Here is a 230,686-nt window from a genome sequence, read left to right on the forward strand (position 1 = left end):
AATTTCACACCAAATGTTGTTGGTTCAGCATGAACACCGTGAGTCCGACCCATCATCACGGTATTTTTATGTTCCCGTGCTTTATCAGCTACGATCTGCGTAAAGTCTTCGAGATCTTTTCGGATGATATCGTTAGCTTGTTTTAATTGATAGCCATAAGCTGTATCGACCACGTCTGTGCTGGTCAAGCCATAGTGGACCCATTTTTTTTCTTCACCCAATGATTCAGAGACATTACGTGTAAATGCGATCACATCATGGTGAGTCACCGCTTCGATCTCTTGAATGCGGTCAACGTCAAATTTAGCATTTTGCTTTAATTTTTCGACATCTTCAGCTGGAATATGGCCTAATTTAGCCCAGGCTTCATCAGCTGCCAATTCAACTGCTAACCAACATTCAAATTTTTTCTCATCTGTCCAAATTGCAGCCATTTCAGGCCGTGTATAACGTGAAATCATTAATGATTCTCCTTTAATTGTTTTAATCCCAAACTTGAGTTGCTTTGATCTCAGCTAAAGTCTGTTCTAGATCGTCAGTCAAGATCGTAATATGCCCCATCTTACGATCGACTCTAACATCTTTTTTCCCATAGTCATGGAAATGCCATTGTGGCTTTTGGGCGATCAAGTCTTCACTTAAAGCCTTATGTTGCCCTAAAATATTGACCATAATAGCTGGTTTCAACAATTCGATCTTCGGCATTGGCCAATTCATGACCGCCCGATTATGTACATCAAATTGCGAGAAGTTGCAGGCTTCGATCGAATAATGTCCTGAATTATGCGGGCGGGGTGCTAGCTCATTGACGTAGATCTCACCGTCCGGCTCTACAAAAAGTTCAACCCCCAAGATCCCGCGTAAATTCAAACTTTGGGCGATCTTTATTGCGATGGCTTGCGCTTTTTGCTGTTCCTTTGGTGTGATCCGAGCCGGTACGATACTTTCATGCAAGATATGGTTACGATGGATGTTTTCACTGACCGGAAAGACTGTCACTTCACCCTTAGCATTTCGCGCGACCATAACAGAGCACTCCAAAGAAAAGTTCACAAATCCTTCTAAGATACATGTTCCTTGCGCGAGTAATTCACTGGCAGCGTCAAGATCAGCCTTTTCTTTAAGTGTAAACTGGGCTTTACCGTCATAGCCCCCTTCACAAGTCTTTAAAATACTTGGCAAACCTAACTGAGCTACTGCTTGTTCAAGCTCTGTCTTTGTCTTGACTGCTCTAAATGGAGCGGTCTTTAAGCCATGCTCATGCAAAAAAGTCTTTTCAGCTAAGCGATTCTTAGTTATCCGTAGTAGTTTTGTCCCTTGAGGCAATAATTTAGCATCTGTTAAATGTTCTAAAGCTGCTAGATCGACATTTTCAAACTCATAAGTCAAGACATCAGCTCGCTTGGCTAGTTCTTCTAAAGCCGAAAAATCGTCATATGGCGCCACGATCTGTGCATCAGCTGCCTGTCCAGCTGGACAAGTGGCATCAGGATCTAAAATGATCGTCTTTAGCCCCATCGCTTTAGCCGATAAAACTAGCATTTGCCCCAATTGTCCACCACCGATGATCCCGATCGTCTGTCCTTGTTTGAGTTGCACTGCATCAGCCAAGAAGATCACCGCTTTCTACAGCTTTATCATGCATTTCCTGGCGATAAGCAAGTAGGTCTTTTTGGATCGTCTTATCGGTAACACCCAGGATCTGCAACGCCAATAGAGCGGCATTTTTAGCGCCTGCCACACCGATCGCAGTAGTTGCGACTGGAACCCCCGCTGGCATCTGAACGATCGATAACAATGAATCTAGGCCATTTAATGCCCGCGATTGGACGGGAACACCAATAACTGGCAAAACAGTATTAGCAGCGACCATCCCAGGTAGATGAGCCGCACCACCAGCACCCGCAATGATCACTTCGACTCCATTATCTACAGCGTCTTTAGCAAATGTCATCATTTCTTCGGGCATCCGATGAGCTGAGATCACAGCCTTATCATATTTTACACCAAATTCATCTAAAACAGCAGCTGTATTTTTCATGGTCTCCCAATCAGAATAGCTGCCCATCACAATACTAATTCGATTACTCAATCTAAGTGCCCGCCATATCTATGTGGGATCGCATAAAATACGACCGAAAGTGATATAGCATATCCTTTCCTGGTTATTTTCAAACAAGCTCTGTTCAAAAGCTTGGGGGTCCCACCGCTACCACACTATTCCCAGCGGCTATCAAGATCTTGATCAGCCCTCAAGTTGCTTTAAGCATAACAAAGTGACCTATAATTGTCAAAATAAAAATCGAACTATTTTTCTAAATATAATAATTTTATCCGTATAATCTATAAAAAAACACACAAACACATTTAATTTTAAGGAAAACACGAAAAAGCACCCAATAACTGGGTGCGATCAACTATTCGCAAGTACTGCGTTTGATGTCCTTAGGATTTAAGATGACCCGTTGCTCGATCACAGGTACCGAACGTTTCTTCAAGAAAAGCGGGACCTTTTCTAGGTGGACTTCACTAGTTTCAAGGCCAAACCACTGAACTGGTGTCGTACTGTGATTTTGGATAAAGATCCGGGCCGAGATCAACAAACGCATCCAAGCCGGGATCCGAGTATCTGGCGATAAAACTTCTTGGATCGCTAAAACAGAAAAGTTACCCACGATCCGACCAGGAGCTGTTGTATACTTTTGCGGCTGTTCATCGATGACATCTTTTTGCATCAGATCAGAAACTATCTGATAGAGATATAAGTTGACGCTTGGATTCATCTTGTAGCCTAAATATAACTGTAAATTGACGATATTACGCGTGCCAAGCATATCAACTGTATAGTAGTTAGTGTATGGTTCATCGGTCGTATTGACCGTCACGAACCAGTAGACTTTAGCGCGCTTAGGCTTTTTATCTAAGATCGAATACAGCAATTCACGTTTGACACTAAGATCGCGTTTTACTTTAGCTAAAACGATCAAGTTATCTGTAAAAAGTGGTTCACTTTCATCTTTGGCTAGTGCTTGTAACATTGACTTATAATCCTTTAAATTGATCATCTCGGAGCGATCTGCATAACGCTCACGTAGCCGATTTCCAAAGAACCAAACAAACATCAAGCCTAAGATCAATAAGGTGATAAAGACCGTCACATAACCACCATGCATGAATTTACTCAAGCTAGCAGCTAAAAATATCAATTCGATCACACTAAAACAACTTAAGACCAAAACAGCACTTAGCGGTTTTTCTTTAAATCGCAGATACTCAAATAATAATAATGTGGTCATCAGCATCGTCAAGGTGATTGCTAGACCGTAAGCTGCTTCCATATGCTCAGAAGTCTTAAAGTAAAATAACACGATCGTCGTAGTCAAGCACAATAACCAATTGACTGCAGAAATATAAATCTGCCCGCGGGAAAGACTTGGATACTCAACTTTCATCCGGGGTAAAAGTTTTAACCCAACCGCTTCTTGGACCAAGGTAAATGACCCCGTGATCAAAGCTTGGGACGCGATAATAGCCGCTAACGTTGCCAAAACTACACCAAACAAATACCAATCTGGACCCAAAACAGCATAGAATGGATTTTCAAAGTTAGTTTGAGCTTTTATCTGAGCTAGATGTGTACTCAAATATGCTCCTTGGCCAAAATAATTCAATACAAGTGCCGTGCAGACAAAGGGCCAAGTCAAATAGATGTTGCGTTTCCCAACATGGCCCATATCTGAATACAGCGCCTCAGCCCCAGTCGTTGCCAAAAATACGCTCCCCAAAATAAAGATCCCAACTTTATTTTCGGGTGAAAACAGTAATTTTAACCCATAATGTGGTGACAAGGCAGCTAACATCCCCGGATCGCTAGCTAAATTGATGAGACCAACGATCGCTAAAAAGCTAAACCAGATAAACATCACCGGGCCAAAACCTTTACCGATCAAACTCGTCCCAAATCGCTGGATCAAAAATAACACTAATAAGATCACAAACGTTACGATGATCACACTATTTTGCGATGCGATCGGAACATTTTTACCAAATGCAACTCCCTTCAACCCTTCGATCGCACTGGTAACAGTCACTGCTGGGGTCAGGGTCCCATCAGCCAACAAAGCTGCCCCACCGATCAATGCGGGAACGATCAGCCACTTTTTTTGATGGCGTACCAAAGCATAGAGGGCAAAGATCCCCCCTTCACCGTGGTTATCTGCTTTCAATGCGATCAAAACATATTTGATCGTCGTCATCAGCATCAATGTCCAAAAAACTAACGAGAGACAGCCAATAAGGTATTCACGGGTCAGGTATTTGGGACTTCCTAGATCCGCTAATAAAGCTTTCATCACATACAAAGGCGAGGTCCCTATATCACCATAGACGATCCCCAGTGTGATCAAAGACCCTAAAAATAGCTGTCTTTTTTGTTTTTTCATTGTCTCACAAGCCTTTCTGGCAGGCTATCATCTTACCTACAGTCTGCCCATAAAAAATTTTACATAGAGAAATATATGCCTCTCGTAACAATTAGTCAAGTAATCCACCATGTCAACCACCCCAGTCTAAAGGTAGGGGGATCCCCGCCAATTTCAATTGAAAAACAAGCGTTAAAAATGTAAGATAGTTAAGTACATTAACCGAGAGGATGAACTTTCTATGATCACACTAGCTGGGATAATCGGATCAGGTAAATCAAGCCTAACACAGATCTTGGCTCAAGAATTAGGCTCAGAGCCATTCTTTGAACCCGTTGAAGATAACCCTGTCTTACCATTATTTTACAAAGGCAACGAGATAGCAGCCAAAAAGCGTCAAGCTGGCGATAAGGATGCTACTAATCCTTATGCCTATCTCTTACAAACTTTCTTTTTAAATCGTCGTTTTATGATGATGAAGCAAGCGATGCAGCAACCAAACAATATTCTCGATCGCTCGATCTACGAAGATGCGATGTTCATGAAGATGAATACCAATATGGGAAATGCCACTCAGATCGAATATGCGACCTATCAAGAACTTTTGGGACATATGTTGACCGAACTCAAGGCTGCTACTCCCGCTAACGATACCGATCTGATGGTCTTGATCAAAGTTTCCTATGATACGATGATCAAGCGGATCCAAAAGCGCGGGCGTAAATATGAACAGATCTCAACTGATCCTTCATTGATCGAATACTACCAACGTCTCTTACGCTATTACGATGATTTTGAAAAAAATTACGAACTCTCTCAACTATTGATCATCGATGGTGATAAATACGATTTTGTCGAAAATCAGGCGGATCGTAATTACGTTTTAGACTTGATCGAAGACCGTTTAGTCACTCTAGGCAACTTAAGTGCTAAACAAGCTGAGAAATTAAAACAAGCACGTCATGCCTAACAAAAAAGCTGTAGCCCTGATCGGACTACAGCTTTTTTGATACAATTGCTAAAACCATTACTTAGCATATTCGACCGCCCGTGTTTCACGAATAACGGTAACTTTGATATGCCCTGGATATTCAAGTTCTTCTTCGATCTTATTTCGAATATCACGTGCTAAAACAGTTGCCTCAAGGTCGGTGACCTCATTTGGTTTAACGATGATCCGAACTTCACGCCCGGCTTGGATCGCATAGCTCTTCTTCACACCTTCAAATTCATTAGAGATATTCTCCAATTTTTCAAGACGGTGAATGTAGTTTTCTAACGATTCACTTCGAGCACCTGGACGTGCGGCTGAAACAGCATCGGCTGCCGCAACTAAAACTGCGATCGTTGATTTCGGTGCTACATCACCGTGGTGGGATGCGATCGTATTGACAACAACATCGTTTTCTTTATATTTCTTCGCCAATTCTACCCCGATCTCAACGTGCGAGCCGTCAACTTCATGATCGACTGCCTTTCCGATATCGTGTAGTAAACCTGCGCGTTTCGCTATTGTAACGTCTTCACCTAACTCAGCCGCAAGGACCCCTGTGATCTTAGCAACTTCGATCGAATGATCCAATACGTTTTGACCATAACTTGTCCGATAATTCAATCGTCCGACCGTCTTGATCAAATCTGGGTGCATTGAATGGATCCCAAGATCAAAGATAGCTTCTTCACCAGTCTGGCGGATCCGGCTATCCATTTCCTTAGTGGCCTTTTCGACCATTTCCTCGATGCGTGCCGGATGGATCCGACCATCTTGGATCAATTTCTCTAAGGCCATTTTGGCGATCTCGCGTCTTACCGGATCAAAACCACTCAAAACGACAGCTTCAGGCGTATCATCAATGATCAGATCGATCCCTGTCAAAGTTTCAAGTGTGCGAATATTCCGCCCTTCACGCCCGATGATGCGGCCTTTCATCTCATCATTTGGTAAGTTAACGACTGAGACGGTGGTTTCGGAGACCATATCAGCTGCGCTACGTTGGATAGCCTGTGCGATCAAACTCTTAGCCTTTTTATCAGCTGTAGCTTGAGCTTGAGCTTCACTTTCCTTGATCATCACAGCTAATTCATAATTCAAACTGTTACGCGTCTCTTTAAGAATAAGCTCCTTAGCTTGGTCTTTTGTCAAAGCGGCGATTTCTTCCAGCTTATCTTTTTGTTTTTGTTCAAGCGAAGCGACTTCTTTGCTCTTTGCATCTAATCTTTGTTGCTCAGCACTCAACTGATCTTCTTTTTGTGTGAGTGCTTGTTCGCGTTTGTCTAAGACCGAATCCTTGCGATCAAGGTTCTCCTCTCTTTTCAACAAACGATTTTCTTGTTTCTGAACTTCAAAGCGTCTCTCTTTCAATTCGCCTTCGACTTCTTTACGGTAGCGATGACTTTCATCTTTTGCTTCCAGTAAAGCCTCTTTTTTGGCACTAGCAATAATACCTTTGGCCGTTTGAGTTGCGGCATCTAGCGATTGTTCATAACTACGCTTTCGATAAAAGATTCCTAAAGCAAAACCTAGCACTAAAGTCAAAACAGCGATTGCGAGGATGGCACTAATAACAGTATAGTTCAAGTTTGCACCTCCGCGATCTATTTTATCGTGGTAAATCGACGGCTTAGGTCTAATTTACACACAATAATATTTTAATGTTTAATGTTGGTAAATGTCAATCATTATCAGTCTGTTTGACCTTTTATCTAAAAAGTGTCGCAAAAAAAGAGTAGCCTTAGCAAACGGCTACTCTTTAAAGTTTATTTGTCGTCTTTACCTAAGTCCAAACTGACCGGCTTGTTAGTTGCTTTTTTATCAACTTTAGCCGCTTCTTTTTCCTTAGCTTTTTGTTCTTTTTCGAGTGCTTTCTTCTCTTTTTGTGTGAGCGTTGGCGTATCACGAACCTTTTGGGTGATCTCGTCGGCCACTTCTGGATGTTCACTCAAGTAAGCCTTTGTCTTTTCACGGCCTTGACCGATATGGCTACCACCATAAGAGAACCATGACCCGCTCTTTTCGATGATATCTTTTTCAACTGCTAAGTCGATCAATTCACCCATCTTCGAGATCCCTTCACCATACATGATATCGACTTCTGCCGTTCTAAATGGTGGTGCGACCTTGTTTTTCACAACTTTGATCCGTGTCCGGTTACCTAAAACATCTGAACCATCTTTGATCTGTTCAGCACGCCGAACTTCCAAACGGATCGTCGAATAAAACTTAAGCGCACGTCCACCAGGGGTCGTTTCTGGATTACCAAACATCACTCCGACTTTTTCACGGATCTGGTTGATAAACAAAGCGATCGTCTTAGTCTTGTTGATCGTACCTGAAAGTTTACGTAAAGCTTGAGACATCAAACGTGCTTGTAACCCAACGTGTGAATCACCCATCTCACCTTCGATCTCAGCCTTAGGAACTAAAGCTGCTACGGAGTCAATGACCACGATATCTACCGCCCCAGAAGAGACCAAAGCATCTGCGATCTGTAGCCCTTCTTCACCAGTACCAGGTTGGGAGAGTAACAAGTCATCGATGTTAACGCCCAAAGCTGTCGCATAAGCAGGATCAAGCGCATTTTCCGCATCGATATAGGCAGCTAGGCCGCCTTGTTTTTGAACTTCAGCCACAGCTTGCAAGGCAACTGTTGTCTTACCAGAACTTTCAGGGCCATAGATCTCTACGATACGTCCCCGTGGGAAACCACCTACTCCCAAAGCTTCATCAAGGGCCAATGAACCACTTGGAACAGTTGAGATCTGGGTATCAGCCTTTTCACCCATCTTCATGATGGCACCTTTACCGAAATCTTTTTCGATCTTCTTGAGCGCTTTGTCTAAAGCAACTTGTCTTTCGTCAGCCAAATTTACTCCTCCTCTTTGTCATCTACTCACAAAGAACGTTTCCTAATCTACGTTCAATTACTCTGTACCATATATCATACTTATTTTTTTCAAAAAAAGCAAGCATTTTGCGAACTAATGTTTGATATATTTTAACCTCACTTTAAAGATACGCAAATCACTTAGATTTCTATGCAAATAAATAGACTACTTCACAACTGAAGTAGTCTATCATTTTTAATCGTTAAAAGAATCGGCAAAAATACTTCTACTCTTCCAAAAATAATCCAACCCTGAATATACTGTAAAGAATAAGCAGATATACAATAAGATCTCGCCGATCATGATATTTGCATTGATAAAGAAAACATTATTCAAATACAAGAACAAGATCGCAAACATTTGTGTCATCGTTTTGATCTTACCTGGGAGTTCAGCCGCCATGACTTTACCATCATTTTCAACGATGATCAAGCGCAAACCAGTTACGGCCAATTCACGGCAAACAATGATCGCAGCCACCCATGCTGGGACTTTTCCCATCTGCACCAAGATGATAAATGCGGTCATTACTAACATCTTATCGGCTAAAGGATCAGCAAATTTGCCAAAGTTGGTAACTAATTTTTGCTTACGTGCGATCTGACCATCCGCAAAATCCGTGATCGAAGCGACGGCAAAGATCAGCGCTCCGAGCAATTGTGTGGTCGGGATAACAGTCCCAGCTAAGACCACCTCGCCCCAATCAAGTGGCAATAGCAGAACTAACATGAAGATCGGGATCAAAATGATCCGTAAAACTGTCAATTTATTAGGTAAATTCATAATTTTCTACTGTGTTGGCGGAAAAGTTTCATACTTTGAAAAGCGCACAGTTTCCTTTCTTAGATTTACTTATGCTTTGGCATCCGCCTTTTTCTGCCATACTACTTTTATTGTGCCGTTGTTTGTGCGACGTTCAATGTGATCGTACGTACAGTCAATGTCTCGTTTTCTTTCAAGAAATCAAATTTCTTACCGTTGATCTTGATCGAGGTTGCCTTTGAGTTTCCTAAATTCAACGTGATCGTTGTTGTATTTTCAGGGATCTTAATTGTTTGTGTAGCATTATCAGCACTAAGCGTTCCTTGCCATACTTGAACTCCATTAGCTGAAACAGCATTCCAAGCTGTTGCGCCATCAGAAACTGACATTTCGATCTTATTTGTAGCTGGCGCATTTTCTAGATCATATACGAAAGCTGAACCCGCAGCTGAAGTGTTAGTGATCTTTTGCTTAGTTGCCTTTTTAGATTCTTTCTTAGCTTTTGTACTTGAGCTTTCTTTTTTAGATGTGCTACTACTACTTTCACTACTTGAAGATTTTTCCTTTGAACTACTGCTCTTAGCAGAACTTTCGGAAGAAACTGAGACGCTTTGGCTGTTATCCGCGATTTGGGTACTGCTATTACGGTCACGATCCCCCCAAGCAAAGATGTAGATCGTCCCTAAGATCGCAACTACGATGACTACGATGATGATCGTTGGTAAATAACGGATCAAACCTGCCAGGATCGGTGACATAGTTTTTTCTTCTTCTTCGCGCTTGACGGCTTCGGTGCGTGTCGTTGCTTCTGTTTCTTCTTTTAGCTTTGGTGCGTTATTTTCATCTAGCTTGACTAGCAACTCTTCTGGATCGATCCCCACAGTTTCGGCATATTGCTTGATAAAAGCTCGCACATAAAATTTACCTGGTAATGCCGCAAAATCACCGTCTTCGATCGCGATCAAATAACGTTTTTGGATCTTGGTCGTTTGTTGCAAGTCATCTAGTGTCAAACCTTTTTCTTTACGTGCTTCTTTTAAAATTGTTCCAATATCTGTCATTTTATCTAATTTCTCCGTCTCTTTTTTAGATTCTATCGTCTACACGAGCCAACCACCGGTCACATAAAGTGTCTGACCCGTTAAATAACTAGCTTTAGGGGCTAACAATATTTTTACGAAATAACTTATCTCACTTGGCTGAGCAAAGCGACCACTTGGGATCTCTTCTTCGACTGCTTGCCGTTCACTACCAGAAAACATCTGATTCATCTGCGTATCTATCGCTCCAGGTGCGATCGTATTGACTGTGATCCCCAAAGAGGCGACTTCCTTACTATAAGCTTTGCAAAAAGCACTTTGCGCCCCTTTTACCGTACTATAACCGACCTCTAAAGCACTACCAGCTCCACCATAGACCGAACCGATAAACACGATCCGTGCCGCTTGACTGCGAGCTAATTTAGCTTCGAGCGACGCGATCAAACGCAACGGGCTCTGCAATTGCATCGCTAGAATTTGATCAAAAGCTTGCGGTTCTTGTTGACTAAATAGACCATATTCAGTCGTTCCTTGCGCAAAGATCAATGCATCTAGGCTACCAAAGATCTGGGAAGCTACTTGGGGCATCGTGTCTGGCGCTGTAAGATCAGCTTGGAGTGCTAAAAAATCTTGCTTGGGATAATTCTTCGCTAGTTCTATTACTAGATCATCCACACGCGTTTGATTGTGATAGTAATGTAAATATAACGACCAGCCATCAGCAGCTAAGTCTTTGGCTATTTGGTGACCTAGATCACCTGAGGCTCCACAGAGCAAAGCCCATTTCATTGATCTTCATCTTCTTTCGGGAGAATTTGGTAAACACTGATCGCCTCTGAACGTAAGAACTGTTTGGCAACAGCTCTGATATCATCTAAAGTCAATTGTTCTAAAAGCGCTCCAACATCAAATAAGGTCGCACTTTCAAATAGATCAGCTTCATAACGATTAGCGATACTCTCTAATGAATTCATTGCTTGGATGTTTCGTCCGATCAGCTCACGTTTGGCTAACTCGAAAGCAGATCCTTTATCTTCTAAAAACCCTAACGCGTGCTCAGCGATATCGATCACAGCATTGGATAGTTCTTGCGGTTTATTGGTATCACCTGAGATCGTAGCAAAATGAAAACCACGTTCTAAAGAAAAATCATAACCAAAACTATCATCCAAGACACCTGCATCATAAAGTTCTAAGTATTTATCTGAAGTTTCGCTGTAAAGTAAATACAATAATAATTCGACTGCTAGCTTATACCGCAAGCCTGCCCGACCAGCTGGGACTTGATCTAATCCCTTGATCCCAATGATCGTTTTAGGGCGCTGGATCTCCAATTCAGTCATGCGATAAGGGATGATATCCTTACCCTCGTGATCAAAAAATTCTTCGGCACGCTTGATCGGCTCAGCACTTGGAAATTCCTTGGCTGCTTGATTTTCTTTGATCAACTCGAGCATCGCTTCAACTTCAAAATTTCCGACTAAGAAGAGATCCATGTTACTTGGCTGATAAAAAGTCTTGTAACAATCATAAAGATCTTGGGCAGTGATCTTATTGATCGAATCAACTGTCCCAGCGATATCGACACTTAATGAATTTTTAGGATAAAGGTTTTCGATGATCCCAAAATACAAACGCCAATTGGAGTCATCATCATACATTTTGATCTCTTGACCAATGATCCCCTTTTCTTTTTCAACTGTTTTTTCCGAAAAATATGGCGCTTGCACGAAATCCAATAACGTCGTCACACACTTAGCAACATTGTGTGTCGTTTGAAACAGATAACTCGTACGCGTAAAACTGGTAAAGGCATTGGCATCAGCCCCATATCTACCAAATAGTTCAAAGGCATCGTGATCTTCTTTTTCGAATAATTTATGTTCCAAAAAGTGGGCGATCCCGTCAGGAAAACGGCGAACTTCAGTCTCACCCAAAGGAACAAATTCGTTATCAACTGAGCCATAGTCAGTCGTCAAGATCCCATAAGTCTTATGAAAATCTGCTCGAGGCAAGAAATTGACTTTCAGCCCATTATCCAAAGTAGCAGTATAAAGCGTCTCGCCAAATTGCGGATAACTATTGATCTCCACTAAATATGCCCCCCATCTAAGAAAAATACGGCTTGAAGCTCAGCTAAATCAGCCACCTCTACCACATCTTGAGCCGAAACTCGGTTGATCTTTTCGATCCAGGTCGCTGGTGTTTCTGGCACTTGGCTCAAGATATCTAACTGACTACGTGTGATCGCCGTCATTTGATTATCCAAACGGCTCTCATAACCGTTGATCAAATTTAGTTTGATATTTTCTAATTCAGCTTCACTGAATTTACCTGCAGCTAAGTCAGCAACTTGTTGTTTGATCAAGCTGTAGGCTTTTTCCTTGTCACTTGTCTTGATCCCTGTTTGGATCAAGAGCAATTGCCGGAAAGGATCAAAATTACTACTTGCATAGTAAGCCAGACTTTCCTTTTCTCGTACATTAGCAAATAATTTAGACTGTGGTGAGCCCCCCAACAAAGCATTGAAAACTACCGCAGCATAGTGTTTGTCCGTGCGATAAGCGGTCGGCAAGCGATAAGCTAAGTCTAGCTTACTTTGATTTAAAGTCTGCTTTTCGACCACTTCAACTACTTCAGCTCGTGCTGGCTGTTGATAACCAAGCTTGCCGAGCGCAGTCATTCTTTTGCCAAAAGGTAAGGTGAGCGCCTTAGCCTCAACTTCGGCTTCCGCGACATCTCCTGACACAAAGATCTGGATCTGATCATTTTGAAGCATTTCCAAATAATAAGCATAGAGTTCAGATGCCGTAACTGGAGCTAGATCCTCCACTGTGCCGTAGTTAGCGGCTTGTTGGATCGTATCCTCAAAATAGATCTTTTGCAATTCTAACGCCGCATAGGACTGCTTATTATCTTTGACTGCTTCGATATAAGCGGTCAAATTAAGCTTTTGCCGTTCAAAAGTCGTTTCATCAAAGGCCCCATCATTAGCTAATGGTGCAAAGATCAATTCTTTTAAAAATGAGAAAACTTGGCCTAACAAATCTTCGGGATGCAAAAGATAGTTATCATTTACACAATTCAAAACAAAATTTAGAATATGTACTTGCCCACGACGACTGACTGTTGTACCAAAACTTGCTCCATACATCTTGGAAAGCTCTAAGGCAACCGCTTTTTGCGTCGGATAAGCTTGACTACTCGTTTCTAAAATATTAGCTAATAGCGTTCGCATAACGAGTTCTTTGCTATCTGTCAACTCTTTTAAAAATGAGATCACGACTCGTGTTGTCTTGAACTGTTGTGTAGGGATCACATTCAACATGACCCCCGCATTGATTTCTTTTTGCACTAACAGTTCCCCCTTCGATATGTTACTGATATATTTCTAGTTGTTTGGTCAAATAGTTTATATACTCTCTAACTATGATAAGGTAAAAGCCCCGTATTGACAAGTTTCAATCACAAGGTTTTCCTTTAAAAAAATAAATTTTATTTCCACTAAAAAAGCTCGTCTAGATCAGACGAGCAAAAAGTGCGATCAATTATCGACTTTTTTCGATTTTAAATAGACTTGGCGTGGTTTAGACCCGGCTTGTGGACCGATCATCCCACGATTTTCAAGTTCTTCTACGAGATTAGCAGCCCGATTGTAACCGATCCTAAAGTGACGCTGGATCAGCGATGTACTGCATTTTTGTTCCTGCGTGATAAAGGCCACGACTTCATCGAAAAGCTCATCAGTCCCATTGCCATCTGGGGCTTTGAGCTCACTTTCAGAAACTTCTAGCGCTTGATCATAGGTCACTTCAGCTTGGGCTTTGATGAAATCAACAACATTTTGAACATCTTCATCGTAGATATATGCCCCTTGGACTCGCGATGGTTTATTTTGGCCCATTGGTAAATAGAGCATATCACCTCGACCCAATAATTTTTCGGCGCCAACTTGATCGATGATCGTCCGTGAATCAGTCCCACTTGAGACCGCAAACGCCATCCGCGAAGGCACATTAGCTTTGATGATCCCGGTAATAACATCCACCGATGGCCGTTGTGTGGCTAAGATCAAATGGATCCCAGCGGCACGTCCCATCTGTGCGATCCGTGTGATAGCCGCTTCGACCTCATTACCAGTCGTCATCATCAGATCGGCCAATTCATCAACGACTACTACGATATACGGCATTTGCTCATAGTTAGCTGGATCTTTAGCCGCAAATTTATTGTAGCCGTCTAAATTTCGTTGCCCAGTTCGAGCAAATTCTTCATAGCGCTGTTGCATTTTAGCCACAACTTTTTCCAAAGTAACTGCTGCCTTGCGTGGTTCTGTAACTACCGGCGTCAATAAATGCGGTAGATCATGATACATCCCCAGCTCAACTTTCTTAGGGTCGATCAAGACCAACTTGACCTGTTCAGGAGGACAGTTCATCAACAGACTCGTCAAGATCACGTTGATCGCGACTGATTTACCGCTCCCGGTCGAACCTGCGATCAATAAATGTGGCATTTTGGCTAGATCAGCTGTGATCAATCCATTTGAAATGTCACGTCCCAATGGTACTTCGAGCGGAGCAAAATCAGTTGCTTGAAATTCCGCCATCAGTTCTTTAAATGAGACCATCGCCACATTTTGATTGGGCACCTCGATCCCAACTAAAGCTTTCCCTGGAATAGGCGCTTCGATCCGAATATCTTTAGCCGCTAAAGCTAAAGCAAGGTCATCAGCCAAACTGACAAACTTCGAGACCTTGACCCCTACTGCTGGATGCAATTCATATTTAGTCACCGCCGGACCTAAAATGATATTTTTTAGTTCAGCTTCCACCCCGAAACTTTTAAGCGTCTCAGTCAATACTGCTTGATTTTGCTTGATCTTCTTTTTTTCAACTGAACGATCAGGAACTGGTGTCTCACTCAATAAATCGAGCTGGGGCAACTCGTAAGCTTCACTGTTAAATGCTGGTCGTGTTTTTCTTTTAGCAGGTCGTTCGGGCTTTGTTTTAGGCTTTTCAGCTGGCATCGTGATCTCTGGCACTGATGCAGCTGGTTCAAATTGGTCATATACCACCTTTTCGTCAGATATCTTCTCTTCTTTAGGAGCTGACTCGATCTCATCTTCATTGATCAGTGCTTTAGAAGCATCTTCTTTTAATTTCCCCAATTCACTATGGGCTTGTTTGATCAAATTTTGGCTGCCTATTACCAATGCTTTTAAAGCTCGACCTAAATTTTCCAGAACAGTTCCAAATGAGATCTGGCAAATAAATAAGACACCCGCACCGAGCAAGAGCACCGCTAAAAGATATGAACCCAATTGTCCCACTAAAAAATAAGTAAGACTATACAATAAAACGCCCACGATTCCACCAGCCAGATCTTCATTCAAAGTTCCAGCTACGAGGTCATGCCCTGCTCGCTCTAAAAAAGCATTCAAAAAATCAGTGTGGATCGCAAGTTCTTGAAATGAGTACGCACTAACAAAGAGCACGATCCCTAGATATAGCAAGATACCACCTAAAATATAGTTGGCTTTGAGTTTAGGGCGTTTATCAAATAACAACCCATAGCTCCCCAAAATGAGTAACAAAATTGCCCCTAGCTGATAAGTATTGCCGACTACCAAGCGAATCATATTGGAAAATAATGTTCCTAAAAAGCCCAATTCAAATAACGCCAGGCCTGCAGAAGCAATGGTCCCAGCTCCGTATAAACGCCAGGTCATTTTAAAACTTGGCTTCGATCGTTTACCTCTCTTTTGAGGACTTGTTTTTTTCTTTCTAGTTTTTTTTTGCTGTGCCAAGATTTACCCCTCAATTCCCTTTAGGTCCCAAAAGACCCTTCTCAACCATAAATTATAACACATTTTCCCCAAATCAATATCCTCAGTTAAATATAATCTTTTTCAAATATAAACAATTAGTTCAGATAAAACATAAATCTTTTTATATTAAACTTTATCATGATATATAAATTCTAAAAAATAAAAATAATTATCTTTAAATTATAATTTTTATAAAATAAAATAACAGAAATTTAAAAATAACTTTTTTAATTGAGGGGTAGCTTAGAAAATAATTATCTAGGGGGAATACACCTATGAAGTTTAAAAAACTTTTAGCTACGTGGAGTACATTAGCCGTAGCAACTCTAATCTTGAGTGCATGTGGTTCACACAAAGCACAACAAAGTTCAAACAAACCAGCCACCAAGCAAGTTTTAAACTGGTCAGTTCCAAACGAACTCGCGACGCTTGACTCTATTACTGTCGCCGAAAGCGGTAGCGCCGATATGATCAATAATTCCATGGAAGGCTTGTTCGTGCTTAAAAACAATAAAGCCACAGCTGGATTAGCGATCGATACTAAAGCTTCTGCCGACGGTCTCACCTATACTTTTTCTCTGCGCAAAGGGGCAAAGTGGTCAAATGGCGATCCTGTCACAGCTCATGATTTTGTCTTTGCTTGGTGGCGTTCGGTCGATCCAAAGACAAATTCTTTGGCTGCATATATGTATAGTGGGATCAAAAACGCTGATGATATTTTGGCCGGTAAAAAAGCAGCAGAAACATTAGGTGTCAAAGCTTTGAGTGACACTAAACTTGTCGTCACACTCGATAAACAACTCCTGTATTTGAAACTGTTGCTAGCAGATGCCCGTTTCTTTCCACAAAATCAGCGAGCAGTCGCAAAATTCGGCAAAAAATATGGAACTAGCTCCGATACCACCGTCTTCAACGGACCTTTCGTATTTAAAAACTGGACTGGTTCTAATTTGAGCTGGAAATTAGTCAAAAATAACAATTACTGGAATAAAAAGCACATCAAAATGGAAACGATCAACTTTAAAGTCGATAAGAGCTTTACTACTGCCTACAATCTCTACCAAGCCAATAAAGTTGATTTCACTCACCTAAGTGCCGAACAAGCCAAACAATTAGCCGACCAGCCAGGGTATCGGGTCTTGCGCCGGGCTCAAATCACGTATATGAAATTCAACGAAACAAAAAAGGAATTTCAAAATAAAAAGATCCGTCAAGCTATCGGTTATGCGATCGACCGCAAACAAATGGCCTCTTCTGTTGCTGGAGGCGGTTCTGTACCATTGACCAATTTAGTTCCACAAGGTGTCTCGACCTTTAAAGGCAAAGATTTTACGACTTGGGCTAAAACCAAAGTCGGTGTCAGTTACGATCCAAAATTGGCTCATAAATTACTCAAAGAAGGTTTAAAAGAACTCGGTGAAGATCACTTTGAATTCACCCTCTTGGGCCGCGATACCGAAATTTCGAAAAAAGAAACTGAATTCATCCAAAGCCAGATCGAACAAACTTTACCTGAAGTCAAAGTCCAAACAAGTAATATCCCGATCAAGATGCAAATCGCCAAAGCCACCAAAGGCGATTTTGACGTAACCTTGACTGGCTGGTTAGCCGACGTAGCCGATCCAAGCAACTTCTTAGATATCATGACAAAAAATAATCCTAACAACATGGGGAAATATGCTAGTCCAAAATTCAACGAACTGATGACTGTTGCTGAAACGAGCGATGCCATGGATAAAGATAAACGCTTTTCTGATCTGATCGCAGCGGCTAAACTGCTAAACGAAGATCAACCGGTCGTCCCACTGATTCAAGATGGTACTCCTGAAATGTTGCGCCCATCAGTCCACGGTATGATCCAAAACACTGCGGGTCTAACTGAAAACTTTCGCTCTGTATACATCACAGAGTAATATACTATATAAATACTAAGGGTCCCACTATGATGCTTTTGCATCATAGCGGGACCCTTGGTATTACTTTTTGACGGCTACATAAAACTGCCCATTTTTATTTTAACTTATCATTTTCATAAGTATGTGTTTTTTCCAAACCAACAAAATCTTGTTGACGCAAAGCCTCGTAAACTACGATCGCTGCCGTATTTGATAGATTCAACGCGCGAATATGTTCATCATTTTGGGGGATCCGAATGCATTTTTCTTCATTTTGACGCATGAAGTTTTCGGGCAGACCCGTTGTTTCCTTACCAAACAAGAAATAATGGTCATTTGCTGTTGCATAATCAACTTCCGTATAAGCACGGGGAGCAAACTTAGAAACTACATGCAACTGATCATTTTCACCTAAAGTTTCCAAGAAAGCTGGTAAATTAGGATGATAAGTTATCTTGACCTTATCCCAGTAGTCTAATCCCGCGCGTTTTAGATACTTATCTTCTGTCGAAAATCCCAACGGCTCGATCAAATGCAATTCAGTATTGGTCCCAGCACAGGTCCGCGCGATGTTACCTGTATTGGCTGGCATCAGTGGTTCAAATAAAACAATATGGTTAGCCATTTCAACTCTTCTTTCATTCTTGAGCTACTAGTCCAAACTAGCAGCAGATAGTATTTTTACACAAAAAAAGCGTAACTGTTCGGTGTGGGCACGGCGAACAGTTACGTTAATGAAGTACAATCACATAGTAACTAACGACAGTTCCGTTAATTACTCATAACCGATTTCTTAATGAATACTATAGCATTCATCAAAGTAGTTTTCAATCTTTTTTCAAAATTATTTTTCACTACTGAGTAAGGTCACATCCACGGTGATCTGCTTTAACGGCTGACTCGCAGCTTTTTTCAGACTTTCAGCTGAAGCTCCCCACTGTAAAGGTGTCATTTTCATAAGCGCCGCAAACAAAGCATCATCTAGCGAAAATACGTACTTTATCCGTGTACTAGTTGCATTAGGGTAGTGCTTATAGAAGAGATCTAATACTTTTTGATTACTATATTCGTGTTTTTCATCATTTTCAGCATATAATAAACGCCGTAATTCCCCTAGATAGTTAGCATTGGGAATGACTTTCAAAAGTTTGCCCGTTTTTTTCTGGACTCGCGCAAATTCACCATAAGCAGATGGCGAAAAAATATCGATCAAATAATCAAAACTTTGTTCACTAAACGGTAGGTCAGCTAGATCTGCAATGCAAAAAAAGCCAGCCGTCTCTTGTTGCGTCGCCAGATTGATCGCACGTTTCGAAATGTCAAAGCCAACATAACGATCAGAACTATCAGCTCGTTTATGTTCTAATCGTTGTAAGACACTACCTTCCCCGCAGCCAATATCAAGCACTTTGATCCCCGCTCGTTCACCGATCTGGTTCGCTATTTCTTCAATGATCGGATCAAAAAAACCAGCTTGTAGTAAAGACCGACGTGCTTGCCACATTGCATCATCATCATAGTCACTTTTGACGCCATGTTTGATCAAATACAAGGTTCCTTTTTTAGAAAGGTCAAATTGATGATCGTTAGTACAGTAAACCGTTGTCTTTTCTACCTTACTAAAAGGAGCTCGACAAGTCGGACACCGAAATAGCCCTTTGTTTTGCGCAACAAATTGCGCTCCCCGTTCGATTTTTTTCATACTCATCCCTACTTTTCGACCTTGATATATTTACCTTTAACTAGATCCATCAAATCAGTTTGTTTCAAACGGACCGAGCGCCCTACTTTACCAGCTGAAACTGAGATCAGCGGTTGGTCTTTGATCCGTTCATCAAAGTAGATCGGAAATCCTTTACGCACATTGATCCCGATCGGTGTATTTGCACCATGGATATAACCCGTGATGTTGATCAAATTTTTATTATCCGCCAAGTGGACTTGCTTTTTCCCTAGCTCTTGGGCTACTAACTTGAGATCGATCTCATATTCAAGTGGCAAACACACGACCACATAATCTTTAGGATCTTTATTCGCTTGTAGCACGATCGTTTTTAAAATAGATTTAGGATCGACACCTTGGGCATTAGCTTCTTCTAATGCAGACTGGCCCCTAGTCAACCATTCAAACGAAGCTTCTTCATATTCAATATGATGTTGATCTAGGATCCGTTCGTCATTTGTCTTTTTTTCTTTATTTTTTTTAGCTTTTTTTGCCATAAATTCTCCCTCGCTTTCACTCCTGCTTTATTTTAACGTGGATCTACACACTTGTCGAATTGCTTAATTTATTAAGTTAAATTTAATTAATGCAAAAACCGAACTTTTTTTAATACGAATATTTTTTTATTTGACTTAATCTGACTAATACGTTATATTTAATTTTGCTCTTTAGAGCTAATGATTTTTTTACGAATAATAGATAAAGGGGTTTATAATCATGCCAGTATTTGATTATGAAGATATTCAACTTGTTCCTAATAAATGTATCGTTAAAAGTCGGTCTGAGATCGATACCCGTGTTAAATTTGGTCCAATGACCTTCAACATCCCGGTCGTTCCAGCCAATATGCAAACCGTGATCGATGAAGATTTAGCTATTTGGTTAGCACAAAACGGTTATTTCTATATTATGCATCGGTTTGAAGAAAACAAACGTGTCCCATTTGTTAAAAAGATGCACCAACTTGGGCTCTTTGCCTCGATCTCAGTCGGGGTCAAACCACAAGAATATCAATTGATCGATCAACTTGCACAGGAAAATTTGATCCCTGAGTATATCACGATAGATATCGCTCATGGCCATTCAGATACCGTGATCGATATGATCAAATACATCAAGGCAAAACTCCCTGGGACCTTTGTGATCGCCGGTAACGTTGGAACTCCTGAAGGCGTCCGTGAATTAGAAAACGCTGGGGCTGATGCTACTAAAGTCGGGATCGGACCAGGTAAAGCTTGCATCACTAAAGTCAAGACTGGCTTTGGAACTGGTGGTTGGCAATTAGCTGCCCTTCGCCTCTGCGCTAAAGCTGCTCGTAAACCGATCGTAGCTGATGGCGGGATCAGAACTAACGGTGATATCGCTAAATCCGTTCGTTTTGGAGCTTCAATGTGTATGATCGGCTCAATGTTTGCTGGACATGCCGAAACTCCTGGCGAGATCATCGAACAAGATGGCAAAAAATATAAGACTTATTTTGGTTCGGCTTCCCAATACCAAAAAGGTGAATACAAAAACGTCGAAGGTAAGAAGCTCTTAGTTCCTTACCGTGGTCACATTTCCGATACCCTTCGCGAAATGCAAGAAGACTTACAATCCTCCATCTCTTATGCTGGTGGACGTGACTTGGCTGCACTTCGTAAAGTCGATTACGTGATCGTTAAAAACTCGATCTTCAATGGTGACCAATACTAAAGAATAAAATAGATCCCCTCTAGGACCTAAATAGTCTTAGAGGGGATCATTTTATTTATCCATAAATGATCTGTGTTCCTTGTTTGATCACTGGCATAGTATGTGGCTCTAAATAGAGTACATTTTCTTGGAGATGCTCTTTTTCTGGTACCGGTTTAAAGTTGAGTACAGTATGCCCGATCGTTGTTAGGTTACTTTTAACTAATTCACCTAAATATTTTACATGATAAACTTGATCATCGATCTGGATCTTAGAACCGATCTCTAGATCATAGTTCTCGACCGCATCATTTTCAAAGCGTTGGATCACAGAAACTTCTCGTAAGCGAGGAGAAGCCGTTTCATCAAATAAGATCACCATTGGCTCATCTTTAGAGACTGCCTTAGCTCCGATTTCAATAACTTCACTTTTGATCATAACTTTACAAACCCTCTCTAGCACATCACCTGATTTTGCGTCGCTTCATCTACACAACACAGCTACATTATACCGCACTTTTACGTAGAAAAGTAGTTTTTCTACCATTTGCGGACTTCCCGGCCTAGGTTGCACAAATTTCCCTTTAAAAATGTTAGAATAATAATTGAGCAAAATGAATGGAGGGATTTTTTTGAAAGAACAGATTTACTTTGGTACTTATACCAAGAAAACTAGCCAAGGTATCTATCATGCTGTTTTAGACACTGATACCGCTCAAATTTCCACGCCTCAAGTAGCGATCGCCGTGGAAAATCCTACTTACTTAACAACAACTGATCAAACCTTGCTGACTGTAGCCAAGGAAGGTCCGCTAGGTGGGATAGCTGCTTATGAACTGGCAAATGACAGCTATGCCCTTACAGATGACGCCCTTGTGGCTGGTGCTAATCCATGTTATGTAGCTTTCGATAAAAAGCGATCGTTAGTCTACACTGCTAATTATCACAAGGGACAGATCGATGTCTATCGCTTAAATCCTGATAAAACATTAACACTTTGTGATTCTGTCGTTCAGACTGGTTATGGCCCTCGTAAAGAACAAGATGGCTCACACGTTCACTATACCGATTTGACTCCTGATGGCCGGTTGGCAGTCGTTGATCTGGGGAACGATACGGTCTCGACTTACGATGTTTCAGCTGAAGGTAAGTTAGCACCTGTTTCGATCTTAAAGACTAAAGCTGGGCTCGGACCACGTCATTTAGCGTTTGCTCCCGACAAAAAGACAGCTTACCTAGTTGGAGAACTTTCCAGCAAGGTTTCTATACTTGATTATGATTCGACAACTGGTGCTTTTTACTTACGCCAAACTGTAAGCACGATCCCAGCTGATTGGACTGAACATAACGGAGCTGCTGCGATCAGAGTTTCTAATGATGGTCGCTTTGTCTACGTTTCTAATCGCGGTCACAATTCACTTGCTGTCTTTGAAGTCTTAGATGGAGAATTGAAATTGATCCAACATCTTACGACTCACGGTGATTTTCCACGTGATTTTGCGCTTGACCCAACTGAAAAATTTATTTTGGTCGCTAACCAAAATACTGATAATGCAACCTTGTATACCCGTGACCAAGAAACCGGCTTACTTGCTTGTTGCCAAAAAGATATTCCTCTTCCCGAGGGTGTATGTGTTTATTTTAAATAAAAGGAATGAAGAATTTGCTTTATCGCGAAGTTTGCTTAGAAAATTATACTGACCTCCCCCAAGCCGTTTTACAGGGTGCTGATCGGATCGAGATCTGCGACAACCTCGCTGTCGGCGGGACTACGATCAGTAAAGGTGTTATGGGTGAAGCTATCAAGTATACCCATGAAAAAAATATTCCCTTAGTGATCTTAGTCCGGGCTCGTGGTGGAAATTTTGTTTACAATGATATCGAATTAAAGATCATGGAAGCTGATATCTTAGAAGCTCAAGTCTTAGGAGCTGATGCGGTTTGTATCGGTGCTTTGACGGCTGATGGTCAAGTCGACTACGAAGCAATGGAAACGCTCATTGCTGCAGCTGGCGGAATGGAACTCGTCTTTAATATGGCCTTTGATGAACTGAGCTTTGACGAACAAAAACGGACGATCAATTGGGCAGTCGAGCAAGGCTTTAGCCGGATCTTGACCCATGGTGGTCCTAAAGATACTCCGATCGAAGCTAATTTAGAGCATTTAAAAGAGCTCATCGCTTATGCTAATGGGCGGATCACGATCCTTCCTGGGGGTAAGATCACGGCCAAAAATGCCCAAGCGGTAGCTGACGCCTTACAAGTCACTGCAGTCCATGGAACTAAAATATTAGCTTGAGCTTCACAACAAGTCTGATCTCGGTCAGGCTTGTTTTTTATTCCACAAAAAAGCCAGTCCCCTGACTGACTCGAAATAGTTATATTTTCAAATATGCAAATGCCATATATACGACACCTAAAGCTAAAATGACGCTCAATTGCAGCTTATAAGTGATCCTCAGATAAGCGATATATTCACGCATAAATGCATTGAGCGTAAAATACCAACGTGTTTTGGCACCAAAGCCAACACATTTAAGCCCTTGACGTTTAGCGATCACTAATGCACGATAAACGTGATATGAATTAGTAGCGATCCCAAATTTAGCATTTGGCGCCATCAAGCGATGTGAAAATAAAATATTTTCATACGTAGTCGTTGACTTATTTTCAACAATGATATCATCTGCAGGTATCCCTTGCTTTAAAGCGTAGTTTCGCATCGCTTCACCTTCTGCGATCACTTCATCTGGTCCCTGTCCCCCCGACATGATCAATTTTAAACGTGGTGTTTTACGGTAGACCGCGATCGCCCGCTCGATCCGCGCTGCCAATAACGGTGTTACTTCAGTTCCATTTAGCCCTGCACCTAAAACTACGATATAGTCAAGTTTTGGCAACTTAAGGTGAACCAAATTCAAAGTCAACGTTACAGTATACATCACCATAACGAGTAAGAAATAGACCGTCACCGAACCTAAATAACCATAGGCGTACATCCAAATATTTTTATCGGTAAAATGTCCAAACATCGGCCAGATCACTAAGTAAGCAATACAAAAGATCCCAAAACCGAGCGATAATAGGTTGTGGAATTTAAAGCCTTCATTTAAGATCACCTTGACCCCATTATAGAGAAAGACAGACACTAACACAAACGGCCACAATACCATACATATCGTCACTATGCTCGCTAAAAAGATAATAATGAAAAACAGCCACTGATGAGCATACAAGAACTCACTATATCTCATTAGGATCGCAGCGATAAAGATCACTGTTGTCAGTAAAAAGGTCACAAATGAAACGCCGGCCCATAAAGAACGGGGCTCGTGCCTCATTGTATAAGCAAACCAACCTATTCCAACTAAGAATATCGATACAAATACCAACATTTAAATTACCCTTATGTCCCCATAAAAAATTTCATAAATAATTTTGCAATATTAAAGTAGATCAACACCGAAGTCAAGTCACTTAACGTTGAGATAAACGGACCTGAAGCCACAGCGGGATCGACTCCGATCTTATCCATCAAATTAGGGATAAAGCTCCCAGCTAAGTTTGCCACCGTGATCGCACACATCATTGCCATCCCGATAACAAAACCTAAAATAAAGTTTTGCTTCCAAAAGCCAACGATCAAAAAGATCGTCAAACCTGTAACTAATCCCGTAACCAGACCCGTCAAAAGTTCGATAAAAAATTGGCGATAAACAGACGGTTGATCTTCATCACGACTAGCTAATCGCCGAACTGCGACCGCCAAACTCTGCGTCCCAGCATTTCCGGCAGTACCGGTGATCGAAGAAACAAAGATCGCTAAAATACTAGCTTGACTGATCATACCTTCATAATGTGAGATCAAAGTCGTTGTCGACATCCCCAATAATAACAAGACGATCAACCAAGGCAAACGATTGCTCGCAGCCTTGATCGGGTTATCGGCTACTTCTTCGGTATCAACGGCAGCCAAACCAGAGTAATCTTCAGCAGATTCTTCATCGATAACGTCAATGATATCATCGACGTTGATGATCCCGATCAATTTATTCTCATAATCGGTCACTGGGATCGCTAAGAAGTTGTAATCCCGGATCGTCTGTGCAACTTCAGCTTGATCATCAGAAACTTTAACTGACATCACCGGCGTTGTCATGATATCCGTGATCATTTGATCATCATCATTTATCAAAAGATCACGTAAAGTCAAAACACCGATCAACTTGTTATCAGAGCCAACAACATAAACATAATAGATCGTTTCAGCATCGCTTGCTTCACGCTTGACAACATGCATCGCTGAGCGGACCGTCTGATTGCCAGCGATCGCCACATATTCCGTCGACATGATCGCACCAGCAGTCTTATCTTCATAGTGCAACATTTCACGGATCTCAGCAGCTTTTTCAGTCGGCAAAAGGCGCAGATAGCCCGCTAGATCTTTTTTAGGTACATACGCTAAAATATCGACCGCGTTATCGGTATACATCTCATCAATAACATTGGCCGCATATTGTGGCGTCATTTCTTCAAAGTATTTTACAACTTCTTCGGGTTCATCTTCGATCGCATCAAACATGTCCCCGACTTCTTTGGCCGTTAAATAGCGATACAGCCTCGCTCTTTGTTGTGAATTTAATTCAGTAAAGATCTGTGCTTGTTCATAAACGTGCAGATCCAAATAATTTTCTCTAAATTGCCGTGCTTTTTGGCTGTTCAGCAACTGGATGATCTTCTTGTTACTTTGAGTTTTTACCAGATTTTCAGCCATACTCATCCCTCTTTTCTAATTGTTTGCTAGATACTGTTGCATATCTCGCGGTAACTCACAAGTAAACTCAACGTCTTTTTCTAAAAAAGGATGATAAAAGCGCAGATAGGCACAATGCAAAGCTTGCCGTTGCAAAGGCAAAACTTTGGCACCATCATACAAGCGATCCCCTAATAACGGATGCTTCAAGTAAGCACTGTGAACGCGGATCTGATGTGTCCGTCCCGTGTGCAACCGGATCCGATACAGCGTCGCTTGGCCTACACTTTTTTCGTACCAATATTGAGTTTTAGCAAACTGCCCTCCTGCTAAGACTCGGCGCTTGATCAAACTACCCTCTTGGCGTCCGATCGGTAAGTTTACTGTAAAATGTGGGTTCGTCAGTTTACCCGTAAGTAAAGCCAGATATTCTTTTTTGATCGTGTGTGCATGTTGCTGTTGATCGATCAAAGCATGAGCATATCGATGTTTCGCAACTAAAACTAGCCCCGTCGTATCACGGTCTAGCCTCGTTGCGATATGAACGACCGTCTGCTCGTAACCACGTAATTTGTAATAGCCCACGATCCGATTGACCAATGAATCAGTTCGCTGATCGGTCAAGGGGGACGGGATCGTAGTCAGACGGGCTGGTTTGTTGACGATCAAATAATGATCATCTTCATAGACGATATCTAACGGGACATATGATGGGATCACTGTCTCTTTGCGCGGATGTTCTGGCGGTAAGCTGATCGTGATCTTATCGCCTTTTTTTATTTGATCCACGATCCGACCTGAAGTGTTATTCACCAATAATTTGCCCCCTTCATGTCTGATCTTAGCAGATAAACGACGCGATACGCCCTTTTGTTTTAAAAATGTCTTTAAATGACAGTTATTTTCTTCGTTATAAATCCATTCTATCTTCATCTTCAGTTCCTATAAAGGCGTCTTGAACTCGGCGCCAAAAATGTGTGTGGCGGTATTTAGCAAAATAGATCCGCCTTTTTGAGACCTTATATTGAATCTCACAGATCTGACGGTTATGATACGATTCTGAATCGACAGTCAAAACAAAATCGCTCCCTTTTCCCGGTCTAAAGGTGATCCAGTCATTAGGTGCTACAATCATCGGTGAGCTCAAGGTCCGAAAAACGCGATTATTGATCGAACCGATCTCGGCTATCTGCAAGACCTCAAGATTAGGGTGGACTACTGCCCCACCAAGCGATTTATTATATGCCGTCGAACCAGTCGGCGTCGAAACGCATAGCCCATCGCCTCTAAAGCGTTCAAAGAGTTCACCACCGATATACACATCCGTTACCATGGTGGCACTATTACGCTTTAAGGTCGATTCATTCAACGCTAAATAACGCTCACGGCGCGGGCTATCGGCGTATTTAACAGAAACTTCCAATAACGGGTAACTGACGGATTGGCGATTATCCGATTGCAGACTGATCACCAAATCGTCGATCTCATCATCACGCCAATCCGTATAAAATCCTAAATGTCCCGTATGAACACCCACAAAACGAATTTGCTCTAATTTATCTTTATAATGATGAAAAGCCGATAGCAAAGTACCATCGCCCCCGATCGTCACTACAACATCGGGCTCTTCGTCATCGATCACAAAATGGCGTTCCACAAACTTTTGATATAGTTTTTTCTTAACAGCTTGTGATTTGGCTCGTTTATTAGCAAAAATTGCGATTCTCATTATTCTCACCTCCATGGTCGAATGTGTCTTGCTTAACTACCCTAAGCTCGTGTGCTTATCTTCAAATAATCTTTGTGCCTCATTGACTTCTTCTCTAATGCTAGACATTTCTTGATCAAGTGCAAAAGCGATCTCAGCACTTTTCTCTAATCTCATCGCAACTTCAGACGGAATACATCCTTGGTACTTGTAGTTGAGTGAATGTTCAATCGTAGCCCAAAAATTCATCGCTAACGTCCTGATCTGGATCTCAACTTTTAGTTGTTGCTCGCGCTCCAGCAGTTGGACTGGATACGTGACCACCAAATGATAGGACCGATAGCCACTTTCCTTGGGCGTTTTGATATAATCACGTTCTTCGATCACTTGCATATCTTTGCGCTTCCGTAAAAGTTCAACTACGCGATAGATATCTTCCACAAACTGACACATGATCCGTACCCCAGCGATATCTTCCATATCCTGCGACAAACGCTTGGGTTTGATCTGGCGCCGTTTCATCTTTTCTAAAATGCTTGGTATTGGTTTGACTCTGCCGGTGACATATTCAATTGGACTGCGGTTGCCGCTCTTTTTAAATTGCCCACGCAGAGTTCTGAGTTTGAGTTTCAACTCGTTGACCGCTTGATCGTAAGGCTCTAAAAAATTGCTCCAATCGTCTTCCATTAAATAGATCACCACCTTTCTATACCTTATCAGTTTAACACAGACCCACGCTCTTTTACATTCTCAAAAAAATTAAAGCTACATTTTAACGTATGAAAACGCTTTTGCGTACAAAATAAGTCAGATTTATTGCAAAAATCATTTTTTTTGCTTAAAGTATAAATATAGAAAAAAGGAATATTTGATCAAGTGGAGGAGAACACCATGTTAGAGATGTATTTGTTTATCAATCCTCTTGGCGCTAAATGCTACGAAGCAGAACAAAACATTTTAAAACTTGCGGAAGAATCGCCACAAAAGTTTCAGATTCGTTTTATCCCACTTTTGAACTTGCAATCAGTGACCAAGGTTATGTCTGTGATGAATGTTTCAGGTGATACTTTGCAACTGCGCAATAAAGTATCCCAGATCTTGTATAATGCCGTTTTGGATTACAAAGCTGCTCTTTTTCAAGGGCGCAAACGCGGTCACGATTTCTTGCTTAATGTTCAGCGCCAACTCTATGTCGAGCATAAAAAATACAGTGAAGAAGTCGTTATTCGTGCAGCTAAAGAGAGTAAACTAGATCTTGCTACGTTTGAACACGATCGGCGCTCGAAACTAGCAGTTGAAAGTTTTCGAGAAGATCAAAGATTAGCTGCTGAAATGAACGTCAATACCCCACCATCTATGGTGGTATACAATTTAGACTATCTTGAATGTGCAGTCTCAGTTGAAAACTGCACCTCGTTATCAAGTTTGGAAGAATTGCTTTTTGGTAATGCAGCAAAGGAATTTGTTTGCACCAAAAATGGGCTTCATCCAACTTACCACCAATTATCATTAAAAAAATAAACTTGCTCGGCCCTTGTGGTCGAACAAGTTTATTTTTTTATTGCTTATTTAGCTAATAGCTCTTTTAATTCAGCCAAACGTTCCTTAAAGATACCAAAAGCTTTCTCTAGATATTTACTATCAGTCATATCAACACCAGCTTTTTTCATTACCTCTAATGGAGCAGCTGAACTACCTGCTTTTAAGTAGTCCAAATAAGCTTCCGTATGCGCCGGTTCTTCATCTAAGACGCGCTCTGCTAAAGTAGAAGCTGCCCCAAAACCAGTTGCGTATTGATAAACATAGAAATTGTAGTAAAAATGCGGGATCCGTGACCATTCATATGCGATCTCTGGGTCATTTTCGACTGCACTACCATAGTAGCGTTGATTTAGTTTACCGTAGAAATCTGACATCAGATCTGCTGTCAATGGTACTTGGGAAGCATCTTGTTCATGGATCCAAGCTTCAAATTCAGCAAATTGGGTTTGCCGATAAACAGTTCCTTTAAAGCCATCTAGATAGTGATTCAATACGTAAGCCCGTACCTTAGGATCAGTTTGAGTCTCTAACAAATACTGGGTCAACAAGTTTTCGTTTGTCGTTGAGGCGATCTCCGCAACAAAGATCGAATAATCCCCATATTGATAAGGTTGATTGGTCCGTGTATAGTAACTGTGCATCGTGTGTCCCATCTCATGAACTAACGTAAAGAGATTATCCAACGTATCTTGCCAATTCAATAAAATATATGGTGCAGTATCATAAGCCCCACCTGAGTACGCTCCTGAACGTTTACCTGCATTAGCGACCACATCGATCCAGCGTTCGTCAAAAGCTTTCTCTACATAAGCAAGATACTCTTCACCTAAGACGCTCAAGGCCTCTAAAGTCATCTTTTTAGCCTGTTTATAAGTGAACGTCAATGTCGGTTCACCCGTCAATGGAGTATACATATCATACATATGCAACTCGTCGACACCTAAGATATCCTTGCGTAAAGCTACATACTCATGCAGTAGCCCCAAATTTTCATTGACCGTTTTGACCAAAGTATCATAAACAGCTACTGGAATATCATTTTGGGCTAATGAAGCTTCCTTGGCACTTTGATAATTACGTAATTTAGCTGAAAAATTATGCTTACGCACATGTGCCGACAGTGTAGCTGCAAATGTGTGTCTGAACTGTTTATATACAGCATATAACTGTTCAAATGCTTCACGTCTAACTGGGCGCGCAGTCGATTCGAGCAATTTACCGTAGACCCCATTTGAAAGCTCGACCTTTGAGCCCGTTTCATCAGTTACTACGGGGAATTTTAGATCAGCATTGTTTAAAACTTCAAAAACATTAGCTGAAGCGCCCAAAATATCGCTTGCACCTGCTAACAGTGCTTCTTCTTTTTCACTCAAGACATGGGCTCGAAGTCTAGTCCAGTCATCGATCAAAGTTTTATATGCATTTAATTTAGGTTCATCTTGATAATAGCTTGCTAATTTTTCTGGCGCTAAAGCTAATAACTCAGGTCGAAACCAAGCTAATTTCGCTGAAACATCAGCTAATAACTTTTGGACCCGTGCCATCAAAGCTTGGTACTTAGCATTAGCGGTATCCTCATCGTTTTTCATGCTTGCATAGACATAAACTACTTCAAGTTGGCGATCTAACTCGAGCATGGCCGTTAGAGCAGCTAAAAAGGCTTGAGCGCTATTTCCTAGTGTTCCCTTATATTGTTCAAAATCTTCAGCTGCTTTTGCTACTTGCGCAAAGGCTACTTCAAATTCTGCATTAGTTGCAAAGATCTTGGTCAGATCCCAAGTAAGCTCGAGTGCTACCTCTGATCTTTTTGGTAGACGTGTTACTTCACTCATTACAAAATCCCCCTTTAATTATCGGTAGTGCCTTAATTTTAGAAATTTTTTTTAAGAAAAGCAAGTCCTTTACAAAAATTATCAATATCTTGTTCAATAAATGGCTTCAAATCAACAAAAACCAGCTCATAAGCCGGTATTTTAGGCCTCGAAAACTGCTCACAATATAACGCTGTCCGCCACCATAAAGTTGCTGTCCGATATAATGGGTAACTATAGTTCAATGCTAAACAATCATCTATCACCCCAGTCAACTTTAGACGCTTTTGATATGTTAATTGTTGCAATTTACGCATAGCCCCAGTCGAATAATATATCTGTTTAGCCAAAGCATACTTTTGTTTTTTTCTTTCACTCAGCGATAAATACTTTAATCGTATCTTTTGTGGGGTAGCGAAAAAAGCTTTTAGTTTTTTGACATCATTTGTCCGCCAGTATTGATATTTAAGTGGCAAAAAATCAGCTTTTTGGATCCCATAAACAACTTCAAAGTATGCTTTAATGGGATCGAGATAGATCAAATAAAAGCCCCGATTTTTTGACCACCGCATAAATTGTGCAACTTGCTGTGGTAAACTGCGCTTAAGTCTATAATTATTTCCTAAGATCCACAATTCAGCTAGACCAACATCGTGATATCCACGTGAGCGTTTTTGCAATTTGCGTAAACTGAGTGGTGCACATTGATATTCTAAAGCCAAAAGCTGCTGATCAGGCAACTGGACCAACAGATCGGGACGTTGCTTTGACCCAGGTAGATAGGCTTCAAGCTTAACTCGTGCTCCAAACGCCCTAAAAAAAGTGGCTAATAGCTTTTTTCCTCGTAAGTGCTCATTGGTCTCTCCTTCACTAAAAGTCCCACAAGTCCGCTTCAAATGCGCAAAATGTGCCGTATAATAATGCCCTTGACGCAAAATGACTGGTTCGTGGCAACTTGGACAATAATATTTTTGCTCTTTTGTTGCTGCTTTGGCTGTGATCATTTTTGAATCTTTTGTTAGCGCATATAACATTTAAAAGCCCCCTTTACTACTAAAGTACGCCAAGGTGACTAAATTTAATGCAAAAAAATAGAACAGATATCCTCTGTCCTATTTATCAGTAAATTATTTAAAATGATACCGCGCTAATTCAAGTGCCGCATGTTCCATCAAACACTTACCACGTTCTTTAACGACTGCAGATTCAAACTGCTCTTTTTGACCATATTCATAAACCAAAGCCATCGCATCCTTGACATCAGCCACTTCCATCTGATCAGCAAAAAAGACTAATTCGAGATAGTATTTGCCATCTAAATGGTAAAGATTCGAGACTGTACTGTCATAATTGAAAGCCTTAGCTAACTGAATAAAGTCTTCAAAGTCAGCAAAACTTACCACATAGCGATACTGTGCCTCTGGATCTTCTTTTAAGTAGCCAGATACTCCATCACCGTCATCGGCTAAAGCAGGCTTTTGGTGTCTAATTTTTTCATTTTCACCGGTGATCTGTTTTCTGATATAGTCAGCTAGATCATTCCCGATCCCGGCATTAGCGATATTTAACGGCGAGTCGTTTGCATCACTTTCTTTCGAATCATCACGTTCTAAATTCATCGAAGTTTCTGCTTTTTTAGGATCCACCTTGGTAATAAATAGCTCTAATCCATTTTGATTAGGGATCAGTTGGAAAGTTACCGCATCATTATCGCGAAATTCGTGGTCCTTATCGACCTCTTCTAAAATGCTAAAAAAGAAATTTTCGATCTCTTTTTGATTGCCAAGTAGATCAAGGACGGTGATACCACGATCAGTCAGATCTTCGGTTCCGAGTAATACCCTAATTGTATTCTCATTGACTTTTTCCATTTCCATCTGTGATCCTCCCTTTCCTACTTAAATGCTTGCAAAACACTTAATTTGCAAACTTTATCATACCAAAAATTATCAAAAAAGACCACCCAAAAAACTTGGAATGGTCTAATCTATAGTATATCTTATTACAAACTTTAGAAACCTGCAAGTTCACGGGCACGACGCAATTCAAGCGCACGTACTTCCCGCGGTAGGAAACGACGAATCTCATCTTCATTGTATCCCACTTGAAGTCGCTTTTCGTCCATAATAATTGGTCGTCTTAACAGGCCGGGATGTTTTTGGACTAGATCAAGTAATTCTTGCAATGGCATTTCCTCGATGTTGATATCAAGTTCTTGATATGCCTTCGAACGTTTAGAGATGATCTCCTCTGTTCCATCTTCGGTCATTTGCAAGATCTGCTTGATCTCATCAATACTCAATGGTTCCAAAAAAATATTTCTCTCACTGTAAGAAATGTTGTGATTTCTAAGCCATGCACGCGCCTTACGGCAAGATGTGCAACTTGGTGATGTGTATAAGGTAACCATATAAATCGCCCCTTCTCAATAAAACCTGGTGCAACCATACAATATATATCCTCATCCATCATTATACACCTATTTTAAAAAATTGATACCTTTTTTATAAAAATTAATCGCTATATTTTTATCAAGTTTTTAGAACCATTCTAATGATTTCAAAAAAACCCGTCAAAACAAAGGGAGCGTATTCATTGCTCAAAACATTAATTCTTCTATAAGGTATAATAAAAAAATTATCTACTATTAAACTAATTATTATCTTAAAGGTTGATACAATGCTAAAAAGGCCCGAATTTTATCAATTCGAGCCCAATGATCATTTTTGTAACTAGGTATTATTTTTTATCTATTTAATTATATCAATGTTCCAATTTATCCCAGATAATGACTTCATCAGCTTGTAAAGATTTTTTAACATCAATAATACGTTGATTCGAGCTTCCTCGAAATTGTAAAGTTAGATCTTTAAGATCCTCCCGGAAGCGCCCATCGACTAAAATATCGATCAATGACAATAATTCCAACTTATCAGCTGATTCCTTTTGTAACTCATCCCAAGTATATCCACTCCACGACCAGATATCCTTTTTATCACCATATTCTTGTCTGATACGCTTGACTAGGGGCAAACAAACTTGTGTATTTAAGAAGGGTTCTCCCCCAAGCAACGTTAAGCCCTGAACATAATCATGTGAAAGGTCAGCTATGATCTGGTCTTCTAATTCCTTGGTGTACTCAAAGCCATAATTAAAGCTTTGTGCAGCCCTATTATAACACCCAGGGCAAGCAAATTTACATCCACTGACATATAAACTACATCTGACACCCTCACCATCGACAAAGTTGAACGGTTTATAGTCAGCTATTTTTTGTTTACTCAACTCACTAGCTAACCATTCCTTAGGTTTAGGATCATTGGGGCGACGCACTCGTCTTTTAGCTTTAGTCGGAGTGGCTACCTGCTTTGGTGCTAGTGTTTCAGAGGCAATAAAAGCAGTATCGCCTCCAACAGTGATCCTGATCGTCCCACTATTCTCCATCAGTCATCATCCCCGGTGCAATATTTTTAGCTCGTGCCGCGATCTCTTCATGACGTCCATGAACCATCGGCCGTTGCAAAGGATTACCTAGATAACCACAAGTCCGCTTAACACAATCGCAGGTCTTAGGGTCGTGGTTACCACAATCTGGGCATTCAAAGCCACGAGCTGTAGCCTTGAATTCTCCCTCAAAACCACATTTATAGCAATGATCGATCGGCGTATTAGTTCCCAGATAGCCAACTTTATCATAGGCAAAATCCCAAACTGCCTCTAAAGCTTTCGGATTTTGGCGCAAGTTCGGATACTCACAATAATGGATAAAGCCACCCGCAGCATATTTTGGATAATCCATCTCAAATTGAAGCTTTTCAAATGGTGTTGGATGCTTTCTGACATCATAATGGAAGCTATTGGTGTAGTAATCTTTGTCAGTAACATCTTTGACTTTCCCAAATTCAGCTGTATCTAAGCGACAGAAACGATCTGTCAGAGATTCACTTGGGGTTGAATAGACGCTAAAATGATAGCCAGTTTCTTTTGACCAACGCACACACGCATCATGTAATTGCTTAACGATCTCGAGAGTAAAATCATGTGCTGCTTGATCATGTTCCCAATTTGGACCAAAGAAAAGTGTCCCTACTTCATAAAGCCCGATATAACCGATCGAAACCGTGGCACGTTCATCTTTGAAGAGCTGACTTACATCTTCACCTGGTTTTAGCCGTTGCCCAAAAGCACCATATTGGTATAAGATCGGCGCATTCTCTGGGACCGCATCTAAGACCCGAGCTACTTTGAAATCAAGCGCAGTCTTACAAAGTTTGACCTTATCGTTGAAGATCTGCCAGAAAAGATCCATATCACCGTGAGATTCTAAAGCGATCCGTGGTAAATTGAGCGTCACGACTCCTAAATTCATCCGGCCAGAGTTGACTTCATTTCCGTGCTTATCTTTCCATCCTTGTAAGAATGAACGGCATCCCATCGGTGCTTTAAAGCTCCCCGTTAATTCCTTGATCTTATCGTACATCAAGACGTCGGGATACATCCGTTTGGTTGCACATTCGACCGCCAATTGCTTGATATCATAATTAGGATCTTCGGGCTTTAAGTTCAAACCTTTTTTGATCGTAAAGACCAATTTAGGAAAGATCGCCGTCCGTTTTTCCCGGCCCAAGCCACCGATCCGGATCTTTAAGATCGATTTTTGGATCTCACGTGCGACCCATGAAGTTCCTAAGCCAAACCCTAATGTGGTAAAGGGAGTCTGTCCTTGAGAAGAAAAGAGCGTATTGATCTCATATTCCAGTGCTTGCATAGCATCATAGATATCTTTTTTCGTCCGTTTTTTAGCAAATTCGATCTGCTTAGCTGGATCTTCGATATATTCTTTAGATTCAGCTAAATGTTTGTCATAATTTTTTAGTGCGAAGGGTTCTAAGACCTCATCGATCCGATCAGCTGAACAGCCACCATATTGACTAGAAGCAACATTAGCAATGATCTGTGACATTTGGGCGGTCGCAGTTTGGATCGAATGAGGGCTTTCAACTTCAGCATTACCGATCTTAAAGCCATTTGTCAGCATCTCTTTAAAATCGATCAAACAACAATTCGTCATCGGACTCCAAGGAGTATAGTCCAGATCGTGATAATGGATGTCACCACGCAGATGAGCTTTAGCCACATGCTTTGGCATCATCCGAAGCCCTAGTGTCTTACCGACTGTCCCCGCTGTCAGATCACGTTGCGTATTGAAAACATTACTGTCTTTGTTAGCATTCTCATGAACTAAACTCGGATCCTTAGATTGAAGCCGGCCTAACCTGACAGTTGGATCAGTCTCTTCTTGCCATTTGGCTTCATCGGCTTGGTGATGAGCAACATAAGCCTTGGCTTCGGCATCATAACCTAATTCATTTAGCGTAGCTGTCAATTTATCGTAGATCTCAGTGCTGGTAAGTGTCGTTTGGTCCGCTAACTTGGCGAGTAAAGCGAGAATAATTGCATCGGTATCCGTAGCCAAGCCTAACTTACGCAAAACGCTCTCCAACTTATAAAGTGCAAATGGTACCTCGTATCCATCTGTTTTGATGACCATCTTAGGTAATACATACTTTTTTTGTTCCTTAAATTCCATCATCGTCATCAGGTCCCTTCTACGTCAGCTAAAAGTGAAAATGAACCACGATCTTAAAATCATCATGGTCCACCTACAACATCCTAACTAACAAACTTATCTATATTTAAATCCTATTTCCCTGTTGGTACTTTATATGATATAACCAATCGCAGCCAAACACAACATATAGTGTTTGGTTTCACAAAAACCATACTATATGTTGAAAACAATATACAACGTTTGGAGCGCGCTCTTATCCTATTCATCTCCGACTAGCTGGCTGTGAAACTTTTTTTACCGGAAATTAGCTCTAACATGTCTAAAGTATTATACTTAAAGTGCAGATAATTTTAGAAAGCAGGTATCTTTTATGCAAGAAGAATTCCTAAATCAAATAGCTGACCAACTTAAACAAGGGATGACTGAATTTTTAGCACAGACTGATCTTAAGAAAAACGATATTTTTGTCTTAGGATGCAGCACTAGCGAGATCCGAGGTAAAAAGATCGGTAAATATTCCAATTTAGACGTGGGACGGACAGTCATCAAAACTTTGACTGAGATCTTGCCATCAGGAGTCCAGCTTGCTGTTCAAGGTTGCGAACATTTGAATCGTGCTTTAGCTATGGAACGTCAAGTCGCCGAAGATCACGGTTTAGAGATCGTTTCAGTCTGCCCTAGCTTACACGCCGGTGGAGCTGCACAGGTAGCGGCTTTTGAAACATTCAAAGATCCAGTCGAAGTAGAACATGTCACTGCTAAAGCTGGGATCGACATCGGTGACACTGCGATCGGGATGCACGTTAAATTCGTTCAGATCCCAGTTAGAACTTCGATCAAAGAGATCGGTTCGGCCCATGTTACTTATTTGAGTTCACGGCCAAAATTGATCGGTGGCGAACGTGCGATCTACAAATTTGAAAATCTAAATCAACAAGTTGATCCTTTAAATCCGTTAGCTTAACGAAATATAAAAAGCTGGTACGCTAACTCCACCTCATCTGGAGTCGGCTTACCAGCTTTTTTAACTATAATTTTTGAGTGTTCTTCTGATCTCACGTTCTTGATCACGACGCTTGATCGTTTCCCGCTTATCGTAGCTGTGCTTACCTTGTGCAACTCCGATCAAAACTTTGGCAAAGCCATTTTTTAAATAGACCTTCAGTGGGACTAAAGTGATCCCCTTGCCACTAGTCTCATTAGCTAAACGCACGATCTGCTTTTTATGCAACAATAACTTTCGGTTGCGCAACGGATCATGGTTAAAACGATTGCCCTGAGTATATTCGGAAATATGCACATTCATCAACCAAGCTTCGCCATTTTTGATCTGTGCAAAGCCATCTTTTAGATTGATCCGGCCCGCACGTACTGATTTGATCTCAGTTCCTGTTAAAGCTACCCCAGCTTCAATAGTATCTAAAATATAGTAATCATGGCTTGCTTTACGATTTTGCGCTAAAGGACGCTCATGTTGTGCTTGTTTTGCCATTTACCTCAGTCCTTTTTATAAACTGCTATTTTTTGTCGCGACGTTTTTTATAAAATGGTTTCCGCCCATTTTGATTGTTTGAACGTTGTGAATTATGCCGATTATCCCGACGACCATTATTATTATTTTGACGTTTGAATGGACGCTTTTGACCACGTTTATCGCCATTTTTCCGGTCAAATTTACGTTTTGGTGGCATTTCAGGTAATTCGACACCTTCTAATAGATCGGATTTTGGTGCTTTGCCTAAACTCAATAGCTTAAAGTCGATCTCTTTTTGTTCAGCATTGACATTAACTAATTTGACACGGATCGGTTGACCGATGCGGTAAGTTTGTTTTGTCTTACGTCCAACTAAAGCCATTTGCTTTTCAACAAAGATATAATAGTCATCGTTGATCTCACTGATATGGATCAGGCCTTCAACTGTATTTGGTAATTCAACAAACATCCCAAATTTAGTAACTGAACTAACGACAGCATCGAATTCTTCACCTACATGATCAGCCATGTATTCTGCCTTCTTCATCGCATCTGTATCACGTTCAGCATCGATCGCGCGCCGTTCAGCTTGCGAACTGTGTTGGCTCACTTCTGGTAATTCAGCTTGGAATTTGGCTTGACTACCTTCTCCGATACCATTTTCAGCATAGTAATGGATCATGCGGTGAACCATCAAGTCAGGATAACGTCTGATCGGTGAAGTAAAGTGCGTATAGTCTTTAGCAGCTAAGCCAAAGTGGCCCAACGGTTCTGGCGAATATTTAGCTTGTTGCATCGACCGCAATAACATCACTGATACCATTGGTTCTTCTGGCTTACCGGCAACTTTCTTTAAGATCTTTTGAAGCATCTTAGGTTGAATATCGCTCACTTTACCAGTTACTTCGACCCCTAGACCAGATAACATTTCAAAGAAAGATTTGATTTTTTCTTCTTTTGGTGTTTCATGGATCCGGTAGATAAATGGAACGTGAAGATCCTTGTAGTGCGCTGCTACCGTTTCATTTGCAGCTAACATAAAGGATTCGACCATGCGTTCACTTGTTCCACGTTCACGCAATTGAATATCGATCGCATGTCCTTTTTCATCCACGATGATCTTAGCTTCCGTATCTTCAAATTCGATCGCACCACGGCGCTTGCGCATCTTCAATAAGATCTTATGCAATTCGCCCATTTCTTCAAACATTGGGACTAATTCACGATAACGCTCTTTTTCTTTTTGATCATCAGACTCTAAGATCTTGTTGATCGCTTTATAAGTCATTCGTTCCGTCGTCTTGATCACACTTGGGAAGATCTCATGGGAAACGACTTCGCCTTGCGGATCGATCTCCATCTCACAAGTCAAAGCCAAACGTTCGACTTGTGGGTTCAATGAACAGATCCCGTTTGATAATTTAGCTGGGATCATCGGAATGACCCGGTCAGTCAAATAAACCGAAGTTCCCCGTTCGAATGCTTCTCTATCTAGTGGCGTATTCGGGGTCACATAGTGCGATACATCAGCGATATGTACCCCTAAATGATAGTTGCCATTATCTAATTTACGGACACTAACGGCATCATCTAAGTCTTTAGATTCGATACTATCGATCGTCACCATCTGTTCGTCAGTCAGATCGCGCCGTCCGACTTTTTGTTCTGGTGTCACATGATCTGGGATCTGTGCGACTTGTTCCATGACGTCTTCAGGGAATTTATGTGGAATATCGTGTTGATAGACGATCTGTAAAATGTCGATCCCCGGATCATTGATATTACCGATGACCTTAGTTGCGACCCCTTTGATGATCCCTGGAAGATCTGAACTAGGATAAGTCGTAATATCAGCTAAGACGATCTCACCTTCGACCGGATGTAAGCCAGTATCTTCAACTAAAAAGCGGTAGTTAGATAACTTTTTGTCCCGTAAATGGACGGTTCCAATGATCCCACTAGGTACGTTTTCATCCTCAAGCGGCTTGAATTCACCTACGACTTGAGTCAAATTGCGTTGGACGATCCCCGTAACTTTACCTTCAGGACGCTTACCGATCGCTGGATCCCCAGCTGCGATCATTTCGACCTCAACTTCATCCCCATTCAAGGCTGAAAGTGTTTGCGTTGGGTTGATAAAGTAATCTGGTTCTTCAGGATCGACCGTTACAAAACCAAAACCGCGGTCATTTGCGTGAAAGATCCCCGTAAATTTAGATGCACTTTCATGCTTTACAGCACTAAAAAGACCTTCATCATTCAAGGCGATCACCTTATCATGTTCAAGTTGAGCGACTGCTTGGACAACAAAATTAAATTGCCCAGCTTTATTCATTTCTAATTTATCAGCTAACTCCTGAACAGTGAATTTCTTTTCAGGTTCAGCTTCAAAATAATTTATTAGTGATTCTTTTATCTTTTCTTTTTCCATTTAAATCCTCATCATCTTTTGAAATAATTAACATTCACTGTCATGACTTTTACTCGAAAAAAGCCCCCTGTGATCATCATGCAGGAGGCTTTGTCTTATAAAGCTAGTGTGCTGAAATGTATACTAGAGCTAAGGATAGCGCAAAGAATACGACACCTAAAACGGCCGTGACCTTTTGCATAAATGCTTCAAATCCACGTGGTTTTTGCTTACTAAATAATTCTGTTGCGCCCCCAGATAAGGCTGAGGATGCATTGTCAGTCTTAGCTGGTTGCATTAAAACAGCAATAATGATCAGCACTGAAACGATCAGCAATAGTGTTAAAAGTATATTGTACAATCTAAATTTACCTCCTTACCCGCTATGGTAAACTATATCTATTATAATTTAGCATACTTACTCAAATTTTTCCAGTAACATTTCCCGCTAATTTGGTGGTAAGTCCGATAACTGGGTCAATTTAGCTCTGATCAAAGCTCGCTTTGCCGGCACAGTCAAGATAACTAAAGTATCCCCTGCTTTGAGTAAAGTTTCTCCATGGGGCAAGATCTCTTTTTCACCGCGACGGATCGTCAACAATAGGCACTCTTTAGGCCAAGCAATCGTCTTTACTTGGCGATCTTGTAATTTTGAACCAGCAAAGATCGGGAACTCAAATTGTTCATGCTGATCAACTTTAAGCAGCATTTTTTGCTTATCAGTATGGGCGCTTAGATTGGCCAACATCGCTTCATAGATCGGCTTACCGTGTAAAATATCACAAACTGCATAAGCCGTTAAGGAGACCAAGGCTAGAGGCATCAAGTGTTCTAAGGAACCGACCATCTCAGTTACTAATAGGATCGCGGTAAAGGGTGCTTTGCCGATTCCTGCAAAATACCCTGCCATTGCATAGACCATGCAGTTGACTAAAAAAGCATCGGATAAAAGCCCCATTTGCGCCAAGGCCTTCCAGTAAAGTGCCCCCAGTAAAGCTCCTAACGTCAAGATCGGTAAAAAGATCCCCCCAGGCAAGCTCGAACCGTATGATAACGTCGAAAAAACTAAGCGTAATAAAGACAAGAACAGTAAGCTACCTAACGTCAAATGCCACGCTGGTAAACTGACGATCAAGTTATTGCCCCCACCTAGGTATTGAGGCCAATACATCCCGATAAAGATCACTATAGCCAGCGGTATCACTCCATAAAAGCGGGGTGAGAGCCACTTTAACTTTTGATACAGATAACTACTATTAAGCGTCAGAAATTCATATACTAAGCCCAACAAACCCAAGAAGATCCCTAAAATAACTAAGGCCCAATAGCTGCTCGGCGGAAAACTTTGATCATGAGGTAGATATAACACGGGACGCAATCCAAAAAAGTTAAGTGAAACAAAATTAGCCGTAACGGCCGCAGCCAATGAAGTCGTCCAAACAAAAGGAGAAAAATTGTGATATATCTCCTCGATCACAAATAATGACGCTGCGATCGGAGCATTAAAAGCAGCGGCTAGTCCAGCAGCTGCTCCACCTGCCAGTAAGCAGCGTTGCTCACTTTTGCTTAAGTGTAACTTTTGCGAGACGCCTTGCCCGACCATCGCTCCTAATTGGATCGAAGGACCCTCGCGCCCTAAAAATAGTCCTGATCCGATCGCTAGGACACCCCCGATCCATTTACGCCATAAGACTGACCACCAATCAACTTCAATTAGCCCAGCCAACTGGCCTTCAACTTGTGGGATCCCAGAACCACTGATATTAGGTTCTTTAGCCAAAAAATGGGCATTCACGCCTAATACGAATATTAAAAAAAGGATAACTATTGGCCAAAATTTTGGTTCGGTCAATAATTTTGGATAAACACCTTGCATCACTTTAAGTAAATTTTCGATCACTAACCGAAATAAACTGACTACAAAACCTACTAATATCCCAACTAGAGCTCCGCGAATTATAAACCGAAAGCGCACATAATTTAAACTCTTTAAACTGATTTTTTTCATCTTTTCTTCCACTGCCTATCTTGCAAACAGTGCCCCCCCTAGAAAAATTTATATGTAGAAACAAAAAGAGACCCACAACAGGTCTCTTTTTGTAGTAGCTATACTACTAGATTGTTAAGTCAATCAACTAATTATTTTTCTTCGATTGCTTGACGAGCTTGTTCGCTCAAGTTGTAGAAGGAGTTGATACCTTTGTATTGAGCAACGCCACTTGTCAATTGATCTTCGATACGCATTAATTGGTTGTACTTAGCGATACGGTCTGTACGGCTCATAGAACCTGTCTTGATTTGGCCAGCATTTGTAGCAACAACCAAGTCAGCAATTGTTGTATCTTCTGTTTCACCAGAACGGTGGGAAACGATAGCTGTGTAACCAGCTTCCTTAGCCATTTCGATAGCTTCGAAAGTTTCTGTCAAAGTACCGATTTGGTTAACTTTGATCAAGATTGAGTTAGCACAACCCATACGGATACCCTTAGCTAAGTATTGTGTGTTTGTAACGAAGAAGTCGTCACCAACCAATTGAACTTTCTTGCCAAGTTCAGCTGTGATTTCTTTCCAGTCATCCCAGTTGTTTTCGTCGATAGGATCTTCGATAGAGATGATTGGGTATTTAGCAACTAAACCTTCAAGATATTTGATGAATTCAGCAGTTGTGAATTCTTCGCCTGTTGACCAGCGAAGTTTGTACTTGCCAGTTTCACCATCCCAAAGTTCTGAAGAAGCAACGTCGATAGCAATGGAGATATCCTTGCCAGGCTTGTAGCCAGCTGCTTCGATAGCTTTGATCAAGTATTGTAATGGTTCTTCGTTGTTAGCAAAGTCAGGAGCGAAACCACCTTCGTCACCAACAGAAGTTACTTTACCATCAGCTGCAAGAAGTTTTTGCAAGTTGTGGAATGTTTCAGAACCCATGCGAACAGCTTCTTTGATTGAAGAAGCACCAACAGGCATGATCATGAATTCTTGGAAGTCAACCTTGTTATCTGAGTGTGCACCACCGTTGATAACGTTCATCATTGGTGTTGGCAATACGTGTGCGTTTGTACCACCCATGTAGTTGTACAATGGCACTTGTAATTCATCAGCAGCTGCACGAGCAACAGCGATGGAAACAGCCAAGATAGCGTTAGCACCAAGCTTACCTTTGTTTGGTGTACCGTCCAAAGCGATCATAGCCTTGTCGATAGCGATTTGGTCTGTTACTTCGTAGCCAACGATTTCTTTTGCGATAATATCATTTACATTAGCAACAGCTTTTGTAACACCTTTGCCCATGTAACGTGACTTGTCGCCGTCACGCAATTCAACAGCTTCGTGTTCACCTGTAGAAGCACCGGAAGGCACGATACCGCGACCAAAACCGCCATCTTCTGTGTAAACTTCAGCTTCAACCGTTGGGTTGCCACGTGAGTCTAAGACTTCGCGAGCATAAATTTCTGTAATTGCAGACATAAAATATTACTCTCCTTTTAGTTTGATTGACTTTGAGAAATATTGTCCTCATCAATTATTTTAATGGTTTTGGCCTAAACTTTCAATCCATTTCATGAAGGTTCAAGCAAAAATTAATCTAGTCGTTAAAATTAACCAATTCTAGATATGATTCAGGAACTAATGAAGCCCCACCAACTAAGCCACCATCGATGTTTGGCTTAGCCATTAATTCTTTAACGTTAGCTGGTTTTACAGAACCACCGTATTGGATGCGAACTTTATCAGCAACGTCTTGGTCGTATAAGTCAGCAACAGTCTTTCTTACAACTGCACAGATTTCTTCTGCTTGGTCAGATGTAGCTGTCTTACCTGTACCGATAGCCCAAATTGGTTCATAAGCGATCACAAGGTTTGAAACTTGTTCTGCTGTTAAGTCTTTAAGTGCAGCCTTAACTTGTGCTTCGACCCATTCTTCAGCCTTGCCAGCTTCACGAGTTTCTAAAGATTCACCACAGCAAACGATAGGTGTCATGCCATTGTTAAAGATAGCATGTGCTTTTTTGTTGATGTCTTCGTCTGTTTCATGGAAGTAGTCGCGACGTTCGGAGTGACCGATGATCACATAGTCAACGCCCATTTCTTTTAAAACTTTAGGTGAAGTTTCACCTGTGAAGGCACCTTCATCTTCAAAGTAGCAGTTTTCAGCAGCTACTTTTAATTCTGAACCTTTAGCATTTTCTAATAATGCTGGTAAGTCAACAGCAGGAGCAGCAATAACAGATTCTACTTCTGTTGCTTTTGGTAATTTATCTTTAACGGCTTTTACAAATTCAGCAGTTTGTTCTGGATTCATGTTCATCTTCCAGTTACCTGCAATAATTGGTGTACGCACGAAAATCATCCTTTCAAAGAAAATTGTTTAAACAAACTGGCAGGGGCAAAAATATTACCCCTGTCAGCAATTGATCAATGGTTATTACTTGTCGGAAACGGCAGCAATACCAGGAAGTGTCTTACCTTCAAGATATTCAAGGGAAGCACCACCACCAGTAGAGATGTGTGTCAACTTGTCTGCGATACCTAATTTCTTAACAGCAGCAGTTGAGTCACCACCACCAACGATCGTAGTTGCATCTGTCAATGTGCCTAAGAATTCACCAACGCCAAGTGTACCCTTAGCGAAGTTAGACATTTCAAACACACCCATAGGTCCGTTCCAAACAACTGTCTTAGCATCTTTCAAGACATCCTTGAACAATGCAACAGACTTTGGTCCGATATCAAGCGCCATGTAGCCATCAGGAATGTCGCCTTCAAAGACTTCTGTAGGTGCATCGTTGTTGAATTCAGGTGCGCATACGTTATCAACTGGTAAAACGATCTTGTCGCCAGCTTTTTCAAGCAATTCTTTAGCTAAATCGATCTTGTCTTCTTCAACTAAAGAGTTACCGATCTTGATACCTTTAGCAGCGTAGAATGTGTATGTCATCCCACCACCAACGATGATCTTGTCAGCTTTGTCAAGTAAGTGTTCGATAACACCGATCTTGTCAGAAACCTTAGCACCACCTAAGATAGCAACGAATGGATGTACTGGGTTGTCAACAGCTTCACCCAAGAACTTGATTTCTTTTTCTAATAAGAAACCAGCAGCTGCTTGTTCCATGTTGCTTGCGATACCAACGTTAGAAGCGTGTGAACGGTGTGCTGTACCAAATGCATCGTTAACGAATACATCGCCAAGTGATGCCCAGTACTTGCCAAGTTCTGGATCGTTGCCAGATTCTTTCTTACCGTCTAAGTCTTCAAAACGTGTATTTTCAACAACTAAAACATCGCCATCTTCCATTTCAGCAATAGCTTTTTCTAATTGTTCACCACGTGTAGCTGGTACAAAAGTAACTTTCTTGTTCAAAAGATCAGCTAAGTGTTCTGCAACTGGACGTAAAGACAACTTTTCTTTGTCTTCTTCAGTCTTGATACGGCCAAGGTGTGAGAATAAGATAGCCTTGCCACCTTGATCTGTGATGTATTTGATCGTTGGCAATGCAGCTACCATACGGTTATCATCACCGATAACACCGTCTTTGATAGGAACATTAAAGTCAACACGAACTAAAACTTTTTTACCTTTAAGATCTTTTAAATCTGAAACAATAAGTTTAGACATAAGTAAGCCTCCATGATTTGTTAAAAATAAAAGGCGGGAGGAGTCTGCCTCCCCCCGCCTCATAACCTGCATAACAAGTTAAAATTAGCGTTTAGCTAAATCTTAAAGCATGCTTGCAAATTTTTCTAATGTACGGATCATTTGTGCTGTAAAGCCAGCTTCGTTGTCGTACCATGCAACAGTCTTAACAACTTGTGCATCGCCTTCACCAACAACTTGTGTTTGTGTTGGGTCGAAGATAGAACCAAATGATGTACCGATGATATCTGAAGAAACGATACCGTCAGCATTGTAACCAAATGATGGGTTGTTTTCTGTAACTTTCTTAACTGCTTCGTTAACTTCTTCAGCTGTAACTTCTTTGTCAAGAGTTGCAACTAATTCTGTTAATGAACCTGTGATAACAGGAACACGTTGTGCATGGCCGTCTAACTTGCCGTTCAATTCTGGAACAACTAAGCCGATAGCTTTAGCAGCACCTGTTGAGTGAGGAATTGTGTTTTGAGCTGCAGCACGTGCGTTACGTACGTTACCACCGCGATCTGGACCATCTTGTAATTTTTGTGTAGCTGTGTAAGCGTGGATTGTTGTCATTGTACCAGCTTTGATGCCAAATGCATCGTTAACAGCCTTAGCAAGTGGTGCCAAGCAGTTTGTTGTACATGAAGCAGCAGAAACGATTTGGTCTTCTGGTGTCAATGTATCATCGTTAACACCGTAAACGATCGTCTTCATCTTGCCAGCTGGAGCTGAAACAAGAACTTTCTTAGCGCCTGCTTCTACGTGTGCTTGTGCCTTTTCTGGAGATGTGTAGAAACCTGTTGATTCAAGAACCAATTCTACACCATCGTTCTTAACCCAAGGAATGTTGCGTGCGTCTGCTTCTGCGTAAACAGGAATTTCCTTACCGTTAACGATAAGTGCGTTTTCTGTTGCGGAAACTTCACCTTCAAATTGACCATGAGCTGTGTCATATTTCAACAAGTGAGCCAACATTGCTGGAGATGTCAAGTCGTTGATAGCAACGATTTCCAAGTCTTTTGATGTTTCAGCAATACGACGGAATGCTAAACGGCCGATACGACCAAAACCATTAATACCTACTTTAGTAGTCATACTACAATTTCCTCCTTTAGGAAATAAAAATTTATTTTAAAAAGTAATGTTCAAAACACTACTCTTTTAAAATCGCTTTTGCTGCTCCTTCGTCTGTGATCAGACACGTTTGTTTAGGAGCGTGTTTCATGTAAGAGACGATCGCTTTGGCTTTTGAGGTGCCACCAGCGACGGCAATTACACATTCCATAGAAGCGAGGTCTTCTAACTGGATCCCGATACGGGAGATCCGATACACGACCTGTCCTGCCTCATCAAAAAAGTAACCAAAGGCTTCACCGACTGCTTTGCGTTCATTTAACATCGCGATCATTTCTTGCGACATCGAACGTCGATGAGCCATATGCATCGCTGTTCCGATACTGTGGATCACAGCATTACTTTGCCGTATCAAAGTAACGACTTCTTGAACAGCTGGTTCTTTTAGCAAGGGACGGTACGTACTCTCGCTTACTTGCTCGGGCACATAAAGTGACCGGCTCTTTCCACCAGTTCGGCGTGCCATCCGAGCACAAACGTTATTAGCTTGGATCTCCATGCGTTCGCCCAATCCACCTCTAGCAGGCACAAAGAGCAGTTCACGTTGATCACTGATATCGGGCGTCAAACACGCAGCGATCTGCGCCATCGTCGTCCCGCCCATAGCCGCAATAATATTACGCCCACGAGGCAATAACGTCTTAAGTGTGTTGGTAACAAGTCTTCCCATCTCATTAACTACCTGTGTCTGATCATCGCTATCACCAGCAACGACCAAGCAATTCTCGATCCCAAGTTTTTGGCTCAAACGTAATTCCAATTGCTTAAGATCTAATAATTGATCGATAAAACTTGCTAACCCCTGAATAACTTCTTTACCCTTATCTGTCAAGACCATCCCAGACTTAGTCGCTGCGACGAGTTCTTGTTGTTTTAGGCAATCTGCCTCACTCCGTAAGATCCGCTCGCTCATGCCCAAGGCTTCGGCTAATGAACGTCTACCTATTGGTCCAAATGTTGCAATCTGCTTTAGCACTGCATATCTTCGACTTAAGGTATCGATCACATCTGGAACGATCCGCTCGATCCACTCGATCTCTTGGTGCATAATCTTCGTCTCCCTTTCTGTGGGACATGAAACGTCCAGAGGTTGGACAGCTCATTGCTGAGCTGATCGCTTAAGTAAGTCATCGTGAATTATCTTATCGTGATGACCCACTCCCCCAAGCACAATGAAATTATAACAACAATATTTCCCTTTTGCAAGGTATTGCGCGCGAAAATTCAATAAAAAAAAACGAAAATCACTTAGTCACACTACCGACTATCCGAAGTTTTAGCATTTCACAAGTGTGATCGTTTATAAATTAACGAACTTTAACTCTAAAACACACAGTGATCGCCCGTAATTCAAGGAACGATCAGGTTTTTTAGAAAATACTTTACTTAGTCACTTAAAATCTTTTTCGCTTACTTGAAGAAGCGATATTTAATTTTTCACGATACTTAGCCACCGTTCTACGGGACACTTTTAGTCCATCACCCTGTAACCGCTCTGCCAATTTTTGATCTGAAAGTGGCTTATGTTTATCTTCGGCTCCGATATAAGTCTGGATCTTTTTATACACTTCATCAACACTAGTTTCATTACCAGCTTGATCAGTATTAACTGCCTGGGAAAAGAAACTCCGTAATTCAAAGACCCCAAAATCGGTTTGCAAATACTTACCATTGACTGCCCGACTGACTGTTGATTCATGTAACTGTAGTTTTTGTGCTACATCACGCAATAGCATCGGTTTTAAGGGATGCTCTGGAACCGTAAAAAATTCTGGTTGGCGCGCTAAGATCTCTGCCCCGACCCGCTCGATCGTACTTTGCCTTTGAGCTAACTCAGCTACCAAAGTTTGATATTGCTTCTTTTTTTCTTTTAAATAATCAGCCACGCTTTGATCGAGTTCACCGACTAAACTTTCATAGTAACTCTTGCGGAAAATGACCCGCGGTTTGACTAAAGTAGTTGATTCTGCTTGAAGAGTACCATCAACATTTTTAACGATCAGGTCTGGTGCGATATAAGCGGTTTCACTTTGATCGTAAGCTTTGCCTGGGGCAGCTGACAAAGTTTTTAGATAATCGATCAATGCTTGCATCTGCTTTAGATCGATCGCCATTTTTTTAGCGATCTGTTCCCATTTACTTTGGGTAAAAAGTTCAAAATGCTCGGCGATCACACGATAAGCTAGGTCATCACGCCCTCGTTCACTTTCAATTTGAAGTAACAAGCATTCCTGCAGATCGCGCGCACCGACACCAGGAGGATCTAAGCGCCACAAAAGAGTCAAAGCATCATCAAGTGTTGTTTGGTCGATTTTTTTATCACGGACCAGCTTTTTGGTATCCAGCTTTAGGTACCCATTTTGGTCTAAGTTTTGAACAAAGTAAACGACCCAATCCCGTAAAACGGTTTTTCGCATCGTCAGATTAACTTGATCAAGCAAATAATCAAAAAGTGAGCTAGTCTTGCTGGGCGGGGTCACAAAATCTGGCAAGGGCTGTCCGCTTGAGCTACCATTAAATGAAACAGCCACAAAAGGGTTATCCAATTCGATCTGTGAGAGATAGTCTTGAAGTTCGCTAGCATTAAATTTGAGCATTTGGATCGATTGTTGCATTTTTTGCGTCATGATCAACTTACCTTGTTGTTTTTGTTGTAATGTTGTATCTTGTCTAAGTTTCATTTTTTTATCCTTTTTGCAAATTTATACTTGTAATTATATCAAATATATTTTAATATAATAAAGTACGCATCGCTAGTGTAATGGATCGCACGCAAGATTCCGGTTCTTGTAATCTGGGTTCGACTCCCAGGTGATGCATCAAAAACTACGGTAATAGCATCTCATTTTGGTAATGAGGTGCTATTTTTTTGTAAAAAAATAACAGCTAACATTTACCGTTAAGCTGTTATTGTGCTTAATGACTTGTTCCAAATAAATTAACGATGACTACCCCGATCAAGATCAAGGAGATCCCTAATAAGGTCAACCAATTGATGCTTTCCTTAAAATAAAAAACACTGACTGCTGTCGCTAAAACGATCCCGATACCCGACCAGACCGCATAAGCCAAACTCAGATCTAGATTTTCTAACGACTTAGTTAAAAAGAAGAAACATAGCCCATACGCAACTAATGCTAAAGTCGAAAATGATAGTCTCGTAAACCCATCTGACATCTTCAAAAAAGTCGTTCCTAAAAATTCACCGATGATCGCTGTTGCTAAATATACATAACTCATTTATTCTTCTACCTGTCCTTTCAAATTGGTCAACATCTCTTCATTTAAATCGTTCAATAAGCGCAACTTTTCTATCCCTAAAGCTTGCGCAGCTTTTAATTCCTTAGTTCGTAATTCTACCAAAACTGTCCGCGCCTGCTCTTGTCCAACTTCATTTAAATATAAGATCTTACTGCGTTTATCAGTCGGATCGGGAAGGGTCATGATCTTTTCTTCTCGGCTCAACTTGTTGACTATTGAAGTAACAGTCTGTTTAGGCAGACCTGTTTCTTTGATCAAACATGTCAACGGTAATTTAAAGTCATGATTTTCAAACACTATAAATATATAAAGCAATGATGACGTGAGCCGATTTTTAGCGATCAACTGATCATAAACATGGTTAAATGCGATCCAATCTGCAGTATAACGTTTTAGCTCGTTTTCCATTTTCGCCTCTCCTTTTTAGTCCGATTTCGTACTAAATAATAATAGGAATTTTTAGCAAATGCAAGTTTATTTGATTTGACCATTTTTGACCAATAGGTTACAATAGCAATACACAGTCAGTCACTGACTTCAAATTTATTAATATTGCGGAGGTTCCCACTATGAATTTAGTTCCTACAGTTATTGAACAATCATCTCAGGGAGAACGTGCTTATGATATCTATTCTCGTCTCTTAAAAGACCGGATCATCATGGTTTCAGGTGAAGTTAACGATGATATGGCAAATGCGATCATCGCCCAATTACTTTTCTTAGATGCTCAAGATCCTGAAAAAGATATCTATATGTATATCAACTCTCCCGGTGGTTCCGTTTCAGCTGGATTAGCAATTTATGATACTATGAATTTTGTTAATGCAGATGTGCAAACGATCGTTATGGGAATGGCAGCTTCAATGGCTTCTGTTTTAGCTACAGCTGGTGCTAAAGGCAAGCGCTTTGCATTACCTAACTCAGAGATCATGATCCACCAACCATTAGGCGGGGCACAAGGTCAATCAACTGAGATCCAGATCGCAGCTGAACACATCTTGAAGACACGCAAATTGATCAACGAGATCTTAGCCGAACATTCTGGACAAGATATCGAAACGATCGATCGTGACACTGAACGGGATAACTTCATGACCGCACAACAAGCAGTTGACTACGGTTTGATCGATGGGATCATGAAAAATAAAAAGAAAAAATAATCATTAAAAAACAAGAGTGTGAAATATGCGAGCAACGCATATGTTTCACACTCTTGTTTTTTTAGTTTGTCTTCAATAATAGATCTGTCGCAGAAATGAGCTTTTTCTTATCGATAAAAATGTATTTCATTAGATAGCCTAAGAGAACAGGCAGTACTACGAACAAACAGCTCAAACTTAAGATACTCAACCAACCTGGCGCCATAAAACCGTATGCTGTCAGCGGTCCGACCAAGCCACTAAAGCCAAAGCCAGCACTCATCGGTGTACCTTGAATATTGAATATTGCGCCTAAACCACCCATGATCGCCGAACTGATGACTACCGGCAGATAAAGAATAGGTTTTTCCAGCATATTGCCCATTTGGATCTTGGGAGTACCAAAGAAGTGAGCTATCACAGTTCCCAAGCTATTGACTGAACTTCCCATGATCGCTAAAGTGAATGCCCCAGCAGTAATACCTAAATTAGCCGATCCTGAAGCGATCCCCGTGATCCCGATCGCAGCTGCGATCCCAACTGAACTGATCGGTGAACAGATCAACACTGCAAACGAGATACCCATTAAGATCCCCATCAAAATAGGTTGTAAGAGCGTAAAGGTTTTGATCCCAGCTCCGATAAAACCAGTCACGGCTTTAACATAAGGCAAGACCCACAAACCTAAACTACCACCAATAATGATCACAATGATCGGCAACAATAAGATCGTATAATTTTTTAATTTATTTCCGATTAACTGAGCCAAGAGGACCGCAAAAACGATCGTTAGCCCAACGTTGATCACATCACCCGTTCCAGCTAAGCCAAATCCTTGCTGCGTTTTTACGATCACGCCCGAACCGACCATCGCAGCCCCAGCGACCGAACTCATCTGGACCATATTCATCTTAAAAAGATAACCGACGCTAAAACCCGCCATCGCCGGTAGTAGACTCATATTAAATATAGTGATATCCAAGACTGCATGCGCAAATGTCGGCCAGATCTTCGCCAAAGCTTGCATTAATTGTCCCAACAAAGCCCCTGGGATCAATGAGACTACCACCCCCATGCTGATACCGTTCAATACATTCAAGGTAAATTCACGTCCCGTTATTTTCTTCACACTCATAAAAAATTCCCCCTTGACCTTTTTGGTCGCTTTAATAATTGTTAATCTACCCAAAAATAATTATAAAGTCAACTTAAAAATTATAACTAACTCATTAAAAACTTAATTTAATATACAAATAAAGCCGACAATTCAGCCAAAAGCTAAATTATCGACTTTATCCATTTGAAATATTCTCATTTTCTTCTGCACGCAACTGCTGTGCATACTCATTTAACTTACGCAAACGATGATTGATCCCTGATTTTGAGATCGGTCCCCCAGCAACTAATTCACCTAGTTCTTTTAAACTGACCTCTGGATGAGCGATCCGCGCTTGGGCTACTTCTTGTAACTTTTGCGGTAAACTCTCAAGCCCGATCCGTTGATCCAAATATTCGATATTTTCGATCTGCCGTTTGGCTGCATCAGCGACCTTGTTCATGTTTGCATTCTCACAATTGACGATACGGTTAACTGAATTTCGCATATCACGAACGATCCGGATATCTTCAAACTTCAACATTGAAGCCGTAGCCCCGATCAACGATAGAAAATCAGCGATCTTTTCCGCCTCTTTTAGATAGGTGATATAGCCACTTCGCCGCTCAGTTGTCCGAGCATTTAGACCATAACGATTGATCATCTTGCAGATCGTTTCATTATGATCTTCATACAACGAATAGATCTCTAAATGGTATCGACTCGTTTCTGGATTATTGACTGATCCAGTCGCTAAGAAAGCCCCGCGTAAGTAAGATCTTACTTTGGCATCATCATCTAGAAAAGCTAACGGTACTGTTTCTTTGATCTGGAAACCATCTAAAATATCTAGATCTTTTAAAACATGATCACTTCCAGTTTTCAAACGCACGATATACAAGTTATTCTTCTTTAACTTCATCTTACGGCGTACCAGCAATTCACTTTCAACATCGTAGAACTGTTTTAATAAAACATAGATGCGCCGAGCGATCGCAGGATTTTCAGTTTGGACACTCAAAACAAATTGATGATTGACGATGCTAAGCGAACCATTCATCCGGATCAAAGCCATCAATTCCGCCTTGGCATTGCCAAAATGCACCTCAAGTGTCGTCAATTCTTTTTTTACGTCACTGGCGTATGACATTTAGCCACCCCTCTAATTCAATTCATTGGCATACCATGACTTAGGGCGTCCGAGCAACCGCATCAATTCTTTCACGACCTGTTCGCCATCATGAAAAACACCACGGTCGCGCAATTTCAAAAAGTTGTCCGAGATCACACGACACCCTTGTTCTCTCAAACCGTTAAAGTCATAAGCCACTTGATATAAATATTCATCGTATTTTTGTCGATCCATATAATCTTTTGGTACTGGTTCGGTATTGACCAGTACCGTATCGATGAAGCGTTGTCCTAAATGCCGATTCAAGACCCGCACATGTTCTGCATCGGTAAAACGTTCCGTCTCCCCCTTTTGCGTCATGATATTACAGATATAAACAACTTCAGCTTTAGTCTCACAAACAGCCCGCCCAACATTATCGATCATCAAGTTAGGCAAAATACTGGTGAATAAACTGCCCGGCCCTAAAACGATCTGATCAGCTTCCATGATTGCTTGAATAACTTCTTCTTTGGCTTCGGGTTTCTCATCATCGATCGAGGTCACCCAAACTTTTTCGATCGTTTTGCCAGCAGCCGAAATATGTGATTCCCCTGCCAAAGTCGTTCCATCATTAAAGCGCGCATTCAACGTCAACGGAATATCAGACGCAGGGTAAACGTGTCCCTGGATCCTCATCAATTCCGAAAGTTCTTGGACCGCATCAAAGATCCCACGATCATCCATCTCAGATAAAGCAGCGATCACTAAATTACCGATCGCATGCCCCGAAAAGAATTGATCGTTGGACTTAAACCGATATTGAAAAATCTGTTTGTAGATCTCTGGCACATCTGATAGTGCTACCAACACATTACGGATGTCACCTGGGGGCACGACATTGATATAATCTCGAATGACCCCCGAGGAACCACCATCATCAGCCACCGTCACGACCGCAGTGATATCAACATCATATTGGCGCAGGCCATTTAAAATAACGGGTAAGCCCGTACCCCCACCGATCACCACGATCTTCGGGCGATGCCGATTTACTCTTGACTTCATCATGAACGATTCACAGTCTCCTTTCGTTTCACCATATCGCGGTGGGTGATGTTCACCGGATATTTCTCTTGTAAAGCTTCCCCAATACGATTAGCCAGGGCCACTGAACGGTGTTGTCCACCAGTACACCCGATCGCGATCGTAACACTTGACTTGCCTTCTTTTTGATAGCCCGGCATCACAAAACGCAACATCTTGATAAATTGTTGATAAAATTCTTCAGTCATCTCGGAGTTCATGACGTAATCATAGACTGCCTGATCATTACCGGTTTTTTCACGTAATTCTTTAATGTAATATGGATTTGGTAAGAAACGAACATCCATCACGATGTCAGCATCGATCGGGACTCCATATTTAAAACCAAACGACATTACATTAACGTGAAAGGCCGTACTTTGATCGCTTTCAAAGTTCAAAAAGAGCTCTTCACGTAATTGACGCGGTGAGATCTTACTCGTATCGATCACAAGCTGAGCTTTAGATTTGATCTCGGATAACGATTCACGTTCACGTTGGATACCATCTAAAACACGTCCATCCATTGCTAAAGGATGCGCTCTTCTTGTTTCCTTATAACGAGCTACCAGTTCTTCATCCGACGCATCTAAAAACAAGATCTTCGGCCGTAAATTATCGTTACCATCATCTAACTCTTGTAACATCCCAAAGATCTCATCGTAAAAAGCCCGCGAGCGCAGATCGATCACCAAAGCGACCTTACTGATCTTACCGGATTCCTTGACCAACTCCCAGAATTTTCCTAGTAAAGCTGGTGGCATATTGTCCACACAAAAATACCCGAGATCTTCAAAGCTTTGCATTGCAACGGTCTTACCAGCACCACTCATCCCGGTCACTACGACTAATTGTATTGCTTCTGCCATTATTAACGCCCCCAATTAAAATCCATCGACTAATTATAACACATCCGGGTGTATCATTCATTAAACAGCGATCTTAGCCTATTAAAAAAGCAGCTCGTCTGAACTGCTTTTAATCTAGATCTAGTTCTTGCCCAAAGATCTTCAATTTCATCTTGATCCCCGTTGGTGTAGCGGCTAATCCTCCCAGCCCTGTTTCACGTAACTGAGCTGGTAGCCGTTTACCGATCCTTTTCATTGCTAAAATAACTTCATCTGCAGGGATCTTATTTTCCAGACCTGCTAAAGCCATGTCAGCTGCAGCTAGGGCATTGACCGAACCAACAACATTGCGTTTAACACAGGGGATCTCAACTAAGCCCGCGACTGGATCACAGACTAGTCCCAGCAAATTGCTCAATGCCATTGCAAAAGCTTCAGCTGCTTGCGTTGGACTACCACCACAGATCTCGACGGCTGCTGCAGCTGCCATTCCAGAAGCACTACCGACTTCTGCTTGGCAACCACCAGTGGCACCTGCGATCATCGCATTGTTGGCTGTCACCATTCCAAATGCACTGGCGCAAAAAAGAAAGGCTACCATCTGATCTGTCGTCAAGCCCCGCTTTTTTTGTAAGGCAAATAATACGCCTGGGATCGTTCCCGAAGAGCCTGCGGTTGGAGTTGCACAGATCAATCCCATAGCCGCATTGACCTCATTTGTGACTAATGAATTTTCGATCGCATAAAGGACCGTTTCATCCGTTAAACCTTGACCTGATTCGCGGTATTTTCTCATCTTAGCCGCTTCGCCCCCAGTCAACCCCGTTGGCGAGTGGACGCCCTCACCTTTTGTCCCGCGGTCAGCTGCTGCTAACATCACTTCCAATTGGCGTTGCATCTTAGCCCAAACTTCAGCGCGACTGGCACGTGAATAAGCCATTTCTTGTTCTAACATCAATTCCCAGATAGGCTTATCTTGTTTGAGCGCCGTTTCTACTATTTCTGCTACACTGTTATACATATAAGTTCCTCGATCATAGGCAGACCAAACTGCGACTTTGTGCTTTGATCTGCTCTAAAACATTTTTTGGTGGCAAGCGGTCAAGATCAAATTCATGGATCAAGTTACCTTGGCCAAAAATATTAGTCATCTCATGTCTGATCTTGATATTATCTTGATTTAAACTCTCTTTGATGTGGGCTGTAAAATCCGTCTCAGCCCAGCACAACATGATCGGCAAAGGCCCTAAAGGTGCAAAACGACAGCCATCTAATTCAAGTTCTCGGATCTCGATCGTACCGCCACCGATCGAACAACCACCGACTTTGATCATTTTATCAGCATTCTTTAGCGTAATGATCGCTGTATTGGGATGCCCGATCGGACTTTTTCCTTCATGTTCATTAAAAATGACCTCGATTCCTTGAGCCCGTGCGATATCGACCGCTTCAGGGACGCGCAGATCGTCTGTTTGCATCCCTAATACACCTGCGATCACAGCATAGTCAGTTCCATGCCCTTGATGGGTTTTTGCAAAAGATTCATAGTAGTCGACTATCACCTGTTCGATCGGCTCGCCAAATATTTTGTGGGCTGCTTGACCGATCGCTACAGCCCCAGCAGTATGCGAACTTGAAGGACCTACCATCACAGGTCCGATAATATCAAAAACACTCTTGTAATTCCCGCTCACCATTTTCACCTCGACGTAAGTCATTTTTTATTAATGTATCACTAAAGTTCGCCTTTTGTCACTACATGTGAAAAATTTAATTTAATTTTTTTCAATCTGGCACAGCTTACTAACCTAGTCCCCAAAAAGGGCTAGCCCAACACTTGAGCTAGCCCTAAGTTGTCGATTATTCTACTACTTTGCGTTCAAATGGATCAGATGAGATACCTTCATCCAAGATCTTTTGACACCATTCCTTAGCTGAGAACAATGAGTGGTCACGGTAATTACCGCAACTCTTGATGTCAGTTCCTTGAACATCTTCCCAAGAAGCATTCAAAATATCATTTAAGGATGCTTTTAAGGCTTTAGCAACTTCGACTGTATCGTGCTCGCCCCACATGATCAAGTGAAAACCCGTCCGACAACCAAATGGCGAGCAATCGATCACGCCATCCATATGGTCACGCAAATAACCAGCTAACATATGCTCGATCGTATGCAAACCCGCTGTTGGAATCGCATTTTCATTTGGTTGGACCAATCTAAGATCAAAGTTTGAGATCTGATCACCCTTTGGTCCTTCTTCTACCGTGATCAAACGCACATAAGGCGCCTTGACTGCGGTATGATCTAATGTAAAGCTTTCAACTTCTGCCATTCTATCAACACCCCTATTATTAATTGTACACTTTAACTTTAACAGTTTGGCGTTAAAAAGCAAGTCTTAATCTTCTCGTGGTTCATAATGTCCTTTTTCTAAAAGTGGTCTTAAATACTTACCCGTGTAACTTTGCTCGATCTGACACAACTCTTCGGGTGTCCCGATACCAACGATCTGTCCACCACGTTGACCGCCTTCTGGTCCTAGATCGATCAAATGATCCGCCGATTTGATGACATCTAAATTGTGCTCGATCACCAATACCGTATTTCCCTTATCAACTAATCGATGTAAGACATTTAATAAGCGTTTGATATCATCGGTATGCAAGCCGGTAGTTGGTTCATCTAAAATATAAAAGGTCTTGCCCGCCGATTTACGGTGTAATTCAGAAGCTAACTTCATCCGTTGGGCTTCTCCACCGGATAAAGTCGTTGCTGGTTGCCCCAACGAGACATACCCTAACCCAACATCGACGATCGTTTGCAATTTGCGCTTGATCTTAGGGATCGCACTAAAGAATTCTAATGCTTCCAAGACATTCATCTCTAAGATCTGAGCGATATTTTTGCCTTTATATTCAACTTCTAGTGTTTCAGAATTATAACGGGCTCCGTGACAAACTTCACATGGCACATACACATCAGGTAAGAAATTCATCTCGATCTTGATGATCCCATCACCCTTACAGGCTTCACAGCGACCACCTTTTACGTTAAAACTAAAACGACCTTTGCCATAGCCCCGCAACTTAGCTTGGTTAGTTTGGGCAAATAAGCCCCGTATATCGTCAAAGACCCCCGTATATGTCGCAGGATTACTCCGCGGAGTACGCCCGATCGGACTTTGATCGATATTGATGACTTTTTCAAGGTGTTCAGTCCCCTTGATCTCCTTGAATTTACCTGGTTTTTCAGAATTATGGTATAATTTTTGGGCTAAGGCTCGTTTCAAGATCATGTTGACCAACGTGGACTTACCAGAACCTGAAACACCAGTGACTGCAATGAATTCACCCAATGGGAATTTTACATCGATATCCTTAAGATTATTTTCCGTTGCTCCAATGATCTCAATAAAATTCCCATTCCCTTGCCGTCTGGTAGCTGGGATCGGAATATATTTTTTCCCAGCTAGATATTGTCCAGTCAATGATCGCTTCGAACGGGCAACTTGCTTAGGTGTTCCCGCAGCCATGACTTGACCACCTTCTACCCCAGCACCTGGACCGATATCGATCAAATAATCAGCAGCTCGCATCGTGTCTTCATCGTGTTCTACTACGACCAAAGTATTTCCCAACTCACACATGGCACGTAAAGAAGCGATCAAACGATCATTATCGCGTTGATGTAACCCGATCGAAGGTTCATCTAAAATATATAAGACCCCGGAAAGGTTAGAGCCAATCTGGGTCGCTAAGCGGATCCGTTGAGCTTCCCCCCCAGAAAGTGTCCGTGCTGAACGGCTTAAATTCAGATAATCCAACCCAACATTCACTAAAAATGTCAACCGGTCTTTGATCTCCTTTAAGATCGGACGCGCGATCTGAGCCGCTTGTTCACTAAATTCTAAGCCCTTAAAAAAGGCCAATTCATCGGCGATCGGCAGATCAGAAATTTCACCGATATGCTTGCCAGCGATCTTGACCGCCAAAGCTTGGCGATTCAACCGATATCCATGACACGTTTGACATTGCAAGCTCGTCATATATTTGCGCATCACATCGCGGGTAAAATCGCTATTGGTCTCATGATAACGCCGATCAATATTGGGGATGACCCCTTCAAAGGTCGTATCGATATCACGGATCCCGCCAAAATCATTTTCATATCGGAAATGGAAAGTCTTATCTTTAGCACCATATAAAACGATATCTTGTTGTTCTTGCGGTAGATCTTCAAACGGTGTATCCATGTCGATCCCGAAGGCTTCACATGCTTGCTTTAATAGCGTTGGATAATATTTGGAACTGATCGGATTCCACGGTTCCATCGCCCCTTCGTTAAGGGTCTTTTTTCGATCAGGTACGACTAGATCGATATCGACTTCAAGTTTCATTCCTAACCCATCGCAATCTGGACAAGCTCCAAAAGGCGCATTGAAAGAAAAGAGTCGTGGCTCAAGTTCACCGATCGTAAAGCCACAATAAGGGCAAGCAAAATTTTCCGAAAATTGCAACATTTTATCGCCGATCACATCAACAAACACTCGACCTTCAGCCAAGCGTAACGTTGCTTCAAATGAATCAAATAATCGTGAACGGATCCCTTCTTTAACAACGATCCGATCGACTACTACAAAGATATCATGTTTGAGATTCTTATCTAGCTCGAGATCTTCAGCAATATCATGCATTTTTCCATCGATCATAACTCGGACAAAGCCTTCACGTTTGATCTTCTCTAAAACTTTTTTATGCTGTCCCTTTTTACCTACCACGATCGGTGCTAAGATCTGGAGTTTAGTCCTTTCAGGGAGTTGCAAGACTCGATCGACCATTTGCTCAGGCGATTGGCTCGTGATCTCACTGCCATCATTAGGACAGATCGGCGTACCTACGCGAGCCCATAACAAACGCAAATAGTCATTGATCTCCGTTACAGTCCCAACCGTTGAACGTGGGTTTTTCGAAGTCGTCTTTTGATCGATCGAGATCGCTGGCGAAAGTCCATCGATCGAATCGACATCGGGTTTGTCCATCTGACCTAAAAATTGCCTAGCATAAGCTGACAAACTCTCAACATAGCGGCGTTGGCCTTCAGCATATAAAGTATCAAAGGCGAGCGAACTTTTACCTGAACCGGAAAGCCCCGTGATCACGACAAGTTTTTCTTTAGGGATCTCAACATTGATATCTTTTAAATTATGCTCTCTAGCACCACGGATCGTAATCTTATTTTTTCCCACAACTTTCATCCTTTCTACTTAATCAAGCTGTGCTTTTAATTCCATCACAGTATCACGTAAAGCGGCTGCATCCTCAAAGTCAAGGTTCTTAGCAGCAGTACGCATTTGCTCCTCTAAACGTGCGATCATTTCGCGTTGTTCTTGTTTGCTCAATTCATCAAAATCGAGTTTATCATTTAAAGCTTTAGTGCTTTCTTTTGGTTTAGTCGTCATGGTGATCACATCACGGATCTCCTTTTTGACTGTTTTTGGCACGATCCCATGTTCTTCATTGTATTGTATTTGGATCGTCCGACGTCGAGCTGTTTCGTCCATCGCTGCTTGCATCGAATCTGTTACTGTATCAGCATACATGATCACATGCCCATTTTCATTTCGCGCAGCTCGGCCGATCGTTTGGATCAAAGACCGTTCATTGCGCAAAAAGCCTTCTTTATCAGCATCTAAGATCGCAACTAATGAGACCTCTGGCACATCGATCCCTTCACGTAATAAATTGATCCCAACGAGCACATCAAATTTTCCTAAACGTAGATCGCGCACGATCTGGGTCCGTTCAAGTGTCTTGATATCAGAATGCAGATACTTGACTTTAATACTCATCTCTTTAAAGTAATCGGTCAGATCTTCTGCCATTTTCTTAGTCAAAGTCGTTACAAAGACGCGCTCATCGCGCTCAGTTCTTTTGGCGATCTCAGCCACTAGATCGTCCATTTGTCCCATGATCGGACGAACTTCAACTTCTGGATCCAATAATCCCGTCGGTCGAATGATCTGTTGCACGACCGTATCGGTACGTTCTTGTTCATAAACACCTGGGGTCGCCGACATATAAATGATCTGATTTACTCGTTCTTCAAATTCAGCTAACTTTAATGGGCGGTTATCTAAGGCACTTGGAAGGCGGAAACCGTAATCGACTAGCATCTGTTTACGTGAGCGGTCACCATTGTACATCCCGCGCACTTGGGGCATCGTAACATGGGATTCATCGACTACGATCAAAAAATCATCGGGGAAGAAGTCCAACAACGTATATGGTGCTTCACCCGGTTTTCTTCCATCCATATGCCGTGAATAATTTTCGATCCCTGAACAATATCCCATTTCACGCAACATCTCAATGTCGTATGTCGTTCGTTGTTCTAAACGTTGAGCTTCTAACAACTTGCCATCAGCGCGCAAGACTTCTAACCTTTGAGCTAATTCGGATTCGATGCTCTTGATCGATCCTTCTAAGCGTTCACCACTTGTCAAAAAGTGAGTTGCTGGGAAGATGACAACGTGATTGCGATCACCCAAGATCTCTCCAGTCAAAGGGTCAACTTCTCGGATCCGGTCGATCTCATCCCCAAAAAATTCAACTCTAAGCGCTTGTTCATCACGTGAAGCTGGGAAGATCTCGACAACATCGCCGCGAACACGAAAGCGTCCCCGCTGAAAGTCGATATCGTTACGTTCAAATTGAACATCGATCAGTTGGTTCAACAACTTATCTCGTTCGATCTCTTGACCTACTCGCAATGAAAGAGCTTGATCACGATATTCTTTTGGATCACCTAAACCAAATATCGATGAAACTGAGGCCACCACGATCACATCATTGCGCTCTAATAACGAACTAGTCGCAGAGTGGCGTAATTTATCGATCTCATCATTGATGCTCGAATCCTTTTCGATATAAGTATCACTTGAAGGAACATAAGCTTCAGGTTGATAGTAATCGTAGTAGGATACAAAATATTCAACAGCATTGTCTGGGAAAAATTCTTTGAACTCCCCGTAGAGCTGTCCCGCCAAGGTCTTATTATGGGCTAAGACCAAAGTTGGCTTGTTGGCTTTAGCGATCACATTTGAGATCGTAAAAGTTTTCCCGGTCCCAGTAGCCCCTAATAAGATCTGTTCTTTTTTACCAGCTTTGATCCCGGTTGCAAGCTCAGCGATCGCTTGTGGTTGATCTCCAGTTGGTTGATATTTTGAAACTAATTTGAACTCTTTATCGGCTTGACGTTCGATCAAATGATTACCCCCTCATTAAAAACTATTGCTTACAGGATTATACCACAACGAACGTATTTTCGCATCAGCAGAATCAAAAAAGACACGGCCATTTACCGTGTCTTCAGCATCTAACAGCTAATTTTAGCCCTTGATGAAATCATTGATTGCTTTTTCAAATTTTTCACATTTAGCTTGTGCATCAGCTTCGGAATCACCTTGTGTACCAATGTAAAATTTGATCTTTGGTTCTGTACCTGAAGGACGAACTGCGATCCAAGTTCCATCTTCAAGGAAGTACTTCAAAACATTTGACTTAGGCAAGTTGATCGCTGTCACATTCCCAGCTGCATCTTGGCGACTAGAAGCTTGATAATCTTCAGCTGCGATCACTTTATAACCAGCAAAATCAGTTGGTAATTCTTGACGGAACTTAGCCATCAAATCTTTGATCTCTTGTGCACCTTCGATCCCATCAAAGGTCAAAGCGATCGTCTTTTCAGCAAAATAGCCGTATTTTTCAAATAATTCTTGGAGACCATCGTATAAGTTCTTACCTTGTTTCTTGTAGAAGGCAGCTACTTCAGCTAATAGTACCAAAGATTGGATCGCATCTTTATCGCGCACGAATGGACGGATCAAATAACCATAACTTTCTTCAAAGCCTAACATGAAGCTGTGTTCATTGGTTTCTTCAAAATGTTGGATCTGTTCGGCAATGAACTTGAACCCAGTCAAGACATTGATCGCTTCGACCCCAAAATCAGCTGCAACTTTAGCAGCAAATTCACTTGAAACGATTGATTTTACTAAAGCCCCGTTTGCAGGCAAGTTACCTGCTTTTTTACGAGCCGTTAAAATATAGTTCAACATCAAAGCTGCGATCTGGTTACCTGTCAACAATTCGTATTCGCCATCTGGTTGACGAACAGCTGCTCCCAAACGGTCTGCATCAGGATCGACAGCTACTAAAAGATCAGCTTTTTGGCTCTTGCCTAATTTGATCGCTAAATCAAAAGCTTCTGTAAATTCAGGGTTTGGATGTTCAACGGTTGAGAACTCTGGATCTGGCATTGCTTGTTCTGGGACCATCGTAAAGTCTTCAAAACCAGCTTGACGTAAGGCTTTTTCACCTAACATCCCACCAGTACCGTGAAGTGGAGTAAAGACCAACTTCATCGTTTTACCCTCTTCAGCCACTAACTCACGATCGATCGTTACTTCTTTGGCATTTTCTAAGTAAACTTCATCGACTTCTGAACCGATGACTTTCAATGTTCCATCATTGATCAAAGCATCTTTATCAGCAACTTCAACGGCAAAAAGATCATCAACTTCGCGGATATAATTCGTGATCATATCTGATTCTTTTGGTGGCATTTGCGCCCCATCTTCACCATAGATCTTATAACCGTTATATTGTTTTGGATTATGGCTCGCTGTGATCATGATCCCTGCATAAGCATGTAGATGCCGAACGGTAAAGGATAGTTCTGGGGTCGGACGTAAGCTTTCAAAGACAAAGCTTGGAATCCCGTGTGCCCCTAAAACACGTGCTGCTTCAAAAGCAAATTCTTGTGACATGTGACGTGAATCATAACTGATCGCTACACCACGTAATTTTGTTTCTTCATCCAAGGTATCCATAAAGCGTGCCAAACCTTCAGTTGCTTGGCGCACAGTATAAATATTCATGCGGTTGATCCCAGCACCGATCAAGCCACGCATCCCAGCTGTCCCAAATTCCATTGGTGTATAGAAGGCATCTTCCAATGCTTCTTTATCATTTACGATCTTATCAAGGTCTTCCCGAACTTCAGGTGCTAGATCAGGTTGTTTGTTCCAAATAGTATAAGTCTCTTCCCAACTCATATAATCACCTCATTTATCTATTCAAATCTAGTATACTATCAATCGTCTAAACTTGCTATAACAAGCACTTTTACGCTTACAAAAAATTTATTCGATATCAAAAAGCACTAGCAGTAAAACTACCACTAGTGCTATTCGTTTAATCCTTCAAGCTTTCTATATAATTGAACGCCTGTTGCCCAGCAATACTTCCATCGCCAACAGCGGTCGTGATCTGGCGTAATTCTTTAGCCCGAACATCGCCGATCGCATAAACACCAGGTAAACTAGTCCGCATCAACTCATCGGTATTGATCCAGCCCTGTTCATCAGTGATCCCAAGCGCTTTGAACGGTTCAGTCAAAGGAATGACCCCCACATAGATAAAGACACCATTGACCTTTAATTCACCGTCTTCACCGGTCTTTTTGTTATGTGTCGATACACTCGTGACTTTTTGCCCATCGCCATTGATCTTTGTTACGACCGTATCCCATGTAAAGTCGATCTTATCGTTAGCAAAAGCACGCTCTTGCAAGATCTTTTGGGCCCGTAATTGGTCTCTACGGTGGATGATATTGACATTTGAAGCTAACTTAGACAAATAGACACCCTCTTCAACGGCGGAATCACCGCCACCGATCACGGCTAGTGGCTGATCTTTAAAGAAAGCACCATCACAAACTGCACAATAAGAAACACCCCGACCAGCATATTCGGCTTCGCCTTCAACACCTAATTTCCGGTATTGCGAACCTGTGGCAATGATCACAACAGGTGCTTCATATGTTTCATTATCGGTAATGACTTGTTTTAGATCACCATTGACTTCAACTTTTTCAACGCTACCGTATGCATATTCTGCTCCGAATTGGATCGCGCCTTGATACATTTTTTCAGCTAAGTCTGGTCCTAAGATCGACTTAAATCCGGGATAATTTTCAACTTCAGCGGTATTATTCATTTGACCACCATAGATTCCACGGTCTAAGATCAAAACCGACAAATTAGCCCGTGAAGCATATAAGCCAGCCGTCAAGCCCCCAGGACCTGCACCGATCACGATCACATCATATTTTTTAGCCATAATATCTTCACCTTCCTATTTACTTGATGATACTCTTCTAAAATTGCTGAAACAACTTCAAATATTAAGCTCAATTATTTAAGCTCTCGCCCGTATTTAACATTTCCGGCTAAATACCAAGGTTCATTGGGACGATAATAACGCCGATATGCGATCAAAATGATCGCCCCAATAAACAAGATGACTGACAACCATTGCGAAACGCGCAAAGCACCTAACATCAAGCTATCTGTTCGCATCCCTTCAATGAAAAATCTGCCAAAGGAATACCAAGCGACATAAGTCAAAAAGATCTCGCCTCGTTTAAAGAGATGCTTACGATGGCGTAACAACATCAAGATCACAAAGCCTAAGATATCCCACACCGACTCATACAAAAAGGTCGGTTGGTAATAGATCCCGTTGATATTCATCTGGTCAATGATAAATCCGGGCAAATGCAAGCTCGTCAAAAATGCATGTGATACGGCTTCACCATGGGCTTCTTGATTGATGAAATTGCCCCACCGACCGATACCTTGAGCTAAGATCACAGTTGGCGAAATGATATCTAAAAATAGCCAAGCCGACAACTGTTTCTTACGGCAGAAGATCACTAAAACGAGCAATGCGCCCAACAAGCCACCATAGATCGCGATCCCGCCATCCCAGATCCGATAGATCTCACTAAGATCATTTTGATAATACTGCCATTGGAAAATGACATAATAAGCTCGCGCACTGATCAAAGCGATCGGTAGCGCCCATAAGATATAATCATAAAAATCATCGGCGGGGACTTGTCTTTTCTTACCTTCACTAACTGCAAGGTATAAGGCTAATAAAACCGCACATCCAATGATCACTCCATACCAGTGGACCTGCAGTCCCCCTAGACTAAAAGCGATCGGATCGATGACACCTAAACTAAAATTCAATTCTCAACACCTATTTCTCTTCTGCTGAATTTTCACTGATCAACTCATTTAAATTACGTTCAAAGGCCTTTGTCGCATCATAGCCCATCGTCTTTGCCCGATAATTCATTGCAGCGGCTTCAATGATGATCGCTAAGTTGCGCCCAACTTTCACTGGGATCGAGATCTTAGGTATTTCAACATCAAAGATCGTTACCCGTTGCTCACCGTTCCCTAAACGATCGAATTGTTTATCTTTTTCCCAATTTTCCAAATGGATGATCAAAGAGATATCAGTCTTCGCTCTGACAGCACCTGCCCCAAAGAGATTCATGACATCGATGATCCCGACACCTCTGATCTCTAACAAATGGCGTAAGATCCGTGGTGCTTCACCGATCAATGTCTGTTCATCTTGTTGGTGAACCTCAACGCGGTCATCGGCGATCAATCGATGCCCACGTTTGATAAGATCAAGCGCCGTTTCAGATTTACCAACACCTGAATCGCCAGTGATCAATACCCCAAGACCATAAATATCAACTAAGACCCCATGTAACGATTTACGTTGGGCTAAACGACCACTCAAATAATCGGTCAACTTAGCTGAAACACGTGTCGTTGGCAATTTAGTCCGTAAGATCGGAATATGATGTTCTTCAGCCGCAGCTTTCATTTCAGCTGGAACGGCTAAATAACGTGAGACCACAAAGCATGGCGTGTTGGGACCACAAAGTTCATCCATGATCTTTTTGCGCGCTTCTGAACTCATCTTATTACCATATGAGATCTCCGTCATCCCAAAAAGTTGGATCCGCTCTTCTGGATAATAATCAAAGTAGCCGGTCAATTCCAACCCAGGACGTGAAATGTCTTCGGTCGTGATCTGGCGTTCTTCTAAGTATTGTTCTCCAGAATAGACTTCTAAATTACTGATATCTGCTACTAATTTTTTTACACTAACAGTATTCGCCATTTGTCTTCTGCTATATAAACGTGAACTAGCATGATAATCATGCTATAGAAAGAAATATAGCTTTTCCCTTCTTGATTTATTTACCATCAGCATATCGCCTGACCTAATGCTGATAGTTTAAAGATGTCGTCCATCTCTGCTTGATCCACTCCACATTTCATCTTTCTAAAAGGATCTAACTACAGATAATTCTAACCGTGAAAAGCGTTTTCAGCAATTAATAATTACTATTTTGTGTGGTGTAGTTGGTGATCACTAAGTTTACGATACTTAAAATGATCGCCACCATCATCGCCGACCAAAAACTTGAAAACTCAAACGAATTTCCGACCAAAAACGAGGTCAATTCCAACATAAAGGCATTGATGAACAGGTAAAAGATCCCCAAAGTCATCACTGTGATCGGTAAAGATAAGATGACCAATAACGGTTTGACGAACATGTTCAACAAACCTAAAATGATCGCAGCTAGACAAGCGATCCACACGCTTGAAACGTGAAAATAAGTTGGGAAAAAGCCCGCTGTTGCTAAAAAGACCAATACGGTGATCAAAGTTCGTTGCCAAAAATTCATCTTATTTGCCTCCCTTTTTATTTTGCTTAACATCTCTTTCTTTAGCATCTGTCACTGGACGGCGCTTTTCTTCTTGTTGGCCAAAGCGACTGAGCAAGGTAAAGACGTCATTATACTTTTCATTGGGATGTTTAGGTAGATAAAGTGCTAAACCTAAATATAACAAGATCGGAACATAAACTAATAGTGGCACTAACTTGCAAGCGACTGCGACCACTAAAAAGATGGTCCGAACGACCCATGGTGAAATATTAAAATACTCGGCGATCCCGGCACACACACCACAGATCACTGAATCATTGGAGCGATAAAGTTTCTTTCTCATCCTCATTTTTCCTCTCTTCTCATTCTTATGTTAAAAATAACGGTAAAGTCACCGTAAATTTGGTTCCATTTTTGTACGGACTCGTGACAACGATCTGCCCGGATAAAGCCTCGACTGCCTCTTTAACGATTGCTAAGCCTAAGCCACTTCCTTCAGCTGAGCGCGCTTTATCTGCGCGGTAGAAGCGCTCATAGATCCGCTCTTTATCAGCTTGAGCAAGAGTTTGACCTGTGTTATAGACAACTAAACACCACTCATTAGCTGAGCTAGTAGCTGTGAGTTTGATCTTACCATCTACTACATTATATCTGATAGCATTTTGGATCAAATTGCTGATTATATGTTGTAGATACTTGATATCACAACTTATCTCAAAGTCATCCGGGATCTGCAACTCGATCGCTAAATTTTTAACCTTACTTTGAGCTAAATAGCTGGCTAAGATCCGCTCGCAAAATGCTTTGAGCTTGATCTGCTCTAATTTTAATTCCTGCGTTCTTTTATTATGGGCAAGCGCCGAGATATCCTCGATCAACTCGGTCAACTGCTGACTTTGTTCAAAGATGATCTGCACAAAATCACGTGCGGTCTTCTTATCATCCAAGGCTCCAGCTAAAAGTGTCTCACTGAATCCTTGGATCGCAGTTAGCGGCGTCTTTAATTCATGACTCGCATTTGCCATGAATTCACGCTGCTTGACTTCTAATTGCTTGATCTCGGTCACATCATTAAAGATACACATCACTGAATAATGGTGGCGACTCAAGGGAACATAGACTACCTGCACCTCAAACCACTCATTGCTCTGAGCAACCTTTTTTTGCCACAGGAGCCGTTGATCTTCTTTAGTCTGGTAGACTTTTTGGGTAACAGCGATCAGCTCGACTGCCGTAAATACTTGATAAAACGGCTGACCCTTGAGCTCTGTTGTATTTAATATACTGGCTAACACATGATTATACAAGACCGTTTGTTTACGCTGATCAAAGACGATCACGCCACTGGTCAACGACTGTAACAGCGTTAAATAGTCACGATTTTGTTGCTGATAACTTCGTAAAAGGTTACGCTGATTAGATTGCAGGCGATTCACCAAACGGGAGAGTTGATAATACTCATCATCTTTTGGTAATAGGACATGGCGACTTGGCTGATTTTCAACTAATTCACTTAGCTTTTTGAGCAACAAGGCTTGGCTGGCTAAGCGCCGTTTTGCTTGGCGTTTAAAAAAGAGATAGTTGCCTAATGCCACTAAGATCACCGCTAAAAAGATCCAAGCTGCTCCTTCTTCTTGCCACACAGTCAAAAAATGTTCATGAAAGATCACGCCATAAACCAAGCCGACTGCTAAAACTTCGCCTAACGATAGTAATAAATATCGCCATAGTTCACGCATCTCAGTCATCAGTTCCACCATTGAAGCGATAGCCAAAGCCACGTAAAGTTTCTATATACTTTGGCTTTTTAGGATCTGGCTCTAATTTTTCACGCAGATGGCTGACGTGCATATCGATCATGCGCGTTTGGCCCACATAATCATAGCCCCAGACGCCGTTCAATAATTTCTCACGACTCAGGACTCTTCCCGGGCGTTTGATAAAATAGGCCAATAGTTCAAACTCTTTTGGGGTCAAAGCTACGGTCTGATCACTTGCCGTGACCTTGACTCGTTCTAGATCCACTGTGAAATCTGGATATTTAAAAAGTGTTTGCGTATCAACTTTTGGTGTAGGTGTTACTTCTTTAGGTGTGATCCGCCGACTGATCGCTTTTAAGCGCGCGATGACTTCTCGAGGCGAAAACGGCTTAGTCAAATAGTCATCCGCTCCTAATTCTAATCCGATGATCTTATCAAGCTCTTGATCGCGTGCTGTAATGATCAAGATCGGGGTCATCACTTTTTCTTGCCGCAAGCGTTTAGTTATCTCTAAGCCATCTAATTTAGGTAACATCACATCTAACAAAATAAAATCATATTCATTGTTCAAAGCTAGTTCATAGCCCGCTTGACCGTCACTGCTAGTTGTCGTTTGGTAACCTGCCTGCTCTAAATTATACTTGAGCAGGGTCTTTATCGCAGTGTCATCTTCAACTACTAATACTTTTTTCACGTTCATCTACGACCTTGTTTCACCAAAGTCGTCCCCCTTTGCATCTTATTCAAATAATACCAATCCGATCTCATGTGGTGAATCAGCATAGATCGCACTTTCAGCTAATTTCAATTCACCTTCAAAGTTTTTGACTTTTAAACGACAATAAGCCGGACTTTTTTGTAATGCTTCATAAAGTTCATCACCTGTAGCTACTTTTATCCCGTTACATTCAAGGATGATATCACCAACTTCAAGTTTCATCTTAGCTGCTGGTGTCTCTGGTTTGACCGCTACGATCCGTACACCCTCCGAAGTTTCCACATACCAACGTTTAGCATCATGGTCGGCTTTCAAACGACCAAAAGCTTGGGCGACCAAGATCAATAACAGCCCAGCGATCCCGTAAAAGCCTACTACTGGTACAAAATATGCTACTAATGCTAAAGGACCAGCTAAAAATGCAATCAGATAACTTTGGCGTTGGCGTAAGTGTAAAGCTTCTTTTGGTTGTTGCTTATAGATCTTGCAAAAAGCCCCCACAAATAGTGGCACTACCATAAAATGCGTTAAATACTGGCTCGGGTCAAGCCACTGTTGCCAAGAATCAAAATTCATTCCCGGTATAAACATGATCAGTGGAAAGACCGTAAATTCACGCCAAGTATAACCCGCGATCCGGCGCCCACGTTTACCGGCAAAGATCTTAGGACTAAACCATTCAGCTTTATTTTCACGGGCTAAAAAAGCTTGGAAAAGAGCTAAGATCGCAGTTAAAAGCAAAATAGCACTGCCAAAGCGAGTTCCCAGTTCATGAGGTAAAATATAGCTTGCCCAACTAGCATCACTTCCAAACGGCGTCTCACTCAAGACAAAGGTCACCGTTCCAGTGACCAAAAGTGCTGCTAGACTAAGATCGCCTACATTGATGAACAAAAGTGCCACGACTGCTAAGATCTGGTATAAGACCAATGTCTGCGTTGGTAAACTCAGTCCAAAGATAAGCGCAAACAATGACCCCAGCACTAAAAATAACAAGCCATGTTTGATAAAATGCCGTGCTTCATAAAAATCCCGATCGATCGCGATCCGAAAATTACGACGTTCATTTTTTAAGCGTAATTGATAAGATATCAAGGTCATCAAGATCCCCGCCCAAAATAGCGGCTGGATAAAAAAGAGACCCACACTTTTTAAAAGTTGCAAAGACTCCAGTCCTTTCTAAGTGTTTGGTTACATTATAACAATTTTTGCGGATGAAACATACTTATAGCTTTGAAAACCATCATAACCAAAAAGACTGTGACATAAGTTTAACAATACACAAAGGGTCCACCACGATGCCAAACATCATGGTGGACCCTTCGGTGTGTTGACCGCATTGGCCTACACTATTAATTACTAAATTTTTAAGAAACGGCTCATTGAAAGACCAGAACCTAAAGCCCCGATAATGATCCCGATCGCAGCTAACAAGAGATCAATCTGCCATAAGAATGTTCCTGGCGTCAACAATTGATAACCTGTACTTGCCATTGAACTTGACATAATACCGTATAACCATAAATAAGCGATATCGACCAAGACGATCGGTAAAATAGCCCCTAAAAAGCCCGTCCAAGCGCCTTCTAAGATAAATGGCCAGCGAATATAACTATTAGTTGCCCCAACTAAACGCATGATCGCAATTTCATTGCTCCGTGATAAGATAGTGATCCGGATCGTGTTAGAGATCAAGAAGACTGCCACAAAGAGCAAGAGCAAACTGATCACCAAGCCCCAACGTTGGATCGCAGCTACCGCCTTAAATAACTTCTTGGCTGAAGCTCCACCGTATCGTGTATCATACACATATTGTAACTTTTTAGCTTTTTTAGCTACACTGATCGTTTCAGCTGGGGAATTCGTATCAACGATAAAAATATCGTAAAGTGGGTTATCGTCACCCTTGAATAATTGAAATTCTTTCCCATAAGTTCCGACCACGTTGTTCAACTCGTTTTTCTTACTTGAAAAACTGATCTTTTGAACACCATCGATCTTTTGTAATTTTGCTTTCAACTGTGCTTGTTGTTCTTTGGTTGCATCACGATCGATAACGACCCGAACTTGCACATCATTTTCAACATCATGAGCAACTTTATTGATATTTAGCAAGATCGAAAGTAAAACTCCGACTAAGATCAAAGTCACAGTTACCGCACTAACAGCGGCAACTGACATCCAACCATTGCGTTTTAAGCTCTTTAAACTTTCCTTCAAATGGCGCTTAAGCGTGACTGTTTTCATCAGTATAATCCCCCTCTTCTTGATCTCGAACGATCTTGCCATCCGAAATTTCGATCACGCGATGCCGATATTCATTTACAATAAAGCTATTGTGGGTCGCCATAACGATCGTTGTACCTTCTTGATTGATCTTTTCTAAGATATCCATGATCCCACGAGCTGTGTCTGGATCAAGGTTACCCGTTGGTTCATCGGCGATCAAGATCGTTGGTTTGTTTGCGATCGCACGTGCAATTGCGACACGTTGTTGTTCCCCACCGGACAATGCATCTGGGAAACTATCTTTTTTATCAGCTAGACCAACAAGATCTAAGACATGAGCGACCCGTTTTTCAACTTCTTCAGGTTCTTTTTCGATAACATGAAGCGCATAAGCTACATTTTCAAAAACAGTCAGGCGTGGTAATAGTTTGAAATCTTGGAACACGATCCCTAATTCACGCCGTAAAAAAGGAACCTCATGATTTCTCATACTCTCTAAGTTATAGTCATTTACCTTGATATGACCCGAAGTAGGTACTTCTTCATGATACATCATTTTGATAAAGGTCGATTTCCCTGCCCCACTAGGACCAACGACATAAACAAAGTCGCCTTGCTCGATCTTTAAGGAAATGTGATCATTTGCCAATGTATCGCCGTCATATTTTTTGACAACATCTTTATATTCTATCAAGCTGTTTCTTCCTTTCTTTTTTAGCTTGGATTTGTTTTTTGTAATTTCCATTGGAGATAAGCATTGATAAAACCATCTAGATCTCCATCCATTACTGCTTGCGTATTACCTGTTTCAAAATTGGTCCGGTGATCTTTGACCATTGAATATGGGTGGAAGACATAGGAACGGATCTGAGAGCCCCAACCGATATCTAGTTGCTCGCCCTGGATCTCAGCCCGTTTTTTCTCTTGTTCTTCTAATTCGATCTGATACAGTTTCGAGCGTAACATTTTTTCAGCGGTCGCCCGGTTTTGGAATTGCGAACGCTGAGCTTGACTGGACACAACGATCCCCGTTGGTTCGTGGATCAAGCGCACAGCTGATGAGGTCTTGTTGATATGCTGTCCCCCAGCACCACTAGCTCGGAAGACTTCCATCTTGATATCTTCTGGACGCAACTCAACTTCCACATCATCATCCAACTCAGGCATAACGTTGACCGAAGCAAATGATGTGTGCCGACGACCAGCCGAATCAAAAGGTGAGATCCGGACTAAACGATGAACACCTTTTTCACCACGTAAATAGCCATATGCATTATGCCCCGAGATCGTCAGTGTTACCGACTTGATCCCAGCTTCATCACCAGGTTGATAGTCTTGGGTCGTGACCGTGAAATTGTGTTGCTCGGCCCAACGAGTATACATTCGTAACAACATTGAACCCCAATCTTGTGATTCGGTCCCCCCAGCACCGGGGTGGATCTCCAAGATCGCATCATCTTTGTCGTAAGGCTCATTTAGCAATAATGTCAGCTGATAACTTTCTAACTTTTGCTTAGTCGCAGTATAGTTTTCCGCTAATTCAGACAACATTTCGTCCTCGGGTGCTTCTTGGACCAATTCATACAAAACTTCTAGTTCTTCGACCGCCGTAGCTAATTGATGAAAATTATCATATTTAGCCTTGAGCTCGTTATTTTCGTTGATGACCGTCTGAGCTTTAGTTTGATCATCCCAAAACCCCGGTTCAGCCATTTTCATTTCATTTTCTGAAATGAGTTCTTCCAGACCTTCTAAGTCAAAGAGACCCCCTAAAGTCCGAAATTTTAGCTTTCATCGCTTCGATTTCTTTCTTATATTCATTGATTTCCATAATTATTCCCTCAATTACAAATTACTCGTATGTAAGTCAAAAGAAGATCAGTCAAAACTGGTCTTCTTCTAACTACTAGCGACTAATATTTTGACGGATCTCAGCTTTCAAGAAGAGACGGGTCACATCATACTCAATGTCACCGACCATTTGCTCAAACATTCTGAAACCGTCTGATTGATATTCAACTAATGGATTTAGCTGACCATAACCACGCAACCCGATCGATTGACGTAATTGATCCATCTCATCGATATGATCAGTCCAACGGGCATCGACCACGCGCAAGATAACAACTTTTTCAAATTCTAGCATTTGCGCTTTATCATTCAATTGTGCTTCTTTAGCAGCATAGTTTTCTTCAGCCTTTTGCATCAAGTAAGAAACGATCTCTTCTTGGCTCTTACCTGCAAAATCATCTTTACTGATGCTATCTTCATTGACCATTGCACCGATCGCAAAATCAACGATCCCATCCAAATTCCAGTCTTTTTTATCGCCGACAGTATTCATTTGAACGTTATGTTCGACCGTCCGCTGGATCATCGGCATGATAACTGGCTTCAAGGATTCAGTTTCCATGATGACTTGTTGGCGTTGTGAGTAGATGACTTCACGTTGAGACCGCATCACGTCGTCGTATTGTAAAACTTGCTTACGTGTATCGTAGTTATTACCTTCGACCCGTTTTTGCGCTGATTCTACTTGGCGCGTGATCATCTTGGATTGGATCACAGTATCATCCGAGATGTTCATCGTTTCATAGAAATGTTTGATACGTTCAGAACCAAAACGCAGCATCAGATCATCTTCAAGTGAAAGGTAGAACTGTGTCACACCAGGGTCACCTTGACGCCCAGAACGACCACGCAACTGATTATCGATACGGCGTGATTCATGACGTTCGGTCCCGATAACAGCCAAACCACCGATCTCACGCACACCAGGTCCTAACTTGATATCAGTCCCACGACCAGCCATGTTTGTTGCGATCGTTACGGCGCCACGTTGGCCAGCATTAACGACGATCTCAGCTTCTTTAGCGTGATTTTTAGCATTCAATACGGCATGTGGGATCCCCGCTTGGTCTAACATTTGAGATAATAACTCAGATGTTTCGACCGCTACCGTACCGACCAAAACTGGTTGCCCCGTTGCATGGCGTTCCTTGATATCTTCGACTACGGCTTTAAACTTACTTTCCAAAGTTGGATATAACAGATCCGGACGGTCCTCACGCAAGATTGGACGGTTCGTTGGGATCGTTACGACTTCCATGTTGTAAATTTCACGGAATTCTTCTTTTTCAGTTTTAGCTGTCCCAGTCATCCCTGAGAGCTTTTTGTACATTCTAAAGAAGTTTTGGTAAGTGATGTTAGCCATCGTCTTAGTTTCTTCTTCGATCTTAACGTGTTCTTTAGCTTCGATCGCTTGGTGCAAACCATCTGAATAACGCCGACCATCCATGATACGTCCAGTAAATTGGTCAACGATCATGACTTCATCATTTTGGACCACATAATCTTTATCACGTAGCATGATGTAGTTAGCACGTAAAGCATTATCTAAGTGGTGGTTCAAAGCTGTATTGTCAGGATCAAATAAGTTAGTCAAACCAAAATATTTTTCACCTTTTTGGATACCTTCTTCGGTCAAGGAAACAGTCTTTGATTCCAGATCAACTTTAAAATCTTCGTCTTTTTTCAACGTCTTAGCAAAGCGATCAGCCCGAGTATATAACTGCGTAGCTGCAGTTGCTTGCCCCGAAATGATCAACGGTGTTCTCGCTTCATCGATCAAGATCGAATCGACCTCATCGACGATAACAAAGTTCAATGGACGTTGGACCATATCTTCACGGTAGACCACCATGTTATCACGCAAGTAGTCAAAACCAAGCTCACTGTTAGTTGAATATGTGATATCACAAGCATAAGCTTCACGTTTTTCTTCTGGAGTCTTATCCGCAACGTTCAACCCTACCGTTAAACCGAGCCAGTTATACAATTCACCCATCTCAGTAGCATCACGACTTGAAAGATATTCGTTAACGGTAACAACGTGGACCCCTTCACCTGATAAGGCATTAAGGTAGACCGGCATTGTCGCGGTCAAGGTTTTACCTTCACCAGTCCGCATTTCGGCAATATTACCTTCATGTAACACTGTACCCCCGATGATCTGGACCCGGTAAGGATATAGCCCCAACACACGTTTAGCCCCTTCGCGTGCGACCGCAAAGGCTTCCGGCAAGAGATCATCTAAAGTTTCACCATTTTGATAACGTTGTTTAAATTCAGGGGTCTTTGCTTTTAATTCTTCATCAGACAAAGCTTCCATGTCATTGGCATAAGCTTCGACTTGATCAGCGATCTTTCCAAGGCGTTTTAATTCGCGTTTATCGCTTTCGACCCATTTTTTTAGGACATTTGCCATTTACTTTATAAATCCTTTCTGCAACGATTACATTATTTTTTTCAAATAAAAATATACTTCTTCTTATTTTAGCATTTTATTGGTGCTCAAACAATTACAATTAGACTACAAAAAGCGCCTGAACTAAATCAGGCGCTTAAAGCATCACAAGGATAGCTTAGTTATTAGCTTCGATCAAGCCGTAACGACCATCTCTACGACGATAGACAATGTTTGTGCCTTCAGTTTCTGCATCTTCATAGATAAAGAAATCATGACCTAACATATCCATTTGCAAGATAGCCTCTTCTACGTCCATTGGTTTCAATGAAACGCTCTTTGTACGGACAACTTCGAATTTTTTATCTTCTTTTTCAGCTTGTTTTGGATCTTCGGTCGGAACGAATTCCATATGCTTGAAACCCTTTTCGCGTGATTTGCGATTGAGCTTTGTCTTATATTTTCTGATTTGGCGTTCAAGCTTATCCGTTACCAGATCAATGCTTGCATACATATCTGGTGAGGTCTCTTCGGCACGCAATACCAAATATGGAAGCGGGATCGTAACTTCTACCTTGCTGTTCTTGTCAGAATACACTTTAAGATTTACGTGAGCGGTAGAATTAGATGTATCCTCAAAATACTTTTCAAGTTTGGAAAGTTTCTTTTCCACATATTCACGGATCGCACCCGTAACTTCAATATTTTCACCACGAACATTAATCTTTAACATGATAACCTCTCCTTTCACAACTAAGCATTTTATATGCTTAAAAGACTAGGTATATACTTTATTAGTCTTACCTTATCTCTATTTTTATTATAATAGAAAGCGGTTAAATTAACAATTAATAACCACTCAACATTTATAAAATTTTATATATTAACGGGCTAGTGTCACTGAGCGTACACAGCCACAATTATGGGCCAACAACAATTCACGCGCATGATATAAGGTACTACCTGTCGTATAAATATCATCTACTAACAAAATATTTTTACGTTCTAGATCAGCTGGGCCTTGATAGCCAAAAGGTTGCGGCGTTGCCAGTCTCTCTTGTCGTGATTTATGCGACTGCGGACAACGGCCAAATTTTTTTAAATGATATAGATACATTTTCTTGGGTATATCTGGTAAAAAACCAACAACTTGATCAAAGCCTCGGGTAGCTAAGGTTTGTTCATCTACAGGGATCACGACTATTGACCATCCCCGGCGTAAATACTTCTTACAGTAAGCTTGCAATGTTTTGGCAAATATTTGGTGCAAACGGTAGTCCCCTTGAAATTTATAAGCTTCAAAGTACGCACGCATATTAGGTTCGGCATAGACGTAAAAGGCCTTGTTGTACAATAATTCTTTTTGCAAATTGCGCCAGCGAAGACAATCTTGGCACAATTTGCGCTGGGTTTGTTTACGCCCACAGCCCGGACAACTCGTTTTCTCAGCGATCGCAATAAACTTTTGATGGCACTTTTCGCAGATCGGTACAGTTTCAAAAGCTTGGAAGCTAAAAAACCAGCGCCATGAAAAATCAAACGCTAATGTAGCGTTACAAAGTAGACACTTCATCATTTTTTAACAACTGCGTAGCCTTTTTATTCAAAAGCTTGATCTGTTTTTTAGCTGCGCGTAAAGCCGATGTCATTTCCTGATAAGCCAAGATCACATCTCCTGTTGGATAGTCTTTATCTCTGCCAACACGGCCCGCGATCTGAACTAAGACCGTCTCAGAAAAGATCGGCGCATCGGCTTGCAATACCATGACATTCAAACGAGCGATCGTGATTCCACGTTCAAGGATAGTAGTCGTTACTAAATAGCGATCGCTCCCAGTGCGCAAATTTTTGACTTTTTGCAGTCGGTCAGGATCAAGAGCCGAAACACATTCCCCCTTTATCGCAGGCCAAAAATGCTGTAACTCTTCCAAAATTGGCTTTAGTAAGGCGATCTGGGGCACAAACACTAGAAAAGGTGTTTTATTTTTTATCCACTTGGCGAGATATCTTTTGATCCTTGCTTCAATTTTTTGTTTGGGGAAGTAAAGCTTGACCAATGTTATTTCGGGTAATAAATGCCGATGATAACGCAGCGGTAGACAAGTCACCGCTAGCTTTTCTTGGTGGATCTGTTGTTTTAAATAACGATCAGGGGTCGCCGTCAGATATAGCGTACTCGAATTTATTTTTTTAGCATTCGCGACGGCATAATGCAATTGATGGTCATTAACATAAGGAAAAGCATCGACTTCATCGATCACCAATAGATCGAATGCGTGATAAAACCGCAATAATTGATGCACTGTGCACACTACTAACTGGGTGTAGGTATATTCTTGACCACTATTTTGATACAATAAACTGCTTTTGACTTTAGGGAATGCCTAGCACAAACGCGGATATAATTCGTTACAAACATCGACCCGCGGTGTTGCCAAACAGACCCGCTGCTGGTTTAATAACGCAAAATTTAGTGCTTCAAATAGCATTTCGGTCTTCCCTGCTCCAGTTACCGCCCATAATAGCCGTTCTTGTTTGCGTTTGACCGTTTGCAATAATTCTTTGGCAGCCTTTTTCTGCCACAAAGATAACCTTGGCTTTTTCTCCAACAGATCTTGGGAATACTTTTTAAAATCGTTGGCTTCGGGTATACTATAAAGTGACATGGTCGTCGTCAAGCGCCCCCACGCTAAGCAAGCAGGACAATAATAACTCTTATCTGGTAGCGCATAATCTGTTCTTGGCGCCTGAAAACCACAGCGTTGACAAAATAAGCGTCCTTTTTTTATGATGACAGCTGGCCGTTGTTTGAACTCAGTTGAATCTAAGGCTACACCTAGAGCTTGGAGCTGTGGACTACTTACTTGACGACCCATCAACAAATTCAATGTTTTTTCCATTTTTTCACCTCACTTATAAGATACGCAAACTAGGCGTAAAATTATTTGTGAGTTTCAAAAATAATAGTAGTAAGGTCTGTGAAGCTACTAAAAGAATAACTCTTTAAGGGGGAAGCTATAGCCTTTTGATTTCACAATATAGCTATATTTTACTTGGATAAACCATATCTTACCTTAAAACAAGATGGTGTGATCGAGATCGTGATCAAAAAATCACAATTCATCTGTAATATCAAACGAACTGAAACCGAAGAAGAAGCTCGAGCCTTTATCGAGGAGATCAAAACCAAACATCGCAAGGCTACTCATAACTGTTTTGCCTACACTTTAGGCCTAAACGACGAGATCCAACGGGAAAGTGACAATGGTGAACCCTCTGGGACTGCTGGCGTACCTATGTTGGATGTGCTTAAGAAAAATCAAGTGCATAATGTTTGCGCCGTAGTGACACGCTACTTCGGTGGGATCAAACTAGGAACCGGTGGCTTGATCCGTGCTTATGGTGGCGCCGTTGCCCAAGCCCTAAAAGAATTAGGGATCGTCAAACGCGTCGTCCAAACTGAACTTTCACTAAAAGTCAGCTACCCATTATTAGGCAAGCTACAAAATTATCTGGAAAGTCAGCCCGTATTTACCTTGGCGACGAACTACACCGAAGAAGTCGAGGTCGTGATCGCTGTCGATATGGATCTGGCTGATGAATTAGCAACTAAGATCACCGACTTACTGAATGGTCGCGTAACGATCACCGTTGGGGAAAATCGCTATCACGAGATCAATTTTGATCCCCATCAAGCCTAAAAAATACGCCATCCTTGATCTGGGATGGCGTATTTTTTATGTAATTCATTTATGTTCAAATAAACGACTGACTTTCAAAACTAAATGTTTGATCCCATTCAATAAAGGCTGGCGTGTATCTCCAACCAAGCCGATCGCTTCAACAAATAGTTCTAAACCAAATAATGTTGCAACCGTCAGTAAGATCGAACCCCATAAATTGGACAAGGGGTATAGCAATGAGATAAACGAAAAGATCAATGCGATCCCATAGATCACCAACACTGTCTGGCGGTGGGTCAATCCCATCTGCATCAAGCGATGGTGCAAGTGATGCTTATCGGCTTGTGAGATCGGCTTTTTATTCAAGAGTCGACGTAAGATCGCATATAAAGTATCCGTGATCGGTACTCCTAAAATGATCACCGGGATGATCAACGTGATAAAAGTTGCATTCTTCAAACCATAAAGCGAGAAGACAGAGATCATAAAGCCGATAAACAGCGAACCAGTATCCCCCAAATAGATCTTAGCAGGATGAAAATTATACGGTAAAAAGCCCAATAAAGCAGCTACCAAGGTCGCCATCATGATCGAAATAAATGTCGACGTCACGTTCAAGAAGAAATATCCCGTCAGTGCACTAGTCGAAAGCGCAATGATCGCGACACCTGTAGCCAGACCATCCAAGCCATCGATCAAATTGACAGCGTTAGTGATCCCTAAGATCCAGATCAAAGTTATCGGTAAACTAAACCAGCCTAGAGAAACGACTCCAAGAAACGGTAGCGTCAAAGTCGTCATTTTGATATTAGCAATAAAATAAACTACCAATGCTGCCAGTGTGATCCCTAAAACTTTTTGGCGCGGTTTTAATTCAAAAATATCATCGATCATTCCCGTCATGATGATCAAGCTTTGCGCCAATAATAACGCAACTAATTGTTTTAAGGGATATTGATCGCGTAATAAAAAGAAATTTGTCGTATTAAATGCAACAAAAATGGCTAAGCCCCCCATAGTCGGCATCGGCACCCGATTAACTCGCCGGGCATTGGGATTATCAACTGCTCCGACTCGAAAAGATAGGCGCCGGACCAATGGAGTCAGCACTAAAGCTAGGACAAATGTTGCTAACAACGACGCAAGGATTTTGTACATATAGCGTCCTCTTTCCATCAAATTCTCAAATGTTGAGAATTCATTATCAGCTAAAAAGCCTATAATTCAAGTATCATTTTACCATAAACCAGCGAATGGGTCATTTTTTGCGTGAGAAAAATTAAAAAAGGGCCGTGAAGCAATCTCCACGACCCCGATATTCTATTTTTTCAAGTGGTAGCTATAAGTCGACACGATAATATTTTCGTGGGCTCCTAAAGCTGACCGCAAACGTAAGCTCGTTTGATTATGCAAGATATTTTGCCAAGGTTTCTTCGGTACAAACTGCGGTACCAAGACCGTCAACGAGTAATTGCGCTGTTTAGCATCCTTAGCGATCACATCGCAAAAGCGCAAAACTGGGGGCACAACCGACCGATATGAAGAATGCAGATCGACAAAGCGAACATCTGGAAACGCCATTTTGAATTCCTGTGCCGTTTCGTGTTCTTTTTTAGGATTAGTATCAAACGAAACATGCATTGCAATCACATTATCACTGATCGAACGTGCATAGTTGATCGCCCCAGTCGTTACGTGTGTGACCGAGCTAACTAGCACGATGACCGTTGAACCAGAATAATCATGCAATTGTTGTTCTTCACTTAAACGCAATTGCGCCGCTACAGTAACATAATGACTATGGATCTTGTAAAAACCAAAGAGCAGTACCGGCATAATGATCAAATATGGCCAAACATTGTCAAAGTGTAACCAGAATAAAAAGACCACTAAAGCAAAGGAGATCACTGCCCCCAATAGGTTAAAACAAGAATTTAAGATCCAATGTTTGCCCTTGTGGCGTTTCCAATGGATCAACATCCCTGCTTGTGAGAGCGTAAACGGTACGAAGACCCCGACCGCATACAATGGGATCAATAAATTAGTCTGGCCGTTGAAGATAAAGATCAATACGATCGCCCCGATCGCTAATGCAATGATCCCATTAGAATAGCCTAAACGATCGCCTTTATCCATAAACATATGAGGCATAAATTTATCCTTGGCCAAGTTATAGGCTAAGATCGGAAAGGCCGAAAAGCCAGTATTGGCAGCCACCGCCAAGATCATGGCCGTTGACAATTGCAGTAAGTAGTAGAAAATACCGTGACCAAAAACGGCACCTGCGATCTGAGAAAGCACCGTTTGTTTAGGATCAGGTAAAACACCTAGATAATAACTCAAAAAGGTGATCCCACTAAAGAAGACCGCTAAAATCAATGACATGATCGCCAAGGTATTCGCCGCATTGCGCTTTTTAGGCTCTTTAAAATTAGGAACTGCATTACTGATGGCTTCTACCCCAGTCAATGAAGATGAACCCGCTGAAAAAGCTTTTAAAAACAGCAATAACGACATCCCTGGTACCGCATCACCAATATGAGCTGCGGCTGAATATTGGATCTTACCCGTTGCGATATTAAACAAACCCAAAGCGACCATCGAAACGATCATGATCACAAAAAAGTACACTGGGATCGTCAAAAATGAAGCCGATTCACGCATCCCACGTAAATTCAACGTCATAATAAATAAGACGATCACGACCGAGATAAAAACGCTGTGTGCTTGTAAACTTGGGATCGCTGAGGTAATAGCTTCTGTCCCAGATGTAACTGAAACAGCCACAGTCAACATATAATCAACTAAAAGTGATCCACCAGCAACTAAGCCTGCGCTCGTCCCCCAGTTTTTGGTCGCAACTACATAAGCACCGCCCCCAGAAGGATAAGCATTGATGATCTGACGATACGACATCGTGATCGCAAACAATAAGAGTAACACGATCCCAGCAGCTGGTAATGCATACCAGGTCGCAGCAGCCGATAAAATAAATAATGCTGTTGTGATCTGCTCTGTCCCGTATGCCACTGATGACAACGCATCCGAGGAAAGTAAGGCCAAAGCTTTGAATTTAGTCAAAGACTGCCCACTTTCTTCAGCAGTTTTTAGCGGTTGTCCGATCAATAATCTCTTTAAATATCGATACATAAACAGAAAAACCCCTTTTAGCTAGTTAGCCATTTTGATAGCTACTGGCTGATTAGATTTTAAATTCAAAATTCCTAGGTCACTTCAAAGAGTAACAGTTGAATTTTACACCAATCTCACAAAAAAAGCACCCTAAAATTTTAGGATGCTTCAAAAAATTTTGATTTAACTTGCTTACATCATTGGCCCTTGTGGCATTTGAGTAGCTACATCATTGTTTTCTTCTGGCTTATCAGCCACAACTGCTTCAGTTGTCAACAATAACGCTGAGACAGAAGCCGCATTTTGTAGTGCTGAACGAGTTACCTTAGTTGGGTCAACGATACCAGCTTCGATCATATCGACCCATTCATCAGTAGCAGCGTTATAACCGATACCGGCTTTTTGTTCTTTAAGTTTTTCAACGATCACAGAACCTTCTTTACCAGCATTGATCGCGATTTGACGAACTGGTTCTTCAAGCGCACGTTTAACGATGTTGATACCTGTTTGTACATCGCCAGCTTCACTCAAAGCAGCGACATCATCGATCACATCGATCAAAGCTGTACCACCACCAGGAACAAAGCCTTCTTCGACCGCTGCACGTGTAGCATTCAAAGCGTCTTCGATCCGGTATTTGCGTTCTTTTAATTCAGTTTCAGTAGCAGCCCCGACTTTGATAACGGCTACCCCACCAGCTAATTTAGCCAAACGTTCTTGGAGTTTTTCTTTATCAAATTCAGAAGTCGTTTCAGCGATCTGTTTTTTGAGTTGTTCAACACGTTCAGCGATCTGTGCTTTATCGCCAGCGCCTTCGACGATCGTTGTGTTTTCTTTTGTAACTGTTACACGACCAGCTGTCCCTAATTGATCTAAGGTCGTGTCCTTCAATTGGAGACCAAGATCATCTGTGATCACAGTTGCACCAGTTAAAACAGCGATATCTTGTAACATTTCTTTACGACGATCACCAAAACCTGGAGCTTTAACAGCTACCACGTTGAATGTCCCACGGATCTTGTTCAAAACAAGTGTTGGCAAGGCTTCACCATCAACATCGTCAGCAATGATCAACAATGGACGACCTTGTTCAACGATGGATTGTAACAATGGCAAAACTTCTTGGATGTTAGAGATCTTCTTATCAGTTACCAAAATGTATGGATTTTCAAGATCTGCTTCCATCTTGTCATTGTCAGTTACCATGTATTGAGAAAGGTAACCACGATCAAATTGCATACCTTCAACAACATCTAATGAAGTATCGATCCCTTTAGATTCTTCGATCGTGATCACACCGTCGTTACCGACCTTTTCCATGGCATCAGCTATCAATTTACCAACTTCTTCATTAGCCGAAGAAATAGATGCGATCTGAGCAATATCGCTCTTAGATTCAACTTTATGTGACATCTTGTGCAAAGCATCTACTGCAGCTTTAGTAGCCAACTCGATACCACGACGGATACCTACTGGATTAGCACCAGCAGTCACATTTTTCATTCCTTCGTTAACGATCGATTGTGTCAAAACAGTAGCTGTTGTGGTACCGTCACCCGCAATATCATTAGTCTTTGAAGCTACTTCGGCTACTAGCTTAGCACCCATATTTTCAAAATGATCTTCTAATTCGATTGCCTTAGCGATCGTTACCCCATCATTTGTGATCGTTGGAGTACCGTATGATTGTTCCAAAACAACATTACGTCCCTTAGGACCGATCGTTGATTTTACAGTATCAGCTAACTTATCTACACCAGCAAGCATCTTTGCGCGTGCATCTTCTGAAAACTTGATTTCTTTTGCCATTTCTAATTCACCTCATACGAATTAAGTTCAATGTTTACTTATATATTTATTCCACAACGGCAAGAATATCTTTTTCGTGCATTACTAAATATTCTTGACCTTCAAATTCAACTTGAGCACCGGCGTACTTGTCAAAAACGACAACATCGCCGACTTTAAGTGTCATTTCTAATTTCTTGCCATCATCAAGGATACGTCCCGTACCAACAGCAACAACTTTAGCTGTTTGTGGTTTTTCTTTAGCACCGCCGGCTAAGACGATCCCACCCACAGTTTTTTCTTCTTCTTTTTCGACCTCTAAAATTACGCGATCTCCTAATGGTTTAAGCACGTTATATCCCTCCAAATTCTTTTTAGCACTCTAACAACTTGAGTGCTAATCGATTACAACTATTACTATACTAACTTTACTTTTAAATTGCAAGCATTTTATCACTCGCACCTTAAGAGTGCTAAAATATTTTTGAAATTAGTTTGAATAAATAGCGTTAAAAACATATAATCTAACTATTGAAACTTTATAGTTAGGACCTTTATCGATGAAAAAACAGTTACAGTTAAATTCACTTGTCATCTTAAGTATCTATTGTAGCACAATGACTTTGGCGCCTTTATTATGGGTGATCTTCAAAAATGCTTGGTATTATCCAGCCGTGACCGTTTTGAATCTCATCGGTTGCGGGACGCTGCTCTACTTAGCGCACGAGTTTCCTTTCAAGGATCGTTTTTTGCGCACCCCAAAAAAGCTTGCACTTCGCCAAGAAATCTATTACATTATTTTTGGTACACTAGCGCTCGTTTTGTTGCAATGGCTCAGTTCGTATATCGAGATCAAATTTCTTGGACAGCCTAGTTATTCAGCTAATACCGGTTATCTTTTGACAGTCCTTGCCAAATATCCATATTATTTAGTAAACATCGTCATCTTTGCACCGATCATGGAAGAATTTGTTTTTCGCAAAGTCTTGTTTGCTGATCTTGGCTCTGTGATCGACCCGATCGGTGCGGCACTGGCCTCGAGTCTACTCTTTAGTTTGGCTCATCAAGACGGACATTATTTGACTTATGCCGGGATCGGACTAGTGCTTTGCTTGCTATATGCTAGAACAGGCCGTTTATGCATTCCGATCTTAGCCCATAGTTTAATGAATTTGCTTATTATTTTAAGTGCTTGGTAACAAAAAAGGATGTGTGCACCACACATCCTTTTTCATAGTTATTCAAAGTATTGTAAAAAATAGATCAAAGTCTGCAATTCATTAGTCAGATCAACATTTTGGACGCGAACATCTTTAGGGACCGTGATCCGCAATGGGGTAAAGTTCAAGATCCCCTTGATCCCAGCTGCAACTAATTCATCCGTCACGGCCTGAGCTTTATCAGCTGGAACAGTCAGGATCGCGATCTCTATTTGTTGCAATTGCAGTTGCTCTTGCATATCTTCCATCGGATAAACTGGGATCCCACTTTGGATCAATCCCGTGATCTTAGGGTCAATATCAAAAGCCGCACTGATCCGCGCGTTATTGCTCTTGTGAAAGTTATAATTCAATAGGGCGTGGCCTAGATTACCCACCCCGATCAAAGCTACATTATTTAATTTATCTTGACGTAGTGTTTTTTTGAAAAATGCTTGTAAGCTGGCGATATCATAACCATAGCCACGCTTGCCTAAAGCACCAAAATATGAGAGATCACGTCGGATCGTTGCTGGATCGATCTTAACAGCTTCAGCTAATTCAGTCGAAGAGACATGCTCCTTACCAGCATCCGCTAAAATATTGAGATAGCGGTAATAGATCGGCAAACGTTTTGCCGTTGCCTTAGGAATATTTGGGGTCACCATCTAGTTTCTCCTCTCAGATTACTCAATATGATAAATTTTAGCATAACAACTGTACTAAAAAAATTAAAAAATTGTAAATTAATTCACAATATAACTAATAATTACTGTTTTAGCGCAGTTTTAATTTTTTAACTTTGTGAAACGACTAATTACTCAAGTAGGTGAAAAAATGATTTTATTACAAGCACAACAAGTCGCGCGCCATTTTGGGGCGGATGTCTTGTTTGAAAATATCGATCTTGATATTCAGGAGCACTCCCGTATCGCTTTGGTCGGAAAAAATGGTGCCGGTAAATCGACACTTTTAAAAATGATCATCGGTGAACAAGCTCCTGATGAAGGCCAGATCGTAACTAAAAAAGGCCTAACAATGGGCTATCTTGCCCAAAATACCGGGCTTGAATCTGATAAAACGATCTATGAAGAAATGCTCAGCGTCTTTGATAAATTACGCCAAACGGAACAAAATCTCCATAAATTAGAAGCTCAGATCGCTGATCCAAATGCAGATCATGCCTCAAAAGCTTATCAACAATTGCTAAGTCGCTATGATCAACTATTACATGATTTTAAAGAGCAAAACGGCTATGGTTATGAAAATGAGATCCGCTCTGTTTTACACGGTTTCCATTTTTATCCTGAAGATCATGACCGTCCGATCGCCTCACTTTCTGGAGGCCAAAAGACTCGCCTGGCCTTGGCTAAATTACTTTTGGAAAAACGCGATCTTTTGATCTTGGACGAACCGACTAACCACTTAGATATCGAAACTTTAACTTGGTTAGAAGGTTATATCCAAAATTATCAAGGCGCACTCTTGATCGTTTCGCATGACCGCTACTTTCTAGATAAGATCGTCAATGAAGTTTACGAGATCACGCACGGTAAAGCTCACTACTACAAAGGAAATTATTCCAATTATATCGTTGAACGTGAAAAAAGAGCGCAGTTAGCGTGGAAGAACTACGAAAAACAACAAACTGAGATCCATAAACTCGAAGATTTCGTCAACAAAAATCTCGTGCGGGCTTCGACAACTAAACGTGCGCAAAGTAAACGTAAACAGCTCGAAAAAATGGACCGGCTCGATCGCCCTGAAGGTCCCGAAAAAAATATGCATTTTCGCTTCAAAGCCGAGCATGAAAGTGGCAATGTCGTTTTGACCGTTAGTGACGGTGCGATCGGCTATGAAGGTCAGATCATTGCCGAACCGATCAACTTTGAACTGCGCAAACGCCAAATCTTTGCAGTCGTAGGATCAAATGGGATCGGTAAATCGACCTTGTTAAAAAGTATTCTGGGTAAACAGCCTTTCATCAAAGGAAAAGCTACGTTTGGTACCAACGTCCATCCCGGTTACTATGACCAAGAGCAACATAATCTTCACCCCCAAAAAACGGTCTTAAATGAGCTTTGGGATGATCATCCAACGACACCTGAAAAAGATATTCGTTCGATCTTAGGGAGTTTTCTTTTCAGTGGCGACGATGTCAAGAAGATGGTCCACAGTCTATCTGGGGGCGAAAAAGCACGGTTATTACTGACAAAACTTGCGATGAAACACGATAATTTCCTAATTCTAGACGAGCCGACTAACCATTTAGACATCGACAGTAAGGAAGTCTTAGAGCAAGCTATCAAAGAATTTGACGGCACGATCCTCTTAGTCTCACACGACCGTTATTTCATCAACAAAGTCGCCACTAGCGTCTTAGAGATCGCTCCAACTGGTAGCACACTTTATTTAGGTGATTATGACTATTATGTAGCTAAAAAAGAAGAACAAGCTGAGTTAGCTGAAGCCAAGGCCAAAGCAACACAGCCTGAAGTCGTAACTAAAAAAGAGATCTCCGCGGGAAAACAAAGCTATGCTCAAAGTAAAGAGCATCAAAAAATGGAACGCAAACTTACACGTAAGGTCGCAGAATTAGAAGCTAAAGTTGAAGAACTCGATGAAAATAAAACTGAACTAGAACAAGCGATGGCATTACCAGAAAACTTCAACGATCTCGATAAGATGGCAAAATTACAAGCACAGCTCGAAACGATCACAGCTCAATTAGCCCAAGCCGAAACAGACTGGGAAAACAGCAGCATGGAACTGGAAAATTTCAACAGTGAAAACTAGAGCACAGTGCCGATAACTCCTAAAAAATAACGCGGGGCCCACTACGATGCAAAATCATAGGGGGCCCCGCTTTATTTATCCTATCTAAGCTTCTTCTAACCAATCAAATTCTAAACTTGGATCAGCATTTAGATCTAAGTTAGCAAATATCTTATCATTGTAAGCCGCATAACCAGCTGCTCCGATCATCGCGGCATTATCACCACAGAGTTTCAAAGGTGCTTTTAATAATTCAACGTCTTCAAAGCGTTTCAACTCTTCATCTAAACGATCACGTAGGCCTTGATTAGCTGCTACACCACCAGCCAAGATCAATTGTTTGACCGGATAATTTTCCAGTGCGCGAACTGTTTTTTGTGCTAAAACATCGACGACACTTTGTTGGAAACTAGCAGCTAAGTCAGCTTTATCTAAGGTTTCCCCTACTTGATCAGCATGATGGACCGTATTGATAAAGGCACTCTTTAAGCCACTAAAACTAAAGTCATAGTTATCTTCTTTTTCCATTGCTCGTGGGAAAGCAAAAGTGTCTTTCCCCTTATGCGCTAATTCATCGATCTCTTTTCCGGCTGGATACGCCAAACCTAAAACACGTCCGACCTTATCATATGCTTCACCTGCTGCATCATCCCGTGTCTCGCCGATGATCTTAAAGTCATTTGGTCCGGCCAGGTAGACTAATTCCGTATGTCCACCTGAGACAAGTAATGCTAAGGCTGGAAATTGGATCTCACCGGCAAAATTGGCAGCATAGATATGTCCTGCCATATGATTGACCGGGATCAAGGGAAGATCGTGCGCAAAAGCGATCATCTTAGCGGCTGTGACCCCGACTAATAATGAACCCACTAAGCCTGGACCATAAGTCACCGCTACAGCATCCAAGTCAGCATAGGTCACTGCAGCTTGTTCTAAGGCATCCGCAATGCATAAAGTTATCTGTTCGATGTGGTGGCGACTAGCAACTTCGGGAACGACACCCCCGAAACGCTTGTGGCTCTTGATCTGGGTTGCAACGATATTTGAGAGGATCTTATTTCCATTTTCGATCACCGCAACGCTTGTCTCATCACAGCTTGATTCAAAAGCCAAGATCAAATTCCGATTTTTTTCCATCCTTTTTCAACTCTCTTTTTTAAATTTCTGTTTACCAAGTTATAGCTATATTCTAGCCCATCTTCATCTTTGTAATAAGCATTTTTGACAGCTACTTCTTTAAAGCCAGCTCGCCGATATAGTGCTTGGGCTTCTAAATTGCTCCGTCTGACATCTAAGCTCAAACGACGACACCCGTATTTTTTAGCTTCGATCTGCAAAGTCTCTAACATCATCAGCCCTAACCCTTGATGTTGATATTCGGGTAAAACTGCAATATTAGTCACATGCGCTTCATTAGGTCCATAAGCAAGATCACACCCGGCAAAAGCTACCATGCGATCTTCGTAACGCACAACGATGTAAAGCGAAGTCAATTTATTTTGAATATGTTTTTCAAAATCTCCATAGCTCCAAGGCTGATGCCCAGCATATACCGAACTTTCGATCTCAAGCATTTCAGCAATATCAGGTACGATCGCACGACACATCAAATAATTTTTGTCCTCAACAACTACATTATGACAACCAAAATCTAAATTAGGGGTCGCTTGTACTGGTTTTAGCAACACCAAAAGTTTATCTTTATACTTTTTCAACATAAGAATCCGCTTGATCCTTTCCAGGGTGTTTTTCCATCCATTGTACTTCTGCTTGTGTCAAACGTAAATAATGTGGTACAAATGTCAAAGTATCCGCTACAGGACGCTCTTTACCCAAAAGTCCTAACAAATAAGCACTCGGATAATCATCTTTAGGCGCACTAAGGCGATAATTACCAGCTGTAAGCAGTTCTTCAAAGCGTTCACGATAAACCTTAGCATCCGCTCCGATCAAGCAAGCTTTTTTATCCTTTAAAAATTCGCATAACTCAACGACTGAGAGATGCTGATCTGGTAAAACTTCCACTAATTTATCTGCCTTATTTTGATAAACACCAGCAAAAATATTTTCGCGACGCGCATCAAAGATCGGTACTAAAAGTTCATTCGTATCATTTTGACAATTAGTCGCCAAAAGCTCTAAGCTTGAGACCCCGACTAACTCTTTATTCAAAGTAAATGCTAATGTCTTAGCTGCCGTCACTCCGATCCGAAGTCCCGTGTATGAACCCGGTCCGGCAGAAACAACGATCCGATCGAGATCTTGTGGTGTTGTATCTGACTTTTTGAGCATTTCAGAAATGATCGGCATCAAAGTCGTACTGTGCTTTCGCGCCATATTGAGCGTTGTTTCTGCTAATAACGTGTCATCTTCTAAAACCGCCACGCTCAGAGGACGATTTGAAGTATCCAAGGCTAATATCTTCATCTTGCAGCTAACTTCCTTTTATCTAATCTTATTACTTAAAATCACAATGAATATCTTAACATAAATCATTACAGAAAAAAGCTTTTATTTCAATTAGACAGCCTATCGACATTCATTGGTTTAATCGTTATAATAAAAAAACGGTATTTTGCTAATTTTGTGTACCACTAGCGCTACTGGTACACCTAGAAAGGAAGATGCAAAATGAAAAAAATTCTTATTTTGCACACTGGTGGTACGATCGCAATGTCAGAAGACGAAAACGGTGCGGTCGCTCCCGGAAAAGAAAATCCCCTCAATCAATTTAAGAATCCTTTTGGGACTGAGTATGAACTCGTGATCGAAAACATCTTCAACATCCCCTCACCCCATATGGATCCCGCTAATATGCTCGTCTTGCAACAACGGATCATCAAAGCTTATGAGAATGAAAATATCGATGGGGTCGTGATCACCCATGGGACTGATACGCTTGAAGAAATAGCTTATTTTCTCGATCTAACTATCCCATTTAAACTTCCGATCGTCTTGACCGGAGCGATGCGTTCAGCTAATGAGATCGGTTCTGATGGCTTGTACAACTTCAAAACCGCGATCTTGACTGCTGCTAGTCCTGAAGCTAAAGGCATGGGCGTCTTAGTGGTCATGAATGATGAGATCCACACGGCTCGCTATGTGACTAAGACCCATACCACTAATGTTGCGACCTTTAGAACTCCGACTTTTGGTCCGATCGGGCTGATCTTGCGCGATGAAGTGCGTTTTTTTGAAAAATTGCTCCGCCACCGCAGTGTTTTGATCGATCACGTGGTCGACCATGTTTATCTTTTCAAAGCATATGCTGGGATGGACCCAGAATTACTTGAAATAGCGCTCAATAACCAAACTAACGGTGTTGTGATCGAAGCTTTGGGTGCGGGTAATCTTCCGCCTAGAGTTTTGCCTGTGCTCGAAAAATTACTGGCCAAAAAGATCCCTGTAGTCCTTGTATCCCGGAGTTTCAACGGGATCGCCCAAGATGTTTATGCTTATCCTGGTGGAGGTGTCCAACTAAAACAAATGGGCGTTACCTTCTGCCACGGTTTAAATGGACAAAAGGCTCGGATCAAACTCTTAGTCGGGCTAAGCGCTGGTCTAAGTGGCGCTGAACTAGCCGATTTTGTTTCGGATGCTGTTTCTTAATATAAAAAATGAGAGTGTAAAACAATACGCAACACCGTATGTTTTTACACTCTCATTTTTTATTATTTCCAAGTCACTTGTGCACTACAACTCAAAGTTCCATCAGCCATATAGATCTCGTGTAACGTGGTCAACTCGTCTTTTGAGCGAAGCAATTCCACTTTACTGGTGCAGGTTTGCCCATAATTCAATTCATGTTCATATTTAATGTTCAAAGCTACCGGCTCGTGTTCCATTAAAAAATCTTTATCTAAAACATCTAGCATCCATTCGATATAATGAACATTATTGACATGATGATTACTATCGATATCAAAATAGCGCACCCGATAATCTTTAGCTAACATAACTTCTTCTAACCGCTTAGGACTTGCTGACCGTTCGATCGATCTGATCGGTTCAGGCCCAAAAGGTGCGATCACATCAGAGGTTATCCGCGTGATCTTTCGCGTTTCGAGATCAAGCAATACAAAAGCCGTATGCATCTTAGCCAACAATTCGCCTTGTTCATCCCGAAGATAAAAATCCCGATAACAAAAATAGCGATTATAGGCCGTTGCTTTCGTTTCGATCACAACTTTTTCATCACGTCTAGGTAAGCGAGTGATCGAAAGCAAGTGTTGTGTGATCACCCAACCATAACCTTGCGCATTCAACTTTTCTTCCGGCATCCCGACATCTTTTCCTTGCGCATAGGAAGCTAACATCATCAGATCGACCAATTTTCCTAGACTCAGTTTACCTGTAGGGTCCGTTTCATAGTACACGATCTGATGGGGCATGCGATATAAATTTTCTGCCATTGTCTTATTTATCCTTATAATTGATGATATTCGTTATAAACATCCTGTTTTTTCAAACCATTTAATTTTGCGACCTCTTTGATCGCTGCATTAGGCTTCAACTGTTTTTGTGCTATCAAAGCCGTTACTTGCTCAGCTAATGGCAACTCCAGTAAAGGATCGGCTTTTTTAGCTCGTGGGGCACTATTGCCTTGGACCACGAGCACAAATTCACCCCGGATCTCTTCATTGGTAGCCCATTCCACCGCATCGGCCAACGTTCCGCGTAAGAACTCTTCATAACGCTTAGTCAACTCGCGACACAAAGCGATCTCACGCTCAGGGCCAAAAACAGCTTGCATTGCCTGCAAGGTCTTTTTCAAGCGATGTGGTGCTTCATAAAAGATCAGTGCGCAAGTTTGTTGTTCTAATTGCTCTAAAACTTCACGCTGCTCATTTTTCTTCCGGGGTAAAAAGCCATAAAACATAAAGGGTTGAGGCGCTATCCCCGAAGCGATGAGAGCACTCAAAGCTGCATTAGCTCCTGGCAGTGGGACGACCGCAATGTCAGCTTGGATACAAGCTTTGACTAATTCATGGCCTGGATCACTGATCGAAGGCATCCCTGCATCACTTACTTGAGCTAGATCTTGTCCCGCCTGAAGTTTCTCGATCAAATACGGGATCCGTTCCTGCGTATTATGCTCATGAAAGCTGATCTGCGGGGTTTTGATCTCAAAATGGTTCAACAAGCGCATCGTATTACGCGTATCTTCCGCACAGATCAGATCAACCTGTTCTAAGATCTCAAGTGCCCGAAAAGTCATGTCTTGTAGGTTCCCGATCGGTGTCGGTACCAAATATAACGTTCCTTGCTCATTTTTTTCTCTAAAACTACTCTTTTGCTTAATTGACATTAATGTCGCTCCCCATAGATAACATCTTGACAAAAGACACACGGCTCATCATTTATCCGCCGTGAGCCATACATGTTGTCTACATTACAAACATGGAAGCCTTCTTCATAAAGCTTTTCCAAATTCTTACGTGACTTAGAGAGGCCCGCTTCTTCATTGCTTGTCTCTTGTGTTTTCTTTTGTTCTAATTCGTGAAGTCTTTCACGTAGATGTTGATTTTCGATCTCTAACTCTGCATTTTTCTCGATGATCCGTGTCATCTCTTCTTTCACGCTCGCCAGCATCGCTTGTACATCACGTGACATTTCTTCCATATTTTCAAAATTGTCATATAATTCGCGTTTATCCACAAAATCACCTTCAACCTGTTATCATGCTTGATACCAACTGCATAAATTCAAAGTCAGTGCCTCTAAGATACTCTGAAATGAGACATTGACCGCTCGTTGCCGTTTAGTCGAAAGGACAGCTTCAACGGCGCGGATAGCTCCATTTTCCGGAATTTTTAAATTTCTTTCATTGAGCTCTTTACTATACATTATAAAGGCAACGTCCTCATTTTTACCATATTTTAACAATAAAATATCACGTGTTAATAAGACTATCAACTGTAATAACCGATCTTGGCTAGCTTTATCGGTCGCATACGGCATCAATTTGGTCTGGACCCCTACAAAAGCCCGCCAATCATTTCGTAAAACTTGATTAAACCATTCCCAAACATTGACGAGTAATTTATTAAAATCTTCGTCACCATCAAGCTCTTGGGCTTCTTTTTGGCTATTAGTCAAATGTGCTAATAAATTAGCCTTATCTGCCCCGATCCCTTTAGTCTCTAACGTTGCAACTAATTTCTTCAATGTCAACGAAGACAATTCGACTAACTGGCACCGTGAGATGATCGTTGGCAAGATCTGGTTTACACTATCTGTCAATAAAAAGGCCGTCACATCGCCACTTGGTTCTTCTAAAAATTTCAACAGACTGTTAGCAGCACTGATCGTCATCTTTTCAGCATTTTGAATGATAAAAAGTTTCCGATTGCTCTCGACCCCACTCTTAACGAATTCGGCTTTCAAATATCTGATCTGGTCGACTTTGATTGAATTCCCTTCTGGCTTGATCTCAACCACATCAGGCTGATTATTTTGGGCGATCCGCCGACACTCATTGCACTTTAAGCATGGATGACCGTTTTGCTTTTGCTTGCAAAAAACGGCTTGGGCGACCCAATGAGCTAGCTTATTTTTGCCAGTCCCACGTGGACCAGAAAATAAATAAGCATGGGCCAATTTTTTATTGTCCACCAATTTGGCAAAATGCTTTGTCAAACGTGGTTGGAGCTCGATGATCGACTGTTCCATAAACTTCAACTATATCAAATGTGGCGCCATCAAGACTGGATGACTAGAAAAAATATAGTTTTCCCTTCTTAATTTATTTCTTGTTATCAGTTGCACATTTTTTCTTTCTAACTGACCTCTGCTTAAAAATGAAAGAACTGTTCGACCGGTAAAACGAAAACGGTGGCCCCACCGACTTCGACCTCGACCGGATAAGTCCGCTCAACTTGACCTTCAACATTCACTGGTGGCGTGATATATTCCGCACGTTTAGAAGATGCATGCTTGATCAACGCTAAAACTTCAGCTACCCGTTCGTCTTCGATCCCGATCATGAAAGTCGTATTGCCCGACCGTAGAAAGCCCCCGGTCGTTGCTAACTTAGTCGCTCTAACATCAGCTTCAACAAAAGCATTGCTCAAATTATTGCTATCCTTATCTTGGACGATCGCAATGATCATTTTCATTTTAAAACACCTAGTTTCTAACGGGAATTTTACTACTTAAGACTAGCTCAACATCAGCTATCACATCAGCCAGTTTTTGGCTGGCATCGATCGTCACGATCCGCTCATTTTCAGCGGCGAGTTTTTGATATGCTTGATAGACAGTCTCGTAAAACGATAGTGCTTCTTTATCCAAGCGGTTAACTTCATCTTGCCGATTCTTTTTGATCCGCTCAAGCCCTAGACTCGGTTCGATCGCTAAATAAATGGTCAGATCTGGTTCTAGACCAGCTGTTGCAAACTGGTTCATCTGCTTGACTTCAGCTACTCCGATGCCGCGCCCAGCCCCTTGATAAACCAAAGAACTATCGACAAAGCGATCACACAGGACTACCTTGCCCGCTTCTAAAGCCGGAAGCACTGTTTCAACTAAATGCTGACGCCGTGCAGCCGCATATAATAAAGCTTCAGTCCGCGCATCCATTTCAGTGAATTTTTCATCTAAAATAACATTTCGGATCTGTTCTGAAATACGATTACCGCCCGGTTCACGTGTCCGTAAATAATCGATCTTGGCAGCTTTTAACTTAGCTTCGATCGCGTTTAGGACACTAGTTTTCCCTGATCCATCAGTACCTTCAAAGGTAATAAAAAATCCGCTCACTTGTAAAACCCCATTTTCATTTATTGATTTTATTGTACTGTAACATTTGTCAGCTGTCCACGACCCCATTTTTTCAAAAAGAAAAAGCCTGCCACTTCAGTCGGACTGCTTGACAGGCTAGTTTTTAATAATTGATCACTGACGCTTGAATATGGCCCTTGACCTGACGATATTTAGCTTCACGGTAGAGAAACTCATACTTCGCACGAGCTAGACTCACTTCAGCTAACAATTCATCATCAACATCATAGACTGCAGCTGCAGTTTGGCGGGCTTGATCCCAATCCAACTTAGCTTGATCAATATCTTCTAATAATAATTCATTAAAAGAGCGTCTAAGTTTTTGCTTATTTCTTCTAAACATCAACTTCACCCCAACTAGATCTCTTGGCGGTTTTTCACCGCATTATACAGTGTCATCTCATCAGCATACTCAATATCACTTCCGACCGCTAAGCCGTGTGCTAAACGGGTCGTCATGATATTAGCTGGTTTGATCAACTTCGAAATATACATCGCCGTTGCTTCACCCTCAGGCGTTGCATTAGTCGCTAAAATGACCTCTTTGATCTGGCTATTTTGCTGGAGACGTCGCAGTAAGCTGGTAATATTGATGTCTTCAGGGCCTTTACCTTCGATCGGCGACAAAACACCATGTAAAACATGGTATAAGCCACGATATTCCTGCATTTTCTCCAAAGCCATCACATCTTTGACCTGCTCGACTACGATAACTTGACTTTGATCGCGGGTCTTATCCGCACAGATCACACACGGATCATTTTCCGTGATGTTGCCACAGATACTGCAGTAACTGAGATCTTTTTTGGCGGCGACCAGTGCTTTAGAAAAAGTAACAACATCGCTTTCCTCCATGTCGATCGTAAAAAATGCCAAGCGAGTTGCGGTCTTTTCACCGATCCCTGGCAACTTTAGATAACTATCGATCAACTTAGCGATCGGTTCAGGATATTGCATCGTCTAACCTTCTTTCACGCTTAAAAGCCAGGCATGTTGCGGGAATATTTACCCATTGTCTTTTGTGTTTGGTCATCGATCTTAGCCATCGCATCGTTAACAGCCATGATAACTAGATCTTGTAACATATCAACATCATCTGGATCGACAGCTTCTTCTTTGATCGCAATATCAGTCATCTTGTGATCACCAGTGAACTTAACCACTACCGCATCATCAGAAGCATGACCTTCAAAGATCGTTGCATGTAATTCTTCTTGATCCTTTTGCATTTGCTTTTGCAATTTTTGCATTTGTTTCATCATACCTTGCATGTTCATTCCACGCATCATAATAAATCATCCTTTCAAATTCTAATCATTTTTGACTTCAACTAATTGTTCCCCAAAGAGTTCTTGGGCTTTAGCAACGACTTCAGGCACAACTGGCTGTGACGGTGCTTGGCTCACTTGTTCATCACTTTCAGGCGCTTTTTGCCTGACATCACCATGTTCACTCAAATAGCGACTTCTGATCTCAGGCCAACGATTACCCGGGATAAAGATCAAATGTGGAGCTGCACCGAGCAAACGACTCAGTCCATTGCCTAAAACATCTTGGAGTTCTTGATTTTCAAGGGCACGTTGGCATAAGATGTCGTATTCAAAACCGATCACGACACCATCTGAGCTAGCTGCGACCGGTTTAGCGACTTGCATCATCGCGCGCTGAGTCACATTCAACATATTCATCAGATCGCCCCAAACTTGGCGAACTTGCATCAGATCTTGCTTCGAAGCTTGGTCTAAGACTTCATAGATCTTGCTCAAATTCAGCTTCAACTCACCATTTTGCTTAGTGGCTTTACGGTTTGATCTTGGTGGCGTCGGCGTTTTAGCAGGTACACCCGAGGTTTGGAGCTGTTTGAAACTTTGCTCCAATGCGTTGAGCTGCTTTTGCAACTGTGACATTTTAGCATCAGTTGCTGGATCGGAAGTGACCTGCGTTGTGACCGGTGCCTTTGTGACCTGTAACCGGGACAATTTGACCGTTAGTACTTCTAAATAGATCGCTTCATGGACAGTAAACCGCATATTTTCTTGTTGCTCATTTAAAACATCGATCATTTGGTAGAGCTGTTCGGGATCGACCTCACCAGCAAATTTTTTAAAATCCTCATCAAGCATCCCTAACTCGCTTTCTTCGACGAGCTTTGGTGCTTGTTGATATAATAAAAGGTCACGACAGTAATTGATCAGATCCTCGATCAAACGCTTGGCATCCTTGCCATCTTCCAAGATCTCATGGATCGTAGCTAAAGCACTGCTCGTATCTTTAGCCACGACTTGATGCAGATACTTAGTCAAGTTATCACGTGTAACACTTCCGGTGACAAGTAACGCATTATCCAATGTCACTTGGTTATCCCCAAAAGACAACACCTGATCTAAAATACTCAACGCATCCCGCATCCCACCTTCAGCCGCCTTAGCGATCACTTTGAGTGCTGCTTCATCATAAGTAAAGCCTTTTTGCTGTAAGATATACTCCATCCGCTTTAAGATCGCTCGTGGAGTGATCCGGCGAAAATCAAACCGCTGTGTCCGCGAAATGATCGTCGTCGGGATCTTATGCGGCTCAGTCGTCGCTAGGATAAAGACGACATTAGCGGGTGGTTCTTCTAACGTTTTTAGTAATGCATTAAAAGCTCCGGTCGACAGCATGTGAACTTCATCGATGATATAGACTTTGTAATCCGCTTGTGTTGGAGCGTATTTAGCCTTATCACGAATATCTCGGATCTCTTCGACCCCATTATTTGAGGCCGCATCGATCTCGATCACATCATTTAACCGTCCCGCCGTGATCGCCTTACAAGTCTCACATTGATTGCAAGGTTCACCGTCTTTTTGGTTCCGGCAGTTGATCGCTTTGGCAAAGATCTTAGCCGCCGAAGTTTTCCCAGTTCCCCGCGGGCCGGTGAATAGATAGGCATGTGTCGTCTGTTTTGTCAGCAACGCATTTTTTAGCGTCTTCGTGATAAATTCTTGCCCCACCAGATCACTAAAAACTTGCGGACGCCAGACACGATATAAAGCCTGATAGCTCATCAACCATTGCTTCCTTTCTTTTTCAGTTTAAAAAAAAATCTCGATCAAAGTTAAATGACCGAGAGCCTAATTTCATATTAACTTAGGGCACATGCTGAACCAAACTTAGTGCTGCTTCCTTCCGGACCTGACACGCTTCGTAAGGACAACATTGCCCTAAGGCCTTGCGGCATATTCTATATTACATGAAATTAGGTAAAATTTCCAGTCTTTAAATCAATTATTTTTATTTTTTACGCAAATTCGCAAAAAAGTCACTGAGGATCTGCGCACATTCAGCTTGTAGCAGTCCCTTTTGCACCTTGACTTGATGATTGAAACGTGGATCCGTCAATAAATTCATCAATGTTCCAGCTGTACCAGCTTTTTCATCGGCTGCACCATAATAGACTTTAGCGATCCGCGAGTTGATGATCGCTCCACTACACATTGGACAAGGTTCTAGCGTCACATATAACTCAGCTTCCGGTAAGCGCCAGCTATCCAGCACTTGATTGGCCTGAGCAATCGCGATCATCTCAGCATGCTTTTCGGCTTGTTGTGTCGTTTCGCGCAAATTATGGCCCCGCCCGATGATCTGACCTTGATGTACGATGACACAACCGATCGGGACTTCACCTAGAGCCTGGGCCTTTTTAGCTTCAGCTAGGGCAGCTTGCATAAACTCTTCTCGTTTCATTTTAGCTTTCTTTCACACTTTGTAAAATGAAATAACCCTTATCTTTTAGGATAACTTCACAGTTACCAAAGACTGCTTCCATTTTCTTCTTGGCAGACGGTGCTCCCTGCTTTTTTTGTAAAACAGCAACTAACTTGCCCCCGACAGCTAGATGCTCTTTGGCAGCTTCCAAGATCTCATGTACGACCGCTTTGCCTGCTCTGATCGGCGGATTGGTCACGATCAGCTGATAATCTGTCTTCGTTACATTTTCATAGATGCTCGAAGCAAAGATATTGACATTTTCGATATCGTTTTGGGCTGCATTTTTTTGAGCTAATTCTAGCGCTAATTCATTGACATCGACCATATCAACGGTCACAGCCGGAGCTTTTTTTGCCAAAGCTAAGCCGATCGGGCCATAACCACAGCCAACATCCAAGATCGCACCGGAAAGATCGGTCGTTGCTAGAGCATTTAACAAGACGCGCGAGCCATAATCAACTGTATTTTTGGAAAAGACCCCGTTATCTGTTACAAAAGTAAACTCGTGTCCTAATAGTTCAAAATTCCAATATTTTTCATCATGTTCGACATTTGGATTCTTTGAATAATAGTAGTTTTCCATTCAGTCACCAAATTTCCTTTTCAAGTTATCTTCACTTTCCTAATTATATCATATCTAGCTTTAGGCTTTGCTTACAAGACAATAACAAAAAACTAAGGACAGGGCTTACCCTATCCTTAGCTTACTCAAGCAAGGTCTTTACCATTAGTTGCGATCACTTTTTGATACCAATAAAAAGAATCTTTCGGAGTCCGCTTCAAACTCCCCTTACCCTCATCATCTTGATCAACATAGATAAAGCCATAGCGTTTTGACATCTCAGACGTAGAAAACGAGATCAGATCGATCGGTCCCCACATCAAGTAACCGAGTAATTTCACTCCATCAGCGATCGCTTCTTGCATCTGTTCGATATGTGCCCGCAAGTAATCGATCCGGTAATCATCATGTATCTTACCATCACTATCTGGTGCTTCGAGCATCCCGATCCCATTTTCAACGATAAATAACGGCACTTGGTAACGATCCCACAGCTCGTTTAAAGATATCCGCAGTCCCACTGGATCGATCTGCCAGCCCCAAGGTGTTTCTTCAAGATATTTATTCTTGAGACCATGTGAAAAGTTACCTAGATCCTCATTTTCTCCTGCAGCTGTCACAGTCGACATGTAATAGCTAAAGCTCAAATAATCAACTTTACCTTCTCTTAGAACTGCTTGATCACCAGGTTCCATTTTGATCTTGATCTTATGTTCAGCAAAGAAACGGTTCATGTAGTTAGGATACTCTCCTCTGACTTGGACATCGGTACAAAATAGGTTTCGGTCATTTGCTTGCTGAGTAGCTAAAACATCAGCTGGATCAGTCGTTGCTGGATAAGTCTGCATACGTGCCAGCATACATCCCATCTTGTCTTCTGGCTCCATCTCATGCAATTGTGTGGTCGCTAAGGCACTGGCGATAAATTGATGGTGTAAAGCTTGATAGCGTTGTTGTAATTTTTCTTGCTCGGTCAAGCCGTCTTCGAGCGCCCCAGTTTCATGAAAGCCCCAAGCCCCAGTATTGATCTCATTGAAAGTGATCCAATACTTGACCTTATCTTTATAGCGTTCAAAAACAGTTTGCGTAAAGCGCGTAAAATCACTGACGACTTCTCGACTAGCCCAGCCATTGTATTTTAAGGTCAGCCCTAAAGGCATCTCATAGTGCGATAATGTCACGACTGGCTCAATGTTATATTTTTTCATTTCAGTGATCAAATTATCATAAAATTTCAGCCCTGCCTTATTCGGTCGCTTTTCATCGCCATTAGGAAAGATCCGGGCCCAAGCAATCGAGATCCGTAGCGCCTTAAAGCCCATTTGCGCAAATAATTTGATATCGGCTGGATATTGATGATAAAAGTCGATCCCCCGCCGTTTAGGATAATCACCTACTGTTTGCTCCGCTAATGCTTCTCTAAGGGAATCTTTAGTCACATTCCCCATTGAGATCTGTTGCCTATCAGCAGCCTTTTTTACGATTTCGGCAGTCGTCAGACCTTTGCCATCAGTAGTGAAAGCCCCTTCGATCTGATTTGCTGCTGTAGCACCACCCCATAGAAAATCTTTGGGAAATGCATGTGGATAATCTGTTTGATACATCTTGCTTACCTTCTTTATCATTAACTCACTTTGAGCGTAGCACTTTTAGCTAATCGATACAAACGTTTACACTTATTCTTTTAGGCACCAAAAAAAGCTGTAGTTTTACCTACAGCCTTTAGCCTTACTTATTTATCCGTTGGCGATTTTCCAAGGCTAATTCGGACAAGTAACGGTAGAGTGGTAAAATATCGATTCGCTTAGGAAATTCAAATTTCATCGTTGTCAGATTTTCCTTATGTGGCTTTTGATAAACATTTTCCAAAACAGTCACTTTGATCTCACTATCATCGATCCCAAACCCAGCTGTCTCGATCGTTACATCAACGACCCCATCTAAATAGATCGTGTGGTAAGCGGTCTTTTTACCCGTCGCCCCCTGCTTATCAACAAAAATCATCCGATAATTTGTAAAGATCAAGGCATCGCGAACCAGTTTATAGCCACTGCTGATCGTTTCGTCTGTCAGTAAGAAGTCGCCATATTCTTGGGTCAATTCACGCACACTGACTTCAGAGTAGTTTCCCAAGGCACCTTGGACTAAATTTTTAAACATTTGACTCACCCTTTCACAAAATCATTTACATCTTGATTTTAAAGGAACCTGGATAAATCAGCTACTAAAAAGCCTTCTGAAGTGTTTGTACATTCAGAAGGCTAAAGTATAAGGATACATCATGCGCTTGATCGGAATTGAACCGATGACCTACCGCTTAGGAGGCGGTTGCTCTATCCTGCTGAGCTACAAGCGCAAAAAATAGAATAGTCGTTAAAAACGACTACTCTATTATAGGAAGAATCACTTATAAAGTCAATGATCCTAGTAACCGACCTCGATCTCTTTTAGTAATTTCATGAAATTATGCCGTCTGATCCACTTAGCTAAAGGTACAACGATCTTAGTTTGTAATTTAGAAGTCTGCTTTTTGGCCAAACTCTCTTCATAATAATCGACTTTGACCTGATTTTTAGCTAAAGGTGTCAATTCATAAGCTTCTTTTTTCACATAATGATCTGTTTCGATCTGTAAATGATAACTGCGATCCGGGATCAACTTGATGACCTTGAGTTGAGCTTTGGTCTGATGATCTAACTTAGTTGCATAGCTTAGATCAGATAACTCAGCCACAGTCAAGTCACGTCCTGTTTCTTGCTTGATATCATACAGGAGCGTATCCAACAAACGCTGAAATAAATATTCGGCTGAAACATTCAAATTCATTGAAATTTCCATCTGCTCTTCCTCTTTCTGCTAGCTTTACTCTCAGTATATCACTTTATCTGCTTTGCACCAGTTATCTAACTTTTCTTACGTTTTCCTTTATTTTTTTGGTCACGTTTGCGGTTCTTTTTCCGCTTTTTCTTAGCGGAGTCAGCTTGTGCCACTGGCTTATTCGCCTTTTTACGAACTGGACGACTAGGCGCTTGTTTCTTCAACTCAGCTAACTCAGTTTGATCAGTAACTAGTTGCCGTTGATAGAGGTAAACTGGAGCTAGTTCATAGCCTTTTTCTTTGACCAATTGTTTAAACATCCGTAGATCGCGTTCATTACCGATATTAATGACGGTCCCATCAGCCCCCATACGACCTGTCCGCCCAACACGGTGAATATACGTATTGACATTTTTAGGCAGATCATAGTTCACGACAGCCGGTAATCCTGGAATATCTAATCCTCTAGCCGCTACATCGGTGGTCAATAACAAAGCCACTTCTCGTTTGCGCAATTGGCGTAAAGCTTGTTCACGTTCAACTTGACGCTGTTCACTATTCAAACGCGCAACGTTAACATGTGCATGTTTTAACTTTTCGTATGCATCATTTAATTCTGCTGTTTGTTTGAAAAAGACTAGGGCGCAAAACTCATCTAACTGCGCTAATCTGCGCAAAGCATCCACGCGCTTTCTTTGTGGAACTTCTAACACATAGTGGTCCACTTGACCTTGGGTATGATCGACTTGGCACACATCGATCACAGTTGGTTCGATCCCAAACCAGCGATGTAATTCTGCCAAGATCGGAGCTTTAGTAGCTGAAAAGAACGAAACAGCCACCTCACCGGGCGCATGCGCAATGATCTCACGACAATCAGCTAACGTTTCAGCTTCACCCAACAACTCATCGGCCTCATCGATCACGATCGCTTCTAGTTTATGCAATTTTAATTTTTTATCATTGATCAAGTTCAATAACCGCCCTGGAGTACCGATCACAACTTCAGGTCGCTTTTTTAATTTTTCGATCTGGCGTTTGACGTTTGCGCCCCCGATCAAAGATAAGACATTAAGCTCAAGTAACTTAGCCCATGGTCGGATCACATTAGTCAACTGTGCTGCCAATTCTTGCGATGGCGCTAAGATCAATAATTGTGTCCCATCCTTAGGCAAAAGTTGTTCTAACAATGGTAATGCGTAGGCTAAAGTCTTACCCGAACCGGTTGGCGCTAAACCTAAGACACTCTCACCGCGCGCTAGTAATGGTGCGACTCCCGCTTGGATCGGTGTTAGGTCTTTAAAGCCTTGTTCTTTAAAATAATTCTCAAATTTTGGATTCATACTTACCTTTCTCAGTAGTTAACCTCATGCTCATCAGCCGGAAAAGCAAGTCCTGCACTTTGACGTAATTTATACAAGACATGATTTACTTCAACGGCTACGGCTAACCACTCCTGCTGTAACTGCTTATTTTGCAGTGAATCCGTATCCCGTAAAACCTCTCCAAAAGCCTTTGCTTCAGCTAACATTGGATTTTTAGCCGGATCCACTGATAACATTGTACCATTTCCTGTGGCATCGACCAATTCCACTTTTTGTAATTCAGCCGCATTATCCATCACGATCGTCTCTTTTAGACCGTAAATTTCACCCGGTAGATATGAATTAGCTGTCTTACCAACATTTAAGACCACATCATACCCCGGATAGTTCAAAATAGCCGTCCCAGAGCCATCGATCCCGTTACGTAATTTTACTGGATAATAGTGGGCATCTTCTGGGATCCCAAACCAACTGATCGCATCATAGACAAGGTATACACCTAGATCTTGCAAAGCTCCACCGGAAAACTTAGGTGAAAAGACATTTGGTTCTTCGCCCGCTAAAAATTGATCATAACGTGAGGAGTATTTTTTATAGGTCAGATCAGCCCCCTGGATCACAGGTAACTCTTTGACTGCTTGCTTGACACTTTGAAAATTTGGCTCGTGAAAATGTCTAGCTGCCTCAAAGCAATAAAGTTCTGGATGATGATGTAAGTATTTCTGCAAGACTTTGAGTTCTGCTGGGTTAGAGAACATCGGCTTTTCAACGATCACATGTTTCTTGGCTTTTAAGGCTTGAAGGGTCTGTTCAAAATGCAAATTATTGGGAGATGCAATGTAGACCACCTCAAAAGTGCCTTGTTCAAAAAATTCACTTAAATTATCAAAATATTCTGTTACATTTTTGAAATCTGCACCAAATTTTTGTGCTGTGGCTAATTTCCTTGAATATACGCTGGTCAAAGTAAACTCACCTGTCATTTCTGCAGCCTCAACAAATTGTTTGGTGATCCAATTAGTACCAATAATCCCGAGTTTCATGATAAGTAACCCCTTTCAATTCTTCATTCGCATTTATTATAACAGACTTCGAAACATTAGCGTACTAAGAGCTGATTTATCCCAATTTTTTAAGTTAAAATATTCCAAAAGTATGACAAAATTTCTATTATGTTTCATTTTCAAATATTGCTGGTGTTTTACTATTTTTACGGTATAAATCGTGGTATATTATACTCAATAAGAAAATTGGAGGGGTTGAAGCAATGAAACGCAAGGGCTTGATCAGTTTAGGCCATACTTTATTCAGTAACGTGATCAATTTTAACAAGAAAAGCAAGCAACCACAGGTGTCCCTACCGCTGATCTATGCCGGTAGTTGGCAATTTACCGATGAATTAAGTAATCGAACTCATTATCTTGAGATCACAACTGACTTGCGTATTTTGATCGACCACCGCGAACTTGCGGGCCAGGTCCAGACCCTTACCGCTAAAGAACTGATTTTTTTGGATGGTTACGGCTACCATTTGCGGATCGATGCCGTTGACAGTAAACCCATCAGCGTCTATGACGAAGCTGATAACCGTGTCTATGAGTTAGTTGATGAGCTTGATCATGACACACCTTGTTTATAGCATTTATAGTTGGACTTTCTCGACGTAGGAAGTCTTTTTATTTTAAGCAAACAAAAGGCGGTGAGGCTAACTATGCCTCACCGCTTTTTAGATCCAACCATCTAATGACCTTGTTGCAACTGTTGTAAAGTTCCAGCAAAAGCCAGCTTTCCGTCTTTTAAGATCAAAAAACGTTGCGTGATCTCCTGTAATTCCTCTAAATAATGGCTTGTAATCAAAAAGGTCTTACCTAATGCTTGCAAGTTTTTGATCTGTTGCCAAAATTTTTGCCGACTTACCACATCCATCCCAACTGTTGGCTCATCTAAAAAGATCAACTCAGGATCACCGGCTAAGCATAAGGCAAAATTTAACCGCCTTCTTTGACCACCAGAAAGTTTGGTCAAAAAGGTATGTTGTTTATCTGCTAGATCAGCGATCTGTAACAATTCGGTATAATTTTTGCTATTAGGGTAATAACTTTGCCAAAGTTCGATGATCTCTTTGACCGTTACTCTTTCTAATGAAAAGTCATTTTGTAACATGACACCGATCTTCTCGGTTTTTAATTGCTTACTCCCTAAGATCTCGACTTTCCCGTCATCCTTTGGGGTCATCTGTAGCAAAATATTTAACAAGGTAGATTTGCCAGCACCATTTTTTCCTAAAAGAGCTACGATTTCTCCACGCTCAACTGAAAAACTCAATTGCTTTAGGACTGGTTCTTTGGTATAAGTTTTAGTTAGCCCAGCCACTTCGATAACTTTTTTCATTGCTCTCACTTCCATACTCAAGATAGTTTCATTTTAAATGAAAACTACTATTGTCCCTAGAACCACCTGTCATGACATTTCATGACAATTGTCACAAAAAAACAGTCGCCCCTTAGACAACTGTTAGTTTAACTATTGATTCGATTGCTTGGTTTAGCATAATTTTGGCCTAAATAATAGGTCAGGATCACTAAAACAAAGAGGCCTACAAAGACCAAATAACTGGACTCGATCCCAAATGTACCGCCATTTAACATCGCGTACCCTGAGACCGGATGCGACTCTAGGACCACACTTGTACCATTGATCCCCGAAACTGGGGTACCAAATAACGGTCCTTCGGCAAAGTTCCAAGCACTGTGAAACGCACCGGCCAACCAAAGATCGCCGGTATAGGTCCGAAACAAGCCCATCAAGATTCCAAAGAGTGTCAAGCCAACGAGCGCATTGATCCCGATCCCACTATTACCTAAGTGAGCAACGGCAAATGCCAACGCCGAGATGAGGATCGCCCAACGTTGTGAAACTTCTTTTTCCAATCTTCCTTGTAAATAGCCACGAAAGATCACTTCTTCGGTCATCCCTTGCATCCCAAAGCCTAGCAAAAAGGCTAATAATACTGCCCAATTGGAATTTTGCCAGATGACACTCACACTAAACGCCTTACCTAAGACCGTGATCCCCCAGATCAAAGCAAAAAATGCTATTCCGAGGACATAGCCCGTAGCATAGCGTAAAAACGAGCCTTTTTTATCAAATGGCATGATCTGATGTAACTGTTTTGGATCACCTTTATACTCTTGTTTCAAGATGAAAACAACGATTATCTCACCGATCAAGCCCAAGACTAGTGCTAGTGGTGAAAAAATATCTCCTAGATCACCCGAAAAAGCAGCCATCAATAAGCCCGTAAAAAGCATGATCAGCCCCATTGGGATCGATGATAGGATCATCAATAGAAGTGTCCATAAAAAAATCCTACCGATCCGTTTTAATTTATCCATCTACTCACATCCTTTTTTACATAATAATTAAAACACAAAAAATAAGTAAAAGCTAGTAAAATGGGCATAAAATAATACTGTCAGCGCCGTATGAATAATAAAAAGCCGTACCATGATGTTTTACATCATGGTACGGCCCTTGTATCACAAGTCTGAACATCTATCCATCAGTTGTTCACTTTTGTCGCATGACCAGTAGCATAGTCGATCTTTAAGCCCTTTTGAACATTAGGGATAAAAACATTATATTCCAACGAACCATCACTTGATTTGGCTTCCAAGTGAGCTCCTGCTGGGACTAAATTATTACCACTATAGATATTTGTCACACGATAACGGACAGTCTTGTTACGATCCAAGGCTTTTCGAACAAGACTTTCGTAATAATTTTGGCCTGTTGAATACTTTGCATTAGCTTCATTAGCCCAAGCAGTTTGAGTCGCAATATTTTTAGGATTGCTCTCACTCGCATCAAAACCACGAATATTTCCAACTAAAGCATACCCTAGTAAGTGACCGCGATCATAAGCATGGTTATAGGCGCCACTTAAGTTAGTGAGTTGCTTAAAGCCCTGTGGTTTCCATTTAGTCGAACCATTATTAGTTTGGTGGCGATTCTTGTATTGACGCGTTGTCCTATTCAAAAGGGCGTTTGCCACCGTCGGACGTTTCAAGCTATCGACTTCATTTGTTGCATAAGGTGCACTAGAAACCTTAGCTTTTAGATCTGTCTTGTTGTTATTAACGATAAAAGCCCCACTGTTGTTCCATTTGAGATTTTGCTCACCACCCAATTGTTTAACAACATCTGGTGTTAAAACTGTTTGGGCTAATTGTTGTGATGGGGTGCTCTTTTTTAGTTCACCCGAGCCACTCGAGCTATTTTTTTGATGTGTGCGCCAGCCACCATAGTGAGTAGTTGCTTCGGCCGTTACCGGTGCCCCGATCGCACCACTGAGCATCAAAGCTGCCGCAAATCCGGTCAGTATTTTTTTGAACTTCATAATGTCCTCCGTAAAAAAAGACCAACAGAATCATCCATTGGTCTCTGTTTGTTCGATTATTATAAAATGTTGATATTATGTGCGCGACAAGTTTCGATCATTTCCCTTGGCCAAATACTTGCTTGAACTTCACCAACATGTGCTTTACCTAGTAACAACATACATAAACGAGATTGTCCGATCCCGCCACCGATCGTATATGGCAATTCCTTATTCAAGACCATTTGATGGTATGGTAATTGCTTACGATCAAGGACATCTGCTGCCTCTAATTGGGCTAGCATCGAGTCTTCGTCAACGCGGATCCCCATGCTTGAAAGCTCTAACCGACAGTTGAGTGGCTCATACCAGAATAAGATATCACCATTCAAGCTCCAATCATCATAGTCAGGAGCACGGCCATCATGTTTTTGACCACTCTTTAACGTGCCACCGATCTGCATTAAAAAGACTGCGCCGTGTTCTTGGCAGATCTTGTCTTCACGTTCTTCTGGCGTGAGCTCTGGGTACATATCTTCTAATTCTTGAGTTGTGATAAAGAAGATGTCGTCAGGTAATTTATTGACTGCTTCAGGGTATTTATACCAGACTTCATTTTCCATGTGCTTGATCACTTTGAAGATCCGTCTGACCGTATCTTCAAGGGTCTTAACATTGCGTTCATCTTTAGCAATGATCTTTTCCCAGTCCCATTGATCGACATAACTTGAGTGATAGTTATCCAACTCTTCATCTTTTCTGATCGCGTTCATGTTAGTATATAGCCCTTCATGTAGCTTGAAGCCGTATTGCTTTAGGGCCATCCGTTTCCATTTAGCTAAAGAATGGACGACTTCGATGGTATCATTTGGGATACTCTCCATCGTAAAAGATACAGGTGTTTCATAACCATTCAAATTATCATTCAACCCCGAACTCTTTTCTACATACATTGGTGCTGAAACACGTGATAAGCCAAGCTCTTTGCCAAATTCATCTTGGAAGGTCTCACGAATATATCGAATCGCTTCTTGTGTCTTTTTGACATCAAGCTTGGGATCATAATCTTTTGGAATAATAAGATCCATAAATGTCATCCTTTCTCAATTAGTTAGTTTAATTTTACCTTAAAATGATTAGATTGCAATCTTTATTTTTTGAATTTCGTACCTTATTTTTTAATTTAACTACTTTTGGCCTTCCAAACGTTTTTGATGGTGGCGTTTTCACCAAAATGTTATACTTACTGTAGTTTATAAATGAAAGGATGATCGTGATGGATTTTACCACACTCGTTCAGAAAAGACATTCGACACGTGATTTTACCGACCAATTTATCCCTAGATCACAGCTTGAGCAGATCATTCAAGATGCTCTAACAACACCATCTTGGGTCAATTCCCAACCTTGGCGCGTCTATGTTGCTACGGGAAAAACTCTAGCTTTGATCAAAGAAAAGCACCGTGAAGCAGTTAAACAAGGCGACCTTGGACAACCAGAATATCCGGTCTTGAGTCGTGATAAGTGGGATCAACGTTCACAGGCAAATATGGCTGCTTGGACGACTGAATTCAAGCAACGCTTCAAGCCTGGTGAAGTCGATTTTCGTAAAAGTCAAGCTGAGCTCTTCAATGTTCAAGCACTCATCTATATCACGCTTCCAAAAGATTTATCCCCTTGGTCAGTCCATGATATCGGGGCTTTTACCCAAACATTAGTCCTAAGTGCTACCGCTCAAGGACTTGCATCGATCACGGCTTACGAATTAGTCAAATTCCCTACTCTTGTCAAAGAGATCATGGAGATCCCTGACAGTGAGACTTTAGCCGTTGGGGTGGCTTTAGGCTACGCTTCAACTGCCCCCTTAAATAGCTTTAGTCCTAATAAACTGACCTTAGAACAAGTCGCTACCTTTAAAGATTAAAAGTGACCAGGCCACCTCATTACGAGAGACGACCTGATCACTTTTTATGTTCGTATTATCTCACTTTCCATTCCATCTGATACTCTACTTGACTGGTCGCCTCATCCAGCTGTTCGTTCACCACGACAAAATCTGCGCGCCGATAGAATTTTAACGCACGTTCATTTTTAGCATAGACAGCTAAACTCAACTGCTCTCTTTCTTGTTTGGCTTTAGCTAACAGCTTGCTTCCGATCCCCTTGTCTTGTGCCTTGTTAGCTACAAAGATCCCCGCGATGTGATCAGCTTGCAGTCCGATAAAGCCTAGAAGCTCATTTCCCGCTTCATAGACCCAGATCTCAGCTTGAGGCAGCATTTCTTTAACTAATGCATAGTTGTCCTGCCAATATTTAGCCGGAATAAAATCATGGGCTGAAATATTTGTCGCCAACCAAAGCTCCATGACTTGTTCTAAATCATCGGTTTTAAATTTTCTGATCATAAACTAACCATTCCCTTCCATACCATGATACAATAATTGCACACAACAAAAAAGCGAGGACTTAACAATGGAACAGATCCTTGAGTATATACAACGTATCGATGATCCAGATAACCGTTTGATCTTTGGCGACTTTATCAACTGGTTAATGACTGACTTTCCTGAATTAAAGCCAGAATACAAATGGAATCAGCCAATGTTCACCCATCATGGAACTTTTATCATCGGCTTTAGTGTTGCCACGAAGCATTTTACTGTGGCACCTGAAATGCGTACTTTTGAGCACTTTTTACCACAGATCAAAGACCTGAAGCTCAAACATGGTAAAAAGACTTTCCAGCTCCAATTTGGCCAAGATATCCCATACGACTTACTGCGTGCGCTCATCAATTATACGCTAGCAGACAAACAAAACGTTACTAGTTTTTAGGATAAACGTAAAGTTGGCGAATAAAAAAATACCGTAAATCTCATTAATACTACTATCAAACAAGGGACCTAGCTCGATGCACACACATACATCATGCTAGGTCCCTTGTTGTTCATACAGCACTGGTCGCCCACTCTTTTAACTAAAGTTCTCTCAAAACAAGATCATATCGGAGTATTTCTCTCTACGCCTGTAGCTTGCGAATTCGTTCCGTCAACAGTTCATAAGAGCTGAGCAGTGAGAGCGACTCACTACTTTCTTATGCATTACTCGACCGTGGCAAGTGTTTCAACTTCCAACATCGACCCGAACATTCAGCATTTTCATATATTTGTATGATAACTGCCGTCTTGAGCGATGTACCTGCTTCTTTTCTTATACTGTTATTTCTAACATTCACAGCAACACACTTGGTTGGATATTACCAATGTAAACTATATTCATCCCTGAATAGTAGCAATATTAGCTTCTTCTCACTGAGCGTCTATTATCGTGTGGAAAAGTTCGGTACGTTAATTCTGGGCTACATTTGCATACCTCTTAGCCTCTTTTGCTTTTACAAAACGCCATGATGTCACCACCACTTTGATAGCCACTAGCCAGTATCCCAACTAGCAAACTACGAGGACTTAACCTCCGAGATATCTTAGCAAAGCGTTCAACTTCTCTGCACTAAGTTCGATATGATCTTGTTTTCAAAGAACTTTAGTGTCGCTATTATACACTCTTTATCCCTTTTGACAAGCTTTTTGACCAACAAAAACCCTCTTGCTGATCAAATGAGCCAAGAGGGAAAGTTAGTTATTCAATTATGATTACGCCTCTTTTGTCTTAGCAAATGCCAAGTAACCGCAAGCTACGGCACCTAATGCGATAAAAATAATTGCAGCGATCATATTGCCCTTAGAGACCATCGTAACTGCGATCGTTGCAAACAAACTGATGATCGTCAATAAGATACCAGATTTTTGCAATGTGTTGAGTTCATTGAATTTATCTTTGAAGCCAACTGCTAACATCAATGAGCCTGCAAATGAACCCAAGCCAAAGAGCACGTGTAAAACGATAAATAACATGTCCATCCCAGCACCTCCTTTTCCTTCTTTACTTAAAAATATACAGGATGTGTTAGGCAAACACAACTTTTTTGTCTTTTGCACAACAGATCACTTCACCTACTCTTGTGCTCTGATAAATTCAGCCAGCAAACTAGCCCGTTCGATCATTGAACTGACTTTAGCAAATTCCTTATCTGTATGCGCGCCATCGCCGACAACGCCTACACCATCTAAACACAGGTACATCTTGAGAAAGCCCAAATAGATCGTACCTGTGAATACCATGAGATGCGATCAAGAAATGTACCAGACTTGCCAACTAGTTGGTTCATAACGCGGATTCATAGTATTGACTCCCCATGTTCAAACCGTGATAATTGTGAGATCGAAACGCCCGCTGTGGCTAGATCTTTTAGCTTTAAGCCCCGTGCTTTACGAAACCTTTGAAAAACTTCCCCCAATTTTTGCATCCTTTTTCCCCCTTTGCATATCTGAGAAATTTTTTCAACAATAACACACTCTTTTTCAAAATAAAAGCACGAGCTTTTTAGCTTAAATCAGCTATAACTCGCGCTGCATCAATGATTTTTCATTAACTACTATCTATTAATTATAGATATCAGTGCAAAATAAAAAGGATGCCCCGTCGCATCCTCAAAAAATATTATTTATAGTATCTTATTTCTTCTTCCACAAAAAAATCTTTCCATGCTTTCAAAATATCTTCAATATTTCCCTGAATAAATTCAGAAATTCTTTTTAGATCCTTCTTTGGAATATCAGCATGATTATTGGCTAACTTACAACTACCATCTTCTAATATCCAAAACTTAGCTGAAACCCTACTAGGTCTCTTAACAGCTACATGAATATGCACTGGTTCACTACCCTCATTAGACCAAAAGAATAATATATAACTACCGAATATCAATACATTAGGCAAGTGGAACACCACCAATTTTAGCATACTTAGTAATTAAGTTTGCATTATTGTTAAGTATTCTTTCGTTATTCTTTTTCTCAGCTTCTGTGAACCCCTCACTGTAAAGGTTGTTTTTACTTGGCAAAACATATCTTGCTTCCTTAAATCCCCAGTCACAAGGTTGCTCAAAGTGTACAAGTATTGTGCCATCTTCCATTTCCTGTGAATGAGTTACGATCAACGTACCTGGAAACTCAGCGTATGGATATAACATTTCTAGCACCTCCAAAATATTATTTTTAAAAATCTTCCTGGATCCCACAGAAAGTCCTTTCCGATTTTATGGGTAACTAGCCTACTACTCTAAAATAAATCACCCGTAAAGGTGAAATTTCTTGATCAATATTTCAAACGTAATTATATCATCCCATTTAACCGCATTCAATGTAAAGGCAGACTTACTCTAATCAATATTTCATGCTGACCTGAATACGAATGTAAAATAAAAAGGATGCCCAGTTGCATCCCCTTCATCGTTATAATTGATCTAAATATTGCCCATAGCCTTCTTTTTCCATTTCAGTATACGGGATAAAACGCAAAGCGGCTGAATTGATACAATAACGCAAACCACCTTGAGCTTTTGGTCCATCATTAAAAACATGACCTAAGTGAGAATCAGCTTGGCTGCTCTTGACTTCGGTCCGGTGCATAAAGTGCGAATAGTCAGCTTTAGTCGTCAAATTTTTTTGTTCGATCGGACGTGTAAAAGCAGGCCAACCACATCCAGAATCGTATTTATCTCTGGAAGAAAACAAGGGTTGTCCGCTCACGACGTCAACATAGATCCCTTTTTCAAAAAAATCATCATATTTGCCAGTAAATGCTCGTTCAGTCGCAGCATTTTGGGTCACTTCATAAGCAAGGTCCCCAATTTTTTGGCGAAGTTCAGCTTTATCCATAAGAAACCACCTCTCTAACGTTGGGCTTTTTTCATCAAGAAAAGAAAATACGGAGCACCGATAACTGAGACCACGATCCCTGTCGGCAAAGTATTTCCGATCAAAAATGTTCGTGTCAGCGTATCAGCCACTAAAAGTATCAGTGCCCCTAACAGCATAGTTGCCGGGATCCGAACCCGATGCCCAGCCGGAACGAATAGCTGACTCATATGGCCTGCTAAAAGTCCAATAAACACAATATTTCCTGCTATGATCACAGTTAATGATACCAATAAACTAGTTAAAATCAAAAGATCCCGCCTGGCTTTACGTAAATCTAAGCCTAAAGCCAAACTTGACTCTTCAGCCAAGGTCAACAAATCAAAGATCCGACTGCGATAATAAATAAGTCCCCACAAGATCAATAACAAGGGAGCCACTAAGCTCAAACTTGTCCAATTATCGCCCATGATCTTACCCGATAACCAATCGAGCATATAGGTCAACTTAGCTTGTTCAACGTGACCGACCACGGGCAAGATACTAGTCGATAAGATCGCAGAAAGCGTCACGCCTGTAATGATAAATTTGATCGGGTCAAGTGTACTTTGCTGCTTCTTGGCTAATTGATAGATCGACCAGCTAACAAGTAAGCCACCAATGACTGCAAATAGCGGTAAGACCTGCGACATATAGGATCCTTGGGGTAAATACCGCAAAGCAAAAGCGATCAGCAGACCTGCACCCGCGTTGATCCCTAATGTTCCTGAATCAGCCAGCGGATTTTGCGTTAGTGTCTGGAGTAATAAACCGCTCAAGCCAAGTGAAGCACCCGCTAGCAGACACGCTAAAATACGTGGCATTCGCAGTTCAAAGAGGACGAAATCTTGCGCTGGAGTCGCTTGTCCTGTCATAACATCCCAGAGTTCAACGAGATCAAGCTTAGCATTCCCCAGTGCCAACGCCAACACGACACTAACTATGAATAGACTCCCAGTAATGAGGAAAAATCTCTTTTTAGTCATAAAATTCCCCCCTTGTGGATCATCCATAGAAAATACGGTAAACAAGTCACACTGACAACTGAGATCAATGGCGTCTCATATGGTGGCGCGATGAAGCGACTGAGTAGATCCGCCCAGATCATAAAAGTTGTTCCTAATAAAGCCGTTAGCGGTAAGATCTTTTGATAGACTGGACCCGTCCACTGTTTGACAACATGCGGAATGATCAATCCCACTAAAAATAAACTTCCAACTAAGGCAACAGCGGCGCCAGATAAGATCAAGACTAGACCTAGGAAAAATACCATAAAGCGCGTTGTTTTTTGACCTAAGGCGACCGAAAAAGTCTGTCCTAGGCTAAGGATCGTTAGCTGTTTAGCCCCGATAAAGGCTAACAGCAATCCCACCAAAATAAACGGTGCGATAACCTTTAACATCGCCCAATTGACGCCCACTAAGCCCCCTGCTTGCCAACCGATGATCGTCGGGGAAAGTTTAAAATACGTGACTAGTCCCTGCCCTAAAGCGGTGAACAAGGCCGAGACCATCGCACCAGCTAACAAAAGATACAGCGCTGAAAATCCGATCCGGGCTTGATACGATAAGACTAACACTAAAAACGCAGCAACGGTTGCCCCGAGTAGACAAAGTAACAAGATCATACTGTAATGTAAACTCTTAAAAAATAGATAGCCCAATGCTAAGGCTAATCCCGCTCCAGCATTGATCCCTAAAAGCCCTGGATCAGCGATCGCATTTCGCATCAAACCTTGCATGATCGCCCCCGCCGTGGCCATGGCAGCTCCAACTAACCCAGCTGCTAAAACGCGGGGCAAACGCAGATCGATCAAAATATCTTGCGTGGCCGTTTCTTTAAACGGATGTAACAATGTCGTCAGCAGTTCTTGTTGACTGTACGAAATAGCGCCAAAGCGTAGACCACAGTAAAGTCCCAGTAAGAAAAGCAGTGAAATAATAATGAGATAAACCGCAAACTTTTTGTTGCTAAAAGACATCTTATTCCCCTATTCCATTGCTTTTAATCCATTTTCGATCGTCTTTAATTCATACTCCAAACTCAGTGGATCGTTGAAATAAAAGGCATTCGCATTGACTTTTAAGATATGGCCCCGCTGGACTGCCGGGATCGAACGCCAAACATCACTTTCATAGAGTGAAGCGCCGGTCTTTTCGTCTTCAGCAGCAACGATCGCATAATCACCAATGTATTTAGGTAAAACTTCCTGGGATACTTCTAAATATCCAGCTTTAAATACATCATCAACAACTTTTTGCGGTGCTTTAAAGCCAAGTGCTTGATAGATAACTTCACCACCACGGCCCCAATTATTGCCAAAAAGATCAATATCTTTTTCATAGAGACCGATCACTGTAAATGTCGCATCTTCACCCAATTTAGCTTTGAGCTCTTTTCCTGCTTTAGCCGTCTTCTCATTCCAGTTCTTGATCCAATCTTTAGCTTGCTTTTCTTGATCGAATACTTTGCCAAAACTCGTCAAAATATTTAGATAATCTTGCTTACCATAATCGATCGCGATCGTTGGAGCGATCTTAGCTAGTTTATCGACATTTTTATCACTTGAGTCGATCACGATCAGATCAGGTTTTAAATTCACTAAGGCTTCTTGATCCTCACTGGATAAGACCTTGGCTTGGCTGACCTTATCTTTTAACACTGGATTTTTAGCATCATAAGGTGTCACAGCTACTGGTTCATAGCCTAATTTAAGCAAATAACCTGTGTACGTCGACGAAAGGCTTGCGATCCGCTTAGGTCGTTCTGGGATCGCACCATAATAATGAAAGCCTTCGATCTTAGGTTTGCTGGATAATTTTTCATTTTGGGTCGTGTTAGCCTTACCACAAGCAACTAACAGTAGACAGGTCAAACATAAACTAAATAAGACAAGTGCTTTTTTCATAGAAATCTCCTTTTATTTACATAACTGATAATTCAATAAGAGTGGTCGGCCACTGGTTGGATCTGAGATCAACTGGGCATTTATTCTAAAGACTTCACGCAAGACTTCTGGCGTCATTACCTCAGATACCCCACCTTGCTTGACGATCTTTCCCGCACTCATTGCGACTAATTCATCCGAAAAACGAGCTGCTAAGTTGAGGTCATGCAAGACCATGATGATCGTCTTATTTTCTTCTTGCCTTAACTTTTGTAAGATTTCCATGATCTCAAGTTGATGATTCATATCGAGGTACGTCGTTGGTTCATCAAGCACGATAATGTCGGTGTCTTGGACCAGTGTCATTGCGATAAAAACTCGTTGTCGCTGCCCACCAGACAATTCTTCGACCAAATTATCTTTTAAATGCTCAGTTGCGGTAAGCTCTAACGCCCAGTCGACCTTTTGTTTATCGCCTGCAGTCAAACGTCCAAAGCCTTTTTGATAGGGATAGCGACCATAAGACACCAGATCGTAGACTTTTGTTGCTGTCGTTAATTTAGGTGACTGCGGTAAAAAAGCAATTCTTCTAGCGATCTCTTTTGTATCCCAACTCAAAAGTGGTCTGCCATCAAGAGTAACTTCACCTTCTGTGACCGGCCATAAACGCGTCAAAGCCTTTAGCAAAGTCGATTTCCCACACCCGTTAGCTCCTATGATCGTGGTGATCTTATTTGGCTCAAATGCTATCGATAGATCCGAGATAACATTTTTTTGTTGGTATGCTACTTGAATATTCTTGGCACTAAGTTCGATGATCTTTCTGCTATATAAAATGCAGAACAATATAGAAGTTTAAGTACATTCTTCTACATTGTTAGAAAGAATTATATAGTTTTTCCTTTCCTAATTTTATTTACTGCCGTCAACATTAGTATTCCCATATCCTAACGAGAGGGTGATGATAGTGACTAACTCTTACAGTTTAAGGGTGTAGCCCACCCCTGTATTTTTTAATTAATTAAAGCCAAAAGATTGTAAACCGCATTTTCATCTCTATCCATAATATTTCCACATTCATAACAGATATATTCGTTATGCTTAGTTCCATATTTTAGGTTGCCATTAAGCCCAACTTTTTCTTCACCAGTCTTAATATGACCGCATTTAGAACAACGTTGCGTACTTGGATAATATTTATCAGCTAAGATAAGTTTCTTACCGTTCCAATCGCACTTATAGCTCAATATCTGTCTGAAATAACCAAACATTGAACGTTGTAGCCCTTTGGAAGCGACATGAGTCATCTGCATTTCTTTAACCGCCAAGTCTTCAATTACGATCTTGTCGTATTCTTCAACTAATTGAGTTGTAAACTTCTGCATAATATCATGTTGAATATTAGCTACTTTGCGATAATCACGTTGCAACTTGGCTATCGTCTTAACACACCTTTACTATCCCAAATTTGCAAAGTTCTGACTGTAACACCTAAACGTTCAGCCATTTCTTTCGGTTTTAACATTGTCATAATAACCACCCACATTTTTACTTCTTTCCATGGTTTGTTATAACAAATTTTTCTACATTATTCTATGTTTTTGGTAATAGTTAACCACTCCTTTCGCTGATTCTATCGTAACAAATAGAGTATATCATAAATTTTAGATGATTCGCTAAATAAAAGTAAGCGTTTTTATAAACTGTACAAAAATAGGGCCCCTCCTCACTACGGGGGCCCTCAAAATACTATCAGAAATCATATACTTCTAGGCTATCCATACCATTTCCTGATCGTTTACCAAGATAATGTCTTGACCTTTTAATTTTCCTAATTTATAACGATCTCATATCGTTGCTTTAAAGAATTTAAATGTGAAAAATCAATATATCCATCTCTTTGTAGTCTACCAACAACAATTCCAGGTTGAATTTTAATATCCTCAGCAAATTTTTCCACCGCAGCACGTGAGAAATCCTTACTTTTAATAAATTCTGCATAATCCTTAGGCTTGATCAAAAAATTCTGTGCGAATTTATCAGCATCGACCTCTAAATTCTCAATGTTTATTTTGCTATTGACCTCAATATCTTTATCAACAGAAACGATAATATGAGCTTTTTTCTTTTGAAAAACATGCCTGATCTCGTGGAATAACGCAAACCAAAATACATCTGAATACTTACGCCTATCGCTCAACGCTAATAAAACTTTATATTCCCTCAGCCATTTTACTGCACCATTGATACCACAATTTTTCAAATTTGGTACCATAACAAAGGCTATTCCTGATTCTTCAAAAACATTACGTAACTTTGGTAAAAAATCTTCAGGAGCTTCTAATGTCATTTTACAGATACAATCAAGCTTAGAACTTAAATATTTTAAGTTTACAGGCTTAGTTACCGTACTATTAGCCATATTTATCGCTGTTTGGATTCATGCATTTGCGTTTATCACATTTTTCTCTTGTACTTCTGTCACTGCCGTCTTATATTGCACCAAAAAATTACTATTCTGCAAAACCGTCAAAGATGATACTTTTAAATAGCGTCTTAATTCTTCAATTCTTTCTTCTATTTTCGATGTTTGCTTGACCCAACCATGCCTGACCCAAAAGGAATAATTCATCTGTTTGAAAACTTTTTTATCCTCCTCAAGTTGCTAGGCTTTCCTTATCAAATCTAGTTCGGCTAAATATCGCTCATTTAAATTTTTCCACAAGATCTCTGATGTCCCAAAAGATAATGCCAATCCTCGAATCAGTTCAGGACTTAGTTTCTCGATTTTGCCATTGACCAAGTTACTGATCGTCTTCTCACTCGTCCCTAAACGATCAGCAAGCTCACTTTGCTTTATTCCTTGAGAACTTAAATATTGTTTTACATAATATCCCGGATGAAAAGCAACCAGCGCTCCATTGCTGACAACATTATTCATAGTGTTTCGAGACCTGCTATATAAAATGTAATCAAACATATTCAACTTGTTACATTTGAATATATTTGAGAAAGAATTATATAGTTTTTCCTTTCTTAATTTTATTTACTACCGTCAACATTAGTATTCCCATATCCTAACAAGAGGGTAATGGAACTAAGTATTAAAGTACATTATCAACAAAATTATAAAGATGATCCTTCAACGACTTCTACTATTATACAGACTTAACTGATTCGCCACTTTAAATTTTTTTTACTTGGGATTTTAGTACTTCATATCCTAATTTATCAATAGAATTTTCGATATCTTTTATCGATACTTTTTCATCGTCAAATTCTGCTCTTACCTTGCTTGAATTAAATAGTACCTTTACGCTCTCTTTATTTACCCCTTCTAAGGATTTCACACCGTTTTCTATTTTTTGCATACAAGATGGACAAGTTAATGTTTCTAATTGAATCGTTGCTTTTTGCATATTTCATTTCTCCTTTGATATATTTATCTATTTTAAATTGATTTAGATTAAAAATTTTATTTTCATAATTTATAGCGAAGAAGTCTCATAGCATTTAGAATCACTACTAATATACTCGCTTCGTGTACTAACATACCGATTGACATATTCATCCATTCACTAAAGAATACGCTGGCAAGCAGGACTAATACAACTCCTACTGCAATAATTATATTTTGAAGCATATTATTAGCTGTTGCTTTTGTTAAACCTAGTGCATATGGCAAGCGGCTGAAATCAGAGTTCATTAAAACAACATCTGAAGTTTCAATGGCTACATCTGTTCCACTTCCCATAGCAATTCCTATTTGTGCTAGAGCTAGTGAAGGACTATCATTTACTCCGTCCCCAACAAATGCAACAATTTGACCTCTTTCTTGCAGTGCTTTAATATATGCTGATTTATCTTCCGGCAACATGTGTCCGTGGGCTTCGGTGAGTCCAAGTTCACGCGCCACCAAATCCACGGTTCCTTGATTATCACCTGAAAGAACGACTAGATTTTTAACACCAAGTTTTTTCAGCTGTTGAAGATCTTCTTTGACACCAGGACGAATTTGATCACGAATTCCTATCAATACCTTTAATTCACCATCAACGGATGTTAGAACCAGTGAATTTCCATTCTCCTCGAATCTGGCAATATCTCCTCGAACTTTTTCACTTAAAAGAACATTTTCTTGTTCCATCAATGCGACATTCCCGACCGCAACTCTATGACCTTCTACATGAGCTACAATTCCTCCGCCTTTGACAACCACCGTTTTTTCAACGGTATATGATTTTGTATCTCCAATATATTCCACAACCGCTTTTGCTAATGGATGGTCGGATTCCTTTTCAACACTTGACAGATAAGCTAATACTTCGTCTACATTATCTACATAAATTTCTTTATCCGCTACTTTAGGATTTCCTATTGTTAATGTTCCAGTTTTGTCAAATACCATGGTGTCTAGTCTGCTAAAATCACTAATTACCTCGCTGCCTTTTAGAAGAACACTATGACGTGCTCCATTACCAATACCTGCAACATTTGAAACAGGGACACCGATTACCAATGCTCCTGGGCATCCTAAAACTAATATCGTGATTGCAAGTTCAATATCCCTTGAAATGAGCCCTACAATAAAAGAGAGACCTAAAACAGCAGGGGTATAATATTTAGAGAATCTATCAATAAAGCGTTCTGCCTCTGATTTTGAATCCTGTGCTTCTTCCACTAACTCAATGATTTTACCAAAAGTAGTGTCTTCACCTACACGGTCAGCTGTGATTTGCAGTGTGCCATTTTCTAAAATTGTTCCAGCATATACTCCTGAATCTTTCTTTTTGCTTACTGGAACTGCTTCACCTGTAATACTTGCTTCATTAATGTGCCCTTCTCCTGTCAACACTGTACCATCAACTGGAATTTTTGCACCTGTTTTAACAAGTAAAATATCACCGACATCAACCTCTTCTATTTCGACTTCTTCAAACTCACCATTTTTCAGTTGCTTTAGAGCAACTTCTGGCGCCATTTCAGTTAATTCTTTTATTGCAGAACGTGTTTTATTAAGTGTCCTTTGTTCTAAATAAGCTCCAAATAGAAATAAGAACGTAACGATTGCCGATTCTTCATAGTTCTTGATTATAAAAGCTCCGATAACTGCAATAGTAACTAAAACATCGATACTGACAACTTTGACCTTCAATGCTTGATACGCTTGGATAGCAATCGGTATAACTCCTAAAACGGAGGCGATTATTAGTGACCATATGGCTATAGGTTCGTTTTTAAATCCTAATTTACTAACATATGCAATTATTATTAAAATTGCACTTACTATGGTAATATGATTCTTCTTTCCTAAAATGAATTTTTGCATATTCATGCTCCTTCATCTTATAATTTTTAGTAATCTAGTATTGATTTATTTTATGATCCATAGGCTCTATCTATTTCTGCCAACATGTTATATACTGCTTCATAGCTTTCACAAACATCATCTGGAACTGTATAATTATCTGTAATTTCACGCAACTTTACAAATTCATCTACTAAGTCAGGTTTTCCCGCTCCTGCATCTTCTACTTTTTTTACAAGCCTATCAAATACTTTACGCACTTGGTGAGATTCCGGGTGATTACCGCCATGAACTCGTGCTACAACTGGTACATATTGTGCCAATAGTTTTAAATGAGTTTCCTTTTCTTGATTAAATTTTACTTGTTTTGACATGTTTTTCCTTCTTTCTTTTATCTTTGACTTGATTACATCATACAAGCGATTAAAAGAAATTAAATTGACCTAAATCAAGTTTATGCATTTTTGCGTAAATATTTGCGTTTTTTGCCTAAAAATATAAAACAGTTGAAGTTTTGAAGTGACTCCAACTGTTTTATGTTTCATTTTATGACTATCATTTATACTAACAACAAACCATCTAAATCCAAAATCTCAATCTTTCTACTTGCTTTTTGTTTTATATAACCTTCATTCTCAAAATCAGCCAACTTTCTACTTACCGTTTCAGGTGTAGTTCCTAAGTAAGAAGCTAAATCCTTTCTATTCATTGGCAATTCAATTTCCATTGAACCCTCACCATCATCCATACATTCTGCAAGAAACAGCGCTAATCTAGCATCCACTTTTTCTGTAGTGAATCTGGTTGTTTGTTTTTCTAATGTTTCCAATCGGTTAGAAAGTTCTGATAAGAACTTCAAAGATATCGTAGGGTACTTTAATAAAAATTCTTGTAAATCATTTTTACTAATCATACACACATCGGTATTGCTCATTGCTTCTGCATACGCTTCATGGATCGATTCACGAAACAAAGCTAGTTCTCCAGTAAAATCTCCAGGATTTAAAATTCTCAATAATTGTTCTTTTCCAGACTCAGATAAACGGTAGATTCTAATTTTACCCTTACTTACAACATATAAGGCATTGGATGTATCTCCCTCCCGATAAACCATTTGACCCTTTTTATATGAAATTGACTTCATCACTTTCATAATTTCATCCATCTGCTCTTCTTCTAAATGATTAAAGATCGGAACGACACTGATACATGCAGCTTGTGAATCTGATTTATCTCTGTGATGATGAGTGTGAGAGGAAGTATTACACCCATTTTTTCTTATATCTTGTTTGGAATCCTTTTTCGACATTTAACCACTCCTTTCATAACTTCTTGTGGACTTGTTTATCTCTTCCAAATATTCATGTTTATATCGAACACGAGGAAATTCCCAAACATTTCCTGGTACTCTTTGTGTGTTATAAGGTTGGGGTGGATTTTTCCTATAATCAATTAACCCCCCTTTTAGCTCCGGTTTTTGCTTCAACTAAAATATCTTCATGATTAAAAGTATGCTTTGTTTTATCGCTTTTTGCGACCATCAATATTGGCTCATATAGGGAACCGTATTTCTTCTTAGATTGAACTCCAGAACTATCATATACCCATACAATATCATTAATTATAATGGATATATAAGACATGTTCTGGGTCGAATTCATTAAATAGAATACCGTTATCCTTTAAAACTCTAAAGCATTCGTCGATCCATCTGTAACACCAATTTAGGTATTCGTTTTCACCCCCATGAATCGCTTTCATTACCAAAATCTTTCCCTAAATTATAAGGTGGATCAGCAAAAATCAAATCTACTGATTTATCCTTAATTGATTTTAATGTCGATATACAGTCATTGAATATGGTTAAAGAATCCTCAGATTCGACATATTCAAAATTAGTGTCATTAAATAGCCGTATCATTCATCGATCTCTTTTTAGTTGGTTTCAGAATAAGTGATTGATCTTCCCTATTCAGATATATATCGAAATGTGTCTCCCCCTTTTTCTACACTCATATTTTGTAGAATTGTTTTTGGCAAACGTATTCTCATATCTTGTTGCAAAATATATGTGTCTAAGTAAACTAATTCGTTACCCATATTAGCCCCTCCAATCTTCCAGTCTGATTATAGGCTAAAAATAGTCTGAAGCCAATTACTTTTCATTATGCGTATTGTCAACTCACCTTTATTTTGCCAAGCAGCTTATCAACTCACCAACTCAATAAATATATCGGCTGATAACTTTTCTAACTCACCACTCTTAGATATCTTCCCATAAAGCAAAAATCCGTGATTATCCTTCCGGTTTATAACCAGACCTCAAATCACGGAAAGCCTTTATTTACTTACCTTTTTACAGTCTTACTTATCAGCCCTTGACATCAATACAACCGTCTCAACGTGTCCCGGCACCCTTGCCGTCTAGCCTAAGACATAGCCGAAAGTTGCCAAATCAACGTTCCTACAATCCCTCAACTTTTTATCGCTAATATTAGCAATTGGCCCATCATGAACACACATGCGTCTGATGGGCCAATTTGGCTTATATCTGGTTGAGGGAAAGGGTCAAAATTTCCTAATAATACTCTCCAAGGCATATTAATTAATCTAATTTGACTAATCCTTCTGCTATAAGTACGTACTTCTTTAGGTCCGATAAAGTAACTTGAATGCCAATATCGTCTTTGGATTCAAAATTAACTATTTCACCTTTACACTTTTTACTTAATTCTTTTGCAACTCGGAATTCTCTTTGCGATTTATAATTATTTGATTTGTAAAAATATATAGGCTTTTTATTATTTTCAAATTTGATTACTTCTTCAGGATTCTTAGAATCATAATATTCTACAAAATCAAAATCTAAATCACTACTTTTATGCAAAAAATCCCAGAACTCATTTTTAAAAATAATTATTTTACATTTATGTCCAGTAAATTTTTCCTTCGCCTTAACAAGCTTATCTATATCATCTATTGCGGATTGTCGTAATTCGAAATAAGTACGCTTATTTTCATGATAATATTCTTTAAAATCATCTAAACTCAGATAGGTAAAACTACAAATACCGATGTTTATATCTGTGTTCATTTTAAATCTTTGGATAACATTTTCTTTCTGCATATCCATCGGTATTTCAATAATCATACCATCATTTTTTCTACGGTTAACTAATTTAATAATAGCCTTAGATGCTTTGAATCTAGAAATTAACTGACCCTCATTCATATCGCCAATAACTTTATCACCTTTATCGTTCTCAGCACCTCTATAAATATCTAATGAACCAAAGAATAAATTACCGGATAATGCATCCTGTAGATACTCTTCTTCAACGACTTTAATCACAAGGCCAATTTTCCTAGAGTCTACAATTTTTAAATCTGATTTATCAACTTTCATCAATAACCCCAAAAGTAAACTTCTTTATCAATCATTTGATGCCATCAATTCTGCCTGTTCAACCACGGTATTAATAGCTTGAGGAGCAATATCAGGCGGATAACCATATTTCCGTAATAGATGTTTAACGGCAACTCTCATCTTCGCCTGAATATTACGACGCTTTTCCCAATCTACGCCAGATTCTTCTTTAACCAATTTAACTAGTTCTTGGGCAATTAAGTGAAGCTTTTCTTCTCCTAATACTTGAACCGCTTTTTCATGGTCAGCCAAGGCATCATAGAAAGCAACTTCCTCTGGGGTTAAACCGAGGTTCTTGCCTTTCTCTTGCTCTTTATTAATGTTTTTGGCCATTTCAATTAATTTACGGATTACAAGTTCACTAGTAATTCCGCGTTTGTTATATTCATCAATCGACTTCTTAAGCATCTCTTCAAATTTCTGTGATGTCACTTTATTTGTTCGAGTCATTGCTTTAATTTTACCTTTAAGCAATTTTTCTAATAAGACAATCGCCACATCTTTTTCTTGCATATTGTTTACATGCTGCAAAAATTCATCCGAAATCAAGTCAATGCTTTGTCTCTCAATACCTAGTTGATTATAAATATCAACGTTGGGCTCTGAAATGATAGATTGATCTAGCAACTGTTGCATTCTGTAATCTACATCAGTATGGCTACTATCTCCGGTTTGCTGATCATCTGGTTGCTTTAGCTTTTGAATGAATACTTTAACTGTTTTAAAAAATGCTATTTCTTTCCCATAAACTTGAGCTTCTGGTTGGGTTGAAGTTAAGGAATATGCCTTTTGCAATTCTGTAACGACATCTAAAAACTTCTTCTGTGTTTCTTCATCCTCATGCAGAATTTCATTAGCTACTCGACGAGTTACTTTTAATCGTACTGTTCCATCTTCAGAGTCAAAGTTTGAATAATCAACACCATACAAGAAGTCATTTGTAATGATATCGTACTTTTCTTTTAAAAGAGCCAGTGCCTTTTTCATGTTAACCCCAACTTGACCTTGGTCCTCGGTAGAATAAATGTTTAAAGCATCCTTTAAATTTTCAGCAATTCCAATGTAGTCAACAATAAGTGCACTGTCCTTGTCTTTGAAAACACGATTAACTCGTGCGATTGCTTGAATTAAATTGTGACCCTTCATTGGTTTATCAATATACATTGTGTTCATTGATGGCACATCAAATCCGGTTAACCACATATCAACTACAATCACAATCTGTAATTCGTCGTTATTATCCTTCATACGCTTTTGAAGAATTCGACGTTCAGATTTGCTAGTTTGAAACTTTGCCATTTCTGGACCATCGGCAGCTGAAGAAGTCATAACGACTTTGATTTTCCCTTTATCCAGGTCGTCGCTATCCCATTCAGGACGAAGTTTTACAATCTCGTTATAAAGACGTACAGCATTTCGACGTGACATTTCAACAATCATCGCCTTACCAAAAGCTTCTTTTTGACGAGTCTCAAAGTGTTCGACAAAATGCTTAGCAATACTTTCCAGACGTGGTTGAGCTCCCGCTAAAGCTTCAAGACGCGAAAACTCTCGATTACGCCGAGCGTTCTCTTCTAAATTTGGATCATCATTTAAGTTAGCTTCTTTAAGCAGTTGTTGGTACTTTTCTTGGGCATCCTTTTTTAACTTCAGTGGGAAGACATGACTCTCATAGTAAATTTTAACAGTTGCTTTATCATTAACTGCTTGAGTAATATCATAAACATCAATATACTTACCAAAGACTGCAACAGTAGACTTATCAGCTGTAGAAATTGGTGTTCCTGTAAATCCAATAAATGATGCATTTGGTAAAGCATCACGTAAGTACTTGGCAAAACCATAGCGAAGACCATTATCAGTAATTTTAGCCTGCATCCCATATTGAGTTCGGTGGGCTTCATCAGCAATTACAATTACATCACTCCGATTAGTTAATACTGGCATTTCAGTTTCACCACGTTCGAAGTCAGGTGAGAACTTCTGAATGGTAGAAAAGACGATTCCTCCAGATTGCTTATCCATAAACTTGCGTAATTCTTCGCTCGATTCAGCGTGTTCCGGTGTTTGCCGAAGAAATTCATGGGCAGTAGCAAAAGTGTCAAATAATTGGTCATCTAAATCATTCCGGTCATTGATCACCAGCAATGTTGGGTTATTGAGTTTTCTAGCCACAATACTGGAAAAGAACACCATTGATAAGCTTTTACCCGAACCAGTTGTATGCCAAACTACCCCAATTCGCTTATCTTCAGGATTATTAAGAGCTCGTTTAGACGCTTGAACAGCTTTGTTGACCATGTAGTACTGATGATAAGCACCTAAAATCTTAATCGTACTATCTCCATCAGTTTCAAAGATAATAAAGTTCTCAATTAGATTAAGTAAGTCTTTCGGGCTCAACATATACTTAATCATAACTTCTAACTCTAGGTCATCACCTGTTGAAATGTTTTTAGGTGCACGCCACCGCATAAAGCGGTCAAATCCAGCAGTTAATGATCCGGCTCGTGAGTTAAGTCCATCCGAAGCAACTAAAATTTCATTATATTTAAGATAATCTGGGATTTCTGCTTTGTAAGTCTGCAATTGTCGATAAGCATTAGTAATGCTTACATTTGGGTTACTTGCATCCTTGAACTCAAAATTGACCACTGGTAACCCGTTAACGAAGATTGTCGTATCAGGACGTCGTTCATGGCTTCCTTTAAAAGTGAACTGATTGGTCGCAATAAAACTATTCCGTTCAATCTGATTAAAATCAATAGGATATAGTACTTCAGTCCTGTTTTCACCATTAACTGTCGTTTTGACACGAATCCCTTCGATTAATAATTTGTGGAAGTAATGATTGTTAACCATTAAATCTGGATTATCTGCTAAACGAGTTAATTGTCGTAAAGCTTCGCGATAAATTTCGTCCGGGTATCCTGGATTCAGTCGACGTATAGTTTGTTCAACAACGGTAGTTAAAATTGCTACTGTATGGTTATTATCACGCATCGCATCGATTTCTGGATGTGGTGCGGTTGGACTTGGGCTCTTATAAACCTTGTAACCAACTTGCTCTAAAGTATCTAATGCAAGGTTTTCAACGTCTGCTTCTAATAAAAATCCTTTTGTGATAACGAATCACGCTCCTTTCTTTATTTGGTACGGTAAATGATAATTTAGCGGCTTAGAAGCATTTGTTCAATAGTGTATTCTTTAACATTTCTAGCTTTTCATTTTCAAAACTATTATGCTTTATAATTTCCTCAATGGGATACATTTGCCTTCTAAATTTATTTACTAAATATTTAAATCGGGTTCATTAACATCTCTCTCCCAATTCGATAGTGCCTGCCGGGTAACATTCAATTCCCCGGCTAGTTCTTCCTGTGTCATTCCCAATTGTGTTCGCAGATGACGTATTTGCTTTCCTGTTGTAATATTCGTCTGTTCCTGGTTCAAAATAGTTTCTCCTCTCTGATACTGATTTTATCAATGATATTTCGCAATAGCCAGCAATGAACGCTTGCATTGCGCAAGACGTTACATTATCTTCTGAAACATATAGCGCACCTTGTCCAGGCGGCTGTTTGGACGGCGGGGCTGGATGACTGGCTTGCCGACAGCGGCCTGATACCCTTTCAGTTCTGTAAGGCATACGCTCTGCCCGTTGGTGTAAAAGGCCAGATCAGTACGGTATGCCTGTATACAGCGGGCGGGAATCTCGCCAGTAAAGACAACTTCATCCTTTTTTACCTGGACCGTTTCGATGGTGGCACAGTATTTCGGTGCATCATGATAAGCCCTGGAAAGATATTCCCGGGGCGCATAGAGGGTGAAGGAGAGATAAGGTTCCAGCAGTTGCGTCCCTGATTCCTTCAATGCCTGTTCCAATACAATCGGGGCCAATGAGCGGAAGTCCGCCGGCGTGCTGACCGGACTGTAATAAAGCCCGTATTCAAAGCAAATCTTACAGTCCGTTACGTTCCAGCCGAACAAGCCCTGCTCCAGCCCGTAACGGATACCATCCCTGACAGCGTTTTGAAAACTCTGGTTCAAGTATCCCAGCGAAACCCGGCTCTCGTATTGTACACCGGAGCCAAGCGGGAGTGGTGTAACAGACAGTCCGATGGATGCCCAAAACGGGTTGGGCGGCACCTCGATATGGATGGTGTGGCTGGCTGCTTTGAGCGGCCGCTCCATATAAATGACGGTGGGTTCCTTTACCACTGTTTCAAGCTTGTATTTTTCCGACAGCAAAGCGGAAACAACCTCCAACTGCACCCGGCCCAAAAAAGAAAGAATGATCTCATGGGTGATGGAATCCACCTCGCAGCGCAAAAGCGGGTCAGTATCCGCAAGTTGCGTAAGAGCGTCCAGCAGCCGTTCTCTTTGCGCTGCCGTTTTCGGCGCAATCGACGTCCGCAGCATGGGGAGGGGGTCCTCACGCCACCTTTTACGAGGGAGCCGGGTTGGGTCCCCTAATACATCGTTTAACCTCACGCTGTCGCTGGGAAGGATAACAATTTCACCCGGATAAGCGGTGTCTGTCCGAACAATTTCCCCTTTGGATGGAATACGCATCTCTGTGATTTTCAGCTTTTCTCTCCCGGCCAGGGCCACCGTATCCCGCAGGCGCAGCGTTCCGCTGTATAGCCGTAGATAGACACGCCGCTGGCCGCAATCTGTATACTCCACCTTGAAAACGCTGCCGCATAGGGCGGCGCTCCCCTGTTCCCCAATCGGTTGGAACAGCCCTGTCACCGCATCCATCAACGGTTGAATGCCAAGGCCCTTTTTGGCGCTGCCATAATAGACCGGGAACAGGGAGGCGTCTTGAACCCGCCGCTGTTCCTCCCGCACAAGTTTTTCCCGGCTGATTGGTTCTCCTGCGATATACTTTTCCAATAATTTATCGTTATTTTCGATGACCGCATCCCATGCTTCTATGTCGGTATTTTCCTCCAGGACTATTTCCGGGGACAGCGACACCGTCTGCTTGATGATAATATCGGCGGAGAGCTTATCCCGAACAGACTGAACCACGCTCTGCAAATCAACGCCAGCCTGGTCGATCTTGTTGATAAAGATAACGGTGGGAATGTTCATTTTCCGCAGGGCATGGAACAGAATACGGGTCTGGGCCTGCACGCCATCTTTAGCGGAGATCACCAAGATGGCCCCATCTAAAACAGCCAAAGAGCGGTACACCTCCGCCAAAAAATCCATGTGGCCGGGCGTATCCACAATGTTGACTTTACATCTGTGCCACTGGAAGGAAGTGACTGCCGCTTGAATGGTAATCCCACGCTGCCGCTCCAAAAACATGGTGTCCGTCCTCGTTGTCCCTTTTTCGACGCTCCCCGGTTCTGAAATGGCTCCGCTGGCATATAGCAGGCTCTCCGTCAAGGTCGTCTTTCCAGCGTCTACATGGGCAAGAATTCCAATATTGATTATTTTCATGTGATTGTCCTCCCTTTACTGCCCCGAAGGGCATAAAAATCCCCAGCAGTAAAATACTTTTACCACTGGGGATGATAATTTGCGGACATACCCATATACAGCATACACCTGTTTGTGAGTGCTGTTTTTGGGGATATGTCAAAATTGATAAGGCAAAAGTATTCTTAAATTGGGTACAAAAAACTAAGCCCCTACAAAAGGGACTATCATAATCCTTTGTTCCCACTATTTGATTATAGTTTTATTTAAGAATACCTTGCCGCATATTTTTTACTCCTTTTCTGGAATTGAATTATTATATCACATCAGTTTTAGAAAAACAAGTATCTAAAAGAAATTTTTCTTCCCCTTATATGTAACAATCATACCGGCTTCCTAACGTTCAGAATGGTTTCTACTGTCTGCTGCGGTGTTTGGTTGGAATTGTCCAGCCAAAAGCCGATCCGTGGTGTTGTCTGCATTTTACTAAATACAAATTCAATGTATACAGAAAGAAATATATAAGGAGTGGGAGGGATTCCGCCGTAGTCGGCATTGTAGGAAAATCCAAAAGTTTAGATTTTCTCAAAATGCTTATCTTTTGGTCTTTGGTTCGGAATAGTGTAGTGCTGGCGGTCTATCTATTGTTTTCGGTTGCTTGCTTCTTTACCGTACATGAGCATTCTTTTTCCGTTTCAAGAATACTTCCTTGTTCAATATGTTCTTCAACAAAGGCCTTAATATCATTTCGCCGCTTTTGTTGTGGTTGAAAATCAAATCCCTGTCGGTGCATTTCATCCACAAACTTCTTTCCATTGGCATCAGCGATATCTTTTACTTCGTCGTTATTAGCAATTCCTACAAAGTTCTTACTTCCCCAAAATACCGTTGGGAAACGACTTCCTTCTTCCTCAGCCATTGAAATAACCTCAAGGGAACGTTTTGGTTGGCCGTACTTTTCTTGAAGCATTTGGACCGCCGTTAGTGAAGCAACTACCCCAAACTGGCCATCCAATTTACCACCGTTTACGACAGTGTCAATGTGAGACCCCGTCATAATTGTTTCTTCCGGTAACTCGCTACCTTCGATCCGGCCAAAAAGATTCCCAACTTCATCAAAAGCTGCTTTCATTCCGATATTTTTCATCTGGTCTTGTACATAATGTTGTGCCGATAACCAACTATCAGAATAAAGTAACCGTGTTAAACCTCCAGTAGGATCACTCCCAATCGAAGACAACTTTTGCAGTCGTTCCTTTACAGTTTGTTCAACTTCCACGATACTAACCTCCTAACCTTGCCTTCAAAGAAGATTTCTTTAAAAGCATATGCGTTATCGCTTTAGTATGTCTTAATTGTATGCGCTTCCAACGGGTTGTTCATTGGCCGTTAATGCTAAATCAATTAATGATTTTGTGCAGTCCTGATAGTTTCTATCACAATAAAAAATGCCGATGGCTATTATACCTTCGACATATTTATCCAATAAATTCTATCTAGTTTTTAATTAATATCTGAAGGGATTTTAACTAATGATTGACTAAGGTTTTTAATGGTTAACTGAGGTTGTGCTGAACCCGTAACAAATTGTTTCGGGTTAGCGGATTTAATAGTTTCATAGGAAAATGATAGGCCTAAATTTTTATTTTCGTTTAAATACAAGAGGTTATTAGTTAAAAATGCATTCCCGATATTTAAATAACTGACATAGCCGGAACCAGATCCCCTGCTAGTAATCGTGACAGTAGGTGCACTAATAATACTTGGTTTTTGCGTGTAGCCAATTAATCCATTTGCCCCGAAAACTTTAGTTCCTGATTTAGTTAGCTCTGATTTTGCTATATTTTTACCATATGCTATATTAAACAGTTCTGTTAATTTAACTTCTTTAACATCGCTTGATTGAATTAGCCTCATATACAAGAGCTCTCTAAACTTTGATAAATTATCATTTATTCTACTATTCTTTTCTATTTTTCTCGTAATTGGCAAAAGATAATCTAACACTTTTCTTTGCTCATCTAAATCAGGAATCTCTACTTCAAAGTTAGACATAACCTTAGTAGATACTTCCTTAAATGTTGATCCAGAAGCTATTTGTTCTAAATCTTGCTTACTAGTTTTCATAACAAAATATAAATACTCGGGAATGACTAACTCTCTGTTAGGAATAATACTTTTAAATCCTTGATTAGTTGCTATTTCATTTTCAGCAATAGCAACATAACCAATTGGAGCACGAGAACTAACTAAAACGCTATTAGCAGGGAGTAACTTAGCACTAGAATTTTCCAATCCCTCTTGAGTTATATCTCTACCCCCTTTTGATATATACATCTTGTCATATCCGCTTAAATCCTTAGGTGTGAGCCACGGAATCCCAGAACCTGTATAATACTCAGGGTGTTTAGTTGATGGTGTTCCACCGCCAACAACTTTACCAATTTCAGATAATTTATATTTCATATCCAAGCTCCTTTAAAACATCTTTAATTTGAGCTTGAAGCTTGTTGCTTTCTTCAAATTGCTCTTTTAATTCACTTGTTAGGCGCGCCATTTTTTCTTCGTATGGTTCACCATCGTCTTCTTGCTTGGCAAGACCTACATACCGCCCAGGCGTCAGGACATAATCATTCTTAGCAATTTCTTCTAATGAAGCCGCTTTGCAGAAACCAGCAATATCTTGGTACTCTTGGTTATTAGTCCCCCGGTAAGCGTGGTAAGTGTCAGAGATCTTTTTAATGTCTTCAGAACTAAAGGCCCGGTGAGTCCGGTCAACCATTTCACCTAAATTACGAGCATCAATAAACAAAGTTTCGCCTTTCCGTGATCTTTCATCTGACGATTCTTTATTCATATCAATAAACCACAGTGAAACCGGAATTCCCGTTGAATAGAACATTTGACTTGGCAAAGCTACAATTGCATCAATTTTGTCATCTTCTAAAATTGCTTTTCGAATTGTTAATTCATCGTTTTTAGAAGTCGATAAGGCACCATTGGCAAGAACAAAACCAGCTTTACCATCCGGGGCAAGTTTACTGATAATGTGCTCGATCCAAGCGTAATTGGCATTTCCTTCAGGCGGTACACCATATTTCCAACGAGCGTCTTCCTGCAGCTTTTCACCGCCCCATCGCTTAACGTTGAATGGAGGGTTAGCTAAAATGTAATCAAAGCGTTCACCTTTGTGTAAGTCATTTGCAAAGGTATCTCCCTGGTGAGGACCAAGGTTATTATCAATTCCTCGAATCGCCAAGTTCATCTTAGCCAATTTCCAAGTAGTCGGATTAGACTCTTCACCATAAACAGATAAATCGCCAATCTTTCCTTGATGTTCTTGAACGAATTTATCTGATTGAACAAACATCCCACCAGAACCACAACAAGGATCATAAATTCTCCCTTTGTAGGGTTCAATCATCTCAACGAGCGTTCGTACAATTGATTGTGGGGTGTAGAATTCGCCACCTTTTTTACCTTCGCTAGAAGCAAATTTATTAAGGAAGTATTCATAGACTCTTCCCAACACATCTGAATGTTTCTCATGCTTGTTAACCAAAGTAATATCTGAAATTAAGTCTACCACTTCACCTAACCGTGTTTTATCTAAGTCTGGTGAAGAGTAATTTTTACTCAAAACACCACGTAATGATTCGTTATTTTTCTCAATTGCATCCATGGCGCCATCAATAATTTCGCCAATTTGTGGGGTCTTTGCTGACTTTTGAATTAATGACCACCGTGCTTCCTGTGGAACCCAGAAAATATTTTCTGATAAATACATGTCAGGGTCTTCCGCATCTTCTGGGTAATCTGATTTCATCAACTCTTGATATTTAGTTTCAAACGAATCAGAAACATATTTTAAGAAAATCAACCCTAACACAACATTGCGATATTCAGATGCGTCCATGCTACCACGCAATGCGTCAGCCGTTTGCCAAAGCTTATCTTCAATACTTAATTCTTTTGACTTTGTTGCCATATCTATTGTTCACCTATCTCCACTTAATTATTTTGGTACATTCAACAAGAAACCATATCTTCCTTTGTTCTTATTCTTCGTAAACTTAATGAAATTAATATCGTCTAGCTTGAAATTATCAATCGATGGCATTGCATCGGAATTTTCAATAAGAATCACTTGCCCTTCATTTTGGGAATTATTCAAGTACTGGATTAACCCGTTTTTTAATCCGTCTGGGGTATTATTCTCTTCACCTTGATCTAGGCCTAAAAATGGTGTGTCTATAATAACTGTTCCAGTTTTATAGACTGATTTTAGTGCCATATACCTTCTAAATGACAAGTTAACTACCGTGTTCAAAAACGACCTATAGCCTTTCCCATTCACTTCTGATTTTTCGTTACCATTTATTTCAATTTCAAAAGTATCAAGATTAAAAATTACAGAATTCAAGTTTCCATAATTACATCTTGTTAATATATCTTGTGCGTAACTACTAATATCATTCGCAAAGTTATCTGGAAAATGTTCTTTAGGATGATATTGCTGAACTTTTTTACTAGCTTTCTCAATCTCAATGATTCTATTAGTCCAGTCACTACTCATTTGTAGATAAACATCTAGCTGACTTTTTAAGCTAATATACTCCTGATAATCCTTTTTCAAATTTGTTAAATTTTCTAACTTCGGTTTTAGCTCTTGCTTCAAAACATCATTTAAGCTGTCTCTTTTTTCTTTTAGATGTTCTAATTGCCTCAACAGCCTTTTTCTTTTATTCGTAACATTATCAGTAGATTTTTTAAGTCCATCCAGTTGTTCTAATATTCTTCCCAACTCTGCATTAGCCGCATCTATGTGCGAATGACCTTCTATTGAAGTAATTTCATGGTGGCAAAAAGGACATTCTTTGTTTTCAGGAATACTATTAACCGCCTTTTCACCATCTACAATGAAACTAAGTCGCTTTATGTCCGCTATATACTGAGTTTTTAAATCATCATATCTAGAAATATAGACAGTAGCATCTATTACTTTTTGATTAATTTCTGTAATATTACTCTGAACTTCCTTAATCTCACTTATTTGATTAGATACTGCTTTCTCTACCCCATTAATTTCTTCCAATAAATTATTAAATTTATCTTCGATATTATTTATGGGAGAAGCAATCAGGGTTTCTGATAACTCTTTTGTCTTTTCTCCGATTTCTTGTAATTGTACTTTTAACTGTGATTTGACAGCGTCATTCTTAGCCTTACTAATTTTAGGATCCTTGACGCCCTCGGGTATATCAATTTCTTTTCCCGTTATCATAAACAATAGCGAAGATAGAAAAGCTGTTTTCTGAATTACTTGCCCAGGTAACATAATTGGGTTACTCTGAGTGATACTCTCCTCGTCAAGATACCAAAGACTAGATACACCATTCCAAGTAAGGCTTTGTGTAGCGTATTTTGCATTTTTCGGAACCTGATGACGCTCACTAATTCCAATTAACTTTAGGATAGTATCATTTAGGTTTTCCTTTTTGCCACCGATACTTACTAAGCCATTTTTTATTCCTGGTATATTACTCTTAATATTTACCTTTTTATCGTCGATATCTCTCGTAAATAATGCATATCCATCATCGTTAACAAATTCAACTGAAACCTCTTTATACCCATATGTTTCAGCAAATGGAAAATACTTCTCACCATCATTTTTCCAGTGTTTGTTTAAAACATATAATATACAGCGAACTATACCTGTTTTCCCAGTATTTGAAGGTCCAGATATTATATTCAATCCTTTTTTTAGTAACACTGTAGAAGTTTCAACATTTGGCCCAGAAGCTGTAATTGACTTTACAAATAAGCCGTTAAACAATACTACCACCCCATAATTTGTTATCTACTATCTCCATAAACTCTTTATTGCTTACGGCTACTATATTTTTCGCCTTTTTAGCATTTTCAAAATATTCCAAAGCATACATACTCTTAGAAATTTCTGAATATACCCTTGTTCCATTAGTAGATAATTTATAACTAAATCCATCTTGATTCTCAACGATTTCAACTAAACCTTTAAGGACCGCTTGTCGGATTGCATCGTTCATCAATTCTCGCCTTAATGAAAATTCCTGAAGACCAAATTCATTATCACCATGAAGATTATTTTCTGATATCCCAAAATATTTTCCATAGGTGCTAACAAAGTCAATCATAGAAATATGATCAACATTTAAGGGACTTTTTATTGTCAAAATAATTAAAGCCCTCAGAAGCAGTTCCATCGGGCCGTTAAATAACTTACCATTCATCAATATCTACCCACGTCTGTATCTTCCCATCGTTAACTAAAACATGACACAGGCCTTTCTTCTCAGCATTGCCAATTAAATTACTAATTTTCATTAAATCGGAAACATCCAATGTTGTACTAGTAATTTTTTTCAAAACTCCCATAAGTCTTTTGAAACCATTATCGTAGTCATCATAATAGGTCTCTTTTATGCCTTCATACGCCTCTCTTTTTAAAATTTCATATTGCTCATCCGTATCAGCATAAACGTCACGTATGCCACGTATCCTACTTTGAACACTATTGAAGTAGTTGCGTTCATCTTCAAAATCCATTTTTACACGTTTACTTGAGCAAGATTTAACATTTTGAACAGTAATGGTTTGTCCCAATTTATCACTATAGGCCTCACATAAGGCATTTAAGTACGGTAACTCTTCTTCACCTACCTTCTCAGGTACAATCAAATTTTCCGAAAGTGGTATCTCAAGATTATCGATATGCAGTTTGTGGTCAGAAGGATCATAGGATAGCGTACTTTGCGGAATATTTTTTATCGACTTTAAATTCTTAGCAGGTTTCCCGGTATTATCCACTGTTAATACATACAGAAAACACTCAGCTAAAAATTCTGATAGCTCTGAACTTCTTGATTTATCAAGAAGTTTTTTTGTATCCTCAGGAATTTCAGCATCATGCTTGATTGTTCCGATTAGAGCATTAGATAGTTCATCCAGCTTATTACCCATTAATAACGGGATTACCGAGTCTTCAAAATATGAATTAATTCTAGATTGAACTCTAGGATCACCCGAATGACTAATAATGCTTTTATGCGGATTTACTTTTCTGTTCATTAATTCACTAGCCCTACCAGACGAGACTTTAATTGATTCTCCTTTATACGGTCCTTTTTCGTTCTTCAAATCTAATGGCACAACTATTGAATCATATAATGCTCCGATTAATCCGAGGGCATTTTTATGTATCATATATTTTTTCAAAATCATTGCATATTCAGCAAAATCAAATCTTACCAATGCCCTCAAAACCTCCGACTTTTTTTGGAGTTTTAACGTAACTTTCTGGAGTATTTAAATTTCACTTTCACATATCATAAAGTCATAGGAAATAAAGAACTTCAGAGCTTACACCGTATTCTTAATTTTATCATTTTTGTGTTGTTTCACAAAATCAATTCTGAAACTTTTTGTTTCCTAATTGATGGTCGCTGTCAAAGCTAGACAGCTCGTCCAGGTCATCGCCAATTTAATAACTTTTGCAACTTAACTACCACTGGAAGGTATGCCAGCTGCAGCCCGTAACGAAGTATTTCGTTAAGGCTTGTTTAGCGTACTTTTCCAGTATTTTTTTGCCTTTAAAACCTTCGTTTCGGGTTAGTCAGATCCAAACGGAGGTTTTTATGTTAAATAATTCATTCAATAACCCAGATGTCAAAATCATTTCTAAGCACGAAGATGGTTCGGTAGAGCTTTGCCTCAAAAATATGGGCAAACAAATCGTAACCTTGACGGCAGACCAAGCTGTGGTTGTCCTTGACCTTAAACATGATCAATATAACGCCGACCACCGAAATACCCGGCACAAGGTATCCCTGGATGCTTATGACCCTGACAACAAACTGATTTCAGCTGGTGGGGACCCACTTCAACAACTAACGGCTGCAGTACAAACTCCAGAAACCATCTACTTAGATAAGTTTGATGAACAAGAACGTTTATTAAAGCAAAAGGTAGATCACCAAAAATTAATGGCCATCTACCCCAAATTAACTAAGCCTCAACAGCTCGTTTACGATGCCCTCGCTAATAATGAAGAACGGCTTAAGGATAAGAAATTGGCGGCCCAACTCAATATGTCAGTTCAAAACTTTAGCAACCATAAACAAGCTCTCTTCAAAAAAATCAAAAAATTTTGGTCAAAACTCGTTTAATTTTTAGACTCTAGTGGCCTATCAGTGGAAGGTACGAAACCTTACCACTGATTTTATTTTGAAAGGAATGATTTAAATGGAACACCAAGTTTCCATCTCCGTTTCCAAATGCCCGCAAGCTGGGACTGTCAGTTTAAAACGCGTGACTATTCGGGAACGCCTGCTGCGTTGGCTGTTAGGCACACCAGATCATTTGTTGGTTATTGCTCCTGACGACAGCGTAAAGCGACTACAAATTCAACCTTTAAAGGAGGAACACGACCATGAGTCTAACTAAATTACTAGTCAATCTCAAAGATGAACTAGAAAACTTGAACAACACTATTGAAGAGCTAGTTATCGCCTTAGAACAAGGACAATCTGTTAAAAATGAAGAACCTGACTTCGAACTACCCGCAAAGCCAGAAATCAAGCTTGAAGATGTTCGTAAGGAATTAGCCAAAAAGGCTAGTGAAGGTCACTCAAATGAAATCCGCAAATTACTCAAGACTTATGGTGCTGAAAAGCTATCTGATGTTGACCCTAAGGATTACGAAGACCTCTTTTTAGAAGCACAGGGGGTCGGTCAATAATGGCATCCCCTAAAATTCACGCGACTCTTTCTGCCTCTAGCGCCCACCGGTGGTTAAGTGCTCCACCGCTACCGCAATTAGAAAAATACTTTCCCAAAGACGCTAGTCCTATGGCAGCCGAAGGAACCGCAGCCCATGCCTTAGGTGAATACAAACTCCGTGAGGCCCTGGGACACAAGGTTAAACGACCGGCGTCAGATTTTGATAATGACGACATGGAAGCTTATACTGACGACTACTGTTCTTATGTAATGGAGGAATTCCAAAAGGCCAAGCTTAACCATCCCGGAACAACCGTCCTAGTTGAACAACGACTAGATTTCTCAAAATATGTTCCTGATGGTTTTGGGACCGGCGACTGTATCATCATCGCTGATGGACTAATGCACATCATCGACTTTAAGTATGGTAAAGGTGTCCGAGTGGCAGCGGAAAACAATCCGCAAATGAAGCTTTACGCGCTGGGAGCATTAAACAACTATTCCATGCTTTACAACCGCCCCGACACAATTAAGATGACCATCTTTCAGCCTCGGATTGGTAACGTATCGACCTGGTCACTTGAAACGGATACCTTACTTCACTGGGCCAAGACCGAACTTAAAGAAAAAGCAGAACTGGCCATTAATGGTCAAGGTGTCGTCAAGTATGGTCCTTGGCTGCAGTTCTCAAATTGCAATGCGGTCTTACGGGTTCGCTATGATCAATACAAAAAGCTTCAAGACCTGCAACTCAAATCTCCCCATTTGATGAGCAACGACGAAATTGAAGAAGTTCTCGCTAACGTTGATGAACTAATCAAATGGGCCAACCAAGTTAAAGCCTATGCCCAAGATCTAACCATCAATCATGGTAAACAATGGGCTGGTTTTAAAGTCGTCGAAGGTCGTTCGATTAGAAAGTACAAAGATGAGGCTAAGGTGGCTCAAATCGCAAGAGACAATGGATTCACTGATATTTACCAGCAGTCCCTACTCCCTATTACTAAACTTGAAAAGGTTATGGGAAAGAAGAAATTTGATGAACTACTGGGACCCTACATTTACAAACCGGCTGGCAAACTAACCCTTGTCCCTAATTCCGACAAGCGACCAGCGGTTGACACAACTAATGCACAAGATGAATTTACGGAGGTATAGCATTATGGCAAATACTAATTTTAACGGAACTAAAGTTGTTACTGGTTTAAACACCCGGCTTTCTTATGTCCACCTACTGGAACCGGCTGCTCCGCTTGGTGGCGGAAAGGAAAAATACTCAGCAAGTATTATTATCCCCAAGTCCGACACCAAGACTCTCGCTCAAATTGAAGCAGCCATCCAAAACGCTGTAAAGAACAACTTAGAAAAGTTTGGTGGCAAGATGCCAAACATGAAAGCTATCAAAACGCCTTTACGCGATGGTGATGTTGAACGTGATGATGCTGCCTACCAAGACAGCTACTTCTTAAATGCTAACTCCATTTCCAAGCCACAAATTGTCGACCGCCACCTGCAACCAATTCTTGATCCTGAAGAAATTTACAGTGGCATGTACGCTCGAGTATCTTTGAACTTCTACGCCTTCAACGTCAACGGCAACCGGGGCGTAGCTTGTGGTCTGGGCAATGTTCAAAAGGTTCGCGATGGTGAACGTTTTGGGGGTAAGTCTTCAGCTAGTGACGACTTTACCTCTTTAGACGACGATAATGATTTTTTAGCCTAAGACTTTAAATGGGTGGGGTTCTTTAACCCTGCCCGTTTTTTGAAAGGAGCACTTATGCAATTAATCTCCATTGATACTGAAACCTACTCATCGGTCAACCTAGCCAAAGCTGGCGTTTATCGGTACGCCACTAGTGATGACTTTCAGCTTCTCCTGTTTTCCTACGCCATCGATGAAGGTCCGGTTAAGGTGGTCGACCTTACCCAGGGTGAAACTATCCCCCAAGAAATTATCGCTGCCTTGTCCAAGCCCGAAATCATCAAGTCAGCCTTTAATGCCCAGTTTGAACGGGTTTGCTTGTCCTCCTTTCTTGGGAAACGACTAAAGCCAAAAGGTTGGCACTGTTCTATGGTCTGGGCTGCTACTTTGGGGCTGCCCCTTTCGCTAAAAGGCGTCGGAGCTGTCCTAGGCTTGGAAAAGCAAAAACTTGAAGCTGGTAAAGATCTCGTCCGCTACTTCTGCACTCCCTGTAAACCAACGCAAGCTAACCATCAACGAACGCGAAATTTGCCCTATCACGATCCGGCTAAGTGGCAACAATTCAAGCAATATAACCAACGCGACGTTGAGGTTGAAGTTGAGATTAATCAAAAACTCGCCCGCTTTCCGGTCCAAGAATCAGAATGGCATAATTATTGGCTCGACCAAGAAATCAATGACTGCGGAATTATGTTAGACCAGGTACTTGTCAAAAATGCAATTGCTTGCGACCAAAGTTTCCGCCAACAATACCTAGATGAAGCTCAGAAACTAACTGGCCTTGATAATCCTAATTCACCGACCCAACTAAAGGCTTGGCTACACGAACAAGGATTAGACATTCCCTCACTGTCTAAAGCTGATGTTGATTCCGCTCTTCAATCGGCAACTGGTGACGTCCGTAAAGTCCTGTTACTACGCCAGCAACTTTCCAAGTCCAGTGTCAAGAAATACACGGCCATGCAAACGGCGCTTTGTTCCGATGGCCGAGTCCATGGACTACTACAATTCTATGGCGCCAACCGCACCGGACGTTGGGCAGGTCGCTTGGTCCAAGTTCAAAATCTTCCCCGTAATTCTATGTCCGACCTCAAAGAAGCTCGCGATCTCGTCCGTTCTAATAATCAGGCATCGCTAAATCTACTTTACGATTCAGTTCCAGACGTCTTATCCCAACTGATCCGCACTGCCTTTATTCCTAAACCGGGCTGTCAATTTTATGTTGCTGACTTTTCAGCTGTTGAAGCCCGGGTAATTGCTTGGCTGGCTAAAGAACAATGGCGCCAAGAGGTCTTTACCAAGAATGGTGATATTTATTGTGAATCGGCTACCAAAATGTTCCATGTTCCGGTGGTTAAACATGGGATAAATGGTCATCTTCGTCAAAAAGGTAAAATCGCTGAACTTGCCCTAGGTTATGGGGGTTCGGTAGGAGCCTTAAAAGCAATGGGCGCTCTGAAAATGGGTATTAAAGAAGATGATCTCCAACCCCTAGTTAATATGTGGCGTCAGGCTAGCCCAAACATTGTCCAGTTTTGGCGGGACGTTGATAAAGCCGCGACGACTTGTATCAAACAAAGATTGGATACTGAGACCCATGGCATTAAGTTTAAATGCCAGTCGGGATGCCTCTTTATCTTCCTGCCATCCGGTCGCCGGATTTGCTATGTCAAACCCAAAATTGGAACTAATCGTTTTGGGAATGAATCAATTACCTATGAAGGAATCGGCGCCACTAAAAAATGGGAGCGCCTAGAAACTTACGGCGCTAAGCTTGTAGAAAATATCGTTCAAGCCACCAGTCGTGACCTGCTAGCCAATGCCATGCAAAATCTAACTCAAGCCGGCTATCAGATTGTTATGCACATCCATGATGAAGTCGTAATTGAAGCCCCTAAAGGTACCTCACTTTCAAAGATTGAAAAGCTAATGGCCACGGTTCCGACCTGGGCTAATGACCTAAAACTAAATGCCGCTGGTTTTGTCACCGACTTTTACAAAAAAGATTAGGAATTTTTTTCAAAAGTACTTTATTTTTCCCTCCTGACTGTCCTAACAGTGAGGAGGTTTTTTACGTTCTCGCAATTAAAAATGAAAGGATCTGATTTTGATGAAAACAGAACTATCGCTTGAAATCCCGCATGACTTATTAGCACCCGCTAAGGAAGTCATTGCAAATCTGCAAAAAGACCAAGCTAATCCCAATTATCGTCCGATGATTTACATCTGTGCTCCTTATACTGCCGTTGTCATGAACAATCGCAAGGTCATCCGACAAGTTGAAAACTACTGTCGCTTTGTTTATGAATGTGGTGGCATCCCCATTTGCCCGCAACTTTACCTGCCCCGTTTCCTCAACTTACGCAATTATAACGAGCTAAACGCCGCCGTTTTTATGGATATTGTCTGGATGCGCAAGTGCTCTGAAATCTGGGCCTTTGGTAAGTTAACTGGCGATATGAAATGGGAAATCAAAAAAGCCCAAAAGAAAGATCAACCCGTCCGCTACTTTACTGAATCTTTGGAGGTTATTAAATGAAGTTCACTCTATTTACCGCTAACACTGCTGGTAACCAAGCCAACACCCTCTACCCAAATCAAGTCGTAATTTCATCAAGGCAGGATCTACTAACTGCCATTAAAACCGATAATACCTGTGCTGAATTTAAAAATCATAAGCGTAACATTGCTAACTTTATCAAAGCTGACTGTCTCGTCATGGATTGTGACAACGACCACTCCGATGACACTACTGCTTGGATAAAGCCCGAAGATATTCAAAAGTACTTTGATGGTGTTGCTCATGCAATTACCTTTAGTCGTAATCATATGAAAGCCAAGCATGGTAAAGAACCCCGACCAAAATTTCATGTTTACTTTCCGATTAAGGAAATGACTAATGCTCAAACTTATGCTGAACTTAAACACGAAATTCAAAACTTCTTCCCTTACTTTGACGGGAATGCTTTAGACGCTGCCCGTTTTGTTTTTGGCGTAACGAACCAAGAAATTGTCTGGGTTGAAGAAAATGAAACTGTCGACCAATTTATCATGAGCCAGCGCTTCTTTAGCCAAGCTAACCACGCTACTACAATCAGCCAAGGTAACCGAAACTCAACCCTTTCCCATTTCGCCGGACGGGTCATTATGCGACTTGGAAATACTGATGAAGCTTACCAGGCTTTTATGGATAAAGTCGCTAAATGTGATCCGCCTTTAGCTGACCAGGAACTTAGCACCATTTGGCAAAGCGCCATTAAGTTTGGGACACGCATAGCCAAGCAACCCGGCTATATCCCACCATCCCAATACGGACAACAAGATGAAAAACTCAACCCAGCTGATTACTCCGATACTGGTCAAACCTATGCTTTTGCTAATTACTGCCAGGATCGGGTAACTTACACCAACCAAACTGGTTTCATGTGGTTTGATGGTAAAGTTTGGCAAGAATCGGAAGCCCTAGCCCTAGGCGAAGTCCAACGCTTCACCGATAAACAACTGGCCTATGCGGATAGTTTGGTTGCCACTGCAGCTACCCAAATCAAAAAGAATGGTGTCGCCCAAATGTTAAAGGTCATGAGTAAAGCCAAAGCTTACCAAGCCTTTAGCGAGGAACAGATCAAAAGCTACGAAGAATACGAAGCAGCTAAGCAATTTCGTGACTTTGTGATTAAGGAACGCAGCGTGCGCGGTATCGCCGGCTGTTTGAGTAACTCGCGCCCTAAACTTGTCCGTGAGATTAATGACTTTGACGCCGATCCTTTCCTACTCAATACCCCGGCTGGACCCTACAACTTGAAAAAAGGTCTCACCGGTAAACAAGACATCAAATCCTCAGAACTGATTACTAAGATGACCGACTTCTCCCCAAGTAACAAAGGAGCCGACCTTTGGCAAGAGGCCTTGCAAACATTCTTTTGTAATGACCAAGCATTGATTGATTATGTCCAAGAAATAGTTGGTCTAGTGGCAATCGGACAAGTTTTCTTAGAAGCCCTGATTATCGCTTATGGAGATGGGCGTAACGGGAAGTCCACCTTCTGGAATACTATCGCTAACGTTATGGGTTCTTATACCGGCCACCTGTCCGCAGATGCCTTGACCGTTGGCGTTCGCCGTAATATCAAACCCGAAATGGCTGAAGTTAAGGGTAAGCGACTCATCATTTCAGCCGAACTAGAAGAAGGTAAACGGCTCAACACCTCAACCATTAAACAGCTCTGCTCAACCGATGAAATCTACGCAGAAAAGAAATATATGAAACCTTTCTCCTTTGTCCCCAGCCACACTCTGGTCCTTTACACCAATTACCTACCTAAGGTTGGGGGCAACGACGATGGTATCTGGCGCCGGCTGATTGTCATCCCCTTTAAGGCCAAAATTGCTGGTAAAAGTGATATCAAAAACTACACCGACTACTTAACCAAAAATGCCGGGGAAGCAGTCATGCAATGGATCATCGAAGGCGCCCAAAAGATTATTGCCGCCAACTTCCAACCTACCGTACCTCCAGTCGTCAAAGATGCCATTAAAGCTTACCACGCAGAAAATGACTGGCTCGGAAACTTTCTTGAAGAATGTTGCGAAATTGACCCAAACTATTCTGAAAAATCGGGTGAGTTTTACAACGAATACCGCCTTTATTGCCAACGTCAAGGTGAATACATCCGAAACAGTGCCGACTTTTATACTGCCTTAAAGTTTGCTGGCTTTGGGCGGAAGCGGTCTACCAACGGACGATTCATCACTGGCGTCCGTTTGAAAAACACTGATTTTGATTTTCTAGCCTAAGGAGGCGTCATTGAGGTGTCATTCATCAGACGTGAAAAAGCCGATAACAACGGTCATTCTTCTTTTCTATGACACCTCTGTCACCTCTTTACTAATAAGTATATAAAGAGAAAAAAGTAAAAAAATAGTATAGGGAAGGATAGATAAACGGCTGACAGGGGTGTCATAAACACCGCTAAATCCTTGATGTGATAATCACTACTGGCAGTCGCCCTAATGTCACCTCCCTAACTTGGAGAAAAGTATGCGTGAAAACAAAATTGAAGCTTCCTTTGTGAAAGCATGTAAAAAACGGGGCGGACTATGCTTGAAGTTTGTCTCACCTTCAATGGCCGGTGTTCCTGACCGGCTTGTCCTTTTACCCGGTGGTCACTTGGCCTTTGTTGAGATGAAAGCACCCGGCAAGCATCCCCGCCCTTTACAAATCAACCGAATCAACCAACTCCAGCAACTAGGTTTTCTAGTCTATTGCTGTGACAACTTAAATCAAATTGGAGGAATCCTGGATGAAATACAATCCTCATGAATATCAGCAATATGCGACCAACTTTATTATTGACCACCCTGTTGCAGCGATTTTACTTGATATGGGTCTGGGTAAGAGCGTAATTACCCTGACCGCCATCAACGACCTCATCTATAACCGTTTTGAAGTTAACCGGGTTTTAGTCGTCGCCCCGTTGCGAGTGGCTAAAAATACTTGGCCCGCTGAAATTAAGAAATGGGACCACTTAAAACAGCTTACCTATTCAGTAGTAACGGGAACTAAGCAACAACGTTTAGCTGCCCTCCAAAAAGACGCCAATCTCCACATCATTAATCGTGAAAACTTAAAGTGGTTAGTTGAAGAGTCTGGCTTTCCCTTTTGCTACGATATGATTGTCATTGATGAGCTATCTAGTTTTAAATCCTATCAGTCCCAACGGTTTAAATGTCTCAAGAAAGTTCGCCCTCGGGTAAAACGAATCGTTGGTTTAACTGGAACCCCATCATCAAATGGCTTGATGGACCTCTGGGCTGAATTCCGGGTCCTTGATATGGGGCAACGTTTAGGGCGCTACATCAGTCACTATCGCACTACCTACTTTGACCCCGACAAACGTAACCAGCATATGATTTTTACCTACAAGCCTAAACTTGGAGCAGAACAACAAATCTACCAACAAATTAGTGACATCACCATCTCTATGAAGTCCAAAGATTACCTAAAGTTGCCACCGCTCACGTTAAACACCGTCAAAGTTCAACTTTCTGATAAAGAAGCTGTCGTCTACAATACCTTGCGCGAACAGTTAGTCGTCGCTACCCAAGGCAAACAAATCGATGCTTTAAATGCAGCCTCCCTTTCTAACAAGCTTTCGCAAATGGCTAACGGAGTTGTTTATGACAGTGATAAAAATCAGGTTGTAATTCATGAACGAAAACTTGATGCGCTGGAAGACTTGATTGAAGCTACCAACGGTAAACCAGTATTGATTGCTTATTGGTTCAAACATGATCTGGAGAAAATCAAGCAACGCTTTGAAGTACGAGAAGTTAAAAGCAACCAAGACATTACCGACTGGAACCAAGGAAAGATTACTATCGGTGTAATTCATCCCGCATCGGCTGGGCATGGCTTAAATTTACAAGCTGGTGGCTCTACTCTAATCTGGTATGGCTTAACTTGGAGTCTGGAACTTTACCAACAAACCAACGCTCGGCTCTGGCGTCAAGGACAAACTAATCCGGTCGTCATCCACCACATCGTCACCCAAGGCACGATTGATGAAGATATTCTTGCTGCCTTGAAGCGAAAAGATAAAACGCAAACAGCTTTAATCAATGCTGTCAAAGCTAACTTAAAAGGAGTGGTTAACCAATGACTAATATCATGTGGAACTATCTCGACAAGCGTGAAGCTACTGTCGCCGCGCTCAAAGACTATAATGACATGCAGTTCATCATCAATGACTATCAAAACCAAGTTCATAAAATTAAAGAAAAGATGCTCCACCTACAATCTCCAAAACTTGGTGGCATCCCTAATGGAACTGGTAATGACAATGCAACTGAAACCCGCTTAATCTCTGGCATCACTAAACTAGATAAGGTCAACGAACGCTACCAAGTTGCTCGCGACTACTTTGATTGGTTTGAACCCGCTTGGCAGCAGCTCACCGACGAGGAACGCTTTGTCCTAGATTCCTGTTACCGCATCCCCAATCAGTCACTCAACCACGGCCTTACAGTCTTGATGAACAAGTACTTCATCGCTAAGACCACCGCCTACAACAAGAAGAACAAAGCTCTGGACCATTTGACCCTCCTACTCTATGGTAGCCACCATTAAGAAGGTAAAAACGTGAACACACTTCTTAATTCCCAGTGCTATACTGATAGTGTAGAGTAGTAAAACAAATTGAATTTCCTAACTAAGCCTGGTGGTTTCTAACCGCTGGGCTTTTGTTATGGACTCAGAAAGGAGGTCTATCATGCCCTACTCACCCAAGAAACCCTGTCGCTATCCCGGATGTTGCAAGTTAACCCACCAAACCTACTGCGAAGAACATGCAAAGTTGGTTGCTAGAAACTACGACAAGTACCAACGCCCAGATCGTACTAAGAAAAGCTATGGTCGCGCCTGGCAACGGGCACGCAACCACTACATTCAACTCCATCCTTTTTGCGAGATGTGCCTGCGGTCAGGGCGCTACACCCAAGCAACTGAAGTTCATCACGTCTTACCTATCTCCCAAGGTGGCACCAACGCCCAAGACAACCTGATGTCACTTTGCAAGCCATGCCATTCTAGGATCACAGCTGAAATGGACGACCGCTGGCACCACCGACTCCAAACCTATCATTACTGACGGGAGGGGCGGTCTAAATCGCTTTTGGCAAGCGCCAAGGGAACGGGGGTGGGCCTTCGCGTACAAAAAATCGAATTCAAACAGGGTATTACCCCCTACCCCGACAGCTAGCATATATGTAATAAGGAGATGATTTTTAACCGTGGCTAAGGACGGAACTAATCGTGGTGGCGCGCGGGTTGGTGCCGGTCGAAAACCTAAAGCCTTAGCCGATAAATTAGCGGAAGGCAAAACTGGTAAGGTCCTCGACTTGCCTACCCCAACTCCTATTGAGGGACGAGAAATGCCACCAGTCAAGGATTATTTAAAAGCAAAACAAAAAAATGGCAGAGACCTGGAGGCCGCAGAGATTTTTGAAGACACCTGGAAGTGGTTGATGGAACGGGGCTGTGAAAATCTCGTTAATACCCAGTTAATCGAACAATATGCCATGAGCGTTAGTCGGTGGATTCAATGCGAGGAATGCATTTCAGAATACGGTTTTCTCGCTCGTCACCCGACAACTGGGAATGCGATTGCTTCACCTTACGTCTCAATGAGCCGGGACTATATGAAGCAATCAAGCCAACTTTGGTTTCAAATCTTTCAGGTTGTTAAAGAAAACAATGCGACAACTTATCAAGGTAACACGCCCCAAGATGATGTGATGGAACGCCTCTTGCGCTCCCGGAAAGGAGTGAACTAATGGAATTTGCAAAAAAGAAACTCACGGATTTAATTCCTGCCACATATAATCCTCGGAAGGACTTAAAACCCGGTGACCCTGAATACGAAAAACTAAAACGTTCGCTTGATGAATTTGGTTACGTTGAGCCGATTATTTGGAATAATCGAACCGGTAATGTTGTCGGCGGCCATCAACGTTTAAAGGTGCTTAAAGCAGACGGTATCAAGGAAGTCGACTGCGTGGTAATTGACTTTGATGAAGAAAAGGAAAAAGCCCTTAATGTTGCCCTTAATAAAATCAGTGGTGATTGGGATAATAAAAAATTAGGGCTCTTAATCACTGACCTGCAAGCTGCCGACTTTGATGTGTCACTAACCGGTTTTGCTGAAAATGAAATTACCGACTTACTCGGAACTGATGAGGAAGCCAAAGACGATGACTTTGACATCGACAGTGAATTAGAAAAGCCGACCTTCTGTAAAACAGGCGATCTTTGGCACCTAGGTAAGCACACCTTACTATGCGGTGATTCAACTAAACCTGAATCTTACCAAAAACTGCTCGGTAATCATAAAGTTAACCTGGTCTTAACTGACCCACCCTATAATGTTAACTATCAGGGCAATGCCGGTAAGATTAAAAACGACCACCAAGATGATAATCACTTTTACCAATTTCTTCTAGATTCATTTCGTTGTATGTATGATTCAATGGCCGATGATGCCAGCATCTATGTTTTCCATGCCGATACAGAAGGCTTAAACTTCCGGAAAGCATTTCAAGATGCTGGTTTTTATTTATCCGGCTGTTGCATTTGGAAAAAGCAATCACTAGTTTTAGGCCGCTCACCTTACCAATGGCAACACGAGCCTATTCTTTATGGCTGGAAAAAGTCAGGTAAACATGAGTGGTACACCGGCCGTAAGGAATCAACGATTTGGGAGTTTGACCGGCCCAAGCAAAATGCTGATCACCCAACCATGAAGCCAGTTCCACTCTTGGCCTATCCAATTACCAATTCAACCATGAGTAATTGTACTGTGCTCGATCCGTTTGGTGGTTCAGGATCCACCTTGATTGCTTGCGAACAAACCGACCGGATTTGCTACATGATTGAACTTGACCCAAAATTCTGCGATGTGATTGTTAAGCGGTATTTGGAACAAGCCGGTACTTCTGATGGTGTAACCGTTGAACGTGGCGGCCAAACTATCCCTTATTCTCAACTCAATCTTTCTGATGAAGAAAGTGCGAAATAACTTGCTATTACAGGGCTTTAGAGTGATGTATGTAGTAACCAAAGAACAGGAGGAAATTTAAAATGTTACTACAATACAATGTTCAAGGTAATGGCCGTAAAGCCCTAGTTAGAGAAATTGAAGCATTCACTGGTTTGACCGCTGAATATGAAGGCACCCCAACTTTTGCCTATCAAATTGGCCCATATCGGGTGACTCGCAACGGCGAACTAATTTGTGGCTACTCGGTTCCCGAGGACTTAATTACTGCCCTTAAAAATGCGGGCTTTGAACAAACCACAGCTGAAAGTGACCTGGTTATTTCTTACCCGGTTAATAAATTTACTGAACTAGCCCTGCTCAACCTTCAACGCTTGGTCAGAGCCAAGGCAACCTTGATTAAACACGCACTTGGAGTTAACGACCTGCCGATTGAAATCACCGATGAAACAATTAGCTTCCCTTGGTTTGGCAAGGTCACCCCGGAAGAAGCTAAAGCCTACGCTCATTTCCTTGATAAACTGGTAAAACTGTCAATGAAGTTGCAAAGAGTGACTTCCCGGCCCCGCGAATACAGCAATGAAAGATACTCCTTCCGCGGGTTCTTATTAAAACTCGGCTTTATCGGCAAGGAATACAAAACGGACCGACGTATTCTTTTGAAGAATCTCTCCGGGAATGCCTCCTTCCTCCATGATCCTAAGAAGAACAATGATAAAGACACAGAAGCCTAAATATTAAGGGAGGTAATCAAATGGACCGCATCAAAAGAGAACTAGCATTACGCGACCAACTCAGAAATGAAATTGATAAAATTCGCAACACCGGCGAAGTTAATATGTTTGATGTTCCAAACGTTAAACGCCTGGCCTACTACTACAACTGCCACTACCTGGTGTGCTTCTTAGAAGAAAGACGTGCCGACTACATTAACTTCATCTTAACCGGCAACTTCGAATAATAACCAAAGGCACTGACCTATTTAGGGACTGGTGCCTTTTTACGTAGAAAGGATGTGATTATCATTTGCGCAAGTTAGAAAACTACCAACCCACCAAATATATGGATAAAGACTCCACTTATAACAAAGATGCTGCCGATTTTGCCGTGTCCTTTATCGAATGTCTCTGTCATACCAAAGGAACTTGGGCGGGCAAGCCCTTTGAACTAATTGATTGGCAAGAAAAAATTATCCGTGACATCTTTGGTACCTTAAAACCTAATGGCTATCGGCAGTTTAACACCGCCTATATTGAAATTCCTAAGAAACAAGGTAAGTCGGAATTGGCCGCAGCCGTTTCTCTTTTACTTTGTTGCGCTGACGGAGAAGAACGGGCCGAAGTTTATGGTTGTGCGGCCGACCGGCAACAAGCCGCGATTGTCTTTGATGTGGCAGCTGACATGGTCCGAATGAACCCAGCCTTGAAGAAACGGGTTAAAATCTTAGCTTCCCAAAAGCGGATTATCTATCAGCCAACCAATAGTTTCTATCAGGTCCTTTCTGCCGATGCCTATTCCAAGCATGGCTTTAACGTTTCAGGCGTGATTTTTGATGAGCTGCATACCCAGCCTAACCGTAAACTCTATGACGTGATGACAAAAGGATCAGGAGACGCCCGCACGCAACCCCTCTACTTTTTAATCACAACCGCCGGAACGGATACCCACTCGATCTGTTATGAAGTCCACCAAAAGGCCCTCGATATTATGAACGGTCGCAAGCATGATCCGACTTTTTATCCTGTTATTTACGGCTCCAAAGAAAGTGATGATTGGACCGACCCTAGTGTTTGGAAGAAAGCCAATCCTTCACTTGGGATTACTGTTTCAATCGATAAGGTCAAGGCGGCTTTCAATTCCGCTAAGGAAAACCCCGCTGAAGAAAATACCTTTCGCCAGCTCCGACTTAATCAGTGGGTTAAGCAATCAGTCCGGTGGATGCCAATGGACAAATGGGATGCCTGTGCTTTTCCTGTTGATGAACAAGCGCTTGAAGGCAGAGTTTGTTACGGCGGTTTAGACCTTTCTTCTTCAACTGATATTACTGCCTTTGTTTTAGTCTTTCCGCCTGAAGATGAGTCAGAAGGCTACACTATTCTCCCTCACTTTTGGATTCCGGAAGATAATGTTAACCTACGTGTCCGGCGCGACCATGTTCCCTACGATATTTGGAAGCAGCAAGGTTATCTTGAAACAACCGAGGGTAACGTCATTCACTACGGCTATATTGAACAATTCATAAATAATCTTGGCAAAAAATACAATATCCAAGAAATCGCCTTTGACCGCTGGGGGGCCGTGCAAATGGTCCAAAACCTAGAAGGGATGGGCTTTACAGTTGTCCCATTCGGCCAGGGATTTAAAGATATGTCGCCAACCACTAAAGAATTGATGAAGTTGACCTTAGAAAAGAAAATTGCCCACGGTGGCCACCCTGTTTTGCGCTGGATGATGGATAACATCTACATCCGCACCGACCCGGCGGGCAACATTAAACCCGATAAAGCTAAATCAACTGAAAAGATTGATGGCGTGGTAGCAACCATTATGGCGCTTGACCGGGCCATTCGCAATGAAGGCGAAACGGAAGACTCAATTTATGATGAAAGAGGGTTATTATTCCTATGAGTATCTTTAACAAACTATTCAACAAAAATAAGGCTTCACCAGCTAACTCCCTATCCAGTACTTGGTCGTTTTTGTTTGGCGGTACCTTGTCCGGGCAAAATGTCACCGAACGAACCGCCATGCAAAATACTGCCGTTTATGCCTGCGTCAGGGTGTTAGCAGAAAGTTTTGCCCAACTGCCCCTTCATGTTTATCGCTATGGGGATGAAGGTAGCAAGCAAAGGTATTTAAAGCATCCCCTCTATTTCTTATTGCATGACTCCCCTAATCCAGAAATGACCAGTTTTGTTTTTCGTGAAACACTAATGAGCCATTTGCTTTTATGGGGCAATGCCTATGCCCAAATCATCCGCAACGGACGCGGTGAGATTACTGGTCTCTACCCGTTGATGCCTAACAAAATGGACGTCAACCGGGCACAAAATGGTGAACTGTATTATACCTACACAAAGGACTTTGATGAATATGGTGCTAAAAACCAAGCCAAACAAATCATTCTCCTAAAAGATGAAGTTTTGCATATCTCGGGACTAGGCTTTGACGGTTTGATTGGCTATAGCCCAATTGCCATGGCTAAAAACGCAATTGGCTTATCAATGGCCGCCGAACAATATGGAGAAACTTTCTTTAAAAACGATGCCACCCCAAGCGGAATCTTGCAGCATCCAAATGTGGTCAAGGATCCGGAACGATTACGTAAAAGTTGGAATGCCCAATTTCAAGGAAGCAACCAGCATAACATTGCTGTCCTTGAAGAAGGCATGACCTTCCAGCAACTGTCGATTCCGCCTGATCAAGCCCAATTCTTGGACACCCGGAAGTTTCAAATTGATGAAATTGCCCGTATTTTTCGAATCCCACCCCACCTAATCGGAGACTTAGACCGGTCTACCTTTTCAAACATTGAACAGCAATCGCTAGAATTTGTTGAATACACCTTAAATCCTTGGTGCGTCCGTTGGGAACAAGCCATGAATCAACAACTACTCTCGCCTAAAGAACAAGGTAAGGTCTTCGTTAAATTCAACGTTGATGGGCTTTTACGGGGCGATTATGAAAGTCGCATGAACGGTTATGCGATTGGACGTCAAAACGGCTGGCTTTCTGCCAACGACATCCGAGAGCTTGAGGATTTGAACAAAATTTCTAGTGAACAAGGTGGCGACATGTACTTAGTTAACGGGAACATGCTGCCCTTAGATAGAGCAGGCGGTTTCTATGACAAGAAAAATGAAAGCGAGGAAACAAACCAATGAAACATTTTTGGAACTGGAGTGGTCCGACTAACCAACGGGTATTAACCATTAACGGTACGATTGCCCAAGAAAGCTGGTTAGACGATGAAATCACTCCCCAACTCTTTCAAGATGAACTCAACGAAAGTGAGGGGCCAATTGAACTATGGATCAATTCGCCTGGCGGTGACTGCATTGCTACTAGTCAAATCTACACCATGTTGATGAACTATAGAGATGATGTGAACGTCAAGATTGATGGCGTTGCGGCTTCGGCAGCTTCGGTAATTGCTATGGCTGGAACAACGGTCTCAATGGCCCCGACTGCGATGTTAATGATTCATAATCCCCTTACGCTAGCCAAGGGTGAAGCTGGTGATATGCAAAAAGCAATCCAACTGCTCAATGAAACTAAGGAAAGCATCATCAATGCCTATGAACTTAAAACCGGTCTGCCACGTGAAAAAATCTCGGCAATGATGGATGATCAAACCTGGATGAACGTCAACAAGGCAATTCAACTAGGATTTGCCGATGAAATGCTCGGTAATCCTGATGAACCACCAACTAATTGTTACACCTACTCAGACCATCAGGCTGATCTAGTTTTACTCAATAAGCTTAAACCCAAAACAAAATCGAATATCTCTGTAAAGTCGCTGCAAAGGCGGCTTTCTTTATTAGAACACTAAATTTCAGGAGGACAAACCTATGAACAAAATTATCGAATTACAAGAAAAACGGGCTAAAGTTTGGAAACAAGCGAAGGATTTTCTGGATGAAAAACAAACTAAGTCAGCCATTTTATCGGCTGAAGATAATGCCCAATACGAACGAATGGAAAAAGAAGTGGTTGCTCTCGGTAAGGAAATCGATCGTCTTACCAAACAAGTAACCATCGACAACGAACTCAACCAACCTACCACTAATGCCATTGTTAATACCCCAACTCTTGGAAAAGTACCAAACACTAAAGACCAATACAACCAATCATTCTGGAACATGATGCGAGGAAATATCTCCGCCAATGTCATGAATGCTTTAAAGGAAGGTTCAGATGCAGACGGGGGTTACTTAGTTCCTGATGAATTTGAAAAGCAACTCGTTCAAAAACTCCACCAAGAAAATGTCCTCCGCTCTATTTCCCACGTCATCCAAACTTCCAGCGGTGACCATAAGATTCCAGTTGTTGCTAGTGAAGGAACCGCTGCTTGGTTAGACGAAGAAGCAGCCTACACCGAAAGTAATGCTACTTTCAGCCAAGTAACCCTTGGTGCGCACAAGCTGGGAACTTTAATCAAAGTTTCTGAAGAATTACTGAACGACTCAGCTTTTGATTTAACTAACTACATTTCTTCTGAGTTTGCCCGTCGTTTGGGCGATGCTGAAGAAGAAGCCTTCTTAACCGGTAATGGTACAGGACGCCCAACTGGGATCCTTAACGATACTAACGGTGCCAAAGATGGCATTACCACCGCTTCGGCAACGGTAATTACCTTTGATGAATTAATCGACCTTTATTACTCACTTAAAGAACCCTACCGTAAAAATGCTGTCTTTTTGATGAACGATGACACAGTTAAGGCTATTCGTAAGTTAAAGGACAAGAACGATCAATACATCTGGCAACCTTCTATCCAAGCCGGAACGCCAGATATGATTCTGAATTGTCCAGTTTACACAAGCCAATATATGCCTAACTTGACCACCGGTAACAAAGCCGTCCTATTTGGTGACTTTTCCTACTACTGGATTGCTGATCGCCAAGGACGGACTTTCAAACGACTCAACGAATTGTACGCCGTAAATGGTCAAGTTGGCTTCTTAGGTTCCCAACGTGTCGATGCCAAGACCATTCTTCCTGAAGCTTTAACAACTTTGAAGATGGGCGCTGGTAAATAGGAGTGAGTAAATGGGAGATGAAGCAAATACCAAAACACCCACCTTAGCAGAAATTAAAACCTACCTCCGGGTTGATGGCACCACTGAGGATGATTTAATTACCCATTTCATTGCAGCCGCAGTTTCCACGATTGAAAATATTCTGCGGCATCCAATTAGCGACTACGATGTGGTCCCCGATGATATTCGCACCGCTATTTTTTATACTGTGGCTTACCTATATGAATACCGGGAAACTGCTGATTTTGATGCCATGATCAAATTTTTACGGGCAATTTTAACACCTTATCGGAAGGAGGCTTTTTGATGGAAAAAGCTGGTGAAGATAACTCAAAGCTTGTAAATATTGGTGAGATGCGCGACCGCATCCGACTCTATAACAAAGTTACCTACGGACGTAATCCCAATACCTACCAACCAATGACTAAGGCTGTTTTATTAGCGGAAGTTTGGGCTTATGTATCAAACCTTCACGGGACAGAGTACTACACCGCCGCAATGGTTAAAGTTGAAAGAGAAGTCTCCATGACCTTCCGCTATATCGAAGGCGTTAAAGAATCAACCGAAATTTGGTTTAATGGCCACTGGTACAACATCAAGTTCATAGATGATGTGAAGTACCGGCACCGCTACCTACAGTGCAAGGTAGCAATGGAAACTTCAACCACTCCACCAGACGATTTAAAAAAGAAGTGACAATATGATCAAAACGAAAATTATTAGTATGTATTGGGCAGTCCTAGGTGGCTTTATCGGCTGGTTTCTCGGAGGTTTGGACGACTTACTGTATGCTCTCCTTACCTTTGTAATTGCTGATTATATAACGGGAATTCTATATGCGATTAGTGAACGTAAGCTTTCCAGTGAAGTGGGCCTACGTGGCGTAAACCGGAAAGTCCTTATTTTCATCTTGGTTGGTCTCGCAAATATCATCGATATGCACTTACTCAAGCACGGCACCCCACTGCGAACCGCCACCATCTGTTTCTACATTTCCAACGAAGGAATTTCCCTTTTAGAAAATGCTGGACGCTTAGGACTCCCCTTTCCCAAACAACTCAAAGATGTCTTAGAACAACTCCAAAACAACAAGGATAAAAAGGATTGATGAAAATGGGAATTTATAAAGGAATTGACGTTTCACTGTGGCAAAAAAATATTAATTTTAATGCCGTTAAAGCAAGTAGGATTGACTTCGTGATTATTAATGCCGGATATGGCCATTCGATTCACCAAAAGGATCCATACTTTGAACAAAACTACGGTCGGGCCAAAGCCGCTGGACTCAATGTTGGGGCATATTGGTACTCATATGCGGACTCCGCTACCGACGCAAAACTAGAAGCCGATACCTGCTTAACCGCCATTGCCGGAAAACAATTTGATTACCCGATTTACTTTGACCTTGAAGAAAAGAGCCAATTTAAGCAAGGAACAGACTTTTGTTCTGAATTGGTTAAAGCATTTTGTTCAGAGATTGAAAGCCATGGCTACTATGCTGGACTCTATATTTCACGATCACCGCTACAAAACTATATTTCTCCTGATGTTGCTAGTCGTTATGCTTTGTGGATTGCCGAATATAATCCCCGTCTCAACTACAGCGGAAACTGCGGGATTTGGCAATACTCTTCTAATGGTTCAATCGCCGGGATTAGCGGTAACGTTGACCTAGACTACTCCTACATCGACTATCCGGCTATCATCAGAAAAAAAGGCCTGAATGGCTATGGCGCCAATACTAAGCCTTTAAAGTCAACAGATGAAATAGTTGCTGAAGTTTTAGCTGGTAAATGGGGTAACGGCACTGACCGCAAGAACCGCCTCTCTGCGGCTGGGTATAACTATTCCTCTATTCAAGCAGCCGTAAATCAAAGGCTGAATCAAAAATCAATTGACACCTTGGCCCGTGAAGTCATTCAAGGTAAATGGGGTAATGACCCCCAACGTAGTCAAAAACTGCGTGCGGCTGGCTATGATCCAACTACCGTTCAAAGACGCGTCAATCAACTGCTATAAATATAAGGTCCATGGGCTCATTCGCCTGTGGGCCTTATTTTTTTTGCCAAAACCGCTGTATTTTTTGCCTCTAACTGTCCTAACAGTGAGGAGGTAAAACTATGACCCTTACTAATCAACAAATTCAAAATGAACTACTTTTTCAAAAGGCACAAGAAATCACGAAAGAACTATTAGAACAAGGACTAATCACACCTGAAATTGCCCAACGAATCGAACAAGAAAACCGGCAAACTTTCCCGCTATTACTGGGTTTATTACAGCTTTAATTCGTTGATGTGTCTAAAACTCAGAGCTAACATGCATGACTGATGAAAGGAGGGAAAAAACAATGGAAACTACAAAAATCATGCAAAATTTCATTCCCAGCCGGGAGCTAAAACGGGTTGCTGCTTATTGCCGGGTTTCGACCGGTTCCGACGAGCAGTTAAAAAGTCTTAAGGCTCAACGTGAACACTATCAACACTACATTAGCAACCATCCCGGCTGGGAACTTGCAGGAATCTACTACGATGAAGGAATTTCTGGAACTAAGAAGAATAAACGGCCAGAGTTGCTTCACTTGTTAAGGGACTGTGCAGCCCACCAAATTGACCTAGTTATTACCAAGTCAATTAGCCGGCTTGCCCGTAATGCTGCCGATTGTTTGGACATTGTCCGTCAGCTAAAGGACCTCAATATCCCCATTATCTTTGAGCGGGAAAATCTGAACACCAGCAATATGGACGATGAATTCATCTTAACCGTCCTTAGTAGCATGGCGGAAAGTGAATCAAAATCAATTGCCGCTAACAACCGCTGGTCAATTCAAACTCGGATGGCCAATGGCTATTTTAAAGTTTCGACTCCGCCCTATGGCTATGACCGAAACTTTGAAATTATTCCTAGCCAAGCTAAAGTGGTTAAACAAATTTTTACTGACTTTTTAAATGGTCAAAGCAGCCTAACAATCGCTAAAAACTTGACCGTTCCGGCGCCATCCGTTGGTAAATGGAGCGATAGTACCATTCGAACTATGCTTCGTAATGAATCTTATACCGGCAACCTGCGCTTGCAAAAGACTTATACCGACGATGCCTTCAACCGACACATCAACTACGATGAAGAGACAATGACCTGGTATCAAGGCCACCATGAGCCAATTATCAGCTTTGATGAATTTGAACGGACCCGGGCTTTGCTGACGCAAAGAGCTAAGCAACGCAACACCAAGACACGTAGCCAAAAGTACCGGCAAAAATATCTTTTCTCCGGCAAACTTAACTGCCATTGCGGCGGTACATTTAAACGCCAAAAGAAGGCTAAGCGGGTAACTTGGACTTGCCAAACTCATATTAAGGAAAAGAAGTCTTGCCCGGTTAAGCCAGTTGATGAACGCCAAATTGAAGTCGCCTTTGTGACCATGATAAATAAACTTATCTTCAGTAGGACGAAACTTTTGCAGCCTTATCTTCAATCATTGCGAAACCAACCAGCAAACCACAAGTATAAGCGGATTAAAGAATTAGAATCAGCTATTTTAAGCAATACTGAAAAACGTGATACCTTGATGACGATGCTATCCCAAGACTTGATCGAGCCCAAAGAAATGATGACCAAGATGACCAAACTAATCGACCAGTCCAATCAATACCGGCAAGAGCTGAGTAAACTCCGCTCCACAATTGGTAAAAACGATAGTCTGATTATTGCCACTCGTGAACTTTTAAATTACGTAGATAGCCACCCGATTCAAACCGAGTTTAATCCTCGATTATTTGAAGAAGCCGTGGAAAAAATCACAATTGAAGATAATTCACATCTAGTTTTCCACTTGTTCTGTGGATTAAATCTACCAGAAAGGATTTGAAGCCGATGAGTACCGTTACTTTTGGCTACCACATCAAAGATGGCAAGATTGAAGTTGACCCAGTTAATGGCCCCCGCGTTCAAAGTATTTTTAAAGACTATCTGAATGGTGATTCCCTGACAGATGTCGCCTTAAAAAATGGTTTTAAATTCCACGGTACCATCAAACGAATCTTAATTAATCAAACCTACCTTGGGGATAAATACTATCCACCGTTGATAACACCGGAAATTTTTAACCGTCTCCAAACTGAACTTCATCAACGAGCCCTAAACTTAGGACGTACCAACTTACCAACACAGCAGGTAGAGTTTTATCCCCAAACTAAGTTCAAAATGAACCGATCACATCACCGGTACAATATTCCCGCTAAACAAGCCGAATACTTGTACCAGCTAATCGAAAGTGAGGAATCTTAAATGCCCAACAAAAAAATGAAAATCATTCCTGCCCGCCGCCATATCGGTAGCAAGCCGGTCCCCTTTGAGGAAGATATACCCAAATTAAGGGTAGCTGCCTATTGCCGGGTAAGTACCGAATACGAGGAACAAAACTCTAGTTACCAAACCCAAGTTAGCCATTACACCAACTACATCCTAAACCATGACGGTTGGGATCTGGTTAATGTTTATGCCGATGATGGGATTTCTGGGACCAACACCAAAAAGCGGGAGCAATTCAACCAAATGATTGAAGACTGCATGGCCGGCAAAATTGACCTTATCATTACCAAGTCAATTAGCCGTTTTGCCCGGAATACTCTCGATTGTCTTCACTACATTCGGCAACTAAAAGAGAAGAATATCGCCGTCTACTTTGAAAAAGAAAACATCAAAACCACCGACGCCAAGGGGGAAGTTCTTTTAACAATCATGGCTTCCCTAGCTCAGCAAGAAAGCCAATCTTTATCGCAAAACGTTAAACTCGGCTTACAATACCGCTATCAACAAGGGAAAGTCATGGTTAACCATAATTGGTTCCTTGGCTACACCAAAGATGAAGAAGGACACCTAATTGTTGACCCCGAACAAGCTAAAATAGTAAAACGCATCTACTACGAATACTTGGAGGGATATTCTTGTAAACAAATCGCTCGGCGATTAACCACTGATGGCATCCCCAACGGTGCTGGTAATACTAAATGGGGCGATTCCAATATCGCTTCAATTCTCAAAAATGAAAAGTATATCGGCGATGCTCTTTTACAGAAGTCATACACCATCGACTTTTTAACCAAAAAGCGAATTCGCAACCAAGGGATTATGCCTCAGTACTATATCAAAGACGACCATGAGGCAATCATTCCTAAAGATCTCTTTCGCCGGGTGCAAGAAGAAAGAAAGCGTCGCCGGGCTGGAATCAAGGTTCCCTGCGGTAAAACAAGGCACTACAATAACCGCACCTGCTTTTCCTTAAAAGTATTCTGCGGCCGCTGTGGAGATATTTATCACCGTGTTGCCTATAACTACTCCGACGAAAACGGGCAAGTCGTAAAATGGCTTTGTATGACTGGCCATGACCATGATCTTGTGACTTGCCATGGACGCGCCATCTCTGAACGACAATTAAAAGAAGTCTGCCTAAGAGCTTTTAATAAAATTATTGAACCTAACAAAATATTCCAGGCCAAGCTCCAAAATAATATCCGTCATGCGATTAACCAAGTAAATGAAGAACAAGCAACAAAATTAGACCGTGAACTGGACCGCCTACAAATTCTTTTAATCAATCAGACACCCCATTCCAAGGATTATGACAAAATTTCGGATGAGTTCAATAGGATTCAGCAACAACGCGATGAACTTCAATTAACCCTTGATCGTCAAAATGAGGTCGTTCAGAAAAATGTTAACCTACAAAATTTCATTGATATCAATAGTAAGCAACTCAATGAGTTTGATGAACACCTCGTTCGACAACTAATCAAAAAAATCACCATTCAGGAAACCTACTGTGAAGTAGAATTCCAAAATGGCGATTCAATAAAAATTAACCTGTAAATAAATTCTAACACAATGCCCTGGTAGTAGCTTAGCTATTATCAGGGTTTTATTCGTCGTCCGTAAAAAAGCTCTTCAGCTTGTAAGTTGTCACAGGCTCTACATAGTAATGGTACTTAGCCACTAAGCCACAAATCTTGTCCCCATTGATGAGCGTAATTATCCGGGTACCGGCTTTAGCGGTTTTCATGGCTTCACGGGTAAAGTCTGAGGTCGTGATGAATATTCCGTATTCGGCATTGTACTTGTCCATTGCCCCACGGAATTTGTCGATTTCTGGCGCCGAAACTTTACCGTCCCAACGTTTGGCCTGTAAGGCGACCCGAGTTGTTCGAAAATCATCTGAAGTAATGTAGCCAAAGCCATCTAGGCCACCGTCGCCGACATAACGAACGCCAATATTGTCGTCAAGGTCAACGCCCATGTGAATTAGCAAGCCACGACTAAACATCTCAAACTTCTGTGGTGACATCTTAGCTAAGGCTGCTAACAATTCAGCTTTCCAGGGTTCTTCTTCAATCTCAGTCTCTTCTTCTACATCAGTTTCATCGGCTGATTCTTTGGATAGCACTGCCCGCACATCACGGATCGGATCAAAATCTTCTAGCTTAACCGTCCGCCCCTTTTCTGATAGCTCAAGATTGCGATTATCTTCAGTGAAAATAAAACCAGTCGTAATCAAATGTTTAACCGCAAAATTAAAACGATAATCAAAAGGGCGGTATGGGGCGCCTGTTTTCTTTGACTTTTTAACTTCATCGACCTTCTCCTCTGAAATTACTTCGGAGTGATCGCGAATCTCACGTTTTACTTCCTTGCGCGTTACCCGACCGCCAAGTGTCTGCATCGCTTTTAGCACCTCAATCATAATCAGATTTTCAAATTTTTCCATTCTGTTTATGGCCATTCCCAGTTACCCTCCTTCCTAAAAGTTGCACTCTAACTTTTTAACTGTCATAGTTTTGGATTTCGTCCACTCAATTTGTTAGAAATCACTCATTATCCTCGTTTGAACACTATCTGCCTATCCCGCACCGGTCAAAGGATAGCGCAATCCGAGGCCAGCGGGCCAACCAACCCTTCAGCAAATTTTAATCGTTTTGTGTCCGTTCTAGGACGGTTACTGACTCAACGTGTGCTGTTTGTGGGAACTGATCGACTGGCAAGATCGGTTGGGTCACATCATATCCAAGTTCCATGAAACTTTGCAGATCACGGACTAAAGTTGCTGGATTACAGCTGACATAAACGATCTTTTGTGGTTGCATCTTAGTGGCACTTTCGATCAAACTTTGCGTCAAACCTTTGCGTGGTGGATCGACCATGATCACATCTGGCTTGATCCCCTGTTCTTGCCAAGTTGCCATCCAGTCTTCGGCATTGCCCACTTCAAATTCCAAATTATCCAAGTTGTTTAACGCCGCATTTTTCTTGGCATCCGCGATCGCAGCTTCAACGATCTCGACCCCATACACTTTTTTAGCATGCTTTGCCATAGATAATGAGATCGTCCCAATACCACAGTAAGCATCAATAACGGTCTCATTTCCGGTCAAGCCGGCACGCTTGATCGCCTCTTGATAAAGTTTTTCGGTTTGCGTTGGGTTGACTTGGTAAAATGATTTTGCTGAGATCTCAAATTTAAGTCCATTCAACTGATCTGTGATATATTCTTGGCCCGCTAATACCTGGGTCTTGTCACCCAAGATCACATTGGTCTGTTTAGAATTGATGTTTTGTTGCAAACTCACCACATCAGGACAAGCAGCCATGATCTCGGTCACGATCGCTTCTTTATTTGGTAGCTTATTGGTCCGCGTCACCAAAACGACCATCACTTCTTTAGAATAGTGTCCTCGCCGTACCATGATATGCCGTAAGATCCCGCTATGTGTAACTTCATCATAAGCTGTCACTTGATATTTTTGTAAGATCGCCAACACTTTTTGGATCACTTCATCGATCCGCTTATCTTGGATCAAGAAGTCTGTTAGTGGCAAGAAATTATGGCTACCGCGCTTGAAAAAGCCAGCTGTCAATTTCCCATCAAGCTCACGGACTGGGACTTGGGCCTTGTTACGATAGGCATATGGTTCTGCCATCCCCAAAGTTTGTTCAACTGCTAGATCGGCTAGATGCGCCTTTTGCAATAAATCACTAACTAATTTTTGTTTGAATTTCAACTGAGCTGGATAAGCCAGGTGTTGTAATGGTGCGATCCCTGTTTGTGAATAAGCTTTGCCTTTCCCCGTCACCCGATCAGGACTGGTCGTTAAGCGTTCGATAACTTTAGCATAACCAAAATTTTTACCGACCTTTAACACATGGAGTTTAACTTTTTCACCAGGTAAAGCATCATCACAAAAAAGTGAATATCCGTCAACTTTAGCGACACCCATTCCTTGATAAGTCAGATCCACGATCTTCGCTTCTACTTTTTGATTTTTAACTACAGGTAATTTCCGTTTCATTACTTATCCTCACTTGTTTTAGTTTTACTTGTTCTTTTAAAAGCTGTCCTTAAATTAGGAAATTTCTTTTCTAAAAAATATGTACAAGCTAAGTTCGACACAGCCGAAAGTTCCCATAAATACCAAGTACTGCCCGTGCTAAAATACTTAAAGATAAAGAGGTCACGTTCAACTTCTTCTTGCAATTTTTCTAAAATCATTTGAAAGCCGATCCCATGCTCAGCTACAGCTTCTAACATGATCCCCACTAAAAAGACCCAAAACCAGCCAATATTATATGCTTTTCCTTTTTTGAGCAACTTGATCGGACGTCCATGTTTATCAAATCTAGTAGTTTCTTTGAGCTCTGCATCCCTTGTCTGATACCAACCTAAGCACACTGCAACTATGCATAAAGCACACATTATCCCTACATTTTTCCAATTCCAAGTAAAGTTAGCTAAAAACATCCAGAAAGCATAGAACGGTAACGTTACAGCCTCTAACCGACTTACCTTCTCAAACTTGAACGCTTTAGAGCACATATACCCAACTGCAAGCAGTAAAATCAAATAAAATTTCATCATCAAACTTCTTTCTTTATCATTATTATCTATTCTACCAAGTCCGGGAACACAAAAAAAGTGGCAAAGCGCCACCATTTTTTATTATTCAGCTACATACTCAAAACGCTTGATCCCACTAAAGTTCCCCGCATAAGTCATTTTTGCTTGTAGATCTGTTAACAATAAGACTAAAGTTGTTCCCGGATACGCCTTGACCCGCTCTAATTCGACTGAGTCCCCGGTTACTGCTTCTCCCTTTGTCAGCTTTTGTCCGTTCACTTTGAGCTTACCTTCCATTACATATAGCCAGGGTCTATATCCCATTAGATTTGGTAAAGTTGTTTTAGTTTGCTTATCAAAATGAGCATTATAGAGATAAGTTGCTTCTCTGATCGTCAAAGGACTAGCCGTATTTTCTGGACCTGCTAACAAATTCCAAGCACCATCACGCGTGATCTTGCGGTCAAAAAATTGCACGTTGGGACTCAGATATTGTTCACGTGGACGAATAAAAATCTGTAACATCTCTACATCCTCATCTGGCGTGGATTCTTGATGTCAAAAGCTTTTACGTCCATTATTGACCGCTTGTTCTTTACGAAAGATCTGCATCTTTTTCATCCCCTCATAGCTAATTTTAACAGTTTTAAAAGTTGCTTTTGGTCGTTTGAATTTAATCCAGCTAATGCCTCAGCATGGGCAGCCTCTAATTTAGGTGTTACCATCGAATATAGCTTACTTCCACGTTCAGCTACAAATAGTTGCTTTGTCTTTCCAACTTGTTTTCGCGTTATCAGCTCTAATTTCTCCATCTTTGTGATGATTTGAGTGATATTTCCCTTAGTCACGATCAAAGTTGTCGCCAATTCTTTTTGTGTACAACCAGCATGATTATATAAATGATTCAAAATATCATATTGTGCGTTGGTTATCCCGGCTTGCTGTAAGACTTCTGCACTGTTTGCCAAAAGTTGCCGTTGTAACTGACTAATACGCATAAAGATCAAACTTTCTCGATTCATCTTACCACTTCCTTACAATTCAATTAGTAAGTTTATATATAAACTATGATCTTGTCAAGTAAAAAAGAGTGGCGCACCACTCTTAAGCTTTATCATGTTGTTGATGCCACGCCTTGATCTGTTCTAAGCGTTGTTTGAAACGGATCTCGTTTCCCTGCTCAGTTGGTAAATAATAAGTATGTCCCACTAAATTATCCGGCATCGTTTGCATTGTAGTCAGTTTGTCTTTAGCAAAATGAGCTAACTCATAACCTTTACCATAGCCTAATTCTTTCATCAGCTTGGTCGTCCCATTTCTGATCTGCAGGGGTACAGGTTCATTTAAAGTCTGTTTGACATCTTTAGCGACTCTTGTAGTTGCTTTATAGACGGCATTAGATTTAGGTGCCAAAGATAGATAGATCACCGCTTGGGTCAAATGCACATTGCATTCGGGCATTCCGATAAATTGACACGTTTGAAAAACATTGACCACTAGATTCAATGCATTGTTGTCAGCTAAGCCGATATCTTCACTGGCAAACCGCAACAAGCGTCGGGCAATATACAAAGGATCTTCACCACCAGCTAACATCCGATTCAACCAATAGATCGCTGCATCAACATCGCTATTACGCATGGATTTATGCAGCGCTGAGATCAAGTCATAATGATCTTCACCGTTCTTATCATATTTGAGCGTCTTTTCCCCTAAAACTTGACTTAACAGATCATCGCTCAGTTCTAAAGTTCCATCTTGGCTGACATTTCCATTATCAACTAACATCTCCAAGGTATTCAAAGCATTTCGCGCATCCCCATCACTAAAGATCGCGATCTGTTCTAATAATGTCTTTGAGGCGGTGAGCTCTTTTTCAAATCCTTCTCGACAAGCACGATCCAATAATTCAACTAATTGTTCTTTCGTCAGTTGCTTTAAGACAAAGACTTTCAATCTGGATAAGAGCGCTGAATTGATCTCAAAAGATGGATTCTCTGTCGTTGCCCCGATCAAAACGATACTTCCATTTTCCACAAATGGGAGGAAAGCATCCTGTTGCGCCTTATTGAAACGATGGATCTCGTCTACGAAAACGATCGTCTTTTGGCCATAAGCAGTATTAGCTTCGGCTTCTTGCATGATCTTTTTGATCTCTTTGATCCCACTTGTGACCGCACTAAATGAGATAAAACCGGCTTTAGTCTGCTTAGCGATAACTTGAGCCAACGTCGTCTTCCCCACACCGGGAGGGCCCCATAAGATCATCGAAGTCACTCGATCTTGCGTGATCAATTCTCGTAAGATCTTACCTGGTCCCAATAAATGCGTCTGTCCGAAAACTTGATCTAAATTCTCTGGTCGTAAACGACTAGCTAGCGGTTCATTAGCTTGGTCCTCAAAGATCGATCCTTGTTGCATGCTCTCACCTCCGTTTATCTGTCGTTTCCATTCTATCATACCGAACATTAGTTTGTAAAAATAAAATCAAAATACTTGTTCTAACAAAAAAGCAGCCAGTTACCTAGCTGCCTAATTGATTTTTTCATAGGTCTGAAGCCCAAAGTACCTTGACCTATTGACTTATGATCAATAATGATTTGATCGCTTCACGTTTATCCATAGCTTCATAAGCGGCTTGGACATCATCCAATGTGAAACGTTTGGTAAAGACCTTACCCGGTTCGATCTTGCCCTCTAAGACTGCCGCTAATAGTACGGCTCGATCATGAGTCGTGACCGAAGCGAGCCCACCGCGTAAACCGATATTTTTCCAAAATAGTTGATTAGAGCTTGGTTCAGTTTGCGGAACGCCTACACGACCGATCACTGCACCTGGACGAGCTACTTGCCCGGCTTGTTCGATCGCTGAAGTTGCCCCTACACATTCTAAAACAGCATCTGCACCCGCACCATCTGTCAATTCTAGTACTTTTTGAACTGCCATATCGCCACGCTCAGAAACGATATCAGTCGCTCCAAATTCACGGGCTAATTTAGCTCGATCTTCATGGTGGCTCAAACTGATGATCCGCTTAGCCCCACGTAATTTGGCACCGATAACGCCACAAAGTCCAACAGCTCCATCACCGATCACAACAACAGTATCACCGGCTTTGACTTCAGCCGTAAAAGCAGCGTGATAGCCAGTTGCCATGACATCAGATAAAGTTAAAAGAGAATTCAACTGGTCATCAGTATAATCAGCTGGTTGACCAGGGATCTTGACTAGGCCCCAATCAGCGTTATAATACCGCAAATATTGACCTTGATAGCCCCCATTACCGCCGGCTTCTTGATTTAAACAGTTACCATCAAAGCCTGCTTGACATGCCGCACAGTATCCACAACCATGGGTAAAGGGGACGATCACGAAATCACCAACTTTGACATTTTTTACATCTACTCCAACTTCAGCAACGAGCCCGATCGCCTCATGACCAACTAAACTGTTAGCTTGACGTTTAGAGATCCCGCGATACCACCAAAGATCTGAACCACAGACACAAGCACGCACGATCTTGATGATCGCATCAGTTGATTTTTGAAGTGTTGGTTTTTCGACTTCCGTAACTTCCATTTTGCCTGGTTCTACAAAGATTGCCGCTTTCATCCTATCTACCCCTCTCATTAATACACTAGACGCTCACTGCCCTCAGTCTTAGGGTCAGCGATGCCCACACTATCATTGACTAAAAATTTTGGATCAGCAATGATCCTTAAGACCACATCCGCAATACTCTTACGCGAACCTGAAACACCGAGATAAGTTTCATCTTTATGAGTGATCTCATAAGCCACTTCACGATCATTTAACCATGAGAGCCGTAAAGTCGTATAGTCTAGACCTGATCTTGCCAACAGCTTATCAGAAATTTCAGCTGATTCCAAGCCAGGTGCAACCATCTCTTTGTTCTAACGCCCAAATTCACCTAAAACTTCATCATAGATCCCTAAAATGTTGGTAAAGACGCCCCGCTTAACACCTGTTTCTTTCATCGCCTCGATCACATATTTAGTTTGATGGTTATCACTAGTATGATCGACCACGCCTACAAAGACTAGATTTTGACCCAAAATAGCTTGTTTGACATCAGCATAATTATTCAAACTGCCTTCGATCAACGTCACACGGTCATTATCTTCTAAAGCTGCCAAACGTTTTTTATCGCGTAAAAATAACGTCAACTCAACATCAGAAAATTCTGGTTCAGTTAAGACACGTTCCTCAACTAAACGTGAAATTTGTCCATTAGCTGCCATGATCAATACTTTTTTCATTTTTCTATTACCTCTTTTGCCCATGTTAAAATATCTTTTTTGTCATCCAAAAACTTCTCTCATTTTACTTTTGAGCATATTATGCTTCCACTTATTTACAAGAATAACTATAAACCCTGAAGTGAACTATAAGGCAAGTAGAAATTTAGATAAAAAAACTCGCTGCTCCATCTTGGAACAACGAGTTCTTAACTACTTATCTAATTTGATATTGTCAGATTCATCGAGTTCTTGGACACCATCAACAAAGTTTTTCTTGGCTTCGTCCATATCTTCATCTTCTTTGACTTCCGTGATCGCCCGTTCTGGGATCTCTTGGGTATTAGCAAAGATCTCAATGTGACGTTTCAAGTTCTTGAATTTCATCGGTGCATCCCCACCGTATTCACCATCGATGTTGATCATCATTTTTTCGTCGACTGGTTTAGCGACCAACTTAGATGTTTTAACATAGAGGATATTAGCGTCGTTGATGTGTTTACCACCGTTTAAGACCATTGTGATCAAACGCATCATTTCTAACAGATTGCTCGTCTTGACCACGATCAAGGTAAATTTTCCGTCGTCTAAACTGGCGTCGGGCACGATCTGCTCAAAGCCACCAACTGAATTAGTCAAAGCTAAGAAAAACATCGATGCTTTTCCGTCATAAACCCCATCATCATATTCAAGGTGCATGTTGATCGGTTTGATCCGTGGCAACAATTCAGCCCCCTTAACTAGGTAAGCCAAATAGCCAAAGAGCGTCTTGAATTCAGATGGCACCGCATATGTCAATTCACTCAAGAGACCACCAGCTGCAATGTTGACAAAATATTTGTCATTAGCCCGCCCGATATCCATCTTGACCGTTTTACCATTGGCGATAACTTTAGCTGCTTCGATCGGACTTTCCCGTGGTATCTTTAAAGCACGCGCATAGTCATTAGTTGTACCGGCGGGAATGATCCCCAACTTTGGCCGATGCTTTAGAGGGGCGATCCCATTAACGACTTCATTGATCGTGCCATCACCACCAGCAGCAATGATCAAGTTAAAGCCTGCTTGAGCTGCTCGTTTAGCTTCATTTTGAGCAGAATTAGGTTCAGGCGTCGTTGCAAAGGCACTCGTTTCATAACCAGCACGTTCTAAAATATTTAAGATCTCAACTAGATCATTTTTTAAAGCTTCACGTCCAGATGTCGGATTATAAATAATTCGGCAACGCTTTTGCATAATTATTCCCTCATGGCGCAGTTTGCGTCTATCTTTCCTTTAAACTTGCCATCAACAATTTATTAACAACTTTAGGGTTAGCTTTACCATGGGTCTGTTTCATGATGTTACCCACTAAGAAGCCAACCGCACGATCTTTACCATTCTTAAAGTCTTCGATCGATTGTTCGTTGTTGTCCAATACTTCATCGATGATCGGTTGCAATTTAGCTGGGTCAGATAATTGTACCATGCCTTTTTCTTCGACCCATGCTTTTGGTTCGGTATCATTTTTGATGATCTCTTTAAAGACCTTCTTAGCGATCTTAGATGAGATCGTTTCATCTTGAATCAACTTGATCATGGTTGCCAAATGTTCTGGGGTCAATGCCGTTTGACCTAACTCAACTTTTTGAGCATTCAAATAAGCACTAACTTCACCCATCAACCAGTTAGCAGCTAATTTAGCATCCGCTCCAGCAGCTACAGTTGCTTCATAGAAATCAGACATTTCTTTTGTTTGCGTCAAGACGCCCGCATCATATTCAGTAATGCCCCAGTCGTTGACATAGCGTTTACGACGAACGTCAGGCATTTCTGGGATCGAACCTTTGACTTCAGCGACCCATTCATCAGAAATATGGATCGGTGGTAGATCAGGTTCTGGGAAGTAACGGTAATCGCTCTTACCTTCTTTGACACGCATCAAGATCGTTTCACCACTTGGTTCATCAAAACGCCGTGTTTCTTGTTGGATCTCACCACCAGCCATCAAGACACGTTCTTGACGCTTAGCTTCATATTCCAAACCTTTTTTCACGTGTTCAAAGGAGTTTAAGTTCTTCATTTCCGTCTTAGTCCCAAACTTAGTTGAACCGATCGCACGAACTGAGATGTTAACGTCAGCCCGCATTGAACCTTCTTCCATCTTCACATCGGATACGCCGGTAAATTGAATGATCTGACGTAAACGTGTCAAGTATGCGTAAGCTTCTTCTGGAGAAGCGATATCTGGTTTAGAGACGATCTCGATCAATGGTGTGCCTTGACGGTTCAAGTCAACATAAGAGTAGCCGTCCGGATTATGCGTGTTTTTACCCGCATCTTCTTCGACGTGCATTTCTTCGATCCCGATCTTCTTTTTAGTTCCATCTTCAAGTTCGATCTCAAGCCAACCATCGTGTCCGATCGGTGTTTGAGCTTGGGTGATCTGGTATGCTTTTGGATTATCTGGATAGAAGTAGTTCTTACGGTCAAAGTGGATATCCCGTGTGATCTCACAGTTAAGTGCTAAAGCAGCACGCATCCCGTATTCCAAAGCGCCCTTGTTCAATTGTGGCAAGACCCCAGGATAGCCCCAATCGATAACATTAGTATTCGTATTTGGTTCTGCCCCGTAAACTACTGGTGCGGGAGAATAAGCCTTGGAGTTTGTCTTCATTTCAATGTGGACTTCAAGCCCGATTGTTGTTTCAAAGTTCATTAGTTTTGACCCCCGATCGTTGGAACTTGTTTATGGAAGTCGGTTGCTTGTTCAAAAGCATAGCCCGCTTTATACATCGTATCTTCTCTAAATTGTGGTGCGATCAATTGCATCCCGATCGGCAAACCGTTAGAGAAACCAGCTGGAAGTGACATCCCTGGTAGACCAGCTAAGTTTACCGGGATCGTCAAGATATCATTCATGTACATCGTGATCGGATCATTGATCTCATCACCGATCCCATAAGCTGTTGTTGGTGCAGTTGGTCCTAAGATCAAGTCATAGTCGTTAAAGACTTTCGCAAAATCTTGGCAGATCAAGGTTCTAACTTGAGCAGCTTTCTTGAAGAAGGCATCATAAGTCCCAGCGGAAAGTGAGAATGTCCCTAACATGATCCGGCGTTTAACTTCATCGCCAAAGCCTTCCGAGCGTGAACGAACATAAACGTCTTCTAAGTTCTTAACATCTTGGGCTCTAAAGCCGTAGCGGATCCCATCAAAACGTTGTAAGTTAGATGAAGCTTCAGAAGAGGCAATGATGTAGTATACTTGTACCCCATACTTGCTGTGTGGCAAGGAAACTTCATCAACGGTCGCACCCAAGCTTTCAAATGTCTTGATCGCTTCTTTGATCGCTTCTTTAACATCTTCATCAACACCTTCACCAAAGTATTCTTTTGGCACGGCGATCTTCATACCCTTGATATCACCATCTAAGCCTTGGGTAAAGTCAGGAACTTCACGGTTAGAGCTGGTAAAATCACGGCTATCATGACCGCTGATCGCATTTAGGACATAGGCATTGTCTTTGACTGTGCGTGTCAATGGTCCGATCTGATCTAAGCTAGAAGCAAAAGCGATCAAGCCGTAACGAGATACACGACCATAAGTAGGTTTGACCCCAACGATACCATTATATGCTGCTGGTTGACGGATCGAACCACCGGTATCTGAACCTAGGGCAGCTAAAACTTGGCCCGAAGCAACAGCGGCTGCTGAACCACCAGAAGAGCCACCAGGGACTTTAGTTTGATCCCAAGCATTCTTAGTTACCTTAAAGGCTGAACTTTCAGTCGAACCACCCATAGCAAATTCATCCATGTTGACTTTACCCACATTGATCATTTGAGCAGCAGCTAATTTTTCCATAACTGTTGCATCATAGATCGGGTCAAAGTTTTCTAACATCTTGCTGGCAGCCGTTGTCCGCAAGCCTTTTGTCACGATATTATCTTTGATCGCGATCGGGATCCCAGCTAAAACATTAGCTGGATCGATCCCATTTTGGTCAAGTTCTTTAGCTTGCTTCAAAGCAGCTTCTTCGTTTAAAGCTAGGAAAGCAGCGATCTGTTGATCACGGTCTTTGATCGTCTTGAAAGTATCTTTCGCTAACTCCTCCACGCTCAAATCTTTGTTGACCAATTTTTCATGTAAACTGGTCAGATCAGTTGTAAAATAATCCATGGGCTAGCCTTCCTCGCTTTCATCAATAATTGCTGGCACTTTGATAAAGCCATCTTTTCTTTCAGGTACATTTTCCATCAACAATTCACGGTCGGTCCCCTTAACTGCGATATCTTCTCGCATCACATTAAAGGCATCCGTCACAGTTGTCGTTACCGGTACATCTGTCGTATCGACTTCACTCAATTGTTGTACCATATTGATGATCTGGTCCATTTGACCGGTGAATTTTTGTAATTCTGCATCGCTAAATTCAAGCTTTGCCAAACTTGCAACGTGCTTTACTTCATTTGCGCTGATCGCCATCTTCATCCTTCTTTCTTGCATATCTGCTTAATATTTTAGCATAGATCTGCTGACTTTTTTATAGTCGATTTTATTCTAATCATCAAAGACGTGGGCATAGAAGTTACCACTATCTTTTTCGCGAGCTAGAAAGGCTTGAACTTCACCATCTGAGCCTTTGATCGTGATATCGATCGGAATATCACCCGGCAAGTAGGTCTTTGCCATCTGAGAAACAAACTGCGTAAAGCTTCTGATCTCAGTTTCACTGTAAAATTGGGTCGTGATCTTAACGTGCAGTTCTTGGAGTGACTTATTCTTATACTTGGCTTGAGCCGTTACCCCAGCTAAGTTAGGGAAAAAGCTTTGCGTCTTATTTTTGAAAGCATTGAAGGAACTTTCATCATTATCGTTGACCGCACCATTTTCTGCTGTTGATGGCAAGACTGAGGTTTGGAGATTAGTTTCCTTCCAACTCCCCAAAGTATCACCATCACTCACACTATAAGCATAGAAAGTTCCCCCGACCAAACTATCATTAGGCGCTTGTTCATACATACAGATCAAGATCGGTACATCTGATGCACCATCGAGTTTTCTGACCCGCTTCAAGACTTCAGCTGCGGCTTTTTTACCCTCTTCTTCCATTTTTTCCTTGGAGATATTAGTGGTGTACATCGCACCATACTGTTCTTTTTGGTAATAATCCTTACGATTCATTCCGATACCGATCGTGATCCCAGCTAATTCCAGTTTGCCATCGGTCTCTTTCATGTAATCTTGTTCTTCGATCTGTTGGATATAGATCGGATTGCGCTTGTCTGCGTCTTTTTCGCCATTATCTTCAGGATTTAGACCAGTCGGGTTATCCTTTGACTTACGCCCGAGCCAATCTTGAACCGTGCCTTTGGTCAACAATTGGCCTTCGCGGAAAATGTAATCTTTGGTGGGAAATTCCTCTTTAGATAAAGTTGTCATGCCACTTTCAAAACTCTTTAAATTCAACATATTTTCTGAATTTTGAACGATCCCGACACCACGAGCCTTACTCGTTAAATAACGTCCATTTTCGATCACACCTTGATAATCGGAGGTATCTACTTGACCCGTAGTTTGGTAACCCTTTTTGGATTGTTGCGTTGATTGCGTGACTGAATTGCCAGAGCCACTGCTTCCTAAATTACCACAGGCTGAAAGTAACATGGTACCTGCACATAAGCTAACTAATGCTAAATACTTCTTTCTCATCAATTGCCTCCTGTTTGCCGTAAAAATTCATCTTCATCAATAATTTTTATTCCTAATTCTTGGGCCTTAGTCAATTTGCTACCAGCATCATGACCTGCAACTAAAAGGTCGGTCTTTTTCGAAACGCTCCCTGTTACTTTAGCACCATGCGCCTCTAAGATCTGTTTAGCTTCCGCTCGCTTGATCTTGTCGAGTTTTCCCGTTAAAACTACGGTCAGACCATTCAATGGATCATCGGCTGTTTGCTCGGCTAGCTCTTCAGCGCTCTGACCTAGGAAAGTCAAATTAACTCCAGCTGCAGTAAATTCTTCCAATAATAGGTCAACTTGTTCATTTTCAAAATATGTCACCACAGCATCCGCGATCGTTTCGCCGATCGAGTCAAGTTCTACGATCTCTGCTACCGTTGCTTTCTTTAAAGCTTGGATCGTCTTAAAGTGTTGGGCTAAGATAAATGCCGCTTTGGCCCCCACATGCCGGATCCCCAAGCCAAAAAGTAACCGTTCTAATGAGTTAGCTTTGCTCTGTTCGATCGCTTGTAACAAATTATTGGCTGATTTTTCTTTGAATTTATCTAACGTCAATAATTCATCAAAGGTCAAATTATATAGCCCCGCCGCATCTTTGATCAATTTCTTGTCGAAGAGTTGTTCAATGATCCGTGGCCCTAACCCATCTATGTTCATCGCATTTCGCGACGCAAAGTGCGTCAGACTTTCTTTTAATAAGGCTGGGCACTGCGGATTGATACACCGCAACGCAACTTCGTCATCCAAATGAACCAGTTTTGCGCCACATTCAGGACATTCTGTCGGTATCGTATAAGGTTGACTTGAAGCTGGACGTTTAGCCAACACAACTTCTGAGATCTCTGGAATAATGTCGCCTGCTTTGTGTAATTTGACAGTATCACCGAGGCGGATGTCTTTTTGTTGCAAATAATCAGGATTGTGTAAAGAAGCTCTTGAAACCACGGTCCCCGCTAAAGTCACTGGATCCATCACGGCCGTTGGTGTCACCACTCCAGTCCGTCCCACCGTCCATTCGATCTCACGGACGATCGTTTCTTGTTCGTCTGGTGGAAATTTATAAGCGATCGCCCAACGCGGAACTTTGACCGTATTTCCAACTTCGGCGTGGATCGCAAACGGATCAGCTTTGATCACGATCCCATCGATCTCATAAGCTAGTTGTGCCCGTTTAGCCTGATATTTATCAATATAGTCATTGATCTCAGCCATTTCACTCGCTACGATCGCTTCTTCATTGACTTTGAAGCCCCATGCTTTTAATTGAGCTAAAGCCTGACTTTGGGTCGCGACCCCAAATTTTTCGGGCTCCATCAAATAATACATAAAGACACTTAAATTACGCTTGGCTGTTTCTTTGGTATCTAATTGCCGCAATGAACCAGCTGCAGCATTTCTTGGGTTAGCAAAGACTGTTTGGCCCTGTTCTTCGCGCGCCTTATTCAATTTTAGAAATGACTCTTTTGGCATATAGCATTCGCCCCGGACTTCAACGTCGATCGGTTCACTTAAACGCAAAGGGATCGCCTTGATCGTTTTTAAGTTTTCCGTGATATCTTCACCGATGATCCCGTTGCCACGGGTCGAACCTTTGACAAAGACACCTTTTTCGTAGACCAATGAGATCGCTAAGCCGTCGATCTTTAATTCACAGCTATAAGCAAAAGTCTTGGCTACATTTTCCTCTAGTTTGGTTTTGAATTCGGCTAGTTCTGCTTTTGAAAAAACATCGCCTAGTGAAAGCATCGGAATCTCATGTTCGACCTTTTCAAAGCCACTTAAAACTTGACCGCCGACACGTCTAGTAGGTGAATCATCAGTTACGAGCTCAGGATACTTAGTTTCAAGTTCGACCAAACGTTGATAGGTAGCGTCATAGACATGATCTTCCACTGTTGGTCGATCTAACACATAGTATTCATGGCTCCATTTGTTCAATTGAGCACGTAGATCTTTGACCTCTTCTAAAGTCTTTGCTTCCATCTCTTTTACCTCTTTTTAAATCTTAGTGATCGGTGCAAAGGCCGCTAATAGTCGCTTGATCCCTTGGCCAGCAAAGGCGATATCAAGTTCGATATCTCCACCACTACCACTGACCTTGACCACAGTCCCTGTACCCCAGGCTTTATGGGAGACCTTATCACCGATATTCCATTGTTTCTTTTCAGCCCCAGTTCCTTGGCTTTTTTCGACAGTTCCAGCTGGTTTGCGGTAAACTGGCTTCTTAGCAAAAGGAACATCGACTTTGGTTTTTGGTTGATAATCAGCTAAAGTTTCGTTATCACTTTGCAACAATTCATCGGAGATCTCACTGATAAAGCGGGAAACTTGGTTGCTCTGGCGCCGTCCATAGAGCATCCGCGAGAAGGCATTTGATAAGTAGAGTTCTTCTTCAGCCCGGGTGATCCCAACATAGGCCAAGCGCCGTTCTTCTTCGAGCTCACTTTCATCCATCACAGCTCGGCCTAACGGGAAGATCCCTTCTTCTAAGCCCATCAAAAAGACTGTTGGAAATTCCAGACCCTTAGCGGCGTGCAATGTCATCAAGGTCACTTCATCTGGATCTTCATCAACGCTATCTTGATCAGAAACCAAAGCTAGGTCAGCTAAGAAATCAACGAACGGATCGCTATTTTCTTCTTCTGGTTCCCAGTTTTCATCAAATTGCTTTGTTACAGACATGAATTCTTCTAAGTTTTCTAGGCGACTTTGATCTTCGAGCGTATTTTTAGCTTGTAAGCTTTGTTTATAGCCCGATTCATCTAAAATGATCTCCGTCAACTCAGTGATATTCTTAGTTTTCTCCAATTCATTGAAGCGCCGGATCAACTTAGCGAAACTTTCTAATTGGGTAGCTGCCTTGCCACTTACGCCAGTCATAATGACGTTTTCTGCTGCTTCGATCAAGGCAAGACCGTTCATCTCAGCAAATGCTTGCAATTTAGCCAAACTAGTTGCCCCGATCCCCCGTTTAGGTTCATTAGCAACACGCGCAAAACTCAAGGAATCATTCGGATTGGCAGCTAAACGCAGATAAGCTAAAATATCCAAAATTTCCTTTCGATCGTAGAACCGGTGAGCCCCAACTAATTTATACGGGATATTAGCTTTGACAAATGTTTCTTCGATCACACGTGATTGGGCATTTGTGCGGTATAAGACAGCAAAATCGCCATAATGCTTACCTTCAGTGCGCATCTTTTGCTGGATCTGCTTAACGACATAAAAGGCTTCATCGTTGGCATTATCTGCACGATAATAATGGATCTTTTCGCCTTCTGCATTTTGTGTCCATAATGTTTTAGCTTTACGATTGATGTTATTTTCGATAACTTCATTAGCCGCTTGCAAGATCGTCTTAGTTGAACGATAATTTTGTTCCAACTTGATCACGGTCGCATCAGGATAATCTTCCTCAAAATTCATGATATTTTCCATATTAGCTCCACGCCAACCGTAAATACTTTGATCAGCATCCCCCACAACACATAGATTACGATATGTTTGAGCTAACATGCTGACCAATTGATATTGAGCTTCGTTAGTATCTTGGTATTCATCCACATGGATATAGTGAAATTTACGTTGATAAAATGCCAATGTTTCTGGTGATTCTTTAAATAACCGGATCGTTTGCATGATGAGATCATCAAAATCCAAAGCTTGATTATTTTGCAACTGCTCTTGGTATAATTCATAAGCATCACTTACCACCTGTGAAAATGGATCAGCTGCATCTTTTCTTAGTTCTGCTGGTGTCTTTAAATCATTTTTGGCGTTCGAGATCGCACTCAGAACGGCCCGGGGCTCGAATTTTTTAACGTCAACGTTTAAGTTATCCGCTAAAATGTGTTTCATCAAAGTCCGTTGCTCACTTGTGCTTGCGATCGTAAAATTGCGATCATAGCCGATCTTTTCAGCATCACGGCGTAAGATCCGGACACATAAAGCGTGGAAAGTCGAGACCCAAATATCTTCTGCACCTTCAGCGATCAACTTATTGATCCGCTCACGCATTTCCCGCGCTGCTTTGTTGGTGAAGGTGATCGCTAAAATATTCCAAGGATTTACATTTTTTTCTTCGATCAAGTAGGCTACACGGTGTGTCAAGACCCGTGTTTTCCCACTACCGGCACCGGCCATGATGAGTAGTGGCCCTTCAGTGCAGGCTACAGCTTCTGCTTGCTTATCATTCATGCCATCTAATAAGTTTCTTGCTGTCAAAATTTTCAAATCCCCTCTAAAATTTTCAATCAATGCCTATTATAGCAAATATTACAGCCCTATTCTTTAAAATTACTTAAATCTTAGCAAACAAGATGTAAAAAGACGCCGATATAAATACCGTGCGTCTTAAAAAATACTATTCAATTATTTCATCATCAGCTGTGATCTCATCCCAGATCCCAGTTGCTTCGACTTGTTCCTTGGCATGTTTGCTCGAATCAGCGGTCACTAGAACATAGCCTTCAGCTTTAACGGGATGAAGCGATTTAGGATAACGGAAATAATTGTAATGCCAGTTATCCTTTAAGACCCATTGTGTCCGCAAAGCATCGGTATCCTTGGTCGCGATCATCACCATCTCAGTTGGTTTTACCAAGTTAGGTTTAGACAAAGGGATCTGTGCCAAGGCACGCAAATGTTGTTCAAACATCGAAACGTCGGTCGCCTTATCAAATACATAACCTGAAGCATATAATGCCGGAATGATCCGTTTGATATACAAAGCACCACTCTTAGTCAAGAAAAATTCTGCTTGTAAGACCCCAACATAATTCAGTTCTTTGACGATCTCAGCTGTCAAGCGCTTGACCTCAGCTGCAACTTCACCATCTAAAGCTACTGGTGCCAAGGTCGCATGTAAACGGTGTTCGCGATAATAATCTTCTGCGATCGGGAAATACGTCAAGTTACCGTCTTTATCTCGGGCTAAAGTCAGGGATAATTCCTTTTCATACGGGATCCATGACTCGAGAATATAGGTCCCTAGATCGATTATGTCCGCACACTTAGCAATGTCGGTTTGTTTTTTGATGATCTGTTTTCGGCGCTTACCAAAACCTTTTTGGATCGGTTTTAAAATGCATGGATAACCGATCGAACTGACTGCTTGGTAAACATCATCTAAACTGACGATCGTAGCGTACGGTGCAACGTTGATATTGAGCTGTTCAAAGAAAGCCCGTTCTAATAAGCGGTCCTGCGTGATCTCCAACGTATCACTACCTTGGGGGACCCGCGTGAAGCGTTGCAAGAATTTGACCGCCTCAACATCAATGTTTTCTGAGGTATAAGTTACTAAGTCACACCGCTGTGCAAAATCTTGGAGCTTTGTTTTTTCGTTCAACTTACCGACCATTTTTACATCAGCTTCGGCTAACACGGGATTACTTTCGTCTGAACAATAAACGATCACAGTAAAGCCCATTTTCTTAGCCGCCCGTGCTAACATGATGCCGTTGGGATTGCCCCCGATGATCCCTAAAGTATCGCCTGGAAAAAGGATCTCTTGTTCCATTCTCTCACAACCTCTCGTATCACTAATACTTACTTTCTATTTTACCACATTACTCAGCAAGACAGTATTTTAACAATGTAAATTTTTAAAAATATATTTTGTGCCACCTAACAAAAAAAGTAGGCTATCACCTGCTTCACACATTATTTGTCTACATCTTCTAAAACACGCACTTGTTACTTGATATCTTTTTTAGCTAGTCCTGCTCTACCCTTGAAGGCCAAATTCAATAATACTGAACTTAAACTTGCCACCACGATCCCATTACCTAAGAATAGTTGAACTGCACGCGGTAGATTTTGGAAGATATTTGGATAGATCGACACGCCCAGACCTAAACCGATCGAAACCGCCACAACTAAGATATTTCGTTGGTCGGTAAAATCAACATTAGCTAAGATCCTGATCCCTTGCACACTGATCATCGCAAACATCACTAGCATCGCCCCACCTAAAACCGGTGTCGGGATCATCGTCGCTAACGCCCCCGCCTTAGGCAACAGCCCTAACAGCATCAAAAGTCCTGCTGACCAATAGATCGGACGCTTGGTCTTGATCCCTGAAAGCTCAAGCAAGCCAACATTTTGTGAAAATGTCGTATATGGGAAAGTATTGAAGATCCCACCTAAAATGACAGCCATCCCTTCAGCGCGATATCCAAGTTTGAGGTCTTTTTCGGTGATCTTTTTATTCAAAATATCCCCTAAAGCAAAATAAACACCCGTCGATTCGACCATGGAAACCAAAGCGATGATGATCATCGTAACTGAAGATGACCATTCAAAGTGAGGCATCCCAAAGTAAAAAGGCTGTGGTACGTGGAACCACGGTGCTTCATGTAATGGCGCCAAGGAAACTAGCCCCAGCGCTGCAGCTACTAAACTCCCGATCACTAATCCCAGTAAGACTGCGATTGAACTCAAAAAGCCCTTTGCAAAGACTTGGATCGCTAAAATCAAGATCACCGTCAAAAAGCCCAAAGTGATATTGGTAAGTGAACCAAAATCTTTAGCACTAGCATTACCACCACCGATATTTTGGATCGCGATCGGGATCAATGTCAGACCGATAACAGTGATCAACGTCCCTGTGACCACAGGTGGAAAGAGGCGTTTGACCTTCGAAAACTGGCCCGAGACTAGACAAACAAAGATCCCCGCCACAATGATCGCCCCATACATCGTCTGGATCGTAAATTGGCTTCCGATCATCTTTAACGGTTCGACAGCTTGGATCGCACACCCTAAAACAACGGGCAGGCCGATCCCAAAATAACGATTGCGCATAAGCTGAAGTAAAGTAGCTAACCCACACATAAAAATGTCGATCGAAACCAGGTAAGTCATCTGTTCGGTGTTAAAATTCAAGGCTGTCCCGATCAATAAGGGAACGGCCACCGCTCCAGAATACATCGCTAATAAATGCTGTAAACCTAGTAAAGCCGCCTGACTGTTATTTGCTTTTTTCATCGTGTTATTCCCCCACAAAGTGCACTTTATCGTCTTCAAAAGAAGCGATCCGCGCAAGTGATTCCAATCTTACCCCGCGCTCTTTGATCAATTTAGCCCCATCTTGGAACGATTTTTCAACAACTACCCCTGCTCCAACGATATGGGCACTAGCTTGGCGACAGATCTCAAGTAAGCCCAAGACTGCCTGCCCGTTAGCCAAGAAATCATCGATCACTAACACGCGGTCAGTTTCCGATAAAAATTTTTGGTCAACTGAGATCGTATTGGTCACCTTTTTAGTATATGAGTAGACCTCAGCCACATAGACATCACTATCCAAGGTCGATGGATTTTTCTTGCGCGCAAAGACCACTGGAACATCCATCACGAGTCCAGCCATGATAGCTGGTGCGATCCCTGAAGCTTCGACCGTCAAGATCTTTGTCACAGCCTCATCTTTGAATAAACGCTCAAATTCTTGGCCGATCTCATACATCAACTGTGGGTCGATCTGATGGTTCAAGAATTGATTGACCTTTAATACGTTTCCCGGTAAAACAACACCATCTTGTTTGATGCGTTCTTCTAATACTTTCAAGCTATAGCCCCCTAAAAATAATAAAGACCAGACTTTGGCAAAAACAAAAGTCTGGTCTCCTAACGTTTTTTTACTCATAGTCCAAGATTTACGGTCTTGGGTAGAAACTCGCCAACCAGATTATGGCATTATATAAGTAACCTGTAGCTAGAATAGCATAACTATTTTTCGTTTTCAAGCTCAAATATTCGGCTTTTACACCAAAATATCTGAAATGTATCATAAATCGTATTGATTTAAATTATACTGTTTGATCAAGGCAATCAACTTTTCGGCATAATTAGGATCAGTCGCGTAGCCTTGATTTTGTAAAGCCCACGCTGCTTGTTCATAATTTTTGGCTTGCAGTACTGGCCCATAATGATCGGTATTCCAGTCCGTTCCATCAACAAAAAGTTGTGTATGCGCCTTGACCGAATCTTCCCAACTGCCATAGACTGCAAAAGTATCCTTGATCGTAGTCCATTGGCCATCGACATATTCTTGCGTTGTCATCAAAGACCCGTTCGGATTTTTGATCCCAAATAAGTTATTGTACTTAGCAGAAAGTTCACTTTTGCCCCAATCAGACTCTAAGGCTGCTTGAGCTAAGGTGATACTTGCTAAAACACCATACTGGCGCTGTTCGGCTTGCGCGATCGGAGCAAGTTGCTTGATAAAATTTTGTTTAGCTTGTTCATCATTTGAAGTTGTCGCTTGCGGTGTCTCACTAGTAGCAAAATATTTATCTGCCATGCCCGTAAGAAATGTTACCGCTAGTAGCACTATAAAACCTAAAAAAAGTAACTGTGAGTAATTTTTCTTTTTTCGACGTGCCACAAAATACCGCCTTTCTTAAAAATCAAGAACCTACGCTTTTAATTTTCTCAGTAAAGAAAGCGAAACACTGGGGGCAATGATCGCTGCCAAAGCCGCTTCTGGTAACCCATTTGTTGCCACGACCCCCAATAGATATGGTAACAAGGCTGCTACATCCAAGGCATACATGGCTGGTGCTTGCCCTTGATAAAAGAGATAGATCTGGCCTAAAACTAACGATGTATTAGTCAATGACCCTAAAACGGCTGCGATACCTGCAGCTAAGATCTTTGAGGATAAGCGTTTAGATAACCACATAAATGTATAGCCTGCCACGACCCCGATCAAGATCCGAGGTAAAACAGAGACCAGTGGATTCGTAAAGACGATCGTTGCCAAGGGACTCGTCGGCCAAACAAAGGCGCGAATAAAGGTGATCGTGCCCCAGACTCCACCGACGATCGCACCATCTTTAGGTCCTAAAACGAGTGCAGCCACGATCACAGTGATATGGATGATCGTTAAATTAAGGGGGCCAAGTGGAATATAACCCAGAAATGGGATAAAATTTTGGATGATAATGATCGCTGTAAATAGCGCTAAAAAGGCGATCCGTTGCGTTTTTTTTCGTTGTTTCAAATTAAACTTCCTTTTTTATGATCTTTTTATAGATTATATTATCCTGCGTTAAATATTACAAAAGAAAAGTTCGCTGATCACTTGTAAGTTTATTTTAGTCAAATTTGGCTATGATGCAAGGAATTTTCCAAAAATTTAAAAAAGTCAGTTCTAATGCTTACAGCACTAAAACTGACTTTATATTACACTAAATAAATTGTAAGATCGCCATCAAGATCGGTACTACGACTACAAATAAAACAGTACTCATCACGACCACATCAGTTGCATATTTAACATCCCCATGAGCTTCCTTTGCCAAAATAGGTAAGACGGCTAACATTGGAGTTGCTGATTGAACAACTAATGTTTGACGCATCAATGTCGGTAAGTCGACCCCAAAACTTGCACCTGCTTTGATCAACAAGATCAACACGACTGGTGATAACACAAAACGACCTAATAATGCCAAAATCGAATCGCGTTCGAACCGGAAATTGTTCAAACCTGCATCACATAACACGATCCCGATATAGATCAAGGACAATGGTGTCACCAAAGCACCGACATAAGACAAGGTTTGTCCCATAAAACTTGGTACTGGGATCCCTAATAGCAACCACACGATCGCTACGATAAAACCAACGAGTGGCATTGGTAGAACTTTTTTCCAATTGATCTTATGAGCTTTCTTTTGACTCTTATCGACCGTTGGATCATCATTTGAGATCAAGTAGACCCCAAAAGCCCAAGTTGAAACGGTATTGATGATGTAATAGATCAAGAAATAACTCATCGCCTTTTCACCAAAAAGCGCATTGTTCAAAGGCATCCCGATAAAGATCGTATTTGCGTTAACGACCGCATTCATGAAGATCCCCCGACGACCCGGCTTGATCTTTAAGACTTTAACTGCTGACCAAGCGATCACATAACCAATGATCACACCTAAGGCTGGAAAAATAATACCTTTTCCTAAACCTAAGAGGCTTTCCCGAGTCAAGTGATCCATCACACCCATAAAGATCGAAGCTGGTAAAGCGATCTTAGTGATCAAAGATGCGATATTGCCACCAAATGAATCGGCAAACCAACCTGTTTTACGTAAAATATAACCAAGTGCCATGATCAATACGATCACAAGCACACTTGAGACGGAAGTTAAAAAAACTGCCATAATAATTCTCCTTTTTCTTCTGCCAAAGATAAAAGACCAACAAGTGGCCTTTTATCAATTTATTAATATTTAGGTTCCCACTTCATATCAGCCACTGCCTTCTTAGCGTCTGTCACGCCAGCAAGGCCTTGATCGATCGCTGATTGTGCTACGACTTGAGCAACTGTTTGTGAGAATTCTTGTAACTTAGAAACTGGTGGTAACACTGCAGCACCTGGTTGATCTGGATCAACGATACCACCTAAAGCGTGGGCTGCATCGGCCAACATCTTTTCGTTTAAGATCTTAGCTTTAGCCGCGATCGCACCAAAACCAACACCTGGGTAGACCAAAGCATTGTTTGCTTGACCGATATTGTAAGTTACACCGTTATATTCGATATCACCAGCTGGGATACCTGTTGCAACTAAAGCACGACCATCTGTCCATTTCAAAAGATCTTCTGCTTTAGCTTCAGCCAAACGTGTTGGGTTAGACAATGGGAAGATCACTGGACGTTTCGTGTGAGCTGCCATTTCCTTAACGATACTTTCCGTGAATGTACCTGGTTGTGTCGAGGTCCCGATCATAACAGTTGGATGAACTGCTTTAACGACAGCTTCTAAGTTCGTTAACTCATCAGCATTCTCAAATTCTGAACGTTTGCGCACAAAAGCTTTTTGACCTGGAGTTAGATCTTCTGTATCTTCGAATAAAAGCCCTTGTTTATCGACTAAGTAGAAGTGCTTTTTAGCTTCTGTTTCGCTCAAGCCTTCGCGAACCAATTCATCAAATAACATATTGGCGATCCCGACACCAGCTGTCCCAGCACCGAAAGTCAAGAAGATCTGATCGGTGATCTTTTCTTTAGAAATATTCATCGCACCCAAGACACCAGCAAGCGAAATGATACCTGTTCCTTGGATATCGTCATTGAAGGTCAAGATCTTATCTTGATATTTTTCCAAGATGACCGCTGCATTCGAGCGTCCAAAGTCTTCAAAGTGCAGTAAGCTTTCAGGGAAGAGTTTTTCTGCTGCAGCAACAAACTTGTCGACCATTGCATGGTATTTTTCACCATAAACACGTGCATGGCGGTTACCAAGGTAAAGAGGATCATTCAATAGTTTTTCATTATTTGTTCCGGCATCAAGTGAAACTGGTAAAACTTGAGCTGGATCGATACCAGCAGCTGCTGTGTAGACCATCAATTTTCCGACTGCGATATCAACACCATTAACGCCCCAATCACCCATACCAAGGATACCCTCAGCATCAGTTACAACGATCAAACGAATGTCACGCCCGTCAGCCGCATTTCGCAAGGACTCTTCGATGCTGTCTTGGTCATCAACAGAAATAAAAGCTGCTTCTTGGGGACGCGTGAAGATCTCACTGTATTGTTCGATCGATTCAGCGATCACTGGATCATACACGATCGGCATAAATTCTACGATATGTTGTCCCATCAAATAGTAGAATAGTGTTCGATTCGTATTAAAGATCGTCATCAAGAATTGGCGTTGTTCTAATTGGCTTGATTTGCGCTTGAATTGACCGTAAGCTTGGTCTGCTTGTTCTTGTAAAGTTTGGACCTTAGCTGGTAAAGCACCTGTCAAACCAAGTTCTTTACGTTCTTTAACTGTAAAAGCTGTTCCTTTATTTAAAAAAGGATTATTTAAAATGTTCATTGTATCTGCCATGTTTATCGGCTCCTTTTTTACTAGATCTCAATTGATGTCACTCATTTTAAAACGGTGCGATTTTTATAGTCAACTTTGTGGTACACTATTAGTAAAATTAATATGAGCTTTTAAAAAGCTGTCAAATCAAGGATCTGAAGATGAATATTAGAGATTTTGAATATTTCCACCAATTAGTCAAAGAAAAAAATTTTTCCAAAGTTGCCCAGATATTCTCTGTTAGCCAACCAACGGTCACATTAGCGATCAAGCGGCTCGAAGAAGAATTTGAAACGACCTTTTTTATCCGGGATCGCTCACACAAAGAATTACTGGTCACCCCTAGTGGCTACCAATTTGATGCCCATTTAAAAGTGATCTTAAACGAGTTAGCTATCGCTAAAAAAGAAGCTTTGCGTGCTAAACAAGAAAAATTACTCTTTGGGCTACCACCGATCATCGGCAATTATTTTTTCCCCAATATCGTTTCTAAATTGATCGCGACTGGTTTGATCGAACAACTCGAGACTAGGGAAGCTGGTTCACAAGCTCTACTTAAGCTCTTATTAGATGGCTCGCTTGATTTTTGTCTCTTAGGCTCACTTGAACCTTTGACCCAACCCGCTCTAAAAGCTGAAACTTTTGCTCAAGCGTCATTTAAGATCATCGTCAGCAAGCAACATCCCCTAGCCTCAAAAAAGGCCGTCTATTTTTCCGAATTAAAAGACGAGCGCTTTATCGTGCATAATGAAGGCTTCATTCATGATAAGGTCCTCAAACTCTTAGCACAAAAAGAGCACTTCCGACCTGATGTCATCTACCGTACTAATTACGTCCACGTGTTAAAATCCATGGTCGTAAGCAACACGGGGATCGCCTGTTTGACAGACATTGCGATCAGCCCCAACGATGACTTTTCCGTTCTAGAACTCCTAGACGAACAACAGCCCAAATTCTTACTCTCGATCGTCACACGTGCGACTCAAGTAATGACACCAGCTAAAAAACAGTTGCTAGATATCTTGCACGACACGGTCTATAACTCCCCTATCGGAAAGGAAAATGAATAATGACTTTAGCAAGATTTACCGCTCCGCAACAACAATATTTCAAACTAGCTATGACCGAACTCAAAGCACAAAAGAAACGTTCCCACTGGATGTGGTTCATGTTTCCCCAATTACGTGGCTTAGGCAAAAGTCAGACCGCTCACTTATACGGGATAGCTGATCTCAATGAAGCCCAAGCCTTCTTGGCCGATCCATATTTAGGCAACAATTTACGTCAATTGTGTGAAGTTCTGTTACAAGTTCCGACCAATAACGCTAAAACGATCTTTGGTTTTCCCGATGATCTAAAGCTCAAGTCGTCAATGACACTCTTTTTTAAAGCCAGTAACGACCCCATTTTTCAAGCTGTACTGGATAAATTTTTTCACGGTGAACATGATCAAAAGACCCTTTTATTACTAAAAAATATGTAACAAACAAAACTAACATAACAACAAGGCCCTCACCACGATGCCACGTGGTGAGGGCCTTATATACTATTCTTTTCGCAAAGCTTCAACTGGGTCTAATTTTGAAGCGCGATCGGCTGGCAAAAGTCCCGCTAACATGCTGATGACTACACTGATCACGATCCCTGTCAAAATATAGTTAGTCGTCATCATCACTACTGGCACCTCAAACTGCGCTACCGTAAAATGGTTGACTAAAACTTGTAAGATCCAAGTTAACACGACTCCCAGTATTCCTGAGCTGAGACCGATCAAGAAAGCTTCTGAAACAAAGATCCGTCGAATGTCTTTTCTTCTAGCACCTAAGGCTTTCAAGACTCCGATCTCTTTAGTGCGTTCAACCACCGAGATATTCAAGACTACTAAGATCATGATCGCTGAGACCACTAACGAAACGGCGGCGATCGCGGCTAAGACATAGCTGATGACATCCATCATCTTAGTAAACATCTCAGTCATCGTTTCTTGCATCGAGCCACTGAAACCAAGCTTTTTGACCTCATCTTTGATCTTTTCGGTATTGTCTTTATCCTTAGTATAGAGATAGACAACATTAGGCTTCAACGTCTGTCCATTTTGAGCAAAAATATCTTTTAGATCGCTATAACGGACGATTGCAGTGCTGAAGTTAGACCCCTGCTGTTCATAGGTCCCGCTGACCTTTAATTTTTGCTCGACTTGCTTACCATCGATCGTTAGCTTGAACGTTACTTCTTTACCAACAATATTCTTGGTCAAGAGATCTGCCGTTCCCTTATCAAGTAATACCTCATCTTTTCCAGGGGCTTTACCTGAAACGATACTTGACTTGGTGATATTGCTCGACATCGTTTGTAATGTCATGATCGTAGCATTTTTATCACCATAACTAACACTGTTTGTGCCTAACGAAAGCGTCGAATAGCCCTTTTCCAGACGATCGACATGTTTGATAGTTTTAAGTTTTGTGATATCTTTTGTCGTAAAATCATTATCTGTTCCCGAGCCCGTCAAAGCTGCCATATTGTTTTGTTGCATCCGACTGATCTCTGCATGATCGTCCATATCCGGTTGCTTATCAGGATCAGGCATCATGCTTTGGCGATGGACTTCTGTCACATTAGGATTGGTGTAACTATTCATCGTATCTTTAATATAAGTAGTTACGCCCCGCCCGATCGATAACATCAAAACAACTGCCATGATCCCGATACTAGTCCCAAAGGCAACTAAAGTATTACGGCCCAATTTGGCTTTCATATTGAGAAAGGCTAATCTGATCGCATTGAACAAGCTCATATTTTTGACTTCGATAGCGTCATGTTCTGTTCTCGTCGCTAAGGGCTCTAACTTACCCGTCACTTCATCTGAAACCAGTTCTCCATTATCGATCCGCAAGACCCGTGTACAATGGGCAGCTACACGATCTGAGTGAGTCACCATCAAAACTAACTTACCACTTTGCGCGATCTCTTTGATCAAAGCCAAAACATTGTCTGTCGTTTCAGCATCTAAAGCCCCCGTAGGTTCATCAGCAATGATAACATCGGGATCATTGATCAAAGCCCGGGCGATCGCAACGCGTTGCTTTTGGCCGCCAGAGATCTGATCTGGCTTTTTATAGAGATGATCTTTTAAACCAACCTTTTCTAACAGTTCCTTGGCGCGTTTGACCCGCGTCTCCTTATCGACATTAGATAACGTCATCGCTAAGGCAACATTATCGATCAAATTCAAATGGGGGATCAAATTAAAGTTTTGAAAGATAAACCCGATGCTTTTCTTATGGTAATCAGCTAGTTCTTGTGCAGTGTAATCGCGCAAATTTTTACCGCGATAACTGATTTCACCCTCAAAGTCAGAATCCAAGCCACCGATCAAATTCATCAACGTGGATTTTCCACTCCCCGATTCACCGACGATCGAGACTAACTCACCGGCTGAAAAGGTCGCATTGATATTTTTCAACGCCTCAAAGGTGCCGCCTCCAGCCATTTTATAAATTTTAACGACATTTTTTAATTTTAAGATATCCATCCTGCCCATCCTCTCTGTATCTTCCCCCTCACCATAATTTTAATATTTAATAATTGAACCGTCTACAAAAAAAGACTAGTGACAATTGCCCCTAGTCTAAGCCGTTTTAACTATGCATGTGCTCTTCTACTAAAGATAGCCGACACAATAAGTACCAAGATCACCGCACCGATGATCGAAGGAATGATCGCCATCCCCGCAACCTGTGGTCCCCAAGCACCTAGTAAAGCTTCACCTAATGATGAACCGATCAGACCAGCTAAAATATTACTGATCCAGCCCATCGAACCACCATTTTTCGTCAAGGCACCTGCAATTGCACCAATGATCGCACCAACGATCAATACCCAAAGCCAATGTAACATTTAAATCACTTCCTTATTTATTTTTATCGTCTTTTTCAAATTTTTCTTTTAGTTTTTCAGCACCCTGTTCGATATCTTCTTTCAGATCAGCTGCTTTTTCACGCGCTTTACCCAACAATCCTTGTGCTTTACCTTGCGTTTCGCGCACCTTGTCATCGGTCAATTTTCCTTCAGTCTCTTTGACCTTACCTACTGCCTCGTCTTTTAAGCCTTTTAATTTTTCTTCACTCATTTTTGGTCCTCCTACTTATTATCTTGTTGCAATTCTTCTTTAGTTTTTACGTCGTTGATATGCATTTCAAATTTCACTAAATTTAGCCCTGTCATCTCGCGTAAAGCTTTTTGGACTCTGCTTGAGACCTCTTCAAAGATCGTCTCGGCACTTTTACCATATTCGATCGTGGCATCCATTTTGATCGCCACTTGCTTTTCACCGACTTCAGCTTCGATCCCTTTGGTCTTATCGGTCCCTTGGGTCAGTTTATCGGTAAATTCACTGAACATGTTGCCATCAAGTGAAATGATCCCGGGAACTTGATTTGCTGTGATCCCGGCAATTTTTTCGATCACCTGATCATCAAAGGTCAATTTCTGTTCTAACTTTTCTTTCTCCATATCGCTTACCTCGCAATTTCTTTGTATCCCTAGACAATAGTAACTTTTTGATCATAATGATATGGTTTAAGTTTTAAATTTAAACGTCTTAGTTCGATATTCAACATCTCCTTTAAATCACGCCTCACAGTTTGGGTGATTTGTGACTCTAACACTGTAGGATCGGTCGTTTGCGATAACGTCGCCACAACAACTACATCAGCTTGCCTTCGATTAGATAACAACTTAACTTTGACCTCAATGTTAAACAGATCATACTTACCAAGCGTCAAACGAACATTATTCTCAACTGCCTTTTGATCGATCTGAACCTTACTGGCATGATCGCGGTGGATCGTCATACTGCCCTGTGTCGTCGGACGACTGATCGTCCAACTAAGCCACAAAACTGCAAGTACAACTAGATATATCCCAAGGCCTAAAATGACCTTTTGCCCAAAGTCAGTCAGTAGATAGGCAAAAATATTTTGGAAGATACTTGCCTGTGGGAAAAACCACCAAGCGATCACGATGCCTCCTACAGCAGCTTGGAGAAACATTCCGAAACAAACACTCCATTTGATCCATGCTTTCATGACATCACGCCTTTCTTGTCCCTGTCTTAACCTTAACAGGTATCTCACCTTTTTGCATGCTATTTCATAAGCAAATCAAACTTCTTAACATAAAATAAATAATATTTAATTTTTTATTATTTTTTCAAAAAAAGAGGCTTTTGTGATATTTGCACCACAAAAGCCTTAAATCATTATTACTATTCAATTCGTTTAAAGAAGAAACTCTTTAACCAATTACGATTTTTCTTTAGTTGTACATAAGCTATCACTGCGAAAAGCAAGGCACCGATAAAATCAGCAAACAGATCGCCCATCGTATCCATCAACGCAGCGCGTCCAACTAACGGACGTCCCGCCTGCATGTAACGTTGGAGGTTCATGCCAAAACTATCACACGTAAACTCATAAAATTCCCATAACACACCACAAAAGACCGCAAAGGCTACGCTATACATCCCAATAAAAAAGGGTGAGATCCTTTCGATAGCATCATCTGGAACTAAAGCGCCAAAGGCTGAAAAGGCAAAACCACCTAACAATGCACCACTTAACAAATGCAGCCCTTTATCCCAATATGGAACACTGTAGAAATGATAGACTGTCCCTAAATAGACTGACCCATAAATAAAGAGGGCAAAGAACAAATACAATGTTGGTGGTAAATAGATCCGCAAGCGCTTAGCGACCCACTTGGGGATCAGTACAATGATCAAACCTAATACGATCTCAAGTGCTAAAAACCAAGCTGCTCCTTGCTCTGCTGTGGGACCTAATAGAGCATCCTTGACTGTAAAGCCCAAGGATAACACCATCGAAATAACGACGAACAGTAAAAATATATTCAAACAACGTTCACTAAAACTGCTTTTTTGCATGTTTTTCTTCCCTTCAAAAAATACTGCTATGTATTAATTAAAGGACAAGCACACATTTTTCGCAAGCGATTATCATCAAATCGTTGGGAAAAGTCCATAATTTTCCGTTTCAAGCACCTTAGTTTTGATCTTGCGCTCCGACAATCCCTCTTGTAGCAGTGGTAACTTTAAGCGTGATTGTTGGTCCAGTAAAAAAACGACCATTTCTGCTTCGTTGACCCCAAATTCATCAGCTGCAAACGCAACCAGCTTCAAATGTAGATCTTCTGTCAACTTTTTTAGTGCTTGATTCAACACTTGTTGTTTTGAGTTATTACTCTTGATAAGTAACATGTCGATTCCCCCTAATTTTTAGTAAGGCAAAAAGGGGTTCCCACATCAGGCCCCCCTTATGCCGATAAGTATGAACAAGCTCGATCAAAAAAGATCGGCTTTCCGCCACTATAACTTATAATGCCAGAAAAATGTTTTATCAGGTCTTGACTGATTTCAGGACGACAAGCTTTTAACGCCCTAAGGCTGATACAGCGGGGCTTCACCGCTTAGCCTAAAACTTGAAAATGACAGGATATAAAAATTATGCTATGATTGTGTCAGAATAATTGATCAAAGCTGACCAGCTAATTGTTGGCGCAATTGCTGGCATTAAGTTTCAATATCGTCAATGGACATGGATCAGTATACGGGAAAGTAATACTGATCCTTTCAACAAAGCAAACAAAATAGAGACAATTTTTAGATATACCTAAATCCTTTGCACTATGAATATATCACTCCAAAATAGGTATGTCAATAAATTATCTTCATTTTGCACCCGCTTTTTTCATTGGCGCTTTATTTGGTCGAATTGATAAAGGAGGTGTGATATGAAGTCAACGATCCCCGAAGTGATCATCACACTTCGAGAAAGTCACGACCTATCGCAAGCACAACTTGCTAAGCTGATGGGCTTAAATAAAAACGTTATGGGGCGGATCGAACATGGTGATCGCCCATTACGCGCAGAGGAGATCTTAAAACTAGCCGAGATCTTCGATGTCTCAACTGATTTTATCTTAGGTAAAAAGTCTGCGGATATTCCTAAGGGAGAAAAGCTTTATCACAAATATAATGAACAAACTGCAAAAGATCTCGCACGCAAGATCAAAGACTTGATCGCTCTTACTGAAAATGAACCCGATCTAAACTTTGACGGCCTACCTCTAACATCTGACAATCGCAAGTTACTTGCCAACGCGCTTGAGATCGGCTTAGAACTCAGCCAACGCAAGCAAGCAGAGCATTATGATAATAACTAGAAAAGTTCTCTAATTTAGAGGACTTTTTATTTTACTTTTCTGAGGCAAGTGCTAAACTAAAACCAAACATACGTTCAGGAGGTTTAAAAATGGAGCGCTTATTTGAAAAAGTCATTACTCTCAAACGATACGATCGGACTTTTGATCCTTATATTCTCTGTGCTACCTTAGATATTGAGATCTTATACTTTGATCTTGGCGATATTCTAGGCTTTAAAACCACTTACTGTGATGTCTCATTGATCTATCTCAACCAACACCTTGCCACTACTACGCAACGTTTTGTCGTCGCACATGAACTAGGGCATATTTTGCTCCATAAAGGGATCAGACCACTATTGCTCCAATATATGAACCATAGTCGTTTTATCTCACACTTTGAAGCAGAGGCCGATCGATTTGCGATCATCTTGCTTTTATGTCACTACTACGCGACGACCGATCTAGAAGTTGGTCCAGATAAATTGATGTATGAGCTGGGGATCCCCGAGCATTGTAAGGCATTATTCTTAGATACGTTTTCTCAAATGCAATTGCATTAGCAACACTTAGCGCAGTTACTGCTTTAAAATAAAAAAGCCACGGTCAAGACCGTAGCTTTCATGAAATATATTAGTTTGTAAAACCGTATTTCTTGTTGAAGCGATCCACACGACCATCGGCTTGTGTGAATTTTTGCTTACCTGTGTAGAATGGGTGTGAGTCGCTGGAGATTTCCACACGAATCAATGGGTATGTGTTACCGTCTTCCCATTCAATTGTTTCTTCAGTTGTCTTTGTTGAACCAGACAAGAACTTGTAACCTGTAGCTGAGTCCATGAAAACAACTTTGTGATAATCTGGATGGATTCCTTGTTTCATTCTAATTTCGCTCCTTTGCCCTGATCCATTTGCTGGGTCAGAGTTATTTTCGTGTTATACAACAAACAACATGATACCATGAATTTTACTTCGTTGCAATTATCTTTTGAGATTTTGTGTCGAACTATTTGAAAGTTCTAGTTGATCGATCTGCATACAAAAATCTTGATTATTTTTGGTTTGGCGCAAGATCTTTAAGATCTGTTCGGTGTCCTTTAGCGTGTCATCCCCCATCGCACGGCGCAGTTTCCAAACTGCTTCCAATTCATCGTCTGAAAGGAGTAATTCTTCTTTACGCGTTCCTGATTTTTTCAAGTCGACCGCTGGGAAGATGCGACGTTCGGCTAAGGTTCGGCTCAATTGCAGTTCTTGGTTACCGGTCCCCTTGAACTCTTCAAAAATAATATCATCCATTCGACTACCAGTATCAACTAAAGCGGTCGCCAAGATCGTCAAGCTCCCACCTTCTTTGACATTCCGCGCAGCCCCAAAGAACTTCTTAGGGCGATACAGTGCCGTTGGATCAAGACCACCAGATAAGGTCTTTCCGCTTGCTGGGACGACTAGATTATATGCTCGAGCTAAACGTGTCAACGAATCCAATAAGATGATGACATCTTGTTTGTCTTCAACTAACCGCATCGCTCTTTCTAAGACCAGCTCAGAAATATGCACATGGTTTTCTGGACGTTGATCAAACGTTGAGTAGACGACCTCACCATTTGGATTGATCTTCGCTAAATATTCTTCCAGATCGGTCACTTCTTCAGGTCGTTCATCGATCAGAAGGACTAATAACTTTGCTTCGGGATGATTTTTCGAGATCCCTGCCGCAATATCCTTTAAAAAGGTAGTCTTACCCGCTTTAGGTGGTGCCACGATCAGCCCCCGTTGGCCAAAACCGATCGGGGCAAATAGGTCGATCATTCGTGTCGATAATTTTTTAGGATCATGTTCTAAGATCAAACGTTGATCAGGATATTTTGCCGTTAACGCTGGAAAATGCGGTCTACCTTTGGCTTCTTCTGGACTTTTTCCGTTAACAGAATCGATATAAAGCATTCCATAGCGGTCGTTAGCGACATTTTGTCTTGGAGGTCGGACTTTACCTACGACCTCATCGCCGTTACGCAAGCCAAAGCGCTTGATCTGAGAAGCCGAGACATAAATATCTTCTTTGGATTGATTATAATTCAATGGACGTAAAAAGCCGTAGCCACCTTCATCATAAAAGATCTCTAAGACGCCCTTCATGACAAAACTTGATTCTTCTGCTTGAGCACGGATAACAGCCAAGGAAAGTTCTTTTTTGTTCATCTGGCTGTAGTATTTGATCTTATACTTACGTGCGTACTCATATAATTCTTTTAACGTCTTTTTTTGTAAGTCTTCTAAAGTTTGCATTTCTGACATGCGATCGCCTCTATCGTAATTATTTTAAAAATCTAGTGTTTCACTCTCAGTGATAACTTTCAGATCAACATTTAACCCGCGGAATTTTTCAACGATCCGATCATACCCACGTAAAATGTTGTCCGCCTTGGTGATCGTTGTTGTACCATCTGCCATTAAAGCCAAACCTAACAATGATACGCCGGCTCTGATCTCGCCAGCTTCTACCGTTGTACCGATCAACTTCTTAGCGTGACCGATCGTGATCACACCATCTTGACTGGAGATCTTAGCACCCATTTTTTGCATTTCAGGAATATGCTTAGTTCTTTGTGGATAAAGGGTATCAATAATCGTTGAACTGCCCTTAGCTTTCATTAAAAGTGGAGTCAAGGGTTGCTGTAGATCAGTGGCTAAGCCTGGGAAAGGTGCGGTTTTGACGCTAACTGGGGCTAGAAGGTCGCCCCCAGGAACATAGATCTTATCTTCATCGATCTCAAGGGTCACGCCCATTTCTTGCATCTTAGCGATAAAAGGATCCAAATGTTCCGTGATCACATTTTTCACCAAGACCCCTTCACCGTTTGCAGCTGCAAATGACAAATATGTTCCCGCTTCGATCCGATCGGGAATGATCGTGTGAATGTTTTGCGCTTTTAAGCTGTCAACACCCTGTACGCGGATCACATCCGTTCCAGCCCCACGGATCTTAGCCCCCATGTTATTTAAAAATGTTGCTAGATCAACGATCTCTGGCTCACGTGCAACATTTTCCATGATCGTTGTCCCTTTAGCTTTGACCGCAGCTAATAAAACATTGATCGTCGCACCGACCGAAACTAGATCAAAGAAGATCCGGGCACCTTGTAAGCCTTCTGGACCAGTCGTGATATAAACCGTATCATCTTTTTCAACGACTTTAGCGCCCAAAGCTTTAAAGCCCTTGATATGTTGGTCGATCGGACGTGGCCCGATATTATCACCACCGGGGAAACCTACGACAGCTTTACCGAATTTACCAAGCAAAGCACCCATAAAATAATAAGAAGCTCGCAAACTGCGAATAGCTCCACCGGGAAGTGGAGTGGATTCGATCGTTGTTGGATCAACGGTAAGTTTTCCTCGGTTATAAAATGATTTTACGTTCATTGATTTTAAAATCAACATTAAGTTGTGCACATCTAAAATATCAGGAACAGAATCAAATTCAACAGGTGTATCAGCTAAAATGGAAGCTGGAATAAGAGCTACAGTACTATTTTTGGCCCCGCCGATCGTCACTTCTCCTGACAATTTTTGCGAACCCTTGACAATCATTTTTTTCATTTTGTTAAATTCCTCACTAAATCAATTAAATAAATATATATCTTTTCGAATCATCATCAAATAGTCTGCGCAGATCATTAAACAGTAAACAATGCGCCATATTGAATTTTACAGGATAAAAGCTAAGGTTTCAATGTAAATTAGTGCTTTATCAGTGAAATATCTTAGCTAATTTTTAAATTACACTAAAACAGCATTGCAATTCGAAATATATTTCAAATCACAATGCTAAAAATCAGCTCACCTGAGCAGCGTATATTCAATTTCCCCGTTATTACATACCGCTAACAGCACATTATTCGGATCATTTGCTTTAAGGTAGATCTTAGCGTTACTTTCTTGGCTGATAATTTTTGAAATTGGAACGAGTTGGTTTTGGATATAGCCATCTTTATCATTATTTCGTAAATTTCCCAATAGCGAACCATCCCTCGGTATCACTTGATAGCCCGCTTTAAATGGACTTATATCGACTTTTATCCCTCTTTGAGCGTATAGTTTTATTATCCTTTTTTCTTTTGAAGTATTTTCCGGCTTACTCTTAAATACTTTTTCAGATCTCGAAGTATGCTGCTCTCTTTTAGGTGCGGAGCTGTTCCCACACCCACTTAGCACACTGATCATTGTTGCAATAAGTAAAAATATTGACCATTTTTTAGCCATCACTAACCTTCTCACTTAGTTATTTTACGCTGATCCTACTACTTATCGCTGTTAACTACAACTCAATAATTATAGCTATTAAAAAAAGCACCTCAAATTGAAGTGCTTTTAAATGGTCTATTTTCCAGCAGCTGCAGCTACGAAAGCAGCAAATAAACCTTCTGGACGTTGTGGACGGGATAAGAATTCTGGGTGGTATTGCGCAGCCACAAAGAATTTGTTTTCTGGAATTTCCACAACTTCGACTAAATGGTTGTTTGGTGAAGTACCGGCAAAGACTAAGCCTTTTTCAGCCATGATCTCACGGTATTGGTTGTTAAATTCATAACGATGACGGTGACGTTGTTGGATCACGTCTTGGTTACCATAAGCTTCGGCTGTCTTTGTACCCGGTTTTAATTTACATGGGTAAAGACCTAGCCGTTGTGTACCACCCATATCTTGAATTTCAGCTTGATCAGCCATTAGATCGATGATCTTATTCTTAGCATTAGGATCAACTTCTGCTGTGTTGCTATCTTCAAGACCACACACATCGCGGGCAAATTCAATACATGCCATTTGCATTCCTAAGCAGATACCTAAGAATGGCACGTCATTTTCACGAGCATAGCGGATCGATTGGATCATACCTTCAAGGCCACGGTCACCAAAGCCACCTGGCACGATGATCCCATCATAGCTACCTAATTGTTCGGCTACATTTTCAGCAGTCAATTTTTCTGAATCAAAGTAATCGATATTGATCTTAGAATCGATCGCATAACCTGCATGACGCAAGGCTTCGTTGACTGAGATATATGCATCTGGTAATTGAACATACTTACCAACTAAAGCGATCTTAACTTCACCATTTAAGTTACGTACCTTATCAGCTAACTTACTCCAATCAGTCATGTCAGCTTCTGGTGTTTCAAGATGCAACTTCTTACATACGATATCATCCATGTGTTGTGCTTGGAGGTTCAATGGGATCTGATAAAGTGTATCTACGTCCATTGATTCGATCACAGCTTCTGGTTCTACGTCACAGAAGTTAGCGATCTTGTCACGCATACTTTGAGAAATTGGTTTTTCTGTCCGAACGACCAAGATATTTGGTTGGATACCTAAGCCACGTAATTCCTTTACACTGTGTTGTGTTGGCTTGGTCTTCATTTCACCAGCTGCATTCAAGTATGGTACTAAAGTCGTGTGGATGTAAACTACATTTTCACTCCCAACTTCAGACTTCATTTGACGCAACGCTTCAAGGAACGGAAGTGATTCGATATCCCCTACTGTTCCCCCAACTTCTGTGATAACAACATCTGCATCGGTGATCGTACCAGCACGCATGATCTTTTCTTTGATCATATTTGTGATATGTGGGATAACTTGGACCGTTGCGCCTAAGTAATCACCACGACGTTCTTTTTTCAAAACTTCTGAGTAGATCTTACCAGTTGTAACGTTTGAGTATTTGTTCAAATTGATATCAATGAAGCGTTCATAGTGACCGAGATCCAAATCAGTCTCTGTGCCATCATCGGTCACGAAAACTTCACCGTGTTGATAGGGGCTCATCGTCCCTGGGTCAACGTTGATGTATGGATCGAATTTTTGGATCGTAACTTTTAATCCGCGGTTTTTCAATAAACGGCCTAGTGAAGCGGCAACAATACCTTTGCCTAGAGATGAAACAACGCCGCCCGTAACAAAAATATACTTGGTCATTATTAAATGCTCCTTTAATTTAATTTATCAGGGTAGAACTAACAAAAATAACAAGCTCCCTATTCATCTCTTAGAATAGGGAGCTTGCCTTGCCGTACGTCTGACTTCACCTATAAGTGAAGCGCCCATATTGAATTTTACATAAAACACTGCTTGACGTCAAGCACAAAATTATTAATCTTCTAAATCAGCATCTGATAATTCAGTCAACTGACCTTCGATCCCATCTGGAAGATCATCTTCTTCATCTTCTGGATCGTCGATATCGCTTAGATCTTTGCTATAAGCTTTTAATTCGCGATCTTCATCATCATCGTCATCATCGTCATAATCATCATCTAGATCGACATCTTCTGGATCATCATCATTGTAATCGATCACGTCATCATCGTCAGTCGCATCAGCCAAGAAAGCATTGACTTTCTTACGCTTCTTGCGTGGACGAGTTTCTTCTTCGTCTTCAGAGTGAACGAGTGCTTCGTCGATCGATTCAAATGGATACCATGAGCGTAAGCCCCAAAGATTATCCCCTAAAGAGATGAAGCTGCCATCAACATTTAAATCTGTATAAAATTGCGCTAAACGGTCACGGATCTCTTGGTCGCTCTTACCAAGATATTCTTGAATTGCATTTGTTAAGTCAGCAAAGGCAATCACATCACCTTTTTGACTTAAAATTGCGTGTGCAACTTCGACCATTGATAATTCATTGCGGTTAGCATCTTTGAATTTTTCTAGCTCCAAACTGGTACACGTCCTTTCCACAGTTTACTCTTCATCTTACAATATTAAGCCTTGAATTGCAATTCTAATTTGTATTCTCCCAATAATTCTTCACCCGAATATAAGAGATATTCCACCTTTAACTCACCGCTAGTTTCAGCAAGCTGTTCATATCTGTAAGTCGTACACTTGACCGCCAACGGAATGATCCCATAAGCTGTCTTATACTTAGCATTGGTTTGCTGACCCTCAGCTAAATTTAATTGCAAAGCTAACTCCTTTTGGCGTCTAGTCAGCAATAATTCAGCTGGCTTGATCTTTAAAATCGTTTGGGCGCCAGCTTTAGCCTCGGTATACCGCAAATATACCGTTTCTCCCTTACGCGTCAACTCACCCTGTTCGAGCAATTCAAATTTTTCGATCTCACCCGCCTGAGTTTGGACCGTTTTTAATTTTATTTCCACTGGTACTTGCATTGTCAAAACGCTCTACCCCATTTCTAAACATGTACAATTGATCACTCAACGTATATACTTATTATAACAATAATTATTACGAAGGGGGCTTTAAAATCACAACTCGCTATACCTCAAAAATGTTGCCGTTAGAAAAAGTCTTGCGCGACCCGATCCATGACTATATCTATATCAAACACCAAGTCATTCTCGACCTGATCAACACCCGCGAGTTCCAACGTTTGCGTCGGATCAAACAACTGGGAACGACCAATTACACCTTCCATAGTGCCGAGCATTCCCGCTTTACACACTCGGTCGGTGTTTACGAGATCACCCGTCGGATCTGTGATCTATTTGCACGAAACTACGCCACTAAAATATCGGGTGATGGTGGTTGGGATGATAACGAGCGCTTAGTAGCATTATGCGCTGCACTTCTACACGATGTAGGACATGGCGCTTACTCACATACTTTTGAACATATTTTTGAAACCGACCATGAAGAAATGACCCGCACGATCATCACATCAGAAAATACCCAGATCAATGCGGTCTTAAAACAAGTCGCACCTGACTTTCCCGAAAAAGTTGCCAGCGTGATCGCTAAGACTTACCCCAATCTCCAAGTCGTGCAAATGATCTCTAGTCAGATCGACGCTGACCGGATGGATTATCTTTTACGCGATTCGTATTTCACTGGGGCTAACTATGGAACATTTGATCTGACGCGGATCTTACGCGTCATGCGCCCAAGTAAAAATGGGATCGTCTTTGAATACAGCGGGATGCATGCAGTCGAAGATTACATCATCAGTCGCCTTCAAATGTATCAACAAGTCTATTTCCATCCCGTTTCCCGCTCAATGGAAGTTATTCTGGGCCATTTGCTCAAGCGAGCTAAAAACCTCTATTTAGCTGGTAAATTACCAAAAGATTTTGCCGCCGAGCTTTTACAGCCTTTCTTCGAAAAAGATTTTACACTAGCCGATTACTTGCGCCTTGACGATGGGATCTTAAATACTTGCTTTGAAAACTGGCGGACTGCCAAAGATCCGATCCTAAGTGACTTAGCCCAACGTTTCTTAGATCGTCAGCCTTTAAAATCAGTGCGCGTCACAGAAGAACAAGCTGATCTATTACCAAAATTAGCCTCACTCGTGACCAATTCAGGCTATGACGCTAATTACTACACTGCAACTAATGATAGTTTCAACTTACCCTATGCGCTTTATGATTCTAAAGCTAAGATCAATTTGATCCAGCCAAATGGCGACCTAGAAGAACTATCCGAGGTCTCACCTCTAGTCAAGGCTGTGACTGATAAAGAACTGGGTGACGAACGTTTCTTCTTTCCAAAACAAATGTTAGGTACTCCTGAAGACCAACAAGAAGTCTTCCAACCTTACTATCAAGAATTTTCAGAGCACATTAAAAATGACCGGCTCATCTAATGCAGTGGCCAGTGGATAACGAAGGCCCCATCGTGATGCAAAACATCATGATGGGGCCTTCATTGGTTATAGTGTCACAATGACAGCTAAAATTATCATAAAACTCCCTAAAAGCAAGCAATTGAAGCTAAACTTTTTAAAATGGATCGGTGCATTTTTCTTCTCTGAAGCTACCCGCTTGATGTCGATCTTGCGTTTGGCAAATTCTTCATCACTTTCACCCTTGCGTTGGCGTTGGAACCAACCAGCCAACAAGTTAGCGTGTAGTAAAATGTCAAACATCATTAAACACAATAACGCTAATCCACTCATAAATAAAATATCTGAAACTAAAATATGGTTGCTAGTCAAACGCCCAATGATCGTTAAAAGCAACACGATCCCTGCGATCACTAGATCACCTTTGAGCCAAATGTTTTCTTTGACAAATTGCATTCTCTTTTCTCACCCATTATTTATTAATTAAGTTTTTCGTACTGTCCACTGACTTCATTTAACTTTTGTGCCACTCCACTGGTCAGGTCAAATTGATACATACCTTTCAAATTGGAAACTTGCGGATCGCTTGGACTGGTATGTCTGATCTCGATCTGGTAGTGACCATTACCGAGATCTTGAACATAATATTGGTCACCGGCTTCTTGTGGGATCGCAGTCGCCTTACGAAAAGCACTCAAGACATCTTGGTTGCTCATCTTAGCTGACATTGAGGAGACAGCCTCACTTGGAGCACTGGCGATCTCGCTACCAGTTTCTTTTTTATACTCTGAACTCAGTAACTTCGAGCTCCGGGCGTTAGTGTATCCAGCCTTAGACGTTGCGTTATTTGAAGTAGTTACCTCACTTGTACTAGTAGCGGTACTACTTTGTTCAGAGCTAGTCGTCGCTTGTGCTGAAGCGATCTTGGCTTTATAGCCACCTTCTTTTTCTTGTAACATCGCCACAGCTTGATACTTACTAGAAAGCGAATCTAACGCTTGTAAACTACCGCCCGCTGCTTGATAAGCACCAGCTTGATAGTATTGTTCAACTTCATCGGCATAATGTTTAGCCAACTTTACGGCTTGATATTCTTTTTCAAGTTCATTGACTTGTTTGACTAAAGCTGTCGGTGATTCAACTTTCTCTAATTGAGCTAAGTATTTCTCCGCTTCGGTCAACTTAGCTGCGGTCACAGCCTTTTTAGCTGCCAAGAGCGAAGCAAGATCAGCTTTTAATTCCCGCACACGTGCTGGGGCCTGCTTGATATTTTTGATCTTATTCAACTCATCATAAGCTTGCTTATTTTCACCTGATTCCAAATATGAAAGTGCATTTTGATAGCGTTCATTGACTTTGGCTTGAACTGTTTGACTAGTGCTTTCGCTAGTCTTAGTCTCTGTTTGACGATTCGAACAGGCACTCAAGATAAATAGCACACTAAAAAGCAAACAGCCCAACGTTAATATTCTTTGTTTTTTCATAACTATCAGCCGACTATTAAAAAATAGCTTTTCCTTTCCGCTTTAAACAAACAGCATAATGATCTTACAGTTACATTATACCATTTTGCGCACTCATTTATCGATCTGGGCTCGTTTTTCATTGAGCTTTTTCCCGACCAAATACGTTGTGATCCAGATCACCAAGATCACAGCGATTGCTGAATAAAGTACCGCTAAGCATTCTTTGACAAAGATCTTGGAATTTAAGTAATAACTAAAGCCTGCCTCTAATTTGTACAACAAAATAAATAGCGCTAGATCACTGCCAAACATTCCAAAAAATAACGTATTAAACGTCATCCCCATGATCTGAAAGCCGATCGTTTTACCACTTTTGAAGACCTCGGGTAAAGTGATCGTCGGTCTTTGTTCGATCAATTCATTTAACCCACTTGCGACCGCGATCGCAGCTTCTGCAATTGCCCCTAAAGTACTCAAGACTGTTGTGGCAATGATCAACTGCTCGAAATTGACTCCGACCAAAAGATCAAACGCCTCGATCTCTTCGGATTGCTCGTTAGCAAAACCCTTGATCTGAGCGAAATGATCCAGCGGAATGATCAAGATCAGCATCACGATCAACACGATCAACGTCGCCTTAAAAGCAATATTGGCCGTTTTTTCATCCTTATTTCCCATATAGATCGTGATCGCTAGGATACAAACTCCCGCAAAAAAGGCGACCCAGACTGGAGGCAAACCACCCGTGATCAAGATGACTGTTATAAACAAAATGACAAAGTTGAATACGGCACTAAAAAATGCAGTTAGACCAGCTTTACCACCAACAAGTAACATCAAACCTGCTAAAATAAGCGTTAAAATACTAATTGCCGACATTTTACTTCCCCCCTAAAAACTGGGCACTTAAAAAACTAGCTAACGGAACAGTCAAAACGATCCCGATCCCACTGATCAACGCTTGGACGATCCCTAAAGCCATGGTCCACTCAAACGTATAAGCGATACTGTTACCCGTCTTGAAATATAAGACCGACATCGCAAACGTTTCTGCAAAAAAGATTAGCAACAAAACATTGACTAGTGGTCCCATGACCGAACGTCCGATCACTTGACCCGATTTAAATAATTGTTGTTTCGTCAATTCGGGTTGGCTGCGTTTCATCTCAAAAAGTGTTGAAACGATATCAGTCGCCGCATCCATAACTGCTCCTAACAAACCGATCACTGTCGCCGCTAAGAAAAGTTGCTTAGGTGATTGGGTCGCAAAATCTAAAGCTTCATAGTGCACGCCTTTACTCTTAGTAAAATACAGAACTAAACAGCCAATGATTAGTGCACTAGTCGTCCCGAGAAAGATCGCCAAAAAAGTCACGCTAAATTGCTTGTTTAGCCCGATCACTAACGCCAGAGATAATGCGGTAAAAAGCAAGGCCGCTATTGCAAAAATCCAAAAGAAGTTCGTCAGATTCAAGAAGACATCTACTTGAACTATCAATAAAAACAAGACGAAATTTAAGATCACGCTCAACAACGAACGTATCCCTTGAAACTGTATCGTTAAATACAGTAAGACTACGACTGCCCAACTCAGCATTATCAAATAGACATCACGTTTATAGTGTGAGATCACGATGTCTTTTTGTCCACGATGTTCATGGATATTGACAAATATTTGTTGCCCTAGATGATATTTTTGATCAAGTCCACCTGATCTTGAATAAGTATTGTTGACTTTAAAACTTTGCCCGCGGTATTTACCATTCAATATCTCTAACGTCAAGGTCTGCTGGGTCGTCTCATCGCTGTTATTATACACATCGGTCGTTTTTTCCGGTGCAGCTTGCTTAACAGCTACCACTTTTCCGATCGGTTGTTGATATAAAAAAGCATCATTGCGCAAAAACAAATATAAACATAGGCCACTGACCAAGATCAAGGCTAGCTTGAGCCATGTTTTGGTGTTGACTTTCATTTTAGTCCCTCCAAAAATCAGTTTATTTAACCATATCACAACTTAGCCTCTAACATGTTAAAATATATCTAAACTTTGAAAAGGATGTGCCCCAATGAAAACGTCTGAACGTGTTTTAGAGTTATTGACAAGAAGTGAAACTTATCTTTCTGGGCAAGAATTAGCTGACCGTTTACAGCTCACCCGAGCCGCGATCTGGAAAGCGATCAAACAACTAAAAGAAGCCGGCTATCAGATCGACAGCAAACCACATGTGGGCTACCGCTACACCGATAGTGATACTTTGAATCAAACGGCGATCTTACAAGCTCTTTCTTCGGACTTAGACCTAGAACTCCAAGTATTTGACTCTCTTCCTTCGACTAATCTCAAAGCCAAAGAACTTGGATTAAACACTACGTTACAAACGCCACTAGTTGTGATCGCCGACCACCAAACAGCTGGCTATGGACGCTATCAACGAGATTTCATCTCACCTAAAAACACAGGGATCTATCTCAGTATCCTCTTAGCCAACAAGAGCACTGATTTTGACCCTGGACTACTTACGACGGCCACTGCCATCGCGGTCACGCGCACCTTAGAGAAAACACTGGCGCTAAAGCCCACGATCAAATGGGTCAACGATGTCTTAGTCGATGATAAGAAGATCTGCGGTATCCTGACCGAAGGGGTCGCTGATCTAGAGACCCAAAGTTTGAGCCAAGTGGTCGTTGGAACTGGGATCAACTTTTTGACCGAGATCTCAACTTTTCCCCCTGAGCTTCAAGCGCGCGTTGGAACTTTAGCCCCCTATGTCAAAAAAAATCGGCTCTCACGTAATCGTTTCATCGCAATTTATCTAAATGAATTCTTCAAAATCTACCAAAATTATACGACTGGTTCTTTTATGGATGAATACCGAGCTCACTGTGAATTGATCGGCAAACATGTCACTATCCAACGCCCGACCGGTACCTTAGAAGCACAAGTGATCGACATCAATGACCACGGTGCCTTAGTCTTAAAGAACGGACAAGTCTTGAATTCTGGTGAAGTTATCAAAGTTAGGAAGGTGTAATAATATGAAGATTATTTTTGTTTGTCTTGGAAATATCTGTCGCTCCCCGATGGCTGAAGCAATGTTTAAAGAGATGATCGCTTCAGCTGGACTGAGTTCTCAGATCCAAGTTGATTCGGCCGCTACAAGCACATACGAGCTCGGATCGCCTCCTGATAGTCGCACGGTCAAAGAACTGGCCAAACACGGGCTACCAGCCACTGGTATGATCGCCCGCCAACTAGATGAAACTGATTTTAACAGTGCTGACCTTATCTTAGTCATGGATAAAAATAACCTGCGGGATGCTAAACGAATGGCACCTGATAAAAAAGCCGCTGATAAGGTCAAATTAGTCTACTCACTAACTCCAGACAAAGAAGATCATGTCGTTGCCGATCCCTGGTATACCGGCGATTTTTCAACGACCTATGCTGATCTAAGTGAGGCTTTACCTCATTGGCTCGAATATCTAAAAAAGAAATTGAAATAGCCAGCTAAATAACGCGAGACCGACCAAGCTGTGTACTTGAGCGGTCCCGCGTTATTTGAACTGTTTTTTTAATATAATTCTTCGACTTGCTTTTGCACTGTTTCGTGACTCAAGAACTCATCGTAGGTCGTATCGAAGCGATCAACTACACCCTTACCTGATACTTCGATGATATGGTCAGCGATCGTTTGGATAAATTGATGGTCATGAGAAGTGAAGATCAACGAACCCTTAAAGTCGATCAACGCATCGTTTAAGGAAGTGATCGATTCCAGATCCAAGTGGTTAGTTGGGTCATCTAATAATAAGACATTCCCCTTTTCGAGCATCATCTTGGATAACATACAACGTACTTTTTCGCCCCCAGATAAGACCTTGATCTGCTTATCGATGTCATCACCTGAGAAGAGCATCTTACCTAAAAAGCCGCGCAAGAAAGTATTGTCGTTTTGTTCCTTATCCGCATATTGGCGCAACCAATCTAAGATCGACAATTCATCATTGTTGAAGTTAGCATCCAAGTCACGTGGCATATAACTTGGGATCGCAGTTTGCCCCCAAGTTACAGAACCAGTGTCTGGTTCCAACTTACCAGCTAAGATCTGCATCAAAGTTGTCGTTGCCAAATCGTTTCTCGAAATGATCGCTGCTTTTTCACCCGGGCGGATCATAAAGCTGACGTTGTCTAAGATCTTGACTCCATCGATCGTCTTGGAAACATTTTCGACCCGAACCAAGTCATTGCCCAATTCACGTTGCATCTCAAATTTAACGAACGGATACTTCCGTGAAGATGGCTTGATGTCATCTAACGTGATCTTTTCTAACTGTTTCTTACGTGAAGTAGCTTGTTTAGACTTAGAAGCATTAGCCGAGAAACGAGCGATAAATTCTTGTAACTCTTTGATCTTTTCTTCTTTTTTGGCATTCGCATTGGCTTGCAATTTAGCAGCTAATTGGCTTGATTCCAACCAAAAATCGTAGTTACCCACATAAAGCTTGATCTTACCAAAATCAACATCACACATTTCCGTGCAGACTTGGTTCAAGAAGTGGCGGTCGTGTGAAACAACGATCACGATCTTAGGATAATCGGCCAAGAAATCCTCCAACCAGCTGATCGTTTGCACATCTAGACCATTCGTTGGTTCGTCGAGTAATAAGATGTCTGGTTCACCGAAAAGTGCTTGAGCTAACAATACCTTGACCTTTTCACTTTCCGATAATTCACTCATCTTTTGGGTGTGCATGCTTTCTGGGATCCCAACTGATTGTAACAATTGAGAGGCATCTGCTTCCGCATTCCAACCGTCCATTTCGGCAAACTGCGCTTCTAGATCGGCTGCCTTTAACCCATCTTCTTCAGTAAAATCAGCTTTGGCATACAAAGCATCTTTTTCTTTCATGATATCATAGAGTTTCTTATGGCCTTGGATCACGGTCTCAAGCACTTCAAATTCTTCAAAACCAAAGTGATTTTGGTTCAAACTAGAGACCCGTTCATTTGGTCCAGTCGTGATCGTCCCTGTCGTTGGTGTCAATTTACCTTCTAATAGTTTTAGGAAAGTCGACTTACCAGCACCATTGGCCCCGATAACGCCATAACAGTTACCTGGTGTAAATTTTAAATTGACGTCATCATAGAGCAAACGTCCTGAGAAGTTCAAACTTACATCGCTTACTGTGATCAATGATATTTCCTCGCATTCTTTAAGTTATAATTTCTATTGTAACATATTACTGCACCAAAAACTCAAAGCTCCGTTGCTAAATTTTGGTGTTTAAGATTTGGAAAAACAACTTTGTCGGCTATCCCGACTATCGTGCCTTGAAAAGCCAAAGCAAAAAGTGTGCCAATATTTATCGCATATAGCTGATGCGTCACTACTAGCGAGATCACGATCGCCACGATCGGTGGTGTAAAAACGATCAATTGAGCTACCGTCGCATTACCATGTAGATATTTGAACCGCACGATCTGCATCAAGTCATCGACTGGATGAAGCATCCAATTGACTCGCTGATAGATTGAAATTGCGACTGCGATCAAGACAACGCCCAAACAATCCAGTATCACTTGCATCCACAGTGGGAGTTGCGTGATGTGTAATTTCAGTAATTGGACTTCAAAAACGCCTACTAACCACGAAAATGGCACCATAAAGAGCAAATTGCCCAAAACTCGTTTGAGATCAAACCGCCTCAAAATGATGATGTTAGTCACGATCACAATGATCCCTGATAAGATCAACATCGCACTCAACGTGATCGGCATGACTTTAGAAAGATTGACAGCCGCTGCGGTCCATAGGGCACTCCCTAAATTGATCGCAACAGTCAAAGCATTGCCTAAGCTATTTAAAAAGATCGAAAAAATAAAGTAGACTAATAATTGCGTCTTACTTAGCGTCTGTGTTGCTTGCATTTCCTACCCCCTGTTACTATCAGAGTAGGTCAGTATTTAAACTATGTCAACTCGTATAGCTACCGTTTTTCTACGCACTGAGATAAATTAGTGCTACAATTGATTTGTAGTTGAAACCATATGAAAGGCGTGAATTTTATGAGTGAAAATATCTTCTTTAATCCTGGTGACTCGATCGCTAGTGATTTTGACTTTGAAAATGCCTATGTTGCTGCACAGATCTATCACCACAAGGCTGCTAAACCAGTCTTGATCGCCCAAGAAAAAGATGGCAAGCCGTATTTTATCTTTGACGAAGCAACTGCAATCGCCGAAGAACACGCTAAAGCTAAAGAGTTTTCTGTCGTGAAGCGACTAAAATAAAAACTGTTTTCTTGATACAAAAAATAGGAGAAAGCATCTAGCCGAGCTAGGTTGCTTTCTCCTAATTAGTTTGAGCTATTTTCTCCGGAAACGAGTCGTAAATAATGGACTGACCGGTTTGTTTTCGTGGATCCGCTTGATCGCATCCCCGATAAGTGGCCCAACTGAAACTTGAACTAACTTATCGATCTGTTTTTCTTCTGGAAGTTGGATAGAGTCTGTCACTACCAATTGCTTGATCGGTGATTTTTCGATCCGTTCGATCGCTGGACCTGACAAGACTGGGTGAGTTGCGGAAGCATAAACTTCGATCGCACCTGCATCCATCAATGCTTGAGCAGCTAAAGTGATCGTACCAGCTGTATCGATCATATCATCGATCAAGATACAACGTTTGCCATCAACTGAACCAATGATGTTCATGATCTCAGCAACATTGGCACGCGGACGACGTTTATCGATAATTGCGATCGGTGCTTTCAAGAATTCAGCTAACTTACGTGCACGTGTCACCCCACCATGGTCAGGTGAAACAACAACAGCATCTTTATCCAAACCTTGAGTCAAGAAGTAGTCAGCCAACAATGGAGCACCCATCAAGTGGTCAACTGGAATATCGAAGAAGCCTTGAATTTGAGCAGCGTGCAAGTCTAACATGATCGCGCGGTCTGCCCCAGCTTTTTCAACCATATCTGCAACTAACTTGGCTGTGATCGGTTCACGTGAACGAGCTTTACGATCTTGACGAGCATAGCCGTAATACGGAATAACAACATTGATCGTAGCCGCACTTGCACGACGCAAGGCATCGATCATAATCAAAAGTTCCATCAAATTGTCATTGACCGGTGCTGAAGTCGATTGGATGATAAAAATTTCATCACCACGAATTGATTCTTCGATGTTGATGCGAATTTCACCATCACTAAAACGGTCAACAGAGGTCTTTCCCAAAGGTACGCCAACAGCAGCAGCAATTTTTTCAGCCAAAGGCTTGTTTGAGTTCAAAGCAAAAATTTTGATCTTTGAACTATTATAGTTTTCAGACATAGCATCCTCCAAAACAAATTTATCTAATTATAATACTATTCATTTATTCTACTAAAATCAAGCTTTTTAGAAAGGTTTTTTCTAATGCCTTGATACTAATGTTTTTTGGACCCCTAGTACTTCCTTGGGTCTCTTTTGGGTCTCCCCCCTTTATCATTGTAAAACTACCCAAGAAAGCGAACGAGTTTTTGGATAGTCTCTTTTTGATCTTGCCGAGTCAAGTGGGTATAGATATTAAGCGTAGTCGTTACGTCGCTATGCCCTAGCCTATTTTGTACTTCCTTGACGCTAGCGCCTGCAGAAAATAGCAAAGTAGCGTGTGTGTGTCTAAAACCGTGTAACGTGATATGTGGCAAGTTGCCAGCTTTTAAAAAGCCATTGCACCACGTTCTAACAGTTACAGACGTTACGGGCTCATTTTGTGGGTTAGTAAATACCGCTTGGCTTTTTGCTAGTGCATTGATTCCACGTTTTAACAAGTAACTGGCTTGCTGGACTTTCCAACGCTTTAAGATCTGCATTGTTTCCACGTCCATATCTAACAGGCGCTTACTGCCCCTTGTTTTAGGTGATTGCGTATTTTTATATCCCTTGGCGTCCATGGATACGGTCTTATTTACATCGATCGTATTATCTGCAAAGTTGACATCGTCCCACGTCAAAGCTAACAGCTCACCGATCCGCATGCCACTATAAGCAAGCAGCCTAAACGTCGTATAACGTAATAGGCTCTTTTTTTCTGCCAACGATAGGAACTTCTTTAATTGATCTGCATCTAAAAAATTATGATCGTTGCTTTTACGCTTACGCCGTGGCTTAGTCACCCGCTTAAAGTTGTTGATGTTGGTTAGATCCAACTTGATAGCATATTCAACGACCTTAGAAGCGTACACCACTAGAATATTAAACGTTGCCGGACGTGTCTTATACCATTGGTTTACAGCACGCTGGCACGTTGCTAACGTTAGATCGTCAATGTTATACGCCCCAAGCGTTGGTAGGATCCGACTTTTAAAATAGCTCTGCACCATGTAAAAAGTGGACTCTTTGACAGTCAAGCGGTACTGCTCTATCCAAAGATCGTACACATCCCGGAACTTCCGAACTTCCACAGGTTTAAAGTGGCCAACGTTAGCGATCTCATATTCTAACTTGACCAGCTCTTTTTTTGCTTGCGCCTTGGTTTTAAAGCCTGATCGCTTGATATATTTCTTTTTGCCCGTTGTTTCGTCGATACCTGCATACACACGAAAGCGATACAGCTTTCCTTTTGAATTTGAATACTCAACAATCTTAGCCATGTTTATCAGTCCTTTATCTTTTGATCGCACGGGCTAGGTGGCTTAAAGTAATGCACGATAATGCTAAGGCGTTGAGATCGTTATTCTATTGTGTACATATTGAGTAGCAAACAGAGTAGAAATTATCTACCTTGTTAGATCTGCATCAGGGATGCACTCATACGAAAAATCGGCTCAATGTTTGCAATTCGATTTTATCGAAGTACAAACTAGGTAAGTAGAAATAATCGACCTACCTTATACCGGACTTACAGCTCCAAGGGTTTCAGGCAACCGATTCGAAATTATCGAAGTGGCTCAATTACTACAAATTACTACTTTTACGCATATCGATCTAAGTTACATGCAGGCAGGTAAAAAATATTTACTTGCCTAAAAAATACTTTCGCAGGGATGATCGTTGTTAGTCCTTGGCGTTTGGATCGTTGTTAGATAATTGAGTTCTTAAATTTTGTATTTCATTTTCTAACATAGCTATTTTGCTTGAGTAATCATAAATTACATCTTCAAATAGACCACTTAAGTAAATTTTTTGGTTATCTGAAATACCAAAATTTGGATTATATATATTTGAATTTATTCTGTTAATGATTGAGTTATCTACATGACTAATAATCTCATATTCGTTATATTCATTAAGTTCGTTTCCCTGCAATCTTGCAAGAAAAGAATAATTATTAACGAAGGAATATTTATTAGTTATGAAATTTTTTAAATAGCTGTTTTTTTCAATTTCAGATATTTTTTTATTTAATATATCAGTAACCGTTATTTTTTCATCAGTACTTAAATTTTCCCAAATTATACTATGAATATCGTTGTCGTATTTTTTCCAACTATTTGGGTCTTTTAAGCCATCAGTTAAATAATTAATCAATTTACTTTTTGACAGCCCTAACCCCTGTAAATAGCCAACAGACACATCAAAATAATCTGCTAACTTTTGCCAAGTCTCAATTTTAGGGTTTCGTTGTCCTTTTTCATAAAAACTTAGCGAAGTAATAGAGATACCCGTTTTTTCGCTAACTTCTTGCAAAGTAACATTTTTGCTTTTTCGGAGTTCCTTTATTCTATTCATACAAATTACACTCCTTTCTAAGTAATAGAATACATTATTTTTTAACAAATGTAAAAACAATAGTTGTTTTTTTTACAAATATAAAATAAGATAGTTATGTGCTTATTTTTACAAATGTAAAAAGGAGGTATTTTCATGCAATTAACACCCGAGCAATTTAAATTGCTCAGACGCAAGCGGGGCGAGCTTAATTTATCGCTTACCGCACTAGCTGATGAGATCGGAGTCACAAGACCCACTATGACAAAAATCATTAATCACAATACACCCATCAAACCACAGACGGCCAAAAAAGTTAATGATTGGATCATCAAGCAATACATGAATGACTAGAAAGGAGCGACACCATGAACGACTTAGAACAACTAACCGAAGTCATGATAAAAGACCGCAAGGCGATCACAAGCAGTCTAAACGTGGCTGAAGTGTTTAATAAGCGACACAAACACATTTTAAGAAAAATTGATCAGATCAAAGATGATTGGAGCAAGGTAATTAGTTCTAAAGAGTTGGGCTCAAAAAGTAGCCCAGTAAAACAAAATGAATTGGGCCCATTTTTGGGCTCAACTAAAAAGAGGTTCAAAGATCATTTTAAGGAAAATACCTATATTGCTGAGAACGGTAGAACTGTAAGAAGTTACGATCTTGATCGTTTCGCATTCACAATGCTAGTAACTGGCTTTAACGGTAAAAAGGCAATGGAGTTCAAACTAGCGTATTTTAGCCGTTTCGATGAGATGGAGCAAGAACTAACCAAGCGTAACACCTTGTACGATATGGAAAAAGAACTAAGAAAACAGCTTACAGATTGTCTAAAGGATCACTATGCCGGGGATGATCTAAGCAATGAGATCCGAAACATGACGACACTTTTATATATGGTTTCGGCCGGAAATAATGCAAGCAAGTTAAAGCGTGATCGTGGCTTAGACGTCCGAACATCCGCATTCGCTAACGCTTTAACGAGTAACGAACGCCAAACCTACATAGCAAAGGAAATGCAATTGATTGCGTTGTATCAGATCGGCGTTACCGACTATCACGAGTTGAAAGAAAAACTAAAAGGGCCTGCATAAAGTACAGACCCTACATCCCTAGCCGTGACACTCAAATTTGAGAAACACGCATATAAGCCCCCGCAACAGCTTAACCCAAAACACCCACCCAATAAATGACGAAAGGAAAACGAACGGAATGGAACAACTTAGCACAGACGAAAAAAACATCTTGAAACTGCTAGGATATGGTGCAGATACTGCACGGACTACCGCTTACCTTGCTGGAATTACTGGACTAGATACCCGGACAGTAAGAAACATCATCAGACGGCTAGTGATCGATCACGGCGTCCCAATCGTGGGAGTTCGTAGCGGCGCAAAGCCCGGCTATTACATTGCTACCGATCAAGACGAACTAATACGAGCAAGCGGACCACTCATAAAAGAGATCAACCAACTAGCAAGGCGTAACCGAGCCTTAATATTCGCACATATCCGCACTGACTGGCTGGAATATCTAACAACTAAAGGAGATCAAGACAATGGCAAATCTGACATTTAACGTTGCTGGTGTATCTGTATCAGTAAACACCGCAGACCCTAACTTACTAAAAGAGCTACAAGAATTTAACACTAACTTGCGACTTGTTCAAACACTGCTAACTAACCAGCCTAATAGTGGCGGATATCTGACTGATACAGCTAAGACTTTCGGAGTCAAAGACGGAACTATTAAAAAGTGGGTCAAGAGAGGGATGCCAGTAGTCAAGTTGGACGGAATGCACGATTACTATGTATACCGCAACGTAATCAAGTGGCTAACAGATAATCAAGTAACACTTACGAACTAAAGAATACGATCCATAGAGCTATAACGATACAGCACGGGGCTAGGTGGTTTAAAGGTTACCTTTATGGATCGCTGAAATGAATTGAATAGACATGATGAAATTGACGAGCAAAGGGGGAAATTAAGATGGAACACCCAAACTATTATTCAATTTTACCCGCAAATGTTAGATATGATAAGCGCCTTGGCAAACCAAACGCCAAAATTTTATATAGTGAGATCACAGCATTAAGCAATAAAGATGGTTATTGTCACGCAAGCAATGGCTATTTTGCTAAATTGTATGACGTCGATAGTACCACAATATCCAAATGGATAAGCCTACTTGTTAAGTATGGTTACCTAGAACGTGAAGAAATTTATTACCAAGGGACTAAGCAAGTAAAAGAGCGCCGTTTATACCCTTTGACCACCCCCCTTGGCGCAAAAACCAAGCCCCCCCTTGGTCCAAACGCCAAAGATAATAATACAAGTATTAAATATTATATGATAACGACTTATGGTAAAGTCGTTGGCAGTGAGTTAATAAATAAATTAGATCTATTGAGTTATGCAGATGACAAACGGAAGTTAGATACTGCTAACGTAGTGATAAGGTTCAAAGATAAGCTTAACAGTGATCTATTGCTATACGGTATCAAACGTACTAGGGATAATCAGATAGCAGGTAAGAAGATCAAAAACGTAGCTGGTTATCTGACTAACATATATAAGCACTGGATAGAAGCAGGTATCACAGACATAGCAGAAGCAAAGGCAGAAAGTGAAGCAAGGTATAGGGAAGACGTAGACAAGGAAGTATACAGAGATATGTACGAAGCTGGATATACAGACATTGAAGAGTATAAAGAAGTTTACGGGGGTTAGTGGTAATAGTTCCCTTGTCAACCCCAAAGAAAACATGAAATTGCGCCCCGCCCGCCTAGCTGATGACGCATTGCATGAATTAGAACAAGAAAATAAGATCGTGGGTAATAACAGCCGTAATCTGATCTATTGGAGCGGTCTACTACTTGGAACGCCTGCACAACGTTATCACGCCTAAAGGTTATTTTACACCACGAGAGATAGTAAGACAGGTCAAAACCACTTGGATCGCTATACAGGAATATCTAAGGACATTGCACTAAACCGAATGCAAAGGGATGCACTGGCTCAAATGCTGGTACATCCCTTTTTAGATATTATTTTAAACGCCAAAATCAAACGTTATTCTTATATCTTACAACGCTTAATAGTTTCCGAGTGTAGTTATACTAGCAACAATCAGAAACGCTTAGACGTAATTATACAGCCATATACGATATAGAGTTCAAAGGCTACTACTTGACAAAACCTGACATTTTAGCAGACGTAACACTGGGCGAAAGACAACAAGCACATCAATAGCAAGGATCACGACGCCGGACGAAATATTTAATAAGTTCCTGCAAGTGTAACCAATGTAATTACAGTTACGGAGGTTAGAACAACCACCGTATTTATATATACGCAGGTCCAATCAGTAAGCGTAGTTATGTTTGCACTTATAGGTGAAAACATGGCTTAACAACCGTATCTATAAATACACTTGTAAAAGGCTCTGTCACAACAAATGGTTGATTTTTGACGAGAAATAGCGTATAATAATAGTAAGAAACAGTACCACCGAAGGAGGTAATTGGATATGCCTACTATCAAAGACGCATTAGATATTATCGGTAAGTTGACTGTCGCAGAGCAGGAAAGCCTTAAAACAATGCTTTTAAGTCCTGCCTTTGTAAAGTCTTTGAATATTGAAGATTTCGTAGCAAAGGAACGCTTTGCAAATGGTCGTGTATGCCCTCTTTGTGGCTGTATCCATGTGGTTCGCAATGGTCATCGTAAAGATGGCACACAGCGATATGTATGTAAGGATTGTGGCAAGTCCTTCGTGATTGCTACGAACTCCATTGTGTCTGGTACAAGAAAAGACTTGTCCGTGTGGGAGCAGTACATTGATTGTATGATGAATGGCTTATCCATTCGTAAGACTGCTGTTGCTTGTGGGATTCACAGAAACACCGCATTCCTTTGGAGACACAAGATTTTGGATGCACTTCAGAATATGGCAGACGATGTTACCCTTGACGGCATTATTGAGGCTGACGAAACTTTTTTCGCCATCTCGTACAAGGGCAATCATAGCAAGAGTAAGACATTTGCTATGCCACGCAAGGCTCATAAGCGTGGTCATTCTACACATATCAGAGGCTTGTCCCAAGAAAAGGTATGTGTTCCTTGTGCGGTTAATAGGAATGGCTTGTCTATCTCCAAGATTACGAATACTGGTAGAGTTTCTACAAGAGATTTACATCATATTTATGATGGTAGGATTAAGACCAATTCCACTCTTGTTACGGACAAGATGAACTCCTATGTGAGATTTACAAATGCCAATGGCATTGACCTTGTGCAGTTAAAGACTGGCAAAGCCAAGAAAGGCATTTATAATATCCAACATATCAATAGCTACCATAGCCAGCTAAAGAGGTTTATGCGTGGCTTTAACGGTGTTTCTACCAAGTATCTGAACAACTATCTTGTGTGGAATAACCTTGTAAATTACGCCAAAGAAAGCGACATGGAGAAAAGGAACATCTTCTTAACTTTCGTTTTGGCAACATTGAAAACTGCTAAATGCAGAGATTTATCAAACAGACCAGCAGTTCCTCTGGTCGCCTAATTAGAATTTGTGGAGATGATAAGATGGTCAATATAACAGATGTAAAACAGATTCTTCAATTTGCAATAGATGCGGAGATTAAAGTCTTTCTTGATGGTGGCTGGGGTGTAGATGCTCTTCTTGGATATCAGTCAAGAGCCCATAATGATATTGACATTTTTGTAGAAAAGAACGATTATCAGAACTTTATAGAAATAATGAAAGCTAATGGCTTTTATGAGATTAAGATGGAATATACAACATTGAACCATACTGTATGGGAAGATTTGAAAAACAGAATTATTGATTTGCATTGTTTTGAATATACGGACGAAGGTGAAATTCTTTATGATGGGGATTGTTTTCCGGTAGAAACTTTTTCGGGTAAAGGAAGAATTGAGGAAATAGAGGTTTCCTGTATTGAACCATATAGTCAAGTAATGTTCCATCTGGGATACGAGTTTGATGAAAATGATGCACATGATGTGAAGTTATTGTGTGAGACACTTCATATCGAAATTCCAAATGAGTATAGATAACTGCAAATAACAGTTTGTAGGGGAGTTCTGATACTCCCCTATAAAAATGGCTATTTATCAACTGTTTGTTGTGACATAGCCTTGTAAAATATCCGGCTAGAATGCTAACAATTGCTAACATGAATGATAGCAAATGATAACGTAAAATGATGGTAAATGATGGTATAAAAAAGCAACTCACAGAGCTATCAGACCGTTTTAAAACAGCAACCAGCAGCCCAAGAATAAGCCAAAAAAAATATGAGTACAAATTGAAAAAGTATGCATACAAAAATGCAAAAAGGTGTGCACACTTTTTTTAGTGCCGGAATAGCTATTTTAGGCGTTCCGATCGTGTGGAGATGCTGACAAATGTTGACATGAAACGCTAAGAATTACTAAGGTTATACCCTAAGAAAGCCTAAGGTAAATTGCTCAGATATGCTCAGATAATTTTATGACCGTAGTTACAGTTACGGACATAAAAAAGCGCTATGTAACTGCAGATACACAGCAAATAACAACCGTAGCTACAGGTACGCTTGTTAAATAACGACCGTACCCGCAGGTACACCCGTTAAATTGACATATGCACTTACAAGTGTGCATGTTGAAACGAAGTAACTTATAGGTGCAGTCGTCGGATCGCTGACAGTTGCAAAATATGCAATAGCCACTAAAAGCGCCAGGAATTAAATAGGCCAAAAAGTTTGCTGATGCCTTGTATATCAATGGTTACATGCTTTTAAATCATCAAAAAAAGTCTGATTTTTGGCTAAAAAGCGGGTATATAGCTATCGTTCCTACTCCCGCAAGTTTATCAAGGAAATGACAACGCTTGACGATATCGCAGAATTTAAAAGGTTGCTGGCTGATCGTGAGAAAGAATTGCAAGAATAGAACCAATCAAGGGAAACGCTACTAGGTTTATCACAAAAAAGTTAAAAACCTAGTTTATCCAAAAAACTCACACGAGGGGCGACCCCCCTATAAAAATATTTCAAATTTCAGCCCCGGCGTAAGATAACGCTATTGTGTGCGCTCTTTCGTTCCAATGCTAAGGGGCGGGGGTATTTTTCGCTTCTAGGCGTTTTTATCAGATTGCGAGTATAATTATATTCAAATACTCTTAACACTCTTAAAACGCAAAATATAGCGTAATAGAGTAATACCCCCCCGCTTGATAGGTAAGGAGCGTTGCAATGATGAAATTATATGCACCAGAAACACGGGAGATAGACTGCAGTCAAACACGTAAAAACGTTGCTAAGTGGTTTGACGTTGAATATAGCAAGTACCAACGCTTAGCAAGTTTGCCCCTATTGCCAAATAGCGTCTTGTCGTTAGCACCAGCAAGAAGCACAGCACACGCCAACACCGCAGAAGATAGAACAGTTTCCCGGGCAAACGCCAAGCAAGTGTTAGAGTTTGTAAATGCAATCATTGATACATTAGACGAGCGATCACAGAAGATAATACGATCCCGGCACATTCAAAAATTACTTAGTTGGCAAGTTGAAGAGATAGTTAATCTTAGCAGACCGCAATTATACGTCCAAGACTGCAAAGCATGCGCACAGTTTGCGCAGACTATGGACATGACAGCAGGCACGAACCTAGCAGCATACAAGGAAACATCAGACAATGAAAGATAAAACACTGTTAGAGTGACTAATCGCATTGGCGTTACTAGAATTATTGCAGGGCGTAAGGATTGCTTTATACATTGGTGTAATGTAAAACAACAAAGGGATGCATGCTGTAACATCCCTTTTTTACTGCACAAAAAAGCGCCCTGGCACGATCACCAAGACGCTTAAAAGGACCATTCAAGCATGAACGATACTAAGAACGTTGAAGTATCCACCAGCATTATAACATAGCTAACAGCACAATAAAAAGGCCCTTGACGCCCGTAGACGCTCAAAGAGCCGATAGCCTATATCTTGTAATCATTATAACAAAAAGCCCCGCAAAGAGAACGGGGCAATAAACGGAGATAATATGAATGTCCTTACTTTTTGACAATCACATTATAACATACATCCCTAGCAACAAAAAACGCCCCGAGATCCGGAGCGTTCAAGGAGTTACCCAGTCCGAAAACCGAGAACGTAAGAAATCATGTACAGCAATAGAATTATAGCACAGAACAAAAAAACGTTAGATCACTCTAACGCTTAAATATCGTGTATTATTTTAAACCACCTAACCCGCTTTTTGGGTCTCCCTTGGGTCTCTTTCGAGGTCTCTTTTTGCCATTTTTTGGGTCTCTTTTTTCAAATTTTAGCATTTTTGACATTTAAAAACCGCTTACCCACGGGAAAAACTGTCCCGGGAGCATTTCAAGCTTTTTAGAAAGGTTTTTGTATTTGAAATAAACTAAGCCTTATTTTTGCTCTCTGCCGCTGCTTTTGCAACTGGGTAACGATCATAATATCCTGGCTTGTTTACTTGACGTCCACGTGCGATCGCCATATCACGTGAAGCTACATCGTCTGTGATCGTTGAACCCGCTGCCACATAGGCATGGTCTGCGATCTCGACTGGTGCAATAATGTTCGAACCACTTCCGATAAAGGAATACTCGCCCACATTGGTGTGATGTTTGTTTTGACCATCGTAGTTGACAAATACCGTACCACAGCCCACATTGATCTCCTTGCCAAGGGTCGCATCCCCTACGTAAGTTAGATGACCAACTTTAGTATTTTTGCCTAAAGTAGCCTTCTTAATTTCAACAAAGTTACCGATATGCACGCCTTCGCCAATATCAGCTTGTGGTCTCAAATGGCTGTATGGCCCGATATTAGAACCGTTACGCATGATCGCACCTTCAAGGAAAGAAGCTTTCACTTCGATCCCATCTTCTAAAATCGTATCGCGCAATTCAGAATGTGCCCCGATCACACAATCTTCCCCGATAACGGTCTTGCCTTTCAAACTGACCCCCGGTTCGATCACGGTGTCAGCTCCGATCTTAACGTCAGCTTCAATATAAGTCGTCGCTGGGTCGATCAAGGTGACCCCATTTTTCATATGCAACTCGTTGATCCGGCGCTGCATGACTTTGGTTGCCTTAGCTAATGCGATCCGGTCATTGACACCCATTGATTCTTCGAATTCATCCATGCAGTAAGCTCCAACTGGGCGACCTTGAGCTTTTAAGATCTCGATCACATCAGGTAGGTAGTATTCGCCTTGAGCATTATCATTTTTCACTTCATGCAAAGTCTCGAATAAGGCTTGGTTATCAAAGCAATAAACACCTGTATTGATCTCATTTACCAAAGCTTCTTCTGGTGTTGCATCTTTTTGTTCAACGATCTTTTCAACTTCATCGCGATGATTTCTGATCACACGCCCATAGCCAAATGGTTCATCAGTTTTAGCTGTCAAAACAGTTGCGACCGCGCCACTTTGTTCGTGTTGTTCAAATAACTTAGCAAATGTTTCCGCTGTAAATAATGGGGTGTCGCCACATGTAACTAAGGTCATTCCTTGTTTGTCACCTAAAAGTTCTTCGGCTTGTAAAACAGCATGCCCTGTTCCCAATTGTTCAGCTTGTAGAGCATATTTTGTGCGTTTTCCTAAAGTTTCTTCAACTTTAGCAGCCCCATGGCCGACGATCGTCACGATCTCATCGATCTGATCTTTTTCGAGTTCAGTCAAGACGTGGTCCACCATCGCCTTACCACAAACCGGATGTAACACTTTGTATAATTTTGATTTCATTCGTGTGCCTTGACCCGCTGCCAAGACAATTGCATATTTTGCTGTCATTTCAGAATTTTGCCTCACTAAAGAGGCATTCCTTTCTCAGAATAATTAGTAAATACTATTTAATGATAAACCACTCCCCCCCTAGTTTCAAGCGTCCAAACCCAACCAAAAAAGCGCTAAACACCTGACTTGATGTTTAGCGCGCAACGGCTTTATTTGTTACCAAATACTTTTTCTAAATAGTTTCCTGGGCTAACAGAGATCGTCTTATCTAAAGTATTGACTTGATCAACTTTTAGCAGCGAAGTGTAGTCATCGACCATGCGTTTTCCATCAAATGAACCTTCAGCAAAAACTGTGATCCCGACTAAGTTTGATTCGAATTCTTCGATCATTGACTTCATCCCGTTGACTGTGCCGCCACCTTTCATGAAATCATCGACGACCAAAACATTCGAACCGCGCTTAAGACTACGCTTGGACAATTCCATCTTTTCGATCCGTTCGCTTGAACCAGATACATAGTTGACCGAAACCGTCGAGCCTTCAGTGATCTTAGAATCACGACGTACGATCACAAATGGTACATTCAAGTAGCTGGAAACACTTTGAGCGATCGGGACCCCTTTAGTTGCCACTGTCATCACCGCATCGATCTGCTTATCGATATATTGGCGTGCGATCACGCGCCCAACTTTACGCAATACATCAGGTCGACCTAAAAGATCAGACAAGTATACATATCCTCCCGGCAAAAGGCGATCTTGTTCTGAAAGTTCAGCTGTCATCTCTTCAATAAATTCACGAGCTTCATATTCTTCCATTGAAGGAATAAAGCGCGCACCACCTGCTGCACCTGGGATCGTCTCTAAAATACCGATCCCACGTAATTTGAAAGTCCGCTTAATAATGGCAAGATCTTCGCTGATCGAAGACTTCGCTGATTCATAGCGTTCAGCAAAAAAGGTCAGCGAGATCAATGTATGCGGTGATTCTAGGAGATATCTCGTCATATCGATCAATCGATCACTTCTTCTGGTTTTCAAATTTATTCCTCCAATGTTTTTGAAATTTTAGTTACATTATACGTTATCAAACGGATTTTTCCTAGTTTTTAAGCTTTAAATAATTTTAAAGTTCGTTTTTTAGGCAATAAATCCCGATCAAAAATTGTTTTATCGGAGATTTTCTCTTCTTCTGATTAACGTTCGGTTCTGAAACAAACTATTATAGATTATCACTGTCACCGGCTAGCGTCAACACTTTTTTAAAAATTTACTTCAGGATAAATATATAACTTTTTATGTATAAAAATTATATAAACCAAATTTAATATGAATAAATATTAGTTTTTAGTTGAATTGTTTGCATAAAAATTGTATGATAACCTCAACAAATGTATAAAGGAGTTTTTAAAATGACAAATAAAAAGGTTGTGCTCGCATATTCTGGTGGTTTAGATACTTCAGTTGAGATCGCTTGGCTCAAAAACAAAGGCTACGATGTGATCGCTTGTTGCATTGATGTCGGCGAAGGAAAAGACCTGACTGCTATCCAAGCGAAAGGACTAGCGGTAGGTGCAGTTGAATCCTTGGTCATCGATGCTAAAGAAGAATTCGCTAGTCAATATTGTTTAACAGCGCTGCAAGCTCACACATATTATGAACAAAAATATCCGCTCGTTTCAGCGCTCTCACGTCCTTTGATCGTTAAACATCTAGTCAAGATCGCTAAAGACTACGGTGCTTGTGCGATCGCGCATGGTTGTACCGGTAAAGGCAATGACCAAGTCCGGTTTGAAGTTGGGATCCATGCTCTAGCTCCGGAAATGTTGATCGAAGACCCGATCAGAGATAACCATTGGTCTAGAGAAGAAGAGATCGACTATGCTCTTCAAAATAACATCCCCGTGCCGATCAACAAAAAGAGCCCTTATTCGGTCGACGAAAACCTATGGGGCCGGGCAAATGAATGTGGTATTTTAGAAGATCCTTGGCAAAGTGCTCCAGCTGATGCCTATGCTCGGACTTTACCTTTAGAGCAAACACCTGACGTTCCCAGTGTGATCGAGCTTGAATTTGAACAAGGTGTCCCCGTCAAATTAGATGGAGAAAAACTTAACTTAGCTGATCTGATCCTAAAACTTGATAAATTGGCTGGCCAACACGGGATCGGACGGATCGATCACGTCGAGAATCGGTTAGTCGGGATCAAATCCCGTGAGATCTATGAATGTCCAGCAGCTACCGTCTTGATGGCAGCCCATAAGGACCTCGAAGATATCACGCTTGAAAAAGAAGTTGCTCATTTTAAGTCTGTGATCGAACAAAAACTCAGTGAGTTGATCTACAACGGGTTGTGGTTCTCACCGTTGATGCCCGCCCTCCAAGCTTTCTTAAAGCAGACTCAGACTAATGTTACTGGTGTTGTTCGGGTCAAATTATTCAAGGGTAACGTCATTTGTGAAGGTCGGAGATCGCCTAATTCCTTATATGATGAAAAACTAGCGACCTACACCGCGGCTGATCAATTCGATCAAGAAGCTGCCAGTGGTTTCATCAAACTATTCGGTCTTCCAACTCAAGTCTATGCCCAAGTTCAACAAAAAAATGGAGGAAATAGCCATGAGTGATAAGTTATGGGGCGGACGTTTCGAAGCGTCTCCCGACCAATTCGTTGATGAATTTGGGGCTTCGATCAGTTTTGATCAGTTACTAGCCCACGAAGATATCCAAGGTTCACTGGCTCATGTCAAAATGCTCAAACACACTAAGATCTTGAGTTCCAGCGAAGCAGATCAGATAATTGCTGGGCTAGAAACGTTAGCGCACAAACTAGCTGCTGGTGAACTTGAATTTTCAGTCGCCAACGAAGATATCCATATGAATTTAGAGGCGCTATTAGCCCAAGAGATCGGTCCAGTTGCGGGGAAACTGCATACTGCCCGGAGCCGAAATGATCAAGTTGCGACCGATCTACATCTTTATCTAAAGAACCGCCTCCCGCAAGTATTGGACACGATCGCTGAGCTACAAAAAGCGTTATTGCATCAAGCAAAAAAGCATCAAACGACACTGATGCCTGGTTTTACGCACTTACAACATGCACAACCGATCACGTATGCTCACTATTTGATGGCCTACTGGCAAATGTTCAAACGTGACTGGGAGCGCTTTGACTTCAATCAAAAGCACACCGACATCTGTCCTTTGGGAGCAGCAGCTTTAGCAGGAACGACATTTCCGATCGATCGGAAATTTAGCGCCGACCAATTGGGCTTTAGTGAGATCTATGCTAATTCACTAGATGCTGTATCCGATCGTGATTTTGCCTTAGAATTTTTGAGTAACAGCTCGATCTTGATAGTCCACCTTTCCCGCTTTTGTGAGGAACTTATCTTGTGGTGCAGCTATGAATTTGGCTATCTGGAACTATCCGATAAATTCGCTACGGGAAGCTCGATCATGCCCCAAAAGAAAAATCCTGATATGGCTGAGTTGATCCGGGGCAAATCTGGCCGGATCTTTGGCGATCTGATCGGTCTACTGACAGTTTTAAAGGGACTTCCTTTGGCCTATAACAAAGATATGCAAGAAGATAAAGAAGGTGTCTTTGATGCTGTCAAAACGATCATCCCCTGTCTTAAGATCTGCACTCAAATGGTCGAAACATTAAGTGTCAACAAAGCACGGATGGAACAAGTGCTCACGACTGATTTTTCAAACGCTACGGAACTAGCCGACTACTTAGCTAAAAATGGCGTGCCTTTCCGTCAAGCACATGCGATCGCCGGCAAGTTAGTCTTACACGGGATCAAACAGCACCAAACGCTTCAAGATACCGACTTAGCAACTTTCCAGAAATTTTCACCTAAGATCCAAGCCGACGTGTATTCTGCCCTTGATCCCAAAACAGCCATCAAACGGCGCAACTCATATGGTGGAACTGGATTTGCCCAAGTTGAACAGCAGATCGAACTTGCTGAGCAGTTTATGCAAAAATTCGAATAGATCTAACTAGAGGATAGAAATTGAACTTATGAAATTTTTATCCTTTCTTTTTGTTTGCCCTTACGCTAAACTCAAAGATAATAGCACTAGAAATGAGGTCTTTTATTCGTGAAAATCATCATTGCACCTGATTCTTTCAAAGAAAGCATGACTGCTAGTGAAGCAGCCCAAGCTATCTATGCCGGCTTTAAACCGATCTTTCCCACCGCTACATATGAATTGATCCCACTAGCAGACGGGGGCGAAGGCTTTGTCGATACGATCTTAAATACCGTCCCTGGAAAAATTTATACCTATCAAGTAATGGGGCCAAGAAAGCAATCAGTTACAGCGAAGTTAGCCGTGATCGAGGCGGGCAAAATTGCACTCCTTGAAACGGCAGCAGCTAGCGGCTTACAACTTTGTAACGGCATCAAGGATCCGCTGACGGCTACTAGCTATGGAACAGGTGAATTACTCAAACACGCTTTAGATCTCGGAGTGGAACATATCATCTTAGGTCTTGGTGGCAGTGCGACTAATGATGGTGGTGCGGGCTTACTTCAAGCCTTAGGCGCCAAATTCTATGATCGTTCTCACTATGAATTACCTTTAGGCGGTATCCATCTACAAGCACTCGAGAAAATAGATATCAGCGCCTTAGATCCGCGCTTACAAACAACTAAGATCACCCTTGCTAGTGATGTGGCTTCACCCTTCATTGGACCTAACGGGGCTAGTGTGGTCTTTGGCCCGCAAAAAGGTGCTTCCCCTAACGCTGTGCTCCAACTTGAACAAGCTTTGACTAATTTTTCACAAGTTATCAAAGCTACTTGTGGCCAAGATATCGCCACTACTCCGGGTGCAGGCGCAGCTGGTGGGATCGGTGGGGCATTGCTTGCCTTCACTAACGCTACCTTGACTTCAGGGGTCGAGCTCGCGATCACTTTGACTGACCTTGAGCAAAAAGCGACTGCAGTTGACATTTTGTTGACCGGCGAAGGCAGTTTAGATAGCCAAACAAAATTGGG

At 41.3% G+C, this 230,686-nt stretch carries 230 protein-coding genes, 1 tRNA gene, 1 other RNA gene, 5 pseudogenes and 1 riboswitch (2 of these 238 cut by a window edge); of the genes and pseudogenes, 64 read left to right on the plus strand and 173 right to left on the minus strand.

The features are described 5' to 3' along the window. The 4 genes from purB to GSR62_RS05865 form a co-directional block, all read right to left on the minus strand. Positions 1–461, minus strand: the 5' portion of a protein-coding gene (purB, locus tag GSR62_RS05850) for an adenylosuccinate lyase (protein WP_010689236.1). It extends 835 nt beyond the left edge of the window; the window shows 461 of its 1,296 coding nt (coding positions 1–461); its start codon is at positions 459–461; its stop codon lies beyond the left edge, outside the window. Between the two features lie 22 nt (positions 462–483). Continuing rightward, complete coding sequence (purK, locus tag GSR62_RS05855) at positions 484–1,542, minus strand: 5-(carboxyamino)imidazole ribonucleotide synthase (RefSeq protein ID WP_237745261.1); 1,059 nt, start codon at positions 1,540–1,542, stop codon at positions 484–486. A 61-nt stretch (positions 1,543–1,603) separates the two neighbouring features. Beyond that, on the minus strand, positions 1,604–2,092 hold the full coding sequence (purE, locus tag GSR62_RS05860; protein ID WP_029507334.1) for a 5-(carboxyamino)imidazole ribonucleotide mutase: 489 nt from the start codon (positions 2,090–2,092) through the stop codon (positions 1,604–1,606). Between the two features lie 325 nt (positions 2,093–2,417). Further along, positions 2,418–4,442 carry a KUP/HAK/KT family potassium transporter gene (locus GSR62_RS05865; protein WP_066024006.1) on the minus strand — a complete coding sequence of 675 codons (2,025 nt, stop codon included), beginning with the start codon at positions 4,440–4,442 and terminating at the stop codon, positions 2,418–2,420. Positions 4,443–4,662: 220 nt separating this feature from the next. Between GSR62_RS05865 and GSR62_RS05870 the strand changes: the two genes are divergently transcribed. Next, the gene (locus GSR62_RS05870) at positions 4,663–5,391 is read left to right on the plus strand and encodes a deoxynucleoside kinase (protein WP_035449306.1); all 729 of its coding nucleotides are present in this window, start codon (positions 4,663–4,665) and stop codon (positions 5,389–5,391) included. A 57-nt stretch (positions 5,392–5,448) separates the two neighbouring features. Here GSR62_RS05870 and rny read toward each other — a convergent pair whose 3' ends face one another. From rny to GSR62_RS05910, 8 genes are all read right to left on the minus strand, one after another. Next, entirely contained in the window at positions 5,449–6,999 is a 1,551-nt protein-coding gene (gene rny / locus GSR62_RS05875) for a ribonuclease Y (RefSeq protein ID WP_066024007.1), read from the minus strand. Between the two features lie 179 nt (positions 7,000–7,178). After that, complete coding sequence (recA, locus tag GSR62_RS05880) at positions 7,179–8,285, minus strand: recombinase RecA (RefSeq protein WP_010689242.1); 1,107 nt, start codon at positions 8,283–8,285, stop codon at positions 7,179–7,181. Between the two features lie 216 nt (positions 8,286–8,501). Then, the gene (gene pgsA / locus GSR62_RS05885) at positions 8,502–9,089 is read right to left on the minus strand and encodes a CDP-diacylglycerol--glycerol-3-phosphate 3-phosphatidyltransferase (RefSeq protein ID WP_004048187.1); all 588 of its coding nucleotides are present in this window, start codon (positions 9,087–9,089) and stop codon (positions 8,502–8,504) included. A gap of 107 nt (positions 9,090–9,196) precedes the next feature. After that, complete coding sequence (locus GSR62_RS05890) at positions 9,197–10,129, minus strand: helix-turn-helix domain-containing protein (protein WP_066024008.1); 933 nt, start codon at positions 10,127–10,129, stop codon at positions 9,197–9,199. A 39-nt stretch (positions 10,130–10,168) separates the two neighbouring features. After that, a complete protein-coding gene (gene ymfI / locus GSR62_RS05895; RefSeq protein WP_066024009.1) occupies positions 10,169–10,897 on the minus strand; it encodes an elongation factor P 5-aminopentanone reductase in 729 nt (242 codons plus the stop codon). Then, on the minus strand, positions 10,894–12,201 hold the full coding sequence (yfmH, locus tag GSR62_RS05900) for an EF-P 5-aminopentanol modification-associated protein YfmH (protein ID WP_029507349.1): 1,308 nt from the start codon (positions 12,199–12,201) through the stop codon (positions 10,894–10,896). The genes ymfI and yfmH overlap by 4 nt, the downstream gene beginning before the upstream one ends. After that, on the minus strand, positions 12,201–13,463 hold the full coding sequence (yfmF, locus tag GSR62_RS05905) for an EF-P 5-aminopentanol modification-associated protein YfmF (RefSeq protein WP_066024010.1): 1,263 nt from the start codon (positions 13,461–13,463) through the stop codon (positions 12,201–12,203). The genes yfmH and yfmF overlap by 1 nt, the downstream gene beginning before the upstream one ends. 189 nt (positions 13,464–13,652) lie before the next feature. Then, on the minus strand, positions 13,653–15,839 hold the full coding sequence (locus GSR62_RS05910; protein ID WP_081797101.1) for a DNA translocase FtsK: 2,187 nt from the start codon (positions 15,837–15,839) through the stop codon (positions 13,653–13,655). A gap of 374 nt (positions 15,840–16,213) precedes the next feature. Here GSR62_RS05910 and GSR62_RS05915 point away from each other — a divergent pair, with 374 nt between their 5' ends. After that, positions 16,214–17,851, plus strand: a complete 1,638-nt coding sequence (locus tag GSR62_RS05915; protein ID WP_066024011.1) for a peptide ABC transporter substrate-binding protein — start codon at positions 16,214–16,216, stop codon at positions 17,849–17,851. 97 nt (positions 17,852–17,948) lie between these two features. Here GSR62_RS05915 and trmL read toward each other — a convergent pair whose 3' ends face one another. The 3 genes from trmL to GSR62_RS05930 all read right to left on the minus strand — a co-directional run bounded on the left by trmL (position 17,949) and on the right by GSR62_RS05930 (position 20,053). Then, positions 17,949–18,458 carry a tRNA (uridine(34)/cytosine(34)/5-carboxymethylaminomethyluridine(34)-2'-O)-methyltransferase TrmL gene (gene trmL, locus GSR62_RS05920; RefSeq protein WP_035449113.1) on the minus strand — a complete coding sequence of 170 codons (510 nt, stop codon included), beginning with the start codon at positions 18,456–18,458 and terminating at the stop codon, positions 17,949–17,951. A 219-nt stretch (positions 18,459–18,677) separates the two neighbouring features. After that, on the minus strand, positions 18,678–19,535 hold the full coding sequence (locus tag GSR62_RS05925; protein ID WP_010689250.1) for a methyltransferase domain-containing protein: 858 nt from the start codon (positions 19,533–19,535) through the stop codon (positions 18,678–18,680). Positions 19,536–19,543: 8 nt separating this feature from the next. Next, positions 19,544–20,053: an aminoacyl-tRNA deacylase gene (locus GSR62_RS05930; protein WP_010689251.1), complete on the minus strand. Its 510-nt coding sequence runs from the start codon at positions 20,051–20,053 to the stop codon at positions 19,544–19,546. A gap of 220 nt (positions 20,054–20,273) precedes the next feature. Here GSR62_RS05930 and GSR62_RS05935 point away from each other — a divergent pair, with 220 nt between their 5' ends. Next, a complete protein-coding gene (locus GSR62_RS05935; protein ID WP_035449111.1) occupies positions 20,274–21,251 on the plus strand; it encodes a GMP reductase in 978 nt (325 codons plus the stop codon). Positions 21,252–21,306: 55 nt separating this feature from the next. Here the strand turns inward: GSR62_RS05935 and GSR62_RS05940 are convergent, their stop codons facing one another. After that, a complete protein-coding gene (locus GSR62_RS05940; protein ID WP_010689253.1) occupies positions 21,307–21,669 on the minus strand; it encodes a PTS glucitol/sorbitol transporter subunit IIA in 363 nt (120 codons plus the stop codon). A gap of 193 nt (positions 21,670–21,862) precedes the next feature. On the opposite strand from GSR62_RS05940, the gene GSR62_RS05945 reads away from it, so the two are divergent. Continuing rightward, entirely contained in the window at positions 21,863–22,879 is a 1,017-nt protein-coding gene (locus tag GSR62_RS05945; protein ID WP_066024012.1) for a lactonase family protein, read from the plus strand. Between the two features lie 5 nt (positions 22,880–22,884). Further along, positions 22,885–23,529 (plus strand): copper homeostasis protein CutC, encoded by a 645-nt coding sequence (locus GSR62_RS05950; protein WP_179854473.1) that lies wholly within the window; start codon positions 22,885–22,887, stop codon positions 23,527–23,529. 79 nt (positions 23,530–23,608) lie between these two features. On the opposite strand, the gene GSR62_RS05955 is transcribed toward GSR62_RS05950, so the two are convergent. From GSR62_RS05955 to yjbM, 5 genes are read right to left on the minus strand one after another with little or no spacing between them, the layout of a single operon-like run. After that, positions 23,609–24,625 carry a YdcF family protein gene (locus GSR62_RS05955; protein ID WP_066024014.1) on the minus strand — a complete coding sequence of 339 codons (1,017 nt, stop codon included), beginning with the start codon at positions 24,623–24,625 and terminating at the stop codon, positions 23,609–23,611. A gap of 11 nt (positions 24,626–24,636) precedes the next feature. Next, positions 24,637–26,004: a magnesium transporter gene (mgtE, locus tag GSR62_RS05960; protein ID WP_035449107.1), complete on the minus strand. Its 1,368-nt coding sequence runs from the start codon at positions 26,002–26,004 to the stop codon at positions 24,637–24,639. 15 nt (positions 26,005–26,019) lie between these two features. After that, the gene (locus GSR62_RS05965; protein ID WP_035449105.1) at positions 26,020–26,916 is read right to left on the minus strand and encodes an RluA family pseudouridine synthase; all 897 of its coding nucleotides are present in this window, start codon (positions 26,914–26,916) and stop codon (positions 26,020–26,022) included. Beyond that, on the minus strand, positions 26,894–27,712 hold the full coding sequence (locus GSR62_RS05970; protein ID WP_010689259.1) for an NAD kinase: 819 nt from the start codon (positions 27,710–27,712) through the stop codon (positions 26,894–26,896). Before GSR62_RS05970 ends, GSR62_RS05965 begins: the two co-directional genes overlap by 23 nt. Before the next feature lie 36 nt (positions 27,713–27,748). Continuing rightward, positions 27,749–28,378 carry a GTP diphosphokinase gene (gene yjbM / locus GSR62_RS05975; RefSeq protein WP_035449116.1) on the minus strand — a complete coding sequence of 210 codons (630 nt, stop codon included), beginning with the start codon at positions 28,376–28,378 and terminating at the stop codon, positions 27,749–27,751. 204 nt (positions 28,379–28,582) lie between these two features. On the opposite strand from yjbM, the gene GSR62_RS05980 reads away from it, so the two are divergent. After that, positions 28,583–29,212 (plus strand): DsbA family protein, encoded by a 630-nt coding sequence (locus tag GSR62_RS05980; protein ID WP_035449104.1) that lies wholly within the window; start codon positions 28,583–28,585, stop codon positions 29,210–29,212. Between the two features lie 44 nt (positions 29,213–29,256). On the opposite strand, the gene pepF is transcribed toward GSR62_RS05980, so the two are convergent. The 6 genes from pepF to nrdD form a co-directional block, all read right to left on the minus strand. Then, positions 29,257–31,065, minus strand: a complete 1,809-nt coding sequence (gene pepF / locus GSR62_RS05985) for an oligoendopeptidase F (protein ID WP_035449102.1) — start codon at positions 31,063–31,065, stop codon at positions 29,257–29,259. A gap of 38 nt (positions 31,066–31,103) precedes the next feature. After that, positions 31,104–32,078 carry a competence protein CoiA gene (locus tag GSR62_RS05990; protein WP_066024015.1) on the minus strand — a complete coding sequence of 325 codons (975 nt, stop codon included), beginning with the start codon at positions 32,076–32,078 and terminating at the stop codon, positions 31,104–31,106. A gap of 93 nt (positions 32,079–32,171) precedes the next feature. Continuing rightward, complete coding sequence (locus GSR62_RS05995; RefSeq protein WP_010689265.1) at positions 32,172–32,921, minus strand: adaptor protein MecA; 750 nt, start codon at positions 32,919–32,921, stop codon at positions 32,172–32,174. Positions 32,922–33,055: 134 nt separating this feature from the next. Then, complete coding sequence (gene spxA / locus GSR62_RS06000; protein WP_029507336.1) at positions 33,056–33,454, minus strand: transcriptional regulator SpxA; 399 nt, start codon at positions 33,452–33,454, stop codon at positions 33,056–33,058. Between the two features lie 353 nt (positions 33,455–33,807). Continuing rightward, complete coding sequence (nrdG, locus tag GSR62_RS06005) at positions 33,808–34,488, minus strand: anaerobic ribonucleoside-triphosphate reductase activating protein (RefSeq protein WP_010689268.1); 681 nt, start codon at positions 34,486–34,488, stop codon at positions 33,808–33,810. Beyond that, positions 34,478–36,637 carry an anaerobic ribonucleoside-triphosphate reductase gene (gene nrdD / locus GSR62_RS06010; RefSeq protein WP_035449114.1) on the minus strand — a complete coding sequence of 720 codons (2,160 nt, stop codon included), beginning with the start codon at positions 36,635–36,637 and terminating at the stop codon, positions 34,478–34,480. Before nrdD ends, nrdG begins: the two co-directional genes overlap by 11 nt. A 349-nt stretch (positions 36,638–36,986) precedes the next feature. Between nrdD and GSR62_RS06015 the strand changes: the two genes are divergently transcribed. Continuing rightward, positions 36,987–37,580 (plus strand): TIGR01440 family protein, encoded by a 594-nt coding sequence (locus GSR62_RS06015; protein WP_066024016.1) that lies wholly within the window; start codon positions 36,987–36,989, stop codon positions 37,578–37,580. A 60-nt stretch (positions 37,581–37,640) separates the two neighbouring features. On the opposite strand, the gene smpB is transcribed toward GSR62_RS06015, so the two are convergent. The 12 genes from smpB to GSR62_RS06075 form a co-directional block, all read right to left on the minus strand. Next, positions 37,641–38,108, minus strand: coding sequence for an SsrA-binding protein SmpB (smpB, locus tag GSR62_RS06020; RefSeq protein ID WP_010689270.1), 468 nt, complete (start codon positions 38,106–38,108; stop codon positions 37,641–37,643). A 25-nt stretch (positions 38,109–38,133) separates the two neighbouring features. Beyond that, complete coding sequence (rnr, locus tag GSR62_RS06025) at positions 38,134–40,521, minus strand: ribonuclease R (protein ID WP_066024017.1); 2,388 nt, start codon at positions 40,519–40,521, stop codon at positions 38,134–38,136. A 103-nt stretch (positions 40,522–40,624) separates the two neighbouring features. Then, the gene (gene secG, locus GSR62_RS06030; RefSeq protein ID WP_010689272.1) at positions 40,625–40,861 is read right to left on the minus strand and encodes a preprotein translocase subunit SecG; all 237 of its coding nucleotides are present in this window, start codon (positions 40,859–40,861) and stop codon (positions 40,625–40,627) included. A gap of 87 nt (positions 40,862–40,948) precedes the next feature. Then, on the minus strand, positions 40,949–42,508 hold the full coding sequence (locus GSR62_RS06035; RefSeq protein WP_066024112.1) for a ClC family H(+)/Cl(-) exchange transporter: 1,560 nt from the start codon (positions 42,506–42,508) through the stop codon (positions 40,949–40,951). 131 nt (positions 42,509–42,639) lie between these two features. After that, a complete protein-coding gene (gene eno, locus GSR62_RS06040) occupies positions 42,640–43,965 on the minus strand; it encodes a phosphopyruvate hydratase (protein WP_004048249.1) in 1,326 nt (441 codons plus the stop codon). A gap of 118 nt (positions 43,966–44,083) precedes the next feature. After that, positions 44,084–44,839, minus strand: coding sequence for a triose-phosphate isomerase (tpiA, locus tag GSR62_RS06045; protein ID WP_029507338.1), 756 nt, complete (start codon positions 44,837–44,839; stop codon positions 44,084–44,086). An 84-nt stretch (positions 44,840–44,923) separates the two neighbouring features. Then, entirely contained in the window at positions 44,924–46,117 is a 1,194-nt protein-coding gene (locus GSR62_RS06050; protein WP_010689277.1) for a phosphoglycerate kinase, read from the minus strand. A gap of 102 nt (positions 46,118–46,219) precedes the next feature. Then, complete coding sequence (gene gap / locus GSR62_RS06055) at positions 46,220–47,233, minus strand: type I glyceraldehyde-3-phosphate dehydrogenase (protein ID WP_010689278.1); 1,014 nt, start codon at positions 47,231–47,233, stop codon at positions 46,220–46,222. Between the two features lie 58 nt (positions 47,234–47,291). Beyond that, entirely contained in the window at positions 47,292–48,320 is a 1,029-nt protein-coding gene (locus tag GSR62_RS06060; protein ID WP_010689279.1) for a sugar-binding transcriptional regulator, read from the minus strand. A 346-nt stretch (positions 48,321–48,666) separates the two neighbouring features. Continuing rightward, positions 48,667–49,953 carry an RNA polymerase factor sigma-54 gene (gene rpoN / locus GSR62_RS06065; RefSeq protein WP_066024018.1) on the minus strand — a complete coding sequence of 429 codons (1,287 nt, stop codon included), beginning with the start codon at positions 49,951–49,953 and terminating at the stop codon, positions 48,667–48,669. 235 nt (positions 49,954–50,188) lie between these two features. Then, a complete protein-coding gene (locus tag GSR62_RS06070; RefSeq protein WP_066024019.1) occupies positions 50,189–50,512 on the minus strand; it encodes a DMT family transporter in 324 nt (107 codons plus the stop codon). Then, positions 50,513–50,941: a MarR family winged helix-turn-helix transcriptional regulator gene (locus GSR62_RS06075; protein WP_066024020.1), complete on the minus strand. Its 429-nt coding sequence runs from the start codon at positions 50,939–50,941 to the stop codon at positions 50,513–50,515. It lies immediately after the preceding gene. Between the two features lie 161 nt (positions 50,942–51,102). Between GSR62_RS06075 and clpP the strand changes: the two genes are divergently transcribed. Further along, on the plus strand, positions 51,103–51,693 hold the full coding sequence (gene clpP / locus GSR62_RS06080) for an ATP-dependent Clp endopeptidase proteolytic subunit ClpP (RefSeq protein WP_004048260.1): 591 nt from the start codon (positions 51,103–51,105) through the stop codon (positions 51,691–51,693). Positions 51,694–51,754: 61 nt separating this feature from the next. On the opposite strand, the gene GSR62_RS06085 is transcribed toward clpP, so the two are convergent. The 26 genes from GSR62_RS06085 to GSR62_RS09545 form a co-directional block, all read right to left on the minus strand. Beyond that, positions 51,755–52,807, minus strand: coding sequence for a PTS sugar transporter subunit IIC (locus GSR62_RS06085; RefSeq protein ID WP_066024021.1), 1,053 nt, complete (start codon positions 52,805–52,807; stop codon positions 51,755–51,757). Positions 52,808–52,964: 157 nt separating this feature from the next. Next, on the minus strand, positions 52,965–53,918 hold the full coding sequence (whiA, locus tag GSR62_RS06090) for a DNA-binding protein WhiA (RefSeq protein ID WP_035447323.1): 954 nt from the start codon (positions 53,916–53,918) through the stop codon (positions 52,965–52,967). A 12-nt stretch (positions 53,919–53,930) separates the two neighbouring features. Further along, on the minus strand, positions 53,931–54,950 hold the full coding sequence (locus GSR62_RS06095; RefSeq protein WP_371319655.1) for a gluconeogenesis factor YvcK family protein: 1,020 nt from the start codon (positions 54,948–54,950) through the stop codon (positions 53,931–53,933). Beyond that, positions 54,947–55,834, minus strand: a complete 888-nt coding sequence (gene rapZ, locus GSR62_RS06100) for an RNase adapter RapZ (RefSeq protein WP_035447325.1) — start codon at positions 55,832–55,834, stop codon at positions 54,947–54,949. The genes GSR62_RS06095 and rapZ overlap by 4 nt, the downstream gene beginning before the upstream one ends. 109 nt (positions 55,835–55,943) lie before the next feature. Then, on the minus strand, positions 55,944–56,834 hold the full coding sequence (gene sdaAA / locus GSR62_RS06105; protein ID WP_066024022.1) for an L-serine ammonia-lyase, iron-sulfur-dependent, subunit alpha: 891 nt from the start codon (positions 56,832–56,834) through the stop codon (positions 55,944–55,946). 13 nt (positions 56,835–56,847) lie between these two features. Continuing rightward, positions 56,848–57,507, minus strand: a complete 660-nt coding sequence (locus GSR62_RS06110; RefSeq protein ID WP_035447616.1) for a serine dehydratase beta chain — start codon at positions 57,505–57,507, stop codon at positions 56,848–56,850. Between the two features lie 166 nt (positions 57,508–57,673). Further along, positions 57,674–58,147 (minus strand): S-ribosylhomocysteine lyase, encoded by a 474-nt coding sequence (locus tag GSR62_RS06115; protein WP_035447329.1) that lies wholly within the window; start codon positions 58,145–58,147, stop codon positions 57,674–57,676. Between the two features lie 66 nt (positions 58,148–58,213). Then, complete coding sequence (uvrA, locus tag GSR62_RS06120) at positions 58,214–61,060, minus strand: excinuclease ABC subunit UvrA (RefSeq protein WP_035447332.1); 2,847 nt, start codon at positions 61,058–61,060, stop codon at positions 58,214–58,216. 18 nt (positions 61,061–61,078) lie between these two features. Then, a complete protein-coding gene (gene uvrB, locus GSR62_RS06125; protein WP_066024023.1) occupies positions 61,079–63,079 on the minus strand; it encodes an excinuclease ABC subunit UvrB in 2,001 nt (666 codons plus the stop codon). A 123-nt stretch (positions 63,080–63,202) separates the two neighbouring features. Then, positions 63,203–64,930 carry a phospho-sugar mutase gene (locus GSR62_RS06130; protein ID WP_035447336.1) on the minus strand — a complete coding sequence of 576 codons (1,728 nt, stop codon included), beginning with the start codon at positions 64,928–64,930 and terminating at the stop codon, positions 63,203–63,205. Positions 64,931–65,069: 139 nt separating this feature from the next. Next, positions 65,070–65,996, minus strand: a complete 927-nt coding sequence (trxB, locus tag GSR62_RS06135; RefSeq protein ID WP_010689401.1) for a thioredoxin-disulfide reductase — start codon at positions 65,994–65,996, stop codon at positions 65,070–65,072. A gap of 74 nt (positions 65,997–66,070) precedes the next feature. Beyond that, on the minus strand, positions 66,071–66,913 hold the full coding sequence (gene lgt / locus GSR62_RS06140; RefSeq protein WP_010689403.1) for a prolipoprotein diacylglyceryl transferase: 843 nt from the start codon (positions 66,911–66,913) through the stop codon (positions 66,071–66,073). Positions 66,914–66,923: 10 nt separating this feature from the next. Continuing rightward, the gene (gene hprK / locus GSR62_RS06145; RefSeq protein ID WP_010689405.1) at positions 66,924–67,868 is read right to left on the minus strand and encodes an HPr(Ser) kinase/phosphatase; all 945 of its coding nucleotides are present in this window, start codon (positions 67,866–67,868) and stop codon (positions 66,924–66,926) included. Positions 67,869–68,085: 217 nt separating this feature from the next. Continuing rightward, positions 68,086–68,442 (minus strand): phage holin family protein, encoded by a 357-nt coding sequence (locus GSR62_RS06150; RefSeq protein WP_004048289.1) that lies wholly within the window; start codon positions 68,440–68,442, stop codon positions 68,086–68,088. A gap of 1 nt (position 68,443) precedes the next feature. Continuing rightward, entirely contained in the window at positions 68,444–68,767 is a 324-nt protein-coding gene (locus GSR62_RS06155) for a PspC domain-containing protein (protein WP_035447341.1), read from the minus strand. A gap of 25 nt (positions 68,768–68,792) precedes the next feature. Further along, complete coding sequence (locus tag GSR62_RS06160) at positions 68,793–70,172, minus strand: sensor histidine kinase (RefSeq protein WP_083213897.1); 1,380 nt, start codon at positions 70,170–70,172, stop codon at positions 68,793–68,795. Next, positions 70,165–70,878, minus strand: a complete 714-nt coding sequence (locus GSR62_RS06165; RefSeq protein WP_066024113.1) for a response regulator transcription factor — start codon at positions 70,876–70,878, stop codon at positions 70,165–70,167. Before GSR62_RS06165 ends, GSR62_RS06160 begins: the two co-directional genes overlap by 8 nt. 45 nt (positions 70,879–70,923) lie before the next feature. Further along, entirely contained in the window at positions 70,924–72,066 is a 1,143-nt protein-coding gene (locus tag GSR62_RS06170; RefSeq protein WP_066024024.1) for a PDZ domain-containing protein, read from the minus strand. A gap of 195 nt (positions 72,067–72,261) precedes the next feature. Beyond that, on the minus strand, positions 72,262–73,149 hold the full coding sequence (gene ftsX, locus GSR62_RS06175) for a permease-like cell division protein FtsX (RefSeq protein ID WP_010689413.1): 888 nt from the start codon (positions 73,147–73,149) through the stop codon (positions 72,262–72,264). Continuing rightward, positions 73,130–73,825: a cell division ATP-binding protein FtsE gene (gene ftsE / locus GSR62_RS06180; protein ID WP_010689414.1), complete on the minus strand. Its 696-nt coding sequence runs from the start codon at positions 73,823–73,825 to the stop codon at positions 73,130–73,132. The genes ftsX and ftsE overlap by 20 nt, the downstream gene beginning before the upstream one ends. A gap of 20 nt (positions 73,826–73,845) precedes the next feature. After that, a protein-coding gene (gene prfB / locus GSR62_RS06185) for a peptide chain release factor 2 (RefSeq protein ID WP_179854475.1) occupies positions 73,846–74,962 on the minus strand; the annotation gives its coding sequence in 2 pieces (ribosomal slippage) (positions 73,846–74,889 and positions 74,891–74,962; 1,116 coding nt in all). 75 nt (positions 74,963–75,037) lie between these two features. Then, a complete protein-coding gene (gene secA, locus GSR62_RS06190; protein WP_010689416.1) occupies positions 75,038–77,398 on the minus strand; it encodes a preprotein translocase subunit SecA in 2,361 nt (786 codons plus the stop codon). A 157-nt stretch (positions 77,399–77,555) separates the two neighbouring features. Continuing rightward, entirely contained in the window at positions 77,556–78,110 is a 555-nt protein-coding gene (gene hpf, locus GSR62_RS06195; RefSeq protein ID WP_004048318.1) for a ribosome hibernation-promoting factor, HPF/YfiA family, read from the minus strand. Positions 78,111–78,260: 150 nt separating this feature from the next. Beyond that, positions 78,261–78,950: a ComF family protein gene (locus tag GSR62_RS06200; protein ID WP_225362236.1), complete on the minus strand. Its 690-nt coding sequence runs from the start codon at positions 78,948–78,950 to the stop codon at positions 78,261–78,263. Then, positions 78,931–79,680: a helicase-related protein gene (locus tag GSR62_RS09540; RefSeq protein ID WP_225361400.1), complete on the minus strand. Its 750-nt coding sequence runs from the start codon at positions 79,678–79,680 to the stop codon at positions 78,931–78,933. Before GSR62_RS09540 ends, GSR62_RS06200 begins: the two co-directional genes overlap by 20 nt. 81 nt (positions 79,681–79,761) lie before the next feature. Continuing rightward, the gene (locus GSR62_RS09545) at positions 79,762–80,277 is read right to left on the minus strand and encodes a DEAD/DEAH box helicase family protein (protein ID WP_225362237.1); all 516 of its coding nucleotides are present in this window, start codon (positions 80,275–80,277) and stop codon (positions 79,762–79,764) included. A 153-nt stretch (positions 80,278–80,430) separates the two neighbouring features. On the opposite strand from GSR62_RS09545, the gene GSR62_RS06210 reads away from it, so the two are divergent. After that, the gene (locus tag GSR62_RS06210) at positions 80,431–81,078 is read left to right on the plus strand and encodes a YigZ family protein (RefSeq protein ID WP_066024026.1); all 648 of its coding nucleotides are present in this window, start codon (positions 80,431–80,433) and stop codon (positions 81,076–81,078) included. 45 nt (positions 81,079–81,123) lie between these two features. On the opposite strand, the gene GSR62_RS06215 is transcribed toward GSR62_RS06210, so the two are convergent. The 4 genes from GSR62_RS06215 to groES form a co-directional block, all read right to left on the minus strand. Further along, positions 81,124–82,218 (minus strand): glycosyltransferase family 4 protein, encoded by a 1,095-nt coding sequence (locus tag GSR62_RS06215; RefSeq protein ID WP_035447358.1) that lies wholly within the window; start codon positions 82,216–82,218, stop codon positions 81,124–81,126. 162 nt (positions 82,219–82,380) lie between these two features. Beyond that, positions 82,381–84,210: an APC family permease gene (locus tag GSR62_RS06220; protein ID WP_035447361.1), complete on the minus strand. Its 1,830-nt coding sequence runs from the start codon at positions 84,208–84,210 to the stop codon at positions 82,381–82,383. A 174-nt stretch (positions 84,211–84,384) separates the two neighbouring features. After that, a complete protein-coding gene (gene groL, locus GSR62_RS06225; RefSeq protein WP_066024027.1) occupies positions 84,385–86,001 on the minus strand; it encodes a chaperonin GroEL in 1,617 nt (538 codons plus the stop codon). Between the two features lie 46 nt (positions 86,002–86,047). Then, positions 86,048–86,332, minus strand: a complete 285-nt coding sequence (gene groES, locus GSR62_RS06230; protein ID WP_004048331.1) for a co-chaperone GroES — start codon at positions 86,330–86,332, stop codon at positions 86,048–86,050. A gap of 208 nt (positions 86,333–86,540) precedes the next feature. Here groES and GSR62_RS06235 point away from each other — a divergent pair, with 208 nt between their 5' ends. Continuing rightward, complete coding sequence (locus tag GSR62_RS06235) at positions 86,541–87,179, plus strand: CPBP family intramembrane glutamic endopeptidase (protein ID WP_066024028.1); 639 nt, start codon at positions 86,541–86,543, stop codon at positions 87,177–87,179. Positions 87,180–87,217: 38 nt separating this feature from the next. Here the strand turns inward: GSR62_RS06235 and GSR62_RS06240 are convergent, their stop codons facing one another. After that, positions 87,218–87,847, minus strand: a complete 630-nt coding sequence (locus GSR62_RS06240) for a redox-sensing transcriptional repressor Rex (RefSeq protein WP_035447368.1) — start codon at positions 87,845–87,847, stop codon at positions 87,218–87,220. 169 nt (positions 87,848–88,016) lie between these two features. Here GSR62_RS06240 and GSR62_RS06245 point away from each other — a divergent pair, with 169 nt between their 5' ends. Beyond that, the gene (locus GSR62_RS06245) at positions 88,017–89,975 is read left to right on the plus strand and encodes an ABC-F family ATP-binding cassette domain-containing protein (protein WP_066024029.1); all 1,959 of its coding nucleotides are present in this window, start codon (positions 88,017–88,019) and stop codon (positions 89,973–89,975) included. An 84-nt stretch (positions 89,976–90,059) separates the two neighbouring features. On the opposite strand, the gene tsaD is transcribed toward GSR62_RS06245, so the two are convergent. From tsaD to tsaB, 3 genes are read right to left on the minus strand one after another with little or no spacing between them, the layout of a single operon-like run. After that, a complete protein-coding gene (gene tsaD / locus GSR62_RS06250; RefSeq protein WP_010689427.1) occupies positions 90,060–91,091 on the minus strand; it encodes a tRNA (adenosine(37)-N6)-threonylcarbamoyltransferase complex transferase subunit TsaD in 1,032 nt (343 codons plus the stop codon). Next, positions 91,070–91,672, minus strand: coding sequence for a ribosomal protein S18-alanine N-acetyltransferase (gene rimI, locus GSR62_RS06255; protein ID WP_035447376.1), 603 nt, complete (start codon positions 91,670–91,672; stop codon positions 91,070–91,072). The genes tsaD and rimI overlap by 22 nt, the downstream gene beginning before the upstream one ends. Beyond that, on the minus strand, positions 91,656–92,381 hold the full coding sequence (gene tsaB, locus GSR62_RS06260) for a tRNA (adenosine(37)-N6)-threonylcarbamoyltransferase complex dimerization subunit type 1 TsaB (RefSeq protein ID WP_066024030.1): 726 nt from the start codon (positions 92,379–92,381) through the stop codon (positions 91,656–91,658). The genes rimI and tsaB overlap by 17 nt, the downstream gene beginning before the upstream one ends. A 204-nt stretch (positions 92,382–92,585) precedes the next feature. Between tsaB and GSR62_RS06265 the strand changes: the two genes are divergently transcribed. Beyond that, positions 92,586–93,563: an asparaginase gene (locus GSR62_RS06265; RefSeq protein ID WP_066024031.1), complete on the plus strand. Its 978-nt coding sequence runs from the start codon at positions 92,586–92,588 to the stop codon at positions 93,561–93,563. A gap of 62 nt (positions 93,564–93,625) precedes the next feature. On the opposite strand, the gene GSR62_RS06270 is transcribed toward GSR62_RS06265, so the two are convergent. The 19 genes from GSR62_RS06270 to GSR62_RS06360 form a co-directional block, all read right to left on the minus strand. Next, positions 93,626–94,366: an acyl-[acyl-carrier-protein] thioesterase gene (locus tag GSR62_RS06270; protein WP_066024032.1), complete on the minus strand. Its 741-nt coding sequence runs from the start codon at positions 94,364–94,366 to the stop codon at positions 93,626–93,628. Positions 94,367–94,380: 14 nt separating this feature from the next. Then, positions 94,381–95,262 (minus strand): 16S rRNA (cytidine(1402)-2'-O)-methyltransferase, encoded by an 882-nt coding sequence (gene rsmI / locus GSR62_RS06275; protein ID WP_010689433.1) that lies wholly within the window; start codon positions 95,260–95,262, stop codon positions 94,381–94,383. After that, positions 95,262–95,612: a DNA replication initiation control protein YabA gene (locus GSR62_RS06280; RefSeq protein ID WP_010689434.1), complete on the minus strand. Its 351-nt coding sequence runs from the start codon at positions 95,610–95,612 to the stop codon at positions 95,262–95,264. The genes rsmI and GSR62_RS06280 overlap by 1 nt, the downstream gene beginning before the upstream one ends. 21 nt (positions 95,613–95,633) lie before the next feature. Continuing rightward, positions 95,634–96,626 carry a DNA polymerase III subunit delta' gene (gene holB / locus GSR62_RS06285; protein WP_066024033.1) on the minus strand — a complete coding sequence of 331 codons (993 nt, stop codon included), beginning with the start codon at positions 96,624–96,626 and terminating at the stop codon, positions 95,634–95,636. Positions 96,627–96,748: 122 nt separating this feature from the next. Then, positions 96,749–97,072 (minus strand): cyclic-di-AMP receptor, encoded by a 324-nt coding sequence (locus tag GSR62_RS06290; protein ID WP_066024034.1) that lies wholly within the window; start codon positions 97,070–97,072, stop codon positions 96,749–96,751. Positions 97,073–97,082: 10 nt separating this feature from the next. After that, positions 97,083–97,715 carry a dTMP kinase gene (gene tmk / locus GSR62_RS06295; RefSeq protein ID WP_010689437.1) on the minus strand — a complete coding sequence of 211 codons (633 nt, stop codon included), beginning with the start codon at positions 97,713–97,715 and terminating at the stop codon, positions 97,083–97,085. A gap of 124 nt (positions 97,716–97,839) precedes the next feature. Next, positions 97,840–98,079 carry a YaaL family protein gene (locus GSR62_RS06300; protein ID WP_010689438.1) on the minus strand — a complete coding sequence of 80 codons (240 nt, stop codon included), beginning with the start codon at positions 98,077–98,079 and terminating at the stop codon, positions 97,840–97,842. A 14-nt stretch (positions 98,080–98,093) separates the two neighbouring features. After that, complete coding sequence (gene recR / locus GSR62_RS06305; RefSeq protein WP_035447392.1) at positions 98,094–98,693, minus strand: recombination mediator RecR; 600 nt, start codon at positions 98,691–98,693, stop codon at positions 98,094–98,096. A 20-nt stretch (positions 98,694–98,713) separates the two neighbouring features. Next, positions 98,714–99,028 carry a YbaB/EbfC family nucleoid-associated protein gene (locus GSR62_RS06310; protein ID WP_103050398.1) on the minus strand — a complete coding sequence of 105 codons (315 nt, stop codon included), beginning with the start codon at positions 99,026–99,028 and terminating at the stop codon, positions 98,714–98,716. Positions 99,029–99,046: 18 nt separating this feature from the next. Continuing rightward, a complete protein-coding gene (dnaX, locus tag GSR62_RS06315) occupies positions 99,047–100,783 on the minus strand; it encodes a DNA polymerase III subunit gamma/tau (protein WP_066024035.1) in 1,737 nt (578 codons plus the stop codon). Positions 100,784–100,859: 76 nt separating this feature from the next. Further along, an RNA gene (gene ffs, locus GSR62_RS06320) (signal recognition particle sRNA small type) lies at positions 100,860–100,946 on the minus strand. A 63-nt stretch (positions 100,947–101,009) separates the two neighbouring features. Then, positions 101,010–101,462 carry a tRNA adenosine(34) deaminase TadA gene (gene tadA, locus GSR62_RS06325; protein ID WP_010689444.1) on the minus strand — a complete coding sequence of 151 codons (453 nt, stop codon included), beginning with the start codon at positions 101,460–101,462 and terminating at the stop codon, positions 101,010–101,012. 1 nt (position 101,463) lies between these two features. After that, the gene (locus tag GSR62_RS06330) at positions 101,464–102,069 is read right to left on the minus strand and encodes a class I SAM-dependent methyltransferase (RefSeq protein ID WP_035447401.1); all 606 of its coding nucleotides are present in this window, start codon (positions 102,067–102,069) and stop codon (positions 101,464–101,466) included. A gap of 125 nt (positions 102,070–102,194) precedes the next feature. Continuing rightward, entirely contained in the window at positions 102,195–103,652 is a 1,458-nt protein-coding gene (locus GSR62_RS06335; RefSeq protein WP_066024036.1) for a glycoside hydrolase family 1 protein, read from the minus strand. Between the two features lie 124 nt (positions 103,653–103,776). After that, positions 103,777–104,208 carry a PH domain-containing protein gene (locus GSR62_RS06340; RefSeq protein WP_035447407.1) on the minus strand — a complete coding sequence of 144 codons (432 nt, stop codon included), beginning with the start codon at positions 104,206–104,208 and terminating at the stop codon, positions 103,777–103,779. 122 nt (positions 104,209–104,330) lie between these two features. Then, positions 104,331–104,404, minus strand: a tRNA-Arg gene (locus tag GSR62_RS06345). 68 nt (positions 104,405–104,472) lie between these two features. Then, complete coding sequence (locus tag GSR62_RS06350) at positions 104,473–104,886, minus strand: DUF3284 domain-containing protein (RefSeq protein WP_035447410.1); 414 nt, start codon at positions 104,884–104,886, stop codon at positions 104,473–104,475. A 65-nt stretch (positions 104,887–104,951) separates the two neighbouring features. Beyond that, positions 104,952–106,208 carry a DEAD/DEAH box helicase gene (locus tag GSR62_RS06355; RefSeq protein ID WP_066024037.1) on the minus strand — a complete coding sequence of 419 codons (1,257 nt, stop codon included), beginning with the start codon at positions 106,206–106,208 and terminating at the stop codon, positions 104,952–104,954. 11 nt (positions 106,209–106,219) lie between these two features. Beyond that, positions 106,220–107,236: a Gfo/Idh/MocA family protein gene (locus GSR62_RS06360; RefSeq protein WP_035447414.1), complete on the minus strand. Its 1,017-nt coding sequence runs from the start codon at positions 107,234–107,236 to the stop codon at positions 106,220–106,222. Positions 107,237–107,457: 221 nt separating this feature from the next. Here GSR62_RS06360 and GSR62_RS06365 point away from each other — a divergent pair, with 221 nt between their 5' ends. Then, entirely contained in the window at positions 107,458–107,829 is a 372-nt protein-coding gene (locus GSR62_RS06365) for a DUF4828 domain-containing protein (RefSeq protein ID WP_066024038.1), read from the plus strand. 101 nt (positions 107,830–107,930) lie between these two features. On the opposite strand, the gene GSR62_RS06370 is transcribed toward GSR62_RS06365, so the two are convergent. From GSR62_RS06370 to asnA, 4 genes are all read right to left on the minus strand, one after another. After that, a complete protein-coding gene (locus tag GSR62_RS06370; protein WP_066024039.1) occupies positions 107,931–108,581 on the minus strand; it encodes an ABC transporter ATP-binding protein in 651 nt (216 codons plus the stop codon). 128 nt (positions 108,582–108,709) lie between these two features. Next, positions 108,710–109,585 (minus strand): CPBP family intramembrane glutamic endopeptidase, encoded by an 876-nt coding sequence (locus GSR62_RS06375; protein WP_066024040.1) that lies wholly within the window; start codon positions 109,583–109,585, stop codon positions 108,710–108,712. Positions 109,586–109,752: 167 nt separating this feature from the next. Beyond that, entirely contained in the window at positions 109,753–110,589 is an 837-nt protein-coding gene (locus GSR62_RS06380; RefSeq protein ID WP_066024041.1) for a DNA/RNA non-specific endonuclease, read from the minus strand. A 59-nt stretch (positions 110,590–110,648) separates the two neighbouring features. Continuing rightward, positions 110,649–111,656 carry an aspartate--ammonia ligase gene (gene asnA, locus GSR62_RS06385; RefSeq protein ID WP_066024042.1) on the minus strand — a complete coding sequence of 336 codons (1,008 nt, stop codon included), beginning with the start codon at positions 111,654–111,656 and terminating at the stop codon, positions 110,649–110,651. 188 nt (positions 111,657–111,844) lie between these two features. On the opposite strand from asnA, the gene GSR62_RS06390 reads away from it, so the two are divergent. Continuing rightward, the gene (locus tag GSR62_RS06390; protein WP_066024043.1) at positions 111,845–112,492 is read left to right on the plus strand and encodes a nitroreductase; all 648 of its coding nucleotides are present in this window, start codon (positions 111,845–111,847) and stop codon (positions 112,490–112,492) included. A gap of 55 nt (positions 112,493–112,547) precedes the next feature. Here the strand turns inward: GSR62_RS06390 and GSR62_RS06395 are convergent, their stop codons facing one another. Further along, on the minus strand, positions 112,548–112,973 hold the full coding sequence (locus GSR62_RS06395; RefSeq protein WP_066024044.1) for an N-acetyltransferase: 426 nt from the start codon (positions 112,971–112,973) through the stop codon (positions 112,548–112,550). A 67-nt stretch (positions 112,974–113,040) separates the two neighbouring features. Here GSR62_RS06395 and GSR62_RS06400 point away from each other — a divergent pair, with 67 nt between their 5' ends. Further along, complete coding sequence (locus GSR62_RS06400; protein ID WP_066024045.1) at positions 113,041–113,403, plus strand: iron chaperone; 363 nt, start codon at positions 113,041–113,043, stop codon at positions 113,401–113,403. Between the two features lie 815 nt (positions 113,404–114,218). Here GSR62_RS06400 and GSR62_RS06405 read toward each other — a convergent pair. The 29 genes and pseudogenes from GSR62_RS06405 to GSR62_RS06540 form a co-directional block, all read right to left on the minus strand. Further along, positions 114,219–114,485, minus strand: a complete 267-nt coding sequence (locus GSR62_RS06405; RefSeq protein WP_005922582.1) for a hypothetical protein — start codon at positions 114,483–114,485, stop codon at positions 114,219–114,221. Between the two features lie 93 nt (positions 114,486–114,578). After that, positions 114,579–114,746: a M20 family metallopeptidase gene (locus GSR62_RS06410; protein WP_143452063.1), complete on the minus strand. Its 168-nt coding sequence runs from the start codon at positions 114,744–114,746 to the stop codon at positions 114,579–114,581. A gap of 59 nt (positions 114,747–114,805) precedes the next feature. Then, positions 114,806–114,931 (minus strand): annotated as a pseudogene (locus GSR62_RS06415) (helix-turn-helix domain-containing protein); the annotation flags it as partial. Between the two features lie 194 nt (positions 114,932–115,125). After that, the gene (locus GSR62_RS06420) at positions 115,126–115,413 is read right to left on the minus strand and encodes a DUF4160 domain-containing protein (RefSeq protein ID WP_373878869.1); all 288 of its coding nucleotides are present in this window, start codon (positions 115,411–115,413) and stop codon (positions 115,126–115,128) included. Continuing rightward, complete coding sequence (locus tag GSR62_RS06425; RefSeq protein WP_010689503.1) at positions 115,397–115,657, minus strand: hypothetical protein; 261 nt, start codon at positions 115,655–115,657, stop codon at positions 115,397–115,399. Before GSR62_RS06425 ends, GSR62_RS06420 begins: the two co-directional genes overlap by 17 nt. Before the next feature lie 262 nt (positions 115,658–115,919). After that, positions 115,920–116,345 (minus strand): peptide-methionine (R)-S-oxide reductase MsrB, encoded by a 426-nt coding sequence (gene msrB, locus GSR62_RS06430; RefSeq protein ID WP_010689504.1) that lies wholly within the window; start codon positions 116,343–116,345, stop codon positions 115,920–115,922. Between the two features lie 14 nt (positions 116,346–116,359). Further along, complete coding sequence (locus GSR62_RS06435; RefSeq protein ID WP_035447435.1) at positions 116,360–117,349, minus strand: FecCD family ABC transporter permease; 990 nt, start codon at positions 117,347–117,349, stop codon at positions 116,360–116,362. Then, entirely contained in the window at positions 117,346–118,344 is a 999-nt protein-coding gene (locus tag GSR62_RS06440; protein WP_143452064.1) for a FecCD family ABC transporter permease, read from the minus strand. Before GSR62_RS06440 ends, GSR62_RS06435 begins: the two co-directional genes overlap by 4 nt. A gap of 9 nt (positions 118,345–118,353) precedes the next feature. Beyond that, positions 118,354–119,271, minus strand: coding sequence for an iron-hydroxamate ABC transporter substrate-binding protein (locus GSR62_RS06445; RefSeq protein WP_035447438.1), 918 nt, complete (start codon positions 119,269–119,271; stop codon positions 118,354–118,356). A 12-nt stretch (positions 119,272–119,283) separates the two neighbouring features. After that, complete coding sequence (locus GSR62_RS06450) at positions 119,284–120,069, minus strand: ABC transporter ATP-binding protein (RefSeq protein WP_035447624.1); 786 nt, start codon at positions 120,067–120,069, stop codon at positions 119,284–119,286. Positions 120,070–120,263: 194 nt separating this feature from the next. Next, positions 120,264–120,698, minus strand: a pseudogene (locus tag GSR62_RS06455) (RNA-guided endonuclease InsQ/TnpB family protein); the annotation flags it as partial. Next, a pseudogene (locus tag GSR62_RS06460) lies at positions 120,692–120,781 on the minus strand (MerR family DNA-binding transcriptional regulator); the annotation flags it as partial. The pseudogenes GSR62_RS06460 and GSR62_RS06455, both read right to left, overlap by 7 nt. A 300-nt stretch (positions 120,782–121,081) precedes the next feature. Next, positions 121,082–121,672, minus strand: a complete 591-nt coding sequence (locus GSR62_RS06465) for an ImmA/IrrE family metallo-endopeptidase (RefSeq protein WP_083213898.1) — start codon at positions 121,670–121,672, stop codon at positions 121,082–121,084. Positions 121,673–121,915: 243 nt separating this feature from the next. Further along, entirely contained in the window at positions 121,916–122,191 is a 276-nt protein-coding gene (locus GSR62_RS06470) for a helix-turn-helix transcriptional regulator (protein ID WP_052006330.1), read from the minus strand. 244 nt (positions 122,192–122,435) lie between these two features. Then, entirely contained in the window at positions 122,436–122,669 is a 234-nt protein-coding gene (locus GSR62_RS06475; RefSeq protein ID WP_016174972.1) for a heavy-metal-associated domain-containing protein, read from the minus strand. 62 nt (positions 122,670–122,731) lie between these two features. Beyond that, positions 122,732–124,579 carry a heavy metal translocating P-type ATPase gene (locus GSR62_RS06480; protein WP_066024046.1) on the minus strand — a complete coding sequence of 616 codons (1,848 nt, stop codon included), beginning with the start codon at positions 124,577–124,579 and terminating at the stop codon, positions 122,732–122,734. 50 nt (positions 124,580–124,629) lie between these two features. After that, on the minus strand, positions 124,630–124,932 hold the full coding sequence (locus GSR62_RS06485) for a hypothetical protein (RefSeq protein ID WP_005917836.1): 303 nt from the start codon (positions 124,930–124,932) through the stop codon (positions 124,630–124,632). A gap of 185 nt (positions 124,933–125,117) precedes the next feature. After that, positions 125,118–125,867 carry a Crp/Fnr family transcriptional regulator gene (locus GSR62_RS06490; protein WP_066024047.1) on the minus strand — a complete coding sequence of 250 codons (750 nt, stop codon included), beginning with the start codon at positions 125,865–125,867 and terminating at the stop codon, positions 125,118–125,120. Between the two features lie 308 nt (positions 125,868–126,175). Then, positions 126,176–126,319: a DNA methyltransferase gene (locus GSR62_RS09655; protein WP_316134472.1), complete on the minus strand. Its 144-nt coding sequence runs from the start codon at positions 126,317–126,319 to the stop codon at positions 126,176–126,178. A gap of 844 nt (positions 126,320–127,163) precedes the next feature. Continuing rightward, entirely contained in the window at positions 127,164–127,964 is an 801-nt protein-coding gene (locus tag GSR62_RS09445) for a hypothetical protein (protein WP_143452065.1), read from the minus strand. 27 nt (positions 127,965–127,991) lie between these two features. Continuing rightward, the gene (locus GSR62_RS06495) at positions 127,992–131,111 is read right to left on the minus strand and encodes a type I restriction endonuclease subunit R (protein ID WP_066024048.1); all 3,120 of its coding nucleotides are present in this window, start codon (positions 131,109–131,111) and stop codon (positions 127,992–127,994) included. Between the two features lie 165 nt (positions 131,112–131,276). Further along, a complete protein-coding gene (locus tag GSR62_RS09685; protein WP_475422014.1) occupies positions 131,277–131,372 on the minus strand; it encodes a helix-turn-helix transcriptional regulator in 96 nt (31 codons plus the stop codon). A gap of 147 nt (positions 131,373–131,519) precedes the next feature. Continuing rightward, on the minus strand, positions 131,520–133,439 hold the full coding sequence (gene tet(W), locus GSR62_RS06505) for a tetracycline resistance ribosomal protection protein Tet(W) (RefSeq protein ID WP_000691721.1): 1,920 nt from the start codon (positions 133,437–133,439) through the stop codon (positions 131,520–131,522). Between the two features lie 664 nt (positions 133,440–134,103). Continuing rightward, positions 134,104–134,697 (minus strand): annotated as a pseudogene (locus GSR62_RS06515) (hydantoinase/carbamoylase family amidase); the annotation flags it as partial. A gap of 224 nt (positions 134,698–134,921) precedes the next feature. Further along, entirely contained in the window at positions 134,922–135,884 is a 963-nt protein-coding gene (locus tag GSR62_RS06520) for a restriction endonuclease subunit S (protein ID WP_066024049.1), read from the minus strand. Next, a complete protein-coding gene (locus GSR62_RS06525) occupies positions 135,874–137,406 on the minus strand; it encodes a class I SAM-dependent DNA methyltransferase (RefSeq protein WP_066024050.1) in 1,533 nt (510 codons plus the stop codon). Before GSR62_RS06525 ends, GSR62_RS06520 begins: the two co-directional genes overlap by 11 nt. Positions 137,407–137,433: 27 nt before the next feature. Then, complete coding sequence (locus GSR62_RS06530) at positions 137,434–139,257, minus strand: AAA family ATPase (protein WP_066024051.1); 1,824 nt, start codon at positions 139,255–139,257, stop codon at positions 137,434–137,436. Then, entirely contained in the window at positions 139,250–139,693 is a 444-nt protein-coding gene (locus GSR62_RS06535; RefSeq protein ID WP_066024052.1) for an ABC-three component system middle component 2, read from the minus strand. The genes GSR62_RS06530 and GSR62_RS06535 overlap by 8 nt, the downstream gene beginning before the upstream one ends. Beyond that, positions 139,683–140,714: an ABC-three component system protein gene (locus GSR62_RS06540; protein WP_066024053.1), complete on the minus strand. Its 1,032-nt coding sequence runs from the start codon at positions 140,712–140,714 to the stop codon at positions 139,683–139,685. Before GSR62_RS06540 ends, GSR62_RS06535 begins: the two co-directional genes overlap by 11 nt. Before the next feature lie 383 nt (positions 140,715–141,097). Between GSR62_RS06540 and GSR62_RS06545 the strand changes: the two genes are divergently transcribed. From GSR62_RS06545 to GSR62_RS06680, 28 genes are all read left to right on the plus strand, one after another. After that, the gene (locus GSR62_RS06545; protein WP_066024054.1) at positions 141,098–141,628 is read left to right on the plus strand and encodes a hypothetical protein; all 531 of its coding nucleotides are present in this window, start codon (positions 141,098–141,100) and stop codon (positions 141,626–141,628) included. A gap of 76 nt (positions 141,629–141,704) precedes the next feature. Continuing rightward, entirely contained in the window at positions 141,705–141,905 is a 201-nt protein-coding gene (locus GSR62_RS06550; RefSeq protein ID WP_066024055.1) for a hypothetical protein, read from the plus strand. After that, positions 141,892–142,200: a hypothetical protein gene (locus GSR62_RS06555; protein WP_066024056.1), complete on the plus strand. Its 309-nt coding sequence runs from the start codon at positions 141,892–141,894 to the stop codon at positions 142,198–142,200. Before GSR62_RS06550 ends, GSR62_RS06555 begins: the two co-directional genes overlap by 14 nt. Further along, the gene (locus GSR62_RS06560) at positions 142,200–143,339 is read left to right on the plus strand and encodes a DUF2800 domain-containing protein (protein WP_066024057.1); all 1,140 of its coding nucleotides are present in this window, start codon (positions 142,200–142,202) and stop codon (positions 143,337–143,339) included. Before GSR62_RS06555 ends, GSR62_RS06560 begins: the two co-directional genes overlap by 1 nt. Then, positions 143,320–143,904, plus strand: coding sequence for a DUF2815 family protein (locus GSR62_RS06565; protein ID WP_066024116.1), 585 nt, complete (start codon positions 143,320–143,322; stop codon positions 143,902–143,904). Before GSR62_RS06560 ends, GSR62_RS06565 begins: the two co-directional genes overlap by 20 nt. 54 nt (positions 143,905–143,958) lie before the next feature. Beyond that, the gene (locus GSR62_RS06570; protein WP_066024058.1) at positions 143,959–145,893 is read left to right on the plus strand and encodes a DNA polymerase; all 1,935 of its coding nucleotides are present in this window, start codon (positions 143,959–143,961) and stop codon (positions 145,891–145,893) included. Between the two features lie 100 nt (positions 145,894–145,993). Then, entirely contained in the window at positions 145,994–146,422 is a 429-nt protein-coding gene (locus GSR62_RS06575) for a DUF7768 domain-containing protein (protein WP_066024059.1), read from the plus strand. Beyond that, positions 146,419–148,677, plus strand: coding sequence for a phage/plasmid primase, P4 family (locus GSR62_RS06580; RefSeq protein ID WP_066024060.1), 2,259 nt, complete (start codon positions 146,419–146,421; stop codon positions 148,675–148,677). Before GSR62_RS06575 ends, GSR62_RS06580 begins: the two co-directional genes overlap by 4 nt. A gap of 244 nt (positions 148,678–148,921) precedes the next feature. Further along, positions 148,922–149,203 carry a VRR-NUC domain-containing protein gene (locus tag GSR62_RS06585; protein WP_066024061.1) on the plus strand — a complete coding sequence of 94 codons (282 nt, stop codon included), beginning with the start codon at positions 148,922–148,924 and terminating at the stop codon, positions 149,201–149,203. Further along, the gene (locus GSR62_RS06590; RefSeq protein ID WP_066024062.1) at positions 149,184–150,542 is read left to right on the plus strand and encodes an SNF2-related protein; all 1,359 of its coding nucleotides are present in this window, start codon (positions 149,184–149,186) and stop codon (positions 150,540–150,542) included. Before GSR62_RS06585 ends, GSR62_RS06590 begins: the two co-directional genes overlap by 20 nt. Beyond that, positions 150,539–151,009, plus strand: coding sequence for a restriction endonuclease (locus GSR62_RS06595; protein WP_066024063.1), 471 nt, complete (start codon positions 150,539–150,541; stop codon positions 151,007–151,009). Before GSR62_RS06590 ends, GSR62_RS06595 begins: the two co-directional genes overlap by 4 nt. A 340-nt stretch (positions 151,010–151,349) precedes the next feature. Further along, positions 151,350–151,529, plus strand: a complete 180-nt coding sequence (locus GSR62_RS09690; RefSeq protein ID WP_404819064.1) for an HNH endonuclease — start codon at positions 151,350–151,352, stop codon at positions 151,527–151,529. Between the two features lie 142 nt (positions 151,530–151,671). Beyond that, positions 151,672–152,214 carry a P27 family phage terminase small subunit gene (locus GSR62_RS06605; RefSeq protein ID WP_066024064.1) on the plus strand — a complete coding sequence of 181 codons (543 nt, stop codon included), beginning with the start codon at positions 151,672–151,674 and terminating at the stop codon, positions 152,212–152,214. After that, complete coding sequence (locus GSR62_RS06610) at positions 152,214–153,455, plus strand: site-specific DNA-methyltransferase (protein WP_066024065.1); 1,242 nt, start codon at positions 152,214–152,216, stop codon at positions 153,453–153,455. Before GSR62_RS06605 ends, GSR62_RS06610 begins: the two co-directional genes overlap by 1 nt. A gap of 62 nt (positions 153,456–153,517) precedes the next feature. Further along, entirely contained in the window at positions 153,518–154,168 is a 651-nt protein-coding gene (locus GSR62_RS06615; RefSeq protein WP_066024066.1) for a hypothetical protein, read from the plus strand. A 20-nt stretch (positions 154,169–154,188) separates the two neighbouring features. Further along, complete coding sequence (locus GSR62_RS06620; protein ID WP_066024067.1) at positions 154,189–154,395, plus strand: DUF5049 domain-containing protein; 207 nt, start codon at positions 154,189–154,191, stop codon at positions 154,393–154,395. Positions 154,396–154,496: 101 nt separating this feature from the next. Continuing rightward, positions 154,497–156,062, plus strand: coding sequence for a terminase large subunit (locus GSR62_RS06625; RefSeq protein WP_083213904.1), 1,566 nt, complete (start codon positions 154,497–154,499; stop codon positions 156,060–156,062). Next, positions 156,059–157,318, plus strand: a complete 1,260-nt coding sequence (locus tag GSR62_RS06630) for a phage portal protein (protein ID WP_083213902.1) — start codon at positions 156,059–156,061, stop codon at positions 157,316–157,318. Before GSR62_RS06625 ends, GSR62_RS06630 begins: the two co-directional genes overlap by 4 nt. Beyond that, positions 157,315–157,989: a head maturation protease, ClpP-related gene (locus GSR62_RS06635; protein ID WP_066024069.1), complete on the plus strand. Its 675-nt coding sequence runs from the start codon at positions 157,315–157,317 to the stop codon at positions 157,987–157,989. The genes GSR62_RS06630 and GSR62_RS06635 overlap by 4 nt, the downstream gene beginning before the upstream one ends. Positions 157,990–158,008: 19 nt before the next feature. Next, complete coding sequence (locus tag GSR62_RS06640; RefSeq protein ID WP_066024070.1) at positions 158,009–159,199, plus strand: phage major capsid protein; 1,191 nt, start codon at positions 158,009–158,011, stop codon at positions 159,197–159,199. Between the two features lie 10 nt (positions 159,200–159,209). Continuing rightward, complete coding sequence (locus GSR62_RS06645; protein WP_066024071.1) at positions 159,210–159,506, plus strand: head-tail connector protein; 297 nt, start codon at positions 159,210–159,212, stop codon at positions 159,504–159,506. Further along, positions 159,506–159,895 carry a phage head closure protein gene (locus GSR62_RS06650; RefSeq protein ID WP_066024072.1) on the plus strand — a complete coding sequence of 130 codons (390 nt, stop codon included), beginning with the start codon at positions 159,506–159,508 and terminating at the stop codon, positions 159,893–159,895. Before GSR62_RS06645 ends, GSR62_RS06650 begins: the two co-directional genes overlap by 1 nt. Before the next feature lie 4 nt (positions 159,896–159,899). Beyond that, positions 159,900–160,307, plus strand: a complete 408-nt coding sequence (locus GSR62_RS06655) for a phage holin family protein (protein WP_066024073.1) — start codon at positions 159,900–159,902, stop codon at positions 160,305–160,307. Next, entirely contained in the window at positions 160,307–161,218 is a 912-nt protein-coding gene (locus GSR62_RS06660) for a GH25 family lysozyme (protein WP_225362238.1), read from the plus strand. The genes GSR62_RS06655 and GSR62_RS06660 overlap by 1 nt, the downstream gene beginning before the upstream one ends. Before the next feature lie 101 nt (positions 161,219–161,319). Beyond that, positions 161,320–161,487, plus strand: a complete 168-nt coding sequence (locus GSR62_RS06665; protein WP_161517660.1) for an SHOCT domain-containing protein — start codon at positions 161,320–161,322, stop codon at positions 161,485–161,487. A 62-nt stretch (positions 161,488–161,549) separates the two neighbouring features. After that, positions 161,550–163,067: a recombinase family protein gene (locus GSR62_RS06670; RefSeq protein ID WP_066024074.1), complete on the plus strand. Its 1,518-nt coding sequence runs from the start codon at positions 161,550–161,552 to the stop codon at positions 163,065–163,067. A gap of 5 nt (positions 163,068–163,072) precedes the next feature. After that, the gene (locus tag GSR62_RS06675) at positions 163,073–163,486 is read left to right on the plus strand and encodes a hypothetical protein (RefSeq protein ID WP_066024075.1); all 414 of its coding nucleotides are present in this window, start codon (positions 163,073–163,075) and stop codon (positions 163,484–163,486) included. Continuing rightward, positions 163,487–165,067 carry a recombinase family protein gene (locus GSR62_RS06680; protein ID WP_066024076.1) on the plus strand — a complete coding sequence of 527 codons (1,581 nt, stop codon included), beginning with the start codon at positions 163,487–163,489 and terminating at the stop codon, positions 165,065–165,067. Positions 165,068–165,116: 49 nt separating this feature from the next. On the opposite strand, the gene GSR62_RS06685 is transcribed toward GSR62_RS06680, so the two are convergent. The 22 genes and pseudogenes from GSR62_RS06685 to GSR62_RS06790 all read right to left on the minus strand — a co-directional run bounded on the left by GSR62_RS06685 (position 165,117) and on the right by GSR62_RS06790 (position 189,911). Then, positions 165,117–165,974: a restriction endonuclease gene (locus GSR62_RS06685; RefSeq protein WP_066024077.1), complete on the minus strand. Its 858-nt coding sequence runs from the start codon at positions 165,972–165,974 to the stop codon at positions 165,117–165,119. A 184-nt stretch (positions 165,975–166,158) separates the two neighbouring features. Then, positions 166,159–167,538, minus strand: a complete 1,380-nt coding sequence (gene rlmD / locus GSR62_RS06690) for a 23S rRNA (uracil(1939)-C(5))-methyltransferase RlmD (protein ID WP_066024078.1) — start codon at positions 167,536–167,538, stop codon at positions 166,159–166,161. Beyond that, entirely contained in the window at positions 167,538–168,101 is a 564-nt protein-coding gene (locus tag GSR62_RS06695; protein WP_066024079.1) for a hypothetical protein, read from the minus strand. Before GSR62_RS06695 ends, rlmD begins: the two co-directional genes overlap by 1 nt. An 84-nt stretch (positions 168,102–168,185) precedes the next feature. After that, the gene (locus GSR62_RS06700; RefSeq protein ID WP_066024080.1) at positions 168,186–168,608 is read right to left on the minus strand and encodes a pirin family protein; all 423 of its coding nucleotides are present in this window, start codon (positions 168,606–168,608) and stop codon (positions 168,186–168,188) included. Between the two features lie 92 nt (positions 168,609–168,700). Next, a complete protein-coding gene (locus GSR62_RS06705; protein ID WP_010689523.1) occupies positions 168,701–169,105 on the minus strand; it encodes a MarR family winged helix-turn-helix transcriptional regulator in 405 nt (134 codons plus the stop codon). An 82-nt stretch (positions 169,106–169,187) separates the two neighbouring features. Next, entirely contained in the window at positions 169,188–170,504 is a 1,317-nt protein-coding gene (locus tag GSR62_RS06710; protein WP_005920426.1) for a replication-associated recombination protein A, read from the minus strand. A gap of 154 nt (positions 170,505–170,658) precedes the next feature. Further along, on the minus strand, positions 170,659–171,696 hold the full coding sequence (locus GSR62_RS06715) for a zinc-binding dehydrogenase (protein ID WP_066024081.1): 1,038 nt from the start codon (positions 171,694–171,696) through the stop codon (positions 170,659–170,661). A 17-nt stretch (positions 171,697–171,713) separates the two neighbouring features. Then, positions 171,714–172,364 (minus strand): annotated as a pseudogene (locus GSR62_RS06720) (NAD(P)H-binding protein). Positions 172,365–172,556: 192 nt separating this feature from the next. Then, positions 172,557–173,579, minus strand: a complete 1,023-nt coding sequence (locus tag GSR62_RS06725) for a diacylglycerol kinase (protein WP_035447474.1) — start codon at positions 173,577–173,579, stop codon at positions 172,557–172,559. 28 nt (positions 173,580–173,607) lie between these two features. Beyond that, positions 173,608–175,041 carry an Asp-tRNA(Asn)/Glu-tRNA(Gln) amidotransferase subunit GatB gene (gatB, locus tag GSR62_RS06730; RefSeq protein ID WP_066024082.1) on the minus strand — a complete coding sequence of 478 codons (1,434 nt, stop codon included), beginning with the start codon at positions 175,039–175,041 and terminating at the stop codon, positions 173,608–173,610. After that, positions 175,041–176,504, minus strand: a complete 1,464-nt coding sequence (gene gatA / locus GSR62_RS06735) for an Asp-tRNA(Asn)/Glu-tRNA(Gln) amidotransferase subunit GatA (protein ID WP_066024083.1) — start codon at positions 176,502–176,504, stop codon at positions 175,041–175,043. Before gatA ends, gatB begins: the two co-directional genes overlap by 1 nt. Positions 176,505–176,507: 3 nt before the next feature. Continuing rightward, the gene (gene gatC, locus GSR62_RS06740) at positions 176,508–176,810 is read right to left on the minus strand and encodes an Asp-tRNA(Asn)/Glu-tRNA(Gln) amidotransferase subunit GatC (RefSeq protein WP_005917887.1); all 303 of its coding nucleotides are present in this window, start codon (positions 176,808–176,810) and stop codon (positions 176,508–176,510) included. A 75-nt stretch (positions 176,811–176,885) separates the two neighbouring features. Further along, entirely contained in the window at positions 176,886–178,037 is a 1,152-nt protein-coding gene (locus tag GSR62_RS06745; protein WP_035447482.1) for a CamS family sex pheromone protein, read from the minus strand. Further along, the gene (gene ligA, locus GSR62_RS06750) at positions 178,037–180,049 is read right to left on the minus strand and encodes an NAD-dependent DNA ligase LigA (RefSeq protein ID WP_066024084.1); all 2,013 of its coding nucleotides are present in this window, start codon (positions 180,047–180,049) and stop codon (positions 178,037–178,039) included. Before ligA ends, GSR62_RS06745 begins: the two co-directional genes overlap by 1 nt. Before the next feature lie 15 nt (positions 180,050–180,064). Next, on the minus strand, positions 180,065–182,263 hold the full coding sequence (gene pcrA / locus GSR62_RS06755; protein WP_143452068.1) for a DNA helicase PcrA: 2,199 nt from the start codon (positions 182,261–182,263) through the stop codon (positions 180,065–180,067). 166 nt (positions 182,264–182,429) lie between these two features. Beyond that, entirely contained in the window at positions 182,430–183,587 is a 1,158-nt protein-coding gene (locus GSR62_RS06760; protein WP_066024086.1) for an ATP-grasp domain-containing protein, read from the minus strand. A gap of 176 nt (positions 183,588–183,763) precedes the next feature. Continuing rightward, entirely contained in the window at positions 183,764–185,056 is a 1,293-nt protein-coding gene (locus tag GSR62_RS06765) for a nucleobase:cation symporter-2 family protein (RefSeq protein ID WP_035447493.1), read from the minus strand. Between the two features lie 4 nt (positions 185,057–185,060). Then, on the minus strand, positions 185,061–185,636 hold the full coding sequence (locus GSR62_RS06770) for a xanthine phosphoribosyltransferase (RefSeq protein ID WP_066024119.1): 576 nt from the start codon (positions 185,634–185,636) through the stop codon (positions 185,061–185,063). 57 nt (positions 185,637–185,693) lie between these two features. Then, positions 185,694–185,792: riboswitch (purine riboswitch) on the minus strand. Positions 185,793–185,855: 63 nt separating this feature from the next. Then, the gene (locus GSR62_RS06775; RefSeq protein WP_010689543.1) at positions 185,856–186,455 is read right to left on the minus strand and encodes a glycoside hydrolase family 73 protein; all 600 of its coding nucleotides are present in this window, start codon (positions 186,453–186,455) and stop codon (positions 185,856–185,858) included. A 30-nt stretch (positions 186,456–186,485) separates the two neighbouring features. Continuing rightward, positions 186,486–187,073: an ECF transporter S component gene (locus GSR62_RS06780; protein ID WP_066024087.1), complete on the minus strand. Its 588-nt coding sequence runs from the start codon at positions 187,071–187,073 to the stop codon at positions 186,486–186,488. Positions 187,074–187,260: 187 nt separating this feature from the next. Next, positions 187,261–188,229: an AEC family transporter gene (locus tag GSR62_RS06785; RefSeq protein WP_010689546.1), complete on the minus strand. Its 969-nt coding sequence runs from the start codon at positions 188,227–188,229 to the stop codon at positions 187,261–187,263. Between the two features lie 62 nt (positions 188,230–188,291). Beyond that, a complete protein-coding gene (locus tag GSR62_RS06790) occupies positions 188,292–189,911 on the minus strand; it encodes a malolactic enzyme (protein WP_035447498.1) in 1,620 nt (539 codons plus the stop codon). A 140-nt stretch (positions 189,912–190,051) separates the two neighbouring features. On the opposite strand from GSR62_RS06790, the gene GSR62_RS06795 reads away from it, so the two are divergent. Both GSR62_RS06795 and GSR62_RS06800 read left to right on the plus strand, forming a co-directional pair. Next, the gene (locus GSR62_RS06795) at positions 190,052–190,960 is read left to right on the plus strand and encodes a LysR family transcriptional regulator (RefSeq protein ID WP_066024088.1); all 909 of its coding nucleotides are present in this window, start codon (positions 190,052–190,054) and stop codon (positions 190,958–190,960) included. Next, on the plus strand, positions 190,960–191,373 hold the full coding sequence (locus tag GSR62_RS06800; protein ID WP_010689554.1) for a DUF1810 domain-containing protein: 414 nt from the start codon (positions 190,960–190,962) through the stop codon (positions 191,371–191,373). Before GSR62_RS06795 ends, GSR62_RS06800 begins: the two co-directional genes overlap by 1 nt. Positions 191,374–191,436: 63 nt before the next feature. Here GSR62_RS06800 and GSR62_RS06805 read toward each other — a convergent pair whose 3' ends face one another. The 7 genes from GSR62_RS06805 to GSR62_RS06835 all read right to left on the minus strand — a co-directional run bounded on the left by GSR62_RS06805 (position 191,437) and on the right by GSR62_RS06835 (position 196,170). After that, positions 191,437–193,425: an ABC transporter ATP-binding protein/permease gene (locus GSR62_RS06805; RefSeq protein ID WP_066024089.1), complete on the minus strand. Its 1,989-nt coding sequence runs from the start codon at positions 193,423–193,425 to the stop codon at positions 191,437–191,439. A 110-nt stretch (positions 193,426–193,535) separates the two neighbouring features. Next, entirely contained in the window at positions 193,536–193,790 is a 255-nt protein-coding gene (locus GSR62_RS06810) for a GlsB/YeaQ/YmgE family stress response membrane protein (RefSeq protein WP_029507343.1), read from the minus strand. 13 nt (positions 193,791–193,803) lie between these two features. After that, complete coding sequence (locus GSR62_RS06815; RefSeq protein ID WP_035447505.1) at positions 193,804–194,022, minus strand: CsbD family protein; 219 nt, start codon at positions 194,020–194,022, stop codon at positions 193,804–193,806. Between the two features lie 11 nt (positions 194,023–194,033). After that, positions 194,034–194,405: an Asp23/Gls24 family envelope stress response protein gene (locus GSR62_RS06820; RefSeq protein WP_010689639.1), complete on the minus strand. Its 372-nt coding sequence runs from the start codon at positions 194,403–194,405 to the stop codon at positions 194,034–194,036. Positions 194,406–194,434: 29 nt separating this feature from the next. Then, positions 194,435–194,980, minus strand: coding sequence for an alkaline shock response membrane anchor protein AmaP (gene amaP / locus GSR62_RS06825; protein ID WP_066024090.1), 546 nt, complete (start codon positions 194,978–194,980; stop codon positions 194,435–194,437). Positions 194,981–195,159: 179 nt separating this feature from the next. Then, a complete protein-coding gene (locus tag GSR62_RS06830) occupies positions 195,160–195,837 on the minus strand; it encodes a DUF2238 domain-containing protein (protein WP_066024091.1) in 678 nt (225 codons plus the stop codon). 75 nt (positions 195,838–195,912) lie between these two features. After that, positions 195,913–196,170: a hypothetical protein gene (locus GSR62_RS06835; protein ID WP_010689642.1), complete on the minus strand. Its 258-nt coding sequence runs from the start codon at positions 196,168–196,170 to the stop codon at positions 195,913–195,915. Positions 196,171–196,703: 533 nt separating this feature from the next. On the opposite strand from GSR62_RS06835, the gene GSR62_RS06840 reads away from it, so the two are divergent. Both GSR62_RS06840 and GSR62_RS06845 read left to right on the plus strand, forming a co-directional pair. Beyond that, on the plus strand, positions 196,704–197,135 hold the full coding sequence (locus tag GSR62_RS06840) for a helix-turn-helix domain-containing protein (RefSeq protein WP_035447511.1): 432 nt from the start codon (positions 196,704–196,706) through the stop codon (positions 197,133–197,135). A gap of 89 nt (positions 197,136–197,224) precedes the next feature. After that, a complete protein-coding gene (locus GSR62_RS06845) occupies positions 197,225–197,677 on the plus strand; it encodes an ImmA/IrrE family metallo-endopeptidase (RefSeq protein WP_066024092.1) in 453 nt (150 codons plus the stop codon). Between the two features lie 70 nt (positions 197,678–197,747). Here GSR62_RS06845 and GSR62_RS06850 read toward each other — a convergent pair whose 3' ends face one another. From GSR62_RS06850 to GSR62_RS06880, 7 genes are all read right to left on the minus strand, one after another. Continuing rightward, positions 197,748–197,996 carry a type B 50S ribosomal protein L31 gene (locus GSR62_RS06850; protein WP_004049440.1) on the minus strand — a complete coding sequence of 83 codons (249 nt, stop codon included), beginning with the start codon at positions 197,994–197,996 and terminating at the stop codon, positions 197,748–197,750. A 99-nt stretch (positions 197,997–198,095) separates the two neighbouring features. After that, positions 198,096–199,409: a transcription termination factor Rho gene (gene rho / locus GSR62_RS06855; protein ID WP_066024093.1), complete on the minus strand. Its 1,314-nt coding sequence runs from the start codon at positions 199,407–199,409 to the stop codon at positions 198,096–198,098. Between the two features lie 24 nt (positions 199,410–199,433). Then, complete coding sequence (locus GSR62_RS06860; protein ID WP_010689650.1) at positions 199,434–200,714, minus strand: UDP-N-acetylglucosamine 1-carboxyvinyltransferase; 1,281 nt, start codon at positions 200,712–200,714, stop codon at positions 199,434–199,436. A 240-nt stretch (positions 200,715–200,954) separates the two neighbouring features. Beyond that, a complete protein-coding gene (locus GSR62_RS06865; RefSeq protein WP_066024094.1) occupies positions 200,955–201,377 on the minus strand; it encodes a hypothetical protein in 423 nt (140 codons plus the stop codon). A gap of 117 nt (positions 201,378–201,494) precedes the next feature. Beyond that, complete coding sequence (locus tag GSR62_RS06870) at positions 201,495–203,093, minus strand: CTP synthase (RefSeq protein WP_035447521.1); 1,599 nt, start codon at positions 203,091–203,093, stop codon at positions 201,495–201,497. Between the two features lie 174 nt (positions 203,094–203,267). Further along, positions 203,268–203,837 (minus strand): DNA-directed RNA polymerase subunit delta, encoded by a 570-nt coding sequence (rpoE, locus tag GSR62_RS06875; RefSeq protein ID WP_066024095.1) that lies wholly within the window; start codon positions 203,835–203,837, stop codon positions 203,268–203,270. A gap of 44 nt (positions 203,838–203,881) precedes the next feature. Continuing rightward, positions 203,882–204,292 (minus strand): YwiB family protein, encoded by a 411-nt coding sequence (locus GSR62_RS06880; protein ID WP_035447523.1) that lies wholly within the window; start codon positions 204,290–204,292, stop codon positions 203,882–203,884. A gap of 119 nt (positions 204,293–204,411) precedes the next feature. On the opposite strand from GSR62_RS06880, the gene GSR62_RS06885 reads away from it, so the two are divergent. Continuing rightward, positions 204,412–205,725 (plus strand): HD domain-containing protein, encoded by a 1,314-nt coding sequence (locus GSR62_RS06885; protein ID WP_066024096.1) that lies wholly within the window; start codon positions 204,412–204,414, stop codon positions 205,723–205,725. 66 nt (positions 205,726–205,791) lie between these two features. Here the strand turns inward: GSR62_RS06885 and GSR62_RS06890 are convergent, their stop codons facing one another. The 4 genes from GSR62_RS06890 to GSR62_RS06905 form a co-directional block, all read right to left on the minus strand. Then, entirely contained in the window at positions 205,792–206,160 is a 369-nt protein-coding gene (locus tag GSR62_RS06890; RefSeq protein ID WP_010689658.1) for a DUF3899 domain-containing protein, read from the minus strand. Positions 206,161–206,183: 23 nt separating this feature from the next. Further along, on the minus strand, positions 206,184–207,188 hold the full coding sequence (locus GSR62_RS06895; protein ID WP_052006334.1) for a hypothetical protein: 1,005 nt from the start codon (positions 207,186–207,188) through the stop codon (positions 206,184–206,186). 93 nt (positions 207,189–207,281) lie between these two features. Further along, entirely contained in the window at positions 207,282–208,049 is a 768-nt protein-coding gene (locus tag GSR62_RS06900; protein WP_035447533.1) for a YibE/F family protein, read from the minus strand. A 1-nt stretch (position 208,050) separates the two neighbouring features. Next, a complete protein-coding gene (locus GSR62_RS06905) occupies positions 208,051–209,145 on the minus strand; it encodes a YibE/F family protein (protein WP_066024097.1) in 1,095 nt (364 codons plus the stop codon). Positions 209,146–209,239: 94 nt separating this feature from the next. Here GSR62_RS06905 and GSR62_RS06910 point away from each other — a divergent pair, with 94 nt between their 5' ends. Continuing rightward, positions 209,240–210,205, plus strand: coding sequence for a biotin--[acetyl-CoA-carboxylase] ligase (locus GSR62_RS06910; RefSeq protein WP_035447539.1), 966 nt, complete (start codon positions 209,240–209,242; stop codon positions 210,203–210,205). Positions 210,206–210,209: 4 nt separating this feature from the next. Then, a complete protein-coding gene (locus GSR62_RS06915) occupies positions 210,210–210,677 on the plus strand; it encodes a low molecular weight protein-tyrosine-phosphatase (RefSeq protein WP_066024098.1) in 468 nt (155 codons plus the stop codon). Between the two features lie 68 nt (positions 210,678–210,745). Here the strand turns inward: GSR62_RS06915 and GSR62_RS06920 are convergent, their stop codons facing one another. Beyond that, positions 210,746–212,368: an ABC-F family ATP-binding cassette domain-containing protein gene (locus tag GSR62_RS06920; protein WP_066024099.1), complete on the minus strand. Its 1,623-nt coding sequence runs from the start codon at positions 212,366–212,368 to the stop codon at positions 210,746–210,748. A 62-nt stretch (positions 212,369–212,430) separates the two neighbouring features. After that, positions 212,431–213,102, minus strand: coding sequence for a DUF6198 family protein (locus tag GSR62_RS06925; RefSeq protein WP_035447542.1), 672 nt, complete (start codon positions 213,100–213,102; stop codon positions 212,431–212,433). A gap of 138 nt (positions 213,103–213,240) precedes the next feature. Between GSR62_RS06925 and GSR62_RS06930 the strand changes: the two genes are divergently transcribed. Beyond that, positions 213,241–213,465, plus strand: a complete 225-nt coding sequence (locus GSR62_RS06930; protein ID WP_035447545.1) for a hypothetical protein — start codon at positions 213,241–213,243, stop codon at positions 213,463–213,465. Positions 213,466–213,540: 75 nt separating this feature from the next. On the opposite strand, the gene GSR62_RS06935 is transcribed toward GSR62_RS06930, so the two are convergent. The 3 genes from GSR62_RS06935 to GSR62_RS06945 form a co-directional block, all read right to left on the minus strand. Beyond that, positions 213,541–214,515 carry a ribose-phosphate diphosphokinase gene (locus GSR62_RS06935; protein WP_010689673.1) on the minus strand — a complete coding sequence of 325 codons (975 nt, stop codon included), beginning with the start codon at positions 214,513–214,515 and terminating at the stop codon, positions 213,541–213,543. A gap of 164 nt (positions 214,516–214,679) precedes the next feature. Continuing rightward, positions 214,680–215,816 carry a site-specific integrase gene (locus GSR62_RS06940; protein WP_066024100.1) on the minus strand — a complete coding sequence of 379 codons (1,137 nt, stop codon included), beginning with the start codon at positions 215,814–215,816 and terminating at the stop codon, positions 214,680–214,682. A 403-nt stretch (positions 215,817–216,219) separates the two neighbouring features. After that, a complete protein-coding gene (locus GSR62_RS06945) occupies positions 216,220–216,894 on the minus strand; it encodes a helix-turn-helix domain-containing protein (RefSeq protein ID WP_066024101.1) in 675 nt (224 codons plus the stop codon). Positions 216,895–217,029: 135 nt separating this feature from the next. On the opposite strand from GSR62_RS06945, the gene GSR62_RS06950 reads away from it, so the two are divergent. From GSR62_RS06950 to GSR62_RS06990, 10 genes are all read left to right on the plus strand, one after another. Continuing rightward, positions 217,030–217,227: a helix-turn-helix domain-containing protein gene (locus GSR62_RS06950; protein ID WP_066024102.1), complete on the plus strand. Its 198-nt coding sequence runs from the start codon at positions 217,030–217,032 to the stop codon at positions 217,225–217,227. Positions 217,228–217,241: 14 nt separating this feature from the next. Beyond that, a complete protein-coding gene (locus GSR62_RS06955; protein WP_066024103.1) occupies positions 217,242–217,970 on the plus strand; it encodes a Rha family transcriptional regulator in 729 nt (242 codons plus the stop codon). Between the two features lie 118 nt (positions 217,971–218,088). Continuing rightward, positions 218,089–218,454 carry a hypothetical protein gene (locus GSR62_RS06960; RefSeq protein WP_066024104.1) on the plus strand — a complete coding sequence of 122 codons (366 nt, stop codon included), beginning with the start codon at positions 218,089–218,091 and terminating at the stop codon, positions 218,452–218,454. Then, positions 218,435–218,743, plus strand: a complete 309-nt coding sequence (locus GSR62_RS06965) for a hypothetical protein (RefSeq protein ID WP_066024105.1) — start codon at positions 218,435–218,437, stop codon at positions 218,741–218,743. The genes GSR62_RS06960 and GSR62_RS06965 overlap by 20 nt, the downstream gene beginning before the upstream one ends. A 125-nt stretch (positions 218,744–218,868) precedes the next feature. Continuing rightward, positions 218,869–219,609, plus strand: coding sequence for a helix-turn-helix domain-containing protein (locus GSR62_RS06970; RefSeq protein WP_066024106.1), 741 nt, complete (start codon positions 218,869–218,871; stop codon positions 219,607–219,609). A 34-nt stretch (positions 219,610–219,643) separates the two neighbouring features. Continuing rightward, positions 219,644–219,787, plus strand: a complete 144-nt coding sequence (locus GSR62_RS06975) for a hypothetical protein (RefSeq protein WP_161517661.1) — start codon at positions 219,644–219,646, stop codon at positions 219,785–219,787. A 621-nt stretch (positions 219,788–220,408) separates the two neighbouring features. Next, positions 220,409–221,446, plus strand: coding sequence for an IS1595-like element ISSag10 family transposase (locus tag GSR62_RS06980; protein WP_002837184.1), 1,038 nt, complete (start codon positions 220,409–220,411; stop codon positions 221,444–221,446). A gap of 23 nt (positions 221,447–221,469) precedes the next feature. After that, positions 221,470–221,964 (plus strand): lincosamide nucleotidyltransferase Lnu(C), encoded by a 495-nt coding sequence (lnu(C), locus tag GSR62_RS06985; protein WP_019543803.1) that lies wholly within the window; start codon positions 221,470–221,472, stop codon positions 221,962–221,964. A 750-nt stretch (positions 221,965–222,714) separates the two neighbouring features. After that, complete coding sequence (locus tag GSR62_RS09610) at positions 222,715–222,843, plus strand: hypothetical protein (RefSeq protein ID WP_263850652.1); 129 nt, start codon at positions 222,715–222,717, stop codon at positions 222,841–222,843. Between the two features lie 305 nt (positions 222,844–223,148). Continuing rightward, positions 223,149–223,598: an ArpU family phage packaging/lysis transcriptional regulator gene (locus GSR62_RS06990; protein WP_066024242.1), complete on the plus strand. Its 450-nt coding sequence runs from the start codon at positions 223,149–223,151 to the stop codon at positions 223,596–223,598. Positions 223,599–224,325: 727 nt separating this feature from the next. Here GSR62_RS06990 and glmU read toward each other — a convergent pair. Both glmU and purR read right to left on the minus strand, forming a co-directional pair. Then, on the minus strand, positions 224,326–225,726 hold the full coding sequence (gene glmU, locus GSR62_RS06995; RefSeq protein WP_066024240.1) for a bifunctional UDP-N-acetylglucosamine diphosphorylase/glucosamine-1-phosphate N-acetyltransferase GlmU: 1,401 nt from the start codon (positions 225,724–225,726) through the stop codon (positions 224,326–224,328). A gap of 152 nt (positions 225,727–225,878) precedes the next feature. Beyond that, the gene (gene purR, locus GSR62_RS07000) at positions 225,879–226,712 is read right to left on the minus strand and encodes a pur operon repressor (RefSeq protein ID WP_004048778.1); all 834 of its coding nucleotides are present in this window, start codon (positions 226,710–226,712) and stop codon (positions 225,879–225,881) included. 371 nt (positions 226,713–227,083) lie between these two features. Between purR and GSR62_RS07005 the strand changes: the two genes are divergently transcribed. From GSR62_RS07005 to GSR62_RS07015, 3 genes are all read left to right on the plus strand, one after another. Next, complete coding sequence (locus tag GSR62_RS07005) at positions 227,084–228,298, plus strand: argininosuccinate synthase (RefSeq protein ID WP_010689696.1); 1,215 nt, start codon at positions 227,084–227,086, stop codon at positions 228,296–228,298. After that, a complete protein-coding gene (gene argH, locus GSR62_RS07010) occupies positions 228,291–229,676 on the plus strand; it encodes an argininosuccinate lyase (protein ID WP_066024239.1) in 1,386 nt (461 codons plus the stop codon). The genes GSR62_RS07005 and argH overlap by 8 nt, the downstream gene beginning before the upstream one ends. 108 nt (positions 229,677–229,784) lie before the next feature. Beyond that, on the plus strand, positions 229,785–230,686 hold the 5' portion of the coding sequence (locus GSR62_RS07015; RefSeq protein WP_066024238.1) for a glycerate kinase. The gene runs 232 nt beyond the window's last position; 902 of the gene's 1,134 nt are visible here — the first part of the coding sequence; its start codon is at positions 229,785–229,787; the stop codon falls past the right edge of the window.

This window comes from Ligilactobacillus animalis (genome assembly GCF_009933595.1).
Lineage (GTDB): Bacteria > Bacillota > Bacilli > Lactobacillales > Lactobacillaceae > Ligilactobacillus > Ligilactobacillus animalis.

Excerpts from the sequence above, each read along its gene's own strand:
- purK (WP_237745261.1), bottom strand. The coding sequence starts at position 1,542 with ATGCTAGTTTTATCGGCTAAAGCGATGGGGCTAAAGACGATCATTTTA.
- GSR62_RS05865 (WP_066024006.1), bottom strand. The coding sequence starts at position 4,442 with ATGAAAAAACAAAAAAGACAGCTATTTTTAGGGTCTTTGATCACACTG.
- GSR62_RS05870 (WP_035449306.1), top strand. The coding sequence starts at position 4,663 with ATGATCACACTAGCTGGGATAATCGGATCAGGTAAATCAAGCCTAACA.
- pgsA (WP_004048187.1), bottom strand. The coding sequence starts at position 9,089 with ATGAATTTACCTAATAAATTGACAGTTTTACGGATCATTTTGATCCCG.
- GSR62_RS05890 (WP_066024008.1), bottom strand. The coding sequence starts at position 10,129 with ATGACAGATATTGGAACAATTTTAAAAGAAGCACGTAAAGAAAAAGGT.
- ymfI (WP_066024009.1), bottom strand. The coding sequence starts at position 10,897 with ATGAAATGGGCTTTGCTCTGTGGAGCCTCAGGTGATCTAGGTCACCAA.
- GSR62_RS05910 (WP_081797101.1), bottom strand. The coding sequence starts at position 15,839 with ATGACCTGGCGTTTATACGGAGCTGGGACCATTGCTTCTGCAGGCCTG.
- GSR62_RS05915 (WP_066024011.1), top strand. The coding sequence starts at position 16,214 with ATGAAGTTTAAAAAACTTTTAGCTACGTGGAGTACATTAGCCGTAGCA.
- trmL (WP_035449113.1), bottom strand. The coding sequence starts at position 18,458 with ATGGCTAACCATATTGTTTTATTTGAACCACTGATGCCAGCCAATACA.
- GSR62_RS05925 (WP_010689250.1), bottom strand. The coding sequence starts at position 19,535 with ATGAAAAAAATCGAACGGGGAGCGCAATTTGTTGCGCAAAACAAAGGG.
- GSR62_RS05930 (WP_010689251.1), bottom strand. The coding sequence starts at position 20,053 with ATGGCAAAAAAAGCTAAAAAAAATAAAGAAAAAAAGACAAATGACGAA.
- GSR62_RS05935 (WP_035449111.1), top strand. The coding sequence starts at position 20,274 with ATGCCAGTATTTGATTATGAAGATATTCAACTTGTTCCTAATAAATGT.
- GSR62_RS05940 (WP_010689253.1), bottom strand. The coding sequence starts at position 21,669 with ATGATCAAAAGTGAAGTTATTGAAATCGGAGCTAAGGCAGTCTCTAAA.
- GSR62_RS05950 (WP_179854473.1), top strand. The coding sequence starts at position 22,885 with ATGAAGAATTTGCTTTATCGCGAAGTTTGCTTAGAAAATTATACTGAC.
- GSR62_RS05955 (WP_066024014.1), bottom strand. The coding sequence starts at position 24,625 with ATGTTGGTATTTGTATCGATATTCTTAGTTGGAATAGGTTGGTTTGCT.
- mgtE (WP_035449107.1), bottom strand. The coding sequence starts at position 26,004 with ATGGCTGAAAATCTGGTAAAAACTCAAAGTAACAAGAAGATCATCCAG.
- GSR62_RS05965 (WP_035449105.1), bottom strand. The coding sequence starts at position 26,916 with ATGAAGATAGAATGGATTTATAACGAAGAAAATAACTGTCATTTAAAG.
- GSR62_RS05970 (WP_010689259.1), bottom strand. The coding sequence starts at position 27,712 with ATGAGAATCGCAATTTTTGCTAATAAACGAGCCAAATCACAAGCTGTT.
- yjbM (WP_035449116.1), bottom strand. The coding sequence starts at position 28,378 with ATGGAAGACGATTGGAGCAATTTTTTAGAGCCTTACGATCAAGCGGTC.
- GSR62_RS05980 (WP_035449104.1), top strand. The coding sequence starts at position 28,583 with ATGTTAGAGATGTATTTGTTTATCAATCCTCTTGGCGCTAAATGCTAC.
- pepF (WP_035449102.1), bottom strand. The coding sequence starts at position 31,065 with ATGAGTGAAGTAACACGTCTACCAAAAAGATCAGAGGTAGCACTCGAG.
- GSR62_RS05990 (WP_066024015.1), bottom strand. The coding sequence starts at position 32,078 with ATGTTATATGCGCTAACAAAAGATTCAAAAATGATCACAGCCAAAGCA.
- GSR62_RS05995 (WP_010689265.1), bottom strand. The coding sequence starts at position 32,921 with ATGGAAATGGAAAAAGTCAATGAGAATACAATTAGGGTATTACTCGGA.
- spxA (WP_029507336.1), bottom strand. The coding sequence starts at position 33,454 with ATGGTTACCTTATACACATCACCAAGTTGCACATCTTGCCGTAAGGCG.
- nrdG (WP_010689268.1), bottom strand. The coding sequence starts at position 34,488 with ATGGAGAATAGTGGGACGATCAGGATCACTGTTGGAGGCGATACTGCT.
- nrdD (WP_035449114.1), bottom strand. The coding sequence starts at position 36,637 with ATGATGGAATTTAAGGAACAAAAAAAGTATGTATTACCTAAGATGGTC.
- GSR62_RS06015 (WP_066024016.1), top strand. The coding sequence starts at position 36,987 with ATGCAAGAAGAATTCCTAAATCAAATAGCTGACCAACTTAAACAAGGG.
- smpB (WP_010689270.1), bottom strand. The coding sequence starts at position 38,108 with ATGGCAAAACAAGCACAACATGAGCGTCCTTTAGCGCAAAATCGTAAA.
- rnr (WP_066024017.1), bottom strand. The coding sequence starts at position 40,521 with ATGGAAAAAGAAAAGATAAAAGAATCACTAATAAATTATTTTGAAGCT.
- GSR62_RS06035 (WP_066024112.1), bottom strand. The coding sequence starts at position 42,508 with ATGAAAAAAATCAGTTTAAAGAGTTTAAATTATGTGCGCTTTCGGTTT.
- eno (WP_004048249.1), bottom strand. The coding sequence starts at position 43,965 with ATGTCTGCAATTACAGAAATTTATGCTCGCGAAGTCTTAGACTCACGT.
- GSR62_RS06050 (WP_010689277.1), bottom strand. The coding sequence starts at position 46,117 with ATGTCTAAACTTATTGTTTCAGATTTAAAAGATCTTAAAGGTAAAAAA.
- gap (WP_010689278.1), bottom strand. The coding sequence starts at position 47,233 with ATGACTACTAAAGTAGGTATTAATGGTTTTGGTCGTATCGGCCGTTTA.
- GSR62_RS06060 (WP_010689279.1), bottom strand. The coding sequence starts at position 48,320 with ATGCACCAAGAGATCGAGTGGATCGAGCGGATCGTTCCAGATGTGATC.
- rpoN (WP_066024018.1), bottom strand. The coding sequence starts at position 49,953 with ATGAAACTTAGACAAGATACAACATTACAACAAAAACAACAAGGTAAG.
- GSR62_RS06070 (WP_066024019.1), bottom strand. The coding sequence starts at position 50,512 with ATGAGTTATGTATATTTAGCAACAGCGATCATCGGTGAATTTTTAGGA.
- GSR62_RS06075 (WP_066024020.1), bottom strand. The coding sequence starts at position 50,941 with ATGGAAAACGAGCTAAAACGTTATACTGCAGATTGGATCGCATTTAAC.
- clpP (WP_004048260.1), top strand. The coding sequence starts at position 51,103 with ATGAATTTAGTTCCTACAGTTATTGAACAATCATCTCAGGGAGAACGT.
- GSR62_RS06085 (WP_066024021.1), bottom strand. The coding sequence starts at position 52,807 with ATGAGTGTGAAGAAAATAACGGGACGTGAATTTACCTTGAATGTATTG.
- whiA (WP_035447323.1), bottom strand. The coding sequence starts at position 53,918 with ATGTCATACGCCAGTGACGTAAAAAAAGAATTGACGACACTTGAGGTG.
- GSR62_RS06095 (WP_371319655.1), bottom strand. The coding sequence starts at position 54,950 with ATGATGAAGTCAAGAGTAAATCGGCATCGCCCGAAGATCGTGGTGATC.
- rapZ (WP_035447325.1), bottom strand. The coding sequence starts at position 55,834 with ATGGCAGAAGCAATACAATTAGTCGTAGTGACCGGGATGAGTGGTGCT.
- sdaAA (WP_066024022.1), bottom strand. The coding sequence starts at position 56,834 with ATGTATAACAGTGTAGCAGAAATAGTAGAAACGGCGCTCAAACAAGAT.
- GSR62_RS06115 (WP_035447329.1), bottom strand. The coding sequence starts at position 58,147 with ATGGCAGAAGTTGAAAGCTTTACATTAGATCATACCGCAGTCAAGGCG.
- GSR62_RS06130 (WP_035447336.1), bottom strand. The coding sequence starts at position 64,930 with ATGAGTTGGGAAGAGACTTATACTATTTGGAACAAACAACCTGATCTA.
- trxB (WP_010689401.1), bottom strand. The coding sequence starts at position 65,996 with ATGGCTAAAAAATATGATGTGATCGTGATCGGTGCAGGTCCTGGGGGC.
- hprK (WP_010689405.1), bottom strand. The coding sequence starts at position 67,868 with ATGGCGAATACTGTTAGTGTAAAAAAATTAGTAGCAGATATCAGTAAT.
- GSR62_RS06150 (WP_004048289.1), bottom strand. The coding sequence starts at position 68,442 with ATGAATTTTTGGCAACGAACTTTGATCACCGTATTGGTCTTTTTAGCA.
- GSR62_RS06155 (WP_035447341.1), bottom strand. The coding sequence starts at position 68,767 with ATGAGAAAGAAACTTTATCGCTCCAATGATTCAGTGATCTGTGGTGTG.
- GSR62_RS06160 (WP_083213897.1), bottom strand. The coding sequence starts at position 70,172 with ATGACTGAGATGCGTGAACTATGGCGATATTTATTACTATCGTTAGGC.
- ftsX (WP_010689413.1), bottom strand. The coding sequence starts at position 73,149 with ATGAAAACAGTCACGCTTAAGCGCCATTTGAAGGAAAGTTTAAAGAGC.
- secA (WP_010689416.1), bottom strand. The coding sequence starts at position 77,398 with ATGGCAAATGTCCTAAAAAAATGGGTCGAAAGCGATAAACGCGAATTA.
- hpf (WP_004048318.1), bottom strand. The coding sequence starts at position 78,110 with ATGTTAAAGATTAATGTTCGTGGTGAAAATATTGAAGTTACGGGTGCG.
- GSR62_RS06200 (WP_225362236.1), bottom strand. The coding sequence starts at position 78,950 with ATGAAGTGTCTACTTTGTAACGCTACATTAGCGTTTGATTTTTCATGG.
- GSR62_RS09545 (WP_225362237.1), bottom strand. The coding sequence starts at position 80,277 with ATGGAAAAAACATTGAATTTGTTGATGGGTCGTCAAGTAAGTAGTCCA.
- GSR62_RS06215 (WP_035447358.1), bottom strand. The coding sequence starts at position 82,218 with ATGTACAAAATCCTTGCGTCGTTGTTAGCAACATTTGTCCTAGCTTTA.
- GSR62_RS06220 (WP_035447361.1), bottom strand. The coding sequence starts at position 84,210 with ATGTATCGATATTTAAAGAGATTATTGATCGGACAACCGCTAAAAACT.
- groL (WP_066024027.1), bottom strand. The coding sequence starts at position 86,001 with ATGGCAAAAGAAATCAAGTTTTCAGAAGATGCACGCGCAAAGATGCTT.
- GSR62_RS06235 (WP_066024028.1), top strand. The coding sequence starts at position 86,541 with ATGAAAAAACAGTTACAGTTAAATTCACTTGTCATCTTAAGTATCTAT.
- GSR62_RS06240 (WP_035447368.1), bottom strand. The coding sequence starts at position 87,847 with ATGGTGACCCCAAATATTCCTAAGGCAACGGCAAAACGTTTGCCGATC.
- GSR62_RS06245 (WP_066024029.1), top strand. The coding sequence starts at position 88,017 with ATGATTTTATTACAAGCACAACAAGTCGCGCGCCATTTTGGGGCGGAT.
- tsaD (WP_010689427.1), bottom strand. The coding sequence starts at position 91,091 with ATGGAAAAAAATCGGAATTTGATCTTGGCTTTTGAATCAAGCTGTGAT.
- rimI (WP_035447376.1), bottom strand. The coding sequence starts at position 91,672 with ATGTTGAAAAAGTATAAAGATAAACTTTTGGTGTTGCTAAAACCAGTA.
- tsaB (WP_066024030.1), bottom strand. The coding sequence starts at position 92,381 with ATGAAGATATTAGCCTTGGATACTTCAAATCGTCCTCTGAGCGTGGCG.
- GSR62_RS06265 (WP_066024031.1), top strand. The coding sequence starts at position 92,586 with ATGAAAAAAATTCTTATTTTGCACACTGGTGGTACGATCGCAATGTCA.
- GSR62_RS06270 (WP_066024032.1), bottom strand. The coding sequence starts at position 94,366 with ATGGCAGAAAATTTATATCGCATGCCCCATCAGATCGTGTACTATGAA.
- rsmI (WP_010689433.1), bottom strand. The coding sequence starts at position 95,262 with ATGTCAATTAAGCAAAAGAGTAGTTTTAGAGAAAAAAATGAGCAAGGA.
- holB (WP_066024033.1), bottom strand. The coding sequence starts at position 96,626 with ATGGAACAGTCGATCATCGAGCTCCAACCACGTTTGACAAAGCATTTT.
- GSR62_RS06290 (WP_066024034.1), bottom strand. The coding sequence starts at position 97,072 with ATGAAAATGATCATTGCGATCGTCCAAGATAAGGATAGCAATAATTTG.
- GSR62_RS06300 (WP_010689438.1), bottom strand. The coding sequence starts at position 98,079 with ATGTTTAGAAGAAATAAGCAAAAACTTAGACGCTCTTTTAATGAATTA.
- recR (WP_035447392.1), bottom strand. The coding sequence starts at position 98,693 with ATGCAATATCCTGAACCGATCGCTAAGTTGATCGATAGTTATCTAAAG.
- dnaX (WP_066024035.1), bottom strand. The coding sequence starts at position 100,783 with ATGAGCTATCAGGCTTTATATCGTGTCTGGCGTCCGCAAGTTTTTAGT.
- tadA (WP_010689444.1), bottom strand. The coding sequence starts at position 101,462 with ATGAAACGAGAAGAGTTTATGCAAGCTGCCCTAGCTGAAGCTAAAAAG.
- GSR62_RS06330 (WP_035447401.1), bottom strand. The coding sequence starts at position 102,069 with ATGGAAAACTACTATTATTCAAAGAATCCAAATGTCGAACATGATGAA.
- GSR62_RS06335 (WP_066024036.1), bottom strand. The coding sequence starts at position 103,652 with ATGTATCAAACAGATTATCCACATGCATTTCCCAAAGATTTTCTATGG.
- GSR62_RS06340 (WP_035447407.1), bottom strand. The coding sequence starts at position 104,208 with ATGTTTAAAAATTTAGTCCAAGGTGCCTTGGGAAACTACTCTGAAGTC.
- GSR62_RS06350 (WP_035447410.1), bottom strand. The coding sequence starts at position 104,886 with ATGGAAATTTCAATGAATTTGAATGTTTCAGCCGAATATTTATTTCAG.
- GSR62_RS06355 (WP_066024037.1), bottom strand. The coding sequence starts at position 106,208 with ATGAATCCAAAATTTGAGAATTATTTTAAAGAACAAGGCTTTAAAGAC.
- GSR62_RS06365 (WP_066024038.1), top strand. The coding sequence starts at position 107,458 with ATGAAACGCAAGGGCTTGATCAGTTTAGGCCATACTTTATTCAGTAAC.
- GSR62_RS06370 (WP_066024039.1), bottom strand. The coding sequence starts at position 108,581 with ATGAAAAAAGTTATCGAAGTGGCTGGGCTAACTAAAACTTATACCAAA.
- GSR62_RS06375 (WP_066024040.1), bottom strand. The coding sequence starts at position 109,585 with ATGGATAAATTAAAACGGATCGGTAGGATTTTTTTATGGACACTTCTA.
- GSR62_RS06380 (WP_066024041.1), bottom strand. The coding sequence starts at position 110,589 with ATGAAGTTCAAAAAAATACTGACCGGATTTGCGGCAGCTTTGATGCTC.
- asnA (WP_066024042.1), bottom strand. The coding sequence starts at position 111,656 with ATGGATCTTATTATTCCAAAAGATTATGATCCCAAGCTTGATGTCAAA.
- GSR62_RS06390 (WP_066024043.1), top strand. The coding sequence starts at position 111,845 with ATGGATTTTACCACACTCGTTCAGAAAAGACATTCGACACGTGATTTT.
- GSR62_RS06395 (WP_066024044.1), bottom strand. The coding sequence starts at position 112,973 with ATGATCAGAAAATTTAAAACCGATGATTTAGAACAAGTCATGGAGCTT.
- GSR62_RS06400 (WP_066024045.1), top strand. The coding sequence starts at position 113,041 with ATGGAACAGATCCTTGAGTATATACAACGTATCGATGATCCAGATAAC.
- GSR62_RS06405 (WP_005922582.1), bottom strand. The coding sequence starts at position 114,485 with ATGGACATGTTATTTATCGTTTTACACGTGCTCTTTGGCTTGGGTTCA.
- GSR62_RS06410 (WP_143452063.1), bottom strand. The coding sequence starts at position 114,746 with ATGGTATTCACAGGTACGATCTATTTGGGCTTTCTCAAGATGTACCTG.
- GSR62_RS06425 (WP_010689503.1), bottom strand. The coding sequence starts at position 115,657 with ATGTTATATCCATACGCTGAGTTTCCAGGTACGTTGATCGTAACTCAT.
- msrB (WP_010689504.1), bottom strand. The coding sequence starts at position 116,345 with ATGGATAAAGCTGAACTTCGCCAAAAAATTGGGGACCTTGCTTATGAA.
- GSR62_RS06435 (WP_035447435.1), bottom strand. The coding sequence starts at position 117,349 with ATGACTAAAAAGAGATTTTTCCTCATTACTGGGAGTCTATTCATAGTT.
- GSR62_RS06440 (WP_143452064.1), bottom strand. The coding sequence starts at position 118,344 with ATGTCTTTTAGCAACAAAAAGTTTGCGGTTTATCTCATTATTATTTCA.
- GSR62_RS06445 (WP_035447438.1), bottom strand. The coding sequence starts at position 119,271 with ATGAAAAAAGCACTTGTCTTATTTAGTTTATGTTTGACCTGTCTACTG.
- GSR62_RS06465 (WP_083213898.1), bottom strand. The coding sequence starts at position 121,672 with ATGGCTAATAGTACGGTAACTAAGCCTGTAAACTTAAAATATTTAAGT.
- GSR62_RS06470 (WP_052006330.1), bottom strand. The coding sequence starts at position 122,191 with ATGAATAATGTTGTCAGCAATGGAGCGCTGGTTGCTTTTCATCCGGGA.
- GSR62_RS06475 (WP_016174972.1), bottom strand. The coding sequence starts at position 122,669 with ATGCAAAAAGCAACGATTCAATTAGAAACATTAACTTGTCCATCTTGT.
- GSR62_RS06480 (WP_066024046.1), bottom strand. The coding sequence starts at position 124,579 with ATGCAAAAATTCATTTTAGGAAAGAAGAATCATATTACCATAGTAAGT.
- GSR62_RS06485 (WP_005917836.1), bottom strand. The coding sequence starts at position 124,932 with ATGTCAAAACAAGTAAAATTTAATCAAGAAAAGGAAACTCATTTAAAA.
- GSR62_RS06490 (WP_066024047.1), bottom strand. The coding sequence starts at position 125,867 with ATGTCGAAAAAGGATTCCAAACAAGATATAAGAAAAAATGGGTGTAAT.
- GSR62_RS09655 (WP_316134472.1), bottom strand. The coding sequence starts at position 126,319 with ATGAAAGCGATTCATGGGGGTGAAAACGAATACCTAAATTGGTGTTAC.
- GSR62_RS09445 (WP_143452065.1), bottom strand. The coding sequence starts at position 127,964 with ATGAAAGTTGATAAATCAGATTTAAAAATTGTAGACTCTAGGAAAATT.
- GSR62_RS09685 (WP_475422014.1), bottom strand. The coding sequence starts at position 131,372 with ATGACACAGGAAGAACTAGCCGGGGAATTGAATGTTACCCGGCAGGCA.
- GSR62_RS06520 (WP_066024049.1), bottom strand. The coding sequence starts at position 135,884 with ATGAAATATAAATTATCTGAAATTGGTAAAGTTGTTGGCGGTGGAACA.
- GSR62_RS06525 (WP_066024050.1), bottom strand. The coding sequence starts at position 137,406 with ATGGCAACAAAGTCAAAAGAATTAAGTATTGAAGATAAGCTTTGGCAA.
- GSR62_RS06535 (WP_066024052.1), bottom strand. The coding sequence starts at position 139,693 with ATGAATGGTAAGTTATTTAACGGCCCGATGGAACTGCTTCTGAGGGCT.
- GSR62_RS06545 (WP_066024054.1), top strand. The coding sequence starts at position 141,098 with ATGTTAAATAATTCATTCAATAACCCAGATGTCAAAATCATTTCTAAG.
- GSR62_RS06550 (WP_066024055.1), top strand. The coding sequence starts at position 141,705 with ATGGAACACCAAGTTTCCATCTCCGTTTCCAAATGCCCGCAAGCTGGG.
- GSR62_RS06555 (WP_066024056.1), top strand. The coding sequence starts at position 141,892 with ATGAGTCTAACTAAATTACTAGTCAATCTCAAAGATGAACTAGAAAAC.
- GSR62_RS06560 (WP_066024057.1), top strand. The coding sequence starts at position 142,200 with ATGGCATCCCCTAAAATTCACGCGACTCTTTCTGCCTCTAGCGCCCAC.
- GSR62_RS06565 (WP_066024116.1), top strand. The coding sequence starts at position 143,320 with ATGAATTTACGGAGGTATAGCATTATGGCAAATACTAATTTTAACGGA.
- GSR62_RS06570 (WP_066024058.1), top strand. The coding sequence starts at position 143,959 with ATGCAATTAATCTCCATTGATACTGAAACCTACTCATCGGTCAACCTA.
- GSR62_RS06575 (WP_066024059.1), top strand. The coding sequence starts at position 145,994 with ATGAAAACAGAACTATCGCTTGAAATCCCGCATGACTTATTAGCACCC.
- GSR62_RS06580 (WP_066024060.1), top strand. The coding sequence starts at position 146,419 with ATGAAGTTCACTCTATTTACCGCTAACACTGCTGGTAACCAAGCCAAC.
- GSR62_RS06585 (WP_066024061.1), top strand. The coding sequence starts at position 148,922 with ATGCGTGAAAACAAAATTGAAGCTTCCTTTGTGAAAGCATGTAAAAAA.
- GSR62_RS06590 (WP_066024062.1), top strand. The coding sequence starts at position 149,184 with ATGAAATACAATCCTCATGAATATCAGCAATATGCGACCAACTTTATT.
- GSR62_RS06595 (WP_066024063.1), top strand. The coding sequence starts at position 150,539 with ATGACTAATATCATGTGGAACTATCTCGACAAGCGTGAAGCTACTGTC.
- GSR62_RS09690 (WP_404819064.1), top strand. The coding sequence starts at position 151,350 with ATGTGCCTGCGGTCAGGGCGCTACACCCAAGCAACTGAAGTTCATCAC.
- GSR62_RS06610 (WP_066024065.1), top strand. The coding sequence starts at position 152,214 with ATGGAATTTGCAAAAAAGAAACTCACGGATTTAATTCCTGCCACATAT.
- GSR62_RS06615 (WP_066024066.1), top strand. The coding sequence starts at position 153,518 with ATGTTACTACAATACAATGTTCAAGGTAATGGCCGTAAAGCCCTAGTT.
- GSR62_RS06620 (WP_066024067.1), top strand. The coding sequence starts at position 154,189 with ATGGACCGCATCAAAAGAGAACTAGCATTACGCGACCAACTCAGAAAT.
- GSR62_RS06625 (WP_083213904.1), top strand. The coding sequence starts at position 154,497 with ATGGATAAAGACTCCACTTATAACAAAGATGCTGCCGATTTTGCCGTG.
- GSR62_RS06630 (WP_083213902.1), top strand. The coding sequence starts at position 156,059 with ATGAGTATCTTTAACAAACTATTCAACAAAAATAAGGCTTCACCAGCT.
- GSR62_RS06635 (WP_066024069.1), top strand. The coding sequence starts at position 157,315 with ATGAAACATTTTTGGAACTGGAGTGGTCCGACTAACCAACGGGTATTA.
- GSR62_RS06640 (WP_066024070.1), top strand. The coding sequence starts at position 158,009 with ATGAACAAAATTATCGAATTACAAGAAAAACGGGCTAAAGTTTGGAAA.
- GSR62_RS06645 (WP_066024071.1), top strand. The coding sequence starts at position 159,210 with ATGGGAGATGAAGCAAATACCAAAACACCCACCTTAGCAGAAATTAAA.
- GSR62_RS06650 (WP_066024072.1), top strand. The coding sequence starts at position 159,506 with ATGGAAAAAGCTGGTGAAGATAACTCAAAGCTTGTAAATATTGGTGAG.
- GSR62_RS06655 (WP_066024073.1), top strand. The coding sequence starts at position 159,900 with ATGATCAAAACGAAAATTATTAGTATGTATTGGGCAGTCCTAGGTGGC.
- GSR62_RS06660 (WP_225362238.1), top strand. The coding sequence starts at position 160,307 with ATGAAAATGGGAATTTATAAAGGAATTGACGTTTCACTGTGGCAAAAA.
- GSR62_RS06665 (WP_161517660.1), top strand. The coding sequence starts at position 161,320 with ATGACCCTTACTAATCAACAAATTCAAAATGAACTACTTTTTCAAAAG.
- GSR62_RS06670 (WP_066024074.1), top strand. The coding sequence starts at position 161,550 with ATGGAAACTACAAAAATCATGCAAAATTTCATTCCCAGCCGGGAGCTA.
- GSR62_RS06675 (WP_066024075.1), top strand. The coding sequence starts at position 163,073 with ATGAGTACCGTTACTTTTGGCTACCACATCAAAGATGGCAAGATTGAA.
- GSR62_RS06680 (WP_066024076.1), top strand. The coding sequence starts at position 163,487 with ATGCCCAACAAAAAAATGAAAATCATTCCTGCCCGCCGCCATATCGGT.
- GSR62_RS06685 (WP_066024077.1), bottom strand. The coding sequence starts at position 165,974 with ATGGCCATAAACAGAATGGAAAAATTTGAAAATCTGATTATGATTGAG.
- rlmD (WP_066024078.1), bottom strand. The coding sequence starts at position 167,538 with ATGAAACGGAAATTACCTGTAGTTAAAAATCAAAAAGTAGAAGCGAAG.
- GSR62_RS06695 (WP_066024079.1), bottom strand. The coding sequence starts at position 168,101 with ATGAAATTTTATTTGATTTTACTGCTTGCAGTTGGGTATATGTGCTCT.
- GSR62_RS06700 (WP_066024080.1), bottom strand. The coding sequence starts at position 168,608 with ATGTTACAGATTTTTATTCGTCCACGTGAACAATATCTGAGTCCCAAC.
- GSR62_RS06705 (WP_010689523.1), bottom strand. The coding sequence starts at position 169,105 with ATGAATCGAGAAAGTTTGATCTTTATGCGTATTAGTCAGTTACAACGG.
- GSR62_RS06710 (WP_005920426.1), bottom strand. The coding sequence starts at position 170,504 with ATGCAACAAGGATCGATCTTTGAGGACCAAGCTAATGAACCGCTAGCT.
- GSR62_RS06715 (WP_066024081.1), bottom strand. The coding sequence starts at position 171,696 with ATGAAAGCGGCAATCTTTGTAGAACCAGGCAAAATGGAAGTTACGGAA.
- GSR62_RS06725 (WP_035447474.1), bottom strand. The coding sequence starts at position 173,579 with ATGCAAAAGCGTTGCCGAATTATTTATAATCCGACATCTGGACGTGAA.
- gatB (WP_066024082.1), bottom strand. The coding sequence starts at position 175,041 with ATGAACTTTGAAACAACAATCGGGCTTGAAGTCCACATTGAAATGAAG.
- gatA (WP_066024083.1), bottom strand. The coding sequence starts at position 176,504 with ATGGATTATTTTACAACTGATCTGACCAGTTTACATGAAAAATTGGTC.
- gatC (WP_005917887.1), bottom strand. The coding sequence starts at position 176,810 with ATGGCGATCAGCGCAAATGAAGTAAAGCACGTTGCAAGTTTGGCAAAG.
- GSR62_RS06745 (WP_035447482.1), bottom strand. The coding sequence starts at position 178,037 with ATGAGAAAGAAGTATTTAGCATTAGTTAGCTTATGTGCAGGTACCATG.
- ligA (WP_066024084.1), bottom strand. The coding sequence starts at position 180,049 with ATGGAAGCAAAGACTTTAGAAGAGGTCAAAGATCTACGTGCTCAATTG.
- pcrA (WP_143452068.1), bottom strand. The coding sequence starts at position 182,263 with ATGAATGATAAGCAAGCAGAAGCTGTAGCCTGCACTGAAGGGCCACTA.
- GSR62_RS06760 (WP_066024086.1), bottom strand. The coding sequence starts at position 183,587 with ATGGAACAAGAGATCCTTTTTCCAGGCGATACTTTAGGGATCATCGGG.
- GSR62_RS06765 (WP_035447493.1), bottom strand. The coding sequence starts at position 185,056 with ATGAAAAAAGCAAATAACAGTCAGGCGGCTTTACTAGGTTTACAGCAT.
- GSR62_RS06785 (WP_010689546.1), bottom strand. The coding sequence starts at position 188,229 with ATGGCAGTTTTTTTAACTTCCGTCTCAAGTGTGCTTGTGATCGTATTG.
- GSR62_RS06790 (WP_035447498.1), bottom strand. The coding sequence starts at position 189,911 with ATGGCAGATACAATGAACATTTTAAATAATCCTTTTTTAAATAAAGGA.
- GSR62_RS06795 (WP_066024088.1), top strand. The coding sequence starts at position 190,052 with ATGAATATTAGAGATTTTGAATATTTCCACCAATTAGTCAAAGAAAAA.
- GSR62_RS06800 (WP_010689554.1), top strand. The coding sequence starts at position 190,960 with ATGACTTTAGCAAGATTTACCGCTCCGCAACAACAATATTTCAAACTA.
- GSR62_RS06805 (WP_066024089.1), bottom strand. The coding sequence starts at position 193,425 with ATGGATATCTTAAAATTAAAAAATGTCGTTAAAATTTATAAAATGGCT.
- GSR62_RS06810 (WP_029507343.1), bottom strand. The coding sequence starts at position 193,790 with ATGTTACATTGGCTTTGGGTATTGATCGTTGGTGCGATCATTGGTGCA.
- GSR62_RS06815 (WP_035447505.1), bottom strand. The coding sequence starts at position 194,022 with ATGAGTGAAGAAAAATTAAAAGGCTTAAAAGACGAGGCAGTAGGTAAG.
- GSR62_RS06820 (WP_010689639.1), bottom strand. The coding sequence starts at position 194,405 with ATGGAGAAAGAAAAGTTAGAACAGAAATTGACCTTTGATGATCAGGTG.
- amaP (WP_066024090.1), bottom strand. The coding sequence starts at position 194,980 with ATGAAAGCATGGATCAAATGGAGTGTTTGTTTCGGAATGTTTCTCCAA.
- GSR62_RS06830 (WP_066024091.1), bottom strand. The coding sequence starts at position 195,837 with ATGCAAAAAAGCAGTTTTAGTGAACGTTGTTTGAATATATTTTTACTG.
- GSR62_RS06835 (WP_010689642.1), bottom strand. The coding sequence starts at position 196,170 with ATGTTACTTATCAAGAGTAATAACTCAAAACAACAAGTGTTGAATCAA.
- GSR62_RS06840 (WP_035447511.1), top strand. The coding sequence starts at position 196,704 with ATGAAGTCAACGATCCCCGAAGTGATCATCACACTTCGAGAAAGTCAC.
- GSR62_RS06845 (WP_066024092.1), top strand. The coding sequence starts at position 197,225 with ATGGAGCGCTTATTTGAAAAAGTCATTACTCTCAAACGATACGATCGG.
- GSR62_RS06850 (WP_004049440.1), bottom strand. The coding sequence starts at position 197,996 with ATGAAACAAGGAATCCATCCAGATTATCACAAAGTTGTTTTCATGGAC.
- rho (WP_066024093.1), bottom strand. The coding sequence starts at position 199,409 with ATGTCAGAAATGCAAACTTTAGAAGACTTACAAAAAAAGACGTTAAAA.
- GSR62_RS06860 (WP_010689650.1), bottom strand. The coding sequence starts at position 200,714 with ATGAAAAAAATGATTGTCAAGGGTTCGCAAAAATTGTCAGGAGAAGTG.
- GSR62_RS06865 (WP_066024094.1), bottom strand. The coding sequence starts at position 201,377 with ATGGCTAAAAAATGGTCAATATTTTTACTTATTGCAACAATGATCAGT.
- GSR62_RS06870 (WP_035447521.1), bottom strand. The coding sequence starts at position 203,093 with ATGACCAAGTATATTTTTGTTACGGGCGGCGTTGTTTCATCTCTAGGC.
- GSR62_RS06880 (WP_035447523.1), bottom strand. The coding sequence starts at position 204,292 with ATGCAAGTACCAGTGGAAATAAAATTAAAAACGGTCCAAACTCAGGCG.
- GSR62_RS06885 (WP_066024096.1), top strand. The coding sequence starts at position 204,412 with ATGTTGCCGTTAGAAAAAGTCTTGCGCGACCCGATCCATGACTATATC.
- GSR62_RS06890 (WP_010689658.1), bottom strand. The coding sequence starts at position 206,160 with ATGCAATTTGTCAAAGAAAACATTTGGCTCAAAGGTGATCTAGTGATC.
- GSR62_RS06895 (WP_052006334.1), bottom strand. The coding sequence starts at position 207,188 with ATGAAAAAACAAAGAATATTAACGTTGGGCTGTTTGCTTTTTAGTGTG.
- GSR62_RS06900 (WP_035447533.1), bottom strand. The coding sequence starts at position 208,049 with ATGTCGGCAATTAGTATTTTAACGCTTATTTTAGCAGGTTTGATGTTA.
- GSR62_RS06905 (WP_066024097.1), bottom strand. The coding sequence starts at position 209,145 with ATGAAAGTCAACACCAAAACATGGCTCAAGCTAGCCTTGATCTTGGTC.
- GSR62_RS06910 (WP_035447539.1), top strand. The coding sequence starts at position 209,240 with ATGAAAACGTCTGAACGTGTTTTAGAGTTATTGACAAGAAGTGAAACT.
- GSR62_RS06915 (WP_066024098.1), top strand. The coding sequence starts at position 210,210 with ATGAAGATTATTTTTGTTTGTCTTGGAAATATCTGTCGCTCCCCGATG.
- GSR62_RS06925 (WP_035447542.1), bottom strand. The coding sequence starts at position 213,102 with ATGCAAGCAACACAGACGCTAAGTAAGACGCAATTATTAGTCTACTTT.
- GSR62_RS06930 (WP_035447545.1), top strand. The coding sequence starts at position 213,241 with ATGAGTGAAAATATCTTCTTTAATCCTGGTGACTCGATCGCTAGTGAT.
- GSR62_RS06935 (WP_010689673.1), bottom strand. The coding sequence starts at position 214,515 with ATGTCTGAAAACTATAATAGTTCAAAGATCAAAATTTTTGCTTTGAAC.
- GSR62_RS06940 (WP_066024100.1), bottom strand. The coding sequence starts at position 215,816 with ATGGCTAAGATTGTTGAGTATTCAAATTCAAAAGGAAAGCTGTATCGC.
- GSR62_RS06945 (WP_066024101.1), bottom strand. The coding sequence starts at position 216,894 with ATGAATAGAATAAAGGAACTCCGAAAAAGCAAAAATGTTACTTTGCAA.
- GSR62_RS06950 (WP_066024102.1), top strand. The coding sequence starts at position 217,030 with ATGCAATTAACACCCGAGCAATTTAAATTGCTCAGACGCAAGCGGGGC.
- GSR62_RS06955 (WP_066024103.1), top strand. The coding sequence starts at position 217,242 with ATGAACGACTTAGAACAACTAACCGAAGTCATGATAAAAGACCGCAAG.
- GSR62_RS06960 (WP_066024104.1), top strand. The coding sequence starts at position 218,089 with ATGGAACAACTTAGCACAGACGAAAAAAACATCTTGAAACTGCTAGGA.
- GSR62_RS06965 (WP_066024105.1), top strand. The coding sequence starts at position 218,435 with ATGGCAAATCTGACATTTAACGTTGCTGGTGTATCTGTATCAGTAAAC.
- GSR62_RS06970 (WP_066024106.1), top strand. The coding sequence starts at position 218,869 with ATGGAACACCCAAACTATTATTCAATTTTACCCGCAAATGTTAGATAT.
- GSR62_RS06975 (WP_161517661.1), top strand. The coding sequence starts at position 219,644 with ATGAAATTGCGCCCCGCCCGCCTAGCTGATGACGCATTGCATGAATTA.
- GSR62_RS06980 (WP_002837184.1), top strand. The coding sequence starts at position 220,409 with ATGCCTACTATCAAAGACGCATTAGATATTATCGGTAAGTTGACTGTC.
- GSR62_RS06990 (WP_066024242.1), top strand. The coding sequence starts at position 223,149 with ATGAAATTATATGCACCAGAAACACGGGAGATAGACTGCAGTCAAACA.
- glmU (WP_066024240.1), bottom strand. The coding sequence starts at position 225,726 with ATGACAGCAAAATATGCAATTGTCTTGGCAGCGGGTCAAGGCACACGA.
- GSR62_RS07005 (WP_010689696.1), top strand. The coding sequence starts at position 227,084 with ATGACAAATAAAAAGGTTGTGCTCGCATATTCTGGTGGTTTAGATACT.
- argH (WP_066024239.1), top strand. The coding sequence starts at position 228,291 with ATGAGTGATAAGTTATGGGGCGGACGTTTCGAAGCGTCTCCCGACCAA.